The organism is Flammeovirga yaeyamensis (assembly GCF_018736045.1).
GTDB lineage: Bacteria > Bacteroidota > Bacteroidia > Cytophagales > Flammeovirgaceae > Flammeovirga > Flammeovirga yaeyamensis.
In genome coordinates, this window is sequence record NZ_CP076132.1 from 3,861,074 (window position 1) to 4,091,759 (window position 230,686).

General features: G+C 35.0%; 174 protein-coding genes, 6 tRNA genes and 1 riboswitch (2 of these 181 cut by a window edge). Of the genes, 75 read left to right on the forward strand and 105 right to left on the reverse strand.

What is annotated here, in order from left to right:
• The 5 genes from secDF (KMW28_RS15215) to KMW28_RS15235 form a co-directional block, all read left to right on the forward strand.
• On the forward strand, window positions 1-1,065 hold the 3' portion of the coding sequence (gene secDF / locus KMW28_RS15215; protein WP_169662585.1) for a protein translocase subunit SecDF. 1,854 nt of this gene lie to the left of the window's left edge; the window shows 1,065 of its 2,919 coding nt (coding positions 1,855-2,919); the start codon falls outside the window, past its left edge; it ends in the stop codon at window positions 1,063-1,065.
• 272 nt (window positions 1,066-1,337) lie between these two features.
• Window positions 1,338-1,679 (forward strand): hypothetical protein, encoded by a 342-nt coding sequence (locus KMW28_RS15220; RefSeq protein WP_169662586.1) that lies wholly within the window; start codon window positions 1,338-1,340, stop codon window positions 1,677-1,679.
• Between the two features lie 138 nt (window positions 1,680-1,817).
• Window positions 1,818-4,790, forward strand: a complete 2,973-nt coding sequence (secDF, locus tag KMW28_RS15225; RefSeq protein ID WP_169662587.1) for a protein translocase subunit SecDF — start codon at window positions 1,818-1,820, stop codon at window positions 4,788-4,790.
• A 223-nt stretch (window positions 4,791-5,013) separates the two neighbouring features.
• Window positions 5,014-5,424, forward strand: coding sequence for a hypothetical protein (locus KMW28_RS15230; protein ID WP_066205095.1), 411 nt, complete (start codon window positions 5,014-5,016; stop codon window positions 5,422-5,424).
• Window positions 5,425-5,570: 146 nt separating this feature from the next.
• Window positions 5,571-6,230 (forward strand): hypothetical protein, encoded by a 660-nt coding sequence (locus KMW28_RS15235; protein WP_169662588.1) that lies wholly within the window; start codon window positions 5,571-5,573, stop codon window positions 6,228-6,230.
• Between the two features lie 88 nt (window positions 6,231-6,318).
• On the opposite strand, the gene KMW28_RS15240 is transcribed toward KMW28_RS15235, so the two are convergent.
• The 5 genes from KMW28_RS15240 to KMW28_RS15260 form a co-directional block, all read right to left on the reverse strand.
• The gene (locus KMW28_RS15240) at window positions 6,319-7,431 is read right to left on the reverse strand and encodes a DEAD/DEAH box helicase (RefSeq protein WP_066205089.1); all 1,113 of its coding nucleotides are present in this window, start codon (window positions 7,429-7,431) and stop codon (window positions 6,319-6,321) included.
• Window positions 7,432-7,561: 130 nt separating this feature from the next.
• Entirely contained in the window at window positions 7,562-8,032 is a 471-nt protein-coding gene (locus tag KMW28_RS15245) for a hypothetical protein (protein WP_169662589.1), read from the reverse strand.
• A gap of 216 nt (window positions 8,033-8,248) precedes the next feature.
• A complete protein-coding gene (locus KMW28_RS15250; protein WP_169662590.1) occupies window positions 8,249-9,115 on the reverse strand; it encodes a YncE family protein in 867 nt (288 codons plus the stop codon).
• Window positions 9,116-9,240: 125 nt separating this feature from the next.
• Entirely contained in the window at window positions 9,241-10,050 is an 810-nt protein-coding gene (locus KMW28_RS15255) for a helix-turn-helix transcriptional regulator (protein WP_169662591.1), read from the reverse strand.
• Between the two features lies 1 nt (window position 10,051).
• The gene (locus KMW28_RS15260) at window positions 10,052-10,753 is read right to left on the reverse strand and encodes a helix-turn-helix domain-containing protein (protein WP_169662592.1); all 702 of its coding nucleotides are present in this window, start codon (window positions 10,751-10,753) and stop codon (window positions 10,052-10,054) included.
• Window positions 10,754-11,162: 409 nt separating this feature from the next.
• On the opposite strand from KMW28_RS15260, the gene KMW28_RS15265 reads away from it, so the two are divergent.
• From KMW28_RS15265 to ndk, 6 genes are all read left to right on the forward strand, one after another.
• The gene (locus KMW28_RS15265; protein ID WP_169662593.1) at window positions 11,163-13,055 is read left to right on the forward strand and encodes a WG repeat-containing protein; all 1,893 of its coding nucleotides are present in this window, start codon (window positions 11,163-11,165) and stop codon (window positions 13,053-13,055) included.
• 174 nt (window positions 13,056-13,229) lie between these two features.
• Entirely contained in the window at window positions 13,230-15,170 is a 1,941-nt protein-coding gene (locus KMW28_RS15270) for a serine protein kinase (protein ID WP_169662594.1), read from the forward strand.
• A gap of 70 nt (window positions 15,171-15,240) precedes the next feature.
• Window positions 15,241-16,422 carry a YeaH/YhbH family protein gene (locus KMW28_RS15275; RefSeq protein ID WP_169662595.1) on the forward strand — a complete coding sequence of 394 codons (1,182 nt, stop codon included), beginning with the start codon at window positions 15,241-15,243 and terminating at the stop codon, window positions 16,420-16,422.
• 38 nt (window positions 16,423-16,460) lie between these two features.
• Window positions 16,461-17,861: a SpoVR family protein gene (locus tag KMW28_RS15280; RefSeq protein ID WP_169662596.1), complete on the forward strand. Its 1,401-nt coding sequence runs from the start codon at window positions 16,461-16,463 to the stop codon at window positions 17,859-17,861.
• A 185-nt stretch (window positions 17,862-18,046) separates the two neighbouring features.
• Window positions 18,047-19,831 carry an ABC transporter ATP-binding protein gene (locus tag KMW28_RS15285; RefSeq protein WP_169662597.1) on the forward strand — a complete coding sequence of 595 codons (1,785 nt, stop codon included), beginning with the start codon at window positions 18,047-18,049 and terminating at the stop codon, window positions 19,829-19,831.
• Between the two features lie 257 nt (window positions 19,832-20,088).
• Window positions 20,089-20,565 carry a nucleoside-diphosphate kinase gene (gene ndk, locus KMW28_RS15290; protein WP_169662598.1) on the forward strand — a complete coding sequence of 159 codons (477 nt, stop codon included), beginning with the start codon at window positions 20,089-20,091 and terminating at the stop codon, window positions 20,563-20,565.
• Window positions 20,566-20,690: 125 nt separating this feature from the next.
• On the opposite strand, the gene KMW28_RS15295 is transcribed toward ndk, so the two are convergent.
• The 6 genes from KMW28_RS15295 to KMW28_RS15320 are packed head-to-tail and all read right to left on the reverse strand — an operon-like array spanning window position 20,691 to window position 29,577.
• Complete coding sequence (locus KMW28_RS15295; RefSeq protein WP_169662599.1) at window positions 20,691-22,892, reverse strand: leucine-rich repeat domain-containing protein; 2,202 nt, start codon at window positions 22,890-22,892, stop codon at window positions 20,691-20,693.
• A gap of 16 nt (window positions 22,893-22,908) precedes the next feature.
• The gene (locus tag KMW28_RS15300) at window positions 22,909-24,207 is read right to left on the reverse strand and encodes a porin (RefSeq protein WP_169662600.1); all 1,299 of its coding nucleotides are present in this window, start codon (window positions 24,205-24,207) and stop codon (window positions 22,909-22,911) included.
• Between the two features lie 12 nt (window positions 24,208-24,219).
• Window positions 24,220-25,773: a M14 family zinc carboxypeptidase gene (locus KMW28_RS15305; RefSeq protein ID WP_169662601.1), complete on the reverse strand. Its 1,554-nt coding sequence runs from the start codon at window positions 25,771-25,773 to the stop codon at window positions 24,220-24,222.
• Between the two features lie 12 nt (window positions 25,774-25,785).
• Complete coding sequence (locus KMW28_RS15310) at window positions 25,786-27,126, reverse strand: porin (protein ID WP_169662602.1); 1,341 nt, start codon at window positions 27,124-27,126, stop codon at window positions 25,786-25,788.
• Entirely contained in the window at window positions 27,126-28,496 is a 1,371-nt protein-coding gene (gene dcuC / locus KMW28_RS15315; RefSeq protein WP_169662603.1) for a C4-dicarboxylate transporter DcuC, read from the reverse strand. The genes KMW28_RS15310 and dcuC overlap by 1 nt, the downstream gene beginning before the upstream one ends.
• Window positions 28,497-28,527: 31 nt before the next feature.
• A complete protein-coding gene (locus KMW28_RS15320; protein WP_169662604.1) occupies window positions 28,528-29,577 on the reverse strand; it encodes a hypothetical protein in 1,050 nt (349 codons plus the stop codon).
• A 193-nt stretch (window positions 29,578-29,770) separates the two neighbouring features.
• Between KMW28_RS15320 and KMW28_RS15325 the strand changes: the two genes are divergently transcribed.
• Window positions 29,771-30,586 (forward strand): alpha/beta fold hydrolase, encoded by an 816-nt coding sequence (locus KMW28_RS15325; protein WP_169662605.1) that lies wholly within the window; start codon window positions 29,771-29,773, stop codon window positions 30,584-30,586.
• Window positions 30,587-30,769: 183 nt separating this feature from the next.
• Window positions 30,770-31,111: a hypothetical protein gene (locus KMW28_RS15330; protein ID WP_169662606.1), complete on the forward strand. Its 342-nt coding sequence runs from the start codon at window positions 30,770-30,772 to the stop codon at window positions 31,109-31,111.
• Window positions 31,112-31,159: 48 nt separating this feature from the next.
• Here KMW28_RS15330 and KMW28_RS15335 read toward each other — a convergent pair whose 3' ends face one another.
• Window positions 31,160-31,903 (reverse strand): CPBP family intramembrane glutamic endopeptidase, encoded by a 744-nt coding sequence (locus KMW28_RS15335; protein WP_169662607.1) that lies wholly within the window; start codon window positions 31,901-31,903, stop codon window positions 31,160-31,162.
• A 130-nt stretch (window positions 31,904-32,033) separates the two neighbouring features.
• Between KMW28_RS15335 and KMW28_RS15340 the strand changes: the two genes are divergently transcribed.
• Entirely contained in the window at window positions 32,034-32,474 is a 441-nt protein-coding gene (locus tag KMW28_RS15340; protein ID WP_066205031.1) for an acyl-CoA thioesterase, read from the forward strand.
• A gap of 62 nt (window positions 32,475-32,536) precedes the next feature.
• Here KMW28_RS15340 and KMW28_RS15345 read toward each other — a convergent pair whose 3' ends face one another.
• The 3 genes from KMW28_RS15345 to KMW28_RS15355 all read right to left on the reverse strand — a co-directional run bounded on the left by KMW28_RS15345 (window position 32,537) and on the right by KMW28_RS15355 (window position 37,782).
• Window positions 32,537-33,526 (reverse strand): glycoside hydrolase family 5 protein, encoded by a 990-nt coding sequence (locus tag KMW28_RS15345; RefSeq protein ID WP_169662608.1) that lies wholly within the window; start codon window positions 33,524-33,526, stop codon window positions 32,537-32,539.
• 76 nt (window positions 33,527-33,602) lie between these two features.
• Window positions 33,603-35,879 (reverse strand): glycoside hydrolase family 3 N-terminal domain-containing protein, encoded by a 2,277-nt coding sequence (locus KMW28_RS15350; protein WP_205958123.1) that lies wholly within the window; start codon window positions 35,877-35,879, stop codon window positions 33,603-33,605.
• A gap of 670 nt (window positions 35,880-36,549) precedes the next feature.
• On the reverse strand, window positions 36,550-37,782 hold the full coding sequence (locus tag KMW28_RS15355) for an ABC transporter permease (protein WP_169662609.1): 1,233 nt from the start codon (window positions 37,780-37,782) through the stop codon (window positions 36,550-36,552).
• A gap of 232 nt (window positions 37,783-38,014) precedes the next feature.
• On the opposite strand from KMW28_RS15355, the gene KMW28_RS15360 reads away from it, so the two are divergent.
• Window positions 38,015-39,277 carry an asparagine synthetase B gene (locus KMW28_RS15360; protein ID WP_169662610.1) on the forward strand — a complete coding sequence of 421 codons (1,263 nt, stop codon included), beginning with the start codon at window positions 38,015-38,017 and terminating at the stop codon, window positions 39,275-39,277.
• A gap of 244 nt (window positions 39,278-39,521) precedes the next feature.
• Complete coding sequence (locus tag KMW28_RS15365) at window positions 39,522-41,135, forward strand: NAD-dependent malic enzyme (protein WP_169662611.1); 1,614 nt, start codon at window positions 39,522-39,524, stop codon at window positions 41,133-41,135.
• A 115-nt stretch (window positions 41,136-41,250) separates the two neighbouring features.
• On the opposite strand, the gene KMW28_RS15370 is transcribed toward KMW28_RS15365, so the two are convergent.
• Together KMW28_RS15370 and rimO are read right to left on the reverse strand one after the other, a co-directional pair.
• Window positions 41,251-42,111, reverse strand: a complete 861-nt coding sequence (locus tag KMW28_RS15370) for an outer membrane protein assembly factor BamD (protein WP_169662612.1) — start codon at window positions 42,109-42,111, stop codon at window positions 41,251-41,253.
• A gap of 153 nt (window positions 42,112-42,264) precedes the next feature.
• Window positions 42,265-43,584 (reverse strand): 30S ribosomal protein S12 methylthiotransferase RimO, encoded by a 1,320-nt coding sequence (rimO, locus tag KMW28_RS15375; RefSeq protein WP_169662613.1) that lies wholly within the window; start codon window positions 43,582-43,584, stop codon window positions 42,265-42,267.
• Between the two features lie 466 nt (window positions 43,585-44,050).
• Here rimO and KMW28_RS15380 point away from each other — a divergent pair, with 466 nt between their 5' ends.
• Entirely contained in the window at window positions 44,051-46,357 is a 2,307-nt protein-coding gene (locus KMW28_RS15380; protein ID WP_169662614.1) for a sensor histidine kinase, read from the forward strand.
• A 4-nt stretch (window positions 46,358-46,361) separates the two neighbouring features.
• Window positions 46,362-47,297 carry a 16S rRNA (cytosine(1402)-N(4))-methyltransferase RsmH gene (rsmH, locus tag KMW28_RS15385; RefSeq protein ID WP_066205003.1) on the forward strand — a complete coding sequence of 312 codons (936 nt, stop codon included), beginning with the start codon at window positions 46,362-46,364 and terminating at the stop codon, window positions 47,295-47,297.
• A gap of 73 nt (window positions 47,298-47,370) precedes the next feature.
• Here the strand turns inward: rsmH and KMW28_RS15390 are convergent, their stop codons facing one another.
• From KMW28_RS15390 to KMW28_RS15415, 6 genes are all read right to left on the reverse strand, one after another.
• A complete protein-coding gene (locus KMW28_RS15390) occupies window positions 47,371-49,782 on the reverse strand; it encodes a TonB-dependent receptor (protein WP_169662615.1) in 2,412 nt (803 codons plus the stop codon).
• Window positions 49,783-49,975: 193 nt separating this feature from the next.
• Window positions 49,976-50,482 (reverse strand): OmpH family outer membrane protein, encoded by a 507-nt coding sequence (locus KMW28_RS15395; protein WP_066204998.1) that lies wholly within the window; start codon window positions 50,480-50,482, stop codon window positions 49,976-49,978.
• A 38-nt stretch (window positions 50,483-50,520) separates the two neighbouring features.
• On the reverse strand, window positions 50,521-51,033 hold the full coding sequence (locus KMW28_RS15400) for an OmpH family outer membrane protein (protein ID WP_169662616.1): 513 nt from the start codon (window positions 51,031-51,033) through the stop codon (window positions 50,521-50,523).
• 70 nt (window positions 51,034-51,103) lie between these two features.
• The gene (locus tag KMW28_RS15405; RefSeq protein WP_169662617.1) at window positions 51,104-51,637 is read right to left on the reverse strand and encodes an OmpH family outer membrane protein; all 534 of its coding nucleotides are present in this window, start codon (window positions 51,635-51,637) and stop codon (window positions 51,104-51,106) included.
• Window positions 51,638-51,676: 39 nt separating this feature from the next.
• Window positions 51,677-52,321, reverse strand: coding sequence for a class I SAM-dependent methyltransferase (locus KMW28_RS15410; RefSeq protein ID WP_169662618.1), 645 nt, complete (start codon window positions 52,319-52,321; stop codon window positions 51,677-51,679).
• 389 nt (window positions 52,322-52,710) lie between these two features.
• Window positions 52,711-54,930 (reverse strand): NADP-dependent isocitrate dehydrogenase, encoded by a 2,220-nt coding sequence (locus KMW28_RS15415; protein WP_169662619.1) that lies wholly within the window; start codon window positions 54,928-54,930, stop codon window positions 52,711-52,713.
• A gap of 313 nt (window positions 54,931-55,243) precedes the next feature.
• Between KMW28_RS15415 and KMW28_RS15420 the strand changes: the two genes are divergently transcribed.
• Complete coding sequence (locus KMW28_RS15420) at window positions 55,244-56,437, forward strand: sensor histidine kinase (protein ID WP_169662620.1); 1,194 nt, start codon at window positions 55,244-55,246, stop codon at window positions 56,435-56,437.
• Between the two features lie 93 nt (window positions 56,438-56,530).
• On the forward strand, window positions 56,531-59,887 hold the full coding sequence (locus tag KMW28_RS15425; RefSeq protein ID WP_169662621.1) for a methylmalonyl-CoA mutase family protein: 3,357 nt from the start codon (window positions 56,531-56,533) through the stop codon (window positions 59,885-59,887).
• 66 nt (window positions 59,888-59,953) lie between these two features.
• Here the strand turns inward: KMW28_RS15425 and KMW28_RS15430 are convergent, their stop codons facing one another.
• The 5 genes from KMW28_RS15430 to KMW28_RS15450 form a co-directional block, all read right to left on the reverse strand.
• The gene (locus tag KMW28_RS15430) at window positions 59,954-60,421 is read right to left on the reverse strand and encodes a hypothetical protein (RefSeq protein ID WP_169662622.1); all 468 of its coding nucleotides are present in this window, start codon (window positions 60,419-60,421) and stop codon (window positions 59,954-59,956) included.
• A 171-nt stretch (window positions 60,422-60,592) separates the two neighbouring features.
• Entirely contained in the window at window positions 60,593-60,967 is a 375-nt protein-coding gene (locus KMW28_RS15435; RefSeq protein WP_169662623.1) for a hypothetical protein, read from the reverse strand.
• A 223-nt stretch (window positions 60,968-61,190) separates the two neighbouring features.
• Complete coding sequence (locus KMW28_RS15440; protein WP_169662624.1) at window positions 61,191-62,831, reverse strand: hypothetical protein; 1,641 nt, start codon at window positions 62,829-62,831, stop codon at window positions 61,191-61,193.
• A 136-nt stretch (window positions 62,832-62,967) separates the two neighbouring features.
• Window positions 62,968-64,263 (reverse strand): tetratricopeptide repeat protein, encoded by a 1,296-nt coding sequence (locus KMW28_RS15445; RefSeq protein WP_066204969.1) that lies wholly within the window; start codon window positions 64,261-64,263, stop codon window positions 62,968-62,970.
• Window positions 64,264-64,433: 170 nt separating this feature from the next.
• Window positions 64,434-65,549 carry an SPOR domain-containing protein gene (locus tag KMW28_RS15450; RefSeq protein WP_158297505.1) on the reverse strand — a complete coding sequence of 372 codons (1,116 nt, stop codon included), beginning with the start codon at window positions 65,547-65,549 and terminating at the stop codon, window positions 64,434-64,436.
• Between the two features lie 321 nt (window positions 65,550-65,870).
• On the opposite strand from KMW28_RS15450, the gene KMW28_RS15455 reads away from it, so the two are divergent.
• The 4 genes from KMW28_RS15455 to KMW28_RS15470 all read left to right on the forward strand — a co-directional run bounded on the left by KMW28_RS15455 (window position 65,871) and on the right by KMW28_RS15470 (window position 71,703).
• Window positions 65,871-67,055 carry a hypothetical protein gene (locus tag KMW28_RS15455; RefSeq protein ID WP_169662625.1) on the forward strand — a complete coding sequence of 395 codons (1,185 nt, stop codon included), beginning with the start codon at window positions 65,871-65,873 and terminating at the stop codon, window positions 67,053-67,055.
• 179 nt (window positions 67,056-67,234) lie between these two features.
• Complete coding sequence (locus KMW28_RS15460; protein WP_066204960.1) at window positions 67,235-67,948, forward strand: phosphoadenylyl-sulfate reductase; 714 nt, start codon at window positions 67,235-67,237, stop codon at window positions 67,946-67,948.
• A 267-nt stretch (window positions 67,949-68,215) separates the two neighbouring features.
• The gene (locus KMW28_RS15465) at window positions 68,216-68,917 is read left to right on the forward strand and encodes a hypothetical protein (protein ID WP_169662626.1); all 702 of its coding nucleotides are present in this window, start codon (window positions 68,216-68,218) and stop codon (window positions 68,915-68,917) included.
• 260 nt (window positions 68,918-69,177) lie between these two features.
• On the forward strand, window positions 69,178-71,703 hold the full coding sequence (locus KMW28_RS15470; protein WP_169662627.1) for a beta-mannosidase: 2,526 nt from the start codon (window positions 69,178-69,180) through the stop codon (window positions 71,701-71,703).
• A gap of 102 nt (window positions 71,704-71,805) precedes the next feature.
• Here the strand turns inward: KMW28_RS15470 and KMW28_RS15475 are convergent, their stop codons facing one another.
• Together KMW28_RS15475 and KMW28_RS15480 are read right to left on the reverse strand one after the other, a co-directional pair.
• Window positions 71,806-72,099 (reverse strand): Dabb family protein, encoded by a 294-nt coding sequence (locus tag KMW28_RS15475; RefSeq protein ID WP_169662628.1) that lies wholly within the window; start codon window positions 72,097-72,099, stop codon window positions 71,806-71,808.
• A gap of 89 nt (window positions 72,100-72,188) precedes the next feature.
• Complete coding sequence (locus tag KMW28_RS15480) at window positions 72,189-73,406, reverse strand: hypothetical protein (protein WP_169662629.1); 1,218 nt, start codon at window positions 73,404-73,406, stop codon at window positions 72,189-72,191.
• Between the two features lie 377 nt (window positions 73,407-73,783).
• Between KMW28_RS15480 and porX the strand changes: the two genes are divergently transcribed.
• Window positions 73,784-75,334: a T9SS response regulator signal transducer PorX gene (gene porX, locus KMW28_RS15485; RefSeq protein ID WP_169662630.1), complete on the forward strand. Its 1,551-nt coding sequence runs from the start codon at window positions 73,784-73,786 to the stop codon at window positions 75,332-75,334.
• A 90-nt stretch (window positions 75,335-75,424) separates the two neighbouring features.
• Here the strand turns inward: porX and KMW28_RS15490 are convergent, their stop codons facing one another.
• The 4 genes from KMW28_RS15490 to KMW28_RS15505 form a co-directional block, all read right to left on the reverse strand.
• Complete coding sequence (locus KMW28_RS15490; protein WP_066204941.1) at window positions 75,425-76,090, reverse strand: AlbA family DNA-binding domain-containing protein; 666 nt, start codon at window positions 76,088-76,090, stop codon at window positions 75,425-75,427.
• 309 nt (window positions 76,091-76,399) lie between these two features.
• Window positions 76,400-76,738 (reverse strand): hypothetical protein, encoded by a 339-nt coding sequence (locus KMW28_RS15495; RefSeq protein ID WP_169662631.1) that lies wholly within the window; start codon window positions 76,736-76,738, stop codon window positions 76,400-76,402.
• A 50-nt stretch (window positions 76,739-76,788) separates the two neighbouring features.
• Complete coding sequence (gene accC, locus KMW28_RS15500) at window positions 76,789-78,276, reverse strand: acetyl-CoA carboxylase biotin carboxylase subunit (RefSeq protein WP_169662632.1); 1,488 nt, start codon at window positions 78,274-78,276, stop codon at window positions 76,789-76,791.
• A 131-nt stretch (window positions 78,277-78,407) separates the two neighbouring features.
• Window positions 78,408-78,848 (reverse strand): hypothetical protein, encoded by a 441-nt coding sequence (locus KMW28_RS15505; protein ID WP_169662633.1) that lies wholly within the window; start codon window positions 78,846-78,848, stop codon window positions 78,408-78,410.
• Between the two features lie 182 nt (window positions 78,849-79,030).
• On the opposite strand from KMW28_RS15505, the gene KMW28_RS15510 reads away from it, so the two are divergent.
• The 3 genes from KMW28_RS15510 to KMW28_RS15520 all read left to right on the forward strand — a co-directional run bounded on the left by KMW28_RS15510 (window position 79,031) and on the right by KMW28_RS15520 (window position 84,603).
• Window positions 79,031-80,350 carry a tetratricopeptide repeat protein gene (locus KMW28_RS15510; protein WP_066204931.1) on the forward strand — a complete coding sequence of 440 codons (1,320 nt, stop codon included), beginning with the start codon at window positions 79,031-79,033 and terminating at the stop codon, window positions 80,348-80,350.
• 123 nt (window positions 80,351-80,473) lie between these two features.
• Complete coding sequence (gene smc, locus KMW28_RS15515) at window positions 80,474-84,049, forward strand: chromosome segregation protein SMC (protein ID WP_169662634.1); 3,576 nt, start codon at window positions 80,474-80,476, stop codon at window positions 84,047-84,049.
• Between the two features lie 155 nt (window positions 84,050-84,204).
• On the forward strand, window positions 84,205-84,603 hold the full coding sequence (locus KMW28_RS15520) for a hypothetical protein (RefSeq protein WP_169662635.1): 399 nt from the start codon (window positions 84,205-84,207) through the stop codon (window positions 84,601-84,603).
• Between the two features lie 246 nt (window positions 84,604-84,849).
• On the opposite strand, the gene KMW28_RS15525 is transcribed toward KMW28_RS15520, so the two are convergent.
• Window positions 84,850-85,803 (reverse strand): electron transfer flavoprotein subunit alpha/FixB family protein, encoded by a 954-nt coding sequence (locus KMW28_RS15525; RefSeq protein WP_169662636.1) that lies wholly within the window; start codon window positions 85,801-85,803, stop codon window positions 84,850-84,852.
• 41 nt (window positions 85,804-85,844) lie between these two features.
• On the reverse strand, window positions 85,845-86,576 hold the full coding sequence (locus KMW28_RS15530) for an electron transfer flavoprotein subunit beta/FixA family protein (protein WP_169662637.1): 732 nt from the start codon (window positions 86,574-86,576) through the stop codon (window positions 85,845-85,847).
• 314 nt (window positions 86,577-86,890) lie between these two features.
• On the opposite strand from KMW28_RS15530, the gene KMW28_RS15535 reads away from it, so the two are divergent.
• On the forward strand, window positions 86,891-87,448 hold the full coding sequence (locus KMW28_RS15535) for a ferritin (protein ID WP_169663007.1): 558 nt from the start codon (window positions 86,891-86,893) through the stop codon (window positions 87,446-87,448).
• A gap of 58 nt (window positions 87,449-87,506) precedes the next feature.
• Here the strand turns inward: KMW28_RS15535 and pncA are convergent, their stop codons facing one another.
• The gene (gene pncA, locus KMW28_RS15540) at window positions 87,507-88,142 is read right to left on the reverse strand and encodes a bifunctional nicotinamidase/pyrazinamidase (RefSeq protein ID WP_066204908.1); all 636 of its coding nucleotides are present in this window, start codon (window positions 88,140-88,142) and stop codon (window positions 87,507-87,509) included.
• Window positions 88,143-88,294: 152 nt separating this feature from the next.
• Here pncA and KMW28_RS15545 point away from each other — a divergent pair, with 152 nt between their 5' ends.
• Window positions 88,295-89,368 (forward strand): M42 family metallopeptidase, encoded by a 1,074-nt coding sequence (locus KMW28_RS15545; protein ID WP_169662638.1) that lies wholly within the window; start codon window positions 88,295-88,297, stop codon window positions 89,366-89,368.
• A gap of 29 nt (window positions 89,369-89,397) precedes the next feature.
• Here KMW28_RS15545 and KMW28_RS15550 read toward each other — a convergent pair whose 3' ends face one another.
• The 3 genes from KMW28_RS15550 to KMW28_RS15560 form a co-directional block, all read right to left on the reverse strand.
• Entirely contained in the window at window positions 89,398-90,078 is a 681-nt protein-coding gene (locus KMW28_RS15550) for a VOC family protein (protein WP_169662639.1), read from the reverse strand.
• Between the two features lie 115 nt (window positions 90,079-90,193).
• The gene (locus tag KMW28_RS15555; RefSeq protein ID WP_183363924.1) at window positions 90,194-90,598 is read right to left on the reverse strand and encodes a hypothetical protein; all 405 of its coding nucleotides are present in this window, start codon (window positions 90,596-90,598) and stop codon (window positions 90,194-90,196) included.
• Between the two features lie 33 nt (window positions 90,599-90,631).
• The gene (locus KMW28_RS15560; RefSeq protein ID WP_215585752.1) at window positions 90,632-94,099 is read right to left on the reverse strand and encodes a hypothetical protein; all 3,468 of its coding nucleotides are present in this window, start codon (window positions 94,097-94,099) and stop codon (window positions 90,632-90,634) included.
• Window positions 94,100-94,475: 376 nt separating this feature from the next.
• Here KMW28_RS15560 and KMW28_RS15565 point away from each other — a divergent pair, with 376 nt between their 5' ends.
• Window positions 94,476-96,152 (forward strand): 2-oxo acid dehydrogenase subunit E2, encoded by a 1,677-nt coding sequence (locus KMW28_RS15565; RefSeq protein ID WP_169662642.1) that lies wholly within the window; start codon window positions 94,476-94,478, stop codon window positions 96,150-96,152.
• A 317-nt stretch (window positions 96,153-96,469) separates the two neighbouring features.
• On the opposite strand, the gene KMW28_RS15570 is transcribed toward KMW28_RS15565, so the two are convergent.
• Window positions 96,470-97,567, reverse strand: coding sequence for a S41 family peptidase (locus KMW28_RS15570; RefSeq protein ID WP_169662643.1), 1,098 nt, complete (start codon window positions 97,565-97,567; stop codon window positions 96,470-96,472).
• Window positions 97,568-97,570: 3 nt separating this feature from the next.
• Complete coding sequence (locus KMW28_RS15575; protein WP_169662644.1) at window positions 97,571-98,443, reverse strand: hypothetical protein; 873 nt, start codon at window positions 98,441-98,443, stop codon at window positions 97,571-97,573.
• Between the two features lie 197 nt (window positions 98,444-98,640).
• Here KMW28_RS15575 and KMW28_RS15580 point away from each other — a divergent pair, with 197 nt between their 5' ends.
• From KMW28_RS15580 to folB, 5 genes are read left to right on the forward strand one after another with little or no spacing between them, the layout of a single operon-like run.
• The gene (locus KMW28_RS15580) at window positions 98,641-100,113 is read left to right on the forward strand and encodes a hypothetical protein (protein WP_169662645.1); all 1,473 of its coding nucleotides are present in this window, start codon (window positions 98,641-98,643) and stop codon (window positions 100,111-100,113) included.
• Window positions 100,113-100,616 (forward strand): hypothetical protein, encoded by a 504-nt coding sequence (locus tag KMW28_RS15585; protein ID WP_169662646.1) that lies wholly within the window; start codon window positions 100,113-100,115, stop codon window positions 100,614-100,616. The genes KMW28_RS15580 and KMW28_RS15585 overlap by 1 nt, the downstream gene beginning before the upstream one ends.
• The gene (locus KMW28_RS15590) at window positions 100,616-100,837 is read left to right on the forward strand and encodes a hypothetical protein (protein ID WP_066204881.1); all 222 of its coding nucleotides are present in this window, start codon (window positions 100,616-100,618) and stop codon (window positions 100,835-100,837) included. The genes KMW28_RS15585 and KMW28_RS15590 overlap by 1 nt, the downstream gene beginning before the upstream one ends.
• A gap of 44 nt (window positions 100,838-100,881) precedes the next feature.
• Window positions 100,882-101,535 carry a DivIVA domain-containing protein gene (locus tag KMW28_RS15595; RefSeq protein ID WP_169662647.1) on the forward strand — a complete coding sequence of 218 codons (654 nt, stop codon included), beginning with the start codon at window positions 100,882-100,884 and terminating at the stop codon, window positions 101,533-101,535.
• Complete coding sequence (gene folB / locus KMW28_RS15600; RefSeq protein WP_169662648.1) at window positions 101,535-101,891, forward strand: dihydroneopterin aldolase; 357 nt, start codon at window positions 101,535-101,537, stop codon at window positions 101,889-101,891. Before KMW28_RS15595 ends, folB begins: the two co-directional genes overlap by 1 nt.
• Here folB and KMW28_RS15605 read toward each other — a convergent pair.
• Window positions 101,878-102,780, reverse strand: coding sequence for a MerR family transcriptional regulator (locus KMW28_RS15605; protein WP_169662649.1), 903 nt, complete (start codon window positions 102,778-102,780; stop codon window positions 101,878-101,880). The two genes, folB and KMW28_RS15605, sit on opposite strands and share 14 nt — an antisense overlap.
• Before the next feature lie 51 nt (window positions 102,781-102,831).
• On the opposite strand from KMW28_RS15605, the gene KMW28_RS15610 reads away from it, so the two are divergent.
• Window positions 102,832-103,641: an alpha/beta hydrolase family protein gene (locus KMW28_RS15610; protein WP_066204869.1), complete on the forward strand. Its 810-nt coding sequence runs from the start codon at window positions 102,832-102,834 to the stop codon at window positions 103,639-103,641.
• Between the two features lie 91 nt (window positions 103,642-103,732).
• Here the strand turns inward: KMW28_RS15610 and KMW28_RS15615 are convergent, their stop codons facing one another.
• The 5 genes from KMW28_RS15615 to KMW28_RS15635 all read right to left on the reverse strand — a co-directional run bounded on the left by KMW28_RS15615 (window position 103,733) and on the right by KMW28_RS15635 (window position 107,736).
• Window positions 103,733-104,272 (reverse strand): hypothetical protein, encoded by a 540-nt coding sequence (locus KMW28_RS15615; RefSeq protein WP_169662650.1) that lies wholly within the window; start codon window positions 104,270-104,272, stop codon window positions 103,733-103,735.
• A gap of 12 nt (window positions 104,273-104,284) precedes the next feature.
• The gene (gene nadC, locus KMW28_RS15620; RefSeq protein WP_169662651.1) at window positions 104,285-105,142 is read right to left on the reverse strand and encodes a carboxylating nicotinate-nucleotide diphosphorylase; all 858 of its coding nucleotides are present in this window, start codon (window positions 105,140-105,142) and stop codon (window positions 104,285-104,287) included.
• A 405-nt stretch (window positions 105,143-105,547) separates the two neighbouring features.
• Window positions 105,548-106,738, reverse strand: a complete 1,191-nt coding sequence (locus tag KMW28_RS15625) for a sensor histidine kinase (protein WP_205958124.1) — start codon at window positions 106,736-106,738, stop codon at window positions 105,548-105,550.
• A gap of 6 nt (window positions 106,739-106,744) precedes the next feature.
• Window positions 106,745-107,254 carry a hypothetical protein gene (locus tag KMW28_RS15630; protein WP_066204858.1) on the reverse strand — a complete coding sequence of 170 codons (510 nt, stop codon included), beginning with the start codon at window positions 107,252-107,254 and terminating at the stop codon, window positions 106,745-106,747.
• A gap of 107 nt (window positions 107,255-107,361) precedes the next feature.
• Entirely contained in the window at window positions 107,362-107,736 is a 375-nt protein-coding gene (locus tag KMW28_RS15635; RefSeq protein ID WP_240972514.1) for a hotdog fold thioesterase, read from the reverse strand.
• A 193-nt stretch (window positions 107,737-107,929) separates the two neighbouring features.
• On the opposite strand from KMW28_RS15635, the gene KMW28_RS15640 reads away from it, so the two are divergent.
• Window positions 107,930-108,580, forward strand: a complete 651-nt coding sequence (locus KMW28_RS15640) for a histidine phosphatase family protein (protein WP_169662653.1) — start codon at window positions 107,930-107,932, stop codon at window positions 108,578-108,580.
• Here KMW28_RS15640 and KMW28_RS15645 read toward each other — a convergent pair.
• The 3 genes from KMW28_RS15645 to KMW28_RS15655 form a co-directional block, all read right to left on the reverse strand.
• On the reverse strand, window positions 108,577-109,245 hold the full coding sequence (locus KMW28_RS15645) for an HAD family hydrolase (protein ID WP_169662654.1): 669 nt from the start codon (window positions 109,243-109,245) through the stop codon (window positions 108,577-108,579). The genes KMW28_RS15640 and KMW28_RS15645 overlap by 4 nt on opposite strands.
• Window positions 109,246-109,248: 3 nt before the next feature.
• Complete coding sequence (locus tag KMW28_RS15650; RefSeq protein ID WP_169662655.1) at window positions 109,249-110,415, reverse strand: MFS transporter; 1,167 nt, start codon at window positions 110,413-110,415, stop codon at window positions 109,249-109,251.
• Window positions 110,416-110,512: 97 nt separating this feature from the next.
• Window positions 110,513-111,301 carry a S1/P1 nuclease gene (locus KMW28_RS15655; RefSeq protein ID WP_169662656.1) on the reverse strand — a complete coding sequence of 263 codons (789 nt, stop codon included), beginning with the start codon at window positions 111,299-111,301 and terminating at the stop codon, window positions 110,513-110,515.
• A 172-nt stretch (window positions 111,302-111,473) separates the two neighbouring features.
• Here KMW28_RS15655 and KMW28_RS15660 point away from each other — a divergent pair, with 172 nt between their 5' ends.
• Window positions 111,474-112,094, forward strand: a complete 621-nt coding sequence (locus tag KMW28_RS15660; protein ID WP_066204845.1) for a porin family protein — start codon at window positions 111,474-111,476, stop codon at window positions 112,092-112,094.
• A gap of 99 nt (window positions 112,095-112,193) precedes the next feature.
• Here KMW28_RS15660 and KMW28_RS15665 read toward each other — a convergent pair whose 3' ends face one another.
• From KMW28_RS15665 to KMW28_RS15675, 3 genes are all read right to left on the reverse strand, one after another.
• Window positions 112,194-112,910 (reverse strand): DUF6089 family protein, encoded by a 717-nt coding sequence (locus KMW28_RS15665; RefSeq protein WP_066204844.1) that lies wholly within the window; start codon window positions 112,908-112,910, stop codon window positions 112,194-112,196.
• An 81-nt stretch (window positions 112,911-112,991) separates the two neighbouring features.
• On the reverse strand, window positions 112,992-113,765 hold the full coding sequence (locus KMW28_RS15670) for a DUF6089 family protein (RefSeq protein WP_066204842.1): 774 nt from the start codon (window positions 113,763-113,765) through the stop codon (window positions 112,992-112,994).
• 273 nt (window positions 113,766-114,038) lie between these two features.
• Window positions 114,039-114,938: an SDR family oxidoreductase gene (locus KMW28_RS15675; protein WP_169662657.1), complete on the reverse strand. Its 900-nt coding sequence runs from the start codon at window positions 114,936-114,938 to the stop codon at window positions 114,039-114,041.
• 128 nt (window positions 114,939-115,066) lie between these two features.
• On the opposite strand from KMW28_RS15675, the gene KMW28_RS15680 reads away from it, so the two are divergent.
• Together KMW28_RS15680 and recR are read left to right on the forward strand one after the other, a co-directional pair.
• Window positions 115,067-115,357 (forward strand): ATP-dependent Clp protease adaptor ClpS, encoded by a 291-nt coding sequence (locus KMW28_RS15680; protein ID WP_066204838.1) that lies wholly within the window; start codon window positions 115,067-115,069, stop codon window positions 115,355-115,357.
• 7 nt (window positions 115,358-115,364) lie between these two features.
• Window positions 115,365-115,976: a recombination mediator RecR gene (gene recR / locus KMW28_RS15685; RefSeq protein ID WP_066204836.1), complete on the forward strand. Its 612-nt coding sequence runs from the start codon at window positions 115,365-115,367 to the stop codon at window positions 115,974-115,976.
• A gap of 81 nt (window positions 115,977-116,057) precedes the next feature.
• Here recR and tatC read toward each other — a convergent pair whose 3' ends face one another.
• Window positions 116,058-116,891 (reverse strand): twin-arginine translocase subunit TatC, encoded by an 834-nt coding sequence (tatC, locus tag KMW28_RS15690; RefSeq protein ID WP_169662658.1) that lies wholly within the window; start codon window positions 116,889-116,891, stop codon window positions 116,058-116,060.
• 208 nt (window positions 116,892-117,099) lie between these two features.
• On the opposite strand from tatC, the gene KMW28_RS15695 reads away from it, so the two are divergent.
• Window positions 117,100-118,377 (forward strand): N-acetylmuramoyl-L-alanine amidase, encoded by a 1,278-nt coding sequence (locus KMW28_RS15695; protein ID WP_169662659.1) that lies wholly within the window; start codon window positions 117,100-117,102, stop codon window positions 118,375-118,377.
• Here the strand turns inward: KMW28_RS15695 and KMW28_RS15700 are convergent.
• A complete protein-coding gene (locus tag KMW28_RS15700; protein WP_066204828.1) occupies window positions 118,374-118,883 on the reverse strand; it encodes a YciE/YciF ferroxidase family protein in 510 nt (169 codons plus the stop codon). The two genes, KMW28_RS15695 and KMW28_RS15700, sit on opposite strands and share 4 nt — an antisense overlap.
• A gap of 290 nt (window positions 118,884-119,173) precedes the next feature.
• Complete coding sequence (locus KMW28_RS15705; protein WP_084005716.1) at window positions 119,174-119,788, reverse strand: DUF4251 domain-containing protein; 615 nt, start codon at window positions 119,786-119,788, stop codon at window positions 119,174-119,176.
• Between the two features lie 106 nt (window positions 119,789-119,894).
• On the opposite strand from KMW28_RS15705, the gene KMW28_RS15710 reads away from it, so the two are divergent.
• From KMW28_RS15710 to cas6, 4 genes are all read left to right on the forward strand, one after another.
• On the forward strand, window positions 119,895-120,398 hold the full coding sequence (locus tag KMW28_RS15710; protein ID WP_169662660.1) for a metallophosphoesterase family protein: 504 nt from the start codon (window positions 119,895-119,897) through the stop codon (window positions 120,396-120,398).
• A 298-nt stretch (window positions 120,399-120,696) separates the two neighbouring features.
• Window positions 120,697-121,827: a chromate efflux transporter gene (gene chrA, locus KMW28_RS15715; protein ID WP_169662661.1), complete on the forward strand. Its 1,131-nt coding sequence runs from the start codon at window positions 120,697-120,699 to the stop codon at window positions 121,825-121,827.
• Window positions 121,828-122,153: 326 nt separating this feature from the next.
• Window positions 122,154-124,046, forward strand: a complete 1,893-nt coding sequence (gene asnB / locus KMW28_RS15720) for an asparagine synthase (glutamine-hydrolyzing) (RefSeq protein WP_169662662.1) — start codon at window positions 122,154-122,156, stop codon at window positions 124,044-124,046.
• Between the two features lie 288 nt (window positions 124,047-124,334).
• Window positions 124,335-125,051, forward strand: coding sequence for a CRISPR-associated endoribonuclease Cas6 (cas6, locus tag KMW28_RS15725; protein ID WP_066204819.1), 717 nt, complete (start codon window positions 124,335-124,337; stop codon window positions 125,049-125,051).
• Here cas6 and KMW28_RS15730 read toward each other — a convergent pair.
• Window positions 125,038-126,234 carry a site-2 protease family protein gene (locus KMW28_RS15730; protein WP_240972522.1) on the reverse strand — a complete coding sequence of 399 codons (1,197 nt, stop codon included), beginning with the start codon at window positions 126,232-126,234 and terminating at the stop codon, window positions 125,038-125,040. The genes cas6 and KMW28_RS15730 overlap by 14 nt on opposite strands.
• A 62-nt stretch (window positions 126,235-126,296) precedes the next feature.
• On the opposite strand from KMW28_RS15730, the gene KMW28_RS15735 reads away from it, so the two are divergent.
• Window positions 126,297-127,235 (forward strand): RluA family pseudouridine synthase, encoded by a 939-nt coding sequence (locus tag KMW28_RS15735; RefSeq protein WP_169662663.1) that lies wholly within the window; start codon window positions 126,297-126,299, stop codon window positions 127,233-127,235.
• Window positions 127,236-127,280: 45 nt separating this feature from the next.
• Here KMW28_RS15735 and KMW28_RS15740 read toward each other — a convergent pair.
• The 11 genes from KMW28_RS15740 to ilvE all read right to left on the reverse strand — a co-directional run bounded on the left by KMW28_RS15740 (window position 127,281) and on the right by ilvE (window position 134,413).
• Window positions 127,281-127,357: transfer RNA gene (locus tag KMW28_RS15740), tRNA-Asp, on the reverse strand.
• Between the two features lie 36 nt (window positions 127,358-127,393).
• Window positions 127,394-127,470: transfer RNA gene (locus KMW28_RS15745), tRNA-Asp, on the reverse strand.
• Window positions 127,471-127,506: 36 nt separating this feature from the next.
• Window positions 127,507-127,583, reverse strand: a tRNA-Asp gene (locus KMW28_RS15750).
• 36 nt (window positions 127,584-127,619) lie between these two features.
• Window positions 127,620-127,696, reverse strand: a tRNA-Asp gene (locus KMW28_RS15755).
• Between the two features lie 36 nt (window positions 127,697-127,732).
• Window positions 127,733-127,809 (reverse strand) — tRNA-Asp (locus KMW28_RS15760).
• 37 nt (window positions 127,810-127,846) lie between these two features.
• Window positions 127,847-127,923 (reverse strand) — tRNA-Asp (locus KMW28_RS15765).
• A 148-nt stretch (window positions 127,924-128,071) separates the two neighbouring features.
• Window positions 128,072-129,337, reverse strand: coding sequence for a threonine ammonia-lyase (gene ilvA / locus KMW28_RS15770; protein ID WP_169662664.1), 1,266 nt, complete (start codon window positions 129,335-129,337; stop codon window positions 128,072-128,074).
• Between the two features lie 124 nt (window positions 129,338-129,461).
• On the reverse strand, window positions 129,462-130,004 hold the full coding sequence (ilvN, locus tag KMW28_RS15775; protein WP_066204806.1) for an acetolactate synthase small subunit: 543 nt from the start codon (window positions 130,002-130,004) through the stop codon (window positions 129,462-129,464).
• A 10-nt stretch (window positions 130,005-130,014) separates the two neighbouring features.
• Window positions 130,015-131,754, reverse strand: coding sequence for a biosynthetic-type acetolactate synthase large subunit (ilvB, locus tag KMW28_RS15780; RefSeq protein WP_066204801.1), 1,740 nt, complete (start codon window positions 131,752-131,754; stop codon window positions 130,015-130,017).
• A gap of 41 nt (window positions 131,755-131,795) precedes the next feature.
• The gene (gene ilvD, locus KMW28_RS15785) at window positions 131,796-133,478 is read right to left on the reverse strand and encodes a dihydroxy-acid dehydratase (RefSeq protein WP_169662665.1); all 1,683 of its coding nucleotides are present in this window, start codon (window positions 133,476-133,478) and stop codon (window positions 131,796-131,798) included.
• A gap of 38 nt (window positions 133,479-133,516) precedes the next feature.
• Complete coding sequence (gene ilvE / locus KMW28_RS15790; protein ID WP_066204797.1) at window positions 133,517-134,413, reverse strand: branched-chain-amino-acid transaminase; 897 nt, start codon at window positions 134,411-134,413, stop codon at window positions 133,517-133,519.
• 427 nt (window positions 134,414-134,840) lie between these two features.
• Between ilvE and KMW28_RS15795 the strand changes: the two genes are divergently transcribed.
• The 7 genes from KMW28_RS15795 (at window position 134,841) to KMW28_RS15825 (ending at window position 142,351) form a co-directional block, all read left to right on the forward strand.
• Window positions 134,841-135,482, forward strand: coding sequence for a polysaccharide deacetylase family protein (locus KMW28_RS15795; protein ID WP_169662666.1), 642 nt, complete (start codon window positions 134,841-134,843; stop codon window positions 135,480-135,482).
• 81 nt (window positions 135,483-135,563) lie between these two features.
• Window positions 135,564-136,343 carry a ParA family protein gene (locus KMW28_RS15800; protein ID WP_066204792.1) on the forward strand — a complete coding sequence of 260 codons (780 nt, stop codon included), beginning with the start codon at window positions 135,564-135,566 and terminating at the stop codon, window positions 136,341-136,343.
• Window positions 136,344-136,391: 48 nt separating this feature from the next.
• On the forward strand, window positions 136,392-137,342 hold the full coding sequence (locus tag KMW28_RS15805) for a ParB/RepB/Spo0J family partition protein (protein WP_066204789.1): 951 nt from the start codon (window positions 136,392-136,394) through the stop codon (window positions 137,340-137,342).
• On the forward strand, window positions 137,342-138,046 hold the full coding sequence (locus KMW28_RS15810; protein WP_066204786.1) for a DUF5683 domain-containing protein: 705 nt from the start codon (window positions 137,342-137,344) through the stop codon (window positions 138,044-138,046). Before KMW28_RS15805 ends, KMW28_RS15810 begins: the two co-directional genes overlap by 1 nt.
• A 9-nt stretch (window positions 138,047-138,055) precedes the next feature.
• On the forward strand, window positions 138,056-138,781 hold the full coding sequence (gene dapB, locus KMW28_RS15815) for a 4-hydroxy-tetrahydrodipicolinate reductase (RefSeq protein ID WP_066204784.1): 726 nt from the start codon (window positions 138,056-138,058) through the stop codon (window positions 138,779-138,781).
• A 4-nt stretch (window positions 138,782-138,785) separates the two neighbouring features.
• Window positions 138,786-140,045 (forward strand): signal peptidase I, encoded by a 1,260-nt coding sequence (lepB, locus tag KMW28_RS15820; RefSeq protein WP_169662667.1) that lies wholly within the window; start codon window positions 138,786-138,788, stop codon window positions 140,043-140,045.
• 125 nt (window positions 140,046-140,170) lie between these two features.
• On the forward strand, window positions 140,171-142,351 hold the full coding sequence (locus KMW28_RS15825; protein WP_169662668.1) for a S46 family peptidase: 2,181 nt from the start codon (window positions 140,171-140,173) through the stop codon (window positions 142,349-142,351).
• 111 nt (window positions 142,352-142,462) lie between these two features.
• Here KMW28_RS15825 and KMW28_RS15830 read toward each other — a convergent pair whose 3' ends face one another.
• The gene (locus tag KMW28_RS15830; RefSeq protein WP_066204764.1) at window positions 142,463-142,915 is read right to left on the reverse strand and encodes a hypothetical protein; all 453 of its coding nucleotides are present in this window, start codon (window positions 142,913-142,915) and stop codon (window positions 142,463-142,465) included.
• Window positions 142,916-143,016: 101 nt separating this feature from the next.
• Between KMW28_RS15830 and tsaD the strand changes: the two genes are divergently transcribed.
• The 4 genes from tsaD to KMW28_RS15850 all read left to right on the forward strand — a co-directional run bounded on the left by tsaD (window position 143,017) and on the right by KMW28_RS15850 (window position 145,833).
• On the forward strand, window positions 143,017-144,036 hold the full coding sequence (gene tsaD, locus KMW28_RS15835) for a tRNA (adenosine(37)-N6)-threonylcarbamoyltransferase complex transferase subunit TsaD (RefSeq protein WP_169662669.1): 1,020 nt from the start codon (window positions 143,017-143,019) through the stop codon (window positions 144,034-144,036).
• A gap of 5 nt (window positions 144,037-144,041) precedes the next feature.
• On the forward strand, window positions 144,042-144,353 hold the full coding sequence (locus tag KMW28_RS15840) for a hypothetical protein (protein WP_066204756.1): 312 nt from the start codon (window positions 144,042-144,044) through the stop codon (window positions 144,351-144,353).
• 249 nt (window positions 144,354-144,602) lie between these two features.
• Complete coding sequence (gene lgt, locus KMW28_RS15845; protein ID WP_169662670.1) at window positions 144,603-145,457, forward strand: prolipoprotein diacylglyceryl transferase; 855 nt, start codon at window positions 144,603-144,605, stop codon at window positions 145,455-145,457.
• 64 nt (window positions 145,458-145,521) lie between these two features.
• The gene (locus tag KMW28_RS15850) at window positions 145,522-145,833 is read left to right on the forward strand and encodes an antibiotic biosynthesis monooxygenase family protein (protein WP_169663010.1); all 312 of its coding nucleotides are present in this window, start codon (window positions 145,522-145,524) and stop codon (window positions 145,831-145,833) included.
• 501 nt (window positions 145,834-146,334) lie between these two features.
• On the opposite strand, the gene gcvP is transcribed toward KMW28_RS15850, so the two are convergent.
• Entirely contained in the window at window positions 146,335-149,235 is a 2,901-nt protein-coding gene (gene gcvP, locus KMW28_RS15855) for an aminomethyl-transferring glycine dehydrogenase (RefSeq protein WP_169662671.1), read from the reverse strand.
• A gap of 420 nt (window positions 149,236-149,655) precedes the next feature.
• Between gcvP and KMW28_RS15860 the strand changes: the two genes are divergently transcribed.
• Window positions 149,656-151,173 (forward strand): CotH kinase family protein, encoded by a 1,518-nt coding sequence (locus KMW28_RS15860; protein ID WP_169662672.1) that lies wholly within the window; start codon window positions 149,656-149,658, stop codon window positions 151,171-151,173.
• Window positions 151,174-151,199: 26 nt separating this feature from the next.
• Here KMW28_RS15860 and KMW28_RS15865 read toward each other — a convergent pair whose 3' ends face one another.
• Entirely contained in the window at window positions 151,200-152,417 is a 1,218-nt protein-coding gene (locus tag KMW28_RS15865; RefSeq protein ID WP_369074734.1) for a lipid A-modifier LpxR family protein, read from the reverse strand.
• 272 nt (window positions 152,418-152,689) lie between these two features.
• Here KMW28_RS15865 and KMW28_RS15870 point away from each other — a divergent pair, with 272 nt between their 5' ends.
• The gene (locus tag KMW28_RS15870) at window positions 152,690-153,238 is read left to right on the forward strand and encodes a hypothetical protein (protein WP_169662674.1); all 549 of its coding nucleotides are present in this window, start codon (window positions 152,690-152,692) and stop codon (window positions 153,236-153,238) included.
• An 88-nt stretch (window positions 153,239-153,326) separates the two neighbouring features.
• Here the strand turns inward: KMW28_RS15870 and KMW28_RS15875 are convergent, their stop codons facing one another.
• The 4 genes from KMW28_RS15875 to KMW28_RS15890 form a co-directional block, all read right to left on the reverse strand.
• On the reverse strand, window positions 153,327-154,205 hold the full coding sequence (locus KMW28_RS15875) for a DUF1295 domain-containing protein (protein ID WP_169662675.1): 879 nt from the start codon (window positions 154,203-154,205) through the stop codon (window positions 153,327-153,329).
• Window positions 154,202-154,951 carry an MBL fold metallo-hydrolase gene (locus tag KMW28_RS15880; protein ID WP_169662676.1) on the reverse strand — a complete coding sequence of 250 codons (750 nt, stop codon included), beginning with the start codon at window positions 154,949-154,951 and terminating at the stop codon, window positions 154,202-154,204. The genes KMW28_RS15875 and KMW28_RS15880 overlap by 4 nt, the downstream gene beginning before the upstream one ends.
• A 108-nt stretch (window positions 154,952-155,059) precedes the next feature.
• Window positions 155,060-155,722: a hypothetical protein gene (locus KMW28_RS15885; RefSeq protein ID WP_169662677.1), complete on the reverse strand. Its 663-nt coding sequence runs from the start codon at window positions 155,720-155,722 to the stop codon at window positions 155,060-155,062.
• A gap of 89 nt (window positions 155,723-155,811) precedes the next feature.
• A complete protein-coding gene (locus tag KMW28_RS15890) occupies window positions 155,812-158,208 on the reverse strand; it encodes a DUF5686 and carboxypeptidase-like regulatory domain-containing protein (RefSeq protein WP_169662678.1) in 2,397 nt (798 codons plus the stop codon).
• A 437-nt stretch (window positions 158,209-158,645) separates the two neighbouring features.
• Between KMW28_RS15890 and KMW28_RS15895 the strand changes: the two genes are divergently transcribed.
• Genes KMW28_RS15895 through KMW28_RS15915 form a run of 5 tightly spaced genes read left to right on the forward strand, consistent with a single transcriptional unit; the run spans window position 158,646 to window position 167,114 of the window.
• Window positions 158,646-161,441 (forward strand): M16 family metallopeptidase, encoded by a 2,796-nt coding sequence (locus KMW28_RS15895; protein WP_169662679.1) that lies wholly within the window; start codon window positions 158,646-158,648, stop codon window positions 161,439-161,441.
• 10 nt (window positions 161,442-161,451) lie between these two features.
• Window positions 161,452-164,451, forward strand: a complete 3,000-nt coding sequence (locus tag KMW28_RS15900) for a SusC/RagA family TonB-linked outer membrane protein (protein ID WP_169662680.1) — start codon at window positions 161,452-161,454, stop codon at window positions 164,449-164,451.
• A gap of 11 nt (window positions 164,452-164,462) precedes the next feature.
• Window positions 164,463-165,824, forward strand: a complete 1,362-nt coding sequence (locus tag KMW28_RS15905; RefSeq protein ID WP_169662681.1) for a RagB/SusD family nutrient uptake outer membrane protein — start codon at window positions 164,463-164,465, stop codon at window positions 165,822-165,824.
• Between the two features lies 1 nt (window position 165,825).
• Complete coding sequence (locus KMW28_RS15910; RefSeq protein ID WP_169662682.1) at window positions 165,826-166,302, forward strand: hypothetical protein; 477 nt, start codon at window positions 165,826-165,828, stop codon at window positions 166,300-166,302.
• A 23-nt stretch (window positions 166,303-166,325) separates the two neighbouring features.
• Window positions 166,326-167,114, forward strand: a complete 789-nt coding sequence (locus tag KMW28_RS15915) for a hypothetical protein (RefSeq protein ID WP_169662683.1) — start codon at window positions 166,326-166,328, stop codon at window positions 167,112-167,114.
• Between the two features lie 63 nt (window positions 167,115-167,177).
• Here KMW28_RS15915 and KMW28_RS15920 read toward each other — a convergent pair whose 3' ends face one another.
• The 3 genes from KMW28_RS15920 to KMW28_RS15930 form a co-directional block, all read right to left on the reverse strand.
• Entirely contained in the window at window positions 167,178-168,518 is a 1,341-nt protein-coding gene (locus tag KMW28_RS15920) for a sulfatase family protein (RefSeq protein ID WP_169662684.1), read from the reverse strand.
• Between the two features lie 73 nt (window positions 168,519-168,591).
• Entirely contained in the window at window positions 168,592-170,073 is a 1,482-nt protein-coding gene (locus KMW28_RS15925) for a RagB/SusD family nutrient uptake outer membrane protein (protein ID WP_169662685.1), read from the reverse strand.
• A gap of 10 nt (window positions 170,074-170,083) precedes the next feature.
• Window positions 170,084-173,104, reverse strand: coding sequence for a SusC/RagA family TonB-linked outer membrane protein (locus KMW28_RS15930; RefSeq protein ID WP_169662686.1), 3,021 nt, complete (start codon window positions 173,102-173,104; stop codon window positions 170,084-170,086).
• A 492-nt stretch (window positions 173,105-173,596) separates the two neighbouring features.
• On the opposite strand from KMW28_RS15930, the gene KMW28_RS15935 reads away from it, so the two are divergent.
• Window positions 173,597-176,380, forward strand: coding sequence for a helix-turn-helix and ligand-binding sensor domain-containing protein (locus KMW28_RS15935; RefSeq protein WP_169662687.1), 2,784 nt, complete (start codon window positions 173,597-173,599; stop codon window positions 176,378-176,380).
• On the opposite strand, the gene KMW28_RS15940 is transcribed toward KMW28_RS15935, so the two are convergent.
• The 12 genes from KMW28_RS15940 to KMW28_RS15995 all read right to left on the reverse strand — a co-directional run bounded on the left by KMW28_RS15940 (window position 176,377) and on the right by KMW28_RS15995 (window position 192,792).
• Window positions 176,377-179,169 carry a helix-turn-helix and ligand-binding sensor domain-containing protein gene (locus tag KMW28_RS15940; protein WP_169662688.1) on the reverse strand — a complete coding sequence of 931 codons (2,793 nt, stop codon included), beginning with the start codon at window positions 179,167-179,169 and terminating at the stop codon, window positions 176,377-176,379. The two genes, KMW28_RS15935 and KMW28_RS15940, sit on opposite strands and share 4 nt — an antisense overlap.
• A gap of 203 nt (window positions 179,170-179,372) precedes the next feature.
• Complete coding sequence (gene bglX / locus KMW28_RS15945; protein WP_169662689.1) at window positions 179,373-181,646, reverse strand: beta-glucosidase BglX; 2,274 nt, start codon at window positions 181,644-181,646, stop codon at window positions 179,373-179,375.
• A 242-nt stretch (window positions 181,647-181,888) separates the two neighbouring features.
• Window positions 181,889-183,340 (reverse strand): M20 family peptidase, encoded by a 1,452-nt coding sequence (locus KMW28_RS15950; RefSeq protein ID WP_169662690.1) that lies wholly within the window; start codon window positions 183,338-183,340, stop codon window positions 181,889-181,891.
• A 119-nt stretch (window positions 183,341-183,459) separates the two neighbouring features.
• Complete coding sequence (locus tag KMW28_RS15955; protein ID WP_169662691.1) at window positions 183,460-184,065, reverse strand: hypothetical protein; 606 nt, start codon at window positions 184,063-184,065, stop codon at window positions 183,460-183,462.
• A gap of 13 nt (window positions 184,066-184,078) precedes the next feature.
• The gene (locus KMW28_RS15960; RefSeq protein WP_169662692.1) at window positions 184,079-184,597 is read right to left on the reverse strand and encodes a YcxB family protein; all 519 of its coding nucleotides are present in this window, start codon (window positions 184,595-184,597) and stop codon (window positions 184,079-184,081) included.
• Between the two features lie 108 nt (window positions 184,598-184,705).
• On the reverse strand, window positions 184,706-185,623 hold the full coding sequence (locus tag KMW28_RS15965) for a hypothetical protein (RefSeq protein ID WP_169662693.1): 918 nt from the start codon (window positions 185,621-185,623) through the stop codon (window positions 184,706-184,708).
• Between the two features lie 464 nt (window positions 185,624-186,087).
• A complete protein-coding gene (locus tag KMW28_RS15970; protein ID WP_169662694.1) occupies window positions 186,088-186,498 on the reverse strand; it encodes a hypothetical protein in 411 nt (136 codons plus the stop codon).
• A gap of 117 nt (window positions 186,499-186,615) precedes the next feature.
• The gene (locus KMW28_RS15975) at window positions 186,616-187,539 is read right to left on the reverse strand and encodes a helix-turn-helix domain-containing protein (protein ID WP_169662695.1); all 924 of its coding nucleotides are present in this window, start codon (window positions 187,537-187,539) and stop codon (window positions 186,616-186,618) included.
• A gap of 32 nt (window positions 187,540-187,571) precedes the next feature.
• Window positions 187,572-188,081 carry a hypothetical protein gene (locus KMW28_RS15980; protein ID WP_169662696.1) on the reverse strand — a complete coding sequence of 170 codons (510 nt, stop codon included), beginning with the start codon at window positions 188,079-188,081 and terminating at the stop codon, window positions 187,572-187,574.
• A 285-nt stretch (window positions 188,082-188,366) separates the two neighbouring features.
• On the reverse strand, window positions 188,367-189,644 hold the full coding sequence (locus tag KMW28_RS15985; protein WP_066204685.1) for a sensor histidine kinase: 1,278 nt from the start codon (window positions 189,642-189,644) through the stop codon (window positions 188,367-188,369).
• 3 nt (window positions 189,645-189,647) lie between these two features.
• A complete protein-coding gene (locus KMW28_RS15990) occupies window positions 189,648-190,325 on the reverse strand; it encodes a response regulator transcription factor (protein WP_066204682.1) in 678 nt (225 codons plus the stop codon).
• 13 nt (window positions 190,326-190,338) lie between these two features.
• Window positions 190,339-192,792 carry an outer membrane beta-barrel protein gene (locus KMW28_RS15995; RefSeq protein ID WP_169662697.1) on the reverse strand — a complete coding sequence of 818 codons (2,454 nt, stop codon included), beginning with the start codon at window positions 192,790-192,792 and terminating at the stop codon, window positions 190,339-190,341.
• Window positions 192,793-193,100: 308 nt separating this feature from the next.
• Window positions 193,101-193,210, forward strand: a riboswitch (SAM riboswitch).
• 172 nt (window positions 193,211-193,382) lie between these two features.
• On the opposite strand from KMW28_RS15995, the gene KMW28_RS16000 reads away from it, so the two are divergent.
• From KMW28_RS16000 to KMW28_RS16010, 3 genes are all read left to right on the forward strand, one after another.
• Window positions 193,383-193,964 carry a hypothetical protein gene (locus KMW28_RS16000; protein ID WP_169662698.1) on the forward strand — a complete coding sequence of 194 codons (582 nt, stop codon included), beginning with the start codon at window positions 193,383-193,385 and terminating at the stop codon, window positions 193,962-193,964.
• A gap of 22 nt (window positions 193,965-193,986) precedes the next feature.
• Window positions 193,987-195,270 (forward strand): methionine adenosyltransferase, encoded by a 1,284-nt coding sequence (metK, locus tag KMW28_RS16005; protein WP_169662699.1) that lies wholly within the window; start codon window positions 193,987-193,989, stop codon window positions 195,268-195,270.
• 77 nt (window positions 195,271-195,347) lie between these two features.
• Window positions 195,348-197,738 carry a patatin-like phospholipase family protein gene (locus KMW28_RS16010; protein WP_169662700.1) on the forward strand — a complete coding sequence of 797 codons (2,391 nt, stop codon included), beginning with the start codon at window positions 195,348-195,350 and terminating at the stop codon, window positions 197,736-197,738.
• A 486-nt stretch (window positions 197,739-198,224) separates the two neighbouring features.
• On the opposite strand, the gene rodA is transcribed toward KMW28_RS16010, so the two are convergent.
• Together rodA and accD are read right to left on the reverse strand one after the other, a co-directional pair.
• Window positions 198,225-199,502: a rod shape-determining protein RodA gene (rodA, locus tag KMW28_RS16015; RefSeq protein ID WP_169662701.1), complete on the reverse strand. Its 1,278-nt coding sequence runs from the start codon at window positions 199,500-199,502 to the stop codon at window positions 198,225-198,227.
• Window positions 199,503-199,636: 134 nt separating this feature from the next.
• Window positions 199,637-200,479: an acetyl-CoA carboxylase, carboxyltransferase subunit beta gene (gene accD / locus KMW28_RS16020; protein WP_169662702.1), complete on the reverse strand. Its 843-nt coding sequence runs from the start codon at window positions 200,477-200,479 to the stop codon at window positions 199,637-199,639.
• A 388-nt stretch (window positions 200,480-200,867) separates the two neighbouring features.
• Here accD and fbaA point away from each other — a divergent pair, with 388 nt between their 5' ends.
• On the forward strand, window positions 200,868-201,953 hold the full coding sequence (fbaA, locus tag KMW28_RS16025) for a class II fructose-bisphosphate aldolase (RefSeq protein ID WP_169662703.1): 1,086 nt from the start codon (window positions 200,868-200,870) through the stop codon (window positions 201,951-201,953).
• Between the two features lie 76 nt (window positions 201,954-202,029).
• Here fbaA and KMW28_RS16030 read toward each other — a convergent pair whose 3' ends face one another.
• The 3 genes from KMW28_RS16030 to aroC form a co-directional block, all read right to left on the reverse strand.
• A complete protein-coding gene (locus KMW28_RS16030) occupies window positions 202,030-202,602 on the reverse strand; it encodes a cytochrome b/b6 domain-containing protein (RefSeq protein WP_169662704.1) in 573 nt (190 codons plus the stop codon).
• A gap of 49 nt (window positions 202,603-202,651) precedes the next feature.
• Window positions 202,652-203,518 carry a hypothetical protein gene (locus KMW28_RS16035; RefSeq protein ID WP_169662705.1) on the reverse strand — a complete coding sequence of 289 codons (867 nt, stop codon included), beginning with the start codon at window positions 203,516-203,518 and terminating at the stop codon, window positions 202,652-202,654.
• A gap of 78 nt (window positions 203,519-203,596) precedes the next feature.
• A complete protein-coding gene (aroC, locus tag KMW28_RS16040; protein ID WP_066204622.1) occupies window positions 203,597-204,688 on the reverse strand; it encodes a chorismate synthase in 1,092 nt (363 codons plus the stop codon).
• Window positions 204,689-205,047: 359 nt separating this feature from the next.
• On the opposite strand from aroC, the gene KMW28_RS16045 reads away from it, so the two are divergent.
• The 3 genes from KMW28_RS16045 (at window position 205,048) to KMW28_RS16055 (ending at window position 207,080) form a co-directional block, all read left to right on the forward strand.
• Complete coding sequence (locus KMW28_RS16045) at window positions 205,048-205,392, forward strand: STAS domain-containing protein (RefSeq protein WP_066204620.1); 345 nt, start codon at window positions 205,048-205,050, stop codon at window positions 205,390-205,392.
• A gap of 50 nt (window positions 205,393-205,442) precedes the next feature.
• Window positions 205,443-206,708 carry an adenylosuccinate synthase gene (locus tag KMW28_RS16050; RefSeq protein WP_169662706.1) on the forward strand — a complete coding sequence of 422 codons (1,266 nt, stop codon included), beginning with the start codon at window positions 205,443-205,445 and terminating at the stop codon, window positions 206,706-206,708.
• Window positions 206,709-206,876: 168 nt separating this feature from the next.
• Window positions 206,877-207,080, forward strand: coding sequence for a hypothetical protein (locus KMW28_RS16055; RefSeq protein WP_169662707.1), 204 nt, complete (start codon window positions 206,877-206,879; stop codon window positions 207,078-207,080).
• Between the two features lie 76 nt (window positions 207,081-207,156).
• On the opposite strand, the gene KMW28_RS16060 is transcribed toward KMW28_RS16055, so the two are convergent.
• Genes KMW28_RS16060 through KMW28_RS16070 form a run of 3 tightly spaced genes read right to left on the reverse strand, consistent with a single transcriptional unit; the run spans window position 207,157 to window position 209,490 of the window.
• The gene (locus KMW28_RS16060) at window positions 207,157-207,912 is read right to left on the reverse strand and encodes an SDR family NAD(P)-dependent oxidoreductase (RefSeq protein WP_169662708.1); all 756 of its coding nucleotides are present in this window, start codon (window positions 207,910-207,912) and stop codon (window positions 207,157-207,159) included.
• Window positions 207,909-208,490, reverse strand: a complete 582-nt coding sequence (locus KMW28_RS16065; protein ID WP_169662709.1) for a class I SAM-dependent methyltransferase — start codon at window positions 208,488-208,490, stop codon at window positions 207,909-207,911. Before KMW28_RS16065 ends, KMW28_RS16060 begins: the two co-directional genes overlap by 4 nt.
• On the reverse strand, window positions 208,480-209,490 hold the full coding sequence (locus KMW28_RS16070) for a sugar phosphate nucleotidyltransferase (protein ID WP_169662710.1): 1,011 nt from the start codon (window positions 209,488-209,490) through the stop codon (window positions 208,480-208,482). The genes KMW28_RS16065 and KMW28_RS16070 overlap by 11 nt, the downstream gene beginning before the upstream one ends.
• Window positions 209,491-209,822: 332 nt before the next feature.
• Here KMW28_RS16070 and KMW28_RS16075 point away from each other — a divergent pair, with 332 nt between their 5' ends.
• Window positions 209,823-210,902: a cytochrome-c peroxidase gene (locus KMW28_RS16075; RefSeq protein ID WP_205958125.1), complete on the forward strand. Its 1,080-nt coding sequence runs from the start codon at window positions 209,823-209,825 to the stop codon at window positions 210,900-210,902.
• A 9-nt stretch (window positions 210,903-210,911) separates the two neighbouring features.
• On the opposite strand, the gene KMW28_RS16080 is transcribed toward KMW28_RS16075, so the two are convergent.
• The 3 genes from KMW28_RS16080 to KMW28_RS16090 form a co-directional block, all read right to left on the reverse strand.
• Window positions 210,912-211,628 carry a 4'-phosphopantetheinyl transferase family protein gene (locus KMW28_RS16080; protein ID WP_169662711.1) on the reverse strand — a complete coding sequence of 239 codons (717 nt, stop codon included), beginning with the start codon at window positions 211,626-211,628 and terminating at the stop codon, window positions 210,912-210,914.
• A gap of 42 nt (window positions 211,629-211,670) precedes the next feature.
• Entirely contained in the window at window positions 211,671-218,900 is a 7,230-nt protein-coding gene (locus KMW28_RS16085) for a type I polyketide synthase (protein ID WP_169662712.1), read from the reverse strand.
• 585 nt (window positions 218,901-219,485) lie between these two features.
• Window positions 219,486-220,829 (reverse strand): ATP-dependent 6-phosphofructokinase, encoded by a 1,344-nt coding sequence (locus tag KMW28_RS16090; RefSeq protein ID WP_169662713.1) that lies wholly within the window; start codon window positions 220,827-220,829, stop codon window positions 219,486-219,488.
• Between the two features lie 234 nt (window positions 220,830-221,063).
• On the opposite strand from KMW28_RS16090, the gene KMW28_RS16095 reads away from it, so the two are divergent.
• Complete coding sequence (locus KMW28_RS16095) at window positions 221,064-221,750, forward strand: head GIN domain-containing protein (RefSeq protein WP_169662714.1); 687 nt, start codon at window positions 221,064-221,066, stop codon at window positions 221,748-221,750.
• A gap of 55 nt (window positions 221,751-221,805) precedes the next feature.
• On the opposite strand, the gene KMW28_RS16100 is transcribed toward KMW28_RS16095, so the two are convergent.
• From KMW28_RS16100 to KMW28_RS16110, 3 genes are all read right to left on the reverse strand, one after another.
• Window positions 221,806-224,727, reverse strand: a complete 2,922-nt coding sequence (locus KMW28_RS16100; RefSeq protein ID WP_169662715.1) for a two-component regulator propeller domain-containing protein — start codon at window positions 224,725-224,727, stop codon at window positions 221,806-221,808.
• Between the two features lie 219 nt (window positions 224,728-224,946).
• On the reverse strand, window positions 224,947-229,719 hold the full coding sequence (locus KMW28_RS16105) for a glycosyl hydrolase family 18 protein (RefSeq protein WP_169662716.1): 4,773 nt from the start codon (window positions 229,717-229,719) through the stop codon (window positions 224,947-224,949).
• A gap of 262 nt (window positions 229,720-229,981) precedes the next feature.
• Window positions 229,982-230,686, reverse strand: the 3' portion of a protein-coding gene (locus KMW28_RS16110; RefSeq protein ID WP_169662717.1) for a heavy metal translocating P-type ATPase. Its footprint extends 1,734 nt past the window's final position; 705 of the gene's 2,439 nt are visible here — the last part of the coding sequence; the start codon falls outside the window, past its right edge; it ends in the stop codon at window positions 229,982-229,984.

Sequence of the window (230,686 nt, forward strand, 5' to 3'; positions counted from 1 at the left end):
GCCGTATTCGTTACCCGATTGATCATCACTTACTTTATTAAAAAGAAAGGACAACAGTTACAATTAAATTTTGAAACGAAATTGTCACGTCTATTCTTTAATCGAGTAAACTTCGATGTCTTAAAGAAGAGAAAGATGGCCTACTTCATTTCTTCAATAGTGATTATAGCGGGATTATCATCTTTAGCTATCAAAGGTTTAAATAAAGGAGTCGACTTTACAGGTGGGCGTACCTATGTAGTAAGTTTTAATGATAAAGTAATTCCTTCTGCATTAGAATCCTCATTATCCGACTTTGTTGATGGTAAATCTTTAGAAGTGAAAACATATGGTGATGATAAAACATTAAAAATTACAACATCTTACCTTATTGAAGATGAAACCACCGAAAGTGATGACCAAGTGAAAAAAGCCATTATTGATGGTGTCGAGAGTTTTACTGGACAAAAATATGCTGATGAGGAAGACCCGACTTCTGACACCTTTGTTATTCCTTCTCAATCCAAAGTTGGGGCAAGTATGGCGGATGACATCAGTATCTCAGCACAAAAAGGTGTCCTATTCTCATTAGTCAGCATATTCATGTACATATGGTTGAGGTTTAGAAATGCCAGTTTTGGTATTGGAGCCGTTGCCGCCTTAATTCACGATACGCTTATTGTTTTCAGTATTTTCGGAATTGCGAACCTCCTTGGTTTTGGTTTTGAGATGGACCAAGTATTTATTGCTGCGGTACTTACAGTTATCGGTTATTCGATAAACGATACAGTGGTCGTCTTCGATAGGATAAGAGAAGAGGATTCTAAAAAACAAAAGAACAATTCTTACTATAACAGAATCAATACGGCTATTAATGGGACTTTGAATAGAACAATCATTACCTCAATCACCACACTAATGGTCGTATTGGTTTTATTGATCTTTGGTGGTGATGCTTTGAGGACTTTTGCCTTTACCCTTTGTGTGGGTGTCTTGGCAGGGACTTATTCTTCAATATTTATTGCCGCTCCCATAGTATTTGATATCTCTAAAAAGAAAATTAAAAAAGCATTAGCAACGGCTTAGAGTAATTGATATACTCGACATGAACATCAAATAAATATATAGAACAGTAAAGCTTAACGGACTGACCTCTCCGTTAAGCTTACTCTATTTGTTTAATACTCATTTTTTTCAACAAAAAACGTCATTTAGACACATTAAAATGACGTTTTTACAATTTCATATCAGAAAAACACAACCTAAATTGTGTTTTCTGTAAAATGATATTACTTTTGCGTTGAAATAGTATTATGCAAAAAGAGCACAACATATCGTTCAAGTTTTTTCCATTCGTAATGGCATTCCTTCTACTCCTTACTCTAGGAGCAGAATCGACATATGCTATTTACAATGATGTAAATACGACTGTTGATGTTTCGGATGCACATCAGAAAGATACCGAACAAGGAAAAACGTCTATCAAGATCCTAAAAGATCAGCAAGACGCCATCCCTCATTCTACTTATAAAATTGAGTGGAACAATGCTTTCGTAAAAACTATTCATTCAGCAAACGATTTTAAATTAGAGGTAACATCTACTACAGAAACTCCTCTAGTTACCAACGATTCAAGAGCTTCACTTTCTGTGGAGACTGCCTGTGTAATGACTCATTATGCAGCTCCAAATGCTCCCTAGAGCAAAATCCCCCTATTTTATCATTTTCGAACACAATTCATTTAGACTTGCGGCTTTTTGTACCGTTTGAGTCTTCGTGTTACTATATATTTTATATTCAACAATCGACTATTCAATAGTTAATTTTTTACTTATATTATGAATAACAGAGGTTTTATACTGTTCATTGCTGTTCTAGTAACAGTATTCAGTCTTTTCGACCTTTCTTTCTCATGGGTTTCAAGAAACATCCAATCTCAAGCGGATGAGTATGCCATGGATTCTGAAGGTCATGTAGACTACTTTAAAAAGCAAGCATACATTGATTCTCTATGGAAAACTCCAGTGTATGACTTAGGTTTCAAATCTTACACTTACGAAGAAGTAAAGAACAAAGAATTGGCTTTGGGTCTTGACCTTCAAGGTGGTATGTCAGTTACATTAGAAGTTTCTCCTGTAGAAGTGGTTAAAGCTATGGCAGGTGCTAACGTTGACGACAACTTCTTAGCTGCTTTAGCTGAGGCTGAAACATTAACAAGAGAAAACAGAGAAACATTTACTAATAACTTCTTCACTTCATTAAAAGAGAAGAACGAAAATGTTCCTTTCGCAACTTACTTTGCTTCATCAGCAAACAAAAACAGAATTTCATTCAACTCGCCAGACAAAGCCGTTCAAGACTTAGTAGAAAGCGAAGTGGATGGTGCTGTAGAAAGAGCATTCGAAATTATCCGTACTCGTATTGACAAGTTTGGTGTAACTCAACCAAACATCCAACGTCTTCAAGGTACTAACCGTATCGCAATCGAATTGCCAGGTGTAGACAACCCTCAACGTGTACGTAACCTATTACAAGGTGTTGCAAAGTTAGAATTCTTAGAAGTATGGACTCTTCAAGAAGCTCAACCTTACATCTTCCAATTGAACCAAGAGTGGGTAAAGCAAGAGAAAGCACGTAAAGCTTTAGCTGGTGATGTTGCTGTAACAGAAACAACTGATGCTGCTAAATCTTCTTCTGAGAACTCACTTTTCGAAGGTGATTCTACAGATGTAGCTGCAAATGATTCTACTGCAACTCCTGAGGATGAGTTATACTCTCCTATCATGAAAGGTTTCTCTCCTTACGGTTTAGTATTCGCTGATACTGATACTGCTTCAGTAAACAAAATGCTTCGTGATAAAGAAGTGATGTCAATTGCTCCTTCTAACATGAAATTCTTATGGGGTCACAAACCTTTCCAAACAAACGATCAAGGTGTAGAATTCTATAACCTTTACGTAATCAAGAAAGAGCGTGAGGCGAAATTAACTGGTGAGGTGATCACTGACGCGATCCAGTCGTATGACCAAAAGAACCAACCTGCAGTTTCTATGGTAATGAACGTAGAAGGTGCTAAGAAATGGAAAAAAATGACTGGCCAAAACTTAGGTCGTCAAATCGCTATCGCTCTAGATAACGAAGTATATACTGCTCCAAACGTACAATCAGAAATCGACGGTGGTCGTTCTGAAATCACTGGTAACTTCGACGTTGCTGAGGCGAAAGACTTAGCAAACATCTTGAAAGCTGGTAAACTTCCTGCTCCTACAAAAATTATTGAAGAAGTAGTAGTTGGTCCATCATTAGGTAAAGTTGCTCAATCAGAAGGTATCAACTCTGTATTATTAGGTCTTGGTCTAGTAATCTTGTTCATGGTAATTTACTACTCTAAAGGTGGTTTAATTGCAAACGCTGCATTAGGTTTGAACATCTTCTTCATCTTCGGTATTCTTGCTGAGCTTGGAGCTGCATTGACACTACCTGGTATTGCTGGTATCGTACTTACAATTGGTATGTCGATTGACGCCAACGTACTAATCTTCGAACGTATTCGTGAAGAGCAAAGAAATGGCAAGTCGTTATTGACTGCAATTTCTAACGGTTATGACAGAGCATTCTGGACAATCTTTGATGCCAACTTAACTACATTAGTAACTGGTGGTTTCCTTTACTACTTCGGTTTAGGTCCAATCAAAGGTTTCGCAGTAACATTAATGATCGGTATCGTTTGTTCATTCTTCTCAGCTGTATTTATTTCTCGTTTGATCGTTTCACAAATCGTGAAGAGCAAAGGTGAAAACGCTAAGTTGAACTTCGAAACTGGTTTATCTAAGAAATTAGCTGGTAAAATGAATGTTGACTTTATGGGTAAACGTAAAGTTGCTTACATCTTCTCTGCAGCTATTATCGCTATTGGTCTTGGTTCATTAGCAACTACAGGTCTTAACTTAGGTGTTGACTTCACTGGTGGTCGTACGTATATTGTAAGCTTCGATCAAGCAGTAGTTCCATCTAAATTACAAGGTGCTTTAGTGAAAAATGTAGAAGGTAAGCCGGTTGAAGTGAAAACTTACGGTAACGACAATACATTAAAAATCACTACTGCATACTTAATCGATAACGAATCATCAGAAACTGATGCTAAAGTACAGAGTGCAATTGTTACAGGTATCGAAAGCTTCACAGGCTTGAAATATGCTGACAAGCAAAACCCTTCTGCTACTACATTCGTTATTCCATCAACTTCAAAAGTAGGTGCTTCGATTGCAAATGATATTACAGATGGTGCGGAAGAGGCAGTATTGTTCTCTTTATTAGGTATCTTCTTGTACATCTGGGTACGTTTCCGTCAGTGGAACTTCGGTGCTGGTGCAATCATGGCCTTATTACACGATACATTGGTAGTATTTGGTGCGTTCGGTATTGCTAACCTTTTAGGTGCAGGTTTCGAATTAGACCAAGTATTTATCGCAGCGGTACTTACTGTAATTGGTTATTCAATTAACGATACAGTGGTAGTATTTGACCGTGTTCGTGAAGAGCAAGAAAATGCTACTGTAGGTACTAAAATGATGGACGTAATGAACAAAGCGATCAACGGTACTATGAACCGTACGATCATTACTTCATTCACTACATTGTTAGTAATCTTAGTATTGTTAATTTTCGGTGGTGAGGCATTGAGAGGATTCTCATTCTCATTATTCATCGGTATTATGATCGGTACTTACTCATCGATCTTTATCGCTGCTCCACTTGTATACGATACATCTAAGAAAAGAATCGAAAAAGAAGAAAAAGCTAATGCTTAATCTTTTTGAATGATATATCGAAGGCCTTGTGAGTGATCACAAGGCCTTTTTTCTTAGCTTCGTTTTTTAGTTTTAAGTTCAATAAACAAACTAGTTCTCACTTAACATTATATAAATCAGAGGTTTTAATGTTAAGTTATTTTAGATCTTGTAAATGATTGTTTACATGATTTGTAACCGGACGACTTCTAACGTCTAAGTATACAAACAAACATGTAAACACATGAAAACTCTATTGACATTTATTGCGGCCCTACTACTTTTCTTACCGGATTATGCTAACGATCGTCCGATTAAGAAATATGATGATGCCAATTTAAAAATATACACCCACGCCTCTGCAGCAGGCACTGCAGCTTATATTTTTCAAGACAATGGAAATGTGACCTATGTGCTAGATTACAGAGACGGATCTTATTATGAATATCCAGGTCAGTATTCTATTTCAGACAATCAAATAAAAATTGATTTACAAGCAGGAAAAGGAAAGAATAACATGGGTATAGAAATGAGTCAGCTCATCCCAAAAAGAAAACATATTGAACTTCAGGTGCAATCTGAAGATGTTATTTTTGATGACGAACATTTTAAACATGGTCGCTTCGAATTGTTAGAAAATCAAAAAGCCAAATAGATCAACATTAATTTCACCCCTTGATGAGGATTTGTTTCTTATCTTTGTAAGGTGAGTTTGACGAACTCTTTTTGATAAATGTCTTATTTGATGTTATATCATAGTGTATAAATCAAATAAGATTTCTTTGAAAATATAAGTATAAAATGAAGTTATTAAATACATTAGCTCTTTTAATTTTTTGTCAGTTAGCTGTTACAGCTCAGAACTTCCAATTCGACAAACAAATCAACTTTGAGATTTACGAAAATGGAAAATTAAAAGAATATCCTCAGGCGAGAGCGTTAGTGGGTGCAGAAAATACAATGGGTGCTCGAGTGGTATTAGAAGAAGATGCAGGAGCTCAATACTCTGTTGTTGATTTCAACAAAGGAAAAATTAAAATCCTTATGCGTCAATTTGGTCAAAAAGTAGCCTTAGAGACGGATATCAACACAGACCAATTGGATGTATTAGGCGTTTCTGATGTACCTGTTACTGAAGATAAAAAGATCAAAAAAGAAATTATTGGTATAAAATGTCGTTCATTTAAAGGAACCAAAGATAATAAGACTGTAATTATTCACGTGGGTAATTTTGGTGCTGATTTAAAAGGATACGAATCTTTCACTAAAGCAATTTGTGAAAAAGCTGGTATCGAATTAAAAGACAAAGAAGTTATCTTGGGCGTTGAAATGATTGACAACCAATCTAAAGGTTCTTTCAAAGCCTATGTAAGAGATATCAAAGAAAAATCTTTCAAGATTGACACAAGTAGCTATACTACTTTAGGTTCTTCTGGAAGCTTTGGAATTCCTGGATTTTAATTCATCCAACACACATCACAAAAAAATCCCTTGACAAGAAATTGTCAAGGGATTTTTTATATCTATATATCAATAGAGTATTTGATAATTAATCAAAGATCTGTTCCATTGTAATACCAAAAGCATCTTCGATTTCATCTAGTCTAGACATTTCTTTTTTGCTGACTAAACAAACAGATACTCCTGATTTACCCGCACGAGCCGTTCTACCACTACGGTGAGTGAAGTATTCCATCTTATCCGGTAATTGATAATGGATAACATAAGCTAAGTCGGCAATATCAATACCTCTAGCTGCTAAATCTGTAGCCACAAGAATCTGTAATTTTTTAGATTTAAAAGCACGCATCACTTTATCTCTTTCTTTCTGAGATAAATCGCCATGAATCGCTTCTGCTTTAAACTGCTTTCCATGAAGTTGTTTTGATACTTGCTGAGCATCAGCTTTCGTTCTCGTAAAGATCACCCCTCTTTCATCACCTTGCTGACGGATAAACCAGTTTAGGGTTTCCATCTTTTGCTTTGGCTCCACCATCAAGTATTCGAACTTGATCTTCTTGTTGATCACGTTCATTGGGTTCACTTCAATTCTGAAAGCATCTTTAGCCATATATTTCTTGATGATCTCCTTAATACCTACTGGGAAGGTAGCAGAGAATAACCAAGTGGCTTTCTTATGCGTTGTTAAACGAAGAATTTTATTCAAATCTTCTTTAAATCCCATACTCAACATCTCATCTGCTTCGTCCATCACTACAGTTTTAATGTAAGATAAATCGACAGCATTACGGTTGACCAAATCGATTAATCGACCAGGTGTGGCCACTAGAATTTGTGTAGGGCGTTTTAAATTATTGATTTGAATATCTATAGGAGCTCCTCCATAAACAGCTTCACAGAATACTTTGTGGTAGTATTTTGTAAACTTGAACAACTGTTTCTGAATTTGCTGACCTAACTCTCTTGTTGGTGATAAAATTAAAGCTTGAGGCTGAGGATTTTTAGGATTAACAGCATGAAGTATGGGTAAACCAAAAGCTGCCGTCTTACCTGTTCCCGTCTGAGCCTGACCGATAAAATCGGTGCCCTCTTGCATTAAAAACGGGATTGACTTCGATTGTATAGCCGTTGGTTCTTCAATTCCGTTTTCTGTAAGTGCCTTAACAATAGCACTATGAATTCCTAAATCCTTAAAAGTCATTGTATATCTACTTTTGTACGAACACAAAGGTAGTTGGAAATATTGGTAAAAATAGAAAATGAGTCATATTGTAATGAAACATTTAGAAAGAGCACAAAAAAAGGACTGTGGGGAAGCAGTCCTTTTTTCTTTAGTTTCTGTAAACATTTACCCATTCGATGTATACCACTCTTGGGTTTTCATCAAACATTTCTTTGGGTAATTCTACTTCTGTGTAATCAGAAGGCTTGGCTATTTTCTTCACCAAAATATCTTTATAAGTAGAAATATACTGGTTTTGAGTTCGTCCTGAAGAATAAAAACGTTCAAAAAGATGTGTTTTATCAAGGTCTGTGTATCCTTTAAAACCTTCCAATCTAGTAAAAGGAAGTCTTAAAATAATACGTTCAGGCCAAACACTACCTTGTGGCCGTCTGATCACGCCTTTACCAATGTCTGCTACTTTGGTAAATTCAATAATCTTTTCATCCAATGAATCCGTCATCTCTACCTCATTTACACCTTTGGAAGATTCAAAGTGTAAAGTAGTATCAACTTCTTCATTTTCAGAGCAACTACAGAAAAGTACTACTAAAAATAGAAGTATAAAAGTTCGTCTCATGAAGTGGTTTTCTTATCGTTTTGTACAAAATTCGGAATGTAATGAGATTGGCTTTAATCAAAAAAAACTAAGCAAATCACTTAACGGTTTTAAATTAAATAAAATATTGAAATAATCATATTAAACGATTAAAAAAAGGTGATATACTCAACAAAATCAGTTGAATACATCACCTTTCACTTGAAAAAAGTATTTCAAGAAGTTTATATCAAAATACTAATAACCTAACTTGATAATGTTTAAGTTATTACCATAATCATTAGCAATAGCTAATTCATTTGTTCTTTTTATATACTTCAATCCAGCTGGACCATCAGCTGTAGATTGAATCACTCTTGGTTCTCTACTTAAAGCATCATTTGCTTTAATGATCACATTTTCCTTTTTATCAGCACCAAATGCAGTGATATAATAACTCATAGAACCATTAAATGTAATGTCTTCCAAGTATGGGAATTCTTCAACGGCTAAGGCTAAAGCTACCTTATCTTCTTTGAAGTTATACGTATAAATTCCTCCTCCTTCTTCTAAAGAACTTAAGATAATGATGTCTCTATTTTTCTTACTATAATATAAACCTGTTGGCGATGGAACATCTTTAGTTAAAAGAGTAGCTGATTTCTTTTTAAGATCTACTTCATAAACCGCATTGCCAATATTATCTGATACATACACATGGCTTCCATCTGTTGTCAGAGAATACAGTTCTTTTGCTTCTGGAATTTCTACCTCAAAAAGCATTTCTTCTGATTTAATACTAAATGCCTTTAATTTTTTAGCATCTGCCACATAAAGAACTCCTGAATAGATAAGCACACCTCTTGGATTATCTAAATCTTTGACCGCAAATACGGCACCTCCTCTACGGCCACGCTTAATTACTCCGTTATTTCCTGGTGAACTAATATAAAACAAACCCGATTTTTCATCGAATGCAACATCTTTAGGGGATTGAAGTTTAGCATCAGGATCTGCTGTAATAGTCTTTTTGCTTTTCTTCTTCTTTTTTTCTGTCTTTTCTTGTGCGGAAACATTAAAACACAGACCAAGAGTAAGCAACAAACTGATAATTACTTTGTACATGTTTAGTATATTATTCTATTTATAAACCTTGTACAAATATAGAATAATGTGTTGGAGGAGTAAATCTTTTCGAAAATGTTTGCCTTTATACCCTGTTATTTTTTGTTTATTTAAGTTTCACTAAATTATATAATTCCACGTCGAATACACTCAGAAGCCAATTGAATAATATTTCTCATACCATTCTTTTTTATCATGTTCTTCTTATGACGGTTCACCGTTTCTACAGAGATTTCCAATAAAACGCCCACCTCCTTACTCGAATGCCCATCTGATATATGTTTAAGAATCGTCTTTTCTCTATCAGAAAGGGTTAAATTATCTGTTGCTCCTTCTGTGTTCACAAACTCTTTCACATCCAATATCTGAGTTTCATTCTTCGACAAATTATGAAATGATAATTCATAATGCTGTTCCTTAATGAAATGAGTCACATTGGTTAAAGAGATAAAAAACGATGTTATTTGTCCATTTTTTATAGTGACAGGTATATTTTGCTGCAGGTACGTTTGATGGTGACCTACTTTATTTTCCGTTCTAAATACAAGAGATGAACGATGAATAATCGCTTTGTATTGATAATATAAGTAGAGGTGATAACTAAACAATTTATCGAGAGAATATACATAAAACTCTTTGTCCATATCTATAATTGAATTGGATAAAGTATGCATAAACACATCAAAATCAAGATTCTTTTTCCCAAATAGGTGATCGCCTTGATCGTTTCTAATTAACTTAAAATCTATGTTATCAAAATCAATTATAAAACTTACAGTAGCTCCAGGATATAAAAAATCGATACTTTCATTTTTAATTTGATCATAACGATTTATATCATCTATAGATAAATCAATTTTTTGATTAAAAATTCCTTTGCGGGTAAAGATATCTTCGATTCTATGTTTTAGTATGACTGATTTTTTTTCATTCATTTTAAAATAAATTCATCCTCAAACATAAATTGATAGTCATCATAATATTTTTGGTTTTAGTTTTTTTGACTATATTTTTTTTGTGAGTACTTATGGTATGTGCACTCACATTTAGCCTTTCGGATATATCTGCATTTGACAATCCCTCAGAAACCAAATGTATTATTTCTATCTCTCTGTTTGATAACGTTAAAATAGCATGACATTGTATAAATTCTTCCTTGGAAGTTATGTTGTAATATGAGTTAGAATCATTTACATTAATAAAACTTATTCCATTAGTAATCTGACTGTCATCTCTGTCATCGAACAGTGTATTGTTAAACCTGATGACTGATATTGACTTTTTGTCATTTAAAATAACTTCGGCTTTTGCTAAACACTCATGTTCTGTTCCATCCCCAAAAATGAGTGGATAGGTAAAAAATATTCTAAAATCATCTCTTCTAGAATATTCTTTTTGGATAAAGGTCTCTAATATATTTTTAATCATTAGAATCCCTTTTTCTTGAAATTGTTTTGAGGCGACAAAAAAGCCTTTTTTACCATTTATATTTTCATTTGTATATCCAGTAACTTTAAAAAACGATTGGGAAAAATCAATAAACTCAAATTGTTCACAGCTAAATTCAAAATAAAACTGTTTACCTAATCCTAAATATTTTTCATTGTAGTCACTTAAAATTTGCTCATCTCTTTTCATTATGGGTATCAAAACTTTGAATTGGTATGATAGTAAAATTTGTAAAGAAAGATTCAAAGCAAATATAGAGTTAAAATTTACTTATACACAACTTAAGAGATATAAATAATACAATATTTTTATTGGAATAATACAACAACGAGCACATTTAGTTAGTGTGTTTATATACAACATGCTATATCTCTAGTAATTAACACACAATTTTGATTATAGTTATTCTCATTCTATCAATTTATTCAATCAAAAAAATTGGCTTTAAATGATATTGAATTAAATGATATCAATATAAAGTACTATTCAATTGTTTTTTATCGTTAGTAATTAAAACTACAGAATGATTTATCTACATTATTAATTAAATTATTGGAGATAAATCTACCTATATCTCATATTTTCAATTTACCTAATCATGAAACTCACCCTAATAAATTATTTACTTTTATCTTTTTTCACAATATCAATTGCTCAGGCACAAGAAAAATTGATTCCTTTTAAAGAAGGTGATTTATGGGGATATAAAAATCAAAACAAAAAAGTAGTCATATCACCTCAATATCAAGCGGTTCAAACATTTAAGTTTAACACGGCTATTGTTACAGATAAACAAGGAAAGGTAGGTTTGATTAATACTGAAGGGGATTGGGAATTAAAACCTAAATATCAAGAAATCACCAATACGCTAAATGAACAGGTTTTTATTGTTCAAAATCAGAAATCACAAAAAGGAGTTCTTCACCGAGTAGGGAAAGAACTTATACCTTTTGAATACGACAGTATTTTTGTCTTCGACAATAAGAATAATTATATCGTTTGTAAAGACGATAAATACGGCATCTATAACACCGATTTAGAATATTGGAAACTACCGCTTCGTTATTATCAATTAGCTTTTGATGATAATCGAATATTAAGAGTGGTTGAGGATGATCTTATGGGATTTTTAGAACCCGAATCATTTGCTGTTATTAGTACTCCTCAGGTTGTAATGAATAAAACAAGGGGCGGAAAAAAAGTAGTTTCTTTTAATTTTGATCAAGGTAGTGAGGAAACTATAGTTCAAACTTCTGCTGGCTTCAATATTCTAAATAAACATGGTCAATTACTACTTCCAAAAGGAATAAATAAAAAACTAAAGAAAATTGATATTGCCTCATACAATGCAAATGCTTACAAAATTCCTTCAAATGCTAAGTACATAGTAAACGATAATGTCTATTTAAAAACATCGAAAGGTCAATTTGAAGAGAAAGCATTAGAAACCTTTAAGATGTATCAGGTAGATCCAGAAAATCCGAATATAAAAAGGTCAGATAATGGAAAGTACTACCTTATCAACGATGGAAAGAAAGTTTCTAAAGAATACGATAGTCTTTTTGTTTACAGCCATGATTTCTTACAGGGTTGGAATTACAATAAAAAGAAAAATAAATATGACAAGTCCTTAGTCATTGCCGATATCATGGACGAAAATATTGGCAAAGAGGTAGCAGAAGGGTACCAAGCCATGATTTCTTATTCTACATCAGAGGAAACTGATGATTACAATTGGGCAATTATGGTGAGTGCCAATAGCCAACAAGGAATATTTGATTTAGATACGAAAAAATATGTAGTGGATATGGATTACGACCAAATCAATACTCGATATCTAGAAAAATACAATCTACTATTAATAGGAAATAATGAGGATAATTATGCCATTTATGATGTAAGTATCAATAAGCAAGTGACAGATATGAAATATCAACCCATAATTGATTCTTCTACCGAAGACATGGGGTATTTATTATTTCAAAGAAAGGGTAGTCAGAAAGAATCAGTAAAGGTATTAGACTTTTATTCTATCAAAAACAAAAAAATAACAGGTCGTACGATCGATGGCTATCAAATCCGAAAAAGAGCCAAAAAAGGAACTTTAGCTGTTTCTAAAAATACTTATGGATGGGAAACAGATCTTGCTTTTGAAGTGAGTGAGTATGCTCCTCAAAATTATCAATACATTTACTATAAAGATCACGGTAAAGGTAATGTTGGGGTTGGCTTCCTAGACAAAGATTTAAATGTGATTATACCTGCTGATTACGCTTCTATTTCGTTTAGTGGAAGTAAAGATAATTACCTCAAAGTAACTGACTTTGACTTTAATGAAGGGGTGATTGATATGAACGGAAAAACTATTGTAGAATTCGGAAAGTACAAATCGATTGGCTTAGTTTCTGACGGTGTTTTACCGGTAGTAAATTATGACAACCAAGAACAATTTATTGATCTTGATTCCAAAAATCTTACAATAAAAGACTGATCATTAACATTTTAGTTGTTGATATTTTTAGCTTTTATCCGTACATTATAGTAAGCAACTACGAAATAACCCATCGTTAAATTGCGCTAATCATACGAAATCAGTTAAACAAATTAGTGTAACCTTTTATTATTATAGTAAGAGAGATACACACCCATAAAACCATAAACAACTATGAATGCTGCAAATGATCAAAATGAATTTAAGAAGCTCTTTGATGACTTTCGAAAAACCAAGAAAGCCAAAGAAGAGACCTTATCTTTCCTAGATTACCTAGAAGAAGTTCAAAAGAATCCAGAATTGGCAGACCTAGCACATAAGCGTATGTACAAGGCCATCACCCAGTCTGGTTTCTCTACACTCGACACGGAAAAAGATGTCCGTTTGAGAAGAATTTTCGGTCCTCACTCCAAGCTAAAAAGCTACAATTTCTTTAGTGAGGAGTTCTTCGGAATTGAGAAAGTTTTACAGAAACTCGTTCGTTATTTTCACTCTGCATCCTTAAAAGGAGAAGAATCAAGACAAGTTTTATTCCTCGTTGGCCCTGTTGGTGCAGGTAAATCTTCACTAATAGAAAAGTTAAAAAGTGGTTTAGAACAAACCACTCCTTTCTATTTTCTTGAGGGATCTCCTATGAACACCAACCCATTATGTGCTATTCCTCCAGAATTGAGGGAAGAAATGGAAGGCAGATTAGGAGTAGAAATCGAAGGAGAATTAGATCCTGTAACACAACACAAACTGGATCACGATTTTAAAGGCGATTTCACCAAATTTAAAGTGATTAAACGTCATTTCTCTATTCGTAAACGTCAGGGTGTAGGTATGGTTCCTCCTGTGGATCCAAACAACCAAGACACCTCTGTTTTAATTGGTTCCGAAGACATTTCTAAATTAGACCGTTACAGCGAGGACGATCCAAGAGTTCTTACGCTAAATGGAGCTTTTAATGTAGGTAACCGTGGTTTGGTAGAGTTTATTGAGGTATTTAAAAACGAAATCGAATACCTTCATGTAATGCTCACCGCTACTCAAGAAAAACGTATTCCTGCCCCAGGTAAACACGGTATGATTTACTTTGATGGAGTAATATTGGCACACTCTAATGAAGCAGAGTGGAACCGTTTTAAAGCTGACCATACCAATGAAGCCATTTTGGACCGTATTGTAAAAGTAGAAGTTCCTTACGTTCTAGAATTGTCTGAAGAAATCAAGATCTATCAAAAAATTATTGGTAAATCCGATTTCAATGCCCATATCGCACCACACTCTTTAGAGATTGCATCAATGTTTGCCATTCTCACCCGATTAAAGCCTACCAATAAGTGCGATTTATTGACTAAACTGAAATTATATAATGGTGATGAAGTGACTGAAAATGGTCAGTCGAAGCGTATCAATGTAATGGAATTGAAAGAAGAGGTAGAGGATGAAGGAATGAGTGGTATTTCTACTCGTTTCATCATGAAATCTCTTGATAACGCATTATCTGATACTGAAACGAATACCATTCACCCAATTGCTGTTTTAGACGCACTCCAAAACAAGTTGAAAGAGGAACCAATGCCTGGTGATATCAAAGATCATTACATGCATATTCTGAAAGATATTTTGTACAAAGAATATCTCAAAATGCTTGAAGGTGATATCACTAAAGCTTTTGTTCACGCTTACGACGAGCAGGCGGAATCATTATTCCAAAATTATTTAGATCACGTTGAAGCTTATGTCTTAAAACGTAAAGTGACAGGAACGAATAATGAGGAAATGGATCCGGATATCAAATTCTTGGAGTCGATTGAACAACAAATCGGAATTTCTGGTACTGCTGCCGATGGTTTCAGACAAGATGTAATGAGTTATGTGACACATATTCTGCGTAGAAACGGACAGCTACATTATACCAGTTATGAACCATTGAAAGAGGCTATTGAGAAGAAATTAATGGCTTCCGTTAAGGATATCACTCGTATCATCTTGAAAGCTAAAACAAGAGATAATTCACAGAAAAAGAAATACAATGCAATGGTAACCCAAATGATTTCTATGGGTTACAATGAAGAAAGCGTTGAAGCTGTCTTAGGATTTGCTTCAAACAACCTATGGAAAGATTAGCAGCATTAAATAGGTTGTCGAGACAGGGCCTATAGTGCCTTGTCTCTTTCTTATCATAAAAAAATAACACATGGCTATATTTAAAGAATTTAGTAAACAGAAAAGAGACCGTTCTGCTGCCGACCGTCAACGCCATAAAGAATTAGTTAAAGAAAAAATCAAAAAAGGTATTTCAGACGTCATCGCTAATGAATCCATTATTGGTCAGGACAAAGACAAAAAGATTAAAGTTCCCATTCGTGGAATCAAAGAGTTTCGATTTGTCTATGGCAATAATAAAGGAAAAGGTGCAGCGACAGGTACCGGTAAAGAACAAAAAGGTCAAGTAATACAGGATCAACGTGGTCAACCCCAAAAGGGACAAGGCAAAGGGGAAGCAGGCAGTGATCCGGGAGAAGATATTTACGAAACTGAAATCACTTTGGAAGAAGCTATTCAGTTAATGTTTGAAGATCTTGAACTTCCTGATATGGATCAGAAGAAATATTTTCAGACAGATACTGAAGTGATGCGAAAACTTTTAGGTTATCAGAAAAAAGGCATCCGTGCCCGATTATCTAAAAGAAAAACAATGATGAATCGTATCAAAAGGATGAAGGCAAAAGGTTTAGACAGTGCCGCATTATCCGATACGAATGAGTCATTCCCTTTCCATAATGATGATTTAGTATATCGCAGATTGCAAGTGGATACAGAAGAACATTCTAATGCGGTGGTTTTATGTTTGATGGATACCTCAGGCTCCATGGATCAAACGAAAAAATACTTGGCAAGAAGCTTCTATTTCATGTTATATACTTTTCTTCAGACAAGGTACGAAAACACAGAAATCCTCTTTATAGCCCACCACACAGAGGCTAAAGAGGTGACAGAAGACGAATTCTTCCATAAAGGAGAATCGGGTGGTACTATCATTTCTTCGGCTTATATCAAAGCCTTAGAAATTATTGAAGAGCGTTACAACCCTATGCTTTGGAACATCTATGCTTTCCATTGTTCGGACGGAGATAACTTCACATCAGACAATAAAAAAGCAATAGAACATGCCGAAAAGTTGAGTCAGGTTTGTAATCTATTTGGTTATGGTGAGATCAAACCAGATATCGGTTTCTCTTGGTCGACCATGCTGGATGAATACAAAAAGATTGAAGAAGAAAATTTTGTTTCTCTTCGCATGCGGACCAAAGAGTCTGTATGGCCTGCACTAAAGAAGTTTTTAACGAAAGATAAAAGCAATACACTTATGGATTAGTCCTAAGTGTATTGATATCAATAATTAAACATTTTGTGATGGATTGGGTATTAAAAGATTTAGCAGAATGGAACGATAAAATTGAAGAAATTGCACAAGACTTGGGTTTGGATTATTATCCACAAGAATTCGAAGTCTGCGATTACCATGATATGTTAGGGTATCAATCGTATGTAGGTATGCCTTCTCGATATCCACACTGGAGTTTTGGAAAATCTTTCGAAAAGCAAAACACCATGTACAAATTAGGTATGGGTGGTTTAGCTTACGAAATGGTGATTAACTCCAATCCTTGCTTGGCTTATCTAATGATTGATAACCCACTAGCCATGCAAATTTTGGTAATGGCCCATGTTTATGGTCATAATGATTTCTTCAAAAACAACATCAACTTCTCTCATACGAGGGCAGAATTTGCCTTGGAAACATTTAAACTTAATGCTGAGAGAATTCGCTCTTATGTAGAAACTCCTAGTATCGGGTATCAAGGAGTAGAAAAAATACTTGATGCTGCCCATGCTATTAGTTTCCATGTGGATAGAAATCAAAGAATTGTCCGATTATCTGAGGATCAACAAAGACAACAGTATTTTCATCACCTAAATAAAGAAAAGGAGAATTGGGATGATTTAAAAAATGAAGAAAAAGAAGATGATTTCATTCCGGCTTTATCCGAAGATCTTTTACTGTTTATTCTAGAGAATAGTCGCTTCCTTCAAAGTTGGGAAAAAGACATTCTTAGAATCGTAAGAGAAGAAACACTTTATTTCCTTCCACAGATGGAAACAAAAATTATGAATGAAGGATGGGCTAGTTTTTGGCATTACACCATTTTACATAAGCTGAACCTCCCTCCTGCGATGCATGTTGACTTTATCCGTTCCCATAATCAAGTAATAAGACCACATGTGGGAGGTTTAAATCCTTATCATATTGGTTTTCATTTGATGCAACATTTGGCTGGTACGAAGAACTCATTTGAAGAAGGTATCAATCCTCAAATTTTTGATATTAGAACAATAGATAGAGATTCATCATTCTTAAGAAGATTCCTTACTCAGGATCTCATGGAAGAACTCGGTCTTTTTGAATATGAACAAAATAACGGAAAAGTATCTGTTTCGAATGTATCTAATGACTTTAAAGGGTGGAAAGAAGTGAGAGATACTTTGATTAAGCAAGTGGGTACAGGAAGTATTCCGATTATTAAAGTAAAAGGAGTTTCTCCACTTTCCAACGCCTTATTATTGGTTCATGAATTTGACGGCAGAGAATTAGAACTTGGATATGTAAGTAAAACCATGGAACATATCTCTACCTTATGGTCTCAATTCCCTGTACATTTGGAAACACAAGTCGAAAATCAAGAAGTGACTTGTATCTACGAAAAAGGGAACTTTAGAGTAGAGAGTAACTCCGAAGAAAAAGAAAGTGCCTAAAGAAATTTTTAAATACGACCGCTTTTAGATTCATTTACTTGAGCATATTTGATAAATAAATACGTCAAATATGCTCTTATTTTATACATTAACGTTTTCGTCATCAAAAAATATGAGTTAAGTCATAAAAAAATCGTTCTTTTGCAGTTCGAACAAATAAAATAGTTTTGGGGATTTTTAGAAATATGTCGCGCAAAGACACAGGAGAGAAAAAAGCAGCACGTTTAGATAAGAAGGGAATAAAAAAACTAAGAAGCATCTTTAGGTTTATGCTTCCTTACAAAGGAACATTTACTGTAGGTATTATTAGTTTATTTTTTTCAAGTACAGTTCTACTGGCATTGCCTCGTTTAACAGGTGAACTTCTTGATACTGCTTTAGGGAATAGTACAATACCTTATTTAGAAAATCTAACACAAGTAGGGTTAGCATTAATGGCTGTACTTGTACTTCAAAGTATTTTTTCTTTCGCTAGAGTTTATTTCTTCGCGATTGTAAACGAAAATGCAATGGCTGATTTGAGAAGAGCTTTATATGAGAAATTCATGTCTCTTCCAATGTCCTTTTATGATAAAAATAGATCTGGAGAACTTTTCAGTAGAATTACATCTGATGTAGCCGTATTACAAGATACGTTTTCTACTACTTTAGCAGAATTATTTCGTCAGGTAGCAACATTAGTTTTGGGTATCATCATATTATTTACATTGAACTTTAAGTTGACAATGTTTATGATGTTGACTTTTCCTATTCTAATTATTGCTGCAATTATCTTTGGTAAATTCATTAGAAAATTATCAAAAGGAACACAAGATGCTTTAGCAGATACTAATATTATTGTTGAAGAAACGCTTCAGTCAATTGCTACTGTAAAGACATTCGCAAACGAGCATTTTGAAGTTACAAGATATGCTAACAATTTATTTAATGTAATTAAAATTGCTTTAAAGGCTGCAACATATAAAGGAGCTTTTATTTCATTCATCATTACTGTATTAATGGGTGGAATTATTGGTGTTCTTTGGTACGGCACATACATGGTTTCAACAGAAGAAATCACTGTAGGTAACCTAATTTCGTTTGTGTTGTATACCATGTTTATCGGAGGTTCTATCGGCGGATTAGGTGATATCTATGGTAACATCCAAAAAGCTGTTGGCGCTACAGACCGTGTGGAAGAAATCTTAAATGCTGAATCAGAACATCAAATTGATAAAGAAAACGTTCCTAGATTACAAGGAAACATTTCATTCAAAAATGTAATTTTCTCTTACCCTACCCGTAAGGAAATTGAAGTATTGAAAGGTGTTGATCTAGAAATCAATCAAGGAGAAAGAGTTGCACTTGTAGGTAAATCAGGTGGTGGTAAATCTACAATCGCTCAGCTTTTACAACGTTTCTATGCTATTGACTCAGGTGATATTTTAATCGATGGTAAATCAACTCAAGATTACAACTTGATTGGTTACCGTAAACATGTAGGGGTAGTACCTCAAGAAGTACTTTTATTTGGTGGAAGCATTGAAGAGAACATCAAATATGGTAATCCTGAAGCTTCAAAAGAAGAAGTGATAGACGCCGCTAGAAAAGCCAATGCATTAGAATTTATCGAATCGTTCCCAGAAGGATTTGATACACTTGTTGGTGAAAGAGGTGTAAAACTATCAGGTGGCCAACGTCAGCGTATTGCAATTGCAAGAGCTATTTTAAAAGACCCTGCCATCCTAATTCTAGATGAAGCGACTTCTGCTTTGGATATCGAATCGGAAAAATTAGTACAAGATGCTTTAGAAACTCTGATGGAAGGTAGAACAAGCTTAATTATCGCTCACCGTCTATCTACTATTAGAAATGCTGATAAAATTGCGGTTTTAGAAAGTGGTAAAATCAAAGAAATTGGTAAGCATGATGAGTTAATGCAAAATGAATCAGGTGCTTACAATAAATTGATTCAACTTCAAGAGTTCTAATCAAGCTAAAACTCATAAATCAAAAAAGGATGAAAATTACTATAAGGTGTTTTCATCCTTTTTTTTATACTCTTAAAAAAGTGGAAAAGTAGCATAAAGAGATCGTTTTTTACTTGTTAAATCTACAAGTAATCGATATGTTTGTTTACGATTTAAGTGGATAACACAACTACTATAATCAGAAAAACACATTTTTTAGTTGAGATGATTCTCTTCTTTGAAGCTCAACACCAAATAAAACAATAAACACAAGCAAAATGGACAGTTACGCCCCAAAAAAAGGTACTTTTACATTCACCATGATCAAGCCAGGTGAAGAAAACCAAGAAAATATCGGTGAAATCCTAACAATGATTACTGAAGCTGGATTCCGTATCCAAGCAATGAAGATGATCAGATTAAGAACAAAACAAGCAGAGATTTTCTACCGTCACCTTTCAGATAAACCATTCTTTGGTGATGTGGTAAAATATATGACTTCTGGTCCTGTTGTAGCAGCTGTCCTTGAAAAAGATAACGCAGTTGTAGATTATAGAAAATTAATCGGTGCTACTAATCCTGAAGAAGCTAAGGAAGGAACTATTCGTAAGCGTTTTGCTAAATCTACAGATAGAAACGTGGTTCACGGTTCTGACTCTGATGATAACGCAGCTGCTGAAGCATCATTCTTCTTCTCAATGGCTGACAGATATAACAAGACGGGACACTGTTTCTTTGGATGGGGACAAGAGTAGGTTTTTAGGTAGCAGGTAGCAGGTAGCAGGTAGCAATTTGTTATTTAGTGCTTTTGCCTAGAAGAAAAAAGGCTGATGAGTTTTGAGATTCATCAGCCTTTTTGTGTTTATATTATTAAAGAATCTTAGTTTGTCACATTCCTTCCTTGCGATTCTGTACTTAAAGTAGCCCAAATATGAGCAGGAATTGTAAACGTTGCTTCTGTTCCTGCAGGATTACTTTGTACGTCAAGATCTACCAAAACTGAGCCTGAACCTGAACCCCACCAAGTAATATCTCCATCGTCTAATTGATTACGATAAAGATAAATATCTTCCAACTTGCTATTATTCGATAAATCAATTGTCTGAATCCCTCCTCCATTTGACCAAGCACTACCTGAGTTGGTATGACGTACTCTTAGTACTTTTAATTCAGTATTGTTAGATAGGTTCAAATTATCAATTTTACCTTGCTCAGCTATAAAATATTCCAAATTTGTAAGAGAAGATAAATCCACTGTAGAAAGATTTGTTTTATCCATTGCTAAGGAATCCAAACTAGATGGTAAAGTTAGTGTCGTTATCGCACTAAATCCTGATGCAGTATTAATATTCAGAGCAGTTAATGATGTTGCCCAACTTAAATTTAGAGTAACAATATCATTATCGTTTAAATACAGCCTTTGCACATTCGAATAGTTACTTAATTCGGAGACATCGACTAAAGAACTAGTACCTAAATCAAGAAGTAAGACTTGTTCCGCTTCGCTTGGTATAACATATATTTTGGTAACACCTCCATCCAAACCAGAAGATGCATAACCACCAGCTAATAATGCTGCTCCCAAAGCTGTATCATTAATAATAACTGCTCCTGGAGGAATTCCACCCGATACTTCTTCCTGAATATTTCTGGCTTTAGAATCATCATCTAATGTGGCATATATATCAGATGGAATAGTAAATGTAAATTCACCACCCTCAGTTGGATTACTTCTTAAATCTAAAGATGTTAATGCTGAACCAGATGACCACCAAGTAATGCCGCTATCGTCAACAATTCCGTTTCTGAAAATATTGATTGTTTCTAAGCTACTATTGTTTGAAAAATCAATTGATGTTAGACCATTTCCTGATTCCCAATCTGTTTTATCATGTCGAATATTAATGTAAACTAAATTCGTAGAAGCGGATACATTTAAACTATTAATATATCCCGACTCAGCATGGAAATAAGTTAGTGCAGTAGCTGAAGAAAGATCTACAGTTCTTAAACCTGTTTTACGAATACTTAAACTATCAATGCTACTACTCAATATCAAGTTTTCCATAACACTAACACCGGAAGTATTATGGTCTGCATTTAAATAGGTCAAATTAGTATTAGAAGACACGTCTAATGTGTCCAAACTATTGTCAGAAATATCTAATCTTTCTAGGGCAGTAAAATATGATAATTCACTTGTCTTGATAATTCCATTATCCGAAACATCCAAAAACGTAATCATATTCACGCTATCGGGGATAATATAGTACTCGCCCGTAGAGATAGGCCCTCCACCATAGCCTTGTTCCTTCAATGCTCTACCAAAGTTATCATCTTGCACAACAATGGCTCCATCAGGAAGTTCTACTGATGGTTCTTGTCTAGCTACTCCTTCTCTAACTGATAATTGATCATAAATCAAAGAATCAATGGTAATTGGTGTTCCAGTATTATCAGGTACTCTGATTTCATCTAAGGCTGTATTTTGAGAAACATCTAGTTCATTCAATAAATGATTTTCCAATTCCAGAACAACAAGCTTTGTATTTTTAGTCAAGTTAATTGATGAAATTTTTGAGCTTGCTGGAGCAGAACTACTATTCGATCCTTGATACTCTAACTGTTCAAGGTTGATCAAAGAATCTATTTTTAGGGTATCTAGCCAATTAAAGTTCATGTAGATCTCTCTTAGGTTGGTATTGTTTGAGAAATCCAATGAAGTAAATTCATTCGATGTCAATCGGAAAGTTTCTAAACCTGTAAAGTATTTTAACTCCTCAAAAGCGGTCAGTTTTATAGGCGATAAAATATCTCCATTAGCCGCAGAACTGTTTTTGGCAATGTCTAAGTCTTTCACTCTCGCCACTTCATTTGGAATGATGTAATAGACCGTATCTGTACCATTCACTTCCCTGTGACCATAATTTAAGGCGTATAAATCAAATCCAAGTACAGGATTATCGTAAAGGTAAATCTTCTGACCTCCATCGGAGTTATTATCTTCCCCTACCTGACTTTTACATCCCCATATACTTAAACTGATAAAGGTGATGATGATATATTTTAAATTCTTTTTCATTGTACTCACCATTAAATTAGAAGATGACTTGTGCAACGAACTTCACTTCCACTCTATCGTTGCTATTGTTAGAATTGTCTACCGGGTTTACCATGTCTTTTCCATCGATAAACGAACCCATGGCCTGTAATTTCAACGCATCCCTTTTGATATACTTCGATACACCAAATGTGTACCAATCTTCCTTTTGTAAGAGGCTGGCCGAATACTCTTCGTATTCCGGTAAAAGACTAGAATATCTAGCAGATACTCCCCATCCTGTTTCGAATAAATAACCCAATTGAGTATTAAAAGCTGAGCCCAAAATATATTTAGAACTCACCTCCTCTCCAGTAAATCGAATTACCGCTTGAGGTGAAGAATAGATGTCCTTATTTGATCTTGCAAAGGCATTTACATAATCTGCAGAAAAAGAAATACCATTGTATTTCAGTAATAGATCCACATAAAACTTACCATAGTTAGGATACTTTTCTTTTCCGGCTTCATCATATAATATAAACTCTCCGTGCCCATCTCCTGTTCTATGAGATGCTCCAACATTATAACTAAATGTTCCTGCAACGGATAGTTTTACCGATTCTTCCCTTTCAAAATCAGCAAAGTAAAGCTGACCGTCTTTTCCAGAGAATTCTCCTAATGGAAGAACTTCTACACGACCTCCGTATTTAAAACCTCCTTTATCTACATCTATGGAGTTGTTACCAAAAGAGTTCATTCCATCTCCAGAGGTTATGGCTACGGATGGATTGATCACTACGCTTCCAACATCAAATGATGATTCGAAGAACAAACCAAACTCACGACCATTGGTAGCGAAAGTATTGGATAAAGCACTTCTGTCAACCATCGATAAACGAGATTCATTAATTGCATATTCTCTTCCGTTGGTGAAGGTTAATTTCTGACCAAAAGACAACTTCATTCGATCATTAAAATGATAAGCAGCCCATGCTTCATATAGAGTAAATGAATTCACAAAATCAGCCTCAATAAAGAAACTCACCTTTTCCTGAACTGCGACTCCTTCTAGATTAATACGGGCTGCATTGATAAATAAAGCATTCGTTGCTGTAGAATCCATGTTCGGTAAATCGTAGGTGTAAGAGGGCCTCAACATGCCACTAATTTTAAAGGAATAATCGCCTTGATTCATATTGAGGTTCAATCCGTTTCCTAAAACAAAAGTAGAGGTATTTGTATTTTCCAAAAGATCGACATCATCGGTCTGATCCTGATCAATTTCCTGAGCAAATAATATGGTAGGTAACAACCACATTAATGCGAAGAATCCTATGTTTTTAAAATTTTTCATTGTTGTCACTATCTATATTTTTTGCTTTTTGATATATCTATAAACAGGTAATTCACTTCCTTCTTTAAAATCACCATCGATGACCCTGAAGGTGAAAAATGAATTATCATTTTCAGGTTCCAAAGCAGAAACTACCACATTAGAAGTGGATTGATCCATGTAAACAATGAACGATCCTTTGGGAATCACCTTAGACTCTTTCACCGTTTTAGCTTTGGTTTTCCTTAAATAAATCTTCTCCCAAACAGCCACAGAAACATGGGTCGATTTTACCTGATAGGCTTCTACATCAATTGTTTTTTGCTGATTGAGTTGAATCACTTCTACTCCCAAAGTCTTCAACTTTTCAACAGCCACTGTCTCCGTAGGCATCAAGATATAAGCATAAGGTCTTACCCGAGTTTTTGATGCCTTCATCTGCAAACCGTCCGTCATGACCACCTCTATTTCTTTTTTAGATTCGGTTGCCAGATCAATACAAGTGTATTTCGTTTTTATCACTTTCTTGTCTTGCTTAATAACTGCCTCCTCTTCTTGTGAAATAGTCGATTTATCCGCTTTAGCGATCGCAGCACGAATTTGATCTCCATTTTCATAGGCTGTTTTCAAATACGACATCCCTGCCAAATAAGTGGTTTCCACTCTACGTTTAAAAGAGATCCTTTTCAAATTGACCCCTCTAATTTCCATCAATACAGAAAGACAATTACTTAATGCGTAATTGGTAGAAGTGGAACGTGGGCTAGAACCTCCTTGATTAAAATGAATATGTCCATTTTTCATTTTTGTTGATGAATAATCAGAGACATTTCTATCATTGGCTATTAAAGCCTCTTTCGCATTTTTCACTAGCAGATCTTTGGTTACTTCTCGAATTGTTGAATTCACATTAAGGTTATTCGAATACAAGAAAAAAGCATCGTAATACGTCGTTATTCCTTTTTCTCCAAAGTGATTAAAATGTGCTCGGTAGGGATTGTACTCATGAAAATCAATGGCTACTTGTGGACCAAATTCAGAAAAAGCCGTTCTGATATGGTTGGTTTCTGGAGCGGCTAGCTTGATAAAATCACGATTTAAATCCAAACCATTAGCAGAAACTCGTATCATGTTATTATAACCATCGGCATTGGCCATAGGCAAAACAGTGATGTCTAATTTATCCAACAAGTATTCGTATTGAGGATCCTTCAATAAACTGTAAAGAATAAACATGACACCTTCAGAACTTGCAGGTTCATTGCCATGCAATCCTCCTTGAAGCCAAACTTTTATTTTCTCTGATGATGATGGTTTATTGATATGCACTCTGATAATCTCTTTACCTCTTTGAGATTCTCCTATCCCATCGATCTTTACATATTCTTTCCCCTCAGCTATTTGATGTACAAACCTTACCATTTCTTTGTACTTGGTAAAGCCTTTCCATTCTGCTTTCTGAAAAGCTGGAGTTGGTATATCTATGGTTGCATCAGGGAAGAACTTCTCCTCCATTTTTCTGGTCTGCCCAAGACTATTGTAAACAGTCAGTAGGGAAGAAATCGCTATAATTATAATTTTCTTCATGATATTAACTGTTTAAAAAGATACTTGGAACATTAACCTACCCATCATTTCTGCATCAGCTCCATGTGCCTCTCCATCACTTCCTTTAGTACCTTCCAATGCATTCACGTAGGTCATTGATAATTGTACCTTGGCGGCATCTTTAAAGAGAAACTTAGAGAATCCGAGAGTATAATATTTATCTCGGTTATAGAACTGCTCGTTATTAAGGAAAGAGTTATTATCTGGATCGAGATAAGTAAACCGGCCATCGATGGAATACCCAGCTTTAAATAAATACCCAGCTTGAATATTATAACCACGACCCACCATCATTCTTCCGGCAATGTAATCGACGATGGTTGCATTGTTTAAACCATCTTCCGATCGAAGATTTGCTGTTGTACCATTCGATCTTACTCTATAAAATATCTCTGGTGAATTCACTCTAGCATAGGCCCAATTGAATTCTCCCAAAACTGTCCATCCTTGATATTTAAACATAAAATCAGCTCCTAACTTACCATAATCAGGTAGCGTTTCTGTCTGCTGATCACTTCCTAAATACACTAAATCTCCCCCTTTTCTACCACGACGGCTACTAATTCCAACGTTATAAGAATAAGCAACTCCAAAGATCAGCTTAGGAGTTAATTGTCTTGCGTGATCTACCTCAGAGTATTCACCCATTGATCGGAATAACCCAAAAGGAAGAAAATCGATTCGGCCTCCGTACTTTAAACCTCCATAGTTTCTAAAGTTATTCTGACCTTCACCAGATGCGATCATTGCACCGGGCTTCACCCACCAACTTCCTACTTGATAACGCCCTTCGATAAAAAGACCAAAATCTCTAACTGCCGCAAATGCAGAAGTCACTCTCGATCGCTCTACAAACTGAAGTGCATCAGAAGATATTCTCATCTCCCTATTGTCTGTCATTGTCGAACGTTGACCGAATGTGAATTTTAAATTCTTATTGAGGTGATAAGTGATAAATGCATCCAAGAGTGTTCCTGAATAAAGATCATCTCCATCTTCATTATTTGGAACCGCAAAGTCCGTTCTTATACGGTAACTGAATTTCTCTTTGGCCAATTTACCTTCGATATCCAAACGAGCACGACGAACACGAAAACGCGATTCCATATCGTCCCAATTACTCGTGGTTCGGAACTCAGCAGTAGATTGTACGTAACTTCTGATTTTCATAAAATACGCTCCGCCTTTTCCTTGGAAGCGTAATCCCCTCCCTAATTCATAATCTTGTATATGGAAAGGAGGATCAGAAGAAGCTTCCTCTTGAGCATAAAGCGAATGCCCCATACTACTCAAAGCCAGAATACTGATTAAGGTGATAATAGTCTTTCTCATTAGAAGACGGTTTTTAGGACAAACATGGAAACAAGACCTGTTATTAAAGGGATCAAGTTTCGTTTAGCGAGATCAAAAGATGATATACCAGCAAGGTCTGAGGTAGCAATGATAACACCCGCAATAGGTGATGTAGCACGCCCCATACTAGAGGCCAATTGCATGGATAGGATCATCCCGATTTTATCACCTCCAAGTTGAGCAGCAATGTTTGGTACCAACGGACCAAAGGAGAAAAAAGAAGCGTTACCACTTCCCATCAACATAGAAGCGAAGAAGATCATGACAGTCATTAGGATTGTTACTCCGAAAAAGCTTAGTCCAAGACTTTGAGAAGCCGAAACCAAGTGATCGATAAAACCTAATGAAATTAGACCTTTGGAGAACATTTGGGCACAAACGATTAATGTTACCACGCTGGCAAACACTTTACCCATACCTTCCCAGAATATTTTCATAGAACCCAATACGTTTTTCACATCTCTTTTACGAACCACTTCGAAGATCATTCCTGTCACTGTACAGATCAACATGGCCGTGGTAGTATCTAATGTTATTGGAGGATCAAATAGCTCAAATGTAGGTGTGAATATCATTAAGAGTACCAAGGGCATAACGGGTAAGAAAGCGTAGTACAATGGTGCATCTACAGTAAACTCATCTGCATCATCCAATGGCACTTCATCTTGTAAACCTTGCTTCTTATCGTAATATCTATTCACGAAGTAATAAGTAATCATCAATACCACAGTTAAAGGAACAGTCAGTGGTAATTGATGTTGAAGGAAGTATTGCACCGCTTCTAAACCTACTTGATGAGACGCTTGTGCTGTGTTTGCAGAGGCGGGTCCCATATCGAAAACTGTGCAAGCCGTAATTACCGATACAGCAGATACTTTACTTATTCCCAATCGTACCAACACTGGATATATAGAAGCCATTAAAAGCAGTCCTAATCCGGTAGCGGAAGGTGTACACATAAACAAAAATTGTCCGATGGGTATCACACAAACAGCGGCTAGGTAAGGAAATTTCCGCATATATTTTAGCGGTTTTGTACTCACATAAACCAAAGCATCTGATGCTCCAATATGTCTCATGTAAGCCACAAATCCACCGATGGTCATAATCATAAGACCTACCTTAGCTCCCTTGTCAGCCAAAACTTCTTTTATCATGGCAAAGAGATCGAAGAAGGCTAATCCCGTACTTTTATTCATTTCTGGAAGTCCTAATCCCATAAAGAGGGCGACGACCATCATTAACAAACCGCTACTTAACAAGACGGCCTGAGGGTTATATTTATTGGTAAGTAAATACGCTACAGTAGCGATAACTACCAAAGTAACAATGACACTAATGATTGTCATATTATTTATTTATTGAAGAGTGAAGTATTATTTAAATATTATTCGAAAGCCAATTCATAAATTCCACAGACCTATAAATGCCAGCAGCATTATGGTCTATTCCTTTCACTTCGAATAAGTTGTGATTATTTCCTGGGTATTGATCATCATAAAATCTTTGCATATACAAAGCCCTTTTATGTCGGCTATTTTCTGATGTATTCGTAATGGATGATCCTCCCCCCTGCCAATTGGCCGAACAACTTTCATCCGAGTTATCCAAATCCTCCGTACCGGTAGCATACGTCACTAATCGTTTGATGTCGTTATTGACGATCTCTGTCGAATCTAAATCAGAACGATAATCTGTAAACGATTGAATGTTTGATAACCCGTAATGGTAATTGTTATATTCCGGACAATCTGATGCAACTGGAGTGATGAATCCCTCATCAGCATCAGAATAACGCTGATTGTTGATGTACAAATAAGAAGAAGGGTTACTGACCATATACTTAAAGGTGATATCGGCATACTGTTCTTCTAAATTGTTCAAAGCGGCATAACGTTGAGAAAACTGTCCTCCTGCTGAATGTCCTGATAATAAAACGGTTTTGAGGTTGGGAAATTTTCCATCAAGAACATACTCTTTTAAGAATTGCTCATACAACAAAAAGGAACTTTGACCGTCATCAGAATTCTGACCGATACGCCAAACAGCTCCTGTCCACTTAATGTTGTTATCAGCAGAATTGTTACTGAAAAAAGGAGCCACGACCAATGTTCTACTAATTGCCCCAACATCATACACAGAATTGAACATGCTTTGAAACTGATTCTGATAATCGTAGCCTAAACCATGTACTACAACAGTTACAGAAGTAACTTGACTAATAGGTGTTGAGTCATTTAAATCGATCGAAGTGAAGAAAGTAGTCGTTCTATTAAACTGATCTCCATCTAGTTTTACCTTAGTATACGTTTCCAAAGTGGTTCCATCAGATACTACGTAGGATGGAGGAACTTCAGGTTCATATTGACAGGATGTAAATGCTAGAGAAATAGTGAATAGAAAGTAAGTAAATTCATATTTAATTTTCATGATAATTCATGCAATGGGCTTTTTATTTAATTTATTGGGTATAATTCTATTTTTCCTAGCTCCTAAAATAGTGTATTTTTGGTATTTTTCACATTATCAGCTTTATAATATTTGATTTTCTTTAATAATGTTAAATGATTAAATTGTAGAAACAGCTTAAATAATGACCATCAACACTAAATATTGACTTTAAATGGAAGATGTATTTGCTCAACGACCCAAAAAGACTGGCCAAGGCTATATTGAAAGAGAAGGAGAAAGAATATTTTACGAAAGTACCGGAGAAGGAGAAGCTATAGTCTTTGGTCATGGACTCGGTGGTAGTCATGCTATCTTTTTCCAACAAGTACCCGAATTGGCTAAATCATATAGAGTTATCACCTTCGATCAAAGAGGCTTTGGTAATTCAAGTAATCATAATGAAATGCATTCACCCCATGCAGCTGCAGAAGATATGAAAGCTATTTTAGACCACCTTGGAGTTGCAAAAGCACATTTAGTAGGGCAATCTATGGGAGGTTGGTGTATGCTTGATTTTGGAATGAATTACCCTGATAGAACACTTAGTATTGTTTTTAGTAACTCCCTTGCGGGTATATATCAAGAGGATATCAAACACTTTTATGATATCCCAGCCCCTAGACCTCCTGTGACTTCCCTTCCTTTAGGAAAACATTTCGGATTAGCTGATACTTTCTATGAACGAAAGCCTGAAATCGCTTTTCTATATCTACAAATTGGTACAATGTGTCCTAAACCACCTGCCAATATGAGGAACTTAATTCGAGAAACATTCTTTACGGTAGATCAGGTAAACGAATTGAATAAAAAAGTACCCATGCTTTTTATTACAGGTTCAGAAGACATAACTTTCCCTCCTCAGCAAATTGAGAAATTACATCAGTTGATTACTGCATCGAAGTTTAAAGTATTTCAGGGAACAGCACATTCTCCTTATTATGAATTGCCAGAAGAATACAATGAAGTAATTAAGCAGTTTTGTCAATAGTATAATTCTTGGTTAAGGATAAAAAACGAAACCTATTGAATCAAATGTTTTTATACAATTTCAAGAAGTTCTTTTCTTATTATAGTAAGAATACAATTTCACTAAGAAAATAACTCCTGCAATGTTATATTGATTGATGCATCTCAATTTGTAACTCAAGTATTATCAACAGCTATTCAAAAAATGGTGAATTCGATTACTAAAAAATTTATAAGACCTAACCTTATCTACAAAAATGATCAAAGAGTAGATTTAACCTTTGCTATTTTCGATTTAAAAAGTCATCAACTTATTGATGGAAGTGAAAAATTTAAATCTTTATTTCAATACAAAGAAGATGACAATGTCCATCTTAATGACCTTTTTTTAGATGAAAAATATCAACCACTATCAGTAGATTTTTTCATCGAAAAGGTAAACCTAAATGTACGTGCCTATACAAAAAGTGAAAACGGGCATTATCATAAATTGATTTTCAATTCAAAGTGTTCTGAGACAAAAATCCATATTTCATTTGTTCTTTAATATTTAGTATTAAATCCAAAAACACACATATTATTGATGTTCACTCTTTTATAACAAATAAAAGATGCAATAAGTCATGCCTAAATTAAAACCGGAATGACATAACACTGCTCCCCAAATAGATTGGATCTTCATTTTATAATAGAAAAATAAACGGCTAACAACGTACATTCCTGCTACCCAAAGTAAGCAAGGGAGTAAATAAAAATCCCATTGATTATTGATAAACACTAGACCAAAGTGAGAAATATGGGTAATCGCAAAGGCAAGGCTATCAATCATAGATGCTTTTTGATCTCCTAATGAAGCCGCAAAACTCTCGTGTATCAACCCTCTAAATAAAAACTCTTCTCCAATAGGACTAAATATCATTCCCGTTATTGCCATTATAAAAAACATAATAAGCTTCTGATCTGCAGGCATCCCCTCTTGAATATTATACGACTTACCTATGTAGACATACCAATTTTGGTAGCTATCACTATAAAGTAAAATACCAACAACATACAATAAAAGACTAAATGAAACACCAATTATTAAAGCCAGCATCAACCAATTATAATTTTGAGGAAGTTGTAGACCAATATGTTTCCTTCCAGCTTTATTTAAAAATAAAAATGGAGTGATCGCGTAGATAGTCATCACTAAACCAATAAATTGATAGCTTGAAGTTTGATTAGCGTGTAATACCAAAAGGAATCTTGGAAAACAGAAAATACCAATAAGTATGCAACCTGTTTTAACATCAAATGATAGCTTTTTCTGCCAAAATGAATGTAATAGTTCTTGCATAGTTTAATTTTATAATTTAATAGTTTGTTTTTGCATACTTCAGAAATCGTAAATATATTATATTTTTCTCCATTCAAATTATCAACTGATAGACAACCCTAGTAAATTGCGAACCTATTTATTATCAGTTATGGAAGAAAGAATAAGGAAAACAATCACTAGACAATTTAAGGCCATATTTCCAAATACGCTAAACGCAAACAACACTTTATTTGGTGGAGAAGCGATGAAGTGGATGGACGAAGTGGCTTATATTACTGCTACACGATTTACTAGACAAAAAATGTTTACGCTTAAAACAGAAGATGTAAAGTTTCTGAAAGCTGTAACTCCAGATACAATTGTTGAAGTAGTAGGAAAAGTTGAAAAGGCAGATCCTATTAAACTAAGAGTTATACTGGAAATTTATGCTGAAGACATGTACGCTGATACTCGTGAAAAAGTGATGGAAAGCGTCTTCATTTTCGTGGCATTAAACGATAACAATAAGCCTGTAAGAATTGATTACAGTCGTTTTGAAAAAGAAAAAGAAGTGGAATTAGATTTGGCTTTGGAAAATCGAGCGAATTAATCTGACCCTTTAGATAAATCAAAAAGTCATTCACATATAAAAGTGTGAATGACTTTTTTTTGTTACTTCTCTATTGTATTGTATTCCAACATTATCTTTCTGACAAAAGTACCTGAAGGAGTTAATTCCTTCCATCCTCCTTTATTTGATGCTCCCGGTAATAATGCCGATGCACCCTCCGCTTTATCATTAATAGACCAATTGCAATGGGAGATATTATTTTGTTTCATCCACTTTATCCATGCATTTGTCTCTTCGTAATCTACTTTGCCATCTCCATTTGCATTTACAGCTCCCCACTCTGTGACAAACAATGCAATTCCTTTCTTTAAAGCCTCATCAGCTTTGTTTCTTAATTTTTGACCATGACTGCCCGCATAAAAATGTAAAGTGTAGGCAATGTTCGATTGATCAATAGGATCCTTTGCTGCATCATCCACATCTTGAGACCAAGTTGGTGTACCCACAATTATGATATTATCAGGATCGTGTTTGCGTATAGCAGAAATAATAGATTCCGCATAGGGCTTAATATCTTTACTCCACGAAACTTGAAGTGGTTCATTATAGATCTCATACAACACATTGGGTAAATGTCCGTATTTCTTCGCCATCTCTTCGAAAAAAGAAGCCGCTTTATCCCAATCCGTCTCGTGTGCATGATGAGAATGCCAATCAATAATCACATACATATCATTCTCGACTGCTGCATTAATGATCAACTCGACTCTTTCTTTATTACTTTTTTCATCTGTAAAATACCCACCTTTATCTTCTATTCCCATTGCTGCCCGAATAATTCTAGCATCCCAATCTTTATTTAACCAACTGACAACTTCTTTAGTGTAATATTTTGCTCCTCCCCAACCATTATTCGACCAAAATAAACTGGCTCCGGCAAAACTGATATTTTCACCATTCTGATTGATAATTTTATTTCCTTCAACTTGTAATAATCCATGACTACTCACCTGTGCTTTAAGTTGAAATGAGAATAAGATAAGTAATACATTTAGGATTCTGAAAGATAAAATTAGGTTGAATTGTTTCATATAACTGATTTAAAAATTAGTCGTTGAAAAAAGTCCTTATCAATGTAAATCAAATGATAAGGACCTTTTAATTGTTTTACATGGCTTGTTTGCCTATTCGAATAGTCATTTGATTTTTTGTTGTAGAATTCGATCCCACAAAAATATCAATTTCTCCCTCTTCAACATCAAATACTCCTTCGTTATCGTAGTATTTAAAATCATCATAAGCTAATTCAAATTGAATCATTTTACTCTCCTTAGGAGCCAATGTCACTTTCTCAAAACGTTTCAACTGTCTTACCGGTCGAGTAATTCTTCCAAAACGATCTCTGATATACAATTGTACTACTTCTGTGGTTTCACGAACTCCAATATTTGTCACCCTTATCTGAACAGTAAGTGTCTGATTTTCCTGCAATGATGCCATTGATGTTGAGTATTTATCATATTTCACTTCGCTGTAAGATAAACCATAACCGAAAGGATATAATGGAGTGTATCCTACATCTAAATAGTGTGATTCATTCCCTAAACTACTTTGCCACGCCCCAACAGGGATATCATCAATTCCTACAAATTTTTCAGGATCAGCCGGACGACCAGTATTCTTATGATTATAGAAATAAGGCAACTGACCCGCTGCTTTTGGCCAACTCACAGGTAATCTTCCAGATGGTTCCGCTTTACCATAAAGGATTTCTTCTAAAGCAGGACCGCCCATTGTTCCAGGGTGCCACATCATTAAAACAGCATCTAATTGATCAACATATTCAGTGATATTGATAGGTCTACCTGCCATGATCACCATAACGACCGGTTTATTTAGCTTCAATAATTTTTGCAGTAATTCCTCTTGTGCTCCTGGCAATTTGATGTTCGCTCTCGAATGTGCTTCTCCAGATAGAATTGCTTCCTCTCCACCTACAAATACAATCACATCCGACTTCTTTGCTGCAGCAACAACTTTATTAAATTGCTTGTTACTCTTATCTCTACTATGGGTTAAGCCCTCTTCAAAAACAGCACTCTCCATCGCTTCTCTTGGCGTAACACTTGGTTCTTCTTCACCATCAAATGCCCAAGTTCCTAGTTGCTCTTTCCCTTTATCTGCAAGCGGACCTGTCAACAATATCTTTTTATTCGCTTTTAAAGGTAAAATACCTTCATTCTTCAATAAAACAGAACTTTCTATAGCCGCATTTTTTGCCAATTGAAGATTTTCTTCAGCATACATTTTTTTCCCTGGGTGATCATTAGGAATGTAAGGTTGATCAAAAAGTCCCAATCGGAATTTGATTCGAAGGATATTCTTCACATAAAAATCAAGTTGACTTTCTGCCACTTTACCTTCTTTAATTAATTCGATGAAATGTTTATCATAAGCTTCAGAAGTCATCTCCATATCCAATCCCGCATTCGCTGATAATTTAGCAGCTTCTTTTTCATTTTCAGCGAAACCATGAGGAATCATCTCGGTAATCGAATTCCAATCAGAAACAACGAACCCATCAAATTGATATTCTCCCCTTAATATATCGGTAAGAATTTTCTTATTTCCTGAAGCAGGCACACCATTGATTTCGTTAAATGACGACATAAACGTTGCAGCATTATTTTCTACAGCCGTTTTGAAGGGTGGTAAATAGGTATTGTACATTTGCTCATTACTAATAATAGCAGTATTGTAATCTCTACCACCTATTGCAGCACCATAACCTAAATAGTGTTTAGCACAAGCAGCCATTTTTGTGGGGTCAGACAAATCATCACCTTGGAATCCATTAATATAGGCAGCACTCATTACTTGGCCCAAGTAAGGATCTTCACCAGGAGATTCTGCAATTCGTCCCCAACGTGAATCTTGACTAATATCCAACATAGGAGCAAAAGTCCATCGAATACCCATTGCACTAGCTTCTAAAGCAGCTACTCGGCTACCTTCTTTAGCCACCTCTGGATTCCAGCTAGCTGCTTGACCTAAGGGAATAGGAAAAAGGGTTTTGAACCCATGAATTACATCTCTCGCAAAAATTAATGGAATACCGTGTTTGCTTTCTTCTACGGCTGCTTTTTGAAGGGTACGGATATCGGCTGTATCCTCAATGTTAAGAAAAGCACCAATTTCTCCGTTTCGAACTTGCTGAATAAGTTCTTTAGACAAACCATCTTTGTCTCTACTACTGCCTCCTCTTAGTGCCAATTGACCTACTTTTTCTTCCAAGGTCATCTGATCTACTATTGCATTAATCTTAGATTCAATCTCGTCCTTATCATTAGCTACTTGTGTACTTGATAAGCCACAGGCAGAAAATAAAAAGGTAATTAATAAATAAGGAAGGAAGTTTCCCGTTGTTGTATTCTTAAAACTCATTTCTAAATTTTATTGTTAGTGAAAATTAATTCATAGAAAAACACGATTCACTTTTGGTGATTCATGAAAGAGTTTTTGAATAAACTACAGGGATTAGCTTAGTTCAAAAGATATGTAAGTAGTAGTTGAACACAAATTAAGGAAAAAAATAAAGTTTTTGAAATCATATCATGATATTCTTTCCAATATCAAACTGTTTAAAAAGTAGTGAAAGAGAAAGCAAATAAAATAAGTCATCTAATAATTTTCAGCTTAACATATCCCACATTAATTGTTGTCTTACAAAATACTTTATCCATTTTTAGGAATATTCAAACAGAAATTTGCATCGTACTAATGTAGCTAATTCACACTGTGTTAATATGATTAAAGATCAAAAAAACCTCTTATTGAAATATTTGAACCATTAAAAAAAGTATCTAATTTCGATGCAGCAAAACGAAAAACTAATAAGAATAACCACAGAAACTTTTAAAATATCACCTGTTATAATGTTTAACTTACTATTACCTTTTACTTCCTTTAAATCAAATAGTACCTACTTCTTAGTACTATAAAAAAATCAGCTTACAGATTAAATCTCATTGTACAAAAGACATAATGATACTAGACTATCATTGATTCTTTCCCAACCTCATCATCTATTCTGTAGTTGATGAGGTTTTATATTTTATTCAAATCTTAATGATTCAATTGGGTCAAGTTTAGAGGCTTTGTTAGCAGGGTAAAATCCAGAAGTTACACCAACAAACACACAGACAATAATGGAAATAAATAACCAAATCCATGGGAAAATAAAACTTTCTGACCCCATAAATGAGGACAGTACATTTCCTATTAACGCACCAATAAATACACCTAAAAATCCACCTAAAAGACAGATAAATATCGCTTCAATAAGGAATTGCTGACGAATAGCATTGGTTGTTGCTCCTAATGATTTTCTAATACCAATTTCCCTAGTTCTTTCTGTTACAGATACCATCATAATATTCATCAAGCCAATTGATGCACCTAATAAGGTAACAATGGCTATCACTAAACCACCCCATCTTAAGTTGGTTGTCATGGCATCAAATTCTGCACTCAAAGAGTCTCTTTTTGTTATTTCAAAAGAATCAGGTTTACCTAATTGGTCTTTTCTAATCACCCTCAAAATACCTCGAGCTTCTGATATCGCATAATCCACCCCTCGAGGGTCTGTGGTACTTACTACTGCTTTATAATAGAGAGTCTGACCTGTCGCAAATTTGTTGGCATTATTTAAAGGGATAAATACTTTTCTATCGGCACTACCTCCACCAATACCACCTTTTTCCTCTACCACTCCTATAACTAGGTATTTCTTGCCTTTAAAACCGATGGTTTTATTGATGGGATCTTCATTTTTTTCAAATAGGTTATCAAAAACTTCTTTGGTAATGATGGCTACATTTTGTCCTTGTAATAGTTCTACCGAAGTGAAAGATCTACCATCTTTCATTTTGTACCCGTTATTTTTTAGGTACATATCATCAATACCTGTCACATTATAATTTGGTGTTGTCTTTTTGGACAATCTTTTGATTTCTAAGGATTGTCCAACTGTCACCTCTAAACTTACTTTGCCTTCTACAGGTAATAACTGTTTGAATTTTTTCATTTCTTGATAAGAAATGACGTTTTTCTTCGCTAATTTCTTACCAAAAGCACCTCGTCTTCTTGTAAGATCAGTTACATCAAAATTATTTACTCCTAGATCAGACATACCAGAGTTAATTGACTCACTTACAGCATCAATAGCTGTCATAATCCCTACTAACGAGGTGATACCGATAGTAATCATTGCTGCCGTTAAGATCGTTCTTAATTTGTTGGCTTTGACTGAAGAGTAAGCTTCGAAGAAGTATGTTAAAAATTGCATTGTTTATGAAAAATATTTCTTCAAATAATCCTATATGTAATTTTAATTTTCTCCATAAATGAAAAATAAATTACATCGTAATAAATTGAAGAATTCTAAGGGTTTTCGATAGAATAACATTAAAAAAACAATTGTATCTTAAAGATAGTTTAAAATATTAAAACGAACGTGTTTTTTAAGCACCTTTCGTTAGATCGACCCAATTAACAAAATTAACCCACACGCACAATAAATGAAGACCATTATCTCTATCTATTTTCTACTTATAACTTCCATTGCGCCTTGCTTAGGAAGTCATTTGTTGGTTCCTATGGACGAACAACAAACGAATCACCTAAAAGCTTATGGTGTCACTTTTTGGGTACTTGGCCAAGAAGTTGAGGCAGAATGGCTACTCAATTACAGAGGTGGAAGCTTTATGTTTAAAAATCAACCTTCTTTTGAACAAGAATTGGTGATTAGAGGTGTTAGTTATGAAGTCATCTCCGATGCTCAAGCTTTACAAATAAAAGAAGAAATAGCACACCCTGAATCGAACATGGATTTAATGCGTTTGGATGCTGTTCCAAAAATTGCAGTTTATTCACCACCGTCTAAGCAACCTTGGGATGATGCCGTAACTTTAGTACTTACCTACGCAGAAATTCCATATGATGTCATTTTCGATGATGAAGTAATGGCCGATTTATTACCTAAATACGATTGGCTTCATTTACATCACGAAGATTTCACCGGGCAATATGGTAAGTTTTATGCTACATATGGTCGAGAAGCGTGGTACATCGAGGCACAAAATCAGTTCGAAGCATCGGCTAAAAAGCATGGGTTTGAGAAAGTGTCGGAGTTGAAAGGGGCTGTGGTTAGAAAAATTAGTGATTTTTGTTTAGGAGGTGGATTCTTATTTGCCATGTGTTCAGCAACAGATACCTACGATATCGCACTAGCTGCACAAGATGTAGATATCTGTGACTACATGTATGATGGCGATGGTGTTGATTCTAATGTTCATGATCGTTTAAACTATGATAAAACGTTTGCATTTAAAGACTTTAAAATAAAACTAGATCCATATCAATACGAGTATTCTGAAATTGATAATCAAGCCTATGAAAGAGGATTAAGAGAAGAGAACGATTTCTTTGAATTATTTACTTTCTCCGCGAAATGGGATCCTGTTCCCACAATGCTAACTCAAAATCATCAGAAACAAGTAAAGGGTTTTATGGGTCAAACTACTGCCTTTAAGAAAAGACTTATCAAAAGCGATGTGATCATCTTAGGAGAATGTGAATCTGTAGATGAGGCAAGATACATTCATGGTACATTTGGAAAAGGTACATGGACGTTTTTTGGAGGACATGATCCAGAAGACTACAGACACTTTGTTGGGGAGGAACCAACCGATCTAAATCTACACCCCAACTCTCCGGGATATCGATTGATTTTGAATAACATATTATTCCCTGCCGCAAAAAAGAAGAAACAAAAAACCTGATTTATTTAAATATTTAAAATTCACTTCAAAAGAGGTGTATCTTCAAAACCTGAGTTTAACTCGGGTTTTGTTATATAATAGCTTTGTTTGTAGTCTCTATAAAATATAATGTTTGGTAATAATTTTGGAATATCATCATAAATCGATTTTATAGTATCATGAAATTAACTCACTCTGAAGAACATCTTCCATAGATAATTTCATTTATATCATTTACACTCTTCAATAATAAAATAGCTTAATAATGTATTCTAGAAGTCAAGGTTTCGAAATTTTAAGTGATGCAAGACATAATAAATCAGTTGCATTCAGTAGGCAAGAACGTGAGCTATTCAATTTGAGGGGTTTACTACCCTACTCTTCAGTCACTCAAGATGTTCAAGTAAAACGTATCATGGATGGTTTAAAACGCAAATCGTCTGATATCGAAAAATATTTATTACTCTCACTTTTACACGATAGAAATGAAAGGCTCTTCTATAGAGTGGTGACAGAATATGTGGAGGAAGTGATGCCTATCATATATACTCCAACAGTTGGTCAAGCTTGTAAAGAATTCTCGAATAACTTTAAAAGAACAAGAGGTTTTTACATTACTCCAGAAGACAAAGGTGAAATAAGAAAAATACTTGACAATTGGCCAGAGGATTATGTAAAAGTCATCGTAGTTACTGATGGTGAACGTATTTTAGGTTTAGGTGATTTAGGTGCAAACGGCATGGGTATTCCCATCGGAAAGTTAGAATTGTACTGTGCTTGTGCGGGCATTCACCCATATGAATGTTTACCTGTTATGCTGGATGTAGGTACCAATAATCAAGAACTACTTGATGATATATTATACTTGGGTTATCCATTCAACAGGATAAAAGGAGAAGAATATTTTGAGTTAGTCGATGAGTTCGTCATGGCAATTCAAGATAAATATCCTAAAGCTTTAATTCAGTTCGAAGATTTTCTAACCCCAAATGCCTATGCACTACTAAATAAATATAAGGACAAAGTCTTATGTTTTAACGATGACATACAAGGTACAGCTGCTGTAGCTTTATCTGGTGTATATGCCTCCACAAGAATTACAAATGTTGCATTTAAAGACCTAAAAGTAATGTTCCTTGGTGCAGGTTCTGCAGCTACAGGTATTGCCGATCTAATGGTGGCCGCTTACATGAAAGAAGGACTTACCAAAAAGCAAGCGGAGTCGCAACTATGGTTTGTGGATGTGAACGGATTAGTGGTTGAAAGTAGAGATGATTTAATGGAACATAACCTTCCTTATGCTCACTTACATCCTCAAATGAGTTTCGAAGAAGCAATAGATGATATTCAACCTCATATACTCATTGGAGCTACAGGTGTTGCAGGAACTTTTACACAAACGGTTATCGAAAAAATGACTAAATACAACGAAAGACCTGTGATTTTTGCCCTCTCTAATCCAACATCAAAAGCAGAGTGTACTGCAGAACAAGCTTACGAATGGAGTAATGGAAAAGCAATATTCGCAAGTGGTAGTCCTTTTGCTCCAGTAAATTATAAAGGTACTGAATATCGACCAGGACAAGGAAATAATGCTTATGTATTCCCTGGAATTGGTTTAGGGGCTATTATTTCTAACGCGAAAAACATCCCTGATGAATTATTCCTAGAAGCTGCAAAAACACTTTCGGAACAAGTAACAGAAGATGATATTAACGCAGGTGCTTTATATCCAAAGCTATCAGAAATTAGAAATCACTCCTTAGAAATAGCTATTCGAGTGGCAGATGCGGCGTTTGAATTAAAGATTGCCAAAGGACATAAACCTCATAATCTCAGAAAATTTGTAAAAGACTATATGTTTGATCCTAAATATTAGTCACTATATAAATAAAAAAGAGAGTTAGTTTCATTCATTGTGATGAAACTAACTCTCTTTTTTTCTTACATAGAATACTTAAAATGTGTTCTTCTGTCAAGAATTTATTTCTAGATTACCAATCCTGCATATCAGAATCCGTTCTTTTGTTCGACTTCTTCTTTTGCTGTTGGAAGAACTGAATTTCGTTATTTTTCAATGCATCAAGAATCATTTGTGCCTGTTCCTTTGGCATTTTTATCTCTTGCATTCTTTCTTGGAATTCCTGTAATTCTTTTTCTTTTTCTTTTTGCTCTTTCTCTTCTTCAGACTCTTGAGGCTCTTCCGATTTTTGTTCTTCTTGTTCTTTATTTTCTCCTTCGTCTTTCTTCTGCTCGTCCTCTTTGTTGTCTTCCTTATTCTCCTCTTCTTTATCTTTATTTTCTTGATCCTGCTTGTCCTGCTGATCCTGTTGATCCTGCTTGTCTTGCTGATCTTGTTTATCCTTATTGTCCTGATTATCCTTATTGTCCTTATTTTGCTCGTCTTGTTGCTGTTTTTTCTTTAATAACAACTCATAATTATAACGTGCTTGAAGGTTTGTCGGATCGTGTTTCATCGCCAATTTGGTAAATGAAATCGCTTTTTCCAACTCTTTAGGATCTTGAGACATGATCACTCCTAATTGTTGATTTGCAATAGAGGCAATTTTTTTGTCCTTCGCATTCTGGATATTCGCATATTTAGTTTTTGCATTCTCCAAATCATTTGATTTAAAGTAAGCATGTGCTAAATCGAGCATAGCCGCATCGTCTTTCTCATTTAGAGAATCTAAAAGTATAGTAAATTCCTTAATCGCTGTTTTGTAATCTTCCGCTTTGAAAGCAGCTTCAGCAGCATTCTTGTGTTTGTTAACGGTAGAAATTCTCGTGACTCCACCATTTGCTAAGGCAAACAAACTACTAAAAACAAAAAGGATCGATAGAATCGCTTTCATAGATGATGTGTTAAAAAATCTTATACGAACAATTAGAAAAGAGGAAAGACGTAAAATAGAGGTCAAAACCCCGTTTTTTCACGTCTTTCCATATTAATATTCTATTGTACTATTTTCTTTGTATATATACAAGTCTAATAGCGATTTGTCGTCTTAATCAACGATTTCTCCATAAAGATCGAAAGGCTCTGCATCTGTAATTTTAACATTTGCAAAATCGCCCAATCGGATATGGTTCTCTTCAGAAACAGGAACCAATACTTCGTTGTCTACTTCTGGCGAATCGTATTCCGTTCTACCCACAAAGTAACCACCCTCGATTTTATCAAATAGTACTTTGAAAGTTTTACCTATTTTGGCTTGGTTCAGTTCCATAGAAATTTCTTCCTGAACTTCCATAATAGCTTCTTGTCTTTCTTGTTTTACTTCCTCAGGAACATCATCTTCCATATTGTCGCCTGCATGAGTATCTTCTTCATGAGAGTAAGCAAATACACCCACTCTTTCGAATTTCATACGTTCAACAAAGTCAAGCATTTCTTCGAACTCCTCTTCTGTTTCACCTGGGTGACCTGTTATTAAAGTTGTTCTAATAGCGATATCTGGAATTTGAGCACGGATAGCATTAATTAATTCCTCTTGCTTCTCTCTTGATGTACCACGTCTCATACGTTTCAACATTTCCGTTGAACCATGTTGAAGAGGAATATCCAAGTAGTTAGCAATATTATCTTTTTCCTTCATTACTTCGATCACATCCATTGGGAAACCTGTTGGATACGCATAATGTAGACGAATCCATTCCAAGCCCTCAACATCTGATAAAGCACGAAGCAAATCAGCTAATTTTCTGCCTTTATAGATATCTAGACCATAATACGTAAGGTCTTGTGCAATCAATAAAATTTCTTTTACTCCTTTCGATACCATATCTTCAGCTTGTTTTACCAACTCTTCGATAGGTACAGAAACGTGTTTACCACGCATTAAAGGAATAGCACAGAATGAACAAGGACGGTCACAACCTTCTGCAATTTTAAGGTAACCGAAGTGTTTATCTGTAGTTAATAATCTTTCGCCTAAAAGTTCTTTTTTGTAATCTGCTTTTAGTGCTTTTAAAAGGTTAGGTACTTCTCTTGTTCCAAAGAAAGCATCAACTTCTGGAATTTCTTTTACTAGGTCTTCTTTATATCTTTCTGATAAACAACCAGAAACATATACTTTCTCTACCAAGCCTTCCTTTTTAGCCTCTGCATATCTTAAGATGGTCTCTAAAGATTCTTCTTTAGCATGACCAATAAATCCACAAGTATTGATGAGTACGATATTGAATTTATCGTTATCCATTTCGTGTTCTACATCAATTCCGTTTCCTCTTAACTGTGTCATGATTACCTCAGAGTCCACAATATTTTTTGAACATCCAAGTGTGATCACATTGACTTTATTCTCTTTTGTCGTTCTGGCTTTCAATTGATTACCTTTTAAATGATATATTTCTAATTAAATCAAATAGTAGATTTGATCTATAACAACTTCTTATAATTCTGATCACCTCTGTCAATGAATAGTATATTAATTGAATTTTGGTGAGGAAAGTATTCTCTTGTTTCTATTTTTTTTAAGAACTTGATGAGACCATCTACAATTATTCAGTCTGCAAAATTATCAGTTTATTTTGTGGTTAACAACCTAAACTACAAACAGATGCGAATGATTTACTTCAATTAAGAAAAAAAGTGATGCTTATTTTTAATTTAATAGTTCGAAACCAATGTATTACAAATAGTATTAAATCTTAAAAAACGTTGATTTTAACGTTATAGATTCTCCATAGTCACAAAAAAACAATATTTTTGTAGATCTAAACTTAATCCATTTATTTAGGTACATATCTATTTTTTTAGACTCGCCTACAATATTGTAATCTGTAGAACATATGAAGCTCTTTGAGCAAAACAATAAAAAACAGGAAAGAAAAGAACATGTCTCGGAAGCTACTTTTATCCCGGTCATGACTCTTTCTGTTATTGCAATAACTTTTTTAGTAGGCATTTGGTCGGTTAAAGAACTTAGCGATTACAAAACTGATGTTGAACAACTAGAACTTGAGTTTACCGAAAAACAAAAACAAGTGACTAGAAACGAAGTTGAAAATTCTTTTAAGTACATCAAATACTTAGAAAAGAACACGGAAAAGCACCTTAAGAAAACGCTTCAGAACAGAGTGAATGAAGCCTACCTTATTGCCAACAATATCTACGAAAGAAATAAAAGAAAACTATCCAAAAAACAAATCACAGAGTTAATCAAAGACTCGCTAAAACCTATCCGATTTAATAGTTCTAGAGGTTATTATTTTATCGACCATATCGATGGTTATGCGGTGATGAATGCTTCAGATCCTTCAGCAGAAGGCTCTTATATTTTGGACTATCAAGATGCAAAAGGAAATTACTTCATCCGCCAGGAAATGGAAATTGCAAAAACGGTAGGAAGTGGATTCTTTGAATATTATTGGATGAAGCCTGATCAAAAAGATAAAAAGCAATACCCTAAGGTTTCCTACATCCGCTATTTTAAAGAATTGGGATTGGTGATTGGTACTGGAGAGTATATGGACAATGTAACCAAAGACATGCAAGTGCAGGCTTTGGAACGTATGGCCTCGGTTCATTTCGGTAAAGAAGGATACCTTTTTGTCAATCAAAGAGGCAATCCCCTATTGCAACGTTGGAAGTATTACGAAAGTGCAAAACAACTTTCTGCAGAGCAATTAAATTCTCTTCCATTAACGGATGAGGATGGAGATACTACCTACTTTAACGATGTTCCTTTCCATTTAACCAATAAAAAACAGATTGGAGGTTTCTACTATTACAATTACAGAAAACCAAACAGTCAGGAAGTCACTAAAAAGTTCTCTTACCTACTCTATTTTAAAGAATGGGATTGGACCATTGGTGCCGGTGTTTACCTTGATGAGTTGGACGAGCAAATTGATGCCAAACGTGCCATGTTAATTCGTGAATTGACCACCGAACTCTTTAGAATATTATCGATCTCTACATTGTTGATTGCCATCCTTTGGTGGAGATTAAGAAAAGTGGCGACAGGAATTACCAACAACCTGCAGGAATTTTCTTCTTTCTTCGATACGGCATCAAAAGAACATGTAAAGATCAATAGAGATCGTTTGGCTTATGCCGAATTTGATCAATTGGCCGATTTAGCAAATAAAATGTTGGATGAAAGAGAGAATGATAAGCGCAAGATTATTGAAGCTTATCATGAAATTCAGACTTCAGAAGAGGAACTCCGCCAACAATCGGAGAGTTTGATTTTGACGAATCAGAAGTTAGAAGAGGCAATGAATGAAGTGAAGGCCGCACAAGTGCAGCTGATCAATTCAGAAAAAATGGCTTCTTTAGGTCAATTAACAGCTGGTATCGCTCACGAAATCAATAATCCAATTAACTTTGTGACCTCCAATGTTTTGCCATTGAAAGAAGATATCGAGGATATCATCAATCTCTTGAATAGTTGCAATGATATGATCAAAATGCACGAGAAAGGAGAAGATATCACCGAAAAAGTAAAAGAAGTCAATGCCTTAGCAGAGGAAGTGGAAGTAGATATACTTACCGATGAGATCAAGCAATTGATCCAAGGTATTGAAGAAGGTGCACAACGTACCAAAGAAATTGTTCTCGGTTTGAGAACATTCTCTAGGTTAGATGAAGATACTTTCAAACACGCTAATATTAACGAAGGAATTGCCTCGACAATTACTATCCTTAATAACAAGGCGAAAAAGAAGAATATCGAAATAAAAACCGATCTTCAGGAAAATTTACCGGAGATTCAATGTTTACCTGGTAGAGTCAACCAAGTGTTTATGAATATCATTAATAATGCTATTCAGGCTGTGGAAGAAAATACAGGTGAGATTGTGGTAAATACACATTATACTGAAGGGGATAATGATATTAATATTACTATCCGAGATAATGGCTGTGGTATGCCACAAGCTGTAATTGATAAGATTTTTGATCCTTTCTTTACAACCAAAGATGTGGGAGAAGGTACAGGATTAGGGTTATCGATTACCTATGGTATTATCAAACAGCACGGAGGACAAATTATGGTCTCTTCAAAACCTGCTACTAAAGACAATGATGAGTCTTTTACAGAATTTAGTATCCTACTTCCTATTGAAGGAAAAAAAGAATTAGAAAAGAAATAAATTAATGAGCGATTACCATGTTCCTGTAATGCTACACGAGTGTGTAGACGGTTTAAATATTGATCCAACAAAAACCTATGTGGATGTCACATTTGGAGGCGGTGGTCATACAAGAGAAATTTTAAGTCGTTTAACTACAGGTAAACTTGTTGTTTTTGATCAAGATCCTGATGCAAGAAAAAATGCAGAAGCGATTAACGATGATCGTCTGATTTTTTGTGCGGCGAACTTCCGTTACTTAAAACGCTTTTTGAGATTACACGGTATCAAAACGGTAGCTGGTATTTTGGGCGATTTAGGTATTTCATCTCATCAAATTGATGAAACATCGAGAGGATTCTCTACGCGTGGAGAAGCTCCTTTAGATATGAGAATGGCACAATCGGGTGCTGTTTCTGCCAAAGAAGTCATCAATGAGTTCGATGAAAAGAAACTAAAAGAGATCTTCAAATTATACGGAGAATTAACGCATCCGGGTAAAGCAGCAAGTTTAATTATTAATGCTCGTTCTCAAGCTACGATAGAAACTACTTTGGACTTGATGAATGCATTAAGACCAATGGCTCCAAGAGGAAAAGAAAACAGATTCTTTGCTCAGGTGTTCCAAGCCATCCGAATTGAAGTAAACGAGGAGTTAGAGACTTTGAGAGAGATGTTGGAACAAGGTGCTGAAGTTTTAGAAGAAGGTGGATATTTCGTAATCGAATCGTATCACTCTTTGGAAGATCGTTTGGTGAAGAACTTCTTTAAATCTGGAAACTTCGAAGGTAAACACGAAAAGGATTTCTATGGCAACCTTCTTCGTCCATTAAAACCTTTGAAAAGTAAGCCTATTACCGCTTCTCCAGAAGAGATTGCTACGAATAGAAGAGCTAGAAGTGCAAAATTAAGAGTAGCGATTAAGTTACCAGAAAATAATAATCCTAAGAGTGAAATCTAGGATCAGAGACAAAAGGAAAAAGGCCTTGGAAAAATTAATTTCTAAGGCCTTTTCTATTTATATGAATTGTAGATTAGTTCAATAAATTACCAATTCTAATATCTATATAGAACATTCTTGGTGTAATCGGCCCATACACAAAAGCGGCATCCTTGTCCACACCACTCACAAAGTTAGATTGCATTTGGTTAAAGATATTCTTTACTCCTGCTCCAATTTGGATGTTTGAGTCCTTTGTAAGTTTGGTCATATAGGCAATTTTCAATCCCATATCAAAGAATTGTTCTGATTGGATCAACTCTTCTTCAGTAGTTAATTGACCATCAATAAATCCTCCAGGCAAATAAGGCACATGCATACTTCCTGTATATACCCCCGTCATTGTTGCCGTCCATTGATTTGTAATTTTGTAATCGGCACTAAGTGATCCATATTGATTAGGTGTCCTCAAAATATATTTTGATGTACTCGAGTCTTCATCACCCCATTGGTTTTCTTCTTCGTATTTAGCTGATTGAATAGTATAAGCAGCTTGGAAAGATAGTTTTTCTGATGGAGCAACCCTTCCCTCTAGGTTGATACCTTGTACAATAGCATCTGATGTTGAATTTCTTTTAAACAGGATTAAAGTTCCATCCTCTAAATAATTGTATTGATTATCGAAACGGTCTTTAATTCTTGTGTGGAATCCCTCCACAAGGAAATACGTCTGAACATGACCAAAGGTCTTATCAAAATCCCAGGCCAAGTTATACGACAGAGAAGATTCTGGCTTTAAGTTAGGATCTAATTGCGTTCTTACACCCTGTCCACTTGTCACTTCAATATGTAAATCTTCTGAGAACATCTGAGGAGCTCTAAATCCAGTAGCAAAGCCACCTCTCAATTGCATATTCTCGTTTAATTTATACTTTAAGTTCACCCTAGGGTTAATAGAATTCACTCGCTTATCATTCTCATGAGTCTGTTTATCGACAATATCTACAAAGTCCCAACGTGCTCCTACTAAAACCGACCAACGGTTACTCACCCATTCGTTTTGAGCAAAGATCGCATAGGTGTTCGAAATTTGATCAGATACAGTCGCATCCTGAGTATTTTGTCCTAAATCTTCATCAAAGTAAGACAGTTTTTTATCATGAATCTGGTCGTTGATGTATTCTACACCTGTTACAAAGAAAGATTTCCCATTCCAAAATTCACCTAAATTTATATTTAACTGAGAACCTGCTACAACCGTTTGTCCGGTAGTTAATCCAAAGCCATCTTTCTGTTGATATGCACCATAATAACTATCTCTATGTACATATTGACCACTTAAATAAGAGTTTAAATGCAACTTCTTATCCTTACTGAACCAATCGTGATTAAGCATTGCAGTTCCAATGTGCATATCGATTGATTCTGTAATGTCTGCCTGATCTTTAGGTAAATCTAGTTTATTCCCTCCTCTTCTTTCGTCGTGTGTATATTTCAAGTCAAAAGACAGCTTGTTGTAATCAGAAAATTGATGATATACTTTAGTACCTAAAGAAAGTGTTTTCATGGCAGTTAGTTCCGAGAAGTCATCTTTAATTGGACTACCGGTTGGATTACCATCATCATCTAATTGATAATAAATATCGTCAGGATTAGCATTCCAGACATCTCTGTTTCTGTATGAACCATAGATATAACTCGACGTTTTCTCATTTTTTGATACCAATGAAGTATTGAAATACATATTGTAATCATGAGACTTACCATCTATCGTTCCAAAGTTAGTTCCCACTTCATAAGCATTAAACTTTGGTGATTTTGTGATGATGTTTACGGTTCCTCCTATAGCGTTAGCACCATAAAGTACAGAACCACCTCCTCTAACTACCTCTACTTGGTCGATCATGGCTACTGGAATTTGCTCCAAACCATACACTCCTACCAAACCACTAAATAACGGACGGCTATCAATTAGTATTTGCGTATAGGGACCTTCCAAGCCGTTTAAACGAAGTTGAGTGGAACCACAGTTTCCACAAGTACTTTCTACTCTTGTTCCAGGAATATAATTCAGGCCCTCTCCAACGACTTTAATATCGTTTTTCATCAAGAAATCGCTACCGACTACATTGACTACACTTGAGGTTTCTTGCCTTGATTGAGAACGTCTACTACTTGAGACAATCACTTCATTTAATTCCAATAAATCCTTTGTCAAATTAAAATGAATATCATGATTCGATCGTGTGGGCTTAAATTCTATAGTTTGATCTTTATACCCTACTACTGACACTAGAAAAGAGTAGGTTTGGTTTTCTTCTAATTCAATAGTAAAATGCCCATCTTTATCTGCAAAAACACCCTTTTGGCCATCGTTTATTGAGACATTGGCAAAAGGAACATGTTCATCACCTGAAGTAATATGACCAATAACTTTAATTGGATTTGCATTCGTAATAGCACAAGAAAGAAGAAGAAGTATCTGAATTAAAGCGAAGTTTTTCAAAGTAACTCTGATTATGGTTATTTAGACTAATTATCAATAACACAAATGTATTTAAGTTACATTCACAAATAATTGACTTTGATCATCACCAAAACATAATCATTATCACGCAACAGGACCCTAAAAAACTAGATATAAAAAAAAGCTGATCCATATGATTATGAATCAGCTTTTCTATAAAGAAAAAAATTAATTACTTCACTTTATTGATTACATCAGCAGTGATGTCATCAGCTCCGTTATTGTAGATCAACATGTCGATTGGAATAACATATTGGTAACCTTTTTCTTTTGCTACCGCTTCAACAGCTTCGCTAGCTTTTTGTTGAAGTGGAGTGAATGCTTCGTACTGACGCTTTTGCAAGTTTTGCTGAGCGTTTTGTTGGAAGTCTTGTAAGTTCTTTTGTAACAACTCTAACTCCTGTGCTTTTTGCTGGATGATTTCTGGCAGCCAGTTCGCTTGGTTTTGTTGGAAGTCAGCATATTTAGTTTGGAACTCTTGCTGTTGTTGTTGCATAGAAGCCATCAATTGATTTTGGTAGCTTTCTAATTCTTTAATTTTAGTTTCGTATTCGGGAATCGAACGTACTACTGAATCTAAATCTGCGTAAGCAAAGATTTTAGTTTGTGCCTTGCTTTCAGTTCCGAATCCCATTAGCATCACTGCGAATAATGATGCGAAAACAACTCTTAATTTCATAATTTCTTGTTTGTAAGTTTTAATATCTTAAACTTAGACTATTGTCCATTTATTTTAGCGATAACTTTACCAGTGATATCCTCACCACCAGCATTGATTAGGAAACCGATACGGTTAACTACCCCATTGGCAATTACCACACTGTAACCTTCAGCCTCTGCAACAACTTTTACTTGTTCTTTCAGCTTTTTCATAAGAGGTTCCATAGCGTCTTGCTGTTTTTTCTGGATCCCTTGCTGTGCTCTTTGTTGAAGTTCTTGAACTTCTACTTGCATCTCCTGCAATTCTTTCTGTCCTTCATCCAACTGTTGAGGAGACATAGTTTGTTGACCTTGCATTAGCGTTTGGTACTTCTCCTGCATTGTTCTCTGCTTCATCTCAATTTGAGTTTGAAACTGCTTCGCATAAGATTCAATAATCTTCTGCTGTGTCTTAAACTCAGGCATTGAAGTGATCACACTATCTTCGTTAATAAATGCCACTTTCTGTTGTGCATTTGCTACCGAAGAGAGCATCATCAGCGACCAAAGCGCAAATAAGATTTTCTTCATTTCTATAAAAGTTTCTCCGATTATAATTTAAACTTTAACCTTGAGGAAAGTTCGACTGCAAAAATATAAATTATCTTGGAGAATCCTCAGGATCTCCCTCACCAAGTTCGTCTAAAACGAAGTCTGTATAGTTATATTTAGGATCTGAATAGATTAAAGTTAAATCTGAAGCTTTATCGAAGATAAAATTTAGCTTTTTCTGTCTCGCTACAGTTTCACAAGCTTTAGAAATTTTATCCTGTAAAGGCTTCATAAACTCCATACGTTTCGAATACAATAATCCTTCATACCCGAAATGATTGGTTTGAAACTCTCTCATCGCCTCTTTTAATTCAGCAATTTTATCAAGCTTTTCCTGTTTCATTTCTGGTGTTAACAAGATTTCTTCGTGAGCATATGCCCTTTCCAAATCAGCTATCTCAGCTTTCATCTTATCCAATTGACCCAACCATTTGTCAGTCAATTTTTGCAAACTAGCTTCCGCTTCTTGATACTCTGGCAACTGTTCAATAATTACCTGAGAATCGATATAACCAAAGCGTTGAGCATAAGCGTTAGATAAATTGACGAGAATACACAGACCTACAAAGAGTAATTTCTTCATTTTTCCTCAGTTTAATTCCCTTAAAGATGTTTCTTTAATTCATTTTTTCAAAGTGTAGATCGCACGAGTCAGATTTGTAGTAGTAGTATATGTTTGTAGCGAATGACTCTCAAAACCTGCCTTAGATGAATATAATGCCACATCTTCCGCTTCTACAAGCGTCGCATTTAAGACACCCCACTCCTCCTCTACGACAATTTTTTTATCATTTGATAACATTCCGACTTTGGAAATAGCTTTATTCATTGGACATTCTATAATTAGTGCCCCTCCTTTTTTAAGCCATTTGTATGCTTTTTTGATAACAGTTTGTTGTTCTTCTTCTGTTAATTCTAATATTCCAGACCACATCCAAAGTATGTAATCCAAAGAATCGTTCTTCCATTCTAATTCGGTTAAATCAGAATGTATTATTTCTATATTATCCGTTTTTTGAAGACTTAATTTATCAATTAACGCGTCTACAATTTCAACTGCATATAATTTCCCATTATATCCTTTGTCCTTTAGTCCTTTTACGATTCTACCGTAACCAGAACCAAATTCCATAATTTCTTTACCTTCTTTTATAGTGTTATAAACCTGATCCAAATCTTCTCCATTTGCTAACCCAATTTGATCGGCAAATTTTTTAAAAACTTGAATTGGCATATTTTGGTAAAAAGCCACATTTCCTTGTATCATTTTTCTACAGAAAGTTAATCTATGTGATCAAATCACACATTAAAAATTAGTAACCTGATTTCGAAAAACACAGGTTATAGTGTTGCTAATTGAATGTATAAAAAATTGAATTGAGTAGTAAACAATAATTTACTTCAAAACTATCCTCAGTGAAATTGATCAATGCATAATTATTAGTCTTTATCAATTAAATAATTAGGAATTTAAACCCTCCTTATCATCCAATTGTACTAAAACAAAAATTATACATAATCGGTATTTTCTAATCAATAAACGTACTTTTGTACATGTTATTATTAGTAATTATAAGAATAGTGCAATTTTAATCAATAGAAAAAAAGAAACCCCACTTACGTGAGGTTTCTAAAGGTTTTATATTTTTATGATGTCTATACCAATTGCGATAAAGCATCATTCAATGTAAAGCTTGGTCTCATTGCCTTTGATGCTTGATCAAATTCTGGCAAGAAGTAACCTCCAATTTGTTGAGGTTGACCTTGAGCTCCAATCAACTCTTCGTTAATCTTCGCTTCGTTTGTTGTCAACTCGTTTGCTAACTCAGTGAACTGTGCTTTCAACTCTGCATCTTTATCTTGAGCAGCTAGTTCTTGCGCCCAGTACAATGCTAAGTAGAAATGAGAACCTCTGTTATCGATGCTACCAATTTTACGGGCAGGAGATTTATCGTTGTCCAAGAACTTAGAAGTGGCTACATCCAATGTTTCTGCTAAAACTTTTGCTTTAGGGTTGTTGAATGTATCACCCAAGTGCTCTAATGATACTGCCAAGGCTAAGAATTCACCCAAAGAATCCCATCTTAAGTATCCTTCTTTAACGAACTGTTGTACGTGCTTAGGAGCTGATCCACCTGCACCTGTTTCAAACAATCCACCACCGTTCATTAATGGTACGATAGAAAGCATTTTTGCTGAAGTACCTACTTCAAGAATTGGGAATAAATCTGTAAGGTAATCTCTCAATACGTTACCAGTTACAGAAATTGTATCTAAACCTTTCACAATTCTTTCGAAAGAGAAAGTAGTTGCTTCTACTGGCGCTTTAATTAATAACTCAAGACCTGCAGTATCGTGATCTCCTAAGTATTTATTTACTTTTTTGATCAACTCAGCATCATGAGCTCTGTTTTCGTCTAACCAGAATACCGCTGGAGTTTGAGTAGCTTTCGCTCTCTTCACTGCCAACTTCACCCAGTCTTGAATTGGAAGATCTTTTACCTGACACATTCTGAAGATATCACCTTCCTCTACTGATTGCTCAATCAATACTGCACCTGAAGCGTCTACTACTTTTACAGTACCTGCTGAAGCCAATTGGAAAGTTTTATCGTGAGAACCGTACTCTTCTGCTTTTTTAGCCATCAAACCAACGTTTGATACAGAACCCATAGTTGTTGGATCTAAAGCACCATTCTGCTTACAGAAGTCGATTGTTGCTTGGTAAACACCTGCATACGATCTATCTGGAATAATTGCTTTTGTATCTTGTTGTTTTCCTTCTTTGTTCCACATCTGACCACTTGTACGGATCATTGCAGGCATTGATGCATCAATAATTACATCAGAAGGTACGTGAAGGTTAGTAATTCCCTCATCAGAGTTGACCATTGCTAAATCAGGAGCATCTGTATATACTGTTTCTAAAGCAGTGATTACTTCCGCTTCTTTATCATGTCCTTTAATTTTAGCATAAACATCTCCGATACCGTTATTTGGAGTAACACCTAGTTCCTCAAATAACTCACTGTACTTTTCGAATACGTCTTTATAGAATACAGAAACTGCTGCACCAAAAATAATTGGGTCAGACACTTTCATCATTGTTGCTTTCATGTGTAAAGAGAACAATACTCCTGTCTCTTTTGCATCTGCTACCTGCTCCGCGAAGAATGCTTTCAACGCTTTCATGTTCATTACAGAAGCATCGATAATTTCGCCATCTAAAAGGGCTACTTTTTCTTTCAATACCTCAACAGAACCGTCTGCCTTATGCAATTCGATTTTTACATCCGTTGCTTTTTCTACAGTGACTGATTTTTCAGAACCATAAAAATCATTTGCAGACATAGAAGCTACATGAGATTTAGACGAAGAAGACCAAGCACCCATTGAGTGTGGATGTTTCTTCGCATAATTTTTAACCGCTTTCGGTGCTCTACGGTCTGAGTTTCCTTCTCTCAATACTGGGTTAACAGCACTACCTAATACTTTAGCATATCTAGCTTTGATCTCTTCCTCTTCTGCATTTTGAGGTTCAGCAGGGTAATCAGGAATAGCATATCCTTTTGCTTGAAGCTCGTCAATTGCCGCTTGTAATTGAGGAATTGATGCAGAAATGTTAGGTAATTTAATGATGTTAGCCTCAGGAGTTTTAGCCAACGCACCTAATTCCGCTAATGCATCGCCTACCTTTTGATCGTCTGATAAGTTCTCTGGGAAGTTAGCCAAGATACGACCTGATAATGAAATGTCCTTCGTTTCGATTTCAATACCTGCTGCACTTGTAAACGACTTTACAATTGGTAAGAATGAATAAGTGGCCAAAGCTGGTGCCTCGTCTGTTTTGGTGTAGATAATTTTCGCTTTTGTCATGTCTTTTTTCTTATGTGATGATCAGGAAACACACTGAAATGCTACCGAAATTTGTTGTTATATTTTTGAAAAAATTGAAAAACACTCGAGAGGGTCTTTCTGTTCCAATGTGCGAATTTAATAAATGTTTAGTTTTTTGGAATAAAAAAATGACTTAGGTCGCATTTTTTTGATTTATTTAATGAATATGTAAAATAAAGTGCGATTTTTTAGTGGGATGATAAAAGAGTTATTCGTTGAAAATTTGAATCCTTTCGTTGAATAGCCTAACTGACATTACTTTAACCCATCCATTTTTTTATAACTTCACTGTATGAAGAATAAATTTGCTTTTCAATTCTCACAAACTCAACTATGGCAAACCTTAGTAATCGTTGCCTACTTTGCCTTAACGTTCAACTTTTTCAGTGAAAGGTTTGGAGTTTGGTATGCCTTTTTAAAAGCTCTTTTACTTATCGGAGCTCAAATTTTTATATGGTTCATCAATGTAAAGTATTTAGTTCCCAAATTACTTATTAAAAAGAAGCACGGATTGTATGCTATCGTTTTACTTTTTTTGGTGATAAGTTCCTCTTTTACTTATATAGAAGTGGAAAAATTCATTTTCAATAAATGGAAACAAAAAACCATAGCTACCATGCATTTTCCATTTGATGAAACTGAAATTCCTCCTACACAAGACGAACATCTAAACCCTCAAAAACCACCTCAAGATATTCGTCAGAAAATAAGACATAAAGAACTACGTGAAGACAGAAAAATTCCTAAACGTGTTCGAAGAGGATTTAAAATCTTTGAATCCTTATATAACCTTATTTTATTTGGAGTGGTGGCCCTAGCAAGTACTTCCTATAGAATGACTGTTTACAGTTTAAAGAAAGAAAGTGAGGCTTCGAAACTAAGAGAAGAGAATGTAAAGTCAGAAATGAGTTTTCTAAAATCTCAGGTCAATCCGCATTTCTTGTTCAATGTTTTAAATAACATTTACTCCTTATCTTTTGTGAAATCAGATAAAACACCGGAAGTGGTATTGCAATTATCTGATTTACTACGCTACATGTTATACGACACTACCACCGACACAGTACCTATTACTAAAGAAGTCGAATACTTAAATAACTTTATTGGATTACACCTTCTTAAGAGTGATAACATCAAAGACAATGTGGATATTGATATTCAGGTCGATCATCAAAATGTGAGGGTGGCTCCATTACTTTTTGCCCCTTTTATTGAGAATGCTTTTAAACACAGTCACATAGAAAATCACCTTGAAGGTTGGATTAAGCTATCACTTAAAGTAGATGATGAAGGTGAAATTCATTTCAAATTAAGTAACTCTATACCCAAAAAAACTATATCAAAAGACAAACAAGGAGGGATTGGTTTGGAGAATGTAAAAAAACGATTAAACTTGCAATATAAACACCAACATACACTCAACATAGAAAAACAACTTGATGCGTTTCACGTTGAGTTACATATAACCACACATAAAAACAACTAGTAAGAACATCATTGGGTAAACGAACTCAATACACTACATCGTAAAGATGATTTTTTCTTGCTTTAAACACACACAAAAGAAATGACTTCACAAATGAATTCTAACCAACCTTATACACCCAGTAATAAGATTAGGTTGGTCACTGCAGGCTCCCTGTTTGATGGGCATGATGCGTCTATTAACATCATGCGAAGAATCATGCAGTCTACAGGTGCCGAAATAATCCACCTTGGCCACAACCGATCTGCACAAGAAATTGTTGACTGTGCTATTCAAGAAGATGTTCAAGGCATTGCGATTACTTCCTATCAAGGAGGGCACTTAGAATACTTTAAGTATATCCATGATTTATTGAAAGAAAGAGGTGCGTCTCACATTGGTATTTACGGTGGTGGAGGTGGTACAATCTTACCTACTGAAATTAAGGAACTGCACGAATATGGTATCAATCGTATCTATTCCCCTGATGATGGCAGAACAATGGGGCTGCAGGGAATGATTAACGATATTCTTCAGAAATGTGATTTCCCCACTGGTAAAAACATCACCAAAGAGACGTTTAATCTGGAGAATAAATCACATAAAAACTTAGGAAGAATCATCTCAGCAATCGAAAATAGTCAAGATGAGGTGAGCGATTTCTTAGCGCAAATCAAAGAGAAAGCGGACAATAATAACATTCCTGTTTTAGGTATCACGGGTACAGGTGGAGCAGGTAAATCAAGTTTAGTCGATGAATTAATCAGACGCTTCTTATCCTCTACAGATGATAAGCAGATTGCCATAGTTTCTGTTGATCCTTCCAAAAGAAAAACCGGTGGAGCACTCTTAGGGGATAGAATCCGCATGAATGCGATATCAAATAATAGAGTGTATATGCGTTCTTTGGCTACACGTCAGGCACATATCGCTTTATCAAAAAATATAAAAGAAGTTCTGATGCTTCTGAAGGCAGCTAAGTTTGATATGATCATCTTGGAAACTTCAGGTATCGGTCAGTCAGGTACAGAAATTATCGATTTCAGCGACGTATCACTTTATGTGATGACGCCTGAATATGGAGCGGCAACTCAATTGGAAAAGATTGATATGCTGGATTATGCAGATGTGATTGCCTTAAATAAATTTGACAAAAAGGGAGCACAAGATGCATTGAGAGATGTTGCAAAACAGTACCGTAGAAATCATCAACAATTCGAATTACCTGATGATGACACGCCGGTATATGGCACAATGGCTTCTCAGTTTAACGACACGGGAGTCAATCAGTTATACAATAAATTAGTAGAGCTCATCAATGAAAAATCTACTGGTTTACAATTACCAAAAGTAGAGAACAAACATGAGGGAGAACGTTTTCATATTATCCCTCCTGCTCGAGTTAGATATTTGTCGGACATCACTGAAGTGATTCGTAATTACAATGAATTTGTAGAAGAACAATCGACTTATGCTGATCAGTTATTTGGCCTGAAAAAGTCGATCGAATTATTAGAAAGTGATACTCAGACAAAAGCTGCTTTAGAAAAGGCTTATCAAGAAGTTGAGCGGAAGACAAATCATGAAGTGGTTGATTTGATTCATGCTTGGAAAGATAAAGTTGAGGCTTACAGCAAGGATACTTTCACTTATCAGGTGAGGGGAAAAGATATTAATGTCCAAGCCGTATCAGAGTCACTTTCCGGTACTAAAATCAAGAAAGTCATCCTTCCTAAATACAAAGGATGGGGAGATATTGTGAAGTGGTCAATGCAGGAAAATGTTCCTGGTGAATTCCCTTACACTGCTGGTGTTTTTCCTTTCAAAAGAACAGGGGAAGATCCAACCCGTATGTTTGCCGGAGAAGGAAACCCTGAACGTACCAACAAGCGTTTCCATTATTTATCGGAAGGTCAACCTGCCGCTCGTCTTTCAACAGCATTTGACTCAGTGACTTTGTACGGTGAAGATCCTGCATTCCGTCCAGATATTTATGGCAAAATTGGAAACTCTGGTGTAAATGTTTCGAGTTTGGATGATGCCAAACGTTTGTACTCAGGTTTCGATCTCTGTGCTCCGTCTACTTCTGTTTCTATGACGATTAACGGCCCTGCAGCCGCTATGACGGCCTTTTTCTTAAATGCAGCTATTGATCAGCAATGTGAATTGTACATCAAAGAGTATGGTTTAGAGAAGGAGGTTAAGAAAAAGATTGATAAGATCTATCCTGATGGAGATCAACCAAAATATAGAGGAGAAATCCCATCGAATAACAATGGTTTAGGACTGATGTTATTAGGCGTTACTGGAGATCAGGTGCTTGATAAGGACGTCTATCAAAAAATCAAACAGGAGACAATTAAGAAAGTGAGAGGAACCGTACAAGCTGATATTCTGAAGGAGGATCAAGCACAAAATACGTGTATTTTCTCTACAGAATTCTCTCTTCGTTTAATGGGTGATATGCAACAGTATTTTACTGACAATGCCATTAAAAACTTCTATTCTGTGTCGATTTCTGGATACCATATCGCTGAAGCTGGTGCAAATCCAATTTCTCAGTTGGCATTTACTTTAGCCAATGGTTTCACCTTCATCGAATACTACTTGAACAGAGGAATGAAGATCGATGATTTCGCTCCAAACTTCTCTTTCTTCTTCTCGAATGGTGTTGATCCGGAATATGCCGTGATTGGTCGTGTGGCCCGTAGAATTTGGGCAAAGGCACTAAAATATAAATACAAAGCAAGCGATCGCTCTCAAAAGCTGAAATACCATATTCAAACTTCTGGTAGATCATTGCACGCTCAAGAAATTGCTTTTAATGATATTAGAACGACGCTTCAAGCACTGTATGCTATTTATGACAACTGTAATTCTTTGCATACCAATGCTTATGATGAGGCAATTACTACACCTACAGAAGAATCTGTCCGTCGTGCTGTAGCTATTCAATTAATTATCAATAAAGAATTAGGATTAGCTAAAAATGAAAATCCGATTCAAGGGGCTTTCATAATTGAAGAGCTGACTGATTTAGTAGAAGAAGCGGTAATGGCTGAATTTGACAGAATCACTGAAAGAGGTGGTGTTTTGGGTGCTATGGAAACGATGTATCAACGTTCGAAGATTCAAGAAGAATCGTTGTACTATGAGACGCTTAAACACAATGGAGATTTCCCGATTATTGGAGTGAATACTTTCCTTTCTAAAAATGGGTCTCCTACTATTATTCCTGAAGAAGTGATTCGTTCTACTGAAGAAGAGAAGAACGGACAAATTGAAGCTTTAGAGACGCAACATCAAAAACTCTCTAAAGAAGTGGATCAAAGTATCGAGTCGCTTAAGATTGTCGCTCTAAATCAGGAAAACACTTTTGATGCTTTAATGGAAGCTGCAAAATATTGTTCTTTAGGTCAGATTACCTCTGCTTTATTTGAAGTGGGTGGTCAGTACCGAAGAAACATGTAGATATAAAAAAGTCACCTCTAGAGAATATCTCTAGAGGTGACAACTAAATTAAACCAAATCTATCGATTATAAACCGACGCATATACCGATTTGGGCTCCTGAACCGATATTCCCTTGAATACCGAAGTTATCAGTAATGTGGAACTTAGCACCCACACCAATACCCCAGTGTAGTTGGTTCATATGACCAAAATCAAACCCAACATCACCTACAGCATACACGTCCCATTTCGGGTTCTGTATATTTAATACTCTGTCTGCATACCATCTAAATCTGGCACCAGCTCCGAAAGTACTTCCGTTACCAGACCATGACTGATAATCAACGAAAGCACCCACCGTAAAATCTCTACCTAATTGTGCTATTTCATAATCGGCCATTAAACCTAAAGTATTGTTCGAAAAACTAGAGGTTAAACCAATATTTAATGTTCCCGGACCTTTAATATCTGCACCGCCTTTAGCGTTTTGCGCATATGTGCTAGCAAATGAAAATGTAACTAATGTGATAAATAAGTAAATAAACTTTTTCATAATAATAGATTGTGTTTTTAATCGATAAATTTTTCTTTTTACATCTTCTTATATCAAGGGCTAAAAAATGTCACTCTACTTTCTAATTTTTTTTTGAAAAAAATTTAGAAATAAAAAAAGACCATCAACAGATGGCCTTTTTTCTACTATAGTATATCTAAAATTAAACTATTAAGGATAAACGCGTGATTCAAGTGTTTGTAACTTTCCTTCTTCTCTAATTACTCTTTTGAAGAAAAAAGCTATGGTGATGAATTCTATTAATGACCCAAAACTTTGTCTAATAAAGAATTCAATATCAAACATCAATAAAAAGAGGTTCAATGAAAGCAGTAACAACATTAATAATATGAGAATGTCTTTCATTGAGTTGTTTAAACTTTTTATGGAAATCATTAGAACACCACTCCAGGCTACTGTTATCATTTTTTCTGATAGTACGCAGTCCTCAAAAAGAAGGAAAGCAACATTTAAAATGGATAATACTACGAAAGCAATTTTTGCTTGGTGGATCAGACGTCCTAATTTTTGTAATTGATGTTCCATAATTAGATTAAATGAAGAGAAAATTGATGTTTCATTTACTAATAACAGAACTTGGAAAATGTCACTAAATAAAGTAACCTTGATAGGTATTTCTGGTGAAGAAGCTTCTACCGATGATATAATTGATGTAGTTATTCAAAATCAGATTATTTTTACTAAAAAAGGTTGACTCAAAATTAATGAGTCAACCTTTTTCAGTAAGTCTGTACAATCTATATTCTAATTAATAATAAAATACACTGGTAAATTCTGTATCTCCATTATCAAAGGAAATTAAATAATTTATTATTATTTCTCTTTTTTCAAGATCAATAGTTGATTCCTTTTCTGGATTCCGCTTAACCAAATTTGAATATTGCCCTAGATTTAAATGCTGCTCAGGAATATCTATATTATCACCATATATAAATATTTCCAATTGACACCCTCCATTAGATGAATTAAAAAAACCTGAATCAAGCCCCCATGATCCGATTGGTGAGATATAAAAACTATTCTCATCAGATTTAATCAAATTTCCACCTTCAACAGTATTTCCTAATTCATCCTCAAAAGAAACATTTCCTTCAAAATTAAAATCTGTTAGTGGATAATTTTTACCATCCAAAATCAAACCATCTGAAAATTTCCCTGAGAACCACTCTTCACTAACTCGATTACTAAAGTTATTTCCACTTAAATTTAGATAAGTTAGATTGACATTTTCATATAAAAAATTCATAATCTCTCCATTGAAATCATTATATGAAAGATTTAAATATTCTAATTGGTTTAAACTATTAATCACAGTTAAAGCATCACCACTAAATTCATTAAACGACAAATCTAAATAAACTAACTTATTTAAATTTTTAATTGGATCAATTATATATGATATTCTATTACTACTCAAATCTAGTAATTCTAAGTCTTTTAAATATATAAAAGTAGAGGGAATATCAGTGGTATTCAATCCTATATTTCGTAATGTCAATTTTTTTAATTTTGGTAAATAGCCAAAGATTCCAGGCAACTGACTATCAACATTTACATCAGTAATGTTGATTTCAACAACTCTATCATTTTCAACTACTACATGATTAAAGTTCTCGATAGTATTATCCTTACTCCAATTAAATTTATTTGACCAAAAAACCTCATTAAGCCCCACTATTAAATCTTTATCAGATAAACCTAAGGTAAAAGTATAATAAGAGTGAATTGGATGTGGATTATATGAAGAAGCATTCTCTACATCATTGGTAAACTCAACAACATAATCTTCTTTATCATTAGAAGTTATGACATGTTCATTTTCATAAATTACTCCAAGATCACAAGACGTTTTTATGGTTAAAACTTCATCAGTGAAATATACCATTTTATTATACTCAAAATCTATCTTATCATTATCTGAAATAATAGTTATTGAAGGGTTAATTAAGTTTTCATAGAGATTATCATCAAAAATAAATTTTAATGACTTACTAATTTGTACTATAGGAACTTCTATAGTAGCATTAATACTTTCTTTAACCTCAAAACTCACTTCACTCAAAGTGAATGGTTCAAAAGATAGTTTTTTATTATCCTTTGGTTGATACTTCAACACATAATTACCCACATTTAGAGTAACTCTATCTGAAAAGTCTTCAGCTTTAGTAAAATCAGTAATTTGTTCTGAATTATCAGTGTTTGTTAAGATTACCTCATAATCTTCATAATTTATCTCATCATTAGTAGAAAATATAACATCAATATTTCCCGTAGCCATTGAGTCTTCTGTAGGATCCACTTCTTCTTCATTTGAAGAATTAGTACAAGAATTACATATAGTTAGAAGAAATAATAGAAGTCCAATGATAGATTTTAGTCTGTTTGGCATAAAAAAGTTGTTTAGTTGAAAAGTAACATAATTTGCAATACCTAAAATAGATGAAAATAATTAATATTAACAAAAAATAAAACAAAAAAAGCCCAACTGATAAATACCAGTTGGGCTAAATATATCTTGTTTGATATTACTTGTTTAGCGACTCCAATTCTTTGATGTCTTTCAAACGTTGAATATCTGCAAATTCATATCGAACAGCATTTTTGAATGATCCTCCATATGCCGCTTTCAAGAAATTTTCTGATGTTTTGTAATCGCCAATTTCTTTATACACTAATGCGATAGCAAAGTTGTATTTCGCTTTTGTCGGTGGCTTAATTGTAGGATTGTGAATTACTTTTTTAAGCTTTTCTGTAGCTACCCCAAGCTCTCCTAAGCTCTTTTCACACATTGTTTTGATGAAAATCACGTTTAGGTTTCTCTCATTCTGAGGTAAAGCCTTTTGGAATTCTTCTAGGTGAATGTATGCAGTAGCAAAATCCATTGACTGATAATTAAGGTTTGCTAGATCTAACAATTTAGCAGAACGCTTTTTTACATCTTTTTCAGCCATTAATGCTCTATCTTGTGCTGCAATTACCTTTGTTTTATCCGTACGTATAGCCGCCAATTGCTTTTGTAAATCGAAAGCTTCAATGTAAGATGAATTGATACCTAAAGTTACGTCAATCATTTGTTGCGACTTTTCGTAATCCATCACAGTAAAATACGTTTGAGCAAGGTTGAAATAGTAATCTTCTTTGAAAATCATAAACATTGATTCTGCTTCAGAAGTATTAATTTTTTCCATCCACTCTTGTGCTTCAGCATATTTACCGCCTTCGAATAAAGCCCAAATATATTGGTAGTAATATCTTTCGTTACCAGAAAGAGGTTCGATATCACCAATAATTTTAGCCATTAGTTCTTCCGCCTTTTCCGGATGTCCCATTTCGTTCCAGTACATTGCTTCGTAGTAATCTAAATCGAATGATTCTACAAGATTTAGTTTTCTAACGTCATCAATATGCTTTTTAGAGAAACGGTGTCTGTTTGCTTGATCTAAGATATCCAATATCTTTAATTTATATAGATACTTTTGATCAACACCATCATCCTTTTGGTAGGCTAAATCGTAATATTTTACTGCTTTGATAGGCTGTTTTCTTTGAGAATATAAATCACCAAGCATTTCATAAGCACGGAAATAATTAGGATCTGCAACCACGCAGTCCTCTAACGTTTTAATAGCTTCATTAAATTTTGTCACCGCTAGGTAAGTATTTGCTTTCTTAAAGTAAATATTACCATCTTTTGGACTCGCAGCAATCGCCTTGTCCAACATATCCAACCCTTCTTGGTAACGGTTATTAGCTAAAAGGAAATCTGCTTTCTCTAGAAAATCGTTTGCATTCTGGGCGTTTACTGTATTAAAAAACGCCATTGAGCAGAATAGAGATAAAATGATATGAAATTTAGATAGTTTCATAGATCCGTTTTTATAAGAACTCTTTCTTTATTGTAATTAAAAGCTTGAAACGTTCAGTCTTTTTTATTTACAACTGATTAAATTAAAAAATAGTATAAGCAATACAAATTTTCCTCCGGATGTAATTAGTACGAATTTCGGAAGTCGGTTAACTGCCCTTTTACACCGTATTGGTATAATTTTTTTACATAGGCCACCGCACTTTCCTTACTTACAAAGTTACCGGCAAAAACTTGATAAGTGATGTCTCCACTGTATTGGTCGATCATGATATAAACATCTTCGATATCGTACTCTCGAACCAATTGACATTGTTCTTGAGCTGATTCCAAATCTCCTACATCGGTGATCAATACAGACCATCTGTTTTTTTCTATTCTTACTCCATTCGGGTTGTATAGGTATCTATACATTGGATCGAATGAAATATATTCCGCAAAATATGTGGTAGGTTCAGCATCTGCACCATTTGCATCCTTAACATTAAAGAACCAGTAAGCTTGAAGTACTTCAAAAGAATACGCTTCTTCGTCCCCTTTCACATATAAATAATACGTATTTCCTTGATCAGTTAGCTGTCTTGGCATACCTCTTCTTAAAGTATAGGCAGTAACTAAATAATTTGTAACCATTTCCCCGGCAACGTGACCTTTCTGTGCTTTTGGTGCTACACGTACAAAGTCTAACTTACCATCGTTATTGAAATCACCGAAGCTATCTGTTCCCTGGAAAATACTAGAGAAAGACGTCTGGCGAATTGATGTTTCACTTGAGATATCAAAAACATTGTAACAACGGTAACGACAGTTATCACCTAAACAGTCTTCTCTAAAAGAGACTAACATAAGGTATTTTTTACCTAGGTAATCAAATTCTTTTGCCTCTAAAACGTTGGAATAGTTCTGACGAATAGACTTTTCCATAGAACAAAAGAAATTAAACTCTTTATTATTAAGAATAATTCCCGTAGGGTTCGGGTTAAAAATATTATCGTATTGTGGTCCGTTTACAAAATAAATTTTGAAAGGAATTGAAGCGTCACCATATACAGTAAATGTTGTATCTCCCACTTCCATCGAATTGGTAGGAAATAAATCTGCTGTAACATTTACAGGTTCCTGAGATAATTTCGCAGGAGTATAAGTAGTTCCTTCAGCAACTTCTTGAGCAAATAGATTTGGTGAGTAAGTGTTGAGAATAAATAATAGAAAGATAAATAAATATCCTTTTAAAGTATTCATATAATTAAGTCTCGATATCATACAAAAAAACTTAACAGTAAATGTTTTAAACTATATGTTTTATATATAATTAACAGTTGTTAAATTAAAGTTATCAATATTTCATTGATAATACTTCATATAGTACAAGCTTTCAATTATTTGAGTCAATTATCAGTTGATAAAAAGCCCTATCTTTGAAAAAATAATACTGTAGATTTTCATCTAATTCATATTACTAACAAATCTTATTCCGTTTCTGCGTTTTAGTTGTGTACTATTTTTGCTATTAAAACGTTTAAAAGAAAATTACTATCATTTATTTGATTAAAAACACTTAAAATGAGTACTAAAATACATATTGTACTTCTCTCAACGTTTCTACTTTTATCTAATATTTGTTTGTCCCAAAACCCTTTGGACCGAACACGTATTATTTTTAAGTCTGGAAAATATACGAATTCTACCTCCATTAAAATAGAATTGCATGGTACAGGTGTGACCCACGTAATGGCTAGTGGAGACGCTTCTTTTAAAAATGCCCACTGGGTTAGATTTCAACCTGTATTTAATTATAACTTGTCTGCTAACGACGGAGTAAAATCTATTTACTTTAAATTTAAAGACATAGATGGTAACGAGTCTAAAACTTTCATGAGAAAGATTATTTTAGATACCAAGCCTCCTGAAGATGTCGGAGTATCTATTGATGTACCTTCCCCATACTGGACGGATACTAAAAGCATGAAAGTTGGTGTTATTCTTAAAGCTAAAGGAGCAAAATATTATCAACTAGGCAACACTTCTGCTTTCCATGGTAACAAATGGCGTATCTTCCAAGACGATTATGTAGAATGGGATTTAGCTGAAGGAGACGATGGCATTAGAAAAATATACGCTCGTTATAGAGATCAGGCAGGTAATTTATCTCACGTTGTTTCTGCTGAAATAATGATTGACAGAACTCCTCCTTTCGCTGGAAGTATCAAAATTAATGGTGGTGCTGAAATGAGTAACAGACAGGACCATCAGGTGCAACTTGATATATTATGTAGACAAGCAGACTCTATGATGGTATCTCAAGATCAACAGTTTGAAGAAGGTAAGTGGGAAGTTTTCAGCGAGAAAAAATCAATCTACTTATCAGATGGCGACGGTACAAAAAGAGTGTATGTAAAATTTAAAGACAAGGCAGGTAATGAGACAAAGTCTTATTCCTCTTCTATTGAATTAGATACCAACGCTCCTAAAAATATTGATTTCAAAATCAATAATGGAGAAAAAGTGACTAATGATATCAACAAAAAAGTTACTTTAAATATAGAACCTGATGATGCTGCATTAATGATGGTCTCAAATAGCTCATCATTTAATGGAGGTAAATGGCAGCAAGCTGTTCCTAGTATTTCATGGACACTGAAAGGTGAAGAAGATGGATATAAACATGTATACATTCGCTTTAAAGATGAAGCAGGAAACGTTTCCAGACCATTAAGAGCCACAATTGAATTGAAAAGAGGTTTCTAAATATATAAATTGAGAGGATTGAAATAATTTGAGTCACTCTCATTTAAAGACTTGTAAAAGAGCATTGTTTATTTGTAAACAATGCTTTTTTTTATGGTTAAAATTTTGAAAAAAGAGTTTTGTTCTTTTATTTCGCATTTATCCTATATAATTAGTAGATTAAATAAAAGTTAACAACTATGTCATCGCAAAGCATATTATCACAAGCTACTGATACTACTTTCGATCAGCTGATCGAAGATATAGCAGTTGATTTGGCGAAATATAAAGCGGAAGGAAAAAAGATCTTTGCATCTTCATCTTTTCAGCCGCAAAGCGTTGTGTTGTTAGACATAATAAGCAGAGTAGATAATACTATCCCTGTTTATTTTTTAGACACAAACTATCATTTCCCTGAAACAATTGCTTTCAGAGACGAACTTGCAGAAAAATTAGGTTTAAACATTATCGATATTAAATCGAAAATCCCTGTGAAAGATCAAGTGGATGAAAATGGTGAACCTTTACATATACATCAATCAGACAGATGCTGTCACATCAATAAAGTAGAGCCTTTAGAGGATATACTTAAGGAAAATGATGTTTGGATCAATGGTATCCGAAAAGGACAATCTGCTGTGAGAGCGCAAATGCAAAAAGAAGAAGAAGGTAAGCATGGCGTATTAAGATACCACCCTATCTTAGATTGGGATTCTAAAATGGTATTCAAATACATCAATGAAAGAAAATTACCGCTTCACTCTTTAATTGCAAAAGGCTACTTCAGTGTAGGGTGTTTGCCTTGTACACAAAAAGCAGATCCTTCTAAACCATTATGGTCAGATGACAGATCTGGTAGATGGGCTGGAAAAGGAAAAACAGAATGTGGTTTACATACTACATTAGGAAAATAAGAATATTGGTAATACTACAGGAATATGGCCATCAGCTTTACAGTTGATGGCTTTTTTTATCATCTAAATAATACTCTCTAGCATTAAGTCGTTTTTAATTACCTGATGATTAGCCCAATAATGTAAGTTATTGAGTACTTATGTTTATATTATACTGCGTTAGTTGAAAAATCACTACCCTTCGTTGAAACTATCTCTTTTTTCGCATCTTATTGCTCACATTTGAAGTACAATAATTCAACGAATCAATAACCAAACAATAGAACAATGAAAAAGATCACATTATTCGTATTTACAATTTTATCTATCTTCTTATTTTCTTTCCAAGACGGCCCAAAAAAAGGGATGGATAAAGAAGCTCGTAAAAAAGCACAGAAAGAAATTGCTGAATACAACAAAGCCAATGTTGTACCTGTACTTCTAGAAAATCGTAAGGAATTCGATAATAAGCTTTCAGATGCAGAGAAAAAAGAATTAGCTAGCCTTCGTACTCGATTGGATAACCTTAAAGAGGAAAATAAATCGATGAAGAAGGATAAGAAGAAAGGTGAAGCACCTACAGAAGAACAAAAAGCAGCAAAAGAGGCAGCTCAAAAAGAAATGAGACAGATAATGACTGCTGCTTGGGCTGTAGTTGACAACCACGAAGCTGATCTAAAATCCATAAAAGAGGCCAACAAAGCCAATGAAGAAAAATGGAGAACAGACATGAAAGCCATCATGGAAAAATACCGTCCAGAAGGTAGCATGAAAGGTGAAGGCAAGAAAAAAGGTCACAATAAAGGGAAACACAAAATGGGACGTAATCCTATGGGAGCCAATAGAGATGTCATGTTTGTTTTAATGGACCCAACGAAGTCTGTAGACGAAATTGCAGCCCAAATGGAGAAAATGGGAAAAAGAAGATATGGTGATCCTGATGGAAAAGGGAAAAAACGTAGAGGTCATTCTATGGAAGACGAAGATTAATTCTTGTTCATCCTAGAAATCACAAAAAGCAGGTATATGAATATCATATACCTGCTTTTTTATTTTTCAGTCTATATGTAATCTATAGTCAATGAAGCGATGTCTATAGTCAGTCTATATCAAAAACTAGCCATACACTATCAAAAAGCCGACTTTTGTACTAACAACAACTACAAATGTCTATAGGTAATTCCATAGGCATCTATACACAAAATGTCAGCTATTCAATCAAAAAATAGCTTAACTAGAATTAAAGTGAAATGAAAAAACTTGCACTGTTGTTAGTTGGAGTATTTTTTTCAAGTCTTATTTGGGCACAACCAAATACAACTACTCCACACGACGAAAACGAACAAGCTATCCGATCTTTCGATGGTTACCGCTGGAAGATGAAAATGATGCGTCCGGGTGAAGGCATCAAAGCAGGACTACATAAGATTCCGCCAGAAGATATAGAAACCTTGGTTTGGAATAATGCTAAAGTACCAGGTGATGTATATACAGATCTTTGGAAAGCAGGGGTAATTGAAGATCCTTATTTTGGTAGAAATAGTGTAAAAGCGCAATGGGTACAACATTATGAGTGGTGGTATGCCTATCAATTTAATGTTAGTGAAAATTTTGATGATCAAGAAGTAGATATCCTTTTCGAAGGAGTAGATTATAGCTGTGAAGTATGGTTAAATGGTCATTACCTAGGTAAACATGAAGGTGCATTTTCTTCGTTTAGATTCAAAGTCAATGAGTTCTTGAGAATACATAAATATGATTTCTTAAGAGGTAGAAATATGCTTGTGGTAAAGCTTGATCCTCCTCCTCAAGTAAATGCTTCTGTAGCAGGCAAGAAAACACCATGGTTTGGTGATTATTGGAGAGATTTAATTCCGTTTGGTATCTATAGACCTGTAAAAATGGTCACTACAGGTAAGGTTCGTTTTGAGGATGTTTATGCTAATAATAAAATCAATAAAAACGGATCGGCTGATGTCAATCTAGAAATGACTGTGGAAAATAAAGCTTCAGAAGCCAAAGACATGACTTTTGTGGCCTCTCTTAAAGGAAAGAACTTCGATAGTAAAGAAATTAAACTAAAGTTTAATCAGACAGTAGCACCTGGAGTACATAAGATAACCAAAACCATTCATATTGATCAACCTGAGTTATGGTGGCCATGGGATTTAGGTAAACCGAACTTGTATGAAGCGAAAATCACACTGAAAGAAGGGAAAACAAATCACGATTTCAATGCCATTACTTTTGGTATAAGAGAAGTTACTTCTAAATGGAACCCTGGATTTAAACAAGGAGTGGATGTTAGTTTCCCTAGGTCTACTTATATCAATGGTAAATTCCACTTTATTCGTTCGGCTTGTTGGGGTGGACCTCCAGATATTTTTGTGGGTAGAACAACACTTGATAAGTACAAAGAACTTATTCGTTTGGCCAAAGAAGCGAATATGAATAATATTCGAATTTTTGGATGGCATCCTCCTGAAATCCCAGAGTTTTATCAGTATTGTGATGAGATGGGGATTACTGTTTGGCAAGATATTATTCCGTTAGGCACTGGAAACATTCCTACCGAAAGAGAAAAGCTTACAGAAATATATAACGAAGCTGTAAAAGTGGTAAAAAAACGCCGTAATCATCCTTCTTTAATTATGATGGAAGGTGGAGAAGAAATGCTACTCAGAACTCGTGATCCTCAATTCGGTCGTGCGTTTTTAGAAGAATTAGGTGATTCCCTCCAAGCTTATGTCAACTTACCTTATGTACCCGATTCACCATTAACGTGTCATGTTTCCAAAGAAGCGGGCTTTAAAGAAAAAGAGGCTGTTCATGCGTTAAGATATTTCTATGATATGGGTAAATGGCTTCATGAAGATTGGTACCAAACTTTAAAATTCCCTATAGTACCAGAGTTTGCCATCACTTCAGTACCATCTGTAGAAAGTTTAAAGAAGTTTATTCCTGAAGATGAACTTTGGACGCCTGGTCTAAGTTGGGGACATCATTGGGCTGACCTTACGCGTCTAAGAATGCAAAATTGGGATGTTTTCGGAGACGAAATGAAGGGATCTCTTGAAGAATTTGTCAATGCCTCTCAAGACGCTCAAGGAATCATTTTCCAAAATGGAATTGAATATTTCAGACGTCAAAAACCTGAATTAAGTGGAATCGCTCTTTGTCACTTTATCACTTATTGGCCAGATATGAAATGGGGTATTGTAGACAATTATCAAAAGCCAAAAAGATCATTTGATTTTGTAAAAAAGGCCTATCAACCTACATTAATCAGTTTTGACTTTAAGAAAAGACGTTGGTCGAATAAAGAAAAGTTCACCGGTTCGATTTGGGTCATCAATGATTACTACGAACAATATAAAGGTTGTTCAGCAAAGCTGATCATTAAAAATGATGATGGAAAAGTGTTGACTGAGAAGACTTATAAAATTGGCAATGTAAAAGAAAACAGTGCCCAAAAATTCGAAGAGATTTCAGAAAAAGTATTGGATAATGTGAAGGAAAAGTTTTTTGTAGAGCTGGAGCTTTCTGACCAAAATGGTCAATTGATATCTAGCAATGATTACTTCTTCCTCATCGGTGATCAAAAAGCTGATTCTGATAAATTTAAGGTTTGGATGAAAGAACGTATGGACTTAGAGAATAAATATGGTTTGTACGGTTCTTACTATCACTTCTTCAATGATTTCACCGGAGAAAATGGAGGAAATTATGATAGTGACACACAAACACCAAGAGCGTTTGGTTTTGAAACTGAATAGTTAACATTTCATTTCATATAACTACCTATTTATTAATCAAAAAGGCAGATCGTATTGATCTGCCTTTTCTTTTATCTCTATCTCAACTATAAATAAGTTGAATTAAAATTCAATATCGATGGCCATAATATCACCTAAAATTGGCTTTACATGATCTGTCACCACAACTACGTGAGCAGGGTGTACTTGATAAGCTTCTAATGCTTCTTTACTTTCAAAGAGAGAGTACAACATGATCGTAAAACCTTTCGCTCTTTCAGAGAAGTTCTCTTTTACTTGAATCTCCTTAATTTCATCAATTTTACCACCTAAAGCTTGTAGAGCATCAACCATTGCTTGAATTTGCTCTTGTGTTGCTTCTTCTTTGAACTTAAATAATACCGTGTGATTAATCATTGTCTTGTTTGTTTATTTGTGGAACAAAATTAATCAAACCGCTCTAAAGAAAAACAAATTGATGTCATCTTTTCGGATTAGTTCAATGTTTATTGAGCGTTAATCTCACTTTCTACCTTACTTTTTAATGGCAACTCTTCTCCGTCTTCATTTTCGTAAGTGAGCTCATAGCTTGCATTGGCTAAAACAGATCCAGAATTCAATGGAGTACCTTCTACTCTCCAAACAACAACCAAAGGAGTATTATCGGATTCATCGGCAACAGAATACTCCCAATTATCATCGTTATTAAAAGAGATGGCATTATAACCATTTGAAGTAATGGATACCCCTGCCCCAGAATACAATTCGTTTAATTTACCTAGGTGTTCTGATAGCTCATTGTATTCACTTAACTTCAGTTCTCGTTTTTGTTTTAGAGCCACAACATCATCCAAAACACCTAGGCGGTCTTTGGTTTCTGTCACTACTTTATCAAATTTCCCTTTTTTACGATAAAAACTATTTTGAGATTTTTCTACTATAATTCTATCGTATAAATAGTCTTGAAGATCAATATAGAATACATCAATATCTTTACCATCTGCATTCGATTTACGATGGTTATTATACACATATTCGAAAGCAAAAAGGGTTTTTAATAGAGACCTTCCCTCCTCAAATAACCTTTTATTTGCAATTTCTAATTCCTCAATGGCTTCTCTTACCCCTCCGATAGTGGCATTCTGATTTCTCGAGTCTTCTAAAACCGTCAATACCTTATCAATGTTTTCTTGCATAGTATTGATGTCTCTGATATAGCCTTCTCTAGTACTTAAAAGTTTATTTAAAGTAGCTCTTACGGCAGGACTCTCCTCATTTGCATCACCTCTACTGACAGAATTGGATAAAATTTCAGTATGATGATAGATGTTTTCCATTGTCGATAAATCTCCTTGAAGATTTCGAAGGCTATTTTCCAAATCTGAAGTATCATCCCCTAATTTACCCCAAACGTTTCTGATGTCAGCATCTACTTGACGTACATTTTGATCTGCTCTTTCCAAAGCATCTTCGACTTGTTTTAGGTTCATATTAGGAAAACGAACAGTAATTGCCACTGCACTTCCTTCCACAGCATCACCATTAAGGTTCCACACTGTATTTTCTTTTACGAACTCGTCTATATCAACCAGGCTTGGATCTATTTCATCGGAACTTCCTCCGAAGAAATATAAAAATATAGTTGTTCCTAGTAGAATCACCCCGAAGATTGGGCCAATGATGAGTAATAAATTTTTCTTTTGGGTACTTGAATTTTCTTCCATAATCTAATAAGGTTGAAATCAATTTAATTTTATTTTATCGGTTCAACATCAAAAACTAAATTAGAATGAGATATAAACAGTTTCTGATATTTGAAAAGTTTTTATTTAAGATCACTTAATTCACTAGTAATGAGTATTTCATCCAATTTATTTGATGAAATATCATAGATACCAGAGAATGTTACAATTATATAACGAAGATATTAAAATAACATTTTAGAAGATAAGAATATTTTTGTTTTACGAATATAATTACCGAATAAGTCCTTAGTATTTCTTAATTTGTTATAAATCCATATTTTTATATTCCAACCGAAACCATTTATCGGTGTCTTGAGTAAAAATAAGAAACAGTTTATCTAATAATACCCTTCCGGATGAGTCAACAAAGAATTTTATGGGCAGACGATGAAATCGATCTACTAAAACCACATATATTATTCCTTACAAAAAAAGGATATGAAGTTACGCCTGTACTAAGTGGTTTAGATGCCATTGAGAAATGTGATGAAGAGGAGTTTGATATCATTTTCCTGGATGAAAATATGCCAGGTATGACCGGACTTGAAGCGCTTGAACAAATAAAAAGAATCCGACCAAGTATTCCTGTAGTGATGATTACCAAATCTGAAGAGGAATACATTATGGAGGATGCGATTGGTGCCAAGATTGCCGATTATCTTATCAAGCCCATCAACCCAAAACAAATACTACTTTCCGTAAAAAAATTACTTGATAAAAAGAAGTTGGTCGATGAAAAAACCAACTCTGCCTATCAACAAGATTTCCAAAGTATCATGATGTCGTTTATGAACGATATGGATTGGGAAGATTGGGTAGAGACTTATAAAAAGATTGTTTATTGGGATCTAGAAATTAATCAGACAGAAAATAAAAGTATGAGTGAGGTCTTCGAAATGCAAAAAAACGAAGCCAACCATAACTTCTGTCGCTTTATAAAAGATAATTATGAAGATTGGATGGATGAGCCAGATGAACGTCCTGTTCTATCTCATGAACTATTGGCTGAAAAGGTATTTCCATATGTAAAAGAGAATGATAAACCTGTTTTCTTTATACTTATTGATAACCTACGTTATGATCAATGGAAAGTAATTGAGCCATTAATATCTGAACTTTACTCGGTAAAAGAAGATGTGTATTGTCCTATCCTTCCAACGACAACTGCGTATGCTAGAAATGCGATATTCTCTGGCCTTATGCCTTCTGAAATTGAAGCTACTTATCCAGAATGGTGGGTAAACGATAACGATGAAGAAAGTAAGAACAATTACGAAGAAGAACTTTTAGGAGAGCAATTACTTCGTCATAGAATCGATGGAAAATACTCTTACCATAAGATCATTAGAACTTCTCAAGGGAAGCAGGTAAATGATCAGATCAACTCATTAATGCATAGGAAGTTCAATGCTATTGTATACAACTTTGTAGATATGCTTTCTCATGCAAGAACAGACACCAACATGGTAAGAGAACTGGCTCCTGACGAAGCTGCTTACCGATCAATTACAAAATCGTGGTTCGAACATTCTTCTTTGTATGAAATGTTGAAAATTCTTGCTGAAAAAGATTGTAAGGTGTACATCACAACAGACCATGGTACGGTAAGAACTAGAAAACCATACAAAATTGTAGGCGATAGAGAAACAAATACCAACTTGAGGTACAAGCAAGGAAAGAATCTATCTTATAATAAGAAAAATGTATTGGCTGTAAAACATCCAGAGGATTTTGGTTTACCGAAAACTGAAGTTTCCACTTCGTTTGTTTTTGCTATGGAAGATTATTTCTTCGCTTATCCTAATAACTACAACTATTATGTGAGTTATTATAAGGATACTTTCCAGCACGGCGGTATATCTATCGATGAGATGATTATTCCGTTTATTGAGTTGGGGCAAAAATAGTATTGATATTCTTGAGGCCCACGATTGAAATCGTGGGTTTTTAAAGAGTTTATTTAAGCAGTCTGAAATCCGCTTAAATCTCACATCTGACTACTTCCAAGACAATCGTGAAGTAGGATGAATGATAAACCTATCCCCCATTTCCCTAGGCATTTCTTGTAAAATATTGGCTAGACAAAGATCAATCAGTTTGTCTTCTACCACATCAATTTCTAATGAAAAAGTTTTAACGACCTCGTCGACTGTGGTGTAGCCATTTTTATCAATAAGTTGTAGAATATTCCTTTCTTCCTCCCCAAAAGTAACTGAGTGATGTTCCTCTTTACTTCTTTGTTTTAAGATTCTTCGAATCACCTTACTCATCTGTACACTTTTATCCTCTACTCGAATGTAAGGTTTTCCAATTCTTCTTTTTAAATTATATAATAAGAAAATAGGTTGTTTATCAGAAGGTGGAATTTCAAATACCAATACTTGTCGCATTGCACTAACTTGCACAATATGAATGCTATATTCAATTTTTCTCGATAAGTACTTCTTGATTGCCTGTTCCAATACAAACTTTTCCCCTTCAATATCCGTAAATCCGTCTATTCGTCCATCATCAGCCACACCAACAATAAGGTATCCTCCATATTTATTAGCGAACGCAACAACTTCCTTCATTATTTTAAATGGGTCAGCCGCTTTTTTCTTAAACTCAATTTTAAAGCCTTCCCCTTCATTCACCAACTGTTTTAATTCTTTTAAATCCACTCCTCAATCTTTTTAATGAACATATAATGTGAAGCAGTTTGCAGCTAATTCTTATCAACATTTCTATTTTTAAAATTGAAGTTATTCGATCTTCTTTTTTAAAATTTTAATATTTGATATTTTTTACCGAACTTTCAAAGTCATTAACACATAACTACGTAAAAGGACTTTAACAACTCTAGTTATCTTACACACACCTAAGACCATATTAAATATGGCCAGCTTAAAATAGATGTGTTAATGAAATAACTTACACATCCTCCTAGATAACAAGAGGCTGTCTTATTTAAATATAAGATAGCCTCTTTTTTATAATTCTGGTGATATTTCTCTAACCATCTCAAGGGCATCAAAATACACTCTATATGATTTACCTACCGCTGTAGAATCTCCTTCTGAGCATTGACCACCTTTCCCTACAAAATAAACATATTGTTTTGTACTTCTATTATCAAGATCTACTCTATCTGGAGCTCCTAATGTTTGTCTAACACCAGCAATGCTTACCCCTAATAATCGATCTTTGACACTCATAAAATCTTGATCTAATTGAATACGTTCCCCTTTACATCCTTGTGGATCGTTCTTCCAGGTAGTCATATCAAATTCTTCTTGTGAAATGTTCGCTTCTTTTGCACAAGAGGTCAAAAATAAAATGTTTAAAGTGATGAAACAGGTGATTATAATACTCTTTAAAGTCATCGTTTTAATTTCCAAGGGGTTGTTTGATTGATCAGAGAAGAGGTCTCCTCCGATTTTTTATTATCAAAAAATAGCTCTGCTAAAACAGAAGCTGCAACGAATTGCTCATTGTCAGTAAGTTCTTCTTCAAGGTATTTCGGATCATAGTATTTGTCAACAAAATGAGTCCCAAAATCACCACTAACAAAAGCATCATGTTGCAATACAAACTTACAAAAAGGTAGAATAGTTTCTAAGCCAGAGATCTTATAATCCTCTAAGGCCTGTAACATTTTTTGAATTGCATCCTTCCTATTTTCACCCCAAACAATTAATTTACTCATCATAGGGTCATAATGCATCTCCATCTTCATTCCCTGTTTATATCCGCTATCTACACGAACCCCTTCCCCACTTGGCTCTATATATCGGTGCAAAACACCTGTATCCGGCAAGAAGTTCTGATAAGAGTCCTCTGCATAAACTCTAACTTCTATGGCATGACCATTTATTTTTAAATCAGATTGCTTATAACCCAACTTTTCTCCTTCTGCAATTCTAATTTGTTCTTTCACTAAGTCTAGTCCAGTAATTTCTTCAGTTACCGTATGCTCTACCTGAAGACGAGTATTCATTTCTAAAAAGTAGAATGCTCCACTACTATCGTAGATAAATTCTACGGTTCCTGCACCTACATAATCACATGATTTTGCCACTCGTACCGCACATTCACCCATTTCATTACGTAACTCTTCGGTCAGTACGCAAGAAGGTGCTTCCTCTATTACTTTTTGATGTCGACGTTGTATAGAACATTCTCTTTCAAATAAATGCACTACATTTCCATGTGTATCGGCTAAAATTTGTATTTCAATATGTCTGGGAGATTGAATGTACTTCTCGATAAACACTGCACCATCACCAAAAGAATTTTGTGCTTCACTCACCGCTCTGTCCATTTGAGAGACAAACTCCTCTTCGTTTTCCACAACACGCATTCCCTTTCCGCCACCTCCAGCTGAAGCTTTGATCAGGATAGGATATCCCACTTCTTCCGCCATTTTTTCAGCAGCAGCAATATCTGTAATCGCCTCATCGCCTCCGGGAACCAAAGGTACATCGTATTTCTGTACCGTTTGTTTGGCCATCAATTTACTACCCATTACCTCAATGGCGTGGGCAGATGGACCAATAAAAATGATTCCTTCTTTTTCTATTCTTTGAGCAAAAGAGGCGTTCTCAGATAAAAATCCATAGCCAGGATGAACTGCATCTATTTTAAATTGATGACATACTTCTATAATCTTATCAATTTTTAAATAAGATTCTGAAGAAGCGGCAGGTCCAATAATAACAGCATCATCTGCTAAAGATACATGAGGAGCCTCTTGGTCAGCCTCACTGTATACGGCAACAGTATGTATTCCTAATTCTTTAGCTGATCTGATGATTCTTACGGCAATTTCGCCTCTATTTGCAACAAGTAATCGTTTAATTTTTTTCATGTTTATGTTTGTGTTGTTTTCCTATTGTTTGATATTCATTCAATAGGCTGATGCCTTTATCATGACATCGAGTGTTTATTATTCAAGGTTGGTTAAGTGTGTAAAATATCATTTGATACAACATCAAGTGATTAGTTGGAATGATGATCAAACCAAATTTTTTCTAGTATAAGTATAAATGATGAAGGAACAAACCCTTTCATTCCACCAAATCTAATTTTTTTATCGCTTACATACATTTCAAGGATTTTTACTATCCCTAATTTAGGGTCTTCCAATTTCTGAAACTTTTCGATTTGTCCCCAAGGCCACTCTAAAGTTTGCAATTGAAGATTTGATGGATGACCACCAACGAAAATAACCTTATCTTCTAATAAAAACAAAGCTCCAAACAATGGTGTATCCAAATGCATAGAGGCCCACATCCCTCCTAAAATATCTCGAGGTTGTAATGACATTTTCTCCATGAGTAGGATACTTTGGTTCCTCATCACTTTTAACGCTTTCTTCTCTAACGTTTTCATTTCAAGCCGATCAAAATGATCTAACCAATGTTTATTATTTTCATCCATTTTAAATTCAATTCAATAAAATCACAAAATATTAATAATCAACAGATTAAAATCCTTATATTTTCATTTAAACCATACATATAAGTCAAATAATCTTTAAATTTTGAAAGAATTACTTTGACAAATTGTTAATTTAATAGAGTATTCTATAATCCAATATACTACCACTTTACTTATTTACGATGACAAGACTTTACTCATTAATACTTATAATACTTATTGCTGCTTCAACGACCTTTGCTCAAGACGAATCTTCTGCCGAAGATTATTTTGTAAAAGGTGAAGTTTATGCAAGTGTCGGCCAATTACCTGAAGCGATAATGTCCTATGAAATTGCCATTGCCAAGGATTCCACAAATGCTTTATATTATTATGCCTTAGGACTTGCTCAGATAAGACATAAAAGACTAGGAGAGGCTATTGACGCCTTTAATACAACTATTGAGCTTGACTCTAATAATTTAGATGCACATCTTAAATTAGCTTTAATTGCTAAAGATGACAAAGATTATGAAATGGCCATTAAACATCTAGACGAAGCCTTCCGGATCACTCCGGACTTAGATCGAAAATTGGCCTATAAAACTAGAATTATCAATATACTTGATAAAACAGGAAAATTCGATCAAGCAGGTCCTCATTTGGAAGATGCCAAGAGTGTTCATCCTCAGAATAGCTATATTTTATATATGGATGCCAAATATCATAATTATGTAACAAAAAACTATGAATTGGCGAAAACAAGTATGCAGATTGCTATCGATAAAATGGAGGAAGAAAAAGGAAAAGCTCATGATCATTATTATTATGAATTAGGGTTTGCACATCACTCTCTCGAAGAATATGAGAATGCCACTTCTGCTTTTAGCCAAGTAACCAACGGGAAGATTAAAAGCAAGACAACTTCAATGTCTCCAAAATATCAATATCAATTGGCCTTAAGTCATTTTCAGATGTACGACATTAAACGCTCTGAAAAGATTCTTAATGCTGTGATCAAGATGAATAATTCCTTTGAGCCTGCTTATGATTTACTTATTGAAATCAAAGAAAATACTTTGGATAGACATGAGGTAGTAAAGCTTTTAGAACATAAGGTTTCCATTCAAATGGATAATACAAGAAAAGTTAGAATTTTGGCCGACTTAATTGATTTAGAAATTAAATACGGTGATTATGCTAATGCTAAAAAGCACATCAAAGAATTTGAACAATGCGGAATCCCACTACCTGATGTTCGATTTATGGAGGCAATCATCGATTACAAAGAGAATAAATTTGATGATGCTAGAGATAAGCTTTTAACAATAATGAATACAAAAGAATCGAAAACGAAGTATAAAGCACTTATGCTTATTGGCATGATTCAGATGTATGAAAAAAATTATGAAGCTGCAAAAATCACATTTTCTCAAAATTTCCCAGGAGAATTTAAAGTAGCTTCAAGGGAATATCTCAAATCAGTCAACAAAGAAGTCGATATCGCAAAGAAAAATAAATAATACGATTTACTAATTTCAGCTGTTTATCATAAAAAAATATTGAAGTCACCCTAATTTAGGGTGGCTTTTATTATGCAACAAAATCTTTTATTAGTTACATTTGAAAGATCCAATAGTTATGAAATGTTACTAAAAAAGTTAGAAATAAAAGGTTTTAAAAGTTTTGGTGATAAGGTCACTTTAAACTTTGATTCGGGTATTACTGCTGTCGTAGGACCTAACGGTAGTGGTAAATCCAATGTTGTTGATGCTATACGATGGGTTCTTGGCGAGCAAAGTACAAAAGCTTTGCGTTCGGACAAGATGGACAACATCATTTTTAATGGCACAAAATCGAGACGTCCCCTTCAAATGGCTGAGGTGTATCTCACGTTTATCAACAATAAAAACCTTTTACCAACAGAATACACAGAAGTAACTATTGGAAGACGTTTCTACCGTTCTGGTGAAGGTGAGTACTCTTTGAATGGGGTCCCTTGTCGTTTAAAAGATATTCACGGACTTTTCTTAGATACTGGTATTGGATCAGACAGTTATGCGATCATCGAATTAAAGATGATTGATGAACTATTGAATGATACTCAAAATGCTCGTCGAACTTTATTCGAGGAAGCAGCCGGAATTTCAAAATTCAAGAAAAGTAAAAAAGAAACGCTCAAAAAACTTAAAGATACGGATGCTGATTTAGAACGTGTAGACGACCTTCTATTTGAGGTCGAGAAGAACATGCGTTCATTAGAAAGACAAGCAAAACAAGCACAACGCTATATCAAATTAAAGCAGACGTATAAAGCTTCTAGTATTGAATTAGCACTGAAAAAAGTATCTACTCAGGCAGATGAACTGCATACGTTGGCCGATAAAATGACCAACATCAATGAGGAGAGAAATCAGACTATAAAGAATGTAGAAACATTAGAAGCCTCTATCTCTAAGGAGAAAAAGGAATCTATTGATAAAGAAGAATTGTTGGCTTCTCGCCAAAAGACTTTGAATGAGCATATTTTAAAAATGCGTCAGATTGAGTCGGAGAAAAAGATTAAGGGAGAAAGAAGACGATTCTTGGAAGAGAAAAAAGCAACCCTTCAAAGTCAGGCAACACAAGACAGAGAAGCAGTAGCCCTTTCTCAACAAGGTATTGAAGCGTTACAAATTCAGTTAAACTCCATCGAAAAAATGGTGATGGAAGTAGAACATGAATTGGACAATACCCAAAGACAAAGAGACGATCAAACGCAAAAAACAGATGAGTTGGAAGTAAAAACCAACGAGTTTGAGCAGATGGTAAAGAACAAGCAATCTGTTATTTTCCAACTGAAGCAAAAGATCGAAATCAATGAGGTACAGCTCTCTGCATTAAAGCAAGAATTAGAACGAGCTCATGAAGAATCGAACGATAAAGCCTCTAGTTTAGAAGAGTTTGATACACAATATGCCTCTTTAGAAGGCGAACGTTTAAGTGCTCAAGTGGTGTATGATGAGGTGAAAGAAAAACACACCCAACATCAAGAAAAAATAAGAGCTTGCCGCGAAGAATTAGAACAAGTTAAGGATCGTTCATCAGAAATTTTTAGAATTCTTGATGCCAAAAAGAACGAACATAAATTAACTAAATCTTTGGTGGACAACCTTGAGGGATATCCTGAGGCCATCAAATATTTAAAGCAAAATACCGATTGGGCAAAAGAAGCTCCGATGTTATCCGATACGCTGCATTGTAATGATGAGTACCGTGTTGCAATTGAAGGCTATCTAGCTCCTTATTTAAACTATTTTGTTTTAGAAACAGAAGATGATGCTTGGAAGGCGGTGAACCTTTTAGAAGAAATGAAAAAAGGTAAAGCCAACTTCTTACTACTTGATAAATTCGAAGGCTATAAACCTTCTCCAAGAAAATCTGTTGATGATGCTATCCCTGCATTAGAAGTGGTAGATTACGACGATAAGTACGCTTACCTCATTATGTACTTATTGGACGGAGTGTACATTGTGCATCGCAATCAGAATAACTTACCTAAAAACGACAGTGTTATTCTAGTCACGAAAAATGGTAAGGCGATTCGACGTAAGTCAGCTATTTCTGGTGGTTCTACGGGATCTTTTGAAGGTAAATCTTTAGGTAGAGTAAGACACTTAGAACAATTGACAGAAGAGATTGAAAGTCTGGAACAAGAAGTTCAAGAAATTCACATCAAGAAAGTAGAAAAGCAAGCAGAACATAAATCTTTACTACAGGTAAATATGCAGCACGAATTGGAAAGTGCTCAGCATAATTTACAAGTAGTTTCTCAAGAACTCATCAAAATTAAAACTCAGAAGGAAGAATTTTCAAAATTCTTAGCACAGAGTAGTAATAAAAAAGAAGAGATCTTGGAGAGAATTGGTCAGGCTGAGGTGGAAATATCAGAAGGTAGACCTCAACTCGAATCTGAATCGGGTGCCATAGAATATATGGAAGAAGAGTTGTTCGAGATGAAAGATCAATTAACTATTGAGAAAGAGAAAAAAGTAGAGCTTTCGAGCAAATACAATCAACTACATATTAATTTCCTTCAGCAGGAAAATCAGTATAACTCTCTTAAAAAAGAAATTGATTTCAAAAACGAAGACTTAGAAAAAGCACACCTTCGTATTGATCACAATTTTGAAGAGATTCAAAAAGTAGAAACTGAGTTATTAAAATCAGATTCTATGGATGAAGAGGGTGCGAGTGCTTTGGAACGTATGGAGATCGAGCGTTTAAACATCGAAAAAGGTGTTTTTGAAGCCGAAGCATCCTATAAAGCAGCCAAAGAACTTATTGCTGATACTGAAATTGAGATCAAACAAGAACAACAGAAAAAAGAGCATATCGATCAGGAGTTACTGTCTGCCAATGAGCGTATCAGTACTTTACGACTATCGCTTACCTCAGTAAAAGAAAAAATTGCTGTGGAGTTTGAGGTTGATCTTGAACAAATGCTTCTTCATAAAAACAAAGAAGAAGACGAGGAAGAAAATCCATACAAAGCCATGCACATCTTCGAGTTGGAGCAGGTAAGTGAGGATGCAAAACGTAAGTTAGCCAACCTAGGTGCAATTAACCATACAGCAATTGATGCTTTCAACGAAATCAAAGAGCGTAATGCATTTATTTTGGGTCAGAGAGACGACTTGAATAAGGCAAAAGAGCAATTGATGAAAACGATTGAAGACATCGACAATATTGCTGAAGAGAAGTTTATGACTGCCTTCACTCAGATTCGTGATAACTTTATGGAAGTATTCCGATCGTTATTTACAGAGGAAGACAACTGTGATTTACGTTTAGCCGACGAGGATGATCCTTTGAACTCTAAAATTGAGATTCTTGCTCAACCAAAAGGTAAGCGTCCGTTAACAATTAACCAATTGTCTGGTGGAGAGAAAACACTTACGGCCACTGCCCTATTGTTCTCCATTTATTTATTAAAGCCAGCGCCATTCTGTATTTTCGATGAGGTGGATGCCCCTCTTGATGATGCCAACGTGGATAAGTTCTGTAGAATTATCAATAAATTCTCTGGAAACTCACAGTTTATTATTGTTACCCACAACAAAAGAACAATGGCAAGCACAGATGTAATCTATGGTGTAACGATGATTGAACAGGGTGTAACTACTGTAGTACCTGTAGATATCAGAAATACTCCTCAGTTAGAGGCGTTTACCTCAAAATAATATACTGTACATTTATTTTAAACGATGTTCATTTACGTACATTAACTAATTTAGACTCAACATTATAAATTACTGATAATCTGATATTTATATAAATGTTTTCAATTTTTGAATCATAGAGTTTGTAACTAATATTCTCTCAATGTTCTAAAAAGATGAAAACTCGATTTATTAAATACTTATGTGTCCTCTTTATCCCTTTACTTTTTTCGTTTACCTCTCAAGACGATACTTTACATTTGCATAGCGATGATAAGAAGCTATTCTATTACCACAGTGAATGGTACAGTTGTGCAAAAACAGGAAGAGACCTTCTGAAGAATAAAAAGCAATTACTACATGCTATAGAGTGGATTGATCATAGCTTAGACTTAGATATCAATACACTTAATTTAGAAATTAAAGGAGATTACTATTTGAAAGTTGGTGATCTACTATCAGCAATAGAACAATATAAGAAAGCGTTAAAAGTAAATTCTACTCAGTATTGTCTGGAAGAAGATTTTAAAAGAATAGAAAAGAAATTAGCGAAGCTGAACCGGAAAAAAGAATAACAAAATTCTCTATAAAAAACTGAACCTCAACATTCTCATGTTGAGGTTCTTTATACGATTTTCATCAGTAGTTTGCCAGAATGAAAAAAATGTCCGACTAAGTTAAAAAAATCTTCTGATAATACTATTGTATCATCGAAGTATTACAAATATAGGGAACTATTAATAAATATCAATAAGTTCCCTAAATATTAACAAATAAATTTTAAATTTTGGAAACAATTCCAAAATTCAAGCTTATTTCTTCTAATTCTGTGAATTTTTGATGGCCTCAATCAATTTAGGCACTACTTCGAAAGCATCTCCTACTACACCATAATCTGCCGCTTTAAAGAACGGAGCCTCAGGATCTTTATTAATCGCTACAATCACTTTAGAAGAGTTGACCCCTGCCAAGTGCTGAATAGCACCAGAAATACCTACAGCAATATATAATTGAGGAGCTACCTTAATACCTGTTTGTCCTACGTGTTCGTGGTGAGGTCTCCAATCCATATCAGATACTGGTTTAGAACAAGCTGTTGCAGCCCCTAACGTGCCTGCTAGATCTTCGATCATTTGCCAGTTTTCAGGACCTTTCAATCCTCTACCTGCTGATACTACTTTATCTGCCTCTGGTAAAAGGATATCACCTTCTTGCTTATGCACACCCACTCTTTTCACTCCGAAATCAGCATCACCGAAAGATACAGAGAATTCTTCTACTGCAGCATCTGTACCTGTTTCTTCTAATTGAACTACATTTTTAGCGATTGTAATTACTTTATTTCCATCAGGAACACTTACATAAGCAAATGCTTTTCCTGTAAATACACCTCTTTTTACCGTAAATCCATTAGATGTATCAGGTAAATCCTGAACATTTGCCACTACTGCACTATTGGTTTTAATCGCCACTCTAGCAGCAACGGCATCTACCAAAGATGAGCGTGACATCACAATTGTAGCGGCTGAAACTTCTGCTGCAGCGGCTGCAATTAACGTAGCTGTGGCTGCAATAACACCATCGTTTAGTCTTTCGTCTGAACAATGAAGCACTTTCGCTGCACCAAACTTACCTACTTTTTGTAATTCAGATCCATCAATTGAGCCCATTGCTACCGCAGTAACATCGCCTAATTTTGAACCATATGTAACTGCTTCTAAAGAGGATTTCTTAATCACCCCGTTATCTGCTTCTATAAATACTAATACTGACATTTTATTCTATTTTATGTGTTAAGTGGAAAAGTAAATTGATATTAAAGGACTCTAGCTTCGTTTTTCAACAAACCTACTAACTCGTCCATCTGACCTGCATCGACCATTTTACAATCGCCTTTTTCAGCCGGTAATTCGAACGAATCGTATGATGTTAAGCCGTCTACTCCTACAGGTTCAACGACCTCTAGTGGTTTCTTTCTTGCCATCATGATACCTCTCATATTTGGAATCTTCCATTCAGCAATTGGCTCTTGACAACCCGCTACGAATGGCATGCCCACTTCCACTTCTTCGTGACCGCCTTCGATTTCTCTATGTAATTTAGCTGTAGATCCTTCAACTTCTAATCGCATAGCAGGTGCAATTGAAGGAATCCCCATCAATTCGCCTACAAGACCATGAACTAAGCCAGAGTTAAAATCAGAAGATTCACGACCCATTAAAATCATATCAAAACCTTTGTCTTTAGCATATTCAACAATTTGTTTTGCTACAAAAAGTGAATCTGTTGGTTCTGCATTAATTCTTACGGCATCATCAGCTCCGATAGCTAATGCTTTTCTGATAGATGGTTCAGTATCTGCTAAACCTACGTTTAATACAGTAACTGACCCTCCTTCTTTTTCTTTGATTTCTACGGCTCTAGCCAATGCAAAATCGTCGTAAGGGCCTATAATGAATTGAACACCATTGGTGTCAAGCTTGTTGTCTGCAAACTTGATTTTTGTTGTCGTATCCGGAACGTTACTAATACAAACTAAAATTTTCATGTGTTATTATTTTTTGGATAAGGCTGTACAGTAAATACAGCTTAGTTTTTATTATAATGTTTTATTGGTTCTGCTAAAATAGTATGCATGCATAATAAATTCCAAACTTTATTTAGAATAATTATTAAAAAACATTCACAAACTAGATTTATAGTGATATGTGAAACAAAATCCTTTGAAAAGTTTTTACTTTGTAAGCATGGGTTTAAATTAGTTTCTATCTAAACTCTGATAATGGAAATATTCAATTGAATTTATTAAAGTATTGAATAGCTTCCTAACAAAATTTGAACAATTACATCCATATTACGAAAATGCCAATTACTAAGAAAAGATTACAGACCTCTTTAAATCCAGAGGTAGAGAAAATGTTAAACCAACAGGTACAATTAGAAGATCAATCCTCACAGTATTATCTTTCGTTTGCCTCTTGGTGTGAGAGAGAAGGGTATGTAAAGGCTGCCGAATTCTTATATGAGCATGCTGAAGAAGAAAGACAGCATATGTTGAAATTCTTCAAGTTTATCAATGCAGTTGGTGGACATGCTTTAGCTGCAGAAATTACACCGGTACCTTATGAGTTCGAATCGCTTAGACAAGTATTTGAATTGGTATTAGAGCACGAAATTAAAGTTACAAAGGCTATTAATGAGATTGTGGACTGTTGTTTCCAAGCTAAAGATTTTAGCACATTCCAATTCTTACAATGGTTTGTTGCTGAACAAAGAGAAGAGGAAGAAACAGCACGTACAATACTTGATGCTTTTGATATTATTGGAGAAGACAGTCCACAAGGTATGTGGATGATCGACCAAGAAATTGGAAGGATAGGTGCAGAAGGCATAGATTCTGATATGGGAGATCAAGCTTAGATATAAAAAAAAGGATACTTTAGAGTATCCTTTTTTTATGGCTTTGATTATCTAGTAATTAATAATCTCCACTAAATACTTTTTCTAGTTCATAGCTTTTTATTACCCTTATACCAGATACTTTCATATCGGTGATGGCGTTTTGCACATCATTTGGTCGATAATTAATACCTCTTGATGCATCTTCTATCATGAATGTTTTATAACCTAACGATTTTGCATCGAGCGCAGTAAACTTCACACAGAAGTCCAAAGCAATACCTGCTACATAAACTTCAGTTACTCCCTTCGATTGTAAAAAGTCATGAAGACCAGTATCGTTTAGTTTTTCGTTATCATAAAACCCGCTGTAATCATCAATATCTTCGTTTGTTCCTTTCCAAAATACTTTTTCAATTACTTCCGTATTAAGATCAGAAGGGAATTCTGCTCCATGAGATTCTTTTACACAATGCGGAGGCCATAATATCTGAGGAACTTCATTTACTTCAACAATTTCTCCTACTTCTCGATCCTCATGATTTCGTGCAAAACTTTTATGTGTAGCAGGGTGCCAATCTTTCGTGGCCACTACTACATCAAAATGGTGGTTTATGTTATTAAGCACTGGAATAATTTGCTCTCCTTCCGGGACTACTAATAGTCCGTCGGTAAGAAAATCATTTTGTACATCTATTATGATTAATGCACGCATATATATATTTATGTAAATGATGGTTCAAAAAACATCTCAATTTAATATATCACCAAAAAAAATCATAAAGATGATACAAGAATAAATCGATCTATGTAACTTAACGTAATAGAAAACGATTAAGGTTTGTTTTTAAAATATTTTAAAACAATATGGATCAACATAGTAAAGATTTTTTATACAAATATCTAAATAACGCTTCTCCAACAGGATTTGAGGCTGAAGGTCAAAAGATTTGGTTAGACTATATTAAACCATATGTCGACGAGACTTATGTAGACAATTATGGTACCGCAGTAGGTATTGTCAATCCTGATGCTCCTTACAAAGTAGTTATAGAGGCACATGCCGATGAAATTTCTTGGTATGTGAATTATATTACTCCAGAAGGATACATTTATGTGATTCGTAATGGCGGTTCTGATCATCAAATTGCAACTTCTAAAAAGGTGCTTTTACATGGTGAAAATGGCATTGTGGAAGGTGTGTTTGGTTGGCCTGCAATTCACACACGTAAACCTGGTAAAGAAGCAAATCCATCTCTAGATAATATCTTTATTGATGTTGGGGCTGATTCTAAAGAGGAAGTAGAGGAAATGGGTATTTTCGTAGGTACTGTAATCACTTACCCAGACGAATTAGGCGAACTAAATAAAGGTCGTTATTTTACTGGTAGAGCTCTTGATAATAGAATTGGCGGTTTTATGATTGCCGAAGTAGCTCGTCGTATTAGCGAAGAAAAATTCAAGGTTCCTTTCGGTTTATATGTTGTTAACGCTGTACAAGAAGAAGTGGGATTAAGAGGTGCTGAAATGATTACTCAACACATTAAACCTAATGTAGCTATTGTAACTGACGTTTGTCATGATTCTTCTGCACCAATGTACGATAAGAAAACTGAAGGAGATACGAAAGGCGGTAAAGGTCCTGTACTTACTCTTGCTCCTGCTGTACAAAATAACTTGTTGAAGATGCTAATTAATACCGCTAAAGAGAAAGAAATTCCTTTCCAAAGAGCTGCCTCTTCTAGAGTTACAGGTACAGATACAGATGCTTTTGCTTATTCTAACGGAGGTGTACCATCGGCATTAATTTCCCTGCCTTTGAAATATATGCACACTACGGTAGAAACTGCACATAAAGATGATATAGAAAATACCATCAAATTGATGCATGAGTTTGTGAAACAATTAGAAAATAATCACGATTTCAGATACATCAAATAGTATTTGATGAAAACGCAGGCAAGATCAATTTATGGTTTTGCCTGTTTTTTTATGTCTAATTTTCCTTCTAAACAATTCAAGTGATAATCTACCCCATCATTATCGAAATCTAAGGTGAAGGAGATTATTTCGGGATAAATATCTGTCGGAAACCATTCTGTTTTTTTCTCATTATCAATACAAATAAACAAGCCATATTCATCTCCTATCGCACAAAAACGATCCATATTCCCATCATAAATAGGCAAATTACATTTTGCTAATTCCTGATAAATACTGGAAATCTCTTTAGATGGAAGACCTATTTCTGAAACACAACTGATGTTATGAACATCAAATGATTTGGTGGCTTTTTGATTTAGATTTCTTCGACCTATAAACTCAACTATATTGTGATCTTTGTCTTTGAAATACATAGCTTCGGCATTCCAAGCAGAGAAATCAACCACTTCTTTTTCTTCATAAGGTATTAATCTCGCTCGCTCTTCTAGCCAATGCTTTGCCTCATCAATTTGATTAAACGGAATATTAAAGGCAAAATGATATGGTTTTGCTTCTAGTGATTTCTTGAAGGTTAGTCGACTACTTCCTATCTGAACACTAAATTTAAGTAATGTCTCTTCTAACAATTCAAATCCCAACACTTTGGAATAGAATAGCTTTTGAGCTTCAATAAAACGACAATCGAGAGTTAAATGTTGAATATTCATAATAGATAGAAAAGAAATAGTTGAACCTTCAATAGATTTAATATCTAAAATACATAAAAAAATGGATGCCTCAATTGTTTTGAAACATCCATTTTTATCAAATTCAAAATAAGAATTAGTTCATCTTTGGAATAGTAATTCCTTTTTCCTCACCGATGATTACATTAATCTTATTTAGTTTATTTTTCTTAAGCTTTGTTGATTTCAAGCCATCCTCAGAAACCAATTTTCCTTTTTTGGCTACAACATAATATGCTTTTTCTTTCAAACCTTTAGTGAATTTCACTCTTCCATTATGGTTTGTTTTTGTCTTTGCTTCTACGCCATTTTCCTCGTCCCACGCATCATCTTCAGTTTCATAAATAATTACCGTAGCACCTTCAACAACATTTCCTTTAGTATCCATTACTGTTACTTGTAGCACAGGATTGATGAAATATGTCGTCGATTCCGATGAAGATGGTAGATTAAAGCTAGAAGCTAAAATACCAATAAAAATTAGTACGATTAGTTTACTCAAATTAGTCATAAAAAGTTCTATTTGAAGTTGAATTTAAAAATCATGCCCTAAAGTTACATAATACTTTGGTTTTGATTGTCTAAATCCGTCTTCAATTCCCCAAGCAACGTCTAATTTTAAGTAATAACCTAATAATGTGGTTCTAGCACCTACACCATGCCCCATCAAGAAAGGATATCTAAAGTTCTTCACGGTAGCATCAAAAGCACCCGAAGATATCTCTTCAGTATTTAATGAGTTATCCTCTTCAAATGGGTTCACACCAGTCCAAGCAGAACCAATATCAAAGAATACGGTCAACTGTAAATCTCTAAGTAATTTTGATTTTACTGGTCTCTTCGTCAAGAACTTCATGACTGGCATTCTCAACTCCGCATTAAATAACATGTAATTCTCACCTTCCCACTTGTTCCAATTAAAACCTCTCATAGGCATATTGAATTGGGTGAAAAATAAATGAGTTAAATCGGCTTCTTCAATAGTTTGATTTTCTCTCGGCACTCCCCTAGGGTCGCTATCCATTGAACCAAAGGCCCAGTTATCCATACCTCCTAAACGATACGTCATTGGTGTTTTTCCGAAGAACGATCCTGCAGATGCTCTCAAAGCAAGGGTCATCGATCGAAGTACTTTTTGATAACGTCTGATATCGAAACTTAAATTTTGGAATGAAAAAGATATATCATTTAATCCCACATAGTTCTCGTATCTTATTTTTGCACGAGTACCAATCAACATGTTTTTCCCTCTCTCTAAGCTGTTATCAAATACATATTCTACGTTAAAACCTGTCCAAAAACGTTTGGTATCAGGAACTGTTAAACCAGGTTGAAGTGAGGTATCAGAATATCTTGTGAATGTTAGGAAAGGTTGGAATTCAATTCTACTACGAATACTTACTGGTAATGAAATTCCACCTTCATAGTACGATTTAGAATATTTCTGTGCTCTTTGCTCTATTTCTAAAGCATTTCTTTCAAAACGAAGGGAGAAGTCAACTCGACGTTTTAAGTAAAGATATTCTGCGAAGAAGTTACCATTGTTTAAAGAGAATGTTCCAAATAAACCTGCATTGATTTTATGGTTTTCCATTGCATCTGTCATCATTACTTCAAACTGAAGTCCTGAACCGTACAATGGGTCAAATCTCATGTTGGTATTGAATCCATCCACAGAAAATCTTGTTTCGTAATCTCTCGATTTTGTAAACATAGATTTCTTTTTGGTTGCTTCATTTTTCGCTTGTAATCTCGAATTATATTTTGCCCAAAACGCATCTCTTTTATTTTTACTGTAAGAGAAGAATTTGTAATTGTCTGTATTGGCTTCTTTTCCGTTATCAGAATAAGTGGGTTTATTTGGTAAGATGCCATCATTAGCTTCTTCTTCTTTCTCTTTTGTAGAAGTGATGAACGTGAAGTTATCAAAATCGATCTCTTCATCCATAGGATCTACAACCACTTTTGGTTTCTCTTCCTGAACAACTAATTCCTCTTCTTTTTCTTCCAAAGTAACCGTTTCCTGTTCTTGAGTTAAGGAATCCGTGTCCTCCCAAACTATTTGCTCACTTTGTGCACTATCTAACTCTTCGGTAGTTTCTTTTAAGAAATCCTCTTCTAATTTTGCTTGATAGATAGAATCTTGAATTCGTTTAAGTTCTTTCATTTTTTGCTGTTCTCTAAACAGCGCCATACGTTTTTCTTCTTCCTCCTTACGTTTACGTTGTAGTTCTTTCTTCTTTTTAATCTCTCTTAACTCCCTCAGATCCATAATCTGCTGTCTTCTTGTTTTAGGAGTGAACACATTTTTATTTGGGTTAATTCTACCCTCATACATATGTTCTTTCTCATCTTGATAAGCAATAAACGCTACTCTTTTACCTGAAGAAGAAAAATCTTTAATACTGTATTTAAAGTTGGATACCTGACGAGTTAATGAATCCGTCAATTCATATACAAAAAAGTTTGTAATACCTTTTCGATCACTAAGGAATAAAACTGTACTATCGTTCACCATTTGAGGTTTGAAGTCTTTTCCTAAATTATTGGTCAGACGTTGCAGCTCTGTTGGCTTACTTTTATCGTACTTATATAAATTAAACGTACTTGTGATGTCTTCTATATTTCCCTTTTTTGACTTAGTAGAATCATTGGTTCTGTTTGATGAGAAAATGATATCATTACTATTGTTCATATAAGAAGGTGATAAATCATCGAAATAATCTTTGGTGATTTGTCTTGTTCTTCTTCGGGCAACATTGTGTTCGTAAATATCAGTTTGACCTCTTCTCTCAGCACTCATCACAATTCGTTTTCCATCCGGAGAAACTGATACATCATTGATATGATCAAATTTAAACTCAATTTTACGCTTCAAGTATCTAAAAAATGTATTGAAACCACCTTTGGATAAATTATAAATCCACATATAGTTTTGTCCTTTCTTCTGTGAAAAAACAACTAATTCATCTTCTGATATCCAATCTACTAATGGCACATCATAATCAATTTGCTGATTTACGACTTTATAGCCACTTTTAAATACTGTAGTGTTTTTCTTCTTCTCTAAATCGTAAACATTGATCTTATATTTACCATTCTCATTTTCAGTATACGCTAACTTTGTCCCTTCTGGACTATAGTTTACTTTATTATAAATTCTTGATTTTCTATTTCGTTTTATTCTGTTTTTGGCATCGATGTCTTTATAGTTTTTATCCAATGTCTTGTGCTCTGCTAGATAAAACTCTTTCCAACCTGCTATAAATTCTTCATAGGATATCCCCAAAGTGTTTTGTATGGCGACTTTTTCATCCCGAATAATTTTCGTCAGGTTTAAAGTACTGGCCATATTACTTTTTCCATAGGTTTCCACCAAGTAATTCCAAATGGACTGACCTACAATACGGGCATCATCACCTTCTATGTATCTAATATTTGGGAATTTCTTTGGATGTCTAGAGAAAAAGTCTCTTACCATATCGTCCATTTCTCTTGACCAACCTCTAGCGATATAATCAGAAGCTCCTACAACAAACCAATTGGGTAAGTTCAGTAAGTAAGACGATTTAATCATATCTTTTAACGAACCACCGTACATCATTTCAAAAATAAATGCATCGGAAATAGCTCTTTTCACTTCCTCTTCAAAAATTTCTTTACTCCCACTAAAAGACACCTCTACCTCTGAACGAATAAAATTTGTTTGTCCAGTAGCAGCATATCCTTGTTGAAATAAACCAATATTACTTTGTCTTAAATCTTGAATGGAATTATAGACAAGCACCTTCGTTTTATAAAAAGGAGCATGACCAATCGTTTCGGTTAAATACTGATATTCTCTCTCAGCTATCTCACCTGCGATCTTGGCAATAGTGATTCCATAGCCATAATAATACAGCTCGAAATGTTCTGTTTCTATATAACTCCAATCAAAAACTTCGTATTGTACACGGTTTTTTCCAAACTTATCTAAGTGGAAAAAATGTTGTGCATTTACCATAGAAGTTATGAATAGAAATAATATTGGTAATGTTTTACTAAAATTTATTCGCATAGTAAATGTCCTCATTTGAGTAAGTCAGATTTTTTGAAGAAGTCTAAAAGCCTGCCAAAGAATGATGTAAAGGGTTAACTAGCAATTGTAATATTTCAAGTATAGACAAGAGTAAAATTTCAAGAGCTTAGCTTATTTCAAATTAATAAAAAAAATGAAAATGAACGTAAGAAATTGCTAAAAAGTTCAATGAAAATCAAAACATATAAATTTAAATGAATACTAAATCTCTAAACTTTACATAATATTTAAAATTTCTGTTTATTTTTGGCACGAAAACGAAAAATGTAGAGACAAACAAAATTAGAGTCTTAATTAGATTATGGCAGAAGTAATCAGAATGCCTAAGATGTCAGATACAATGACAGAAGGCGTGATCGCATCTTGGTTAGTAAAAGTAGGAGACGAGATTTCATCGGGCGATATCATCGCAGAAGTGGAAACAGATAAAGCCACTATGGAACTTGAAAACTACGAGGACGGCGTTTTATTATACATCGCTGTTGAAGAAAAACAGGCAGTCCCTGTTGACGGAGTTATCGCAATTGTTGGTGAAGAGGGAGAAGACTATCAATCTCTTCTAGACGGAAATACATCCGCTGCACCAGCTGAAAGTGCTCCAGCACCTGCTGCTGAAGAAGCACCTGCACCGGCTGCAGCTCCAGCTGCTGAAGCTATTGATGTATCAGGCATCAATGCAACAGTAGTGAAAATGCCGAAAATGTCAGATACAATGACTGACGGTACAATCTCTCAATGGTTAATGAAAGTTGGTGATGAAGTGAACGCGGGTGATATCCTTGCTGAAGTTCAAACTGACAAAGCAACAATGGAACTAGAGTCTTATGACGAAGGTAAACTATTGTACGTTGCTGTTGAGGACGGTGGTTCTGTTCCTGTTGATGGTGTTATCGCTATCATCGGTGAAGAAGGCGCAGACTACGAAACTTTATTAAAAGCTGAAGAGCAAAAGTCTGCAGCTCCTGCTGAGGCGGCTCCTGCTCCAGCTCCAAAAGCTGAAGCTCCAGCGGCTCAACCAGCTGCTGCCCCTGCTCAAGCACCTAAAGCAGCTCCTGCTACTGCTCCTGCAGTTGCTCAATCTAGAGAAGCTGCTCCTGCTCCAGAACACGACGGTAAAAGAGTTTTTGCTTCTCCATTGGCTAAGAAAATGGCTGAGGATAGAGGTTTTAACATCGCTATGATCCCAGGTTCAGGTGAGCACGGTAGAGTAATCAAAAGAGACGTTGAAGCGTACGTTCCTTCTCCAACTCCTGTTGCTGCCGCTGCTGCTCCAGCTGCTGCACTACCTGCAGGTGTTGAAAGTTTCGACGATCAACCGATGAATAGCATGCGTAAAGCAATTGCTAGAAATCTTACATCAAGTCAATTTGGTGCTCCTCACTTCTATTTAACAATGGATATCGACATGGACAAGGCTATGGCCGCAAGAAAGTCTATGAACGAGATTGCTGAGGCGAAGATTTCATTCAACGATATGGTAGTGAAAGCTGTTGCTACTTCATTAAAGATGCACCCATTGGTGAACTCTTTAGTCGAAGGTGATGTAATCAAAGTTGCTAATCATATCAACGTGGGTGTAGCTGTTGCTATTCCTGACGGTCTTGTTGTTCCTGTAATCAGAAACACAGACATGTTGTCTTTATCACAAATATCTTCTACTGTAAAAGATATGGCTGGTAAAGCAAAAGACAAAAAACTTGGTTTAGACGAAATGTCTGGTGCTACATTCACAATTTCAAACTTGGGTATGTTTGGCATCGAGCAATTCACTTCTATCATTAATGCTCCTGCATCTTGTATCTTAGCTGTAGGCGGTATCAAGCAAGTACCTGTTGTGAAAAACGGTCAGATCGTACCTGGTAACATCATGAAGATTACTCTTACATGTGACCACAGATCTGTAGATGGTGCTATTGGTGCAGCATTCTTGAAAACGCTGAAAGGATTAATGGAAGATCCAGTTAGAATCCTAATCTAATTTGACTTTGCCAAGCAATTAAGATAAAAATAGTCTAATCGCTATATATAGCCACTTCATTTATTTGAAGTGGCTTTTTTTTCTCTATCAGTTAAATAACACTTGATATTATTTCTGAATAAAGATTTTAATTCCACTCACCTTAAAAAGTTTCAGGTATAAAAAAACGCAACCTATTTTCATAAGTTGCGCCCTCTTAGATTTGGATCTTACGTTATTAAAGATCGTATATGTTTTAGTATTATTCGCATTTATATACACGAGTATTACATAAAAAATGTTGCCCTTTTTTATATAAAATTATAAAAAAATTCATTTTACCACGATCCATTAAAAATCTCATCTATGGCTCTTTCAATCAACGTATCTTTATTCTCTTGTGTATCAGAAGGTTGCTGAGTAACATAGATATCTGGGGGTACTCCCAGTTCATATTCTGTATTACCATCTACTGACCTAGTTTGAGTAACTGACATTCTATAATACCATCCATTTGGTAACTGACCACCTCTTGGTGCACCAAGTCCACCTCCTGTTGGTACTCCAATGATTTTTACTGGATGTAACTTTTTAACGGCTTGTAAAGCAGTCGCAAAATAAGAAGTAGCACTGTAGCAACCTCTATCCGTTAGTACAACGATTTTTCCTGGATAATGATAACCGCTTGGAGAAATATCTGCAGGAAGCCATTCATCAAAATCATTTGGTCCGGTACCTGATTTATTTCTACTATAATAAAGCGTTACATTACCTGCATCCGATGGAATAAATCTCTCGCATATCTGGAAAATATTCAATGGCGATCCTCCTCCGTTACTTCTTACATCAAAGATCATCCCCTCTGTTACATTTCGATATCTTGTAATTACATAGTCGATATCATAATTAGAAATCATAGATGAAAAACTGCTATATCTTACATAGAGGATTCCCTTGTTTTGTCCATTAACAGCTCTAACTAAAGGTACTTTATTTCCTGTAGAATCCAATTCATGAATCAAATCGTTGGTTAAAGGTCCAGTTTGGGCATAATAGCTACTTAGATAAGTATCTCGAACAATACGGACGTTATAATTAGAATCCGGAACAGCTAACTCAGGGTATCTTGACACATTAAAAGGAGAATACAAATTTACATGTCCATCTTTTAATGTGGCCATCATATCAAACATCATGATAAAGAATTCTTCCTGAGACATATTATCTGTAATCACCCCATCATAAACAGAATACACACTATCCCAATCAATATTTTTTAATTCGAAATAAGAATATTGCTCTTTCGTTTTCTGCCATAAATATTCAAAAGTTTGTCTATTTCCAGATGAAGGGTCTTTTTCAATAAACAAATTCTCACAACTACTGAAAAGAAGTGATGCAAGAATAACAGTCACTATATATACTTTATTTTTCATTTTCTACTTTCCAGTTAGGTTAAACATAAATGCGATTCCTAATCGATGAGAAGCACCTTTTGATGTTCCACTACTTCCCTCGTTTACGCCATAATATCTCCACACATAGTTAAAACGTAAAGCATTTTTGTTATGTAAGTGATAATAAAATTCCAACCTTGAACTCACTTGAACCAGGTCTCCGATAAAAGCAAAATTGTTTTTTCCTTCCCCAGAAATGAAATTAGCTCCTGTAGTAAAATTACTGATTGTATTATAGCTTGGTCGAATATATGTTCCCATAAGCGGTAAAGAGAAATTCCATAAAAAAGTAAAATCTCTATCTTTCTTTCTTAAAAACTTACCAGAAGATGGTAAGGATACATCCCAAGCAAATTGAGTTGCTAATCCAAAGCCACTTACGTATTCAAAATTTAAAGATGAATTAGTGTAGGAGAAATTACCTCGATAATTTCCTGTAAAATCTATGGCTGCACCCACTTTAAAGTGAACATTCTCCTTAGAACTAAATACTGGATTTACTTTCCAAAGAGCATGGGTATGTACAGGAACGTAATAAAAAATATTACCTCCAGCATCAGTCACCCCCGATAAATGAGTATAAAGAATACCAAAATCAAACCCTCCGTCAATTAGAAATTCAAATTTTTCAGAAGTCAGTAAATACCCTACAGACCCTCCTATTCCTCTTCCTTTATAAGTTAAAGGAGAAAAGGCTAAATCTTGGGATTTATTAGTAGGTGATAAGTTTATGCCTGCAATAAAGTAATGCTGCTTTTTAAGTGTAGGTGGGCTATCTTCCTGCCCTACTACAAATGTGGATATACCACAGAGTAACAGAAAGAAGCAACTCTTCAACAATCTATAAAAATTCATTGATTGGTAATAAGTTAGATTGAACGTGACAATTGAATGGAGTTTCAATAGCTTTAATTTATTTTTATAAGAAGGAAGAAAATTATGTATTAACTCCCCTCAGATTATTAAATTAACGAACCTTTTTGAATATTGAAAAAGAAATCTTTAATCTATTTTATTAACTTTATTAACTGCAAAGAAATCTAGCTCCTTTCATGATCAAAAACACAATTAATCTACTCTGGCTTTTACTTCTCTTTTCATTATCAACCAACGCTCAGTCAAAGCGTTACTGGAGTAATAGTTTTAATACTGATGCCAATTTGCTCTCTGGAGCCGTTGTTGGTGGAGGAAGTGGTATTGCAGCCATTTTTTACAACCCTGCTCAAATTGCTGATATCGATTATCAAAAATTTGCTATTTCTGCAAATATTTTCAGCCTATATATCTACAGGTACAACAATGCCTTAGGAGGTGGAGATGGTTACAACGATTGGAATTTCAAAGTTCAACCTCGTTTTGTCGCCTTCTTACTACGTCCTAAAAGATGGAAAAGCACTAGTATTGAATTAGCGAGTTTTACCAGAGATAAAGTATCTACAGAATTAAGGAGCAGAAATGCCCAAGAGTTGGATATTATTAAAAGTAGAACTGGTGATGAAATATATTTAGCAGATTACTATTACCGTATGAATTATGAAGATTATTGGTTAAGTATCGGTATCGCCAAAAAATTTGATGATAAATTCAGTATTGGTATTTCAGGTTACCACTCTTATGTGAGTTTTAAATATGATTATGAAATTGATACTCGGGCATTTTCTGCTGAACCCGTCACTTCTGATGATTCTTTTTACATTTCACAATACAAAAATGTTCAATCCCTATCCGGTTATTCATCCCGATTATTATTTAAGTTAGGTTTAAAATATCAATGGAGAGACTGGCAATTTGGAATGGCAGTACAAACTCCTTCTATCAACTATTTGGGTGAATCGAAAGTGTATAGAGAAGTTTCCATGCAAAATATCCATAATCAAAGTGGTGATTTATTACCCAATATGTTGGTTTCCGAATATCAAGAAGAATTACCAACAGCTCATAAAGATCCATTCAGCGTTGCTTTTGGAGCTACTTATAAACACAAAAACTCCTCTTTTTATTTTACAGGGGAATACTTTGGTAAAGTCAATAGATATAAGAAAATCGAAGATCAAGAACCTGGGCCATATGTTACCAACAACATTATCGGCATTAGAACAGATGATTGGCTAAACTACTATGCACAAAACAATGAGGTCACTAATATTGCCATAGGTTACCGTGTAAAATTGGAAGATAATATCGAAATCATGTCTGGTTTCCGAACAGATTTTGTTTACGATGATTATGATGGCGGTTTTGACAACCGTTATCCCTCAGAAATCACTTCTTTCTCTATAGACCAGTACCACGCTACTGTTGGTGGACAGTTTACCATTTTAAAAACAGATATTATTGCTGGTTTACAATATTCTTTCGCAATAGATAATAATCTAAAACAGGTGGCCAATTTTTCTGATCCTGTAGAAATAATTCCTGAACAGCGATTAGTTTTGCAAGGCGTTAGAAATAACAATATGGGAATCTACGAACACACTTTAAGTTTATTTCTAGGGTTTACTTATAACATAGGAAGACCGAATTAATGAAGTTTATAAAAAAATGCCTTCAGTTTTTTAAAAGAAATCCATCTGTAAATTATATAGATGATGAAATTGATGAACATAACATAGAAGATCAATTCCAATTATTGGAGAATGCCTACATACAACTTCATCAACAATCTCCTTTGGAAAATCTCACCACTCACTCACTATCTGATATACATGGTAATTATGCCGTTGAAGGACATAATCCTTGGGATAAGTCAAGTAAATACACAGGTGCATTAAGTATAGAAAAATTAGAGCAGAATTATTCATTTGATTGGGCAGTGGGCATTAGTAATTTGTATCAAAAGGGAGAAGGACAAATTATCTCCAATTTTTTAAAAGTAGATTTTGTTTATAAAGACAATGAACATACTTTCAAAGGCTTAGTGATCTATAAACAAATTGATGAAGAAAGCATGGAAGGTTTTTGGATAGAAGAAGGTATATTTGATGTAGGATTTGAACGCTTAACTTTAAAAAACAAAGGATTTCAATAATGAAAACCAAAGAGATTTATCAAAAACTTTTATCAGAAAAAGGAAAATCAAAGAATTTTGCCCAGTACAATAAACTGTCCGATTACCAGAAACAATGCCTTTATAATTCCAATTATTGGAGGCTTCAAACTGGTAATGAAGTAATTGCAGTTCCGGAGTCGGACGAAAATTATTGGCAAGAATTAGAGAAAAATTTTGAAAAATGTTTGGAAGAGGATTAAATTGAGAAAACTTTCTATCACTTTTTCAATTAACAAATTAGACCATGAGTATCGAACCAAACGACTTGATTAACAAAAACTTCAAGAAGAAAATTTTTGGAGGTTACGACGCAAAAGATGTTACACGATTGTTACATACTGTTGCAAAAGAAATTGAATTATTACGAGAACAAAACGACAACCTTCTTGAAGAACTTCTTGAAAACAAAAAGAGATTAGATCAATTTGAGCGTTTAGAGGAGAAAATGATTGACAGCATCAACTCTGCCGAACACGCTAAAAAAATTGCACTTAGAGAAGTTGAAAAACAAGCAGACACCATTATTGCAACTGCAAAGCAACGTGCCGAATTCATTTTAAAAGAAGCCGAAGAACGTGCTGACAATGCAATGCAGGAAGCAAAAAAACGCTATAGCAATGACATGGATAAACTGCGTAAGGACACCAAAATGATGAAACGTGATTATCAAGCAATTGATAATTATTCGGACAAATTACTTAATGCGTTAAGTGAAATGGCAGAAAAAACTTTATCTGAGGCAAGAAGATTACAGGCAATAAAAGATATGGCACACGCCGATCAGGCTTCTGTGAAAATTCAAAAAGAAAAAACGAAGGAACTAAACGAGAAGGTCTCATTAGATCCGTCTACTGAAACGAGTTTCTTTGAAGATCTAAACCTTGTTGAAAGTAAATAATGAAGAATAGTATTTCTTTAGAAGGACTAGAGTTCTTTGCTTATCACGGCTTTTTCGAAGAAGAAAGAAAAATTGGAAATAAGTATGGTGTAGATATTACTGTAGACACTAATTTTTCTAAAGCTGCAGAAGAAGATAATCTCGATAATACCATTAACTATATGGAACTATTCGAGATTATCAAAAAGCATATGGATATATCTACCAAGCTGCTTGAAACTATTGGGCAGAATATAGTAAATGATGTCTATGATAAATGGACTAATAATGTTTTGAACGTGAAAGTAGTCATCAAGAAATTTAATCCTCCTATTGGGACGATTTGCTCTTTTTCAAGCATTACTATTGAACAGTAGCCGTCACTTTAATATTTTCCAGTAATTCCATAAAGTACTGCATAGATGGCAATACTTCCATGTTATCTATCATTTTATAATCGTTACCTACAATCTGTCTACCTGTAAGTAAAATTTTAGATTGAGGAAAGGTGTTTCCTAACTTATCTATATAATCTTGCATATTCCCTATTTGAGATAAAGATGTAGAAATCGTAAGCAGGTATTCCGGTTTAAAACAATTGTACACATCAATCAGCTCATTAAAAGGTAGAGATTGACCTAAATAGATCACTCGATAACCTCTAGCACGTATCATGTAAGCGGCAAATAATAATGATATCTCATGCAACTCTCCTTCAGGTAAAAATAACATAAAGGACGGTTGTTCTGGTACATTATCCAAAATCTGTGCATCCGTAGCAACAATAATCTTTTGTCTAACAAGGTTAGATATAAAATGCTCTTGAGCAGGCGATACAGAACCTGTTAACCATAAAATACCAATTCGGCTCATAAAAGGCATCACAATATGTATCATTGTGTCTTCGAAACCTTTCTTAAGAATATTAGAAGCTATTATCTTTTCAAAATGTGCTTCGTTATATTCCAACATAGCCATGGTTAGTGCTGAAATCTGATCGAAGTTGTTTTCGTTTGTTTCAACTACTTTCAAAACTTCATCATGAATATCGTCTTGGCTTAATTTTGCAATCTTTGATATCTTGAAACCGTTATTGTTAAGTAAAGATACATTGAGCATCAATTTTAAATCGGCATCGTTATAGTATCTTATATTCGTTTCAGAACGTTTAGGGGTTATTATTTTGTATCTTTGTTCCCAAATACGGATTGTGTGAGCTTTTACACCGGTTAAATGTTCTAAATCTTTAATTGAATAGTTACTCATATAATCTGTTTTCCTAAATTTTACAACCTCTTAACATTTTGAATCAAAAAATTGTTTTACTTCTCTCAAAATATTCAAGAAAATTTTAAAGGTTTTAAGGTATTCGGTAATGGTCAAAAATTATTAATTTGTTTCCATGGCTATGGACAAACAAATGATGTTTACAACCCAATTTCTTCATACACTAACGAATATACAATTTTATCTATTAGTTTACCTTATCATTCTTCTAACGATGTGTTTGATAGAAGTTTAAGTACCAATTATCCTTTAACCGTTTATCACTTTATTATCCATTATGCTAGAGTACACAAATTTAAATCGTGGCAATTATGTGGATTCTCTATTGGGGCTCGATTAGCTTTATTCTGTTATAAACAGAATCCAAAAAAATGTGATAAATTATTTTTAATCGCTCCTGATGGCGTGGGTAGAAACTACTTTTTCCCTGCCCTTACCAATAAAATGATTAACCCTATATTTAAATTTGTCATGTCAAAAAACAAATTTTTAAGAAGGGTAATTTCCAGCATTAAATCAATTCACCTTATTTCCCCTGGTCTTGCACAGTTTGCGTTGAACAGTGTAGACTCAAAAGAAAAGTCAAAAAGAATTGCTCGTACTTGGATTTCATTAAGAAAAGCACGTTTCTCTGACAAGAAATTGAAGAAAATACTCCATAAATATCACACTCCTTTTTATTTGGTAAGTGGTGTTTCAGATAAAATCATCTCAGAATCTCGATTAAGAAGATTTACTGATTTGATGGAAGAAAAACACCACATACGTTTAAAAGGAAATCATTTTACAGTTTTAAACACGTTTTTTCAGTGGTTCGTAAAACAACCTCCCTCTATATAAAGAGTATTTGATATTTATACCTTGCATTTCAGCATATAAAAAAGAGGTTGCATTTTAGAATAATGCAACCTCTTTTTTATATCAAATTGATTTATGCTTTTGTTGAAGTTACTAAACCTTTACGCTCTAATAATTTCATCATATATTTTTCTTGATCCCCATTGAAAATAGAGAATGGCAAGTATAGAGGCATACCTAATTTAGAAGCGAAAAACTTCTGAATTTTGTTTGCTTCGATATTATCATTTCCTAAAACAATAACGAAAGCATCCTTTTTTACCTGAACTGATTTTACCATTTCCCATTTAATTGGCATACCTTCTTTCGCATTCTTTTTCATCATGATAAAACGAGAATCAATTTCATACGATAGACGCTCAAAGAATACCTTTGATTGTTCCATTTGAGTTGCTCCCATAAACTGAGCCCACCAGAACAATACATATAAAACAGAAAGGATAACACCTGTTCCGATCCACCAACCCATAGAATCTGGCCAGATCAAAGAAGGAACAATAATAATAGCAGCTGGCAAGAACCAGAACCACCATAATTCTTTCATTACACCCATTAAACCAAGTTTAACATAAGTACTTGAGTCTAACTGATATTTTTTTGTTTTGATTGTCATTTTGTTTGTTAATTATTTTACTGCTTTTAAGCTGATATCTTTACTTAAACTTGAATGTGTTAATGCACCTAGTGATATAAAATCAACACCTGTACGAGCAACGTTGGCTACATTATCTTCTGTAATACCACCAGAAGCTTCCGTTTTACATTGACCATTAACCAATAGAACGGCTGTTCTCATGGTTTCGAAGTCCATGTTGTCCAACATAATCACGTCTACTTTTGCCTCTAAAGCATCTTTCACTTCGTCTAAATTTCTAGTCTCTACTTCGATTTTAAGATCTTTATTTTTAGATGCTAGGTAAGCTTTAGTGTCTGCTACTGCTTGTTGAATACTACCGGCATAATCAATATGATTATCTTTAAGCATAACCATATCATATAGTCCAAATCGATGGTTTCTTCCACCACCTAAATGTACTGCCCATTTTTCTAGAATTCGGAAATTAGGAGTAGTCTTTCTTGTATCTAAAATTTGAGTATGCGTTCCTTCCACTAACTTCACTACTCGGTTAGTGTGTGTAGCAATACCACTCATACGTTGAATACAATTTAAAGCTAAACGCTCAGCTATTAAAATAGACTGTGCCTTACCATTAATTTCCATTATTATATCTCCATGTGTTAAGAAGTCTCCTTCTTCCACTAGTGCTTTTACCTCTAAAGATGAGTCTACAGTTTTAAAGATTCTTTCAGCAATTTCAACTCCTGCTACAATCCCTTTATCTTTAAAAATCATCTTTGCCGATTCTACTGCATCTTCAGGAACTGAAGAAAGTGTAGAATGATCTCCGTCGCCAATATCTTCATTCAAGGCGCTTTGTATGAATGAAGTAATTGCTTGTTCAGTTAAATATTTTGGTTTCACGGACACAAAAGTAATGAAATGAATTTAATAGTTCAGATCTTCTTTAGAAATGATCTAGCAAAATTTCAAAAAATTATCAATTTAAACTATCTATACCCCTTATAAAAAGAAAAAGCCATGCATTGCATCGCTTTGAAAGTAAAAAGGGTCGGTTGGAATTCTTCCATTTATAACAAGATTAGGTTTCCCAGCAAAATGTCGACCTTCCACTGTTAACATTCCGAAGAATGACTTTACCGAAGTAAAGTTGAGGCCTGCTCTTCAATAACCGGTACACCTTATATGAGTTCACGTTGAAAAATCCAATATGTGACCGACCCATTACAAAGATCATAAAATTGCTATTTAATACCAATCTTTTTGGGAACAAAATCCTTAATATAACTTACAATCTGATGCTTAAACTTACATAATTATAGGCATCATAATTCGGAATGTTGTTCCTTCCCCTAACACTGAGTCTAAAACGAATATTTTTCCTCCGTGATATTCTTCAACAATTCTTTTTACCAAAGTTAAACCTAGGCCCCATCCACGCTTCTTGGTGGTGTAACCAGGTACAAACACTTTTGATAATTTATTCTTTGGAATTCCCTTTCCTGTATCTCTAATATCAATTATCGCTGTGTTCTTATGTTGTGTCAGATGCATCTTGATATCAATTTCTCCAACACCATTCATCGCATCCACTGCATTTCTACAAAGATTTTCAATTACCCATTCAAACAAAGGTCGACTGATATTGATCTGCACCTGACTATCGATATTATATTCTACTCCCAATTTTACTTTAGAAGAAATTCGTTTGGACATATAATCCACCGCATTTCTAACACTTGGTTCCAAGTTTTTAGGCTTCAAAACAGGTTCAGATCCAATATTTGAGAACCTAGCGGTAATCATCTCCAATCGATTGACGTCTTTTTGGAGCTCTTCTATAATGCTTTGATCAAAATCTTCATCAGTTTTAAAATACTCTATCCAAGCCACTAAAGAAGAAATAGGTGTACCTAATTGGTGTGCTGTCTCCTTAGCCAATCCTGCCCAAACCTGATTTTGTTCTGCTCTTCTGGAAGTAGAAAATACTAAATATGCAGCCAATGCTAAAATACCGAATAGGGAAATTTGTAAAAGAGGTGCGAATCTCAAGTTTTTAATCAAATGAGAATCGGCATAATAGATATACTGAACTTCTCCATTATTAAAGTCTATTTTTATTGGGGCATAGGTCTGCTCCATTTCCTTAATTTTTTCAGAAAGGAAATTCAATTTTTCTTTATTCGTCAGTTCCGATGGAATCTCAAGGTTTTTAGAACTTATAGGGTACTGATTTTCGTCTGCAAGAATTACAGGAATCAAATCATTCCCTTTTATTACCTCCATTAAAAGAAAAGTAACATCAGCATTATCCTGTCCATTCATCGTGGCTAGCTTTGATTGAACTTTCGCAAAGAAATCTATTTGATCATATTCTCTTTGTCTTAATTCACTCACCAGCAATTCGGTATAAATAATTGATATCACCCCAATAATAAGACCTGTGAATACTACTAGGATTTTTAATGTGGATCGGTTAGTATATATTTTTGCTTTCAAATCGTTTTATTCAATTATCACAGATTGTATCACCTGTGTTTCTTTGGAATAATACTCAAGATATTTATTTCCTTTTAAATTTTTCTCTTTTGTGTAAAGATCTATTGCATCTACAACATTAGAAGGGTTGGGCGTAAATAATTCTCCTAAATTAATTACTGAATACACCTCTTTAAATGCTTTTTGTTCATAAGTTGAAAATAAGGAATCTTGAACAGAATGATTGCCTATCACACCAACTATTACTTTTGCTTTTTTGATTTCATTAGGGTGCGTAAAAAATAATACAGCAAGATTTCCTTCTAAAGTACCATTTGATTTTTGATTAGAAATAGAATCATACAAATGCATAAAAGCTTTTTTACTGATATCACCTTCATATTCGTATCCTTTTATCACAAACGAATCGTGTGCTCTTTCATTTATTTCAATATCAACAAAAACACCCGATAAGATTGCTATAATACCTAAAGAAATGAATCCTAAAAGAATAAATATCCACTTATTTTTACCCATAATAAAAAATTAATTTAACCTCAAAAACATGTTGATGTGCTTACATAGTTCAAAAATGAAGATTTAAAATCAATTAAAAAATTACATCAACTTAAAAAAATCATGTACTACCCCTTATTTTTCTTGGGAATAATGGCTACAGTCATTCTGGAAATGCAAATTAGGTTATCGGCCTCATCAATAATTTTTGTTTCCCAAACATGTGTATTCTTTCCTAAATGAATAGCCCTTGCTTCTCCATAGACCACTCCTTCTTTTGCACTTTTAATATGATTGGCGTTAATTTCTTGTCCAACTGCTACTTGATTTTCTGCATCAATGTGTAACATTGCCCCAACACTACACAGTGTTTCTGCCAAAACAACTGAGGCACCACCATGTAATAATCCAAAAGGCTGTTTAGTTCTATCATCCACCGGCATAACGCCTTTGATAAATCCTTCAGATGCTTCCAAAAATTCAATTCCAACATGGCCTACCATATTGTTTCTAAGTTTATTAAGAGATTTTATTGTAACTTTGTTGTTAAACATACATGCTCTATTTAATTTTTTATACTAAAACGTCTGTTTTTACGTAAAATAGTAGTGTAGTTACTATTAACTACAATTTTACAATTGTTTCACCTTTAAATCATTAACCAGATGATTTTATATTTAACGAACCAAAAAAATTATGACTACGAAACACATATATATTATCAGGCATGGAGAAACTGATTTTAATAAAAAAGGTTATGTCCAAGGAAACAGTGTCGATTCTAATTTAAATGAAACAGGAATCGAACAGTCAATTGCTTTCTTTAACAAGTACAAAAATATCGCCTTTGATAAAATTTATACTTCTTCATTAAAAAGAACTCTGCAAAGTGTTCAGCCATTTATAAATTTAAATATTCCTTTCGAACAATTATCTGGATTAAACGAAATTAGTTGGGGAGAAAAAGAAGGAAGACCTTTGACTCCTCAAGACGATTTAAACCACGAAAAATTATTAAGCGAATGGAACAGCGGCAATTATAATTATAAATTAGAAGGTGCCGAATCGCCTCACGAGGTTTCTCAAAGACAACGTTTGGCAATGCATTATATCCTATCCAATCAAGATGAAAATAATATTTTAATCTGTACTCACGGTAGAGCTATGAAAATATTGGTTTCAACATTAATGGAAGAACCATTAATGGATATGGATCAATACGAGCATTCAAATTTGGCTTTATATCACTTGGCTTATTCGAATAAAAAATTTAGAATTATTCAAGCCAACGATATCCGTCATTTATCACATATTACTGTAAATGAAAATGCTAAAAAGACGTATTAATTTAGAATTTCATCAATTAGCAGGGGCAGTTCAGACATTTTACTAATTACATGTTTAACACCCATAGAATATAAAATTTGATCATGCCCCTCCAGAATGTGAGATGCTCCTGTAAAACCAATTACATACATACCTGCGTCCACAGCTGCCTTTGCCCCACTCTTACTATCTTCAATCACTATAACTTTACTTGGATCTACTCCTATCTGTTTAGCTGCATGCAGGTAAATATCGGGAGACGGTTTTGGGTGCTCAACATCTTCAACCCCAGAAAATACTCTGTCTTCGAATTGATCTCGCAACTGACAAAAATCGACAGAATGATTGATTTGTTCTTTATAACCATTGGATATAATGGCTTTTGGTAATTGGATGGCATTAAAAGCCTCTTTTACTCCGTCAATCGCTTTTTCGTATTTGGAAGCAGAGGCCATATACAAATCGGTAATTTCTTGTACGAAATTTTCTTTTAATGGTAATTGATGTTTTTGGGATAACTCCGTCATAATACCTGAAAAAGTTTTACCTGAACACGTTTTTAAATACGTTTCCAAATCAATTTCTACCCCAAACTCTTTGATATACTTAACCATTACTTTTGCAGCAATAATTTCGCTATCTATAATCACTCCATCACAATCGGAGAAGATATAATCAAATTTCATTTTTTATTTATTGAATTTAAAAAGCATCACATATAGAAAAGCCAAAAAGCAAGCACCTGCTGATGCTAAAAATGCCCATCCTATTTGTGCTACATTATTATTATAAATTTCTGCAGATAAGAATGCTCCAACACCTATACCAATTTCCAAAGCTATATACATTGTAGCTATTGCTCTCCCTCGATGTTCAGGAGACGATCTATCTATTGTCCATGCATACACTGATGGCGAATTTGTACCAATTCCAATACCTAATAAAATAGCTGCGGCAAATAATTCGAAAGCATTTGAAGCAAAACCAATTCCTATAAGTGCCACTGTTAAAATCATAGTAGAATACTTTAATACGGTGACCCTACTGTATTTATCAGATAATTTACCCGCTGATATTCTAACTAACATAGAAGCTCCTGTGAAATATAGAAAAAATGCTCCTTTATTTTCTATCTGTAAGTGCTTACTTAGATCAGGTATCAATGTTAGAATAACTCCATAGGCTGTAGTGCAGAGAATCATGACTACAGAAGGAGGAATTGCCGACTTATCTATAATTTCATCTTTTTTAATAATAAAGTGTTCTACTTTTACTTTCTCCGGCTGAGGTAAAGTTTCTTTAAGACGCATCAAAATTAAAATGGATAAAAGAGATACAGCAGAAGAGATGTAAAACATGGTATCGAGCCCTAGATGTAATGCGATAAGTGAACCAAAGTAAGGTCCTATCCCAATTCCAGTACTAGAGAAAAAACCCAATACACCCAATGCTTCTCCTCTTCTATCAACAGGTACAATGTCTGCTAGAAAAGCAGAGGTTCCTGTTGGTTTAAACCCTGTAGAAAAACCATGTAAAAAGCGAATCACTAAAAAGCCAAATGCAGTCCCAACAATTGGATAGAACAATGTACATACACAACTTACTATAACTCCTACAAACATGACGGGTACTCTCCCCACTCGATCCGTTAGTTTCCCTGAAAAAGGTCTCGAAATACCTGCTGTTATTGTAAAAAGAGCGATAATCAACCCTTTATATTCTTCCCCTCCTAGAGAAGTTAAATAATCAGGTAATTCTGGGATGATCATATTAAAACTGGTAAAGAACAATAATGAACTTGTACACAGTAACCAGAAATTTAAGGTATATACTTTGGAAGGTGTTTGAATTGTCATGTAATCACTGAGATAATTGATGTACTCAGATAAAAAATAAACGCATGTTCTGAGTGTGGCTCAAAACATGCGCTCAAAGGTAATTATATGTATTTGATTAACCTAAAGCTTTATTTAAGATCCCTGCCAATCGAACACCAGCTTCCATAATTCGACGCTCTACAACATGGTAATTATCATAAATATAACGGTAGCCTAATTTTCCCTCTCCTACTTCTTGATAGAATTTTGTACACAATTCATGTGATTCAAACATCATATCTTTAGGAGTAGCAGATTGTAATTTAGCAACTTCTTCTTTTGTGGCAGTATCACAGAATTTTGCTAACTCAGTGTAACTTAAACCCTTAGATCCAATCATATCAGAATCCCATACTCTATGGATATTTGAAGGCTTACCAAACCAAGTCACTTTCACTTTATTTCCCCCTAAATCACTTTTATGCCCAACATGGAAAGGCTGGTGAAGATCACCTATTAAGTGCGTTAAAATCTTAATGGCACGAGCTTTTTGTGTTTTAGTAGAGTTTTCATCTTCTAACACCTTAGTCATGTCATCAATTCCCTTTAGAATATCACCTTTTGGATTTCTTTCTACATCCTCAAATTTCTGACCTTTATCGATATTAAAGTAATGCCATGGCGACATAAATGCATATTTCTTATCCGATTTGATATCGTCCATCCAAGTACTTACAATAGGTAAATAAGCAGAATCGCCTAAAATTTCTTCAATGGCCTTTTTTGCCTTCTTATTTAAATGATGTTCTGCTACTTCTGCCACAGCTCTATGTCCAGTTTGACCCCATGCAAACAATTCATTAGGCAACAAGTACACTGATAATACGGCAGTTACAACAATAAATGATTTAATACAACGCTTCATCTTTACGATTGGTTAAATTTTTGTTATTTAATGTATTGCAAGATAGAATGTAGTTTAGGGGCTTCAAAGTAAAACCCCCAACTATTCAATTAATCTTTGTAAAATTGACATTCTGATGCTTTAGATTGTCTTAGTATTGAACAATTATCTCAATCAATTTTTTTTATTAATTATGAAAAAATTTTTAGCTATTATCTGCGGTTTACTTTTAATTGGTGCCGCTGCAAATGCTCAATCAGGTCTATTTAGCTTGGGTGTGAAAGGTGGTATGGGTCTTTCAGACTACAAACTAGGTGATAACTTAGGTAATACTCTATCTACAGACCAGAAAGCATCTTGGCACGTAGGTGCAATGTTTAGAACAAACATTCCTGTTTTGCCAATTTATGTTCAAGCTGAAGCACTTTACTCTCAAGTTGGAGGTACTGTAAACTTTAATGATCCTTTAAATCCACAAGGTAGTTTTTCTAACGATATCACTGTTAATCGTTTAGATATTCCTCTTTTAGTTGGTTTGAAATTCGGTCTTTTAGGCATTAATGGTCGTGTTTATGGTGGTGGTGTTGCTCAAACAACATTATCTGATAACTTCAGTGATATTAGCAACGACATCAAAGTAGAAAACTTTGTATGGGGTTACCAAGCAGGTGTTGGTGTTGACATCAAGAAGTTGACTATCGATGTTAAATACGAAGGTGGTTCAGATTTAATTACTGAGCAAACTGGTGCTCCTTCTATTAAGTCATCTCAATGGTTATTGAGTTTAGGTTGGTTCTTCGGAAGCAACGACTAATCACGTAATTTATTCACCAGTTATGGTGTTTATATCATAAAAAAATAGCTACTCATTAAATGAGTAGCTATTTTTTTGTCTCTTATATTTTAATTCAACTTAGTTCAATCTAGGAGACTTCGGACAGTTGACATTAATGATATTGTAACTCCAAGTAAAACCTAAGAAGTAATAATTATCTCTCCAAGTTGGAAAGGTCAAACGTTCGTTGATAGGTACATTTGGATCTTCATCTCTATAAATAGTATCTGTTGTATCCGACCATAATGGTTTAGTAATACTTAACTCCATTCCAAAATCCCAATGAGTAGATATCCTCTTCTTAAACCCTACACCAAAAGGAAGTGTTACTGCCCACGGCAAGCTTGGAGGGTTTGTTGTGGTCGTTTGAATAATTGGAAAGACACCTGCCCCTAACTCCATAAAAAAGTAAGGCGTAAAGCTATCTCGTTTATTCTTTTTCTGTCTAAACCCTAAGAAGTTATATTCAAACCCTGTTGCAGCATTAATCATTACATTTTCAAAACTTGCTTGTCTTGTCTTATGTAACTGTTTATCCCATCGACTATCGCTTCCGGTATTCCATGCTACATGTAGATCTGTTCTCCAGTGAAAGAAGTTGTTTATTTTATATTTAGCGAAACCTTTAACTCCTACTCTATAATCTAAAGGATGAGGTAAAGGAGATACATCACCTGCGTATGCTGCTAAACCTACGCCTCCACCAACAATCCAATCTTGTGCTAAAGAATAAGTAGTAGCGGATATAAAAAGAAGTAGGGTTAGTATCGTATTTTTCAAAAAAGTAATCTTCATGTATTTTCTATTTCAAGTTTAAAAATACAAAAAAAGTCCGCAAGTTTTAACCAGCGGACTTTTTTATTCATATCGCAAATGTTAACGGAACTTAGGCATTTTAATCGTACCACCCATGATGTAGGCTAGATTAAATCCAATAGTCATGTAAACATCATTAAATTCTTTAAATGTACTTCCGTTGATACTGTTATCGATACCGTCAATCTTATCAGAACCTGTAAAGTTTAATGTTCCTTCTAAGCCAATATCCAAGTGAGTTGATAATTTATAACGTACACCTAATGATAGTGGGACATTATAAGTAAAAACATCACCTTGCTTCATCTCGTCAGTGATTTTCACACCGACATAATCAGCTGAAGCATCTTGACTAACTGTGTAGTTTGAATAAATTGCTCCAAGACCTAAGGCTACATATGGAATTGGAACTTTTGGACGTCTGTAGTATACCCCAGCATTTGGAAATAAATCAATGACACCTTGCAAGTTTAAATTAAATCCCCAAGTATTAAAAGATAGCCCTCTATCCGGATTCAATCCTGCATCCTTATCACTACCTGCAAAAAACATATTACTCAAAGATAATCTTGCAGAAATTCTAGGAGCATACCTTTTTTGGATAAAACCACCCCATTGAGCACGTGTACTACCCCAATCAATACTACCTTTGGAGTTCACAGGTGCTAAATCACCCATGTAGTTAGTAGAGGTTAAAGTACCACCATAACTCCAATATCTTTTCTTGGCTGTAAATCGTGCCCTGCCTTTCAATCCTTGAGCTGAAACTTCAGAATAAGCAAATGAAAAGAACAACAACAATAAAACAGCTTTAAAACAGTTTTTAAATCCCATTAAAACCGAAAGTTTATATTTCGTTCCTCCTAAGAGAGAAGAGTAAATTTCAAAATAGTCTAAAAAGTGGGTAAACCACCATTAGGATAACATACATCTTTTATGCCAAATTGCACACAATAAGAATGATTACCGTAAAAAAATAGATAGTAATAGTTCACTTATTGAAAGTAATTAGCTTAGCAAATATATGATAATACTCTATTTATTAACAATAAAAAATAGTTTTTATTGTGTAAAAACTAAGTTATACGAAAAATATTTCTGTTCTTCTCAACTTAAGACCTTTTTCATTGCTTCAATAAAAGTGGTGGTCTGATAATTAAACCCTTGTTTAGCTTTATCAATAATAAAACCCGTTTTTAAAGGTCTTTTTCCATGTTCTTTAAAGGTTGAAGCATTCACTGCCGTCATTAACTTTTTATCCAGCTTATATTCATCAGCCATTATCTCTACCATTTTGTAGGGGGTAAATACCTCTGCACCAGACAAATGATAAACACCTTCTGACCTTGTCTTAAAACACTGAATTACTCCTTGTGCTAAATCATCTACAAAAGTGGGGGTTCTTATTTGGTCATTGACCACTTTAATTTCCATACCTTCAGATAACATTTTCCTTCCCCAAAGCATAATGTTAGATCGACTCATATCTTTTACCTGACCATACACTAAACACGTTCTTATGATAGATATTTTTAATTGATCAGTTTTATCAAATAACAAGTTCTCGGCTCTAAGTTTAGTTTGTCCATAAAAATTTGGAGGATTTCTTTCATCCTCTTCTTTGTACATACCTTGATCACCACTAAACACAAAATCTGTTGATATGAATAAGAAGTGCTGTACATTATTCTGAATTGCAGCATCAGATAAAATATCTGTAGCTTCTGTATTGACTTTAACAGCTAAATCAGGATAATCTTCACAATCTTCTACCCTAGACATGGCTGCAGAATGTATAATTACATCGGGCTTAACATCAGCAATTAATTGATGTATTTCATCTCCATTCGTTAGATCCACATCATGATAAGTATAGCCATTTTCTAAAAATCTGTCCTCTCCCCTACCTGTAGCGTAAATATTAACACTTTCGTCATTTTTGAGTAATTTCAATAAGGATTGACCAAGTAAACCATTTGATCCTGTGATAAGTACCTTATTTTTCATATATTGTGTAATTCTGTAAATGAGTATGTTTTGACTACACAAGCTAGTAAAACAATTCCTCTTTATAGTAGTGTGATTAGAAAATTAACTTTGCGATTAATAAATTTGCATTATCAAATCTTATTTCAATGATTACGTTAGCAACTCAACACGATACCGACGTTCAAGTTTTAGAAGAAACTGAAATCGATTCCGAACTCAATCGCGAGCTTATAGTCTTTAACGATGATGTAAATACATTTGAACACGTTATTGACGCACTGATTCAAGTATGTAAACATACCACACATCAGGCAGAACAGTGTACTTGGATTATCCATTACAACGGAAAATGTGCTGTTAAAAACGGTACTTTCGAAGAATTGGCTCCAATGAGAAAATCAATGGTGGATAGAGGTATTTCTGCCGAAATATTATAAAAATACTGTGTTAAACCTACCTTCAAAATCACTAGAGGATGCTGTTGAACATCTAAGCAGTTTACCTGGAATTGGTCAGAAAACAGCACTCCGATTGGCTTTATATATTTTAAAAGAAGATGAATTGTATGCTAAAGATTTGGCTACTTCTATTGCTTCTTTAAAGTTAAATGTAAAGTTCTGTCAGAAATGTCACAATATATCCGACGATGATCTTTGCAACATTTGTTCATCTACTTCCAGAGATGAATCTGTTATTTGTGTTGTAGAAAACATGTCTGATGTTTTGGCTATAGAATCTACCGGTGCTTTTAAAGGTTTATATCATGTACTTAATGGTGTAATTTCTCCATTACAAGGGATTACTCCTAACGATTTAACTATAGAACATCTAATTGATAGAGTACATGAAGAAAATATAAAAGAGGTGATTTTCGCCCTAAATGCAAGTTTAGATGGAGATACCACCGCATTTTTTATCAGACAACAATTGGAAACAATGTCTGAATTAAAAATGACAAATATAGCTAGAGGTATTCCTGTAGGTGGTGCGTTAGAATACGCCGATGAACTTACTTTAGGAAGATCAATTGCTGAAAGAACAGACTTAAACGATTAAGTTTTTCTTAAATAAAAAAAGGATCAGATAAAACTCTGATCCTTTTTTTATGGTCTAGAAAGCATATTGAATACCTCTATATTATATTTTTCTTAAAGCCTTTTCTGCCTCTTTTCTGTTCTTCTTAATCACTCGAGCACAAATATGAATACTTAATTCATAAAGCATATAAATCGGTCCGGCAATCATTACCTGAGTCACTGGATCTGGAGGAGTGATAATTGCAGAAATAATCAAAATAACAACAATTGCATGTCTTCTATATTGCTTCATTCCTTCTGGTGTAATCAAATCGGATTTTGATAATACATAGACCACCATTGGTAATTGAAACATCACCCCACCTGATAATACAATCATGGCTATTGTTGAGATATAAGAAGTAACGTCAAATTCATTCAAAATACTTTCGTCTATTTGATAATTAGACAAGAAGTTCACTGCCAAAGGCGAAACGATGTAATAACCAAACAATACACCTGTTGCGAATAATAACGTTACAAAGAAAGTTGCTCCTGTTGTCGCTGACTTTTCATTGTTATATAAACCTGGTTTAATAAATCGCCAAATCTCCCAGAATGTATAAGGAAACGCACAAATTAAACCTATTACAGCAGACGACATAATGTGCATAGCAAACTGCCCCGTCATTGTTCTACTTTGAATAGTAAAGGGTAAACTATGAATACACAATGCGTCCGTATTTAGATAATTTGATAACTCACATAACCACTGGTAAGTAGGAAAATCCAAACGTGAGGGACCAAGAATAATAACAGTAAATACAAACTTTTTATTTAGGAAAGCTAGGATAGCAAAAAATAAAACCGAACCCACTCCCCTCATGATATGCCACCTTAATTCTTCTAGGTGGTCTAAAAACGACATTTCGCTTTCGTCCTTGTGATCTGACATATATTTGTTTGTTGATCTTTGTCCAATGTCTGCAAATGTCGTTAATTTGATTTAAATGGCATAATTAAAATAAATAACTATCTTCGAATACTTGTAAATAAGTAGGGAATCTTTCTAATTTGTATTAATACCTACTGATGATTTTTTTATAAATATGTTTCATAAAGGCAAATACATATCTTTTATTCATACTTTACTTATTATCTTTTTGTCAACTATTACTTCACATGGACAAATTGATAAACACAAAGAATCTTCTTTTAAAAGAAAAGTAGTTATCGTGATCGATCCTGGTCATGGTGGTGAAGATGTGGGCAAACCTAAAAGACATACCAAATCACATTTTAAGAACGAAGCAGACCTAAATTTAGATATTGCTTTACGTGTGGGGGGATACTTTGAAGAAAGAGTAGGCAACGTTCAAATTTACTACACTAGAAAAACAGATCGAACAATAAGTCTAAACGAACGTGTTGAGTTTGCCAACAGGGTCAAGGCTGATTATTTTATCAGTATACATTGCAATTCCCTTAAAGACAGAAATTACAAAGGCACTCAAGTACATATACAGAGTAAGACATTCCCTACTACTTATGGTTTAGCTTCATCAATTAATAAGGAATTACTAAAGACTGGTAGAAAAAGTCGAGGAATTATTGATCATGACGATAGAGGGCACAATCTTCAAGTCATACAGTATACTGAAATGCCAGGTGTTTTAATAGAATGTGGGTTTATGAGTAATTCTGAAGAAGAGATCTTTTTAAACTCAGGTAAAGGACAGACCTATATCGCCTCAGCATTATATAGAGGTATTCGTAATTTTGAAAACCTAAAGGTAAAGCCTGCACCTGATAAAAGATATCCATATTATAGAGTTCAAATAGGAACCACTCCTAACAAAAACGAAATAACCTATAAAAAGTACCGTAAACTCAACATGCAAATTGATGCAGTGAAGGAAAATGGTAAATATTCCCTTTATGTTGGAAGAGAATACGAAAAAAGATATATCGATAAACTTTTGGCTACAGTAAAAAAGAGAGGTTTTAAAGACGCTTTTATTAAAACATTTAAAAAACCCGTCCCTCAAAAAATCACTCCAAAACCAAAGGTAGAGGCTCCTAAAAAAATTGAAAAAGACTCAACAGTTGTCGCTTCAAAAGACACTACCTCTACTCCATCAAATAATAAGGAAGAAGAGCTACACTTTTACCGAATTCAAATTATGTCATCCGATAGAAAATTGGATATCAATAAAAGGGAATTCACCAACCTTGGTGAGGCTGTCTATCTATTTTATGACGAAAACTCTACAAATCCTTACAAATATCAAGTACTTGTTGGCAAGTACTATGCAAAATCGAAAGCAGTAGAAGTAAAAGAAAAGGTAAGAAAAAAGGGATTTCCTGACGCCTTCATTGTTACCGTTAAACAAAGTGAAGCCAGAAAATCCCAAGATCGATACATTCCAAAGAATAATTAAACATAAACTTTTACCAATTCCTGTTCTTTTTCGATAAGTCGTGAAATAGTCTCGTCTAGAAGGACATCTAAGTCTTGTTCATTTTTTAGAATCTCATACAATCTGTCCATAATGGTTTCATCATGTACCTGATGGGCGTAACTTAAAATTAATTGATAACCAATAACATCTGCAGCATGCAACTGTTTGATAGTCGAAACGATGGCCATATCAGACACGTTGGAGTTTGTAGAATGTTCTATCATTTTGTGCATTTCTTTGATCATACCCAAAGAACACTCACAAATATCTCCTATTTCGTTTTCGTGAATTTCAAAAAATAATTCATTTAAAGAGTTGAGATGCTTTTCTGCATTGTGCTCACAAATTTCTATCACTCTGCTTAGTGCAATAGATTTTACTCTCCCTTTTAGTTGGTGATAAATTTCCAATTGTTGGGTTTCCGCATCATAGCGGTCTTTCATCTGATGGATGAAAAGGTCTCGAAGGTCGTCTAGAGGTTTCATAACATAGGCTCTATTTAAGGGTGAATAAAAATTATAAACCACATATTTACAACACTTTACAAGTGTACAAGTGTATTATTTACATATAAATTACCTTCTTATTTTTAACACATTCAATGACGATAATCACTTAAAATAAGTATTCGTATCATGATAATAAGTGTTTTTGATACATATCTTTGTCGTAGATAAATATGAAATGAAAAGTGAACAATAAAAAAGAGCGTCCTCATCGAGTACGCTCTTTGTTTTTTTACATCATCTACTACACTTTATATTTTTACCTTGATCTAAAACAGTTTCATACCTTCGTATACTGTAGATACTTGAGATGGTTTTACTACCCCTCTAAACGATAGCTCAATGTTTTCAGTTTGAGCATTTACCTTTACATTCGCATAATTTCCACTGCCGTCTATACTAAACTGCATTCTTGCTAACATTACAGGTCCCATCACATTAAAAGTGACTGTTCTACGACCATTCTTTTCTTCTTTCACTTCGTAATCGGAAATCTTACCTTCCATTGTTATGCCTCCCACTCCATTAAGTCCAACTACACCGTCGAAACCTAATTGGAATACGGCTCTATCTCCATTTACACTAACGAAATTGATATTACCATTCACATTTTCAATATTTCCATAACGATCATATACTTGATTCGCTTCTAATACGAAAGCCATACTATCGATTCCAGTGACCGCTTGAGCATGTAAAATTTGCTCGTACGCCTCAGCTTGTTTTCTTTTTTCTTCTTTGGCTTTTAAACGTTCGGCTCTTTTTTGAGCTCTAATTTCTTTTTTAGTTAATGCCTTGTTGTTAGATGATGTATCTTGTGCCTGAATAGATACCGCAAACAATAAAGTCACTAACAACACGATGTTTCTGATTATATTTTTCATAGTATCTTAAGTTTAAATGATTTTCTGATTTTATTTTCATTTAACTGAACGTTCGAATAGTTTTTTAAGTTATACTTATTTACATTTATTACTAATCAATTGAATAATGGAGATTGGAATTATATCTGACACACATAGCTATATAGATGATCGAATTATAGAACACCTTAAGGATTGTGATGAAATATGGCACGCTGGAGATATAGGTGATGAACAGGTGACAGACGCTTTAAAAGTCTTGGCTCCTCTTCGAGTAGTTTATGGAAATATTGATAATGGTAAAGCAAGAATTGAATTTCCCGAAGAACAAATCTTTACAATAGAAGGTGTAAAAATATATATGATACACATTGGTGGTTATCCGCCAAGATATACACCCAAATTAAAAAGACGTTTGGATGAAATCAATCCTGATCTTTTTATCTGTGGGCATTCTCATATTCTTAAAGTAATTCCTGATAAAACTCGAAATTTAATTCATATTAATCCAGGGGCAGCCGGTCGTCACGGTTTTCATCAAATGAGAACTTTAATAAAATTGACCATAAAAGATGGAAAACCTCAAAATTTAAGGGTAGTAGAATTGGGCAAAAGAGCCTCTATTCAATAACATTTTCAAAAAGATGACGACAATCAATGTAAACATCTACTGAAGTCACCATCTCATGTGTGAAAAATACGCTTAATTTGTTCTTGAAAGTTATGAGATGAGATAATGCTAGCAAACTGAAAGAATTTGAAAAAATTATCAGTTTCTAAAAGCGTGACACAGACAGGCATAGAACGGTACCAACAGTGTTCTATGCCTGTTTTTTTTGTTTACACCATAAATGCTTTGATAATTTTCAAATAGTCCATTTAAACTTTCCCTCCCTATTTACCTTTGTGTCAGAAAAATTATAAAAACTATGACACGATTCAATAAACTTATAGAAGTAGCCCAAGTAATGTTTAAATTAGGATGCTTTGCATTTGGTGGACCTGCTGCTCATATTGCTATGCTCGAAGAAGAGGTAGTAGAAAAAAGAAAATGGATGACACAAGAGCACTTTCTCGATCTAATTGGTGCAACTAACTTAATACCAGGACCAAATTCAACAGAAATGACCATGCATGTAGGGCATGAACGAGCTGGATTTTGGGGACTTGTCATCGGAGGACTTAGTTTTATCTTTCCAGCAGTCGTTATTACTGGTATTCTTGGTAGTTTATATGTAGCATATGGAGAATTACCAAACATCGCTCCTTTCATTTTTGGTATAAAACCAGCAGTTTTATCAGTGATCTTTGCTGCCGTTTTGAAACTCGGTAAAAAAGCCATTAAAACTACAGAATTAGGCATCTTAGGTGCAATTACTGTGGCATTAACTCTTTTAGGCGTAAATGATGTTATCGCCTTACTAATTACTGGTTTGTTAGGTATTTTTTATTTCAGCATCAAGAATAATAAAGGTAACCTCAAAGCTTCCTACATTCCTTTGATGATTTCAACTTCATCTATCCCTCAAGTTCAACACATCACACAAAGTCAGATTTTCCTTACTTTCTTAAAAGTAGGTGCTGTACTTTATGGTAGTGGATATGTATTGTTTGCCTACCTAGATGCTGAACTTGTACAAATAGGTTGGTTAACTAGAGGTGAATTGATGGATGCCATCGCTATTGGTCAGTTTACTCCGGGTCCTGTATTATCTACAGCAACATTTATTGGTTATCAATTAGGTGGCGTACTAGGAGCTATACTTGCCACTTTGGGAATATTTCTTCCTTCCTTCTTTTTAGTGTTTGCACTTAACCCATTTATTCCAAAACTTAGATCCAATAAAAAAGTAAGATACTTTTTAGACAGTGTAAATGTCGCAGCTGTTGCTATTATGGGAGTGGTATTGGTTCAAATGTCGATGACCGCCCTAACCGATTGGAAAGGAATATTGATTGGTGTTCTTGGGTTCATCATCACCTTTGGAGTGAAAAAGGCAAATGCAATGCATATTATTTTAGGAGGAAGTGTTTTGGGGTATGTTTTGGGGATGGTTTAGAGGTAGCAGGTAGCAAAGTTTACGCTCGTTTTTAAGTAAGAGGTAAGAGGTAAGAAGGAAAGGCAAAACTAGCGCAAATGTTAAGCGATTGCGACATTTGTGCCTATATGAACGTTAGAGGTCTCCTGACCTCATTTTTTTTTAACTAAGGAACTAAGGAACTAAGGAAAGTTACTATGTTGATGGGGAATACCGTATCGAAAGCACAGGAATTTATTCCTGTGGATAGATATGATAAAATGATAATACAAACATAGCTATGCTTAAAAGGAATAAAATTGTAATTTCGTATATCACATTTTTTTAACTTAAAACTATTTGTCTACATGTGCGGAATTACTGGACTATTTGCTTTTAACGAAATTGGACGAATGCAGGCGATTCATATGCATCGTGCCAATGATCAGTTAGCACACCGCGGCCCCGATGCTGCCGATGTTTTCAGTAGTCATTTTGTTCACCTTGGACACCGTAGACTTTCTATTATCGATTTAACTGAGGGAGGCAATCAACCTATGTCAGACCCTAGTGGACGATATACAATTGTATTTAATGGAGAGATCTATAATTATAAAACGATCAAGTCTTCTTTAGAACAAAGAGGCGTGGTTTTTAAAACCACTTCGGATACTGAGGTTCTACTTCATGCCTATATTCATTTTGGTACAAAGGTATTCGAGCAGTTACATGGCTTTTTTGCTTTTGCCATTTATGACAATGATAATGATAGCTTAATTATCGCTAGAGATCGATTAGGTATCAAACCTCTTCTTTATTCTTATGATGAAGATAAGATTGTCTTTGGTAGTGAAATGAATGCACTACTTCAATTTGGATTGGATAAAGAAGTTGATTTTACTTCCGTTTTTCAATTACTTCAATTGACTTATATATCATCACCTAACTCTATTTTTAAGAGTGTAAAAAAGCTTCCTCAGGGTTGCTATATGATGATTAAAGATAAGAAGTTTACCATCCAAAGATATTATGATCTAGCCCTTCAAACAGAAAAGAACCTTACTCTAAATTACGAGGAAGCTAAAGCTGAACTTTTGAAAATATTCGATCATTCAGTACAAGAACGAATGGTTTCTGATGTTCCTTTGGGAAGTTTTCTTAGTGGAGGCATTGATTCTTCTGCAGTGGTCGCTATGGCATCAAAATATACCGATCAACTTCAAACGTTTTCAATTGGCTATAAAGACGAACCATTATTTGATGAAACTCATTATGCGGAGTTGGTCGCTAAAAAATACAATACACAACATACCGCTTTCAAATTAACACAAGACGATTTCTATAATCACTTGTTTGGTATGTTGGACCATTATGGAGAACCTTTTGCCGATGCTTCAGCAATTGCAGTAAACATATTAAGTAAAGAAACTAGAAAGCATGTCACTGTTGCTCTTTCAGGCGATGGTGCTGACGAAATCTTTGCGGGTTATAACAAGCATTACGGTGAATGGAGAACACGAAAAGGTGGAAGTACTGCCAATATGATCAAAAACTTGTTGCCAATACTCAATAAATTACCTCAAAGCAGGAACTCGGCTTTTGGTAACAAAGTACGACAAGCAGTAAAGTTTGGGGAAGGGATGAAATTATCTCCTAAGGAAAGATATTGGTTCCAATGCTGTTGGAGAGATACACAATCGGCTTTAGATATGTTACATCCATCCTTTAAAGAGGAATTGAATATGGTTGATTTCAATGAGCGTAAAAATGAAATCACTCAGTTCATCACAGGAGATGGATTTTCTGATGTTCTTTATTCTGACATCAATGGGTTATTGGTCAATGACATGCTGCATAAAGTAGATTCTATGTCGATGTACAATAGCTTAGAAGTCAGAGTGCCTTTCTTGGATCATAAAGTGGTAGAGTTTGGAATGTCACTTCCATCTGAATATAAAATCGATGGTAAAATGAAGAAGAAAATTCTTCAGGATGCCTTCCGTCCATTGTTGCCAGAGGAACTGTATAAACGTCCAAAACATGGATTTGAAGTGCCACTTATGAAAGGATACAAAACCGCCTTAAGAACATGGGTGAACGAGATGTTGGATAGAGACTTTGTAGAACATCAAAAAATCTTTGATCCTAACTATACCGAACGTCTGAAGAAAACTATTTTCGAAACTGAAAACTACGATCAAAACCAAGTTTGGAGTATTTTAGTACTTCAACATTGGTGGAAAAAATATAAAGTCGAATAAAATCAGTTATTTATCGAAATAATTAGACGTTTTAAAAAAATTTTATGATATTAATGTTAATGTAAAAAATAAGAGGTGATATTTATCTATGATATATCAATCACTCCGTTATCTTTACAGTATGAATAGAAGTGATTTTTTACTTCAAAATTTATTTTTTTATCTAGAAGGAGTATTTCCTTTTGTTACCAACTACAAATTTTTTAGAAGGTGCGCATAAGAATAATCTTCAATCTTAGAAATAAAGGAGCAATTTTGCCCTTCCACCACCAAAAGCTTGTTCAGAACATGCTCAAAATCGCATGCTCTGATAATGCTCTGTTTGAGAGTACCAACTTTACCTTTTCTGGACTTAAAGGACAGACAAAAGTGGGAAGAGAAGGTTTGCATTATTTTTCTAAGAAAGCAACCATAGTTTTAACCAGCCCGAACCAACAATTCATTGATAAAGTAGTGATAGGCTTGTTCCAAGAATCCCATATTCTTTTGGGGAACTTGATGCTACAAGCTGATGCTGTTGAAATCGAAGAGGCTCCGATATTTCAAGAATCAATGAAATATCTATGTATATCTCCAATTGTTCCCTTCCATCAAGTAGAAGGATTAAACAACAAACTGTTTGTCAACCCATTAAGCGATGAGTTTTCGGATATGTTGTATGATTCTACAATGTACAGAATGGAAAAATCAGGGGTATATACTCCAGAACAAATTTCTTCTTTCTTCCGTTTTCAAGTGATTCCAGACCAACAGTACTTGGAAAGAATCAATAGAATGGATAAGAAATTTGCCCGTATTTACTCGGTTATTAAAGACGGACAAATTATGGAAGCTAGAGGCTATACTCTTCCTTTTGAAGTGTTAGCTGCTCCAGAAGTTCAGGAATTTATTTACCACAACGGTTTTGGCGAATTGGCCGATCATGGTTTTGGTATGTTGGATATCCCGAATTTCAATCCTATAAAAACGCCATACGAAGTTAGCGACAGCTCTACTCAAGAATAAGAGGAGCTGGCGTAAAACATAAAATAAACACGATTAAGGTGATGATACCAATAATTTTTCTTTTGGTGTCAACACCTTTTTCTATTATTGGCCTAGGGTGATTTAGTCCTAAAAATCTAGACAGCATAAAACCCCACAACAACCAACCGGTATATCCTTGAATGGTAGGATATATTGTCGTTAAGACAAACTGTGAGGTAAAAATGATCATCACAAACATACCAATTGTCACCTTATCTTTAAATAACCTCATAGAAACAAAATAGAGGTAAAGCAGGTATAATGGCACATAGGATATCAGATAGTCGTTGGGATCCTCAGCAGAAAATAAACCTAATCCACCCCAAAATAAAAATAAGGCAAATGTATAAGGTGTTAGTTTATGAAACCATTTATGCCCAATAATAGAGTGCAATGCATGTCCTCCATCCAACTGACCAAAAGGCAATAAATTTAGAGCCGTAAAGAAACATGCTAAAAACCCCGCAAATAGAAACGGGTAGTGCATCATTTCGTGTGGATTAGGGAATTTAGACATATCATCTACGAAGACATATTTCATGATCTCAAACAGAAGGTTGGTTCCTATTTGAAGATTTGCTCCTTCTGGAAGATCTTTATAGGCATGTTCAGCATAATCTAGCCCCCATTCTTGATATTCAGGGTGAATATCAAATATATATTCTTGTGCAGGAAGATGAGTAAAGCCATATATCAAGACAAATAATGCAGCAACAAACCCTGCCAACGGCCCTGCTACTCCAACATCAAAAAACTCTTTTGTAGATTTCAGTCTTGATTTAATATTTATAAAAGCACCAAACGTACCTATAGAAGGTAGAAAAGAAAAAAACCAAGCCGGAATAAAATAAGGAAGAGTCACTTTTAACTTATAATACTTAGCTGTGAAATAATGACCAAATTCATGAACAGTCAAGATACCTATAAAACAAAGGGAATAGGTCAAAGCCCCTTTCCAATGTTCTGGAGTAATCTCTTCAGGAGCCAAGATGGTTTTTCCATAAATCCATTCCAAACCTGCTAAAGTAGTCGCTAAAAGAGTCAATACGAATAGTAAAAAATGTTTCCATGCAGGCATTCCTACAAACTTTTTCTTTACTATAATCGTTTCTTGTGTATTTTCATCACCTTTGTGTTCGAATGAAGGCTGATTTTCTTCCATATTGTTGTGCTAAAAAATTAGTTTTGCAAGTTAGTAATACCAATCAAGATACAAAACCAAAAATGTCATCATCAAAACATCTACATGCATCATTTGATATTCCTGAAGGAGGACAAACCATGCGATTGGATCATTTCCTTTCGATAAAACTTCCTAACAAGAGTAGAAATGTTATTCAAAAACATATCAAATCACAGATGGTTTTGGTGAATGATAAAAAATCTAAATCTTCTTATCAATTAAAACCATTTGATAAGGTGGAATGGTTCGAATCTTTCAGAAAATTAGAAGAATTAATTCCATATGATTATGATTTAGATATTCTTGAAGAAAATGAATCCTTTATCGTCGTCAATAAACCTGCAAACATGTCTATGCATCCAGGATTAGGAGTATACAAGGAAACACTACAGAATGCTTTACAACATCATTACAATGTCACTAATCAAACAGAGGCCTTAGTAAAGGATTGTTTGGTTCAACGCTTAGATAAAGATACTAGCGGGATTGTGGTAATCCCTAAGACGATTCAAGCAAGGGAACATTTAGGAGATCAATTCAAAGGAAAATCAACCAAAAGAATATACCATGCGATTGTATGGGGAACACCTGATCCTTTAGAAGGAACTATCAAAAAGTTTATCGGTAGAAATCCTATGGATGAAATGAGTATTGAGGTCTCAGAAGATGAAGCTTTTGGAAAAATGGCGATCACAAATTATAAAACCATAAAATCCTATAAAGACTTCTCTGTGGTAGAATGTGAATTGGAAACAGGTAGAACCCATCAGATTCGTGTGCATATGCAATATATAGGTCATCCCTTAGTAGGTGATAAAAGATATGAGAAAATGCAATATACAGGCAATTCTCAGCTTCAAAATACTATAGGAAGACATTGTTTACATGCTCGGCTATTACATTTTGACCATCCGGTGACTTTAGAACGTATGATGTATGAAATTGGGTGGCCTGAGGATTTAAACGAATTAATAAAGTAGACAATAAAAAAAGGTAAGCTCTTTCGAACTTACCTTTCTATTTGTTGGCGGAACAGACGGGACTCGAACCCGCGACCCCCTGCGTGACAGGCAGGTATTCTAACCAACTGAACTACTGCTCCAGTCATCTGTTTTTGAAAGTCTTGATGAAGACTTGTTGGCGGAACAGACGGGACTCGAACCCGCGACCCCCTGCGTGACAGGCAGGTATTCTAACCAACTGAACTACTGCTCCAGTCATCTGTTTTTGAAAGTCTTGATGAAGACTTGTTGGCGGAACAGACGGGACTCGAACCCGCGACCCCCTGCGTGACAGGCAGGTATTCTAACCAACTGAACTACTGCTCCAGTCATCTGTTTTTGAAAGTCCTGATGAAGACTTGTTGGCGGAACAGACGGGACTCGAACCCGCGACCCCCTGCGTGACAGGCAGGTATTCTAACCAACTGAACTACTGCTCCAGTCATCTGTTTTTGAAAGTCTTGATGAAGACTTGTTGGCGGAACAGACGGGACTCGAACCCGCGACCCCCTGCGTGACAGGCAGGTATTCTAACCAACTGAACTACTGCTCCAGTTATCTAGTTTTTGAAAGTCTTGATGAAGACTTGTTGGCGGAACAGACGGGACTCGAACCCGCGACCCCCTGCGTGACAGGCAGGTATTCTAACCAACTGAACTACTGCTCCAGTGTGCTTTTCAGGACGTCGTTTCCTTAAAAGCGATGCAAATATGCACCCTTGTTTGCTATAAAACAAGTATTACACACATTAAAAATGTAATCTAATCTTAATGAAATTGTAAAAGATTGATTTACAAGTCAAAACTAAATGTGATTTAAATCAAAAAATTGAACATATCTTGATTTTCGTTCAATAATTCGAATTTGTAGCCTCCAGCAGTCATCCTATTTTGGAGTGCATTGAAGTCGTTAGGATCTTTCACTTCGATACCAACGATTGCTGGAGCCTTCTCTCTATTTACCTTTTTTGTGTATTCAAAGTGTACAATATCATCTTTTGGTCCTAGTACCTCTGCCAAGAATTCTCTGAGAGCACCAGCTCTTTGAGGGAAACGTACCATAAAGTAATGTTTGTATCCTTCGTATAAAAGAGAACGTTCTTTAATCTCCTCCATACGTCCTATATCGTTATTAGAACCCGATACAACACAGACTACCCTTTTACCCTTGATCTCGTCTTTAATCGCATCTAGAGCAGAAATAGATAAGGCTCCGGCAGGTTCTACAACTATTGCATCTTCATTATATAACTTTAGGATAGTAGAACATACTTTCCCCTCAGGTACTAAGATCACATCTTGTAAGAATTGTTTGGCAATCTGATAGGTATTATCACCTACTCTTTGTACGGCAGCTCCGTCGACAAACTTTTCTATTTTCTCTAATGTAACTACTTCCCCTTGATCTAAAGAGGCTTTCATTGCAGGAGCACCTTCAGGCTCAACCCCAATAATTTTGGTATTCGGACTGATCTGAGAAAAATAGCTACCTACACCAGAAGATAGACCTCCTCCACCAATTGGCATCACCAAGTAGTCGATTTCATCTTTTGCGTCTTCAAGAATTTCTAAACCAACGGTACCCTGACCTTCAATCACTTTAGGATCGTCAAAAGGATGAATAAATACTCTTCCTTCTTGATCACAGCGTTCCATAGCAGCAGCATAAGCATCGTCAAATGTATCGCCTACAAGAACGACTTCTACTTTGTCTTTTCCCCACATTCTTACCTGACTCACTTTTTGATTAGGAGTAGGTGCGGGCATATAAATTACGCCATGAATACCTAGTTGCTTACAAGAATACGCGACGCCTTGTGCATGGTTTCCCGCACTCGCACAAACAATACCTTTGCTTTGTTCATCTTTAGTTAAAGACGAAATTTTATTAAAGGCTCCACGTAATTTATAAGATCGAACAATTTGTAAATCCTCACGCTTTAACCAAATATCTGCACCATAACGCTCAGATAGGTTCATGTTACGCATTAAAGGAGTACGTGTCACTACATCTTTTAATTTTCGATGTGCTTTGACGATTGATTCTACACTTGGTAAATCCACTGCTTCTTTTATTTCCATAATATGATGAAAAGATGATAGTTTTAAATTGAATCAAAACTATCAAAAAGGGGAAAGCGATTGCTCTCCCCCAGTTGTTGATGTATTAAAAAGCTTATACTATTGATCTAAATTGATCAAGGGCTTAAGCAATTGTATCTTCTTGATCAAATTCTGCCAACAGAGAACTAATCTCCTGACGTTCCTTTGACAATGCAATTCTGCCTGAACGACCAAATTGCATCAAGCCGTAAGGTTTTAAAGCATCATACAAAGTATGAGTTTCTTCTTTATGACCTGTTTTTTCGATCACAATAAAGTCAGCTTTTGCAGCTAATATTCTTGCGTGATTCTTTCTAACTATTTCTTCAACAGCATCTGAATCTGTAAGATTATCAACAGCTACCTTATATAAGGCTATTTCTTGATAGATGATTTCGCTATCTTCATATACAAAGCAACGAACAACATCTATTTGTTTTTCTATTTGTTTTGCTACTTTTTCAGCTTGATCTTTAGTAGTGTAAAACACTATTGTAAAACGGTGAACATTTTCGATCTCTGATGCTGATGTAGTCAAACTCTCAATATTCAATTTTCTTCTTGTGAAGATGATTGAAATACGGTTTGTTAAACCTACTACGTTTTCCGTAAATATTGATAAAGTAAATCTTTGTTTTCCTTCCATGATATTGATATTACTTTAAACGAACATTTGATACAGATTCTCCAGTAGGGATCATAGGGAAAACATTTGATTCCTTTTCTACCACTACCTCTAAGAAACATGGACCTTCAGTATTTAACCACTGATCCATCTTAGCACTCAAATCTTCTCTAGATTCTGATTTATCCGCTTTGATATAATAAGACTCCGCCAATTTCACAAAATCAGGATTTACCATCTCTGTAAAAGAGTAACGGCTATCGAAGAATAGTTCTTGCCATTGTCTTACCATACCTAAGAAACTGTTATTTAAAACAAGAATCTTTACAGGAATTTTATATTGGAAAATGGTTCCCAACTCTTGAATCGTCATTTGATATCCTCCATCACCAGAGATAGAAACTACCAAACGATCAGGAGCACCAACTGCTGCACCCATTGCTGCAGGTAAAGCGAATCCCATTGTTCCAAGACCACCAGAACTTACAATACTATCTGTAATTTTAAATTCATAGTATCTTGAAGCTTCCATCTGATGTTGTCCCACATCCGTCACGATAATGGCTTCACCCTTGGTTTTATCAGAAAGCATTTTGATTACCTCAGACATTTTCACTTTTTCAGTAGAGTCGCCTAAAGCATATTCCAATACTTCTTTCTTTTCAATTTCATCACAAGCATGGAATTCAGCCAACCATTCTTCATGCTTTGCTTCGTTCACTTTAGGAATTAACCTTTCTAAAGCTTCTTTTGCATCAGCAATAATTGGCACATCCGCTTTCACATTTTTATCGATCTCAGATGGATCAATTTCGATGTGAATTACTTTTGCTTGTTTTGCATATCTACTTAAATCGCCTGTTACACGATCGTCGAAACGCATGCCAACGGCAATCAATAAGTCACATTCGTTTGTTTTGATGTTGGGACCATAATTACCGTGCATCCCTAAATAACCCACATTTAAAGGATGATCTGCCGGTACAGCCGACAATCCTAATAAAGTAGAAGCCATTGGAATTCCTGCTTTTTCAGCAAAGGCAATTAATTCCTTTTCTGCTTTAGAAAGCATTACTCCGTGTCCTACTAAAATGTATGGTTTCTTTGCTTGATTGATTAATCTAGCTGCATCATCCAATGAAGATTCTTCCGCCTTAGAAACTGGCTTATAGCTTCTAATTCTTGTACATGGCTTATAAGAAAATTCAATTTCTTGGAACTGAGCATCTTTTGTGATATCAATCAATACAGGACCTGGACGGCCACTTTTAGCGATATAAAATGCTTTTGCGATGGCTTCTGGAATTTCAGAAGCCTTGGTTACTTGGTATGTCCACTTCGTTACCGGTGTAGAAATACCAACCACATCTGTTTCTTGGAAAGCATCTGTACCTAAAAGGTGAGACGCTACCTGACCAGTGATTGCCACCAATGGAGTGGAATCAATCATTGCATCAGCAAGACCTGTAATTAAGTTTGTTGCGCCAGGTCCAGAAGTTGCCAGACATACCCCTACTCTATGATTGACTCGAGCATATCCTTGTGCTGCATGTGTAGCACCTTGCTCGTGACGCACAAGAATGTGTTTCAATTTGTCATCATAATGATAAAGCTTATCATACACCGGCATGATCGCTCCACCAGGGTAACCAAACATTGTATCTACTCCTTCTTCTACTAATGCCATCAATAGTGCTTCAGCACCTGATACTTTTTTGGTTGTCTCTTTGGCTTCTTGTTCTTTTGTGAACTCTTTTGCTGTTGTACTCATTATTGAAATGATTTTTCGTACTACTTGTTCTTAATTACAGATTAAAATTCATCTGTTACACATCCTTCGGACGCTGAAGAAACAGTTTTGATATATTTATATAAAATACCCTTTTTAAACTTAGGATCTGGAGCCACCCACTGTGCTCTTCTTTCTGCTAGTTCTTCATCAGAAACAGCTACCTCGATTTTGTTGTTTACAGCATCGATAGTAATCATATCTCCATCTTTCACTAATGCTAGGTTTCCCCCTACAGCAGCTTCTGGTGTAATATGACCTACTACAAAACCGTGAGTACCTCCTGAGAATCTACCATCTGTAATTAATGCTACGTCTTTACCAAGACCTGCACCCATAATCGCAGAAGTTGGCTTTAACATCTCTGGCATACCAGGACCACCTTTTGGACCTTCGTAACGAATCACTACCACATTACCTTTCTCTACTTCTCCGTTAGCTATACCATCAATTACAGCAAATTCATTATCAAATACTTTTGCTGGACCAACGAATTTCTCTCCTTCTTTACCTGTGATTTTCGCTACTGAACCTTCAGTTGCAAGGTTACCGTAAAGAATTTGTAAATGACCAGTTGATTTGATTGGGTTGTCTTGCGGACGCATTAAATCTTGATCAGAACCTAGTGGATCAACATCTGCTAAGTTTTCTGCAATTGTTTTACCAGTTACAGTCATACAAGAACCGTCTAACAAGCCCCAGTTCAGAAGTGTTTTCATTACAGCTGGAATACCACCTACAGCGAATACATCTTCCATTAAATATTTACCCGAAGGTTTTAAATCTGCAAAGAAAGGTACTCTATCAGAAATTCTTTGGATATCATCCAATGTCAATTCAACATCAGCAGCTTTGGCGATGGCCAACATGTGAAGAGTAGCATTGGTAGAACCACCTAATGCCATAATCACTGTTAAAGCGTTTTCGAAAGAAGCTTTTGTTAGAATATCTGAAGGCTTAAGATCTAACTTTAATAAGTTAAGGATCGCAGGACCTAAATTCGCACACTCATTTTTCTTATCATCTGATACTGCAGGGTTAGATGATGAGTAAGGTAAACTCATACCCATTGCTTCAATTGCTGAAGCCATTGTGTTTGCAGTATACATACCACCACATGCACCAGCACCTGGAATAGCATTTTTGATTACACCTTTATAATCTTCGTCTGAAATAGTACCGGCAATTTTTTCACCCAATGCTTCGAAAGCAGATACAATATTCAGTTTTTGTTTTTTCCAACATCCAGAAGCAATCGTACCACCATACAACATGATTGTTGGACGATCAATTCTACACATCGCCATCATAGCACCAGGCATGTTTTTATCACAACCTACTACAGTGATCAAACCATCATAAAACTGACCATTAACAACTGTCTCCACAGAGTCTGCAATAATATCTCTTGATGGTAGTGAGTAACGCATACCAATTGTACCGTTAGTGATACCATCACTAACACCAATAGTATTAAATACTAAACCAACCATCCCTTCTTTTTGAACTCCAGCTTTTACTTTTGCTGCTAATCCATTAAGGTGCATATTACAAGTGTTACCTTCATAACCTGTACTTGCGATACCAATTTGAGGCTTATCCATATCCTCTTCTGTCAAACCAATACCATATAGCATGGCTTGTGCTGCTGGTTGTGTATCGTCTTGCGTAATCGTGCGGCTATGCTTGTTTAACATCTCTGCCATAGTTGTCTTCTTTGTTTGTTGATTTAAAAATCAGTTTGTTATATAATAGAATAGTTATCGTATTCTGATTGTGTCACGTATTGTCTGTATTTCTCGAATACTTCAAAACCAATTGTTTCTTCCCAATCTTTCAAGACTAAATGTCTATCGATTGAGTTGATACCTGTAATTTGAGCAGCAGTACCTGTAAAGAACGCACCATCGATATCTTTTAGATCCTCGGGCTTGTATTGTCCTTCTACCACCTCTACTCCTAATGATTTTGCAATATCAAAAACTACATTTCTTGTGATGCCAGGATAGATATGTCCTTTTTTAGAAGTATAAAGCTTTCCTCCTTTTTCAAAGAAGAAGTTGGCGCCTGTACCTTCCGCGATATATCCATCAACATCCAATAATAAAGCATCATCAAATCCTCTTTCTTTAGCTTCTGCAATAGAAACAATTGAATTAATGTAGTGCCCAGAAATCTTTGCCTCTACATTAAATGAATGCGGACTTGGCCTTGTGTAGGCAGAGATTGTGATATCCAAAAGGTCTTTCCCTAAGAATTTATCCCATCTCCAAGCTGCTATAAAAATGTTGTGCTTCTTCGTTGGTGTTAAGTCCATGTTTGCTTCTGCATATACTAGCGGTCTAATGTATGCATCAGTAAAACCATTTTCTTCCAACAACTGATAAGAAACTCCCACCAATTCATCTACCGTATAATCGAGACCGAGGTGCATTGTATTTGCTGCTTCAAGAAAACGAGTAAAGTGTTCTCTTGCTTTAAAGATGTTTGGACCCAAAGCGGTTCCGTACGCTCTCATAGCGTCAAATACGCCATTACCATAGTGTAATGACTGCGAAAACAAATCTGCTTTCGACTCTGCTGCTTTTACGAATTCTCCATTGTGGAAAATTACTGTGTCTTGATCATAATACTTCACCATAAGCGAAAAGTATTTTAAGGTTGATAAATTGGATTTTTCATGTGATAAAAAAAAACCACTGTCAAGTTTTTTATTCTGACAATGGCCAAGTTTTATATTTTTCAAAATATCATATACTGACCATTACCTCTCCTTTAGCAGGACGACGTTAGCGATAATGACAATATTTAGGATGATATTTTGCATTTTTCTCAACATTTTCAATCATTGTTTAGTTCAAATATAATTACCTATCTTTTTCTTTTGCAAATAATATAACATTCCTTTCTTTTCTTTTTAATAATAATTACGACACCTAACAATCTATCGTAATCGTTTAACAAAGCAAAACATCAAATAACCCTAAATTAGAGAGATTATATTTATCATTTCTAACAAAAAAATTTAATCCGTGTATATTTGTATCAAATAATATTTCTTTTGAAAAATGATACAAAGAGTTGGCAGTATTGTAAGAGATAAAATTTTTCCGTCCCTGACATGGAAAAAAGAAGCAACCTCAATTCCTACTATTTATCTTACTTTTGATGATGGTCCCATTCCTAAGATTACACCTTGGGTTTTGGATCAATTAGCCAAATACAACGCAAAAGCAACCTTCTTTTGTGTGGGTGATAATATCAGAAAACATCCGGATGTATATAATAAGGTATTAGAGGCGGGTCATACTGTAGGTAATCATACTTTTAATCATTTACAATATTGGAAAACTTCTTATAATAAGTATTTGGATAATGTAAAGGTTTGCGATGAACAACTCGTTTCCAATCCACTCTTTGATGCCGATCGAAAGAAACCATTATTCCGACCTCCTCATGGACAAGTGGGAAAACAAATGATACATACTTTAAAAGAAAAGTACGAAATTATCATGTGGCATGTCCTTACAAGAGATTACAATAAGAACTTCAACGAAGAGAAGTGTTTAGCCACAGCAATTAAACTTACAGAGGACGGTTCGATCGTAGTTTTTCACGATAGTATTAAGGCAGAAAAAAATTTAAGGTATGTTCTACCCCGCTTTTTAGAGCATTTTTCTAAAAAAGGGTATGTTTTTGCCTCACTTTAATTAAAGAAAATATAATTTTTTAAAGTAGATGCTGAAAAAAACTATATTTGTGTTTACAAAGAATAAAAGCGTTTAAAAAAAATGGGCAAGATCATAGCTATTGCTAATCAAAAAGGTGGCGTAGGTAAAACAACAACTTCGGTGAATTTAGCTGCAAGCTTTGCTGTTTTAGAATATAATACACTTTTAGTTGATGCAGATCCACAAGCAAACTCCACATCAGGATTAAATTTAGATCCTAAGGAAGAAAGAAAAAGTATCTACAACTGCATGGTAGAAGATATTAATGCAGAAGATATTATTGTGGCCTCTGAATTTGATAATTTAGATATAATTCCATCTCATATCGACCTTGTAGGGGCCGAAATCGAGATGATTGATATAGAAGATAGAGAAACAAGAATGTTGAAAGCACTTGAACAAGTGAAAGACAAATATGATTTCATTATCATTGATTGTTCTCCATCGTTAAATTTAATTACAGTAAATGCACTTACTGCTGCAGATTCTGTAATTATACCTGTGCAATGTGAATATTATGCATTAGAAGGATTGGATAAACTTTTAAAGACTATTGACTTGATCCAATCACGTCTAAATCCTAACTTGTTGATCGAGGGGATTTTGATGACTATGTATGATACGCGTTTGAGACTTTCTAATTTAGTAGTGGAAGACGTGAGAAAGAATTTAGGTGATTTAGTATTTAAGGTGATCATCCCTAGAAACATTAAAATTAGTGAGGCTCCTAGTTTTGGTGTTCCTGTGATTGAGCACGATGCGGTGAGTAAAGGTGCTGTCAGCTACCTCAACTTAGCACAAGAAATATTAAAACGTAACAAGATTGAAGTAAAAGCATAGGAACCGATTATTTACCTCGATTAAATGAACTGATAGGCGGATTAAATTATGCCAGAGAAACAAGAAAAGAAAACATTAAAAAGGAGAAATGCACTAGGTAAAGGTTTAGGTGCCTTACTGGGTGAAAATAAATCTGATGCTCAACCTGAGGAAGTAGTGGAACAAGTAGCCCCTACTCCAGAGGTAACACAACAAGTTGTCGAAAAACTTGATGAAATTGCCATTTCTGAGATCGAAAGAAATCCTTATCAACCTCGTTTGGAGTTTGAAAGTGATGCACTTAAAGAATTGGCAGATTCTATTCGTGTTCAGGGTATTATTCAGCCTATTACAGTCAGAAAACTAACAGAACATCAATATCAAATTATTTCGGGCGAACGTAGATGGAGAGCCTCTCAAATGGCGGGATTGGAAAAGATTCCAGCTTATGTAAGAGGAGCCAACGATACTCAAATGCTTGAAATGGCTTTGATTGAAAATATTCAGAGAGAAGACCTCAATCCTATAGAAATTTCAATCACATACCAACGTTTAATCGCTGAATGTGATCTAAAACAAGAGGAACTTGGTGATCGAGTAGGAAAAAAACGTTCTACTGTGGCCAATTACCTTCGTTTATTGAAGCTTCCACCGGAAATTCAAGCAGGTCTAAGAAGTAATAGTATTTCTATGGGACATGCTCGTGCTTTGGTAAACGTAAATAGTATCGAGGTGCAATTGATGATCTATGATATGATTATCAAGAATGAACTCTCTGTAAGAAAAACTGAAAACCTTGTTAGAGATGTGATTCAAGGTAAAGATCTTAAAAGTGCTAGTGCTAAAGCCAAAAGTCAACCACTTGATTTTGAATTCAGCCGTTTGCAAAGAGATTTATCAACTCACTTTGGTACTCAGATTAAAATTAATAATGCTTCAGATGGAAAAGGTGAAATTAAGATTCCTTACACATCTGTTGAAGATTTAAATAGAATACTTGACATTCTTAAAACACACTGATGCCTAAATTCTTTAAATTTTTATCTTTCTTTTCGCTCATCTTATGCCTATTGTCAGTTTCAAATAATGTGCTTGCACAAGTTGAAACTGATTCTGTGTATAGAAATATGACGGAAGACGAAAAAGTGGCTTATAATGAAAGAGTGATCGATTCACTTAATTCATTAAAACAAATGCCCAATCATATTGATCAGAAAGAAAGAAAAAGGAAGAAACGAACTCAGTATAAAAGTTTAACAGGACCAACACAAGCTTCTTTTTATACCATTGTTATCCCCGGTTTAGGTCAGATACACAATAATAAAGCTTGGAAAATACCTATCCTTTATGGTGGGTACGCCGTGTTTGGTTACTTCATTAAATTTAATCATACCAATTATATAGAAAGTAGTCATTGGTTGGCTTATAAAGCTGATGCTGATCCAACCAACGATGATTTAATTCCTGAAATCTACAGAAACCTATCTGTTGACAACTTGGTCTCAAGAAGGGATCGTTTTCGTAGAGATCGAGATTTTATGATTATTGTTTCTTGTGGTTGGTACTTATTGGGAGCATTGGATGCCGCTGTTGATCAACATTTAAAATATTATGATGTCAGCGAGGATCTCTCTTTTCAATTTAAACCGGCTGCTATTCCAGATCCATTAACCGGATTACCTGCATTAGGAGCAACTTTAACTTTAAATATAAATTCGAAATAGATATAACAAATGAATTTTTTATTAATAGGATACGGAAAAATGGGTAAAACCATTGAGGGTATTTTAAAAGAACGTGGACACAACATTGTCAATATTATTGACTTAAACAATAGAGAAGATTTAATCAATATCGACCCTTCTACTGTAGATGTGGCAATTGAATTTACTCAACCTAGTTCAGCCTACGATAATATCAAAGTATGTCTGGATAAAGGAATAAGAGTAGTTTCTGGTACTACAGGTTGGTTGGATAAGAAAGAAGAAGTTGAAGCGGCTACTAAAGCTCAAAACACTGCTTTCTTCTATGCATCAAATTATAGTTTAGGTGTAAATATCTTCTTTGCTTTAAATAAAAAACTAGCTGAGATGATGTCTGCTTTTAATAAGGAGTACAAATCATCAATGGTAGAAATTCATCATACTCAAAAATTGGATGCCCCAAGTGGTACTGCAATCACTTTAGCTGAAGGTGTGATCGAAAAATTTGCAGGTGTGGACTCTTGGACGCTTAAAGGCGAGGATGAAGCTAAAGCAAACGGTATCGAAATCGAAGCACTTAGAGAGCCAGACGTTCCTGGTACACATGAGGTGACTTACGAATCTGAAATCGACAGAATTGACATTAAACACACAGCACATTCAAGAAAAGGTTTTGCTCTAGGTGCTGTTTTAGCTGGAGAATGGCTTCATAAAAAAGAAGGTATCTTTGGTATGGAAGACATGTTAGCTTTATAGGATTATGAGTAATAAAAAGAAAAAAGGATTTTTAAGGGAATGGGGCGATGCTCTACTTTTTGCAGTAGTAGCTGCAACATTTATTCGTTGGATTGCTTTTGAAGCCTTCACGATCCCTACCTCATCCATGGAAAAATCTCTTTACATTGGTGATTTTCTATTCGTAAGTAAATTACATTACGGTCCTCGTACTCCGAAGACACCTCTTCAAGTTCCACTTACACATCAAAAAATCTGGGGAACTGATATTAATTCATTCTCTGATGCCATTCAATTACCTCAGTTTCGTTTACCTGGATTTAGCGAGGTGAAGAACAATGATGTGGTTGTTTTCAACTACCCAGCTGAATTGAATGATTATCCAACGGATTTGAAAACCAATTATATCAAAAGATGTATTGGTATTGCTGGTGATGATATCGAGATCAAAGAGCAAGTAGTTTATATAAACGGACAAAAAGCGGATTATGGCGATTATGTTAACCTTCAAACAGGTTATGATATGGTCACAAAACAATTGCTTACTAAAGATGCTTTAGAGGAATTAAGTATTTACTATAATATCCATGATGTTGCTATCTTCCCGTCTCCAGAAAGAGCAAATTACATTAATGAACAGTATGGTGGATATGTTATTTCGAAATCAAGTGAGAACAATACCTACACTTACAAGAATGTAAATCTTACTGATAAGCAGGTAGAGGAGTTGAAGAAGAATCCATTAGTTGTGTCATTGACTAAAGTGATGGATATTGAACCAAGTCCAAACATTTTTGGGTCTGCTGTAAACAATTGGTCAACTGATAATTTTGGACCATTACACATTCCAAAAGAAGGTGAAGAGGTAAAAATTACTACTGAAACTTGGCCTTATTACAAAGACATCATTCAGAAGTATGAGGAAAATGACAATCCTCAGTTCAAAGGTGGAAAGTTATACATCGGAGGACAAGAAACAGATATTTATACTATTCAACAGAATTACTATTTCATGATGGGTGATAATAGACACAATTCTTTGGATTCAAGATTCTGGGGTTTTGTTCCTGAAGATCACATTATTGGTAAAGCTGTAATGACTTGGTTCTCTAGAAACCCTAATCCTGATACGGGTTCTGTTCGATGGGATCGTATCTTACACATTATCGATAGCGACTTCCAATTACCAAGCATTATCAAGATTATTATATTGGCTATTTTCTTTGGAACAATTTTCTTTTTCTCAAAAAAAGAAAAAGCGAATAAAGGGATTGACAATAACTAAATTTTCTTAGTAAATTATATTAGTAAAAGCCGAAGTACTCCTTCGGCTTTTAGAGCATATTTGAAATACGTTTCAAACGATGTTCACCACAACTATCATATAAAACATATATTCACATCGTAAAAATGAAAAGATACTTACAAGGAACACTAATAGCTCTATTATTGTTGCCCTTATCGGCATGGGCACACGAAGGAATGTGGCTTCCTTCACTACTACAACAACTTAACGAAGAAGATATGCAGGCCAATGGCTTTAAATTGACTGCAGAAGATATCTATTCAGTAAACAAATCAAGTATGAAAGATGCTGTGGTTTGGTTTGGAAGAGGTTGTACTGGTGAAGTCGTTTCTGACAAAGGCCTTATTCTTACTAACCACCACTGTGGTTATGGACAAATTCAATCACACTCTTCAGTAGAAAAAGATTTATTGACAGAAGGTTTTGCAGCTCAATCGTTTGGTGAAGAGCTTCCTAACCCTGGTTTAACAGTTTCTTTCGTTGTTAGAATTGACGATGTTACTTCAAAAGTTCTAAATGGAGTAACTGATGGTATGAAAGAAGATGACCGTCAGAAAGTAATTGCAGAAAACATTAAGAAAGTAGGTGATGCTGCTGTAAAAGGTACACACTATGATTACCAAATCAAGCCTTTCTTCTATGGTAACGAATACTACATGTTTACTATGGAAACTTTCTCAGATATCCGTTTGGTATTTGCTCCTCCTTCATCGGTAGGTAAATTCGGTGGAGATACAGATAACTGGGTATGGCCTCGTCATACAGGTGACTTCTCTATTTTCCGTATTTATGCTGGAAAAGATGGTAAACCTGCAGAGTACTCTGAGGACAATGTTCCTTTCACACCAAGATACCACTTCCCTATCTCTTTAAACGGAGTGAAGGCAGATGATTTCACTATGGTTTATGGATTCCCTGGTAGAACACAGCAATACTTACCTTCGGAAGGAGTAGATTATACAGTAAACAAATCTAATCCTATCAAAATTGCAATGAGAGAAAAGACGATCGCAATTTTAGATAAGAACATGAAAGCGGATGATGCGGTAAGAATCAAATACTCTGCGAAGAAAGCAAGAGTAGCTAATGCTTACAAAAAATGGATTGGTGAAAGTAAAGGTTTAGAGCGTTTAAATGCTATCGATAAAAAAGAAGAGCAAGAAAAAATGTTCGCCGATGCTGTAAAGAACAAACCTGAGTATGCTGGTTTGTTAGAGAAGTTTGAAAAGCAATTTGCTGCCGTTGAGAAATATCAATTGGCAAGAGATTTATACATCGAAGAGTTGTACTACGGTCCTGAGATCTTACGTTTCTCTTTAGGTTTTAACGAGCTTAAAAAATATGAAGCAGGTACGCCTGAATTCATTGCTACGGTTTCAAAGTTGAAAAGTGCGGCAAAAGGTTTCTTTAAAAACTACGATAAAGGAACAGATCAAGAAATCTTTGTTTCTGCCTCTTCATTATATTCTGATGCTATCGATCCATCTTTCTTACCTGACGCGTTTAAAACTGCTAAAGAGAAAGGTAACTTTGATAAATTAGCTGCATCTGTTTACAAGAAAAGTATTTTCTGTAATGAAGAGAAATTGATGGCATTACTTAATGGAAACGAGAGTGCTATTTTAGGTAAAGTAAAAAAGGACCCTGCTTTTGTTTTAGCTAATGATATTTACGAGATCTTCAATAATAAAGTGGTATTTGAATACAAAACACTTTCTGAAGAAATCAATTTATCAATGAGAACTTACGTAAAGGCTTTAAGAGAAGTATTCCCTAACCGAGAGTATGTTGCTAATAACAAAGGAGCTAGTAAGAAATACTGGTCAGATGCCAACTCAACTTTAAGAGTTACATATGGTAAAATTGAAGGTTCTGAACCAAGAGATGGTGTTGAATTCAAACATTATACGACTCTAGAAGGTGTAATGGAGAAAAGATTACAAGACGTACCAAAGACTCATGAATTCTATGTACACCAAAAATTGATCGACCTTTACAACAAGAAAGATTACGGTCAATACGGTGAAGATGGAAAAATGATCGTTTGTATTACAGGCTCTAACCATACCACTGGTGGTAACTCGGGTTCTCCTGTTATCAATGCAGAAGGTCAGTTGATCGGTATCAACTTCGATAGAACTTGGGAATCGACCATGTCAGATTTGATGTTCGATCCAGTAAAATGTAGAAATATTATCGTTGATATTCGCTATGTATTATTTATCGTTGATAAATATGGTGAATGTCCTCGTTTAATTGAAGAAATGAATTTAGTGAAAAACTAATTTTTATTTCTGATAATAAAAAAGCCTTCAACTATGATTAGTTGGAGGCTTTTTTTTTCACTTGGATTTTATAATCACAAATGAATATCAAATTATCTTTTTGATGAAAAACTAAGACTCTAACCCTAAACGGTCTGAAATCTCTTCTATTGCTTCTTCTTCATCTTCGCAAACGCCATCAGAAGCATCTGCAAATAAATGAAGGATTTCCAGCACATCATCTTTTTCTATATCGTTTTCATTCAGATAGATCGCCAAAGTATCCAAAAACGGATCTTTCCATTTATCTAATGTTTTCACTAGGTACTCCAATTCTTGGAAATACAGTTTTTGAAGATTTTCTAATTCACTTCTTGTCAAATCGCTTTTATAGGCATCTGACATAAATTTAGAGAGGTACTTTACAAATACCCACTCTTCATCGTCTACTACTCCGTCAGAAGCAACAATTAAAAGACATGGAAAGTACATTAGAAGCGTATTAAACTTTTCTTCTGTAATTTCTATATTATTAGCATCAGTATATTCTTTATATAACTGATTTATAGCTGAATTCGCACTCATTGTTAAAAAATAGTTTCAATGTCAGTTAATGTGATTACAATTAATTAGCACATTCGCTCATGGTATTGTAATTTAGCTGATTATAGACAAATAATTATACGATGAGCGGTATTATTTTAGCTATAGAGTCGTCATGTGACGAAACTTCAGCTTCAGTAGTAAGTCACGGTAACGTGCTTAGTAATATAGTTTCCACGCAAGAAGTACACCAAAAATACGGAGGTGTGGTTCCGGAGTTAGCCTCGAGGGCACATCAAAAGAATATTTTACCAGTTGTTAGCGAAGCTTTAAAAGAGGCCAAAATCGAAAAATCGGATTTGGATGCGGTAGCTTTTACAAAAGGTCCAGGACTTTTAGGAGCCTTACTAGTCGGTGCTTCTTTTGCCAAAGGTATGGCCATGTCATTAGATATTCCTTTGATTGGTGTAAACCATATGCAAGCACACATTCTTGCTCATTTTATTGATGATCCTAAACCTCAGTTTCCCTTCTTGTGTCTTACTGTAAGTGGAGGACACACCCAATTAGTCGTAGTGAAATCGCCATTAGAAATGGAAGTTGTAGGAGAAACTATAGATGATGCTGTAGGCGAAGCCTTCGATAAAACAGCAAAGATTATGGGGTTAGATTATCCAGGAGGGCCATTAATTGATAAGTATGCTAAAGATGGAGACCCACTTAAATTTGAATTCCCTAATGTAAATATTCCGGATTATAATTTTTCGTTCAGTGGCATTAAAACCGCTTTCTTGAATTTTATGCGAAAAGAAAGTCAGAAGAATGAAAACTTCATTGAAGAAAACAAAGCAGATATTTGCGCAAGTATTCAGCATACCCTCATCAAGATTTTGATGAAGAAGTTGATTAAAGCATCAAAGGAATTAAATATTAAAGAAATTGGAATTGCTGGTGGAGTTTCTGCAAATTCATCACTTAGAAATACTATATTAGAAGAGGGAAAGAAAAGAGGATGGAATGTCTTTATTCCTGATTTCGAACATTGCACAGATAATGCTGCTATGATTGCTATGGCTGCCCATTATCAGTTCGAAGGAAACGACTTTGAAGCATTAAGCACCTCTCCAAATCCTAGAATGAAGTTTACAGGAACTAACGAATAACTTTTATGGGAGTCTTTATAGTTATATTCGCTTTTGCTGCCGCTATAGGTTTAGGTGTTTTTTTGAATCTTAACTCAAAAAAATCTCAACCTATAATTCCAGCTGTGAATACATTAACAGATGCAGATGTTATTGCCTTGGCAAAAAAAAATCACGAAGGAATTAGTGTAGCTGCTTTATGTTTACAAGCGAAAGTAAGTGCAAAAGAAGCAAGGAATAAATTAGAAGAACTCAGACAAGAAGGTATTCTTTATTTAAATGTAGATGAGGAGGGCAACGAAAAATTTAAAATAAGCGATACTTCATTACTTGATTAATATTTATTCACATTTATTTAACTAAACTGAATACGTATTCATCTATATTGCTAATACTAATTAACGCTAGAAACATCTTTAGTTCAGTAAAGAAAATGAAATAGATAGAGACCGTTCCCTTTGTGGAAACGGTCTCTTTATTTTTACGCCTACAGATATAAAAAATCAAAGTTTATTAAATTTTCAACTCTTGATTTTAATTCTACGTTACTCCTTTTTTTAATTCAAATGCTTTACCATATTTGCACTATGGAAACAATACTAGCATTCATTACTTGGGATGTCAATCCTGAAATATTTCCAAGTATATCTTGGTTACCGGTTAGATGGTACGGTCTTTTATTCTCTCTTGGATTTTTGATCGGTACTTATATCATGGCTAAAATCTTTGTTCGCGAAAACAGACCAGAATCTGATGCCGACGCTATCTTGTTATATATGGTTGTCGCTACTGTAATTGGTGCACGTCTAGGTCACGTGGTATTCTACCAGCCAGATTACTATTTTACACCAGCTCATTTTATTGAAATCTTCCAAGTATGGAAGGGTGGGTTAGCTTCACATGGTGGTGCTATCGGTATCATCATCGCATTGTATTATTACGCTAAAAAACGTCCAGATCAACCTTGGTTATGGATTTTAGATAGAATCGTCATTCCAGTAGCTTTAGCAGGATGTTTTATCCGTTTTGGTAACTTAATGAACTCTGAGATTGTTGGTAAGCCAGCAGAAGTTGCATGGGCATTTATCTTTACAAGGTTGGATAATATTCCAAGACACCCTGCTCAGCTTTACGAATCGCTTACTTACTTAGGTATCTTCTTTATTTTAGGTGGTATCTACAAAAAACAAGGTCCTGCTTTACCACAGGGTAGATTATTCGGTCTTTTCCTTGTTTTAGTATTCGGTATGCGTTTCGTTTGGGAATTCTTTAAAGAAAACCAAGTTGGTTTTGAACAAGGCATGGAATTCAATATGGGACAATTATTAAGTATCCCTGCCGTCTTAGGTGGTTTGTACTTTATTTGGAGATCAACTACTCCAGCTGCAGCCCCTCCTCCATTCCCGGAAAAGAATCCTAACCTAAATAAGGATAAAAAATAAATTCAAGAAAGCCTGTCATTTAGATAGGCTTTTTTTAATTTAAATGAAATTTAAAATAACACATATGATTGCCAAAACTCCAACTCCTCCCTACTATGCAGTTATCTTCACAAGTATCAGAACTGAAGTTCAAGAAGGTTATGAAGTGACTGCTGATTTAATGGTAGAAATAGCACAACAGCAAGAAGGATTTTTAGGAATGGAAAGTGCCCGAGATGGAATCGGAATCACTGTATCTTATTGGAAAGATTTAGAATCGATCAGAAAATGGAAAGCGAATAGCGATCATTTAACTGCTCAAAAAATGGGAAGAGAGAAGTGGTATGAGGGGTATACGACGAGGATTGCGAGGGTGGAGAGGGAGTACTCGTTTTAGCAGGTAGCAGGTAGCAAAATTAACGCTCGTTTTTTAGGTAATAAGTAATAACTAATAGGTAAGGGTGTGTTTAAACTGGCGTAGATGTTAAGCGACATCGGCATTTGTGCCTTAAACGCTAGAGGTCTCCTGATCTCGTTTTTTAAAAACTAAGGAACTAAGGAACTAAGGAAAGTTACTTTGTTGAGGTAAAAAACGTATCAAAAGCCCATGGATTTTTTCATGAGGACAGAAACTTAAGGTAAGAGGTAAAAGGGAAAATTTGATAAATGTTATTTTATCAGATGATTAAATTTTTAAAATGTAACCAACATCGTGTTGATAACTTTTTATTTTTATCTGTTTTTAGAAAAGAAAGTTATCCACATTTTGGGGATTTGATCACATTTATAAAAAAATAGATGTGAATAAAATGCGGGTTGCTATACATACTTAAGGCTCATAAATGGAAAAATCCTTTTATGAGCCTTATTTATGTTGATAAGTTTTCAAAAATGGGGCTTACGCTTCCACTTCTTCATAATCACTTACTGGAATACATGAACAAACTAAGTTTCTGTCGCCAAACGCACTGTCGATACGACGTACTGTTGGCCAGAACTTGTTGGCTTGTACGTATGGAAGTGGATAAACTGCTTTCTCTCTTGAGTAAGGAAGCGTCCACTCACCTGTGATTGTCATTTCCTGAGTATGAGGTGCATTTTTCAATACGTTCTCTACCGGATCTGCTTGACCATCGATGACCTCTTGAATTTCCTTACGGATTTCAATCATTGCATCACAGAATTGATCCAATTCCGCTTTGCTTTCTGATTCAGTTGGTTCGATCATCAATGTACCTGGTACAGGGAATGATACTGTTGGTGCATGGTATCCGTAGTCCATCAAACGCTTAGCGATATCTTCAACTTCGATACCTGCTGGCTTGAATTGACGACAATCTACAATCATCTCGTGAGCGTTTCTGCCATTTGCACCTACATACAATACTGGGTAATGCTCTTTCAATCTGATTTGCATATAATTCGCATTCAAGATCGCTGTTTTTGTAGCATTCGTTAATCCTTCTGCCCCCATCATTGCGATGTAAGCATAAGAGATTGGAAGAATACTTGCAGAACCCCAAGGTGCTGCCGATACAGCTGAAGAGGCTTTTTCTCCAACATTGTTATCGATTACTGCGTGACCCGGTAAGTAAGGAGCAAGATCTGCAACTACACCAATTGGACCAACACCAGGACCACCACCACCGTGAGGGATACAGAATGTTTTATGTAAGTTCAAGTGACAAACGTCAGCGCCGATATTAGCAGGTGAAGTTAAACCTACTTGAGCATTCATGTTTGCACCATCCATATATACACGTCCACCATTATCGTGAATGATTTGGCAGATCTCAATTACTGATTCTTCGAATACACCGTGAGTTGATGGATAAGTAATCATCAATGAAGATAAGTTTTCTGAGTGATGCTCAGCTTTTGCTTTTAAATCTTCAACATCGATGTTACCTGCTTCATCACATTTTACGATCACTACTTTCATACCTGCCATTACTGCAGATGCTGGGTTCGTACCGTGTGCAGATGAAGGAATGATGGCAATATTTCTATGGCTATCACCATTGGCTTCGTGATAAGCACGGATAGTCAATAGACCTGCATACTCACCATTTGCTCCAGAGTTTGGTTGTAATGACATTGCATCAAAACCAGTGATTTCACATAACCAAGCTTCTAAGTTTTTGAAGATCTCTTGGTATCCTTGTGCTTGCTCTTTTGGTGCAAACGGGTGGATCGATCCAAACTCAGGCCATGTTACAGGAATCATTTCAGCTGTAGCATTCAATTTCATTGTACAAGATCCCAATGAAATCATTGAGTGTACCAACGAAAGGTCTTTGTTTTCCAAACGCTTTAGGTAACGTAACATTTCATGTTCCGCATGGTATTGACTAAATACTGGATGCGTCAAGAAATCAGATTCACGTTGTAAATCAGCAGGAATAGAAACATTCACATCGTTTGCTAACGCTTCTACATCTACAGCTTCATTTAAACCAAGTGCGTCTTGGAAGATATTTACAATATCAACTACGTGAGAAACATCCGTTTGTTGGTTCATTGATAGGCCAATGTTACCATCCTCGAAGTAACGGAAGTTCGTCGTACGCTCTTCAGCTAAAATCTTGATTGCTTTTGCTTGAAGAGGTGTTGTATTGATTCTTACAGTTTCGAAATAATCTTTATTGACTACTTCAAGACCAATTTTTTCAATTGATGTTGCCAAAAGGTTTGCCATTCCGTGTGTACGGTAAGCAATTGTTTTTAAACCTTCCGGACCATGGTAGATAGCATATGCAGCAGCCATCACACCTAATAATACTTGTGCAGTACAGATGTTTGATGTTGCACGCTCACGCTTAATGTGTTGCTCACGTGTTTGCAATGCCATTCTGTAGGCTTCGTTACCATCTTTATCTTTAGAGATACCAATGATACGGCCAGGAATTTGACGTTTGTAAGCATCTCTAGTCGCTAGGAAACCTGCGTGAGGTCCACCGTATCCCATAGGAACACCAAAACGTTGTGCAGAACCAACTACTGCGTCTGCATCCATTTTACCTGGCTCTTTTAGTACTGTTAATGCTAAAAGATCCGATGCCATTGCTACCAATACTCCATTTTCGTGAGCTGAAGCAATAAAGTCAGTATAGTCAGAGATAGCTCCATTTGTATCTGGGTATTGAACCAATACACCAAATAAAGTTGGGTCTGTTACATCTAAATCTGCAACATTACCTATTACCAAGTCGACTCCGATAGGAGTACAACGTGTTTTTAATAAATCAAGTGTTTGAGGATGACAAGTATCTGCTGCAAAGAATTTATTGGCTTGCTTTTTCTTAGCACCTTTTCTAGCTCCATGGAACATATGTACCACTTCACCTGCTGCTGTAGCTTCATCTAATAGAGAAGCGTTGGCCAATTCCATTCCTGTAAGATCTGTCACCATAGTTTGGAAATTTAAAAGCATTTCCAATCTGCCTTGCGCAATCTCTGCTTGGTATGGAGTATAAGCAGTGTACCATCCCGGGTTTTCCATGATATTACGCAAAATTACCGGAGGGGTAATTGTATTGTAATATCCCATACCAATATAAGAACGATAGATCTTATTCTTCTCTGCAATTGTTTTGAATTGACGTAAGAATTGGTATTCCGTTAAAGGTTGAGGAAGTTCTAAAGGTTTCTTTAGACGGATTTTCTCAGGGACAGTTTGAGCGATTAATTCATCAATATCTGATACCCCTAAAGCGGATAACATCTCCTCGATTTGAGTATGGTTGGGCGCGTTGTGCCTTGCCTCAAATCTCTCGAAATTGTTTAAATCAATTTTCATCGACTATGGTTGTGTTGTGGTAATTTTGAACGAGCATATTGAAGGTTATCGAAGGAGTGGTAAATTATTCCCGCACCCTCCCTATCAAATGCTGCGGCAAATATAATTAACTTTGATTATTAAATAAACCTTACTAATTATTTGTGAAAATAATTTTCAGATAAGACTTCATATTTTGAATATAATAACATAATTAAAGTATCTGTTTGGTAACTGTTTAAGTGAATAAATTTTCATTTTAAGTGAAATGAGCGAAATACTTACATATGTTGAATCTTTTGGATAAAATAATGAACACAATGTATTAAATTGCCTTTAATTCAGTTTGATAATCAATTAATTATATCGAAATTTAAATAAAGTACAATTTTAGAAATGTAAGGCTTTGCATTTCGGATGACGAACCAAGTTACCCCACTAATGAAAACGAGTACACTGACTATACTGCTTACTATTTGTTACTTAAATTGTTTTGCACAATGTAAAACAAATCAGGCTATTGAATTCTTTAATTACAATACAGTTAACAATCTCTACCTAGAAATTGATTCTACAGATTACAATCAATTTGTCTCTATGTCTTTAAAACCAAACCAATTAGTGTTTGGCCAACTGAAAGTTGAAAATCAAGGAAAAAAGGAATCTTATTGTGGAATTAGTTTTCATATTAACGATCAAGTAGAGGATAGTAATTACAAAAAATCCATTAAAATAAATTTTGGTCAGCATACCGATCAGTTAAAAGGCATATATCTCGAAGCCATAAATAATGATCCTACTTTATCAAGAAAAAAATTGATGAATAAACTCTTGGTTGATTTGGATATACCAACACCAAGAATGTCGCACACCAATTTATATATCAATAATCAATTTATCGGCTTATACCTCTTAACCGAACCAATTGATGAACGCTTTTTACATCATCAATTTGATACAAACGATGGAGTACTTTACAATGCTCACTTTGGGGCCGACTTAATGAATGATCCAAATTCATATTTAGATGATAAAGTATATCACCTTTATTCGGGACATGACTTTCATAACAACTCACTTCATTCCTTCTTAGACAGTATAAATCTATTACATCATACTGAATTTAAAGCTTACATTGAAAAACATTTTGATACAGAGACTTTCATCAAAACATTAGCAGTTGAGATACTCTGTGGACACTGGAATAACTACGCATACAACAAAAACAACTTCAGTTTATATCAACATCCTAAAACAAAGAAATGGACTTACATCCCTAAAGGATACAACAACACTTTTGGTATAAACTATGTTTCTAATCGAATTGATTGGGCGGTTAGAGACGTAAACCATTGGCTAGATCCTTATGAGGCTCGTTTATTAGTCAGTAAAATTTTAGAAGATCCTGATTACAGAAATCAGTTCAACATTTTTATTCACCAATACATCAAGACGACATTTAATACCAAAGTATTATCACCTTATCTGAACCATCAGAAAGAAATTTTACTCCCGTATGTCGAAAACGATTATCTCTACTGTATGGAGTATGGTTGGACAGAAACTGATTTTATTCTCTCTTTTGAACATCAAACAAACAATCATATTGATCATGGTTTAAAAGAATTTATTGATGTTCGAAGTCGTTCTGCTTTAAAACAGGTGATATTACCTACAGAAAACGATTTATCATCACATTGGATCAAAACCATTCAATACCTACCAGAACCTGATAAAAATGTCGTTTGGATGACCATGAACGATATGAACTATAAACGTTGCATGGTGACTGTTGTAAACGATAAAGGAAAAACAGTTAAACGATTCATTTATTCTCCTGCAGCATCAATAAAAGTGGAGTACGATAAATTCTCAAAAGGCACTTATTTTTTAAATACTGAGATTGAAAATATTAAAGGAAGTTGGGTGAATTTGCCAAATGTTTTAGTAACCAATTAAACTTTAGTATAATTCTAAAACTCAAACTAAAAGTTAAACTTCATATTAAACCTCCCCCATTTAGGGTAAAGTGGTGGAAATGTGTTTTCTGGCTGATAATTATGGCGATCCCAATGGTATTCGAAGGCACCAATTCTATGGGTTAATACCACCCCTACAGATAAAGTATGTATTAATTTAGGTATTTGATGATACTCAATTACATAGGGTGATTCCTCAAAAGGAATTAAGCTTCCTTGCATTTCCCCAGAATAGACATTTAACATCCCTCCAGAGACAAATTTGATATAGGCCTGTGTTATCTTGAAATTTCGAGAAAGCCAACTCTCTGCAGACTGTTCCCTTAAGGTTTCATCCTGTGACCACATACCACTATTGTATTTCATTTTAGCATATTTGGTCTCTTTTAGCTTATAAAAACTACTTGTATTTTCTTTTTTACTCCAAGGTCTTTCACCATTTACAAAGTGATTATTAAACAAGCCGATTCTTAATTGAATACTCCCTTCAGCAGAAATATCCATTGTTCCAACTGTGGCTCTAAGTATCAAAAAGTTTTCGACAAAAGGTAATACAGATACAAAGTCCTGTTTGTAAATCACTGTATAATTAAGTAGTAATCCATTCCCTATTTGGTTCTTCCATCCGTTAATGGCTCCATTACCTATTGCACTGTGAAATTTATTCTGGAAAAAATCTGCTCCTGCTATTTCACCAACAACACCAATATCAAGATAGGTCTCTAAAATATATCCATGAGATGGAGAAAAGGACTCTCTACCTAATCTTAAGAATGTTTGCCCACAAAATGGAATATCTGTAGAATCTACTTCCGTTTGTTCAACATTTTTGGGAGTGTACATTCGATGAGCAAAACTTACTGTATAAAGATCGTGACTATCTTTTGCTTTTAAAGTTAAAGCCCTTGTGAATTTATTATCCAACCCTTTCCAACCTGCTGTGATGGCTGTTCCAAAACTATAAAATTGATCTGTACTCTTTAAAAGAAATAGATCCTCATCCACTGTGAGGTTAAAATAAAAGGGAGACTTCTCTTTATCTTTCTTCTTTTCTTGAGCATGAGTATTTTTCACTTGCAATGAGAAAAAAGTGATAAGAATTAAGCATTTGAAATAGATGAACTTCGAATTCAAAAGAGAATAGATTAGAGTAAATAGAATTGATTTTTTGTTGTTAACTAAATTAATAAAATAATTTAAGATTATTCTCATTTCAATCAACATCAAGAACTATCTGATTACTTCTACCTAATAATTTGATAAACAAAAAGTACAGAGGTAATAAAAAACTGATTATCAATGTTTAATAATATCATATCCAAGTTTAAACATCAGATTCTAGCACTATACACAGTTATTGTATTGATATTCAAAGATTTATTAAGTGTAATATTGACATTAACATTTGATAATCTCTTATTTGTAAACTCAACACATGTAACTGTCTGTTTCTAAATCTATTACCAACTAATTCAACTCTAACTCAATCACTTATTATGAAAATTATCAAGGCAACAAAAGAAACACATTATCAAGAATTTTTAAATCATTGTCCTCACCAATCAGTAAGCAAGGAGTATTTAAAAAAGAACATCACTTACATTCTCGTATTTAAAGGGGAAGTGGCTGGTGGTTATGTTTTTGGTAACACCTATCCTTATCGTTATACCGAACACATTACGGATAAAATCGATAAACAGAAAATGCTTCATTTTACAGCATACAATAACGTAACTGAAATTACGTGTATGTGGATAAAACCTGAGCTTAAAAAATCTTACGTTAGTAAATTCATGTGGGCTTCGATAGGCTATAAAGGCTATTTTGGAAATGCAGAATACTATTTATTTGGCACTAAGTCTAAAAAGTTTGCCAAAGTCTTGAATTTCCCAATGAGTACTAAACGTCTTATGAGTAGCAATACAGATGACAGAAAAAAGTATCATTTCTTTATTGCTGATAGAAAAAAGACTATTCTTGGTGCATTTGAAATATTAATGGGATTATTTATCAAGAAGCCAAATCAAGAATTAATTAGCGAATAATTATATATATCAAATTTTAATTTACACCTCAGATTATTAGTATGGACGTTGTTTTTCAACGTCCATACTGTTTATACATATGTATGATTTAGAAAGGTAACACTCTAGATACCTCATCTTTATATTTTTTAAATGCCTCGGGACGGTTTTTCATCATTTGTGCATCTTTTAATGGTATTGAAGCAAACATGAACATTGCCCACATTCCTACTGAACCTAGTGCAGCATACCACGGAGCGTTATATGCATAAGCCATAATTGCTAATCCAAACCAAAACATCATCTCTCCTAAATAATTCGGATTTCTTGATTTCCCCCAAATTCCTGTTCTTAAAATATCCGATTTTTGTGGATTGCTTCTTTTTCTAAACTTATCCAATTCGTTATCGGCTAAAAGCTCGAATATTCCTCCGATAAATGACATAAGGGCACCAATGTAGAAATAAAAGGGTAATTGTTTCATTCCTACAAATAAGCTTTTGTAATCAAAAACATAGGTCATTCCCCAAAAAGAAAGGAATACAATGACTGTTGGATAAAAGTGTAAGGCTAAAAAATTAATAGGCTCAAACCCCTTTCCGAATTTGTTTCTGAAATTTTCGTATCTAAAATCTTCATGATGCCATCCCGGCCATCCTCTTGCCCAACTTAATGTTAAACGCCAAGACCAGAAACTAATGACAAAAGCAGCGGACCATTGAGGTAATTTCCAATGTCCTCCACCTAGATAGAAATAAAAACCCACCAATAAATAGAAAGGAATCACGGACCAATAGGCATCATAAGTACTGGTGTTTTTTTTGATTACAGAAAAAATGTAACAGACTACTGTCATTACAACATCTGCTATGAACATATTCCATATTCTATTACCAACATCAATATATTCGTAGCTCAGGACACCAGAAATGCCTATAATAATGTAGATGATGGTTATTTCAACTAACGCCTTTTGTTTGCTTGTCATGATATACGCTTAAGATTATAGTCTGAAAAAGCTTGGTATCTATCCGTTAACCAAGGATATTTTAATAGGTCTTCCGGTTGAGCAGACCATTCAATTTTTGCAAATTTACTCACGATACCTTCAGCATGTTTATCTTCGTCGTGAGTAGGAACAATTACTTTGGGCTGAATTAGTTCACAAAGTTTCTCTACACTTTCTATTCCGGGGGATACGACACCACCTAAGAAGAATGGCAATTTGTATAGATTAAATGGTGTGAACATCAAAGAACAACTTGGTACGTTACCCAAAGATGATAGGTGTTGTTCATCTAAACTAAAACCATGTGATAATAGATAAACACTTTCATTTTCTGAGCACAGCACATAGCCATCATAAATAGGATCTATCGCTCTTCGAGTTGGTAAAAAATGGATATCAATATTGTTTATAGAAATTTTAGATTGATGTTTATCCAATCCAATAAATTCAGCATTTGGTAGGGTCTTTTTTATCTCTTTCTGAATTGATTTAGGACCTATTACCTTCTTTGGTTGTAACTTTTCTAGGGTAACTTGATGTAAATGATCAGGATATTTTTGTGTAATCAATACAGCATCAAAAGATGGTACTTTACCATAATCTAACGGAGGCGTTCTATGCCATTGTTTATTGAACCAAGAAAAGTAATCTATTTCAACCCCTTCCAACCAAGGGTCAATCAGAAGTTTCAATCCTTCAAACTCTAAAAACCAAGAGTTATCCATATTGAGCCGCTGTAAATTAATCATATAAAGAGAGTCCGAGTAAATTATTGATCATTAAAGATCAATCATCAGTTTAAATTATGTTTCAAAAGTATAACGTTATACCTATTACATTGTTTGATCTGATATGGTAAATTTTGCTTTGTTACTTTTAAAAACAGTACCATCTTTTAATATGAGTTCAAAAGTTATATCTCCATTTGTAAAAGCTACATATTCTAACAATTTAAGCTTAAATGAAGGTTGAGGTGTTATAAGCAAGTGTTGAAGTCCACCTGTTTCAATCCAATCTGATTTTGTTCTATATCCCTTATCTGGATTGTAAACATCAGTGATAAAGAATAAATCAGAAAGGTCCTCTCCTGCAATCCTACCATCTACATCTTCAGAATAAATGATTTTATAATCCTCGATTTCTTGTTCAAGAATAAAATTTGGCCCTGGAGAGGCATAAGCTTGTTGTATAAAAAAGTAATTATTCACTTTTTGGTGATCTTCCATAACAGATCCAACCGCTTCACCATTTACCAACATATTTAATCGTATATTGATTATTGCTTCTTGATAATTTTCAGATTGATGATCTCGTAAATAATGCCACTCTTCGTTGTGAAAGACAACCTTACCTGACATAATTTCTATATTATTAATTTCTAAGTGTTCATCCCAACCAGGACCACAACCTGGATCACCTGGAATAATTCCACAAGCTGCAATGATAATAAAATGAAAGAGAGAAAGAATGAGAGCACGTTTTAATAGTTGTTTCATAGTTTTTATCCGTTAGTTAATCACCTGAATTTCCTTTAGTTTTTATGAGTAATATATTTTAAACTTCAGATGAATGAAAATGAAAGTTATTAAAATTCGGGTACGATCGCAAACATGATCCCGTATTTTCTACTCGCAGTTTCCTGATAAGTAGCTCTGTATAAAAACATCACTTTCACCATTCTAAAAATATTCTCTATCCCACCTCCTACTTCTACATAAGGTACCGATGGGTCTAAACTTCCAAATGTCGGATCGTCTTTATCCCATGGATTTACATTGGCAGCTAAGTTCTCATCAGAAACTCCTCCCCATAGTAAATTGGTAATCCCAAACGTTTTGATGTTCCACTTTTTCACTAAAGGAATACGATTCATAAATAAACCTTCGAAGTGATGAAACATCCGGATACTTCCGTAAGCATCCGACATAAACTCCCCAAAGCCCATCAAGTTATAACTCGATCGATCATAGATGTATCTTAAATTATTTCCTCTATGTACAAATAATAAAGGGAAGGGAACTGTTGAAGGAGTCCATCCTGCAGAGGCAACGTAATCTAATCTACCAATTGCTCCTAACTTGAAACGATGACTAATACTCATACTTACTTTATGATAGCTGTCCGTTGCATTCAACACATTGGGTAAACCTCTACTATAATTTATTGATATATACGGCAGCTTTCCATTAGCCGCTATATACCGATTTAAATGTCGGCTTGTTACATATTTTTTTCCAAAATCGAAGATGATAGACCCTCCAATTTCAGAAGTAGTAATTTGATTAAAAATGAGAGAATCTGTCGTTGGTGTCGTAAAGTAGTTTTCGTCTTTATAAGTAAAGGAACCTCTTAATTGAATCCCTTCAGCGATATAACTTCCTCCTGTTATTTTGTATTCATCTAAAATGTAAGGATTACTATAAGTCCCCCACAATTGCTGAAACCATAAATAAGGATCTTGCCCAGGGTAAGTTATCCCTGCCCCTAGTCGTTGAAGAGAATGTTGTGCCCTTGCATAAAGAAAAGTCCAATTTTCTTGATCAATAACATATTTCCCCATCACACCCCATTTCCATTTCTGATCTTTAGTGCCATAAGCAATGTGCCCACCCATCACAAAGTTCTTATTCCATTGTGTATTGGTTATTCCTCCAACTTGTAAATGATGCCCTTCCACATCATTTTGTGCATATAGGGCTAATAAAGAACCAAAGTCAAAACCTCCCATTCGATAGTAACCTGTCACGGCCATATCAATTAATTTGGCGGTAGTTTTTACCTCACCCATCGTTTTTACGGTATCGATCATGGCAAAAATACTACTGTCTTGAGGTGTTGTTATCAACTCTTGGTCATCAGACAAAAAAGTATTCTGAGTACTAATATCCACTTGAAATTTACTCCACTTTTCATTCAACTTCCCTCCTACATACATTCTAATTTTCTGTTCGGAAGGCAGCCAAACTTGGGAAGAGTCTATGGGTGCTAGTTTTTGTTCAACATGAATACTATCGATAAAGTTGATTGGAGAAGAACGGCCAATATCAGCAGTGATCTTTTTTATTGCAAAATTCTTTTCATCATCAGTCACCCAAATAGTACCGCCAAAAGTCATGTCGTTTTCCCGTCTTGGAGTATATGTGATTCTGTAACACCAATCATTATCTACCTTTTCAAAGGTCTGTAATTCATAATCAAAATAATTCTTGAAAGTAGGATTTAAAGGGGATACAAAATCGTAGTTTAAAAACCTCATCCAATGTTGATAAAAATTGATGGTGGTCTTTTCAGGGTCCAATCCTTCTTTAAATTGTTGTTCGAATTCAGGACCTAAAAACGCTTCTTTATAGCTTGTGACCTCTCTTTCTTCGGAGATTCCATTGTAAAGTATTTCTGATGAAGAATGTGATGCATACACTGGAACAATCGGTATTCCTTTTTTATCCTTCTCCAAAGTTCCCACCGCCTGCATTTTTGAAATGGCCTTATTGACTAATTTCCTTTCAAAGAATGATGAATCTAAATCAGCAAAATAGATATGTGTATAAATATTCGATTGATAAGTATAGTCTTTTGATTTTTTGAAATTATGCAAATCTGCGTTTTTCATAGCCAATCTGATAATTTCCCAAGCTGGATTTTCGTAACCTCTTCTACCGACTACCACTTCCTCCAATTGTTGGGTAGTACTTGATAAAACAATAAGCTGTTCTTTAGACAGGTCAATCGTATCTGTTTGAATATAGATAGATTTATACCCTAAGCAGCCAATCTCAATACGACCGTTATTAGTCATATTTAAATCAAATAATCCCTTTTCATTTGTAGTAGTTCCTTCTTCTTTTTCCGCTACTTTGATGTGTGCAAAAGGCACAGGTCTCAAAGAGGTTGCATCAATTATTTTACCATAAAACTTGGATGGATTTTGGGCGACAATAGAACTGCCGATAAGAAGAAATAATATGAAGAATATTGACTTCAAATAGTAAAATTTAAAAGGTTTGATATTAGAAAGATAATACAAAATATTTTTCAAAAAAACTCTTAGCACACCAATCGTAAGTAGAGGTAAATGAAATTATTATAGGGATTTAAAAGGTTTCAATAAAGCATGAAGTTTATATTCTCTTAATATTATTTTGTTATCAATGGTTAAGTTTTAACAATAGGTAAAATACTGTTTACATTTAATTATTTTTAACGTAAAAAATACATTTACTATAAAAACTGCCTTCACTTTATCGAAATCCTAACTAAGCTAATAACACTGTACTTCGAATAACATTTACTCAAATTTGTTACACAATATTTTATAAGTGCATTTGTATCAAATTTTAACAATTTTGCGTAAGAATACGAGACTTGTAATCAGCTTTTAATGTTACAAGATATAAATAAATACCACTATCAATCAGACTTATGAAAAGCTTAAATATCATTTTCCTCTCACTATTTCTGTTAGTGTTTACCTACATAAATGCACAAGAAATCCCATTAAACCCTGATGTTAAAAAAGGTACATTATCTAATGGTATGACCTACTATATTCAAAAGAATGACAAGCCTGCCAATGAGGTTCAATTTCGTTTAATTATTAAAGCAGGATCAATACTAGAAGACGAGGACCAAAGAGGATTTGCTCACTTTTTGGAACATATGGCATTTAACGGTTCAGAACATTTTCCTGGAAACAGTTTGATTGATTATTTCCAATCGATTGGTGTTCAATTTGGAGGTGATATTAACGCTTATACTGGCTATGATGAAACAGTGTATATGTTGCCTGTTCCCAATTCAGAAAAGGAAACATTAGACAAAGCATTTTACTTCTTCGGCGATATTTTGGGAGGTTTAAGTTTAAACAAAAAAGATATTGATGAGGAAAGAGGTATCATTCACGAAGAATGGAGAACAACTACTGGTTTAGGCGACCGTACGCGTGATAAAATGTATCCTCTATTGTATTTCAAATCAAGATACAACGAACGTTTACCTATTGGATTGATGGATGAAGTGGTATTGAACGTAGGTAACGAAGAGGCATTAAGAAGATTTTATAAAGATTGGTACCGTCCAGATTTAGCTACCTTATTGGTTGTTGGTGATATTGACGAGTCGGAAATTGAACAAAGAATAAAAGATACTTTTGGTGGTAAAACAAATCCAGTAAACGAAAGAGAAAGAGTTTACTATTCAGTAGAAAACCACCCGAATACTTTGATTGGTAAAATGGTGGATGAAGAAATTACTTCAACATCTGCGATGATTATCAACAAAATGCCGAAACAAAAAGAAGAGACATTAGAAGATCTAAAAACAAGTGTAGCTAACATTCTTTACACTTACATGATCAACCAACGTCTTCAAGAAGTGGCTAAAACGAAAGATGCTCCTTTTATGTTTGCCTCTTCCTATAAAGCAGGAGGATCAGGTGATAAGGATAGATACATGTCTAATGTTTCTGTAAAATCTGGTCAAGTACTTGAAGGTCTGAAAGGGATTTTAAACGAATTATACCGTGCCAAAAAATTTGGTTTCTCTCAAGCTGAATTTGAAAGAAAAAGAGCTATTCTCGCAAAAGATTTAAAAACTGAAGCGATGGAGCAAAGTTCTTTAAAATCTTCTCAATACATCGGCAATTTGATGAGTCACGTGATCTATGGTTCAGAATATACTTCAGCAGAATTTAAAAATGATTATCTGGATAAAGTCATCAAGGAAATTACTGTTGAGGATATAGAAGCTTTAGCACAACAATACATTCAAAACAGTCCTGAAAACAGAGTGGTATTTATCAACGCTCCTAAAGGTGAAAAAATACCATCTGATGAAGAAATTTTAGAGGCGATCAATAGCATCGATTATGCATCACTTACTCCTTACCAATCTGAAGAAGTAGATGGACCATTAATGGAAAAAGAGCCTGTTGCTGGTAAAGTAATTTCAACAACAAAAGATGAAGTTTTGGGTACTACAACGCTAACGTATGAAAACGGTGCTGTGGTAGTCATCAAACCTACAACATTCAAAAACGATGAAATCCAGTTTAGTGGGGCTCGAGATGGTGGTTATTCTTTAGCATCAGACGAGCAATTTAATAATGCTTCTCTTGCTGCTTCATTAGTAGAACTTGGTGGTTTAGGCAAATACAATAAGCAACAATTAGAAAAGCTTATTGGCGACAAACAAGCGACTGTAAGTACAAACATTAATCGTTATAGCGAGACTGTTGGAGGTAAATCTACTGTAGAAGATTTCGAGACAATGATGCAGTTAACCTACATGAAATTTACTGCTCCAAGAAAAGATAAAGAACAGTTTGATCTATATATTTCGAATAAGAAAGAATACAACAAAAACCGTTTGAATGATCCTGATTCCTACTTTGCAGATGTGATCAACAAAACGATGTTTAACAACCACCCTAGAGTGGCTACATTGTTGACTCAAGATCAAATTGATGCACTTAACTTAGATGATGCTTATGACTTCTACACCTCAAGATTTAGCTCTGTAAGAGGGATGCATTTTGTCTTTGTAGGAAATATTGATTTAGCTACTGCACAGCCATTATTGGATAAATACATTGGTGGATTACCTGGTGGTGAGATTGTTCATAACTATCGTGACAACGGCCTTAGAGTACCTAAAACCAAAACAGTCATTGATGTAGCCAAAAGCAAATCAGAAAAAACGAAAGTGATTATCCGTTATCAAGGTAAATACCCTACAGGTCAAGATAATCGCATTAAAATTGAGCTGTTAGGTGATGTAGCCACCATCCGTTTAACGAAAAAATTAAGAGAAGAATTAGGTGGTACCTACTCTCCTTTTGCCTATGGTCGTGTGATTGAACAACCTAACAATGAGTTCCAATTCAACATTGTATTCACCTGTGCACCTGATCAAGCGGATACTTTACAACAAGTTGCTTTACAAATAGTAGACGATTTGAAAAAAGAAGTGAAAGCAGAAGACTTGGATAAGGTGAAGAAAACAGCCGTAAATCACCGCGAAAAAGCTCTAGAAAGAAATAATTACTGGGTGGCTTTGTTACAAAATGCTAACGAACGCAACGAAGGAGCTTCAGAATATGTAAAATATGTAAAAGAGATTAATGAGGTTTCTCAAAAAGATCTTCAAAAAGCTGCTTCGAAATATTTAAAAAATAACAAGGTATTCATCTTCACTCTAAGTCCAGAGAAGACGAAATAACTAAACTATCATGTTAACTAATAACAAAATACTTACTTCAATATTATCCATCTGCTTATTTCTGTCTTCATCTCAATTGTTTGCACAAGAACAGGTTGAGGTGAAAGGTATGGTAACTGATGCTGAAACGGGTGAACCCCTTATTGGTGTGAACGTTATCATAGAAAATACAACATCGGGTGTGGTAACTGACTATGATGGTCACTATAAGATTGGTGGCTTATCAAAGAACACAACGCTTGTGTTCCACTACATTGGCTATCAGGAACAAGTAGCAACAGTAGGCGATCGATCATTAATTGATGTTCAGTTGAGCCCTGCCGTTGAAAACTTGGAAACAGTAACTGTATTTGGGGAGAGTCAAAAAGATGCTCGTTCAATTACTGGTTCTGTCAGTAAAATCGACACCAAAGTGTTCTCCACAGGTACTCCAGCAGGATCGTTTGATCAGTTACTTCAAGGTCAAGTAGCGGGTTTAGCTGTTCAAGCAACGGGTGAACCTGGTGAAGCTTCTCAGATAAGAATACGTGGTAATAACTCCTTAGGTATAAGATCAAAAGATGAGGAATTGACCACATTCAATACTGCCAACGAGCCACTGTATATCATGAATGGTATCCCTATTACCTCTGCTGTATTTGCGACGATCAATCCTGATGATATCGTAGAAATCAAAGTCTTGAAAGATGGTTTATCTACTGTAGAATACGGTACTCGTGGGGCGAATGGTGTAATCGAGATAAAAACCAAAAGAGGTATTGTGGGGAAAACCACTTACAATGTACGTTACCAACATACTATTCGTCCGATCGGTGGATTAGGAGGTATAGATTTGATGGGATCTAAAGAAAAGTTAGCATTAGAAAGAGAATTGGGTATTACCAATGGACTAGGTTATGTGTATTCTCCTAGACCAGGTGATATTGGCCCTGTTTTAGATTACAAAGCACAAAAATATGCTGAATTAGAAGGAATCAATACCAATTGGTACAAAGAACTTTCTAGAGTAGGTCAAGTAAAAGATTTACAAATGAGTATATCAGGTGGTGTGGACAATACGAGATATTTCGTATCTGCCAACTACTATGATGAAGATGGTTCTTACAAAAACTCTTGGGCAAAACGTTTCGCTACTCGTTTCAGTTTAGACCATAATATCAACGATAGATTATCTGTAGGTTTTGATGCTTCCATTGCAAGAAGTGAACGTTCAAGATCGGCAACTTCCCCGGCACGTTTAATCTACACCTTACAGCCTTATGAAACTGTAAATGATACGGCGTATGTATCAAGAAATACGAACATAGCAGGTGTAAACTTCGAAAATCCTTTCGATGAGTTGTACAACAATTACAGTGAGAATACGACTTGGCGATTGAACATCAATCCTAAGATTTCTTACAAGTTAACGAAAGAAATAAACCTTAGAGCGGAGTATGGTTTATCCTACTCTGAGTCAGAAAATACAACCGTGAATTTAGCTAACCCCAATGGAGTTACAGACTTGCAAATTGGTGGTAGAGTATCCAAAGGTCAATCAAAAACGACGACCAATCGTTTGAACTTAAGTGCAGACTTTATGAAAGCTTTTGGGGATCATTTTGTAACGGTTGCTGCTGGTACAGAATACATCCAAAACAATAACTGGGGCTTTGGTTATAATAGTGTAGGTCTTTCTCCAAAAGTAGACCCTACAATTGGAGCAAATCCACAGGCTACAATCAATAACTCTAAGTTTAACGATGGGTTATTAGGTTTCTATGGTCGATTCTCCTATAGCTATAAATCAAAATATGATTTTACTGGATCAGTTAGATTTGATGGATCCTCTATCCTACCTAAAGAAAAACAATTTGTAGGTGCTTACGGTGCTGGTGTTGCTTGGGATATGAAAGCTGAAGATTTCATGGCCAACAATACATTATTTGATCAGTTGAAATGGAGAGTTTCTTACGGTTTGAATTACAACTCAGGAGGTATTCGTCAGACACTAGGTATGCCATTCTATGATTTCACGAACAGTGATACTTATAGAGGAGACAGAATGATTAACCTAGTAGAATTCTACAATCCTGATTTGAAATTTGAGAAAACAAAACAATGGTCAGCTGCCGTTGATTTCGGATTACTTGATCATAGATTATATGGTACTTTGGAGGCCTATGTCAAAAATACTGACGACCTATTATCGACTATAGATATTCCTGCCTCAAACGGTTATACAAGTTTGCTACAAAATATTGGTGCGCTTCAAAATAAAGGTATAGAATTAACCTTAAGCGGAGTGCCGATTAGAACAGACCACTTCCGTTGGACTTCTCGTTTAAATGTTGCTTACAATATCAATGAGATTACTGATTTGTATGGACAAGACGAAATCAGAGTCGGATCCGAAGGGTATTTCAAAGTAGGTGAACCAATCAATTCTGCTTTTGTTAAGCATTGGGCAGGTGTTAACCCTGTAAATGGTGTCCCTATTTATTATACAAGATCTGGGGAATTAGTAGGTGGTAGTAATGCTCCGCAAATGATAGGGTTTGGTACCTATAACCATCCATATACAGGTGGTTTAACCAACATCTTCAATTACAAAAACCTAGAGGTTTCTATGTTATTAACGTTTGGTTTTGGTGGTGTAAACTACAATAACTTGAAGGGGACAATGGTACAAAACGTGAAAAACGGTGAAGTTCCATTCGCAGGTTTCTATGATGAGATTTGGTTACAATCGGGGGATGTTAAACCTTACCCTTACCCTAAATTCTTTACTGATAATACGGCGAACTCTTTATTCTTAGAGGATGCTAGTTATGTTAGAATCAAGAACATTACGGTACGATACAATCTACAGAAATACTTACAGCTTAAGCATGTAGAAAACTTTATGATTACAGCACAGGCCAACAACTTGTATACTTTCACCAAATATCAAGGTATTGATCCAGAGGTGACAGGTATTGGTCAGCCATTATTACAATCATATACTCTAGGTGTTGACGTTACATTCTAAGCTACTAACTCATGAAAAAATTCATCCTATTCATCTTCTTCGCAGCAACGGTATCCTCATGTTCATTGATTGATATCGATCCGGACAACGTGGTGTCTTCGGAGAAAGCATTTGATAATGTAGAATATTATCAACAAGCACTGACAAAAGTGTATTATGATATGACAGTGCCTACAAATAATATCTCTGCCACAGATTATGCAACTGACGATTTTACGAATGTTATTCAAGGTTATGCACCTATGAATTACTTCATCTATTTGTGGGATTATCAATCACGACCTCAACCATCACTTTGGACCACACAATACCAAATGATCGCACGAACTAATGTGATTATTGATAATTATGAAGTTGTTCCTGCCAATAATGATAGAGAACAAGCGATAAAAGATCAAGTATATGCTCAAGCAGAAGCGTTAAGAGCTTTCTTCTTCTTTAATTTAACCGAAATCTATGCTCCGCATTATGATGGTTCTAACGGAAACGAATTAGCTATTCCATTAAAATTAAAGTTAGACCGAGAATACCTTCCTCAATCGACTCTTGATGAAGTGTTCGATCAAATTGATAAAGATTTAGCTGATGCAGAAGCCAAGCTAAAAGGATTTACTCCTACAACTGCAGATGCTCCCTATGTATTTGGTCTTGATGCAGTGAAAGCTTTAAAAGCAAGAATTGCTTTATACAAGGGTGATTTACAAACTGCCAGTGATTATTCAAAAGACTTTACCAATATCGAATTATTAGATTCAGCTGATTATTGGATGTTGTGGGCGGATCAATTTGGTTCAAAAAATAAAGAAGTCATCTTCATGACACACAACTTATCTGATACGGATCAAGGGACATTGATTGATTATCATAATCAGTATGAAACCAATAATGTAATGATTGATCAAAATTTCTTTGCGAGTATGGACTTTAACGATATCAGAAAGGGAAGTCAATATATTGATCCGACCACAAGAAGACCTCAGAAGTACCTGTATGTAGCTGATCAAAATAATGCTACTGAAACACGTATGTTGAACTATAAGTATTTCAGATTGGCAGAACAATATTTGATTTATGCAGAAGCAAATTTATCAAGTAATAAGTCCGAAGCACTAAAAGTATTTAACAAACTAAGAGTGGCAAGAGGAGAAACTGAAGTTACAGAAAGTAATTTTGATAAACATTTCATTCTTTCAGAACGAAGAAAAGAGTTCTTCCAAGAAGGCTTAAGATTCTACGATTTAAAACGACTATCAAAAGAATTAAACTTAGTAGTAAAAAGAAATAGTGGAGCTCAACTTGCTCCTGGAGATGCTAAATACACTTTTGATATTCCAATTGAAGAAACCAACTCTAATCCGTACATCAATGAATAACATGAAATATTTATATCTCGCACTGATTACCATGTTCTTTTATTCTTGTAATGATATGGTATCAAAAGATAAGTTCTACACTGGAGATCCTTTTGTGAGTTTAAGTGGAGATCAAGAAACGCTTACATTATCTAAAGACACCACTAAGGAAATTAGAGTGGAACACATGGATAGTATTTCGATCAGTACTCCAATTGATAAACCACTTACTGTGACTTTAAAAGTAGACTCTACTAGCTATGGAACAGTTGGGGTAGATTACGAAGTTCAAACAGATGTGAAAATCGCTGCTGGTAGTAGCTATGGTTATTATAAGGTAACTGCTAAGGCTATTGATCCTGATGAAATTAGTAAAACAAATCTAATTCTCTACATCGATCAGGTAGATCAACCTAATATAATACCGGGTCTGATGGGTAATAAAAAGAACAATGAAGATAGACGTCCCCGTCTTAAAACATATCTATTCAAATATTAAATCAATCTAAATTCAACAAACAAATGAAAAAATTTAATTTATTATCGCTTTTATTCGCTGCTTTTTTAGCAATAGCAGTTTCATCATGTAGCTCAGATGACAAAGATGTTACACCTGAGGTAGAAAAACCTGATACTGAGAATCCAGATACAGAAAAACCACCTCTAACTGAAGAAGAAATTCAAGAACAAACAAGACAAGAATTGGCAGCAACTTCTGATTCTATCTTTAAAGCAATGGTAGAAGATGATTGGAAACTAGTAGAGTTCGTTCCTTCTGATGAATTATTAGTCGCTAAGGAAAGTGACCAAGCAGGTACTAATGCTTTTGCTAATACTAAAATCTTAAAGGCAAAAGCAGTTCAACCTAAAGACTTCACTTTGTCTTTTACTAAAGAAGGCGATCACTATGATGTTTCTGTAAATATCCCTGCAGAGGGCGATGATTTATATAACCTAATCTTAGATTATCAAAATACATTATATCCTGATTTTGCTGATTTAGGATTCCTTGTATTACCTCAAGAAGAGTTGATGGCTGATGCTAAATCTGCATTGGCAGGCCCATTTGCAGCTGAAGGTTTAGATGTTGACGAAATCAGTGATGCTGATACTGGAATGATCATTTTTACTGTTAAACAAAATGATGTATCTGAATTATCTTACACTGATATGTTATTAAATTATTCAAAAGTACTAAAAGACAATGCGGATAGAATTTTCTTTAATGAAGAAGGTCAACTAATTGTTGAAAATACTGATAATATATACGGAACTGGTGCATCTCACTACGTATTCAAAAAAGCTGAGTAATCAGTACAAACATAAGGTTAACACACAAAAGGCTGATGGAAATTTTTCCACCAGCCTTTCTTATTATTTTGACAATTGCTCTACTCTTCTATTGTATGGGTGTCCTAACCAACGATTGGCTGGTAACTTGCTATCCCAACGATGAAATGTTTCCAACATCTCATTAAAGATTTCTTTTTCTTGATCCGCCAAATTGTTTTGTTCGTTTGGATCAATTTTTAAATTGAAAAGTTGAACGCCTAAGTCTTTTTCTCTTTTATTAAATGCAATTTTATAATCACCTTGTCTGAAAGCAAAGTCTTTTACTCTTCTAAAGTACAATTGCTCGTGTGGTCTTCCTTCTTTATCTCCATTGATGAAAGGAATAAGGTTGACACCATCAAAGCCAATTTCAGCTCCATTCTCATGTACACCTAAAACTCCACAAACAGTAGGAACAATATCCAATGTACTTACAGGATCGTTAAAGACCGTTCCACCCATCACATTTTTAGGCCAACTGATAATGTAAGGTACTTTAATACCTCCTTCGTAAGTATCGCCTTTCCATCCTCTTAAACCGCCAGTTCTAGACATTCTGCCTTGTTCACTTGCAGGAGATCCGTTATCAGCAACAAAAATAATGATGGTGTTCTCGTAGATTCCTTCTTCTTTTAAAGCCTCAACGATACGACCAATACCATCATCCATCGCTAAAGTCATTCCTGAGAAAAGACGACGTTCTTCTTCTTCAATATGTCCTAAACGATCGATGTACTTTTGAGGTACTTGCCACGGATAATGCACTGCGTTATAAGATACATAAGAGAAAAACGGACGGTCTTTGTTCTTTTTGATAAAGTTTACCGTTTCATCAGTAAATACTTCTGTTGTGTAACCTTCATAGTCGACCATTTCTTTATTTCTGAAGATCGGCCAAAAATCTCTATTCTTCGTAAATTCTTTTTCCGCTCTGTAATAGTCATGAGAACCATTTAAGAAACCATAGAATTCGTCGAATCCTCTTTCGTTTGGTCTTAAATGATCGTCTAAACCAAGGTGCCACTTACCTACTAACTGAGTGGTATAACCTTGCTCTTTTAGTAATTCAGCCATCATTGGTTGTGTAGTAGGAATACCTAAACTGTCCAACTCTCCAGTTATCCATTTTTCCTCTGGGATATTGGCTCCATATCCGAAACGTTGTTGGTATACACCTGTCATCATTCCTGAACGAGAAGGACCACATACCGAAGCGGTTACGTAACCCTGATTAAACTGAATTCCTGATTTCGCCAACAGATCAATATTTGGTGTTCTGATATCATTGGCTCCCAAGTAACCTGCATCTCCCATTCCCATGTCGTCTGCAACAATTAGAATGACATTGGGTTTATCAATTTCTTTTTTTTGATCCGTTTTCATGCAAGAAAAAAGCATGAGAAAAGGGATCGCCATTACATATTTAAACATTAGGATGTTATTTATTATTTAAAACTTACTCTGTTGCGTCTTCTCTCCAAATTGGATTTAGATCTAACTGACCTAAAGGAATTGGATAGAATTCGTGTTGTCCTTCTACAAAACCTGGAAGTAAATCTTTTGCTTTATTCCATCTTACAAGATCGTAGAAACGGTCGCCCCATTCCATTGAAAGTTCTGCATATCTCTCGTCCATAACATCTTGCATTGTGGCACCAGAAATCGGATCTAATTTGGCTCTAGTTCTTACTTTATTTAATGGAGTGTCTCCACTTTGACCTAACATGATTTTAGCTTCTGCATTCATCAATAGAACATCTGCATATCTTAAAACAATAACGTTGTTATTCACACCATATTCAGGTCTACCTGTAGTATTATGCTCTTCTGGAGAATACACTTTACCATTATAATGTGCTTTATTTCCGTCTAAATATGCCGGTTGGAATAATGGAATCATTTCGCCTGCTGGCGTTTCTACACCTGATTCTAGAACTGCGACATCAAATCGAACCGACTCTTGTCTTTTATTCATAAATTCGATGTACTCTTGTTTTAGTAAACAGAATCCCCAACCTGGATACACACCATCTCTATATGATTGGTGCCTAAACCATATTGTTGCTGCTACTTGTGGTCCATTGTCCGCTCCAAAATCTGAGAATTGTAACTCAAATAACGATTCTTTACTTAGGTTACCTGGCTGTTTAAACAAGTTGTAGTAATCCTCATAAAGTTCGAATCCGCCTTTATTGATAATCTCATCAGTTAACTGTTGAGCAGTTGTATAATCCTTTTGGTATAAAGCTAATTTCGCTTTTAACATCATGGCAGTGTATTTAGTTACTGCACCAGGATAATCACCTCTTTCGTCAGGACGGATAGCTGGTAAATGTGCAATTGCGTAATCCAATTCTTCATGAATCATTGTTCTTACCGTTTCCACCTTTTTCTTTGGTACATTCAGACCATATAAGTTACTTGGATCGATAATCGGAATCTCTCCAAACATATTACTTAATAAGAAATAAAAATAGGCTCTATAAAATCTTATTTCGGCTTCATAACTATCAGCTAAATCTCTTTCTTCGTCTGTAGTTAAAAACTCTCTGTAGTTATCAAGAAGTATTTTATTTTCGTGTGTCTTAACAATTACCTGATACCAAGCTGTCCATGCATTATTTAATGCGAAGTATCCTGATACACCATTATAATCAAAAGTTTCAGCTTGATAAAATGCATATTGATCGTTCAAATTACTTCCACCTTTCGTAACATTATCAGCTCTTACATTAATAAGAGGCCATAATTCCCATTGTGTTAATCTCTCTCTTGTAATAGCTGATACACCTACTACAGTACTGTACATATTTTCTGTTCTTGAGAAATCTATTTCGTCTGATGGAACCGTTCCTTCAGGTAAAATATCTAGCCATTGTGTACATGATGAGAAAAGTACAGCAAAAACTAAAACGATGCTTTTATTTAATTTTTTCATTACTGTTGTCTTAGAAATTTACTTTTAAACCAAGTGAATAAACTGCTGCAATTGGGTGCATATCATAATCAATACCGTTTCCTACTTCTGGAGTAAATCCGTTTGTATGAAAATGAGTATATGGTCTATCTGCATTTAGGTAAATTTGCATTCCTTGTAATTTCATCTTTTCGGCAGTTTGTTGAGGTAAATCATAGCTAAAACGGATGTTCTGGATTCTGAAATAAGAACCATCTTCTATATAAAAGTCTGTAAATCTACCTGTGTTCCAGGGGTTAAATAAACCTTCTGCTGATGGATATTTATTCGTAGGATTCTCTGGTGACCAAAGGTTAGTGGCTAAATCTCTATCGATATTATTGATAGGGTTTTTGTTGACTTCTCCTCTCTTCATGTTAAGAATATCTACACCACTTACTCCTTGGAATACAACGCCAAGCCCCCAATTCTTATAGTTCAAATTGATGTTGAACCCATATGACCAATTTGGGTGGTAGTTTCCTAAAATTTGCCTATCCTCATCATCAATTACCCCATCACCGTTTGTATCTACAAATCTGAAATCACCTGGTTTTAAACCATTTGCCTTAGCGATATCACACGCTTCTATTTCTGCTTGATTTTGATAAACTCCATCTGTTTTCCAACCAAAGAAAGAATACATTGGCATTCCAACTGTTGAGATCTGACGGAACTCTGGACTATTATGGAATAAATATGGCTGATCTCCTAAATCGATCACACTGTTTCTAAGGTAAGTCGCATTGGCACCAACAGAGTATCTTAATTTACCAATCTTATCACTCCAATTGACCATAAACTCAATACCTGAATTTCTGACAGAACCAGTGTTTTCTCTAACTGTTTGGCTTGTAAAATTCTTTTGGTTATGAACTGCCATGTTCTTAGTATCTCTTCTGAAGTAATCTACTTCAACATCTAAACGGTAATCCAATAGTTTTACATCAATACCTACGTTTGTTTCTTCAACCAATTCCCATCCTAAGTGAGAGAACAAGGTGTTGTTCAACATACCTGGCACAAACTGACCATTGTAAATTGCAGACTGATTTATACCTCCACTTTCTACCGCTGCAACACCTCTATTAGCATCAATTTTATCATTACCTAATAGACCCCAACTAGCACGAACTTTCAAAAAGTCAATTGGTGTATTTGCCGACTTTAGAAATTCCTCGTTAGAGATGACCCAACCTGCACCAATCGATGGGAAATAACCCCATTTATCTTGGTATTTAGAACTACCATCCGCACGCATTGTAAGCGATAGTAAATACTTTTCGTCGTAATTATAGCTCATTCTAGAGAATGCAGATACACCTCTATCTCGTCTGCCTTCCTCTGTACCTCTAAATGAGTTAAGATCACCGTTCGTAATGTAGTAGTATTCTTCTCTTCCCTCTGGAACATCACTAATACCTACAGATAGCTTTCTTCTTGTTTCTTCTCTTACTGAAAAACCACCCATGATAGAGAAATGATGATTTCCTAATTCTTTTGAATATGTTGCCGTGTTATCCCAAATATAATTTGAGTTCCATTGGTTGTATTTATCCAGTTGAGACAATGGATTTTGGATATCACCATGCACAAATGCTGGAGTGTATTTTCTACCTCTATCGAAGCCCATATCCATACTTAGTGCTGAACGAAGCGATAGATCTAAGATAGGTTTGTACTCAGCAGTAAACGAAGGTAATATACGTGTATATTTTGTTCTGTCATTACTGTGGTAATCTGACATTGCCATTGGGTTGGCATAGTAAGAATGGTATCCTAAGTGATGAGGATTCGCATATCTACCAGGAAAGTCTCCATTATCCACACCATCTTTTTCATATACAGGATAAATTGGTGCCGCACGGAATGCATCCGACCAAGCCGTTATATGATCTTTCTGACGAAATTCATTCGTGATCATCAAGTTGGTTCCTAATTTGAATTTCTCCGTTAATTTGAAATCAACTTTAGAACGTACACTTAGTCTTTCATAGAAACCACCTGCGTTCATTGTACTTTCTTGATTAAAGTAGTTTACACCAAAAGAGTAGGTAGTATTCTCAAAACCTCCATTTAAACTGACACCATGATTTTGGATGCTTGCAAAGTTGTTGACTAATTCGTTATACCAATCAGTATCTGTCGATGGATTTCCGTTATGACTTCCATAATGTTCCATCGATTTAGTCAATAACATCTCGAAATCTTTATCACCTGATGCTCTCAAAAGGTTAGCATATTGTTCCGTATTGGCCATTTTCATGGTTTGCTGTACATGTTGTACACCATAGTAACCATCGTAAGTTACTCTCATTTTTTGGTCCTCAGAACCACTCTTAGTAGTGATGATCACTACACCATTCGCTGCTCTTACACCATAGATAGCTGCTGCAGAGGCATCTTTTAGAATGGACATCGATTCAATATCATTCGGGTTAATAAAGTTGATATCCTCCAAGAACATTCCATCTACAACATAAAGTGGACTTGCATCTCCTAAAGATCCAACACCTCTAATCCTAACGGATGGTCCTTCGCCTGGCACACCACTATTAACAATGTTTACACCAGGAACTTTACCTTGGATAGCACTCATTGCAGAAGAAGTATTCATGGATGTAATTTCCTCGCTAGACACCGTTGTAATTGGAGAGGTTAAATCTTGGGATTTAGCTTCTCCGTAACCAATAACAACCAATTCATCCAATTCACTTGCTTTTGGCATTAGTAGAACATTGATTTCTTTTTGTGTTCCTACGGTGATGGTCTGAGATTCCATACCGATATAAGAAAAAATCAGTTCAGCATCTGCATTTAAAGGACCAATTTGATACCTTCCCTCAAGGTCTGTAATGGCACCTTCAGACGTACCATTAATTTTGATGTTTACACCAGGCAATCCCATATTGGACTCATCGGTTACCTGACCTTTTACTAGATGTTGTGCGTAGGTGGTGACACCCATACAGCACATTAAAAAGACAAAAATTAGTGTAGTTTTATTTAGCATTGAAGTAATTTTAATTAACTAAAAATTAAACCAAATATCCATTGATTACATTCGGGCATAGTTGGTAATTCATTCATTTCGGTTACCCGATAACTGTTGTATCAACATTTAAATTGTACTGCAATATCAGTAGCTAAAAGGGTTATTTAAACTTTCTCCCTACTACATCATTACATCATTTTCTCATCACGTTTAACTAGCTTATTATCAATACGTTTACTCTTTTCCTATCATCGCTAAAGATAAAATGAAATAAAAATGATGAGGTGAAACTCATCAAAATCTTATCATCGTCTACATCCTTTAGTTAATGACTACTATAATCACACTACTCTTAAGTAAGTTTAAGTGTTTCTCTCCGAGAATCCTTTAAAAAATATGTAGTTTTGTCACAAGAACTACAGTCTTTTAATTGCTATTGTCCATAAAAAACTAAAAATCTCTACTACTAATTAAGGGCAAGCAATTATTCAAGCATATTGGATAAGAAAAATGAAACAATTTAACGAACGAACACTCTATTTTATTAGCTTATTATTACTTCTCATCTCAATACAAACTGAAACCAAAGGAAATTATTCTGATGAATTTCTATTTGAGATAAGTCCACCGATTGAGTTGTATGAAAGTCAGGTTTACCAAGCCGAAAAAATCAATTGGGACGTGAGTATTGCTCCTAAAGGGTTTGTCTATTTTGCCAACGAACAAGGTTTGTTAGAATTTGATGGCGAAAGGTGGACGCTCTACCCTACCAAATACAATTTAAGGTGTGTCTATGCCACAGATAATTTGATTTATGTGGGTGGAAAGAAAACGGCAGGATATTTTAAAAGAATAAATGGTAAACTCGAATATCATAGTATAAAAGCCTTTCCAAAATCTGAAGAAGAATACTGGAAAATTTTTAAATATAAAGATCAATTGGTCTTTCAAACCTTTTCTGATATCTATCTTTTAACATCAAAAGGTGAGGTAAGAATGATAGATGCCGCTTTTACTACCTATGCCTACCCTACCGATCATAATATTATCTTCCATTTGGTAGAAAATGATGTGATCACTTACAATCCTAAAACATTTGTTAAAACTAGAATCAAATTCCCTCATGTAAAAAACAGTAAAATACAGTTTATCGATCAGATAAATGCTGATGAAATCCTTTTGGGTGAAGTAAGTCATGGGTTATTTGTTCTGAAAAATGGTAACATAAAACCGATAAAGAATAAACTATCGGAACAGTTAAGAAAATACCGCATCAATAAAGGAATTAAAATCGGTAAAGAAACCTACGCTTTTGCCACTTTTGATGGAGGTGTAATTGTGGGCGATTTAGGTGGGAATATTCATTATCATATCCATACCAATAACGGACTAAAAAATAACAGAATACATGGTTTGGCCTATAAAAATGGCTATTTATGGATTGCTTCAGGGAATGGAATTGCACTTTGTGATCTTAACTCGCCGGTAGAATTAATAAAAGATACTCAAAATAAGCTGGGGAAAATTATAGATTTAATTAGCAACGATGATGGGTATTATGTAGCAACCAACAAAGGTGTCTTTAGAGCGACAAGAACACAGAATAATTTTCATCGATTTAAATTATTATTGGAAACAAGAGGTCAGGCTTGGAAACTATTTAAAGTCGAAGATCATATTTTATGTGGTCATAGTCATGGACTGTTTAAACTCCATGAAAATTCGGTTGAAAAGATAAACGATATCCGTGGTTTAAGTAATGTGATTATCCCTCCTGAATCCAAAAACGTCATTATTGCCAGTAATTTTAATGGATTAGCGTTTTTCAATTTCAAAAATGAAAAATGGGGAAACGATGTAAATCATTATCTCGGGGGCATTATCATTAAGAATATATTTGCCCTTTCCTCTCATAAGTTTCTGATTTCCACATTCGAGAATACGCTTTATAAAATCACTTTTAATAAAGATTATTCTGAACTTATTGAAAATCGAAAGTATCAGTTAGACGAATGGAATGCAGATATCAGTAGAATTCAGCTTACCAAATACAACGATTCTCTGATTGTCTTGACGGGCAAAAAGGACAATTACCTCTTTAAGAACAATCAGCTCAATGCACTTTCTGAGGAATGGGATCATATTTCTTATTTATCGCCAGAAATAAATGGGAAATACTTAGCAGTAAAGAATAAGTCCATCGGATTGTTTTCTGATAAATGGCACCCGCTCGAAAGTTCTATCAGTAAGTTGGGGGAAAATTTGGTTTACCGCTTTAATAAAATCTCTAAAATTGATGAAGTGATATTTGGTATTTTACTAACGAACGGCATCGCATTTATCAATTCAGAAAAGTTGGAAAGTTTACAAGAGAATGACTTGAAGGTAGAAATCGTCAACTATCAGTTTTTTGATGAAAAGAATAATAAACTGGCCAAAAGTATTGATATCAATGATATACCAGCTAATTACAATTCTGTCCAATTCGATCTAACTGATTTTCAATGGAACAATTCACCTGTTTTCGAATATCGTCTGACTAATCATCATCAGCAATGGCAAGACACGGAGGAGAATAGTATCACTATTCAGAATCTAAGAAGTGGGGAGTACGACTTGATGGTTAGAATTAAGGGGAGTACCAACATAAAACGTTTTTCTTTTACCATTGCCCCTAGATGGTATCAGTCGAAAATTGCTTATGGAATTTACTTTTTGATTATTCTGCTTTTAGGCATTTCCATCTACCGATTCCATTTGATGTTGCTGAGAAAACAAAAACTAAAAATGCTATTACATGAGCGTTCTTATTTAAATCAGATGCGATTAATGATTGAAAACCAGAAGCTATCCGAACAAAAAATACAGTTGAATAAACAGGTCCATCACAACGAAAATAAGCTGACGCAACTATTGTTGGATAAAGAAAAACAGGAGGAGATTATCAATAAGATAGATAAGGAAATTAATAGCATTAAAAGAGACAAAGTGATCATCAAGTCCTCTGAATTGGGAAAGATTAATCGAATTATTGAGAAAAAGGCACTGCTTTCGGAGAATAATATTTTCGTACAATACGATCGCTTTTTCAAAGCTTTATCAGAAAAACATCCCAATTTAAAAGAGGGCGATTTAAAACTTTGTGGCTATATTCTAGTGAATAAAAGTTCCAAAGAAATCGCCCCGCTTTTTAATATTACCGAAAGAAGTGTGGAACTGAAAAGGTACCGCCTAAGAAAGAAATTAGGTTTAGAAAAAGGTGTTACGCTGCAAGATTACCTAAAATCGATTTAGAACGAACTGATGTATTCGGTGAGGTTAACAGATCGATCCAATTGCATTTTTTTCCTTAAACGATAACGCTTTAAATCAACACTTTGAGGGGTAATGTTAAACAATCTGGACAATTCTTTGGAAGACAAATTTATTTTAAGATAGGTACACAGTTTTAAATCTTCTTTTGTCAGATTAGGATGTTTACTCTTTAGGTTATCAAAGAATCCGGGGTGAAGCTTTTTGAAGCTCGCCTCGAAGACCAACCAATTTTCAATATCATTGTATTTTGAGTTGAGGATGGTGTTCATCTTTTTGATCAACCCATTTTTATTCTGGTGTTTCACTTCATCGTAAGTCACCACTTCCTCTTTTAGCTCATTTATAATTTCTTTGTTTTTGATATTGTTGGCAATCATTTCCGATAGACTTTCGTCTTTATCCAACAATTCAATTTTAAGGTTTTTCGATTTGATGACCTCAATTTCTCTTTTATTTCTTTCCCTCTGAATATTCAGATCTTTTCGCTTTAAAATGAGCATCTTTTTTCTTTCCCATCGAATATAAAATCTGATGCCGAGGATTAGAAAATAGATCGCCCCTATAATCAAAAGCGCATACACTACTAAAAGAGTATTTGATAAATACCAAGGTCGAAGAATTCTAAACGTATAATTTGTCTGCAACTGGGAAGTATTGTCTTTAATCATAAAAGTATACTCCCCATAAGGTAAATTCTGATAACTCATCTCTGCTTTTTCCTCAACATTTACCCAATCGGCATCAATTCCAGTTAACTTAACGCTATAGTTAACCTTCTCAAAATAATTTTTTGTAGAGAATTCGATTTTCACCGAATTGTAATCAAATGGTATTTCTTTGGTGGAACCGTTATAAATTTCTTTGTTCCAAACATCAGAAAAATAAATTCCTCTTACCTCTGGAGGAGAAAAGGCATAATGATAATCTTCTAAATCCTGAGGTTTAAAAATTCCTACTCCCTTGGTAAAGGACATCAATAAATGCTCATCGTCTAGCTGACTAATATTCTCATAACCATAAACTTGTCGCTGTACTAATTCGGAAAGGGAATTCTCTAAAGGAACAAGCGTATTATCTTCATAATGATACAATTGCAATTTTCCTTCTGATGCGATAAGCGTATATCCGTTTACTTCTGGAGAAACTTGCTGTAAAGATTTAAAGGGAAACTGCTTTTTCTTTCCATCAATATCAATTAATCGATTCGAAGTAGAGAGTAATTGATGATTCCCCAAAGTAAATAGTTGGTATTCGTTGAATCTTGAGCCACAACTATCTCCAAATACTTTTTCGATGTTCATCAATTGCTGACCATCTTTTGATAACTCAATTTTAAAAACTTCTTTTCCTTCATCTGTACAATACAAAGTGGAATCGTTGGCTTCTAAAATTGATTTTGTCAGTGTATTTATTGATAAAATTGGATACCCAAACTCCCATCGCCCATTTCTTTTTTCCCAAATATTCAACCCTCTGTAACTTGTTTGATACATACGGTTTGGAAAAAGTTGACTCTTTAGAAAAGTGTAACCACCTCCATTTCTCCATCTTCTTTCAAAGTTGGGTGTGATCTCAAAAATTCCACGATTATGCCCGCAAAACAATTGATTTTCTACCTGGGTTAAACTCCACACTTGTCCATCTGAATCCACCAATTTTGTGAACGTAATTTGTGGACTATCAATATCTTGATCGGTAAAATACACTCCTTGATTTGTGCCTACATACAGCTTTCCATTAAAGTTTTCTGCATCGTGAACCGTTCCCAATTCTGCCAATGGATCGTTGATAAAACGTACAGGATATTTAAGGTTTACCTTGGCCAAACCCACATCTGTTCCTACCCAAAGCAGGCCATCTTTATGAAACAATGAATAAATTCGATTACTGCTTAATCCATTTTTTGAATTGATAATATATTGGATTTTACCGGTGATGATATTCCCAATAATTAACCCTTTATCAAGTGTTCCGAAAGCATAATTTCCTTCATTGTCTAAAGGTGTTGCCGCATTTAGTCGACCTTCTTTAATGAAATCTGATAATTCTTTGGGAGCTTGAGTGAGTTCTCCATTTCTGAAGAAATACAGTCCATTCAATTCGGTTCCAATCACCAAACCTTCAGGTGTTTCGTGTATGTATTTTACGATCCACTTTTTAAACTGAGGATGGGCAATAATGGAGATTACTTTTCGATTATTCGAAAGTTTGATGTTGTTGTAAAGATTTTGGTAGTAGAACTGATCTTTTGTAGCGTTCAGGTAAGCAAAGGAAATGTTCCCTTCGGTCATTTGTCGATACGTAATCACATTGGACTGAAGGTGATAAAAGTACAAACCATCAAAAGCTTGATAAACGATTTGATTGTTGATGACAAACGACTTCCAAATCACGTCGTTCATCTCTTCTTTTGCTTTAATACTATAATATCGAAGGGCGGCATTCTCTTTTTTAAAATACCCCATAATATTAATACCGCCCACATAAATAACATTATCATGAATCGTTACCGTATGTAAAGGAGCGTCGGTTGGATGCAAAATGCATCGTTCTCCATCAAATTCTAAAAGACCAAGTGTATTGGCCATATACATCACGCCATCATCTCCTTGAGCAATACACCAATTTTGTTGTTCGGCTTTGTATTCCGCCTTATCATAATAAGTAATCTGAGGAGAAGTGTATAATTTTATTTCATCTTGTGCAATACAAAAGAAGTTGATCATCAGCACAATTGAGAAAGTAAAAAACGTAAATTGGTTTTTCATTGTTGGTTAGTCGTTTCTTATTAGCATTCAAAAATATATAGTAAAATGATCAAACAAGAGATATTTAATCTTTTTAAAACTAAAAGTATGCAGTTGTCTATTTTTTCGTTAAAAATTTAGGATTCTGAGAAAAAACTAAGCAGCGAAATATTTCGCTACTCAGTTCGAGAATTTAATTTATTTACTACCTAATGAACTAAATATTATTCAGTATAATTTAATTGCATCAAGTTGCCATCGTATTCTGCATGAGGAGCAATCCAAATATTGAATTTACCTTCTTCAGTGACTTTATTCATGTCAATGTCTAGGATAGCCAACATCTCTGGAGTAATCTCAAATTGAACATCAATAGTTTGCCCTTTTTGAATCGATAACTTTTCAAACCCTTTTAACGATTTAATTGGTTGTGCAACAGAAGCTGCTACATCTTGAATGTATAATTGAACAATCTCTTCACCATCAACATCACTTTCGTTGGTAACTTTTATGCTTGCCGTTACTTTACCATTTGCAGATAAAGTAGTGTTCGAAAGTTTTGCATCGTGGTATTTAAATGTTGAATAGCTCAAACCATATCCGAAAGGATAAAGCGGCGAATTCGGAACGTCTAAATAGAATGATGTATAATCTTTTGGATCTGAATGATCGTGAGGTCTACCTGTATTTAGTGTGTTATAATAAATTGGAATCTGACCTACATTTCTTGGGAAAGTCATGGTTAACTTCGCCGACGGGTTATAATCGCCTGATAAGATATTGGCAATAGCGTCTCCAGCTTTAATACCAGGGTACCATGCCTCTACAATGGCATCAACATTTTCGTCTTCCCACGATAAATCCAATGGTCTACCGTTTAACAATACCAAGACGATCTTCTTTCCTGTTTTCTTTACTGCTCTTAGTAATTCTTTTTGAGCCAATGGAATTTGAATGTCCGTACGGCTAGCTGCTTCTCCAGACCAGTTAAAATCCTCGCCCAATGCCATAATTACTAAGTCGCTATTTTTAGCCACTGCTACTGCTTTGTTTATTTCCTTACGGTCAACATCACCTGTTAAGGTCGCACCTTGAGCATATGTAAACTTGGCATTTTTATATTTTTCTGTCAGTCCTTCGTACACAGTTGTCGATAAACGACGGTCACCTTGAATCGCCCATTCACCATTTAAACTTCTTCTTTCTTTAATCATTGGTCCGATTAAAGCAACACGCTTAGAAGTAGTTGATGCTAACGGGAGTACTTTTTCGTTTTTAAGCAAGACGATCGAACGTTCAGCATTTTTAAGTGCCTCTGCCAAGAACTCTGGCTTCATTGTATTTTCTTTCTCTCTTTTTTCGTCTAAGTATTTGAAAGGATCATCAAATAGTCCAAGTAAAAACTTAAGCTCTAGCATTCTTGATGCTGCTACGTTAATTTGCTCTTCCGTTACTTTACCTTCGTCCAATAAAGTCTTCAAATGTTGAATGAAAGCAGCTCCATTCATATCCATATCAATACCAGCGTTTAATGCTTTGTTTGCCGCTTCTTTCAAGTCTTGAGCATAACCGTGAGGCACCAATTCGTTGATTGCTGTGTAATCTGTTACTACACCTCCTTTAAAGTTCCACTCGTCTCTAAGAATGTCTTTAAAGATATATTTGTTTCCAGTTGCAGGTACTCCGTTTAATGTATTGAATGAAGTCATGAATGTAGCCACTCCATTATCTACTGCTGATTTGAAAGGAGGTAAATACGTTTCACGAAGCGTTCTATCCGACATGTCTACAGAGTGATAGTCTCTACCAGCTAAACCTGCACCGTACCCTACAAAGTGTTTAGCACAAGCCAACATCGTATGAGGATCTGAGAAGTCTTTATAAGACGAAATTCCTTGATAACCTTTTACTTTTGCTGCTGCTACTAGGTTGGTGAAATACACATCTTCTCCTGCACTTTCCATCACTCTGCCCCATCTTGGATCTCTCGAAATATCGATCATAGGTGCAAAAGTCCAACATAAACCTGCTGCAGTAGCTTCTATTGCTGAAATACGAGCACTCTTTTCCATCAACTCCAAATCCCAACTACACGATTCGGCTAAAGGCATTGGGAATGTTGTTTTAAAACCGTGGATCACATCCGCTGCAAAAAGAATAGGAATCTTTAAACGTGAATGTTTTAGTGCATGTTCCTGAAGTTGTCTTAAGCCTTTTGCTCCAACAACATTGAACATACTTCCTACCTGACCCTTATCCATGTACTCCTTAAAGTCATCGTTAATTTGAGGTCCGGTAACTGTACCCTGTCCAGAGAATTGTGTCAGCTGACCAATCTTCTCTTCGATGGTCATTAATGACAAAAGTGAATCTACTTTAGCTTCTATTGATGCATCACCACTATAACTTTTCCAAGCTGTATTTGATGATTTATTTTGACACCCAAGAAGAAAAATACTTAAGCTATAAAGTATTACTTTAATTGATAGTAGTCGCATTGTAAATTTATTTATATGATATTTCCACTACTCATCTTAAATTAGATGATCAGATCATTGCGTTTGACTTGTGTAAATATCACACAAACAAAAAGAGATGAATAATATCGATATACATCAAAATATTATCATCTCTAAAATTCATTTCAACTCATTACCTACCAAGTACTTACAATCATTTCACAGCTTCTTAATTATAAGTGATGATAAGATTAAATATTATCATTTACTTCCTAAAAACATCACATCTCATCTGCATTTCGAATGACTTGTTCGTAGAAGCGAATACTATTTTTAAACTCTTCGACTCCTATCTTCTCATTGATACCATGGAAAGATTTAATATTCTCTTTATTCAATGTAAATGGACAAAATCGCAATACGTTCTCAGAAACTGAGGTAAAATAACGAGAATCTGATGCTGCAATCATGATATAGGGAGATACCACTACATCTCCGAATACTTCTCGTATCGATCTATCTAATAATTTATAGGCTGGGTGATTTGGATCAGAAACAGCAGGTGGTTCTGAACGATCAAGTATCTTAATTTTTATCCTTTTATCGTTTACAGTATTGGTGATTTTAGCGACAACAGATTCTACAGATTCTCCAGGAATGATTCTGATGTTCAATACTGCTCTGGCTTGGGTCGGTAAAACATTACTCTTTATCCCTGCCTCCACAATTGTTGGGGCTACTGTTGTTCTCACCAAAGCATTTGATGATGGCCCTTTTTCATATACCGCCATCAAAACAGGTTCCATTAAGTTGGAGTTCGCAAATACCGTCTTTAGTGCAAAAGGCATTTCAGGTCCAACATGTTCTATAAAATCGTTTAATGGCTTAGAGATATGCGATGGAAAAGGATTATCGTGAACTTTCACCAATGCTTTACTGATCACATCTATTGCCGTTTCTTTCTTTGGCATAGAGGCATGCCCTCCCTCAATTTCCGTAGATAACTCAAGAGTAACGAACCCTTTCTCTGTGGTACCAATAAGTGCAACACTTTTTTCCATTCCAGGGACTAATCCCTCCGTCAAGTAACCACCTTCATCCAATACAAACTCCGCTTTTACCCCTTTTTGTTTCAAGAAGTGTGCAATTTGCTTTGCTCCGTTAGTTCCCATTACTTCTTCATCATGACCAAAAGAAAGGTAGATCGTCCTTTTCGGTTGATATCCCTTCTTGATCATTTCCTCAATCGCTTCTAAAATTCCTATTACCCCAACTTTATCATCAATTGCTCCTCTACCCCAAATATATCCATCCACTATTTTTCCTTCAAAAGGTGGCTGTTTCCATTTTGGAAGATTCCCCTCAGGGACAGGCACAACATCATAATGCGACATCAAAATGATGGGCTGAAGACTTGTATCACTTCCTTTCCAAGTAAACAACATGCTCAAACCACCCAATAATTGTTGGTGTGTATTCTCAAAGGTCTTGGGATAAGTCACTTTCACATAATCCAAGAATTTGATAAACTCAGTAGTATCAATGTGATCATCATAAGAGATGGTTTGAATTTGAATAGCTTCTGAAAGGTGGGTGACCGCATCTTCATGAGAAGTTTTGGCATCTATTTTAGGTTGATCCTGCTGTTTAGAATCAAATGTGACATAATTATAAGTTAAATAGCCTACACCAATAGTCAGCGTACCTAATATAATTCCGAGAAGCCTTTTCATGTGATGAAGTAATAGTTTAAAGTTTTGATGAAGAATTTGCTTTTACTAAGATAATCGAATAAATGATAAATGACTTCTATTCGGAGTATTTAATTCGTTGTACGAACTTGATTCTTAATTTATTGTAATAGTTTTTGTGCTAATAGATCGTTGGTAGGAAGAATATTTCCATAAATTAAGAAACAGGAATTATCATTCACTAAATGTTTAATTTCTTCAGAATTTGATTTAGTCAAACGATATTTAAAATTAACTCTTCCTTGATAAATAAGGGTAGGTGCACCTCTGAAAGAAGAGGGTATATTCATTCCCCATTCATCTTTCTCTTCATCAGGTCTTTCCCCCTCAATCACAGGACTTTCATTGACTACTGATGTAATTTGATCTCCCCAATAAATATACTTTTCCCCTATATCAAATGGATTTCTGCCGTATTTTAAATCAATTAATTGAATAACTGAATAATCTTGACTTGCTTTTATAGGTTCCTCTATTTCCAAAGTAATTATTTGATAATTACCCTTATCTGATATTTCCTTGATTTTACCAACCAAAACATTATCAAAGTGTTTTTTCAGACCCTCCAATGTAATAAATATTGAACAATGTAGTCTCCGATATTCTACTAAGTCAGATTCATAGATTTTAATTATATCCTGATCCTGATCTTTAGATTCAGAACAGGAAATAAATGTGAGTAATAGTATAAGGAGAAGGCGAGGCATTGGTTATGTTGTTTTAGTTTTTATCGTATGTTTTATGATCATCTATTCTATTTAATAATTCCTCTTTCTCCTCATCACTCCCAAACACCTCTTTAGGAATCACAATAGCCACAGATTCACTCAGAAATAAAAGAAGCAGATTTGTTGTTTCTACCTTTTGGGTAAAGCTTTCGAAAGGGTATACAGTTTTTCCTTTATCATCTTCTATAGTGAGTTCATTTTCCAAAACCTCAACTTTTCTCTCTCCAATCAATTGAGGATTTGCCTTCAACATATTCTTCACAATCAATTTACTTTGATCAGATAATGAGGTGATGAATAAAACGACACCTGCCATCACAAAAGGAATGTAAGTATCATAAGGTTCGAAAAGGGGAACATCTTTGACTAAATTATTAAATACCGCAAAGATGATGATAGCGATAACGGCTCTTATAAAAAAGATATTTCGCTTATATTTTTTATTGTTCGACAGTACATACTTGTTGTATTCGATTAAATGCTCTTTGGTTTGTTTGTATTCGATGGTCATATAAAACAATTAAACTTTAATTTAACTATCACAAAGTAATATTTATTATAATCACAAAAAACCACATGCATTCAATAACACATGTGGTCTTTTAATTATTATAATTGATTAACTACTTTGTTCACCTAAATTAACTGTAACAGGCTTATGGCTTAAAAGTTGAGTAACCAGTTTTTTATCTACATGAAGATATTCAACTATGGTTGTAGTATCTAACTTCACTTTATTGTCTTTATCCAAACTAGCTATCTTTTTTTCTATAGTTAAATAGTTATCACTATATTCTGAAGTAAACAAAGTGATCACCATATGATGTTGTTCTGTATTTTCTACAAAAGTTAGATCATTAATAAATTCATCTTGATTATTAGAAATATTCTCAATTATAGCATTAATATCAGCTACAATATTAAACTCTGGTAATTGTATTTCTTTAAACCAAGTATCGCTCATTTCGCAATATGGCATTCTTGACTTCGCCGTTGTTACTATCACTGCAGGAACAATAATCAGCAGGGCTTCAACTCCCCAAATAACATATAGGAATGGACCGCTAACAGTATTTCCTTTTAGTCCCCAAGTTCCTACTTTTTGAATCTCTTCAATGATCATAAATAAAGTAGAGGGGTCAATAGCTAAAGAAAATACTTGAAAAATACTGATGTTACTAACAGTAATACCATATTTACCAGTACCAATTTGTTCACCAGCATTAATCACTAAATCGACCCATACAGACCAATGAAAGTACATTGCAACCAATGCTCCTGCTAAACCAAAAAGTCTAGCGATATTTACATTTCTCACCTTACCCTTTCCTATCACAAAAATATTAATGGCAAGTCCAGTGATGAAGCCAAATGCTAATGCAATAATGAAATTGATGTAAATAAAAGGAATGTACCAGATACAATAGGCATATACCAATCCTAAAATCGGTAAAGCGGTGACTGCTACTAGTAGAAAGAAAATAAAAGAAAAAGGCGAAAATTTGCCTGAGGGTTGATACACATTGAGATTATCCATCTGTAATCAGTTTATGGTTATAGATTAAAAAAGTTCAATAATTGCTCTAAAAGTCGAATGTAGTTTACTTAGTAAAGAAAGATGTCCGTTTGCTATATTCGATATTAATAGATTGTGTTGGAAGTTAAGTATATATTTTTGAAAATTAAATTATTAATTCATTTTCTAAATACTTTTAATACTATAAATGTTATTGAAAATATGCACCCAGAGTACATTATTAAATCTTTAACTTGATAATGAAACTGCCTATTTTCTAACATTTCTATAGTTGGATCCTGAAAAGGTATGCCTATAAAAATGATATCATAGATTAAACTTCCTACAAAAAATAAAATACCTAGTAGTAAAAAATATACTTTCTTCAATTCTAAAATTAATTATTGAATCAATATTGATGATAAATAATCTAAATCATTTTACAGAATAAAAAAACCTCATTTAAGATAACGGATTCTCAAAGATTATTCATCATTATCTTTAGGACGCATTTCTCTTCCGGATGGATCCATTGATAAAAAGTATTCATGTAAACTCCATATTCCTTCTTTAGGCTTTTCTGTTTCTGGATCTATGCTATAAAGTCCCCAATGAAGTGTTTCCTCCGACTCATCAAAGTCCTCAAATGATGCAGTAGGATCTTCTAAATGATAAAGCACAGAAAATACAGATTCATATCCTATAATCTTACAAAGTCTTGCAATTTCAGAAGCAGTAACACCTTTATCCAACATACTCTTTATAAGTGAACCATAATCACCTAAAGGTTCCGTTTTGTCTAACTTGTACTCAGCAATTTGTTCTACCCAATCTGTCTTTTCCTCATCTGGAATCATTTTCCATACACCTCTTAAAAAAATTTCTTGTTCTGTCATTTTAATTTGATAATTATCTGATATATACAAAACAGAATCCTATTCGCTTAGAATTCCGACGTTAATATAATTCAATATTACAAAATAAAAAATCCCCCATTCTCATGGAGGATTTTTCTAGTTCATAGAAACTGATTCTATATATTCCTTAGGCGTAATCCCTGTCTTCTTCTTAAACATTCTAGAAAAGTACTGCGGATATTCAAACCCTAATTTATAAGCCGTTGCTGAAACTGATGCTTTGGGGGCCAATAACAGATTTTTTGCTTCTTCAATCACAAATAAATTGATCTGATCGATAGCCGTTCTACCTGTTTCTGCTTTAATGGTATCACGCATGTAACGATGACTTACGCCCAACTGAGCAGCAAGCCACTCCATAGACGGCATCCCTTCTTGTTCAAATCGATCGTTTTCAAAATACTCGTTCAGCATCTCTTTAAACCTTGTAAATAAGGCCTTATTAATATCCTTACGGTTTAAAAACTGACGCTTGTAAAAACGGTCAGCATATTTCAATAAAGCCTCCAAATGAGTAAGGATAATATCTTTACTAAACTCATCTTGGTTATTCTGATATTCCGTTTCTATGTTTTTGAAAATCGATTTTATAGTCGCTTCTTCCTTAGGGGAAAGGTGTAGAGCTTCATTGACGTTATAATTGAAGTAATTATATTTTTTGATGAGTTTTTGAATATCCTCCCCTCGAATAAAATCTTCATGAAAGGCTAAAAACCAAGATTCTGAACTGACTACAATATCCTTGACCTTATACGTTTGATTAGGTGCTGAAAATAATAAGGTGCCCTTACTACAATCGTACTTCGTTCGTCCATAAAGGATCTCGCCCGATACAATTCTTTTCAGGCTAATCAAGTAAAACTGATTGGTATAACTAAACTCTTTATTAGAAGAAACGCAGTCTTCAATCTCTTGATCATTTAATGTTTTCTGACCAATAGTAAATAGAGGATTCTCCGGCTCTGGTAAATTCTGAGCCTCCGTAAACTCTGTAATCGATTTAAAGTTTATTTCTTTCATTTTGATTTACTACTCTATCTATGTATATCAGATTATTTATTCTGATTAGCTACTTCCAACAACTTCTCTTTATAAGTAACTAATCTTTGATTGGCATTGCTATCAATCATCATAATTACAAACATCATCCCTATAACTGTAATACTACTTGCACGCCAAACAGGTTTATCCATAAAGATAATCAACATACTAGCCACAGCTATAATTACAGGAATGACTCTAAACACTGCTGTTTTATATTCTCCCATCGATTTATCAATACGTACAATCTCCGATTGAACAAAGGCTGCTGCGTCTTTATTATAGTCTTCTACAAAAGAAGTAGTTCTCGTTTTATTGGCGTAAAATATCCCTGCCCCGATAATAAACAACAATACTCCAACAACAATACTTGGTGTGACATAAGCCTTGGCCATTTCTGTTTTTCCAAGATACCAGAATGCAACACTTGCTAAAAGAAACAATCCTCCCGAAAGCATAAAGAAAGAAGATGAAAATACCTCCGCTTTTGCCCAATCTGTTGATGTCTTAATAATATCCATATTGTGTAGTTTTTGATTTCTATAAATATAAGATTTTCAAGGGATTCAGCAATACTTCGATGTATAGCTATCTCCCTAATTACAAATATCTATAAAAAACAGAGGGGATCACGAACACATTTTGGTAGAAGGTGTACACTTTCTGACAAAAGAAAAACGCCACTAAAGAATAGTGGCGTTCTCAATGAAAGTTGGATAATCTGAATTGGTAATAAATACCTTTTTTGTTGGTTTAGTATCAAAATTATTTTTTGATGCGTAAACCTAATAAAATAATTGTAAATTTCACCCTTTTAATATAAAAATGTGTTGGTGTCTCTCGTATTTGTAGTCAATTTCCAATTTACTGACAGCACAAATCTTAGCCACTAAAGCCAATCCCAATCCTAAAGACTGATCGTTATCAGCTCCTTTAACAAAGCGTTTGAATAACTGATCTTTACCAAAAGATAATGGCTTTCCATAATTACTCATTTCCAGGGTATTTTCGGTCGTCTTTATTTTAATCGGTCCTTCTGATGTCCCATATCGAATGGCATTTTTCAAAAGGTTCTTCAATACGATATCAAATAAATAAGGGTCGATATTTAATGAATGCTCTTGATGTAATTCCTTTTCAATAGTTAAGGATTTCAATTGTGCTAATTCTTCAACTGCCTCCGTTTGTTTATCAATTTCCGGAGCCGTCTTCAACTCTTTGATATCCGTAAATTCTCTATTATCAATTTTAGTAATCAGATTTAGTGTGGTTCCTAATCTCGATAAATGATTGGCTTCATCATAGATTGTTTTTACCACTTTTGCGTCTTGTTCTTCTAACTTCTCAGAAAATAACAATCCTTCTGCTTTGTTTCTGATAATCGATAATGGAGTTTGTAATTCGTGGGCTACATCTTCTGTATATTCTTTAAGGTGATTGTAATCCGCATCGATACGTTTGACCATCTTAAGGAAAAGATTCTGCATTTCAACAAATTCTTTCGTCATGGTCTCCACCTCTTGGATATCTTCTGATTTCCCCACTTTAAATAGTTGCATCTGCTCTAAAATGCGTCGAAAAGGTCGTAGAAAGTAGCCCTGCAATAGCACATTAAAAGCTACAGTAATGATAATTAAGACAACAAATGAAGGAATAAGGTAATCGAAAATATCGTCTCGGAAGTAATAGTAATTTTGTACTTCCTTGTCCATTTCCACCCTGTAGAGTTGTCCTTTTGATTCTATAAGAATGATTTTACGTCTGTGAATTAAATTTCTCTCAATATCTGAATGATAGATGGTAACATCTTCTACTATCGGATATTCTGTTTTTTTACAACGCTTAGAAACCTTCTCTACTTTTTTGATACTATTACCAACAAGAGAATCGGCAGGAGTTCCTTTATCTAAGTGATATTGCACCCTGCTTTCCAACCATCCAAATCTTCTATTTAGATCTGAGTCGATAAACTCATCCGCTTCTCTAGTCAAAAATTTCGCATTGAAATAGAAGACTACAAAAGTGAAGATCAAATAGAATAATGTAACTCTAGATAATAAATTGAAAGTCTGTTTCTTGTTCATAAATTAAGCCTCCACAAATTTATACCCCATACCGTACACCGATTTAATGTACTCTCCAGCTCCTTCTTTCTGAAGTTTCTTTCTAAGGTTTTTGATATGAGTATAAATAAAATCAAAATTATCAGCTTGATCAATATGATCTCCCCACAAGTGTTCTGCAATACTTTCTTTTGTCAACATTTTATTTTTGTTGTAGAAGAAATAGAGCAGTAAATCGTATTCCTTTTTCGTCAGTTCTAATACAAGATCGTTAATTTTTACAGTGGATGAGGTAATATCAATTTTAATCACACCATGTTCTAAAACCGTACTTCCTTTTAGTTTTTTCCTTCTGAAAAGTGAACGTACTCTTGCAATTAACTCTGCCATATGAAAGGGCTTAGTGATGTAATCATCCGCCCCTAAATCCAACCCGGTGACCTTATCGTCGATGCTATTTCTAGCGGTAACGATAAGTACACCAGTGTTTGGGTTAATTTCTTTAATATATTTCACGATCTCTAAACCGTTACCATCGGGTAAACCGAGATCGACGACAATAATATCGTATTCATAGACCGATATTTTGTCTTTTGCATCTGCCACCAAGCCGACAGTTTCTACTGTCATTGCCTGATCGCTCAGTCCTTTTAGTATATCTTCTGTTAAATGAGGGTTATCCTCTATCAACAATAATTTCATTCAATATCAAGTTTTAGAAGTCTTCCATTCCGCCTCCTCCACCTTGTCCTCTTCGAGAAGGTTTGAAGTTGTTCAGACGGTAGGTTAAAGTTACAGTTAGATATTGAGCATACCTAAAGTCTTCTTGCATGTTTCTAAAACCAATACCTTCAGAATAAGATTGTCTGATGGCTGTTCCAAAAACATCATTCATAGAAGCTGTAAGCGTTAACTTCTTCTTCAACATAGAGTGTTTCACAGCTGCTTGCATCACAAAGAAACCTTCGTTTCTACCTTGTGCAGTTACAGTTGGGCCTGTATATCTATTATTAATTTGAAGCTGAGTAGATTTCGATAATCTAAATGTATTATTAAAACGGCTACTCCAGTTAATACTTTGTCTACTAAAATCTTGACCTTCTAACTGTCCTTCTACTTTATAATCAAATAAGCTACCCATAATATCCATGGTCCACCATTTAAATGGAGAAAGATTTACAGACGTTTCTAATCCTAAAGCATAATCAGATCCTACGTTTTCGTAGGTATGTAAGATCACTCCTTCCGACCATACTTTCTGAACTCTTTCCACTTTATCGTGGGTCATTCTGTAATAAGCATCAAAATTAACTGTTGCTTTCTCACCAAGATTCCATAAGTATCCAAAATCGAAAGAATCGATGTTTTCAGGTAATAAGTTCGGGTTACCTTGTCTTACGTTAAAAGCATCTTGCCATGTCACGAAAGGTTCCAAATACCAACCTCTAGGTCTTTCGATTCTTCTTGAATAGCTCAACATCAATTGGTTGTCTTTCGGCAAACTATACGATAAGTGAACTGTAGGGAAAATGTTCCATTGATCGACCGGATAGTCTTGCTCCTGCCCTACCACTGAAACATTTCTCCCTGTGTATTCAGCTCTAACACCACCTTGGTAACCTAATTTCCCGAGCTTGCCGGAATAGATACCATATAAGGAGTGTATCGTCTGTGTGTAGTTTGTGGTGTAACTAAAATCTTGTTGGAAAATATAGTCGCCTGTTGTAGGGTCTAATTGATACACTTCGTTAATATCTTCTGCTGCATTCCAACGTGTTTGCCATCCGGCTTCGATTTTATCAGTTGCACCGATAGGTAAAGTATAATCTAATTTAGCTCTTAATCTACCTCCAGGTCCTACTTCAGAAGAACGCTGTCCCGATGATGGTATTTCTACAACAGAACCATCAGGGTTTTTAGGTAATAATTCGTTTTTCGAAGACTCTGTCATGTCTCTTCCACCATAATCTACCATGGCATCAAGTACATGACCTTTCTTATTAAATTTATGTTGATAGGCCAAGTTAACGCTGTAATACAAGCCTCCTCTTTCCCATTGTTCACTTGAGATATATCGATTTTCATCAATTGGATTATTGGAACCACCTATGTTTTTATATTCATAGAAATCGGCATCCATTCCACCATACATTTTAAAATCACCTGCTTTACCAGATAACTTGATAAAATCATTATCAGAAATAGAGTACTCAACGCCACCTTGAAGTCCCATTACCTCGAAAGTACGCTCCCTTTCTCCATCTGAAATAATGTAAGAAGTTGTATCTCCAGATTGAGTAATACGTTCCGATTTTAGGGTACCCGGACCAGGTCTTTTATTGTAATTGGCACCTACATAGTAGCTCCATTTTTTCTTTCTAAAGTTTAACAGGAAATCTCCACCTAATCGGCCATAACGACCAACATTTACGTTGGCTACGCCACTTACGCCTTCTAATTTATTTTTCTTAGTAATGATATTGATAATGCCTGCTGTTCCATCAGGGTCGTATTTAGCAGATGGGTTAGTTATTAATTCAATATTTTCGATAGTTGAGGCTGGAATTTGTTGTAAAGCTTCTGATGCATCCAATACAGATGGGCGACCATCAATAAGTACGGTAAAACCAGAACTACCCCTTAAACTCACATTACCATCTCCGTCCACATTAATAGAAGGTACATTTTGTAGTACATCCACCGCAGTACCTGACAAAGCCGAAAATTGTGAGCCTACATTGACTACCTTTTTATCAATGTCATAGGTCACCGTATTTTGGGTTCCAACAACTTCCACAGCTTCAAGTACTTCAGCATCTGTAGTGAGTACTACATTACCGATATCTTTAGAGTAATTCGATTTATCGATCACTACATTTTCTAGAATGCTTTTTTGGAATCCGATAAAAGTTACTTCTACCATATACGTCCCCTCAGACAAGTTCTTTACGACAAACTTACCTCCTTCGGTAGTTACGGTTCCACCTACAAGGGTGTGCGTATCTTTAGTAAATACACTTACAGTAGCATATTCTACCGGTACATTTGTTCCGTCCTCGGATACAGAACCGATAATGACTCCTTTCTTAATAGGGTTGTTGTTAGCGAAAACCGTTGAAAGGAAAATGAAAGTCAAAAATGTGAATAATTGAGAAGTTCTTTTAAACATGAGTTTACAGTAAATATTAAATCTGCTTCAAAAGTAGTAGGCAAATCTGTTTGAAATCTGAAGAGATATAGAGTTGATGATCTTTTATTCTTAAATCACTGATTTTCTTCACATTCCAATACCTACTTTTTTGATAAAAACCCCAAACACTTGTATTTGTTTATAGAAAAATCAGATTTCATTTTTACAATTCTGAACGAAATCTGTAGTTCCTCTTTTTATAAATTCAATTTGTTATAGACTTATTTGATAAAAAAACTTCAAAGACTTTTGTACTACTTTATTACATTTCTATATTTGCAATTGCAATCTTATCAAGAAAGGCAGAGGGATTGGGCCCTATGAAGTCTTGGCAACCTGCGCTCCTCAAAGCAAGGTGCCAACTCCCACCACGAAGGTGTTCGTGAAAAGATGAGTTTAACTCCATAAAATTTCATATTCATTGCATTGCAATACTGTCTATACTGATAAGTTCACGGATGAACCAAAATTTGGGCTGAGTGTTTTTTAGAAGTTTAAAACAGCATATTATTTCTTTTTGTCTACTGTTATTTTTAACAGGATGCTTTGAGCTACAAGAAAAGTTAGAAGTGACAGAAAGCGGAAAAGGTGATTATTCCTTTACTTTTGATTTTTCTCAGAGTAAAGATATCTTCAATATTATTTCTGCATATAAAGACAAAAACGATCAACGCATTTTTGAACCAAAAAAATACGAAAAACCTCTACAATTGCTAAGCCGAGAATTAAATACACTTCCCGGTGTGTACAATTGTAAGACTTTATTAGACTCTACCCATTGGAGGTTAGGTATTCGTTTTGCATTTGTTGATATTCATGCATTCAATTCCGCTCTCTCGAAAATTAACCTCTCTAAGAAGGAGGAGGTTTTCATCAAAATGAAGAGAAAAAAAGCTGAATGGGTTCAGAATGTAAATTGGATGAATATCATCACATCGCAACTACCAAATTCTGAAGAATCAAAGAAATTGATGTTGCAACAAGTGGATTCTGCTTCTTACAATTTCCATTGGAATCTGAACAGAAATATCAAAACTGTAAAATCTTATGAGATCGAACGAATGGGAACATCAGAATTGGTATTTGAAGGAAAAATTCCAAGCATTGAAAAAGCAGAGTATATCACTCAATGGAATGTAAAATTTAAATGAGATTATCATAAATAATAGAAATATGACCTATTTATTCACATCCGAATCTGTATCTGAAGGGCATCCAGATAAAATTGCCGATCAAATATCGGATTCAATTTTAGATGCTATGTTGGCACAAGACCCTACTTCACGTGTGGCTTGTGAAACTATGGTTACTACAGGTTTAGCTGTAATTGCTGGAGAAATTACGACAAAAGCATATGTTGAAATTCCAGATGTTGTTCGTGAGACTATCGACAAAATCGGGTACAATAAAGAAGATTATTACTTCGCAGCTCACTCTTGTGGTGTTCAAGTAGCATTACATAGCCAATCTCCAGATATTGCTCAAGGTGTAAACGTGGGTGAAGGTGTTGATAAAGATCAAGGTGCTGGTGACCAAGGTATGATGTTTGGTTACGCTACTAAAGAGACGCCAAGCTATATGCCAATGGCACTTGCTTTCTCTCATGGTCTAGTAAAAAGATTAGCTGAAATCCGTAAAACTCAGCCTGAATTAATCGGTTATTTAAGACCAGATGCTAAGGCTCAGGTAACCATTGAATATAACGAGGACAATACTCCTAAAAGAGTACACACTATCGTTGTTTCTACTCAGCACGATGAGTTCCCTAATAAATCAGACGATGATGCATTGGCTCAAATTGCAGAAGATGTGAAAAAACACGTTATTCCTGCTGTTATTCCAAATGCTTTGATCGATGCAGATACTATCTTCCACATCAACCCAACAGGTAAATTCGTTATCGGTGGACCTCACGGTGATGCTGGCTTGACTGGTCGTAAAATTATTGTAGATACTTACGGTGGTAAAGGTGCTCACGGTGGTGGTGCATTCTCAGGAAAAGATCCATCTAAAGTAGACCGTTCTGCTGCTTATGCTGCAAGACACATTGCTAAAAACTTAGTAGCTGCAGGTGTAGCTGACGAAGCTTTAGTACAAGTGGCTTATGCTATTGGTGTTTCTACACCAGTATCATTGAACGTACAAACTTACGGTACTTCAAAAGTAGACAAAACAGATGCTGAAATTTCAAATATCGTTAACGAGCTTTTCGATATGCGTCCTAAGGCAATTGTTGATCGTTTAGGTCTTACTAACCCTATTTTCTCTCCAACGGCTGCTTACGGTCATATGGGACAAGAACCATATACTAAAGAAGTTGAGTTGGAAATCAGAAATATCGAAGAAAAAGACGGTAAGAAAGTAACGACTACTACAATCGAGAAAAAAGAAGTAGAATTCTTTACATGGGAGAAACTAGATTATGTCGATAAGATTAAATCTGCTTTCGGATTGTAATATTTTTCTATAAATAATATTATTTCTAAATCCTTGTTGGTAATTTCACCAACAAGGATTTTTTTATTTTACGATATATGCGTTTCACTCTTATACTTCTACTCCTATTATCTAACCTAATCACTTTTGCGCAATCAAGTGATAGTTTATCTATTCATCAAAAACCAAAAAATAGAAAAACTGTTGGCCTTGTTCTAAGTGGTGGTGGTGCAAAAGGTATTGCCCATATTACCGTCATCAAAGTTCTTGAAGAATATGGTATTCCAATTGACTATATTACGGGTACTTCTATGGGAGCAATTGTTGGTGGATTTTATGCTGCAGGTTACACCACTGATGAATTGGAAATGTTTATCAGAGACCCTCAATTCCAAGATTGGGTATCAGGTAAAGTCAATACCGACGATCAATTTTATTTTGGTCGACAAGAAAGAGGAGCTGAATGGGTGAACTTTAATATTGAATATGATTCCATCTATGGTTTATCATGGGATCCCACAATTATCCCTACTGGTCTACTGAATTATAACCTTTCTGCCCGCCTTTTTAAACGCTCCAAAGAAATTGATTATGATTTCGATAATCTAGATGTTCCCTTTAGAGCCGTAGTATCTGATATCTTCGAAAGAAAAGCCATTGCCGTGGGTGAAGGAGATTTAATGAGTGCTATTCGTGGATCTATGGCTGTACCATTGGTCTTTTCTCCAGTAAAAATCCAAGATAAATATGTATATGATGGTGGTATCTACAACAACATCCCTGTAGATGTCATGAAGGAAGAATTTAATCCCGACATGGTCATTGCGGTTAACCTTGGTGCACATGATATGTTTGAAGAATATCCTTATGATAGAGATGAAGAACTTATCAAAGGCAATGTTTTAAAGTTCATTGTCATGAATAACACCTACCCCAAAGAACTTGACGATAAAGAAGATATTTATTTAGGTGTTCCTGTTGATGAATATTCTGCAGCTGATTTCACTCCAGTAGACTCTTTGCTGGCCATCGGCGACAGGTATGCTAGAACAATGATCGACTCCGTCGTTAAAGTTTATGGTGATGATCAACCAAAAGTTAAACCTCGACCAAGTCGTTTCAATTCGTTATATGATCCACAAGAGGAAGTGGTGAGCCATGTAAACTTAGGTGATAATCTCAGTTTTGGTCAAAGATTATTTGTGAGAAACATTGTAAAGCCTAATCGTAGAAAAAAGGCATCCATGGAAGACCTTTACCAAGGGTACAGTATGCTTCTTTCTAATAATTACTTCAATAACCTTGATGCCTATTTTTATTACGACAGCTTAGATGATGACGCAAAATTACATATTGATGTTGTCCCAAATAAAAAGGTTCGACTAGGTGTGGGCGGTAACATTGCAACGAGAAACATAGGTCAGTTTTATGTAAATGCTCAATTCAATGTCTTTACCAGATCATTAAATACGGTAAGAGTGAATGCTATGGGTGGATCCTTCTACAACTCTTTCCGTGCTGAAGTAGAGTCCTTATATGCTAAAAGACTTCCATTCTCATTAGGAGCAGAATTTATTCATAACCGATGGAATTATGCCAATGCTTCTGAACTCCTTTTCGAAAAACGAAATAGTTTAAACACCCTTCGAAAAGACAATTACTTTGGCGGTAAAATTAGCACAGCCCTAGGAAGACAATATAAAATATATGGTTTTGGAGGTTACTTCTGGAATGAAGACAATTATGATCAGATTTTCCTAGTGGATGCAGGTGATGGTTCCGGAAATCAAGTTTCTACCAATTTAATAGGATTAGACAAACACAAAGGTTTCCTATTTGGTGGGGCTTGGGAAGCAAATTCCCTAAACCGCAAACAATTCCCTGATAGAGGTCGACACGTCAAAGTTTCAGGAAAATACATTCTTTCTGATAATGATTTTCAGGTAGAACTTTCAGAAAAAATTAGTGGATCAATAAATAGAGATTGGTTTACACTTCAGGCACAATATGAACAGTATTTCAATCTTAAATTTTTAACTCTTGGTGTAAGAGGTCATGCTACTTGGTCAGATTATCAACCATCTTTCAGTACACCTTCATCTGTGGCCAATGCACCTGCTTATTATCCTTTAGTGGATTCTAAAACCATATTTAATTTTACCTTTAGAGGCCCTCGATTTATTGCAGGTGGTATAAAATTAATGAAATCCGTATTCACCCCTAACCTTCAATTATTAATGGAGGGACATATATTCACCACAGACACAAGGTATTCATCTGACAAATTCTCTGTTGTTCCAGAAGTGACAAAACACTCTTTTTTCTCTAGTGAAAGCACAGATTATGCCGCTTCAGGATCTATCATTTATCACTCACCCATTGGCCCATTAAGCTTTTCAGTAAGTCACTATAACGAAAAAGACTACGAGTTGATGTTCTTATTCAACATCGGTATTATTCTTCATAATAAGAGGATGTTGGAAGAGTAAAAACTAGTGAAGAGCGGGTTTAAATTAAAAATGAAAAGTTAAAAATGAAAAACGTAGTTAGTTAAACTATTCGTGGGTGGTTCGTGTACCTCTCTGCCTAAAACGAGCGTTAGCTTAACATTTCACGTTTTTCATTCTTCATTTTTAACTACCAAAAGTATTTAAATGGAATAACACGAAAAACTTCAAAGTCCACTTACATTAAACGAGCGTTGACTCAACATCTCACGTTTTTCACTTTTCGTTTTTAACTTTTAACTACCAAAAGTATCTAAATTGAATAACACGAAAAACTTCAAAGTCCACTTACATTAAACGAGCGTTGACTCAACATCTCACGTTTTTCACTTTTCATTTTTAACTTTTAACTACCAAAAGTATCTAAATGAAATAACACAAAAAGACTTTAAAGCCCACTTACATAAAACGAGCGTTGACTTAACATCTCACGTTTTTCACTTTTCATTTTTAACTTTTCACTTAACTTTAGTTTCTTGCAAGCATTTGCGAACGATGACTATCTAGTTTGATAAACGTAAACAACATCATTGTAAATGCCCAGAGGGAGGATCCTCCATAACTGAAGAACGGTAATGGGATACCGATTACAGGAAAAATACCGATGGTCATTCCCATGTTAATCATAAAGTGAATGAAGAATACGCAGGAGACGCAGTAGCCGTAGACTCGTGCGAATGTAGATTTCTGTCGTTCTGCTAATATGATTAATCGTATAATTAAGGCGGCAAATAGGCCTATTGTAATTAAACTTCCAATCCATCCGTGTTCTTCTCCAATAGTACAGAAGATAAAATCGGTTGATTGTTCAGGTACGAAATTAAACTTTGTTTGTGTCCCTTCTAAGAATCCTTTTCCTGCAAGTCCACCAGAACCAATGGCAATTTTCGATTGGTTTACTTGGTAACCTACTCCTAGTGGATCGATTTTAGGGTTCACTAAAACTTCAATCCTTTTTCTTTGGTGAGGACGCATCACGTCATACATAATGAAGTCGATACCTTCTGTAAATAGGAAAGATAGTGTACCAAATCCGACGACTAAAAACAGGAAGAGTTTACTTTTCTTTGTGTAAATAAGATAAATGATGGCAATGATAGTCATACCACCCAATAATGCTACGGCACTTAAAGTGTCTGTAACCAGTGCAGTAACAAATAAGAATACTAACCAAAGTCCGACAGCCATAATCCACCACGGCATGCCCTCTCTGTACAACATCAAAAAGAAAGCAGCGAATACCAATGCCGATCCTGTATCTTTTTGAAGCATTACCATTCCAAATGGAATCAATATTATTGCGACTGAGCTTAAAAATCCATCCCATTTTTCAATCTTAACGGTAGGATTATCGATATACCGGGCCAATGCTAAGGCTAAGGTAAATTTGGCAAATTCGGAGGGTTGTATTCGTATAAAACCTATCTTGATCCAAGATGTGTTACCACCTGCAGAGTGACCGAAAACCAAAACGAAGGTCAGCATGAGCAAGGTGATGATAAATGCGGGATAGGCGATGGTACTGAACAACTTAAAGTCGACCACCATAATAACAAAGGCGATGAGTAGTGCACCTCCAATCCACATCAATTGTTTACCTGAATTGAGTGAAATAGAAAAAATACTTGTAGGGGCATCTGGCTGATAAACGGCAGCATAGATGTTGAGCCAACCAACTATCACCATAGTGATGTAAATAAATACCGTTAACCAATCGACATTTGTTTTACCGGTGCTTTCACGCATTTTCTTAGGGGATCTATAAAGTAAGAAACGATATCAAATGATCGTTTCGATGAAAATCAAAAAATATAAATACAAAAAAAAGTCCTCAGAACTTATAAAGCAATTCTGAGGACTTAATATAATTAGATTTCCGATTAATTTTGAAGCATTTTCAAAATTGTCGTCAATTTTCTCTTTAACTCTCTACGGTTAACGATTAGATCCACAAAACCTTGTTCTTGTAAGAACTCAGCAGATTGGAATCCTTTTGGAAGATCTTTACCGATAGTCTCTCTAATTACACGAGGACCTGCGAAACCAATTAAAGCACCTGGCTCAGCAATATTAATATCACCCAACATTGCGTAAGATGCAGTAACACCTCCTGTAGTTGGATCAGTTAATAAACTGATGTATGGTAAACCAGCTTCTTCTAGTAAAGCTAACTTTGCTGAAGTTTTTGCCATTTGCATTAATGAAAAACCTGCTTCCATCATACGAGCACCTCCAGATTTAGAGATCATCATGAAAGGCATTTTGTTCGCAATTGCGTGGTCAATACCTCTTGCAATTTTTTCACCTACAACAGAACCCATAGAACCACCGATGAAGCTAAAGTCCATACAGCTTACTACTAAGTCTAAACCGTTTATTTTACCGTAAACAGTTCTACATGCGTCTTTTAGTTCTGATTTCTTTTGAGAAGCAGCAATTCTATCTTCGTAAGATTTGCTGTCCTTGAAATTCAATGGGTTTCCAGAAGTCATGTTTTCATCTAACTCTGTGAACTCATTGTCATCAAAAATGATCTCAAAATACTCTTTAGATCCTATTCGTACGTGGAATTCATCATCAGGACAAACGTAAGCATTTTCACGAAGTTCCTGCATATGTATGATCTTGCCTTGGTTAGTTTTGTACCAAAGGCCGTCTGGTGAATCTTTCTTTTCAGATGTTGGAGTTTGTATCCCCTGTTCTTTTCTTTTGAACCAAGCCATAAGAATATATATAAACTTGTGTAAGAATTTTAGTTTATTGTAATCGAAATTACATTCGAACCGTAAAGATATTCATTAAGTCTTCACATAAAAAACTTATTGTATGTTTGCATAACAAAATTGTAAAGATTTAATAGTTTTTTTTATAAAAACAGTTCTTCTGAGCGGCAAATAAATTCAAAATAGTTGATTTCCAAATATTCTTTAATAATTGACAATATTTCTTCTATGCTTAATATTTAGTAAAACTATTGATTAATGTGTTCGTATTAACATTACTAAAGTCACCAAAATTCTACTACCAATATAGGTTTAAGAGTTGTATATTTGTGGCTGCTATTGTTCACACGTGTGTGTGACGCTATCATAAATTATTCAAATTATAATTATGTCTTTCAACATTAATGATATCAAGCCAGGTGTAATCACTGGTGAGGACGTAGAAAAAGTATATCAATACGCACTAGAAAAAGGTTTTGCTCTTCCTGCAGTAAACTGTGTAGGTACTAACTCAGTAAACGCTGTTATGGAAACTGCTGCGAAATTGAAAGCTCCAGTTATTATTCAGTTCTCAAACGGTGGTGCTTCTTTCTACGCTGGTAAAGGCATTAAAGGTGAAGGTCAAGCAGCTGCAATCGCTGGTGCAATCGCCGGTGCTAAGCACGTTCACGAATTGGCTGAGCAATATGGTGCTCGTGTTATCTTGAACACTGACCACTGTGCTAAAAAATTACTTCCTTGGATCGACGGTCTTTTAGACGCATCTGAAAAATTCTATGCTGAGACTGGTAAGCCATTATTCTCTTCTCATATGATCGACCTTTCTGAGGAGTCATTAGAAGAAAACATGGAGATCTCTGGTAAATACTTCGAGCGTATGGCTAAAATGGGTCAAACTCTTGAGATCGAATTAGGTATCACTGGTGGTGAGGAAGATGGTGTTGACAACTCTGATGTTGATCCTTCACGTCTTTACACTCAACCTTCAGAAGTTGACTACGCTTACGAGCAATTAGGTAAAATCGACCACAAATTCTTAGTAGCTGCATCTTTCGGTAACGTTCACGGTGTATACAAGCCAGGTAACGTGAAGTTGACTCCAACTATCTTGGACGATTCTCAAAAGTTCATCTCTGAGAAGCACGGTACTGACACTAAGAAGCCAGTTAAATTCGTATTCCACGGTGGTTCTGGATCTTCTTTAGAAGAAATTCGTGAAGGTATCTCTTACGGTGTAATCAAAATGAACATCGATACTGATACTCAGTGGGCTACTTGGGATGGTATCCGCGGTTATGACGCTAAATACCACGATTACCTTCAAGGTCAAATCGGTAACCCAGAGGGTGCTGACGAGCCAAACAAGAAATACTACGACCCACGTAAGTGGTTAAGAGTTTCTGAAGAGTCAATGATTACTCGTTTAGAGCAAGCATTCGCTGACTTGAATGACGTAAACATCTTCCAAGACTAAGTCTAGAGGGTTTTAGATATTAAAAAAGGTGATCTCATTTAGTTGAGATCACCTTTTTTATTATATCAAAATCTTATTATTTATTCTTACCACTTATCATTTCAGAAATAATATTCTTCTGATCGGTTAATTCTGCTGCTACCACTCCTACCAAGTGAATCACTAAGAAACCAACCAAGTAGTATAACGATAATTTATGCAGATCTTCCATTAATTCATGATCGCCAATATCATTAATAATAAACATACCTGTTAATAATGATGCTGCGACAAGCACATAGAATAATGCATACAACACCCATTGGAATTTTTCTTTTCCTGTAGCCTCAGAAGAAGAAATTGTGGTCAGTTTAATTCCTCTCTCTTTGATATTCAATAAGACTCTTAAAGATAAAAGTCCGATCATCAAATAGCCAGCATAAATGTGCCATGTCCACATCTGTCCACGAATTACTTTGGCAATTTTTACGGAATCTTTTTTGGTGATGGAAATATCAAGATTTGATAATTGTTCAGTAATAATATCACTCATAAGATATTTATTCATCCAATTCATTCTTAAAAAAATTGTCAGAGTGATGAATAACATAGTAAATGCAATCAGCCAATGTAGAATTCTATGTGGTGCTGAAAAATTATTGTTTGTCATAGTGAAAAAAATTTAGCGCTTGGTGATAAAAAGAAGAGTACTAATTTGATTAGATTTCATAATCCGGCATCTTCCATTTTCCTTTCAATTTATATAGATTTTTTTTAATGAAAGGCATATCCTCATAATTACGTTTAGGAATACTTAAAACCTGAGGGTCAATATTTTTGATCTTATTGGTAATGTCTTCTTCATTGGTATTCTTCTCAAAGAATTCAGCTAACACTTGCCTAAATTCTTTAAAATTCCAATAATGATATATACTATCCTCAGCACTCTCAACTTTTGCTGATTGATTGAATATAGTTGTAAAAGCAAACTGTTCGACAATATGTTTTTGATAAGAAGGATACATATCATCAGTCATAGTTAATACTTTTTCAATAAGGTCATTATATCTAGAATTCCAACCTAAAACCCCAGCATTCCACATCTCATTATTGAACTTTTGATGTTCATAATTAGTATCAAGATGTTTCTTCAGCTTTTTAAAAACCAAGTTTTTAGAGGCTTTAGTTATTTCGCCTTCATTCTGATGCATTATCAAATGTCCATTTTGGATAGATGTAAATAAAACATCTGGTGATGTAATAAAAGTTGTATCAGTGTCAAGGTATAAATAATTGATATTTTCATTACCATATTTATGAATAGTATCTTGAATTACCTTAATCTTTACTCTATGAACAAAATTAAATTCTCCCTTCCATTTCTGAATTGTATCCTGATCAATAGAACAATAATTGATATTTAACCTCTCAGGTAGGAGCGAACTGAAGACCTCTTTTTGATCAGTATAAATCACAATCTGGTCAACATCACTTTTAAAAGTATGCAGAGTATAAATGCTATAAATACATTCATATAAGATCTCTTTTAATCCGTACGCTTGATATATAAGGATATTCTTGCTCATAAAATGAATTTACAAATAGGGCTGTATCAAAAACCCCAGATTTAAATCCGGGGTTATTGATACAGCCTTATTATTTTACTATTTTTTAAACTGATCCAATCGATTACCATTCGATCTTACGACCATATCTGCAATAGTTAAAGCAGACATCGCTTCTACGATTGGTACAGCTCTCGGAACCACACATGGATCGTGACGTCCTTTTCCAGAAACAGTGGCAGCATTTCCTTCTTTATCGATAGAATCCTGATCGACCATAATCGTCGCTACAGGTTTAAATGCTGTTCTAAAATAAATATCTTCTCCATTGGAAATACCACCTTGGATACCGCCAGATAAGTTGGTTTTAGTTCTTACTTTACCACTCTCATCTGTATAAAAGGCATCGTTGTGAGTAGATCCTCTTAGTTTCGTGCCCTCAAAGCCGCTTCCGTATTCAAAACCTTTACAAGCATTGATACTTAGCATTGCTTTACCTAATTCAGCGTTTAAACGATCGAAAACGGGTTCACCAAGACCTGCTGGCACACCAGAAATTACACATGATACAATACCTCCGATAGTATCTCTATCCTTACGTACTCCATCAATTAGTTCGATCATTTGCTCTGCCTTTACAGGATCAGGACAACGAACAATATTTTTCTCGATTTCATCAAAATCAAATGTTGAGTAATCATCTGAAACCCTTACGTCTCCTACTTCAGATACGTAAGCGTGGAAATCGATTCCTAAACTCTTTAAAAATAATTTAGCGACTGCACCTGCTGCTACACGAGCCGCAGTTTCTCTTGCAGAAGATCTTCCTCCTCCTCTATAATCTCTCACTCCATATTTTGTATGGTAAGTGTAATCAGCGTGGGATGGTCTGAAAACATCTTTAATGTGAGAGTAATCTTTACTTCTTTGGTCTTGATTCCAAATCAATAAAGCGATAGGTGTCCCTGTAGTTACCTCTTCGAAAACGCCAGATAGAACTTCTACGCTATCTGCCTCTTTTCTTTGAGTCGTAATCTTAGACTGACCAGGTTTTCTTCTATCTAATTCTTTTTGGATATATTCTAGGTCAAACGGTACGCCTGCTGGGCATCCATCAATGGTTACACCAATCGCACGACCGTGAGATTCTCCAAAAGTTGTGATTCGAAATGCTTTTCCAAACGTATTCATTACCTAATTTGTTAGTTCTGACACAAAAATATGATCTTTTTTTATTATAAACTGAACTGACTTAAAAATAATATCCTCAGTAGGTTATGTTCACATCAATTTTGTCAAATTTACAATCAAATAACTGTTTAATTGTAAATATTTCACAATTAAAAGTTGATTTCTTATAAAACTGTGAATTATTTATAACCGTTCAATCGTTATTAATTCCAAAGAAACACACTTTAAGACATGAAGTTAAAATAAATTTGGTTTTGATGAGTATTTCTAAAATTGTTCAAGTTATATTTGTGAGGTTTTTCACAAAAAACCTGATTTCGATGAAAAATTTCCTTGAACTTAGGTAAAACTAGAAATTTATGGAATACAGCTTCTTAATTTATGATGGAGTGATCACTGTAAAGTTAAAGGGGGATTTCCTTGGCCATCCCGAAGAGAAAAGTTTCATTAGAGACTCTAAACTTTTCACAAGGTCTGGAATTACCGACTTTATTATTGATGCCACTCATATTAATCATATGAACAGTGGAGGCTTGAGCATGTTAGTGAGATTATATACGGATATATCACAAAGAAATGGACGTATGTTATTGATCTCCTCACCTACTCAATTAACCAAGCTTTTAAAAATAACTAAGCTAGATAAGGTATTTCAAACTTCTAGTTCTAGAAGTAAAGCCCTACAGACACTGAGATTGTCGTAATCTCATTTCTATTAAATTAATACATATCAAAAATATAATTCATTCACAAGATGGATATTCTTTTAGGCATGCAGTGGGGAGATGAAGGAAAAGGCAAAGTTGTCGATGTCCTCGCTCCAAAATATGACGTTGTTGCACGTTTCCAGGGTGGACCAAACGCTGGACACACATTGGAATTTGATGGTAAAAAGTTCGTTCTGCATCAAATCCCTTCAGGTGTTTTCCAAGAAGGTACATCAAATATTATCGGAAACGGTGTTGTTCTTGATATTCGTATCTTCCGTGAGGAGATCGAAAAATTAGAAACAGCAGGTTATAAAGTGAAAGACAAAATCTTATTGTCGAAGAAAACTCACTTAATTATCCCTACACACCGTCTACTTGATGCGGCCTACGAGAAAAGTAAAGGTGATCAAAAAATTGGTTCTACTTTAAAAGGTATTGGACCAACTTACCAAGATAAATCAGCTCGTGTTGGTTTAAGAACTGGTGATTTATTCTCGGAAAACTTCCAAGAAAAATACGAAGCATTAAAAGCAAAGCATGTTGAAATCTTAAACTTCTATAAGTTCGATTTCTCTGAGATGCTTCCAGAAATGGAGGAAGAATTCTTCCAAGCTGTGGAGTACACAAAGACTTTAAACTTTGTCAACTCTGAGTACTTCGTAAACGATGCTCTTAAAGATGGTAAGAAAGTATTGGCTGAAGGTGCTCAAGGTTCTTTATTGGATGTTGACTTCGGTTCTTACCCTTTCGTTACTTCTTCTAACACATTTGCAGCAGGTGCTTCTACTGGTTTAGGTGTTGCTCCTAACGCTCAGAAGAACATCTACGGTATCTTTAAAGCTTATTGTACTCGTGTAGGTTCTGGTCCATTCCCAACAGAATTATTTGATAAAACTGGTGAGGATCTTCAAAACCTTGGTCACGAATTCGGTGCAACTACTGGTCGTCGTAGAAGATGTGGTTGGTTAGACCTTCCAATCTTGAAATACGCAGTAATGCTAAACGGTGCTACTGAGTTGTTCATGATGAAAGCTGACGTAATGAATACTTTCGAGGAAATCAAAGTATGTACTGAGTACTTATTAAAAGACGGTACAAAAACTACAGAGGTTCCTTACGACTTAGAAGACATCAAAGAGCCAGTGTATACTACGCTTAAAGGATGGAATCAAGAAGTAGATGTAAAACTTCCTTTCGAAGAGTTACCTCAAGCACTTCTAGATTACGTAAAATATATTGAAGATTATATCGGTGTTCCAGTCACTATGGTTTCTATGGGGCCAGATCGTGAGGAGACAATTATGAAGTAATCTTTTATTAAAGATATTTCAAGCCTTTCCATTTTTTGGAAAGGCTTTTTTTATGTATAATTTGTAGAATTAACTTATATTTTCTTAATAATTGAACTAATAAGAAACTTATCAATCAAATAAAGAGTTTTATGTAATACAGGACTACTTTATTAAACCATTATAATCATGGAAGTACAAAGCTTAATGGAACAATTAGTTGATTGCTTCAAGACTTTCAAAGATTCAAAAGTAATCTGTGCATCGAAAGATGGAGAGTTAATTGTTCCACAATCGGAAAAAGAGGCATTGGAATTAGTAAAAGCAGGATACACTGCTTACTTCCGACAAGACCTCAAAAAAGAACTAGGTACTGAAGACCTTTTCTATTAAAAAAAGCATGCTTCAAAAAATTGAAACATGCTTATTGAAAACCGCCCTAAACGTAAGTCTAGGGCTTAATTATGTCTTAAAGATTCTTATTCACAATTGTAGCGGATGCTTGTGCTGTTGGGTAAATCACCAAGTCAGCAATATTTACCGAACTTCTTCTTGATATCATAAAGAAAATCACATCTGCAATGTCTTCTGCGTACAAAGGGGTGTACCCTTGGTAAACTCCCTCAGCTTTTTCAGTATCACCTTTGAATCTTACTTCAGAAAACTCTGTATGTACCAATCCTGGATGTACCGCCCCCACACGAATACCGAATTCATTTAAATCGTATCTCATTGCTTCATTTAATGCATTTACTGCAAACTTCGACGCATTATAAACATTACCGTTAGGATAAACATCCTTACCAGCAATAGAACCAATATTAATAATGTGTCCAGATTTTCTTTCTGTCATCTGAGCAATAATAGCCTTGGAAACATATAACAAACCTTTCACATTAATATCGATCATGGCATCCCAATCATCTACATCTCCGTCTTGAATTGAAGATAAACCATGAGCATTTCCTGCGTTATTTACTAAAATATCTACCTGAGCAAAATCTTCTGGAAGGCTTTCTATCTTAGCAAATACATCTTTTTTATCTCTTACATCAAATGACAAAGTATGTACATCTGTTTTCTCACTTAATTGCGTTTTTAAAGTTTCTAAGCGATCCGCCCTTCTTCCACAAATAATTAAACGGATGCCATTATCAGCAAATAATTCTGCAGTTGCTTTACCTATTCCTGAAGTTGCGCCAGTGATTAGTGCCGTCTTTTTCATGATTTCTTTTTTTGAAAACACATCATCGACATCTCCATTACATGTTCTTCTGTCTCATGAGGAGGTAAATATCGATGAGCGATATGATGATTGAATTGATATTCTAAATTAGGATAATCTTTCTTAAATAAAGATTTGAGATGTTGTTCTCTCATATTCCACTGATGTGTAATTAACAACACATACCCATAATTTACGAGGGATTTTTCGATTCGATCAAATAATAAACTTTCATTATCTAAATCTTCGAACTGACAATGAATGACAGCATCAAGAAGTATTACCTGATAATTTTGATCAATGTTGTAGTCAAAGATATCGGCAACAATTCCTTTCACCCTATTATTTGATGTTGCTACAGTTTGATCAATCCCAACCTTAGAAAGGTCCACAGCTGTTACTTCGAAACCTAAGGCATCAGCCATAAGTGCATTACGTCCCTGCCCACTTCCAAGATCCAAAAGGTTCTTTTTCTCCTTTATATCTTCCAAAAATGCTTTTAGTTCTTTATAGCTATCACCAAAAGCATTTTTATTAAGATAGAACTGATCCCACTCTTTTATTTTATCAGTTTCCAAAGTTTATTTCTGTATGATCTCCTAAGTTTAAACTTTGTGCCACCCCTTTTAAAGTCGAATCGTGGCCGACCAAAGAGTTTTTCAGCAATAAATCTTTTAGATTTGTATAAGCCCCTATGATAGAATTACTGATATTACAATTTTCGATTTTAGCTTCTTCTCCAATCACTACATTTGGTCCTATAATAGAATTCTTAATGACAGTATTCTTACCAATTTTTACTGGAGGAATAATCACAGTATTTTTACTATTCACATCCTCTATTTTAGTGGCATTAAAATCAGGACGATTTAATAATGTAGCATTAGCCTCAAGCAAAGAATACTTTGCTCCGCAATCGTACCAATTTTCTACAAATTGAATATCAAACTCCACGCCCTCTTGTAACATTTTTTGTAAACCGTCGGTGATCACAAACTCATTATTTACCGTTTTATTACTCGCCAATACATAGCGCATAGCATCCAACAGTTTAGGAACATCTGTGATTTTATAAATTCCGACCAAACCAATATTTGATTTTGGAATAGTTGGCCTCTCTATAAACTTTCTAACTTTGGTTCCGTTTTTTAATTCAGTTACACCATAATCACCCGGCGTTTCTACTTTCTGAACACCCACTACAGAATTAGGTACCTTCAGCATTTGTTCGATGTCTATATTTACGATAGAATCTCCCAAACATATCATTACTTCTTTTTCTTCGAGAATGTGTTTCTCTGCAACCAACACAGCATGTGCAGACCCTTCTCTGGGTATCTGTACCACAAATTCGAATTTGATTTTAGTGTTTTTATAATTTTCTTGAATAAAGGATTCTATTCTAGCTCCCATATACCCAATGATAATAATAAACTCATCAAAACCTGTTTCTATAAATTTATCGATAATATGAGCGATAACAGGTTTTCCAGCTACTGGAAGTAATGCTTTAGGTTGCGTATTGGTAAGTGGCCTTAAATTCGACCCCCGACCCGCAACAGGGATTAATACTTTCATTTATATGGTATCGTTAGGTTTACAATCTTTTGATAAAAATAATTGTCCAACCTAGTAAATAATCAACTACTTTAAAGTAAAATGTAGTAATTTTGCTATTAGATATGAATGTATGTGATTTTGATCACAACATGAACTCTAAAGTTAACTCCAAGACAATAATTATATTGATTCAATTTGGGTGTTTACAGCTAAAAAACTAATTAAGAATTAACTATATTTCATTTAACTGTTCCACATCAAAAATTAGTCAATATTTGTCTGAGTACAAATTTATAACTTGGATTAAAAACTTAAAACCTAAATTTATTATCAAACTTAATTCGAATCTAATGAAAATGAGATTAATTTCTACTCTTTTTGTATTAGCAGCTATTACGTTTAGCTGTTCTTCAGGTGGCGGTTCAGAGAAATCTGATAAAAAAGAATACGCTAAAGTAACGAAAGAGGAATGGCAAATGGCCAAAAGAATGTTCGACCAACAGCCAGCTACTGCTCCGGTTAAAGACGACAATCCTTTAAATGATGCTAAGGTTAAATTAGGTCAGATGTTGTATCACGATACTCGTCTTTCTAATGATGGTAACATTAGCTGTAACTCTTGTCATAATTTAGCCACTTTCGGTGTGGATAACTTACCAACATCGCCTGGTGATACTCAAGTAAAGGGAGAAAGAAACTCTCCAACAGTATACAATGCAGCATTTGATTTCGTACAATTTTGGGACGGTCGTGCAGCAGATGTAGAAGAGCAAGCTTTAGGCCCCATCTTAAACCCTGTAGAACATGCAATGAAAGACGAGAAACAAGTAGTTTCTAGACTTTCTGAAGTAGCTGAATACGTAAAGCTTTTCAAAGAAGCATTCCCTAACGAGAAGAAACCTCTTACTTTTAATAATGTAGGTAAAGCTATTGGTGCATTCGAAAGAACACTAGTATTCCCTTCACGTTTTGACCGCTTTATGGAGAAAGAAACTTCTTCTTTCCTTTTAACAGCAAAGGAAGCTCAAGGTCTTAGAGATTTCCAAGAAGCAGGATGTACTACTTGTCATGCGGGCAACCAATTAGGTGCTCAGATGTATCAAAAATTCGGTTTGTATGGCGATTACTGGACAATGACTGGATCTAAACCATTAGCTTCAGGTCACTATGATGAAGGAAGAAAAGACGCTACAGGTAATGAATCTGATAAGTATTTCTTCAAAGTGCCTAGTTTAAGAAACATCACTAAAACAGCACCTTATTTCCACGATGGATCGGTAGCTAAATTAGAAGATGCTATTAAGATTATGGGTAAGCTTCAATCGAATAAAGATCTTAATGAGGAGCAAGTGAGCAACATTGCTGCTTTCTTGAAATCGTTAGAATCTAAGATTCCTGAAGATATTACAAAAGCTCCAGTTTTACCGTAACTGGATTAATTATTTTAGAATAGCATCATGGAGACATGGTGCTATTTTTTTGTCTAATGACAATTGAATAGGATAGCAAACACTCAAACATTCACCTTCTATAATACATTGAGATACTTTATATTGTGGAAAGTTTTTAAAAGTAATTTCAATTTGATTCTCCATTTCTACTATTGAATCGATCTCAAGAATAGTAAATGGTATCGTCAGACCAGTTTTTAAGCATTTCGATAATGCTTCTTTTGCAGACCAAAGTTTTATTTCAACATCAATGACTCCTTGTGCTAAGCAAAGCATTTTTTCCTGATAAGTAATCTGCCCCTTAGTTTTAGCAGACATTTCCTCTTGATTCGATTCCACATCAATCCCAATAATTAAATCACTCGGAAAAAGAATTGAAGCAATATGACTTTGAGAATGAGCTATTGAGCATTCCCATCCTTGAAAAGATGGATGCTTTATAAATGGTTGTTCAAAAATCCCTTTCCCAATTTCAATTTGATGTGCTTTGATCGGAACAATACTAATTAAAAGCTGTTTTAAGACCTTTCTACCTGATAAAAACGTCTGTTTCCTTCTTTCTAAAAGAGTATTAAAAAAAGATACTTCCTTTGGATGTAACCAACGATTAGCTTCTTCTTTATCTATATCAAATAGTTTGTGAAAAGTAAATGGACAACAAAAAGTATCCGAATTGGTTGAGTTCGTAAAAGTTAAGTTTATCATATTAAAAAAGGGGACTGAAAGATCAGCCCCCTCTCACTCAAATTAATCTATCAATTCTTTTGATAATAAATTTTCTGCTACCTTATTCAAGATAAATTCCTTATTTCTTGATAAGAACCAGTGGTCTCCATGCAATACATGAAGCTCAAAAGCACTGTTTGTATGTTGTTCCCATGGTTTCATCTCCTCAGGCAACACAACTTCATCCTCTTCTGCTGCAAAAGCAGTAATTGGCCAAGTAAAGTTGTCTTTATCCTGATAGTCGTATCCCATGATTAACTCCATATCTTTTCTCATAACAGGAAGAATCTGACGAACGAATGCTTCGTCGTCGATGTATGACATTAATCCCATTAATTTGGTTTCTGAATTTGTTTCATCGGCAGTCTTATGAATGGTATCTCTTTCATTTCTCCAAGTCGGAGTAAGATGAGCTGAGATTGTTCCAGATACAAATGAGTGTTCTGGACAAAGCTGATGTTTTTCTCTCAATCTATGTTGTAATTCATAAGCTAGGATACCTCCAAAACTATGACCATAGAAAGCAAAAGGTTTATCTAGTAGAGGTAGAATTTGTTTTTCTAACTCATCAATAACATCAAAGAATTCAGTGAAGTAAGTTTCATCTTTTCTATTTTCTCTACCCGGCAATTGAACTGCATAAACATCAATATCATTATGTGCCTCATAAAGGAAATGATTAAACATTGATGCACCAGCTCCCACCGGATGGAAACAAAATAAACGAACACGAGCATCATCTTCTCTCTTACGGTGAACAAACCACTTATCACCAAGAGTTTCCAAATCTTCTGCGTCTTCAATACCAGAAATATCTGTTGTAATTTCAGGTACTTTTTCTTCTGTCGTTTCAGTTTCAAATCCTTTGATAAGATCTTCTGCTAATTCAACTAAAGAAGGTCCTTTTGCGATTTTCATCAATGGATAGTTCACTTCCAATTTCTGAGAGATCCAGTTTCTAATTTGGTTCTGCATTAATGAGTCAAGACCCATTTTTGAAATTGGTGTTGGAATATCCACTTTTTCAGGTGATGTACCTAGAATCTTAGCCAATGCATGTTGCAATTGCTCTTGTAAGAAAGTATGTTTTTCTTCACCATCTTTAGCAATTACCTGATCTTTTAAAGAACCTCCTGCTCCAGAACCATCTGCACTATCAGAATTCATTAATTCTGCAAAACGCATATCTGTAGCTAATTGAGGGAAGAAATCCTTGAAACGTTTAAAGTCCAAGTTGGCGACCATTCTTTGTGTACTTCTCTGCAAGATAATTTTTGAGAATGTCTCTCTAATCTGTTTCAGAGTTAACATAGTCCAACCTTGGGCTTCTAAGACATCAATAACTTGACCTCCGTCTTTTGACATACCCGCATAATCTCCCAATACACCTAGATTAACAGAGTTACCTGCCAAGCCTAATGTCTGACGATAAGTTGCTAATCTATCCAAGAAGTTATTTGCTGATGAATAGTTTGCCTGACCAGGAAGACCAAATACAGCAGAAATTGAAGAGAACGACAAGAAGAAATCTAAGTCGTGGCCCAATGACGCTTTATGTAAAGCCCATCCACCCATCGCTTTTGGAGAGTAAACTCTCATGAAACGATCTGAATCAAGATTCGGCATAGTACAATCATCTAATACTGCTGCTGAATGCACGATACCTTTAATTGGTAAGGCTACTTCTTCAAAAATTGTCTTGAGCGTTTCCTCGTTGGTGATATCCACTTTAGGTAATTGAATTTTCACACCCAATGACTCCATGTAAGCAATCACTTCTTTATCATAATCAGATTTAGCACCTGATCTAGATAATAGAATCAATTCACCTGCTCCATTTTCAGCAATCCATTTTGCTACCTCTAGACCGAATCCTGAAGCACCACCTGAAACAACGTAGGCCGCATTTTTATCAAATTTCAGATCATTTGCAGGTAAAACATCTACCGCTTCATCCGGCATAGAAACAATCACTTTACCGATATGTCCTACTTGAGATAAATATTTTAAAGCATCGCCAGCTTCAGAAACTGGGAATACCTTTAATGGATGACCTTCAACCTTTTCTTCTTTGAATAGATCTGTAACTTCTTGATATAATTTGGCTGCTAATTTTGGTTTTTGAGCCATCAAACGGTCTAAATCAACCACGTGGAAAGAGATATTTTCTCCGAAACGTTTTAATGGAAGTTTAGAATTATTGTAAATATCTGCTTTACCTACTTCAACGAAAGTACCAAACGGTGCCAAACACTTAAACGATTGCGTAATTGCTTTACCAGTTAAACTGTTTAAAACAACATCAACACCATAACCATTCGTGTCTGCCTTAATTTGATCTGCAAAATCTAATGATCTTGAGTTATAAATATTTTTGATTCCAATTGAACGTAGATATTCACGTTTTTCTTCAGAACCTGCAGTTGCATAAATCTCTGCTCCTACATGTTGTGCCAATTGAATGGCTGCTAAACCTAAACCACCTGTTGCTGCATGGATTAAGACTTTATCGCCTTCCTCTATATGAGCCAAATGGTTTAACCCATAATGAGCAGTTAAATAAACAACAGATAATGAAGCCGCTTTTTCCCAATCTAAATTCGACGGTTTTGCGACAACACAATGCGATGGAGCAGTTGTAACACCTGCTAAACTATAAGCTGCCCAAGCGATTACTTCGTCCCCAACTTTTACATGAGAAACTCCTTCTCCAACTTCTGTAACAATACCAGAACATTCTAAACCAAGAGTATCTTCTGCAACACCACCTGCAACAGCTTCTTGAGAAAGAATTCCCATGCCATTTACAACATCCTTAAAGTTTAGACCCGTTGCTTTTACAGCAATGCGAACCTCTTCTTTTTGGATTGTTTCAGGATAGAATTCTCTTAAAGCTAAACTGTTTAAAATACCATTTTCTCTTACTTCCGCACGGTAAGCAGAACCAAAAGCATTCATTTGTTTTGGTGCTCTTTCATCCGCTATATCACCATCAACAGCTACTAATCTTCTGGTATATACTTCGTTATTTCTAACTGCAAATTCTGATTCCTCTTCTTTTCCTTCTTGTTTGGTAGAAATGATATTTACCAACTTATCGAAATCCTCATCAGTAGTATCTTGACTAAGATCTATAATTCTTACAGGTAATAATGGGAATTCATTTTTAGCAACACGACCAATGCCATAAATAGGAGATTGAGCCAATTGAATTGCGTTCTCTTCTTGAAGTACTTTTTCAGAACCTGAAGTGATTAACCAAGTAGGTACTGTTAGATCTTTCCCTCCTATAGTTCTCACCAAGTTTAGAGTAGACATACTAAAGTCCTCTTGCAATTGAGTAAAGATCTCCAACGTATCCTTCTCTGAAGTCTGAACATCAAATGGCCATAAGTAGACTATATGCTGAAGATTTTGACCAACAGCATCAATCATATCTTCATAATGTGCCAATTCTCTAGGGTTGATAGTGAACTTCGTATTATTAGCATTAGAATAATTCAACCCTCTTGTTACCGTAATAACTTCACCACCATTATCTTCTAACTTTTTAGAGATCGATTGATGAATACCCTTATTATCGGCAAATACTAAATATTTACCTTTAGCGTTTTCATCATTCAGAATTTCCTCTTCAGGAAGTACCCACTGATATTCATAACAAGGTTTATAGATTTCATTCTTGCTTTCCCCTCTTGAACCTTCAATATACTTTCCTTTAAAACCTTGAATTTCTGCTACTAACGTACCATCCTCATTATATACTTGGAAGTCACCATTCAAGTAAGCATCAGTACATTCAGTTACCGTAACATGAGTATATACTTTCTTATTTGGTTGAGCAAAAACTTTAAAACGATCAATCCCTACAGGAAGGTAAATTCCTCTTTTTGCTTCTGCTTCATTTTTCTTAGCTGCAAAAATGGTATGCAAGCAAGCGTCCAATACAGCAGGATGTACATTATATCTTTCAACACCGTATTCTATAGAATCATGAAGTGTAACTTCTGATAAAACTTCATCTTTGGCAGTCCATAATCCAGTAATTGCTCTGAAAGTATCACCATAAAGAAGACCTGCACTTTTTAACTCGTTGTACATTGGTACAATCGGCATTCTTCTATTGATTCTTTCTTTAATTTGGTTGATATCAGAAGGAGAAGAGATAAATTGATCTCCTAAAGCATTGATCTTACCAAAAGAGTGTTTTGTCCATTCAGCATCTTCTTGATTTCTAGGTTTAGTAGAAATAGTATAATCGCCTTCAGTTGAACTAATTTCTAATCTTACATGTGGCATTTCACCATCATCAGGTAAGAATAAGGCGTTCTCGAACGTTACATTTTCTAGGAAACCAAATTTTTCACCAAAAGAGGCCTGACCAACAGCTGTCGCAATTTCTAAGTGTCCTGTACCAGGGAAAATAATTACATCATCCACTTGGTGATCAAGAATATATGGCTCTTCATTTTTATCCAATTGGATATCCCAAATAAAGTTTCCTTTATTTACATTAGAAGCAACATTACTATTCAACATTGGGTGTACTTTCGTACCTGTTCTTTTCGCTTTATGCTCTTCAGTTTCAAACCAGAAAGATTCCTTTTGCCATTGATATTTTGGTACAGCTACTTTCTTTGTTGCTCCAGAACATACTTTCTCCCAAGGTAAAGCATAATTCAATGAATACACTAACCCTAAGTTTTGCATAAAGATTTGCTTTTCAGCTTCTTTACGTCGAATTGATGTAATTAGATGACCTTCTACCCCAGCTTCTTTTAAAAGATCTACAGCTCCAGTAGCCAATACCGGGTGAGGAGCGATTTCAACAAAAGTATTGAAACCATCTTTGATCATTTCTCTAACGGCATCTGTAAAGTAAACTGATTCTCTTACATTTGAATACCAATATTCTGATACAAGGTGTGCACCCGATTCTTGTTTTCCTGAAACTGTAGAATAAAGAGCAATAGTTGCTTCTTGTGGTTGGATGTGTCTTAAATCCGAAATCAATTCATCTTTAAGAGGTTCCATATGATGTGAATGGAATGGAACATTTACTCTTAAGAATCGATGGAATATATCTCTTTTATCTAATCGCTCAGCAATTTTTTCTAGAGGAGCTTCATCACCAGAGAAAGTAAGCATTTTAGGACCATTGATAGCTGCAATAGAAACTACATCTTCCACACCAACAATCTCTTTTTGTGCTTCTTCAACAGTTAAAGCTGCTGCCAGCATTTTTCCTTTACCTGTTGCTTTATCCTGACCTCTCGAACGATTATAAATAACATCTACAGCTTGTTCTAAGGTTAATGCTCCAGAAGTATATGCAGCGGCTACCTCACCGATAGAGTGACCAACAACACCTTCAGGTTGCACACCTGCTGCTTTCCACATTTCCATTAGACCAATTTGAACAGCCATAATTGCTGGCTGAGCAATTCTTGTCTCAGAAATACGTGAATCTTCCTCAGATTTAACTAGTTCCTCTAATAAAGACCAACCTGCAATTTTCTGAAGAATGGTATCGATTTTTTCGATTACAGATTTAAATACAGGTTCTGTGGCTAATAATTGTCTACCCATTCCAAACCATTGAGGTCCTTGTCCTGAGAAGATAAAACCAACTTTAGGGTTGAAACCTGTATCTTCTGTAGAAACCATACCTACTCTGTTTTCATCATTTAGGTATGCTTCTAAAGCATCTAGTAATTCTTCTTTACTTGCTACTGCAATCGTTAAACGATATTTTAAATTTGATCTATATTGACCTAAATTATAGCATATATCTTGTAAACTTTCAGAAGATTCATTCAAGAAAGTGATATGGTTTTCTACCATTTTTTTCAATGCATTTTCTGATTGAGCAGAAATACAATACAATGAAATATCATCTTCCAATAAAGTCTCTTCTTTATTTTCTATTTGATTTTTTTCCTCATCATATCCTTCCAATACTGCGTGAGCGTTCGTACCACCAGCACCAAAAGAGTTAATACCTCCAATAATTTGATCAGAAGGCCAGTCCATTAACTGAGTGGGTACCTTAAGTTTCCACTCATTGAATTTGATACCTGGGTTAGGCGTCTCAAAGTGAAGGTTTTGAGGAATTTGTTTATTCTTAATTGACAAGGCCAATTTGATAATACCTGCAATACCTGCTGCGGCCTCCAAGTGTCCCATATTTGATTTCACAGAACCAATCACAAGTGGCTTTTCTTGATCTCTACCTTGTGAAAATACATTTCCAAATGCACTTGTTTCGATGGGATCTCCCACTTTAGTACCTGTACCATGAGCTTCTACAAAAGCTACTTCCGAAGGTGCTACACCTGCATTCTTATATGCTTGACGTAACATATCCGTCTGAGCTGTTGGATTTGGAACTGTAAATCCATCTTCAGTATAACCATCAGAGTTTACCGCTGTTCCTTTGATCGTAGCATAGATATCATCTCCATCTTTAATTGCCTTTGATAAGGGCTTTAATAAGATAACACCAACTCCTTCACTTCTTACATAGCCATTACCTCTAGCGTCAAAAGATTTACAATATCCATCAGGACATAAGAAGTTACCTTTGGACATCATTAATGATGACTCAGGACGAATCATTAAATTTACACCGCCAGCTAAAGCAAATTCAGATTCTTCATTCCAAATTGAATTACATGCTAAGTGTACGCCTACCAAAGAAGACGAACAAGCAGTATCTAAAGTAACAGATGGTCCTTTTAAGTCATATTGCCATGATAATCTATTCGCAATTGAAGTTAAAGACACACCCATTGGAACGTGTGGACTAACGTGATTTCTTTGAGCTTGAGAAGCTTGAATATCCCAATAGTCATTCATGAAAACTCCCATATAAACGGCAGTTTTCGATCCTTTAAAGTCCTCTAATTTCATACCCGCATCTTCTAATGCATTGTATGTTGTTTCTAAAAGTAGCCTTTGTTGAGGATCAATTCTTTCCGCTGTCTTAGGGAAAATCTTAAAGAATTCTGCATCAAATTTATCGATGTCTTTAATGAATCCTCCTTTCTTTTGTTTGATTTTTCCAGCTTTATCTGGATTTGGATCGTAGTATTCATCAATACTCCAACGATCTTCTGGAACATCTGTAATACCATTAAAGCCTGCTTTTAATGCTTTCCAAAAATCACTTGGGGAATTTACATCGCCAGGAAAACGACAACCTATACCCACAATGGCAATAGGTTCTTTCTGATTTGCTTGAAAGGACATGAGTAATTAATTAGAAGTTTTATAATTAGTTTATTGAAATTGATTATTAAAAAATTGTCTTAGTTTATCATTTCAATATTCAAATAACTCGATTCAGTTTAAAAAATGTCTGTCAGTTCATTTTGTTTTACAAATTAAAATTATGGTTTTTGAATTTCCATTCATTTAACATAAAATAAATTGTAATACCTATAAAATATTAAATTATTTCCCCATATAATACAATAATGAACGGTTATTCAATTTTATATTAATGTTAACAATCCAATAACACTTATATTAAATTGATTATTTTTAACTTTTTCTGAATTATTAATATTCTTCTATAATATCTTAGATTATTAAAAAAACTGATCAGAAATAAACAATTTACCATTAATTAATCTCTAATAATTAATAACTACCTAACAACAAACAACTAAACATCAAGCAAATAGAAATTGTAATATTTTCACAATAGATTATTTAAGCATTTTTTCAATATTCTCAGTATTGTTATAATTCACAAAATTTTAAGAAAACAAAAAAAGGCATCCCAAAGGATGCCTTTCTTCATATATAATAATAGATTTTTACATCTATCAATTAATCATTTGTCATATCAACAGGCTGACCTGTAGTTTCTAATACTGACCACCATAATGCACCATCAATATCAATTTTCTTTCTTGATGCTGTAGCTACAGGGATTGGAAGGTAAGTAAATTGGTTATGCCAACGACCAACCACGAAGTCAGTAATACCAGCCATTGCACCGTGAACTGCGTTTAATGCAAGATCATTACAGAATACAGAATCGGCAGGAATTGCTACTTCAGAACGGATGATATAAGAAGGGTCGATGTATTTTACAGTCGCTTCCATATCTTGTTCTTTCAAGTAGTTAGTGATCTCATCTTTCAAGAATACACCAATATCTTTATGCTTGATGTTACCTGATTTATCTTTCACTACTTCATTTTCATTATCCTCGAATAAATGCTGACCAGCACCCTCGGCTACTACTACGAGTGCATGATGTCTCTCTTCTACTCTTTTCTTCAAAGTATTCAAGAAACCTTTATCACCGTATAAGTCGAATTTAGATTCAGGAATCAATACAAAGTTTACATCTGGCATTGCCAATGCTGCATTTGCAGCAATAAAACCTGAGTCACGACCCATTAGTTTTACGATAGCTACACCATTGTAAGCACCAGTTGCTTCGTTATGTGCATCTCTTACTACTGCTGCTGCAGTTGAGAATGCTGTATCGAAACCGAAAGTTTTTGTCATGAAGTTTACATCGTTGTCGATCGTCTTAGGAATACCGGCAGTAACGATTTTAAGACCTCTTCTTTCAATTTCTTCGTGAATAACATGGTTACCTGAAAGTGTACCATCACCACCAATAGTAAATAAGATGTTGATGTTTTCTCTTTCTAAAGTATCCACCATCGCTGAGATATCTTGGCGACCTCTTGATGAACCTAAGATAGTACCACCAAATAAGTGAATGTCTTTTACAACGTTAGGAGTTAATTTTACCATTTCATGTCCGTAATCCGAAATGAAACCTTGGTAACCATATTGTACACCCCAAATATTTTTGACATTATATCTATAATATAAACCGTTGACTAAACCACGGATTACATTATTAATTCCTGGGCAAAGACCACCACAAGTTACAATTGCAGCTTTTGTCTTCGACGGATCAAAATATATTTTTTTTCTAGGTCCTGCTTTTAGGAAGGAGATAGGATCAGCATCGCTATTTCTTGCTTCTTCAAAAGCAGATAATGATGCATCATATATAATTCTTCTTGAATCCTCAATAAACTCTTTATGCGGAGCATCTTCTTTTTTGTACTCTTTATAAAGTGGTGAAGTAAGTGTAGCTTTTCCAAGCCTAGTAACCTCAAAGTCTTGTCTTGTCAAGTCGTTCATGAGATAATTTATTTTCTGATATCAATTTCTAAAACACGAATTACACTAATAAATTCCAAAAAAAGGATGACTAAAGTAACCCAATTTTATATACTTTATCCATTTTATGCAACCTTTATGATTTCTGTTGGTCTTTTGTCTGAATGGTTACTTTGAAACACACTATTCAATTAACTGAAGTAAAATAAATGTCGGGTATTAGTTATAACTCGATCACAAATCTACAATAATAAAATGAAATTAAAATTTATTCTATCATCGATCGTTACTTTTTTATTAGTAATCAATGCACTAAGCGCACAAACAGTCAGAGATTTAAAATCATTTGAATCTATTGGTATCTCTGGAGCTATTGATGTCACACTTATCGCAGGAAACAAAGACAAAGCAGAAATTGAGGTGTTTAGAAACACGAAAGTGGAAGATGTCATCACTGAGGTTTCTAATGGTAAATTGATTATTAAACCAAGAAAGGGTGTGAGAAATGTTAATGCAAAAGTAACATTAACTTATTCTTCCAACTTAAACAAAATCTCATTTTCTGGCTCAAGTGATGTTGTAGGTAAGAATCCAATCAAAGGAGATCAGTTGGTATTTTCAGGAAGTGGCTCAGGTAGCTTTAAAGGTGAAGTAAACTGTACTTCTTTAACTACCTCTTTAAGTGGATCAGGAAATATTGATGTAAATGGTAAGGCAGACAATTTCACTGTTAAAGTAAGCGGTTCTGCTGATGTGAATGCATTTGATCTTGTTTCTAAAACAGTTCAAATCTCAGTAAGCGGTTCTGGGGATGTAGACTGTTACGCTAATGAAGAAATTAACGCCACGGTTTCAGGATCGGGCGATATCAGATATAAAGGAACACCGACAAAAACTAAAATTAAAGTATCGGGTTCTGGAGATATTGAAAATGTTCAGTAAGAACACTTTTAATTTAACACGAAAGAGGTGGTCATTATTATGACTCACCTCTTTTTTATTTTCCTAAATTTAGAATAAAATCATTCAGCGATACATCAGAAGATAAATCCAAACGCTTTCTTAATCGCTTTCTAGCTACCTTCACACTATTTATTGATATACCCATTATAGAGGCAATATCTTTCGTACTCATGTTCAAGCGTATTAAATAGCATAACCTCAAATTACCATCGGTTAATCCTTTATTTAACTCTTGTAGTTCTTTTATAAAAGGTTGGTTCACCTCTGCAAATAATTGATTTAACACTTCCCACTCCTTCTCTAAATTTTCGGCATTTTTTATATCTCTTCGGATACTCTTTATTTTATTGATGGTAAATTCTTCTGGGTTTTGTTGCAGATGCAATAATTTCTCGTCGAGTTGTTCGATCAAAGAATTTAAATGAAGCAACCTTAAAGCATGAGTGGTTAACTCTTTTTCTCTCTTATCGAGTGTTTCTTTTATCAAATCTGCTTTTTGATTTTCAATATCAGACAGTAGTTGTTCCTCTGAAATCAAAACATTTAATCGTTCATTGATAATACCTTCCATCTTCATCTTATTTCGATCCATCTTCTTAATCGTCCATCGATAGACGAAAACACCCATAATCAGTAACAATAAAGTGCAAAACAACTTAAACTCTAGCCTTTCATAAAAGTAGGGCAATAGTTGAAGTTTAAAAGATTGTATTGCCCCCCATTCTTGATGAGGGTATCTTGCTCGAACTTGAAAAGTATACTCTCCGGGAGAAAAGTTAGAATACAATATAGATGAGTTGCTTTTTGTGGTTTGCCAATGATTATCAAATCCCAATAACCTTGTTTGATACTCTAGTTTATGATTTTGTCTAAAATCAACCGCCACATACTCAAAAGAGAAATTCCTCTCCTCAGGAGATAGGATTAGATGATTTTTATAGATTACTTTTTTAGTATTGAAAGGCACTTTTGATGAATGAACAATAATATTTTTAATAATAGGTCTCAAAGGTTTTACACTTGTATTCAACACCTTATTAGGATTAAAAATATTCACTCCATTCGTACCTCCAAAAGCTAAATACTTTCCACTTAATTTTGCTGATGCTCCAACATTAAATTGAGGTCCTTGCAACCCATCTGCAGCATTATAATTTAGAATAGTATTGGTTTTAGTATTATAAACAGTAATGCCTTTGTTGGTCGACAGCCATAGGTTATTCCCTTCGCTACTTTCAATACTATAAATAAACAGACTTGGTAAGGCAGTGTTAATTTCTTCAACTTCAAATAAATCTTCTTGTCTGTTTAGTCGCCACAATCCTTTTCCGAAAGTGCCTACCCAAAAATTCAATTTATCGTCCTCATAAATAGATAATATTGCATTATTGATATTCATATTATCCTCCTCTTTATTATTAAAATAAAGTCTTTTGAAATCGTCTGATTCCTTTCTATAACGATTCAATCCATGAAATGTCCCTATCCATATATCCCCTTTGATATCTTTAAATACTTTCCTGCAATCATTATTTGATAATGAATTTGGATTATCTACTTGATAATTATATCGGTTTAATTCTTTCGTATTGAGATTATATTTTAATATACCATTTGATGTGGCCATCCATAAATAAGTGGTATTATCGACCAAAATATCCCAAACCACTTCTTTTTCTATAGTATTACCTTGGTCATCAAACAGCTTTAATTTTTGGAAATTCTTTTTATCCCGACTAAAATACAAACCATCTTTATAGGTGCCTGCCCATAAAATACCATTCACTTCCTTTAGCGAAAGAATACTTTTAGAAGGCAAGAAGACCTTAGTGCTCATCATTTGTAAATCCACATGATGAAGTCCCCCTCCATCGGTACCTATCCATATTTTCTCATCATCGTTTAAGATACTGGTCACACTCCCATTTTTCAGTCCCAATTCATTTCCTTCACCTTCTGCTATGGTGTAAAATGGATCATTTAAATTGCATTGCAATAATCCATTACCAAAGCTTCCCAGCCAGACAATATTGTCATTCCCAACATAAATAGTATTGATAGTTTTAGAGGATATCTTTTTATTCAATATTTTTTGATGTTGCAATTCCTCTCCCTGTGTCAAGATCATCGCTCCATTACTTTCCGAACCTACCCAAATATTTCCTTTCTGATCTTTCGTAATTGTCTTAATAGAGTGACCAATATCTGCCAATCGTACTAACTGATGATCCTCATATCGATAAATTTCTCCTTGAGCTGTTCCTAAATAGAGTGAATGATCAAAAGCTTCTAACACTTTAATCTGTTTTCCATTTAAATCATCAAATTGATATTGTTGGATGGATTGATTCAATATTAAGTCATATAAACTCACCCCACTTTCCGTTGCCACAAAAAGTAGGTTGTCCATTTTTTCAATCGAATTAATTTGAGAAGTTTCCTTGGAAATTAATCGATATCCATTTTTACTTTCCCGAAAGACTCCTTGATTAGAGACGCCAACAATCTTATTCAAATCATCATCCCAAAGAATTTTGCAAACATCTTCTATAGTATTAAGGTTCGAAGTAATATGTTCCCGATAGAAATTATCTCTTTCGTAATCATAAAACTCCAAGGAGCCATTGGTGCCAATCCAAACTTTATTCATAAGTGGATCCAACTCCAAAGTTCGAATAGAGTTAAAAGTCAACTTTTTTTCAGAGTTGTCTTGAAACGACGTGATGCTATTGCCGTCGTACATATTTAATCCGTCTTCTGTGCCTACCCAAAGGATGTCGTATTTATCTTGAACTAAAGCCGTAACGTTGTTGTGAGATAATCCTTGCTTAGCTTTTAGTGCAGTTAGTTTGGTTGGTACAGTAGAATTATTTGTTGCATCGTATCCGAACGAGGTAGAACAGATTGTAATAAAATAATACAACGCTACCCTATTCATTAGACTGAAGGTATTCATTAAAGTTAGTTGTGTTGAGAAATCGCTTTTAACTGTGTTGTTACCCTAATATAAGTTTTTATTTCTAGAATACAATTATCGATTTCTTTATCAATGACTTATTTGAAACTTAAATAGCTGGTAAAATCTTTAATTAAAGTAGTAATAAGATAGAGACAGAACAAATGCCCTGCCTCTATCTAACTTTAATGAACTAAATTATTTTCGTCAATCGTTATTCTATCTTTTGATAATTCGCTTAATAAATTGCTGATTACCCACTTGTCCTTTCACTATATAAACTCCCGAAGGTAACTTCGATCCGTCCAACTTCAATTGATTGTTTCCTTCATCAATGACTTGTTGCATCTCTGAAATTAAACCTCCTTGAAGATTGAATAATTGTAGACTTAACTGACCTGATTCTTCTGTACTGAAACGAAGGGTAGTTAAATCATTAAATGGATTTGGATAAGTAGACACCTCAAGTAATTTTTCCTCTAAAGATTGATCAGCAATCAACTGTCTAGTTCCACTAGGAGCTAACACATCGTTCATCGCAACCAAAAGACTCTTTGATGCATCTTGAGTATCAAAAGTGAGCTCCCAGATAATTGTTCCTTGTAAACCATTATCTATTGAGTAAGCTACTTTAGCCGCTGCCCCTTTAGGTGTTTCGAAATAGATTTCTCTTCCGTCTAATCCAACATATCCGTTCAATCCGTTGGCATCGTTTGGATCATAAGAAGTATCCGCGTTTGGATATAAATCTAAGATTTCATCATAACCTATGAAGTAGAATCCATTCGCTCCCTGTCCTGTTTCTGCTTTGGTTCTTGACAAATCATATCCGTAGAAAGGTACACCAATCGCTAGCTTATTCTTATCTACACCATGACCAGATCCCTGCCAAGTAGACCATGTACCTGACCAATAACGAAGAGATGTTTCTACTGAATAGATCGGGTTAGCATCAGATGCTTTGGTATATTTACTGTTGTCTACATCGTAAAGAGAAGAGTGAGGTCCGATAGGTGAATCGTTCCATGATCCTGTGAAATCATAGGTCATCAACCCTAACCAATCCAAGTAAGCTACTAGATCTGCATCGTAGTTATTGCCATACCAAGGAGTCGCAAAAACAGCACTTGATAACATCATAGATGGACGTTTCGCTCTGATCATTTTCGCTAGTAAAGTAAGACCGTATGATGCAGGATGTGCACCTTGCTCTACTTCACCACCCCACTGATCAGTACCTCTAGTACGACCACCTTGCTCCGCTGTTCCTGAAATTGCGGGGTCAGCCCACCAGCATTCTAAATCCAAATCAATACCGTCTAAGTTGTACTTATCTACAAAGGCAATCAATTTATCTGCAGTAGCATCGATGACAGCTGGATTGTCTCTATACTGTTCCATTACATGCAAGAAACCGAAATCTTCCGCTCCACCTAAAGCGATGGATACTGTGGCACCTTGGCTGTGTGCTTTTGGTACGATGATCGGCAATAAAGAATCCAATACATGCAATGACTCATCGCTAAACTCTCCATTGGTGAAAGACGGAGAATTATATCCTGCTGGGTTATTTTGGTAGAAGGTTAAGAAAGCAACATTTACATGAGTTACTTTAGTGTAATCCAAATCGCCAGGACTTCCTTTCCAAGTAGGAACATAACCAATAATTCTTTGAGATCCCGATGGAGCTGGAGCAAATGGACCTGTCAGATTAATGGTACCGTCTGGGTTCACATCACTTACTGATGATTGAGTAAACTGTACCACTTTAGTAGCTGTGGTTACGTTTCCTTGTGCATCCGTTGCTGTGGCAGTAATTGTGTAGCTTCCGAAAGATGTTGGAGTAAATGTTGTTTTATTTCCATTTACAGAAGTTCCATCTACATTTAAAACTACATCAGAAACTACCCCATTTTCGTCTTGGGCATCGACTTCAATATCAATTGTTGTGAGTGAAGTATACGTATCTCCTGCTGGATGTAAGAAGGCAACCGTAGGGACAACATCACCTAAACCGCCATTACCACAAACTTCACCTGTATCTTCCCAAGGATCACCATTACCTGGCTCATCACCCTGAGTCCACCATTTCGCTCTATAGATTTTTCCATTATGCACCACCTGATTACCTCCAGTATAAACTGCCGTTGATTCCCAAACTGGATGAGGACAATCTACTACATCAGGTACCTCTGCTACAATAAGTGTTGCAGATTGTGAAGCTGTTAAACCATCATTATCGGTTACTGTTACCTCTACAACATAAGAACCGTAAGCGGTTACCTCATAAGTTCCTTCTGCTACTTCAGTACCGTTTACAGTATATACTGTTGAAGCAATTGTTCCATCCTCATCATTTGATGTTGATGATAAAGTGAAAGAATAAGGAAGCATTGTTTGCACTGTCTCTGTGCCTGGAGAGGTTAAGGTAACCGTTGGTGCAATTGGCTGTACTTCAGATAAAGTGATATTGACAGTAGTTGAACTCGTCAAACCTGTATCATCTGTAGCCGTTGCAACGATTTCATAATCGCCATAAGTTTCTGCACTATATGTTGCTTCTGAAACTACAGTACCGTTTACAGTAACTGCCACAGAAGCGACTGTTCCGTCTTCGTCTGCACTATTTGTAGATAGGTCAAAGACATATGGTAATGTATTTTGCATGATCGTTCCTGATGCCAAAGTAGCGAACGATACTGTTGGAGCAATTGGACCAACTTCACACGGTCCTAATGATTTCCACCAATGTTCTGCGGTTCCCGGAACTACATTATACAAGTTGTTTACTTGCGCCTCGTAAAGCACACCTTCATGACTTACGACATCACCTGAGTTGTAAATTGCAGGATAAGCAGCATATTCTGGAGCATCACAATTTCCAGTTCCTCCTCCTGTATCAACATCTTCTTCTATGGTAATCGTAGATGAAGCAGTTGCTGTTTCACCATCATTATCAGTTACTGTCACATTAATAGTAAACTGACCAAATGCTGATGGAGTCCATGAAGCCGGTGACGCTGTAAAAGATTGTCCATCTACAGCAATAGCAATAGATTCAATCGTTCCATCTGTATCTTGAGCATCAACAATAATTTCTATAGCTTCCAAAGTAGCTACTGTTAAAGTAGATGCATCCACCGGAGATGTAATAGTAACCGTTGGTGCTTGATTAGAAACGTTTGTGTCGTTAATTACGATCGATGCAGTTTTAGTAGTCGCCTTTCCAAGATCGTCTGTTGCTTTTACAACAATGGCTTGCTCTCCGAATGAGGAAGGAGTGAAAGTTACTTCATAGGTGTCGGCATTAACTGTTGGAGTAACCGCACTCCCATTAACAGTTACTTCTACTGAAGCTACAGCAACGTCGTCTGTTGCGGTGAATGTGAATGTAACATCCTCTAAAGTTGGAGTATCAATAGTTGCCGGAGCAGTAATTGTTACTACAGGTGCAGGGTTGATTGGACCTGATCCTTCTGCAAAAACTTTATTTACAACATGAGCCAATTCAGGTACTGTTGTCGGACATAATGGATAAGTACCCACTTTTCCATTTTCTGTACCTACATTCCAATCAGTAAATACCTGCCAGATAATTACACCTCCGATATCATTATCATTTATATATTCCGATTTTAGAGTAATTGATTGTTCGTCATCATAAGAAGTGAAATAATTATTTCCTCCTGCTGATTTCGTTAAGTAAGGAACTTTCGCATTATCGTCCCAATGCTTTGTCCAACCTCCAGAAGCAATTGCCTCTTTGATTTGGAAATAGTAAGGAGAACCTTCCGTTGCTCCCCAGTTATTTAAATCTGCAGCAGAAGATACTGGACCGTCCACAGAGAAAGTCACGTCTTTTTTGATGGTTGGAGCGTTAACACCTGCAGGTCCATCTGTTACCACACCACGACCATAAAAGGCCATACCCATACATATTTTCTGAGAATTGATTCCTAAAGAATCACTCATGTAAGAGAACGTTGTATGCCATGAGAAATCTCCCCACTCTTCTCCTGGGTAAGGATATAAAGGCGAGTTATGGCCTGCAATACTTGACCATCCACCATGAAAATCATACGACATCATGTTGTAATAATCCATGACCTTGTCTAACTCTGTCCATTCTAAGTTTTTCAATTTAGTTGGAGCTGCAGAGAAAGCTGCTGTAATCAAACGGTCTGGTCCGATGGCTGCTCTAATGTCTTGCATCAAAAGAGTGAAATTATGGTAATCGTCTTCCGTTCCCGTAAAATTCATCCCTGCAAATGGACCTGGGTATTCCCAATCGATATCAATTCCATCAAATCCATATTCTTCCACAAGAGTAACACAGTCTTGGATGAATCTTGCTTTCTTTACGGGATCTGCTGCCATTTCAGGAAAATGCTTACACATCGACCATCCACCGATAGATGCCATTACTTTCACACCATATTGATGTGCAATTTTAATCATACCCGGAGATGGATATTCTGTTAAAGGCCATTCGCCTTGCTCACCTGTTGCTGTTCTAATCCAGCCGTTGTAAGCTCCACTTGGTTTTGGTTCATAACCTAGTTCATAAAGAACGTCGTCCCATCCCCAAAATTCTTGAGGAAAACCTAAAACCATTGCTTGATCATGAGAAGAGTACTTGTCGGGATGAAGCATTTCTCCCGGTTGTTGGATAGTACCCTCTTGATAGATCTGTTTGTTTCTCAAATCTCCACTATGAAGAGAACCATCGACTGCCACTCCAAAAAAGGAGAAGTTTAAGATAGTGTACTGAGAATAGTCGATGTTGTAGTGGTTGAGAGAACCTTTTGGAATGTTGAAATCCTGACCTTTCCAAGCGTCCCAGTTAGGGACATAACCGATGACTTGTTTTCCGTGGTCTTTTGTCGCATAAGGAGCGCCCGAGTCAATCTGACCCATAGCTCCGCTAAATGGCATCATCGTCATGAGCCATGCAGAAAGTCCAATGAGGAACTTCTTGTAGATGTTGTTCATCTTTTTGATAGTTAGATTGTAAATAAAAGAATAGTAGCTGATTATAAGTTTGGATATTACTGAAGTTAAACTTGTTGCTACCTGATGACAAACCTATTTAGAATCTTCATCAAAATAAAAAGTGTACAACATACAATTAGAGATACAACATCAAATTGAGTAGATACAAAAAAGGGTACAAAAAGTATGTACCTTGGGGGTACACACCTTCCATACCACTATATTTTTCGGACATTTTGAGGATACAACCTCAAATGATTTTTTAATTTTTAGAGTTATTGATCACAAACTTTCTTCCTGCCCATGTTGTTCCCATCATGCCTACAAGTACCACAGAAATAGAACTTAAAGGCATCAATATCGCAGCAATTAATGGAGATAAATTTCCTTGAACTGCAAAACTTAACCCAATAATGTTATAAAAGAATGAGATGACGAATCCAACATACACCATTCGAACTGCAGCTTTAGAGAAACGAAGGTATTTGTTTAGGTCTTTCACTCTATTGGCAGCTAAAATACCATCACAAGCAGGGGAGAATTGATGAGCATCTTCCGCTACAGCAATACCCACATCAGATTGTTTCAAAGCACCTGCATCATTTAGACCATCACCAATCATCAATACTGTTTTTTTATTGGATTGATGGGATTGAATATCATCCATCTTATCTTTTGGCGATTGATCAAATTTCATTTCGGTATTTTCGGGAAAGATCTTTTGCAACCTTTCTCTCTCCGATGAGTTATCACCTGACAACAATGAAATACCATAGCCCTTCCCTACTAAATAATGTAATAGTTTATCAATGCCTTTTCTTAATGATTGTGCTAAGGTAAATCGACCAATCACTTCATCATTTATTTGAACATAGGAAACTGTTTGGAATGTTTTCTTACCAAACCCCTCAGCAGAAACAAAAGCTGCTTTACCCATTTTCATAGGTACACCCTCTACGATTCCCTC

What these genes read in the sequence shown, in the direction of transcription:
- KMW28_RS15220 (WP_169662586.1), top strand. Translation starts at nt 1,338, where the DNA reads ATGGCATTCCTTCTACTCCTTACTCTAGGAGCAGAATCGACATATGCT.
- secDF (WP_169662587.1), top strand. Translation starts at nt 1,818, where the DNA reads ATGAATAACAGAGGTTTTATACTGTTCATTGCTGTTCTAGTAACAGTA.
- KMW28_RS15230 (WP_066205095.1), top strand. Translation starts at nt 5,014, where the DNA reads ATGAAAACTCTATTGACATTTATTGCGGCCCTACTACTTTTCTTACCG.
- KMW28_RS15235 (WP_169662588.1), top strand. Translation starts at nt 5,571, where the DNA reads ATGAAGTTATTAAATACATTAGCTCTTTTAATTTTTTGTCAGTTAGCT.
- KMW28_RS15240 (WP_066205089.1), bottom strand. Translation starts at nt 7,431, where the DNA reads ATGACTTTTAAGGATTTAGGAATTCATAGTGCTATTGTTAAGGCACTT.
- KMW28_RS15245 (WP_169662589.1), bottom strand. Translation starts at nt 8,032, where the DNA reads ATGAGACGAACTTTTATACTTCTATTTTTAGTAGTACTTTTCTGTAGT.
- KMW28_RS15250 (WP_169662590.1), bottom strand. Translation starts at nt 9,115, where the DNA reads ATGTACAAAGTAATTATCAGTTTGTTGCTTACTCTTGGTCTGTGTTTT.
- KMW28_RS15255 (WP_169662591.1), bottom strand. Translation starts at nt 10,050, where the DNA reads ATGAATGAAAAAAAATCAGTCATACTAAAACATAGAATCGAAGATATC.
- KMW28_RS15260 (WP_169662592.1), bottom strand. Translation starts at nt 10,753, where the DNA reads ATGAAAAGAGATGAGCAAATTTTAAGTGACTACAATGAAAAATATTTA.
- KMW28_RS15265 (WP_169662593.1), top strand. Translation starts at nt 11,163, where the DNA reads ATGAAACTCACCCTAATAAATTATTTACTTTTATCTTTTTTCACAATA.
- KMW28_RS15270 (WP_169662594.1), top strand. Translation starts at nt 13,230, where the DNA reads ATGAATGCTGCAAATGATCAAAATGAATTTAAGAAGCTCTTTGATGAC.
- KMW28_RS15275 (WP_169662595.1), top strand. Translation starts at nt 15,241, where the DNA reads ATGGCTATATTTAAAGAATTTAGTAAACAGAAAAGAGACCGTTCTGCT.
- KMW28_RS15280 (WP_169662596.1), top strand. Translation starts at nt 16,461, where the DNA reads ATGGATTGGGTATTAAAAGATTTAGCAGAATGGAACGATAAAATTGAA.
- KMW28_RS15285 (WP_169662597.1), top strand. Translation starts at nt 18,047, where the DNA reads ATGTCGCGCAAAGACACAGGAGAGAAAAAAGCAGCACGTTTAGATAAG.
- ndk (WP_169662598.1), top strand. Translation starts at nt 20,089, where the DNA reads ATGGACAGTTACGCCCCAAAAAAAGGTACTTTTACATTCACCATGATC.
- KMW28_RS15295 (WP_169662599.1), bottom strand. Translation starts at nt 22,892, where the DNA reads ATGAAAAAGAATTTAAAATATATCATCATCACCTTTATCAGTTTAAGT.
- KMW28_RS15300 (WP_169662600.1), bottom strand. Translation starts at nt 24,207, where the DNA reads ATGAAAAATTTTAAAAACATAGGATTCTTCGCATTAATGTGGTTGTTA.
- KMW28_RS15305 (WP_169662601.1), bottom strand. Translation starts at nt 25,773, where the DNA reads ATGAAGAAAATTATAATTATAGCGATTTCTTCCCTACTGACTGTTTAC.
- KMW28_RS15310 (WP_169662602.1), bottom strand. Translation starts at nt 27,126, where the DNA reads ATGAGAAAGACTATTATCACCTTAATCAGTATTCTGGCTTTGAGTAGT.
- dcuC (WP_169662603.1), bottom strand. Translation starts at nt 28,496, where the DNA reads ATGACAATCATTAGTGTCATTGTTACTTTGGTAGTTATCGCTACTGTA.
- KMW28_RS15320 (WP_169662604.1), bottom strand. Translation starts at nt 29,577, where the DNA reads ATGAAAATTAAATATGAATTTACTTACTTTCTATTCACTATTTCTCTA.
- KMW28_RS15325 (WP_169662605.1), top strand. Translation starts at nt 29,771, where the DNA reads ATGGAAGATGTATTTGCTCAACGACCCAAAAAGACTGGCCAAGGCTAT.
- KMW28_RS15330 (WP_169662606.1), top strand. Translation starts at nt 30,770, where the DNA reads ATGGTGAATTCGATTACTAAAAAATTTATAAGACCTAACCTTATCTAC.
- KMW28_RS15335 (WP_169662607.1), bottom strand. Translation starts at nt 31,903, where the DNA reads ATGCAAGAACTATTACATTCATTTTGGCAGAAAAAGCTATCATTTGAT.
- KMW28_RS15340 (WP_066205031.1), top strand. Translation starts at nt 32,034, where the DNA reads ATGGAAGAAAGAATAAGGAAAACAATCACTAGACAATTTAAGGCCATA.
- KMW28_RS15345 (WP_169662608.1), bottom strand. Translation starts at nt 33,526, where the DNA reads ATGAAACAATTCAACCTAATTTTATCTTTCAGAATCCTAAATGTATTA.
- KMW28_RS15350 (WP_205958123.1), bottom strand. Translation starts at nt 35,879, where the DNA reads ATGAGTTTTAAGAATACAACAACGGGAAACTTCCTTCCTTATTTATTA.
- KMW28_RS15355 (WP_169662609.1), bottom strand. Translation starts at nt 37,782, where the DNA reads ATGCAATTTTTAACATACTTCTTCGAAGCTTACTCTTCAGTCAAAGCC.
- KMW28_RS15360 (WP_169662610.1), top strand. Translation starts at nt 38,015, where the DNA reads ATGAAGACCATTATCTCTATCTATTTTCTACTTATAACTTCCATTGCG.
- KMW28_RS15365 (WP_169662611.1), top strand. Translation starts at nt 39,522, where the DNA reads ATGTATTCTAGAAGTCAAGGTTTCGAAATTTTAAGTGATGCAAGACAT.
- KMW28_RS15370 (WP_169662612.1), bottom strand. Translation starts at nt 42,111, where the DNA reads ATGAAAGCGATTCTATCGATCCTTTTTGTTTTTAGTAGTTTGTTTGCC.
- KMW28_RS15380 (WP_169662614.1), top strand. Translation starts at nt 44,051, where the DNA reads ATGAAGCTCTTTGAGCAAAACAATAAAAAACAGGAAAGAAAAGAACAT.
- rsmH (WP_066205003.1), top strand. Translation starts at nt 46,362, where the DNA reads ATGAGCGATTACCATGTTCCTGTAATGCTACACGAGTGTGTAGACGGT.
- KMW28_RS15395 (WP_066204998.1), bottom strand. Translation starts at nt 50,482, where the DNA reads ATGAAATTAAGAGTTGTTTTCGCATCATTATTCGCAGTGATGCTAATG.
- KMW28_RS15400 (WP_169662616.1), bottom strand. Translation starts at nt 51,033, where the DNA reads ATGAAGAAAATCTTATTTGCGCTTTGGTCGCTGATGATGCTCTCTTCG.
- KMW28_RS15405 (WP_169662617.1), bottom strand. Translation starts at nt 51,637, where the DNA reads ATGAAGAAATTACTCTTTGTAGGTCTGTGTATTCTCGTCAATTTATCT.
- KMW28_RS15410 (WP_169662618.1), bottom strand. Translation starts at nt 52,321, where the DNA reads ATGATACAAGGAAATGTGGCTTTTTACCAAAATATGCCAATTCAAGTT.
- KMW28_RS15415 (WP_169662619.1), bottom strand. Translation starts at nt 54,930, where the DNA reads ATGACAAAAGCGAAAATTATCTACACCAAAACAGACGAGGCACCAGCT.
- KMW28_RS15420 (WP_169662620.1), top strand. Translation starts at nt 55,244, where the DNA reads ATGAAGAATAAATTTGCTTTTCAATTCTCACAAACTCAACTATGGCAA.
- KMW28_RS15425 (WP_169662621.1), top strand. Translation starts at nt 56,531, where the DNA reads ATGAATTCTAACCAACCTTATACACCCAGTAATAAGATTAGGTTGGTC.
- KMW28_RS15430 (WP_169662622.1), bottom strand. Translation starts at nt 60,421, where the DNA reads ATGAAAAAGTTTATTTACTTATTTATCACATTAGTTACATTTTCATTT.
- KMW28_RS15435 (WP_169662623.1), bottom strand. Translation starts at nt 60,967, where the DNA reads ATGGAACATCAATTACAAAAATTAGGACGTCTGATCCACCAAGCAAAA.
- KMW28_RS15440 (WP_169662624.1), bottom strand. Translation starts at nt 62,831, where the DNA reads ATGCCAAACAGACTAAAATCTATCATTGGACTTCTATTATTTCTTCTA.
- KMW28_RS15445 (WP_066204969.1), bottom strand. Translation starts at nt 64,263, where the DNA reads ATGGCGTTTTTTAATACAGTAAACGCCCAGAATGCAAACGATTTTCTA.
- KMW28_RS15450 (WP_158297505.1), bottom strand. Translation starts at nt 65,549, where the DNA reads ATGAATACTTTAAAAGGATATTTATTTATCTTTCTATTATTTATTCTC.
- KMW28_RS15455 (WP_169662625.1), top strand. Translation starts at nt 65,871, where the DNA reads ATGAGTACTAAAATACATATTGTACTTCTCTCAACGTTTCTACTTTTA.
- KMW28_RS15460 (WP_066204960.1), top strand. Translation starts at nt 67,235, where the DNA reads ATGTCATCGCAAAGCATATTATCACAAGCTACTGATACTACTTTCGAT.
- KMW28_RS15465 (WP_169662626.1), top strand. Translation starts at nt 68,216, where the DNA reads ATGAAAAAGATCACATTATTCGTATTTACAATTTTATCTATCTTCTTA.
- KMW28_RS15470 (WP_169662627.1), top strand. Translation starts at nt 69,178, where the DNA reads ATGAAAAAACTTGCACTGTTGTTAGTTGGAGTATTTTTTTCAAGTCTT.
- KMW28_RS15475 (WP_169662628.1), bottom strand. Translation starts at nt 72,099, where the DNA reads ATGATTAATCACACGGTATTATTTAAGTTCAAAGAAGAAGCAACACAA.
- KMW28_RS15480 (WP_169662629.1), bottom strand. Translation starts at nt 73,406, where the DNA reads ATGGAAGAAAATTCAAGTACCCAAAAGAAAAATTTATTACTCATCATT.
- porX (WP_169662630.1), top strand. Translation starts at nt 73,784, where the DNA reads ATGAGTCAACAAAGAATTTTATGGGCAGACGATGAAATCGATCTACTA.
- accC (WP_169662632.1), bottom strand. Translation starts at nt 78,276, where the DNA reads ATGAAAAAAATTAAACGATTACTTGTTGCAAATAGAGGCGAAATTGCC.
- KMW28_RS15505 (WP_169662633.1), bottom strand. Translation starts at nt 78,848, where the DNA reads ATGGATGAAAATAATAAACATTGGTTAGATCATTTTGATCGGCTTGAA.
- KMW28_RS15510 (WP_066204931.1), top strand. Translation starts at nt 79,031, where the DNA reads ATGACAAGACTTTACTCATTAATACTTATAATACTTATTGCTGCTTCA.
- smc (WP_169662634.1), top strand. Translation starts at nt 80,474, where the DNA reads ATGTTACTAAAAAAGTTAGAAATAAAAGGTTTTAAAAGTTTTGGTGAT.
- KMW28_RS15520 (WP_169662635.1), top strand. Translation starts at nt 84,205, where the DNA reads ATGAAAACTCGATTTATTAAATACTTATGTGTCCTCTTTATCCCTTTA.
- KMW28_RS15525 (WP_169662636.1), bottom strand. Translation starts at nt 85,803, where the DNA reads ATGTCAGTATTAGTATTTATAGAAGCAGATAACGGGGTGATTAAGAAA.
- KMW28_RS15530 (WP_169662637.1), bottom strand. Translation starts at nt 86,576, where the DNA reads ATGAAAATTTTAGTTTGTATTAGTAACGTTCCGGATACGACAACAAAA.
- KMW28_RS15535 (WP_169663007.1), top strand. Translation starts at nt 86,891, where the DNA reads ATGCCAATTACTAAGAAAAGATTACAGACCTCTTTAAATCCAGAGGTA.
- pncA (WP_066204908.1), bottom strand. Translation starts at nt 88,142, where the DNA reads ATGCGTGCATTAATCATAATAGATGTACAAAATGATTTTCTTACCGAC.
- KMW28_RS15545 (WP_169662638.1), top strand. Translation starts at nt 88,295, where the DNA reads ATGGATCAACATAGTAAAGATTTTTTATACAAATATCTAAATAACGCT.
- KMW28_RS15550 (WP_169662639.1), bottom strand. Translation starts at nt 90,078, where the DNA reads ATGAATATTCAACATTTAACTCTCGATTGTCGTTTTATTGAAGCTCAA.
- KMW28_RS15560 (WP_215585752.1), bottom strand. Translation starts at nt 94,099, where the DNA reads ATGGTAAATGCACAACATTTTTTCCACTTAGATAAGTTTGGAAAAAAC.
- KMW28_RS15565 (WP_169662642.1), top strand. Translation starts at nt 94,476, where the DNA reads ATGGCAGAAGTAATCAGAATGCCTAAGATGTCAGATACAATGACAGAA.
- KMW28_RS15570 (WP_169662643.1), bottom strand. Translation starts at nt 97,567, where the DNA reads ATGAAAAATAAAGTATATATAGTGACTGTTATTCTTGCATCACTTCTT.
- KMW28_RS15575 (WP_169662644.1), bottom strand. Translation starts at nt 98,443, where the DNA reads ATGAATTTTTATAGATTGTTGAAGAGTTGCTTCTTTCTGTTACTCTGT.
- KMW28_RS15580 (WP_169662645.1), top strand. Translation starts at nt 98,641, where the DNA reads ATGATCAAAAACACAATTAATCTACTCTGGCTTTTACTTCTCTTTTCA.
- KMW28_RS15585 (WP_169662646.1), top strand. Translation starts at nt 100,113, where the DNA reads ATGAAGTTTATAAAAAAATGCCTTCAGTTTTTTAAAAGAAATCCATCT.
- KMW28_RS15590 (WP_066204881.1), top strand. Translation starts at nt 100,616, where the DNA reads ATGAAAACCAAAGAGATTTATCAAAAACTTTTATCAGAAAAAGGAAAA.
- KMW28_RS15595 (WP_169662647.1), top strand. Translation starts at nt 100,882, where the DNA reads ATGAGTATCGAACCAAACGACTTGATTAACAAAAACTTCAAGAAGAAA.
- folB (WP_169662648.1), top strand. Translation starts at nt 101,535, where the DNA reads ATGAAGAATAGTATTTCTTTAGAAGGACTAGAGTTCTTTGCTTATCAC.
- KMW28_RS15605 (WP_169662649.1), bottom strand. Translation starts at nt 102,780, where the DNA reads ATGAGTAACTATTCAATTAAAGATTTAGAACATTTAACCGGTGTAAAA.
- KMW28_RS15615 (WP_169662650.1), bottom strand. Translation starts at nt 104,272, where the DNA reads ATGACAATCAAAACAAAAAAATATCAGTTAGACTCAAGTACTTATGTT.
- KMW28_RS15630 (WP_066204858.1), bottom strand. Translation starts at nt 107,254, where the DNA reads ATGGGTAAAAATAAGTGGATATTTATTCTTTTAGGATTCATTTCTTTA.
- KMW28_RS15635 (WP_240972514.1), bottom strand. Translation starts at nt 107,736, where the DNA reads ATGGTAGGCCATGTTGGAATTGAATTTTTGGAAGCATCTGAAGGATTT.
- KMW28_RS15640 (WP_169662653.1), top strand. Translation starts at nt 107,930, where the DNA reads ATGACTACGAAACACATATATATTATCAGGCATGGAGAAACTGATTTT.
- KMW28_RS15645 (WP_169662654.1), bottom strand. Translation starts at nt 109,245, where the DNA reads ATGAAATTTGATTATATCTTCTCCGATTGTGATGGAGTGATTATAGAT.
- KMW28_RS15650 (WP_169662655.1), bottom strand. Translation starts at nt 110,415, where the DNA reads ATGACAATTCAAACACCTTCCAAAGTATATACCTTAAATTTCTGGTTA.
- KMW28_RS15655 (WP_169662656.1), bottom strand. Translation starts at nt 111,301, where the DNA reads ATGAAGCGTTGTATTAAATCATTTATTGTTGTAACTGCCGTATTATCA.
- KMW28_RS15660 (WP_066204845.1), top strand. Translation starts at nt 111,474, where the DNA reads ATGAAAAAATTTTTAGCTATTATCTGCGGTTTACTTTTAATTGGTGCC.
- KMW28_RS15665 (WP_066204844.1), bottom strand. Translation starts at nt 112,910, where the DNA reads ATGAAGATTACTTTTTTGAAAAATACGATACTAACCCTACTTCTTTTT.
- KMW28_RS15670 (WP_066204842.1), bottom strand. Translation starts at nt 113,765, where the DNA reads ATGGGATTTAAAAACTGTTTTAAAGCTGTTTTATTGTTGTTGTTCTTT.
- KMW28_RS15675 (WP_169662657.1), bottom strand. Translation starts at nt 114,938, where the DNA reads ATGAAAAATAAGGTACTTATCACAGGATCAAATGGTTTACTTGGTCAA.
- KMW28_RS15680 (WP_066204838.1), top strand. Translation starts at nt 115,067, where the DNA reads ATGATTACGTTAGCAACTCAACACGATACCGACGTTCAAGTTTTAGAA.
- tatC (WP_169662658.1), bottom strand. Translation starts at nt 116,891, where the DNA reads ATGTCAGATCACAAGGACGAAAGCGAAATGTCGTTTTTAGACCACCTA.
- KMW28_RS15700 (WP_066204828.1), bottom strand. Translation starts at nt 118,883, where the DNA reads ATGAAACCTCTAGACGACCTTCGAGACCTTTTCATCCATCAGATGAAA.
- KMW28_RS15705 (WP_084005716.1), bottom strand. Translation starts at nt 119,788, where the DNA reads ATGAAAAATATAATCAGAAACATCGTGTTGTTAGTGACTTTATTGTTT.
- KMW28_RS15710 (WP_169662660.1), top strand. Translation starts at nt 119,895, where the DNA reads ATGGAGATTGGAATTATATCTGACACACATAGCTATATAGATGATCGA.
- chrA (WP_169662661.1), top strand. Translation starts at nt 120,697, where the DNA reads ATGACACGATTCAATAAACTTATAGAAGTAGCCCAAGTAATGTTTAAA.
- asnB (WP_169662662.1), top strand. Translation starts at nt 122,154, where the DNA reads ATGTGCGGAATTACTGGACTATTTGCTTTTAACGAAATTGGACGAATG.
- cas6 (WP_066204819.1), top strand. Translation starts at nt 124,335, where the DNA reads ATGCTCAAAATCGCATGCTCTGATAATGCTCTGTTTGAGAGTACCAAC.
- KMW28_RS15730 (WP_240972522.1), bottom strand. Translation starts at nt 126,234, where the DNA reads ATGGAAGAAAATCAGCCTTCATTCGAACACAAAGGTGATGAAAATACA.
- KMW28_RS15735 (WP_169662663.1), top strand. Translation starts at nt 126,297, where the DNA reads ATGTCATCATCAAAACATCTACATGCATCATTTGATATTCCTGAAGGA.
- ilvA (WP_169662664.1), bottom strand. Translation starts at nt 129,337, where the DNA reads ATGGAAATAAAAGAAGCAGTGGATTTACCAAGTGTAGAATCAATCGTC.
- ilvN (WP_066204806.1), bottom strand. Translation starts at nt 130,004, where the DNA reads ATGGAAGGAAAACAAAGATTTACTTTATCAATATTTACGGAAAACGTA.
- ilvB (WP_066204801.1), bottom strand. Translation starts at nt 131,754, where the DNA reads ATGAGTACAACAGCAAAAGAGTTCACAAAAGAACAAGAAGCCAAAGAG.
- ilvD (WP_169662665.1), bottom strand. Translation starts at nt 133,478, where the DNA reads ATGGCAGAGATGTTAAACAAGCATAGCCGCACGATTACGCAAGACGAT.
- ilvE (WP_066204797.1), bottom strand. Translation starts at nt 134,413, where the DNA reads ATGGTGAAGTATTATGATCAAGACACAGTAATTTTCCACAATGGAGAA.
- KMW28_RS15795 (WP_169662666.1), top strand. Translation starts at nt 134,841, where the DNA reads ATGATACAAAGAGTTGGCAGTATTGTAAGAGATAAAATTTTTCCGTCC.
- KMW28_RS15800 (WP_066204792.1), top strand. Translation starts at nt 135,564, where the DNA reads ATGGGCAAGATCATAGCTATTGCTAATCAAAAAGGTGGCGTAGGTAAA.
- KMW28_RS15805 (WP_066204789.1), top strand. Translation starts at nt 136,392, where the DNA reads ATGCCAGAGAAACAAGAAAAGAAAACATTAAAAAGGAGAAATGCACTA.
- KMW28_RS15810 (WP_066204786.1), top strand. Translation starts at nt 137,342, where the DNA reads ATGCCTAAATTCTTTAAATTTTTATCTTTCTTTTCGCTCATCTTATGC.
- dapB (WP_066204784.1), top strand. Translation starts at nt 138,056, where the DNA reads ATGAATTTTTTATTAATAGGATACGGAAAAATGGGTAAAACCATTGAG.
- lepB (WP_169662667.1), top strand. Translation starts at nt 138,786, where the DNA reads ATGAGTAATAAAAAGAAAAAAGGATTTTTAAGGGAATGGGGCGATGCT.
- KMW28_RS15825 (WP_169662668.1), top strand. Translation starts at nt 140,171, where the DNA reads ATGAAAAGATACTTACAAGGAACACTAATAGCTCTATTATTGTTGCCC.
- KMW28_RS15830 (WP_066204764.1), bottom strand. Translation starts at nt 142,915, where the DNA reads ATGAGTGCGAATTCAGCTATAAATCAGTTATATAAAGAATATACTGAT.
- tsaD (WP_169662669.1), top strand. Translation starts at nt 143,017, where the DNA reads ATGAGCGGTATTATTTTAGCTATAGAGTCGTCATGTGACGAAACTTCA.
- KMW28_RS15840 (WP_066204756.1), top strand. Translation starts at nt 144,042, where the DNA reads ATGGGAGTCTTTATAGTTATATTCGCTTTTGCTGCCGCTATAGGTTTA.
- lgt (WP_169662670.1), top strand. Translation starts at nt 144,603, where the DNA reads ATGGAAACAATACTAGCATTCATTACTTGGGATGTCAATCCTGAAATA.
- KMW28_RS15850 (WP_169663010.1), top strand. Translation starts at nt 145,522, where the DNA reads ATGATTGCCAAAACTCCAACTCCTCCCTACTATGCAGTTATCTTCACA.
- gcvP (WP_169662671.1), bottom strand. Translation starts at nt 149,235, where the DNA reads ATGAAAATTGATTTAAACAATTTCGAGAGATTTGAGGCAAGGCACAAC.
- KMW28_RS15860 (WP_169662672.1), top strand. Translation starts at nt 149,656, where the DNA reads ATGAAAACGAGTACACTGACTATACTGCTTACTATTTGTTACTTAAAT.
- KMW28_RS15865 (WP_369074734.1), bottom strand. Translation starts at nt 152,417, where the DNA reads ATGTTGATTGAAATGAGAATAATCTTAAATTATTTTATTAATTTAGTT.
- KMW28_RS15870 (WP_169662674.1), top strand. Translation starts at nt 152,690, where the DNA reads ATGAAAATTATCAAGGCAACAAAAGAAACACATTATCAAGAATTTTTA.
- KMW28_RS15875 (WP_169662675.1), bottom strand. Translation starts at nt 154,205, where the DNA reads ATGACAAGCAAACAAAAGGCGTTAGTTGAAATAACCATCATCTACATT.
- KMW28_RS15880 (WP_169662676.1), bottom strand. Translation starts at nt 154,951, where the DNA reads ATGGATAACTCTTGGTTTTTAGAGTTTGAAGGATTGAAACTTCTGATT.
- KMW28_RS15885 (WP_169662677.1), bottom strand. Translation starts at nt 155,722, where the DNA reads ATGAAACAACTATTAAAACGTGCTCTCATTCTTTCTCTCTTTCATTTT.
- KMW28_RS15895 (WP_169662679.1), top strand. Translation starts at nt 158,646, where the DNA reads ATGAAAAGCTTAAATATCATTTTCCTCTCACTATTTCTGTTAGTGTTT.
- KMW28_RS15900 (WP_169662680.1), top strand. Translation starts at nt 161,452, where the DNA reads ATGTTAACTAATAACAAAATACTTACTTCAATATTATCCATCTGCTTA.
- KMW28_RS15905 (WP_169662681.1), top strand. Translation starts at nt 164,463, where the DNA reads ATGAAAAAATTCATCCTATTCATCTTCTTCGCAGCAACGGTATCCTCA.
- KMW28_RS15910 (WP_169662682.1), top strand. Translation starts at nt 165,826, where the DNA reads ATGAAATATTTATATCTCGCACTGATTACCATGTTCTTTTATTCTTGT.
- KMW28_RS15915 (WP_169662683.1), top strand. Translation starts at nt 166,326, where the DNA reads ATGAAAAAATTTAATTTATTATCGCTTTTATTCGCTGCTTTTTTAGCA.
- KMW28_RS15920 (WP_169662684.1), bottom strand. Translation starts at nt 168,518, where the DNA reads ATGAAAACGGATCAAAAAAAAGAAATTGATAAACCCAATGTCATTCTA.
- KMW28_RS15925 (WP_169662685.1), bottom strand. Translation starts at nt 170,073, where the DNA reads ATGAAAAAATTAAATAAAAGCATCGTTTTAGTTTTTGCTGTACTTTTC.
- KMW28_RS15930 (WP_169662686.1), bottom strand. Translation starts at nt 173,104, where the DNA reads ATGCTAAATAAAACTACACTAATTTTTGTCTTTTTAATGTGCTGTATG.
- KMW28_RS15935 (WP_169662687.1), top strand. Translation starts at nt 173,597, where the DNA reads ATGAAACAATTTAACGAACGAACACTCTATTTTATTAGCTTATTATTA.
- KMW28_RS15940 (WP_169662688.1), bottom strand. Translation starts at nt 179,169, where the DNA reads ATGAAAAACCAATTTACGTTTTTTACTTTCTCAATTGTGCTGATGATC.
- bglX (WP_169662689.1), bottom strand. Translation starts at nt 181,646, where the DNA reads ATGCGACTACTATCAATTAAAGTAATACTTTATAGCTTAAGTATTTTT.
- KMW28_RS15950 (WP_169662690.1), bottom strand. Translation starts at nt 183,340, where the DNA reads ATGAAAAGGCTTCTCGGAATTATATTAGGTACGCTGACTATTGGTGTA.
- KMW28_RS15955 (WP_169662691.1), bottom strand. Translation starts at nt 184,065, where the DNA reads ATGCCTCGCCTTCTCCTTATACTATTACTCACATTTATTTCCTGTTCT.
- KMW28_RS15960 (WP_169662692.1), bottom strand. Translation starts at nt 184,597, where the DNA reads ATGACCATCGAATACAAACAAACCAAAGAGCATTTAATCGAATACAAC.
- KMW28_RS15965 (WP_169662693.1), bottom strand. Translation starts at nt 185,623, where the DNA reads ATGGATAATCTCAATGTGTATCAACCCTCAGGCAAATTTTCGCCTTTT.
- KMW28_RS15970 (WP_169662694.1), bottom strand. Translation starts at nt 186,498, where the DNA reads ATGACAGAACAAGAAATTTTTTTAAGAGGTGTATGGAAAATGATTCCA.
- KMW28_RS15975 (WP_169662695.1), bottom strand. Translation starts at nt 187,539, where the DNA reads ATGAAAGAAATAAACTTTAAATCGATTACAGAGTTTACGGAGGCTCAG.
- KMW28_RS15980 (WP_169662696.1), bottom strand. Translation starts at nt 188,081, where the DNA reads ATGGATATTATTAAGACATCAACAGATTGGGCAAAAGCGGAGGTATTT.
- KMW28_RS15985 (WP_066204685.1), bottom strand. Translation starts at nt 189,644, where the DNA reads ATGAACAAGAAACAGACTTTCAATTTATTATCTAGAGTTACATTATTC.
- KMW28_RS15990 (WP_066204682.1), bottom strand. Translation starts at nt 190,325, where the DNA reads ATGAAATTATTGTTGATAGAGGATAACCCTCATTTAACAGAAGATATA.
- KMW28_RS15995 (WP_169662697.1), bottom strand. Translation starts at nt 192,792, where the DNA reads ATGTTTAAAAGAACTTCTCAATTATTCACATTTTTGACTTTCATTTTC.
- metK (WP_169662699.1), top strand. Translation starts at nt 193,987, where the DNA reads ATGACCTATTTATTCACATCCGAATCTGTATCTGAAGGGCATCCAGAT.
- KMW28_RS16010 (WP_169662700.1), top strand. Translation starts at nt 195,348, where the DNA reads ATGCGTTTCACTCTTATACTTCTACTCCTATTATCTAACCTAATCACT.
- rodA (WP_169662701.1), bottom strand. Translation starts at nt 199,502, where the DNA reads ATGCGTGAAAGCACCGGTAAAACAAATGTCGATTGGTTAACGGTATTT.
- accD (WP_169662702.1), bottom strand. Translation starts at nt 200,479, where the DNA reads ATGGCTTGGTTCAAAAGAAAAGAACAGGGGATACAAACTCCAACATCT.
- fbaA (WP_169662703.1), top strand. Translation starts at nt 200,868, where the DNA reads ATGTCTTTCAACATTAATGATATCAAGCCAGGTGTAATCACTGGTGAG.
- KMW28_RS16030 (WP_169662704.1), bottom strand. Translation starts at nt 202,602, where the DNA reads ATGACAAACAATAATTTTTCAGCACCACATAGAATTCTACATTGGCTG.
- KMW28_RS16035 (WP_169662705.1), bottom strand. Translation starts at nt 203,518, where the DNA reads ATGAGCAAGAATATCCTTATATATCAAGCGTACGGATTAAAAGAGATC.
- aroC (WP_066204622.1), bottom strand. Translation starts at nt 204,688, where the DNA reads ATGAATACGTTTGGAAAAGCATTTCGAATCACAACTTTTGGAGAATCT.
- KMW28_RS16045 (WP_066204620.1), top strand. Translation starts at nt 205,048, where the DNA reads ATGGAATACAGCTTCTTAATTTATGATGGAGTGATCACTGTAAAGTTA.
- KMW28_RS16050 (WP_169662706.1), top strand. Translation starts at nt 205,443, where the DNA reads ATGGATATTCTTTTAGGCATGCAGTGGGGAGATGAAGGAAAAGGCAAA.
- KMW28_RS16055 (WP_169662707.1), top strand. Translation starts at nt 206,877, where the DNA reads ATGGAAGTACAAAGCTTAATGGAACAATTAGTTGATTGCTTCAAGACT.
- KMW28_RS16060 (WP_169662708.1), bottom strand. Translation starts at nt 207,912, where the DNA reads ATGAAAAAGACGGCACTAATCACTGGCGCAACTTCAGGAATAGGTAAA.
- KMW28_RS16070 (WP_169662710.1), bottom strand. Translation starts at nt 209,490, where the DNA reads ATGAAAGTATTAATCCCTGTTGCGGGTCGGGGGTCGAATTTAAGGCCA.
- KMW28_RS16075 (WP_205958125.1), top strand. Translation starts at nt 209,823, where the DNA reads ATGAAAATGAGATTAATTTCTACTCTTTTTGTATTAGCAGCTATTACG.
- KMW28_RS16080 (WP_169662711.1), bottom strand. Translation starts at nt 211,628, where the DNA reads ATGATAAACTTAACTTTTACGAACTCAACCAATTCGGATACTTTTTGT.
- KMW28_RS16085 (WP_169662712.1), bottom strand. Translation starts at nt 218,900, where the DNA reads ATGTCCTTTCAAGCAAATCAGAAAGAACCTATTGCCATTGTGGGTATA.
- KMW28_RS16090 (WP_169662713.1), bottom strand. Translation starts at nt 220,829, where the DNA reads ATGAACGACTTGACAAGACAAGACTTTGAGGTTACTAGGCTTGGAAAA.
- KMW28_RS16095 (WP_169662714.1), top strand. Translation starts at nt 221,064, where the DNA reads ATGAAATTAAAATTTATTCTATCATCGATCGTTACTTTTTTATTAGTA.
- KMW28_RS16100 (WP_169662715.1), bottom strand. Translation starts at nt 224,727, where the DNA reads ATGAATACCTTCAGTCTAATGAATAGGGTAGCGTTGTATTATTTTATT.
- KMW28_RS16105 (WP_169662716.1), bottom strand. Translation starts at nt 229,719, where the DNA reads ATGAACAACATCTACAAGAAGTTCCTCATTGGACTTTCTGCATGGCTC.